Here is a 230,686-nt window from a genome sequence, read left to right on the forward strand (position 1 = left end):
CAACATCTTTATTACTCAAAGGCCATGACATTCGTACCATCCAAGAGTTATTGGGACACAGTGATGTCAAAACGACCGAGATATATACCCATGTGATTGGTGGCCATCATACTGGGGTCATAAGTTCTCTTGACAGTCTTTAAGGCATACTACAAAACAAGTTACTAAGGCCTTATCTTTTGCTTTCCGCATTAGTAAATATGAGGCAAACACAGAAACACAAAGTTAGAATGAGTAATTGTTCTAAATCATAATGGGGCGTGCGACGTGAGGTCGTATGAAGCGCTGTTCACCGCTTTTGAGTGAACCATCTGTATCACCAGATGAACCTAGGGCTCTGAATAAAGTAGCGAGCCTAACAATGTAACGAAGATTGGTCATGGACTAATCGGGATCTCAATCGTGAGAGGACGATCCTCCTGATAACCACAAATCGGGTGAGTGCTAGGCAGTCAGTATGATAAACATAAGTGAATCCGCGTAAGGTGCGTTATGTGATGAAACAGCGGAAGTGGTTAATACGCTGTAGCCAAAAGGCATGAGAGTTGGAAAGAGATTGCCCCATGCTCTTTCGTGATCAATACGCTCTCCGCACTATAGCGGGCATCTAACCTGACATTGCGCGACATACGGAACACGGTAAGCCTATATCGCTCCCTTTGGGAAAGCTGATTTGGCCGATAGTGATGTAGGTATAGGAGGTTGGAAAAAGCAAAGGCTGCATTGTAACGATGCTGATACAGACTTGTGTCTGGTCACGAAAGTGAGCCCACTTCCGACTGGTCTCCCGTTGCAAGATAATTTGAAGAACTTTATTCAAGGAGAAACGCAAATGATGATTTCAACAGAAATTAGTGCCTCTCCTGACAGCGCTCAATGGCAGTCAATAGACTGGAAATCCGTTGAACCGCATGTATTAAAGCTTCAGATGCGTATTGCAAAAGCAACACGAGAAGGTAAACGCGGCAAGGCGAAAGCGTTGCAGTGGATACTGACTCACTCGCGTTCAGCAAAACTTCTTGCTGTTAAGCGTGTATCACAAAATAAAGGCAGTAAAACGCCTGGAATTGATGGTGTTATCTGGAATACAGATACCCGCCGCATGAAAGCAGTAAATCAATTGAGCAGGAAGGCATATCAAGCCAAACCACTCAAGCGTATCTATATCCCCAAAAAGAATGGCAAACTCAGACCTCTTGGTATCCCATGCATGATAGACAGAGCACAACAAGCGCTCCACCTTCTTGCATTAGAACCAATATCGGAGACGCTTGCTGACCCAAACAGCTATGGATTTAGACCAAATCGTAGCACTGCTGACGCAGTCGATCAGTGCTTCAAATGTTTGGCTCTAAAGAAATCAGCACAATGGGTTCTTGAGGGGGACATCAAATCCTGCTTCGACAAAATCGGGCATCAATGGCTAATTGATAACATCGCCATAGATAAACGAATGTTGGAACAATGGTTAAAGTCTGGTTTTATGGACAAAGGGCTGTTTTATCGTACTGATGAGGGCACGCCACAAGGAGGGGTTATATCCCCCACCTTGATGCTAATGACTCTTGCTGGACTTGAGCAGCGCATAAAGTCTACAGCACTCAAAAAGGGTGCCAGAGCCAACTTTATTGGATACGCCGACGATTTCGTCGTCACCTGCGCTTCAAAGGAAGTGCTCGAGAACGATATCAAACCGTTGATAGCTGATTTCTTAGCGGAAAGAGGCTTAACACTCTCCGAAGAGAAAACGCATATTACCCACATCAACAATGGTTTTGACTTCTTAGGGTTTAATCATAGGAAGTACAAAGGAAAATTGCTCATTAAACCGAGTAAATCCAACACGTTGTTGTTCTTAAGTAACCTGCGCGAACTCATCAAAAAGCACGCAACCATCCCTGTTAACGACCTTATCAAACTGATAAATCCGAAACTAAGGGGGTGGGCGAATTATTATCGTCATTGCGTTGCTAAACAAGTATTCGGGTATGTTGGGCACAAACTATTCTATTCGTTATGGCACTGGGCAGTAAGGCGCCATCCAACAAAGTCTAAGACTTGGGTAGCCCTTAAATACTTCATCAACCGAAAAGGCCAATGGCAATTTCACGGTTGGCAGAAGGTCAAGGATATGGATTGCCAATTCAATCTATTCCAAATAGCCAAAGTGCCTATTGAGAGACATGTGAAAATTCGAAGTGCGGCTATACCATTCGATCCTCAATACCAAGAATACTTGGCTAGGAGAAAATCGAAAAGGCAAGCTCGTAACGCTTGGAATGAACCTGCTCTCACTGCTTTATAAGTTGCTGGGTATCAAACGATACCTTTGTGGAGGCTTGAGCCTAGTGCAGTGAAAGTTGCACGCTGGGTTCTTAGGAGGGCGGCACTTGGTAACAAGTGTCGTCTATCCGACATAAATGATTTGCATACCTTGCTTACAATTGACGTGATTCAACTCTGAACTTGAGGACGTTGAAGAAAATAGCGTGAAGCTCACATGGATGTGAGCTTAGCTTTCGCGGTACAGGATGTACCATCGGAAGCGTTAGCATTTTCGAATAAGGCCGAAGCAGGTTTCAAATGAAGTTAAAAGCTGGATCAATCCCCATGGCGACCTTTTCGCTGTTTGAAAATGTTGCGGGGCGGCTGGGAGTTCCAAGAGGGAATAGCCGTTGATTTCCTCTTGGTCTGGTGTGGGCGAAGCACCACGACGTTAGTGGCCGCAGGTCATAGCCTAACCAACTTTGGGGCATAAGTTAGTTAAGCCATATCATATTTTGAACGTAAACGTGCGAGTAGGTTTGCTAAATTAGCAGCTTGCAAATTACTTTGAGTATGAAAAGTATCTTAACTCATCCAGACAGTTACTGTATAAGGGGCCTCAGCAGCAACATGCTTAATGATGACTTAAAACACTCTCTGTTGGCTCGTAAAATTCTATCGGTGTTATGTTTTGTCGAAAATATTTAAACGAATACAGAACTATTTAAACATTGGTTAGATATAGTTATACTCGAAAAATAAAGTAAATATAATGACGTTCAATTCTAAACCAATAATAGAGGGATGACTGATGAGTCAAAAGAGTAATAATGGTAAAAATAATGGTTCAACGCCTGAAAATTCACAAGGTAACCGTCATATAGTTAAAGATACAAACTATGGTGGTACTAGACATTCTATTGGTGGTTCGAATAAATCAGATATTTTACAAACCACAGCAACTCCAGTAAGACCTACGGGGAACCCAGACAAAAAATAAGGCGAAGCTATGACAGAGACAAATACGTCACAAATACCAATTGAAAAAGACTATGATCGTCATTGGTCGTTGTTATGGAACACTCAATTAGGTGTGCGTTATCACATGCACATGCAAAGTTTTTATGCTCGTTTTGGTAAATTTGTTACCGCCTTTTCTCTTGTGATGAGTTCAGCCGCATTTGCCACCATCTATCAAAGTGATAATGGAATCGCTAAGTGGTTGGCGTGTGCAGTCGCTTTGGCCCAAACACTGGAACTTGTTATCGACTCTAAAGCTAAAACCACGCTACATGCGTCTTTAAGGCAGAAATATTTGCAATTAGAGCTTGAGCTATCAGGTCGTGATTTTATTTACGACTATGAAGAGAAGTCGTTAAAGGCCAAGCGGATAGCGATAGAAGTTGAAGAACCTCCCCTGATACAAGCATTGGGTGATCGTTGCCACAATGAGCTTTCTAAAGTTTATGATTTAGGTGAGGATAAAATGGTTAAAATGCCTTGGTATCAATCGCTAAAAGCCAACTTTTACAGCTAATTCGTCGAATCTAACAACCCATTACTTATTAAAGGTGATGAGGGTAAATACAAACAGTTAAACCTTGAGAAATATTCATTCAAGACGCCTTTGGGGTAGTAATCATATTTCGTATATAATTGGCGCCACACTGGTCAGACCAGAATGGTCGTGATAGTATTAATCATACGGAATTAAAGAAGTATTTTTATGAGGTGTACATAATGGCAAAAGGTTCAAGTATTAATGGCAATGGAGGTAATGGTGGCGGAAACGATAACTACACAGTTACAGGTAGAGGAAAAGTGTCACGCACTCAAATGGTCAAAGAAGTGAAACAAGGGCTGCATCCTGACACCCATATATATAAGAGAAATGGGGTTGAATACGCAAGGAACAATCCGAACCACGACAAACCAGATAACATCAATGATTAACCTAAGCTCTTACTTCACCCTATCGACAAAGCTTCGTGCCAGGTCTTGTATTTTCTTATCCATTAGCGCATGTATGGTAAACGTAATTAGCTGAAGACTACTCAACCTGGCGAGTTAACTCCCTTTGGGGCATAAACAATTTACATGTCTAGGCTCATTACTGTACAAACTTTATTGACGCAATAAAGTTTGTACAGTAGAAGATAAGTCGAATCCATTTAACATTATGGATATGAGGCATGACATCTCGTTTGAAATCTTCATCTATACTTGACATGACCAGCTTGCTCTGCGCATGAATACATACCTAGATTATTTAGAGCTGCTAGAGGATTGCAGATAAAGAATAAATATCTTTTATGCTCCCCCCCCGAATAAACCATCTATGTGAACTTGAAGCCTTTGAAAATGCTCTAATTCACCATTGCAAATGAAATCTATTGGCTTGTTACCATTCAAAGGGGAATTATGATTTACCATATTAATAAAACCATAGATGTTTTTAGGGTTGTTAAATGTTACCCGTAAGCCAGCATGAATATTCAGGATATAGCTTATTCTTTCAACTTGCTCTTTGCTCAAACACATTTGCTCAAACTCAAGTGATTCATAGTTCTCAGGCAATTTAAGTAACTTTTGAATTTGCTGTTGGCTGCAGCTCCATTTTTCCAAGATCCTCAATGCCGTTTTAAAACCAATTCGAACAACTTTTGGATCATTGCAATCGATTTCTTGCATATGTATTCCTCAATAACTGACCACATAATCTAAGCACATAAATTAAAAATATTTCATTAATTTTACTACTATTTTTTATACACCTAGCTTGGCTAGAAAAATATTTTTTCATATTCATTTGGAGATACAGGACCAAGGTAATTCTGCTTGTGTTCGCTAATTAATGTAAATTTTTATCGAGTCTGACATTGAAAACCTGTAATTTTTAGGATTCCTTTATGCTCCTCAAGAAGGGCAATCTGCATTTTAAGTTCACAAATTTCAATTTATTTCGGGGTAATGGGAGATGCTTTTTGGGGTAATCCAGATGTTCTAATTTTAGCAGTCTCCACCATTTATCAATAGTCGATTTACCAACCTTCATCGCTTTCAATGCTTGGATAATAGTATGGTTTTTATCGAGAACTAATTGGGCAACATCGAGTTTAAATAAGTACTAACGTCTTTATTCCCTATCATCAGAATTATTTTTAGAAATAAATACTTAGATAGATTTTGGAACAACTAAATTGACTTTAGACTTTCTGCAACCGACCAAAATACAACGGTTTTCAGAAGAAATACTCCCAGCCAAAACTCGCTTCGCATAGCTGTTTTGTCGTGAACGCTTTTCTTGTTTGATAGAGCGAAAGTCGTTTGACATGAGATTTATACCATAAAAGTTAGTAGTTAAGTTATACGCTCTGTAGTGTTTATTGCAAGATTTATCACTTCAGATAAGACAGCATGCTTATGACCCAATTCTCCCCCCTAGGTATTAGACCAATACCTAGGGGCACTTTAGCGTTACTCAGCTAATCCTCTACTTTGGATATAAATTTTTTACAAGCCAAATATTGATTCTAATTAACAGCTTTAATATTTCATCAAACAATAAAAATCTCTTCCTGCATAAACAAGAAGAGATTTACTGCCTTTTCGGCAGATACTAATGCATGATTAACTGGTTCAACTTCACTTACATTTTTAGCTGCCTATTCGGCAGGTCACTCTAATACTACTCTGTAATCTAGCTTGTAATGATTTTTAGCTGCCTATTCGGCAGGTCACTCCTCCAATAAAGGGGGTAATTAAAATTTAGAATTTTTAGCTGCCTATTCGGCAGGTCACAATCAACATATCAAAAATAACTTTATAAAATCAATAGTTAAAGTTGAAATGCCACTGAACACCAAAATAATTACAAAGCAATTAATACATCTATTTTTCAATATTTTACTAGCCCCCTAAATTAATAAGGTTAAAAGCTGTCGATTAACATAGATAAGTCAGGAACAGTGCCATTCAACTCCTGATTAGTTGCAAAGCCATAGCGATTAAACACAGCCTTATCTTGTTTCTCTACGATACATTTTTGAATATGAAGAATGTAATCTTGGTTATTACTTTGGCTGCTGATTGCGATTCGATGAAAAGTATCAAATTCTCGAGGTTCACTATTTTTTTTGGGTTCAAAATGTTCACCTCTGACCAATGCCCTTTGTTCCAATCGCTTTAACCGTCTCCTGGCCTCGCCAACAAACATTTTTGCAATGCCTTGGTTACGCTTAAATCTGACTTCACCAAAGCCTGTTGGCACGGTGCTAACCTCCCCAACCTCAAAGAAGCCACACTCCTTCATATCTTGAAAATAAGATTGCAGCCTCAAAGCATTTAAAACATTAGAATCAGTATGAATAAAAGCGATAATGTTACCAATAGACTCACCTGACCAAGCAGGAAAACTTACCCCAAGACCTTGAATATCATGCTTACAGATATAACCATGCATGATAGAAATGCAGCGTCCGGTCAATAGAGCCAAGTTTGCTTCTTTAGGTATAAATCGAACCATAAAATAATACCGCTTCATGCTAAACCTTCTTCTTAATTTCAGCTTTTTTCTGGAACATTCCACCTTTTATCAAAACAGCAAATAAATAATAAATATCAGGGCTAATTGTACAGTCCGGGTTACTTATCTGCTTATTAAGCTCATTTAGATACAATTCAGCATTAACAAATAAGGAATAAAAGCTCCGTTGAGTTTCAGGGGGGCGTCGTGCGATTCCAACCTCTTTGTCAGCACCATACTCATGAACTCGCAATCGTTTGTCGGCATCATCGTCCCACCAATCATCAATCAATTGAAGTGCAGCACCAATTTTTACAGAGTTAAAACTAACAGCTAAACGACCGTCGATACATTTAACCTTAGAAAATTGTTTAGATGCTTCACCATTAGCAGCCTTCTCACCAAGAATTTGACTTGGATAGACTTCCTGGCAAAAAGTAGTTTGAATTTTGGCGGTTATATCTGCACTCCAAAATATGGAACTATCAGATAAAGCATGGTAAATCTCTTCGCTTAACGCCTCTAAAACTTGCTGAGCATCAGAGGGCCAAACACTATCCCATGCAAATTGTCGTGTGTTGGCTATTTTATAACACTGTCCCGAGCTCGTTTTAATTTCAATCTGAGTATTACCTGTATTTTGGTTACGCCATAACCAAGTACCCAATAACAGATTTTTGCAGTATCTCGTCGCAAGTTCTTTATACCCGCCACACTCTTTGAATGTTGCAGCCAACTCCTCGAGTAAAGTAAATACCTCTGGCTCACTACACCCAGAAGGCTTAAGTGAGTTTGCTTGAATTCTCAAAGAAAAACGGCAATAAAGATATTCAACATTAGGGGGGACATAACAATCTTCAATCACCAAAGGGTTAGAATAGGCCAAGTCCTGAGGAGCTAAGTTTTTAGGTTTAAATTGAGGAGTAAATGCTTCAGTAAATCCAGCCTTCTGACCACGAATTCGGCTTATTTCAGCCTCAAGAGGAATGAAATCATTATCATCAGTTTTATAGAAAAAAACTGCTTTTCCAGGGTATAAAGAACGGTCATATTTTAAAACATTACATAACTCCATAAAACTCCTTTAAATCCGTTTCATCAGCATTGATGTCTCTGTTATATCAAGCATCCAAAAAGCCCGTCTAAAAAAATTATGCATACCTTGCAACCTTATATCAATTGCTGTCGCACACTCAACAACGCCGATGGCAGATTCAGCATAACAATGTTGTAACTCAATAGATTTCTTTCGGACTTGAGGCTTTTCGAGTAAAAGATAGCCGGTCATAACAGGGCGCAGCGAAGCATTTTTCTTCAACTTCAATAACAAGGCATCAAGACTACCGATTGAGTGCCTTGTCGGCATAATCCACTTCCCCGATGCAGGAAGCCTTCTCAGAATTGAATAGAGCTGAGCTTCACTTCGATATAACGCACACCAGTCACTTGTCTTATCAATTTCAGGAGGATGCATCACCCCTCCGGCAAAATTAGCAGGGAAACTTGCTTTAATAATGCCAATGGAATTATCAAGTTCAGTTAATTCATCTTCATAACCATCAATATGCACAACTAGATCAAACACTAAGTCACAGTATCGATTATCTAAAATACCAGCTCTTCTAAATTGGTTTTCTTTCGGCCCTTGCATACCATATTCAGGCAGTTTTTTACCTGATACAGATGAATACTGCCGAATAAACCATGAAAATGAAGTCATTCGCAGCCTTGTGCCCAACCTTTCATTTAAACGTCGCTGATAATTATGCATCATCCCCCACACTGCCGTTAATGAAGGAATGCCTGCGCAATATGGATTTGATAATGCTTGAGCATCAAATACGCGTATACCTTTCAAATACAGATAACGCTGCTGAACATCTTCATGAGCATCAACAGGTAAGCTCTTAGGTTCTTGGGAAATATTAACTAGCAGCCATTTTAAAGACTCTTTAAGTGGCTTGATCAATTGTTGATTAAAAGCATACTTACTTGTAGTAGCAGACTGAGATAACACTGAGTTTAACAAACTGAACAAAAGTGGCAGCAACTCAAGCAAATGATCATTTGCTTCCACTAGAAACTGATGCTCTAAAGAACCTTGAATACCCGACAATTCAGCTAGTGATATATTATTTTCGCTAATAGCCAAACGCAGCTCTAACAATGGCGCTAACCAAGCAGACAAAGTAGATCGTATCTGTTTGATACTTGCCACCTTCTGTTGTCGTCGTTGTTTTAACGCTAATGCTAAACCAACCGACAACAAACCAGCCAGCGCACCAGTAGAGTCTTTTTGAAATAACACCTTGTTATTCAATATAGACTCACCACGCTGAACTCTGGCTAACCACGATGTCTTTTGTCCGGTCTCTGAATGAAAAATCCTAGGTGGGTAATTTAATACTCGTATATTGCCACCGAGAGATGCAGCGAGATCACCAACAGAGGCTGGGCGAGTAAACCCAATATTGGTATAACGACATTGCTTAGCTATTGCTGCTTTTTGCAGCTCAGATTGCAAAACATGACTAATAACAGGTGTAATCGATAAATAACTATCTCGATAAGGCACACGGACTTGAACAGAGAACTTATCAACACTATCAGGACTTTCCATTTCAGGAAGTAAGCCCCTAATCCTGCTGCATAAATTATTATAATCCTTTACGGATAAACCAATAGCTTGAAAAGCAATTTTCCACTCTGTTGGGGCCGTTGGAAGTATGGTCGCTAGGCAACATAGTTGTCCCTGCCAAACAAAGTGGCTACCAAATAACTTTGCATAATTAACTTTGGCACTATCATGAGCCCATCCAAATACTCGATCACAATTAGCACTACTTAACGCAGCCGGATGTAACATCGGTGGAGAAGCAATCAGTCGCTGTTTACTTACTCGAATATCCGGGTATTTGAGATTATGAGTATGCAACCATAAAACTTCATTTAAACATTGCTCCAAATGAGTCTCATTTTTCAGAGTTTTCTTTGCTAAAACTTTATCAAGCAAGTCGTCTACTAATTTCCTCGAATGAGTCAAATTAAGTAAAATAACAAGTGCAATACTTTCACATCCAGTTATATCTAATGGTTCAGTATAAGCAGTAAATCCACGTCTCAGAGCAATATCGCGCTCCTGAATATCGTCAATTTCCAGTAACTGTTTTAAATGGGTTTTCTCTACCATGCTGATAAGTACATTCCTTGTCTATCTGAGCCAAAACTACGCTTATACTCAATAACTTGTCTTAAATAAAAAACACCTACATTAGGGTCTACTCGTTGCTTCAACTTCTGTCGATATCCCGATGTTAAAATCCCATCTTGATACAACCGATAAACCTGCTCATAAGTCGTCGACAACAGAACGGCAGTCTCAGCTACGCTCACCAATAAATCAGCTACATTTGGCTTTTTAGTTTTAGGATGTAATTCAACTAAATTGTATAAATAATCCATCAATGCGATATAAATAAAATGCGGTTTTTTATCCTCAGGACGAAGACATTCTGAATACAGAATTAACTCACCAAAAATAAACCGAAAAGCAGTACGATTAAACAAATCAATCAGCTTGAAGTCAGCCCCTTGGGTCAACAAATCAAGTTCTTGATAAAAGGTTTTAGGCCAACCAACAAAATATTCAATAGCATCAAAATAACAGTAATCATTATCTTTAGAAAAACGCTTACTATGCCATGCCAATGCAGCTAATCTATGTGTTAAAGAGTCTTCACACAGCAATATGTTACTAGACTTAGGCTCACCATTGAATACCACACTTGATAATACAACAGCTTGAGAATCAGCTTTTTTAGGATGAGCTAAGCAAAATTCAAAGCCACATGAACAGTGGGTAATTGACTCATTCTCAATGTAATTAATGGGGAGTTCACATTCAGGGCAATGATGCATCAACTCGCATCCATGTTTTGTACAAGCCTCAACAGGTTTCAAATGCCAAGCTTGTCGAACATAAGCCTCTTCTTGCAAACATTCCGGACAAATAGGAATACTCTGTTCGCCCTCTTCACTCGAATACCTAACTAAACTCAAAGGAATATCGGAGCCATTGCGATGCACGGCCACAGCCGATCCAACAATAATTCTATTTGACCTTAACAAAGCCAATTTCTGAAGTTCAAATTGCGGCAAACCAAGCAAAGACTCTAGTAAGCCTAAAGCTCGCATTCTAAAGTAGCTGTTGTGCTTGGCGTGATAAACATTAAGCCGCTTTAAATCGATAGGAAAAGCGCCGTGGGCTTCAAAATCAAGCTCATGCAGCTCTTCACGTATAGCTAGGCTGAGTTGCTCATATGAATCAAAAAAGTTCTCAGCCACTACCCGCAGTAAATAACTCTCAAGCGACTCATCATTAAATGCACGAGATTTAGGAGAAAATAGAAAAGCCATACCGCACCAAAAACTAAGGAAGTCTTAGCTTAACTTATAAGCTTTTATCTAAAATGACAAGAAACTCTTCAGATATGTTTATACACCGATGAAATAGTGTGAATAAGCAAACCAAAAACTTGACCGGAAACCATAACTTACTGCACATTAACTGATATGATAAAACCAAATATTTAAGGGCTTAAGCTAAATAAATAGCGAAGCTCATGTACACGGTTTAAGTGCGGTTAAACGCATAATGTGTACTACTGCATACCCAAGAGAGAATCAATGTTAACAGGCAAAATACGTAATCAAATAGACCAAGTGTGGACCATGTTTTGGACCGGCGGTGTCGCCAATCCTATCTCGGTAATTGAACAAATCTCTTATCTGTTATTTATTCGCCGTTTAGACGAGCTGCAGCGCACCGCTGAGCGTCGTGCACAGGCCACTGGCATTCCTGTTGCTAACCCAACCTTTGGTCCAGACGAGCAAGCGCTACGCTGGAACAACTTTAAAGATAAAGATCCTAACGTGATGATGGACATAGTCCAAAATCACGTGTTTCCTAAAATCAAAGCTCTGCACAATGAAGGCAGCTTTGCCGAGCACATGAAAGACGCCATCTTTATGATCCCGTCAGCTAAGTTGCTCGACCAAGTGGTGCAACTGCTTAGCGCCATCAACATGGACGACAAAGACACCAAAGGCGACTTATACGAATACCTACTCAGCAAGTTGCAGCAATCTGGCGTTAATGGCCAGTTCCGCACCCCGCGTAATCTAATCCAAATGATGGTTGAGCTAATGCAGCCTAAATTAGGCGACACCATTTGTGACCCATCATCGGGCACCTGCGGCTTTTTAATGGCGGCGCTTGAATACGTTGAAAACAACTATAAGCAAGAGGTTAACAAGCCAGAAAACCGTAAACATGTGAATAATGCCATGTTCACTGGTTTCGACTTTGACAAAAGCATGCTGCGCATAGGCGCGATGAATATGCTATTGCACGGCATTGAAAACCCAAGCGTACTGTATCGCGACAGCTTACAAGACCAAGGCGATGCCAATATCAGTGAGGCCTATAACTTAATTTTGGCTAACCCGCCATTTAAAGGCTCGGTCGATTTTGACATCGTCGCCCCTGACTTACTGCGCGCCTTAGGTAAAAACCCAGCCACAAAAAAAGTGGCGCCAAAGTACAAAACTGAAATCGATGAAGACGGCGTAGAGACGCAGGTTGAAATTAAAGCCAAAGGCCCAAGCGAAAAGTCTGAATTACTGTTTTTAGCGCTGATTTTACGCATGCTAAAAGTTGGTGGCCGCGCAGCAGTTATCGTGCCAGACGGGGTGTTATTCGGCTCAACTAAATCCCACAAAAGCATTCGCGAAAAAATCGTCAACGAGCAAAAGCTCGAAGCGGTTATCTCCTTGCCATCAGGGGTATTTAAGCCTTATGCCGGTGTCAGCACTGCCATTTTAATCTTCACTAAAACCAATTCAGGCGGCACCGACAAAGTGTGGTTTTACGACATGCAGGCCGATGGTTTTTCGCTTGACGACAAACGTACACCACTGCTTAAAGATGGAGCGCAGCCCACTCACGAACAAAGCAACATTGCCGATATTATTGCCCGTTATTTAAGTTTAACTAATCCCGATGGCACGCCCAACCTTGCCAGCCCAGAGCACAGCCGCAAAACCACCGAACAAAGTTTTATGGTGCCAGTGGCAAGCATTACCGCTAACGACTGCGATTTAAGCCTCAATCGTTATAAAGAAGTGGTGTATGAAGAAGTACAGTACGATTCACCGAAAGTAATTTTAGCGCGAATTAAAACCCTGCAAGAGAAGATGGCAAAGGGTGTGCAAGAGTTGGAGAAATTACTGTGAGTTGGCCTTTAGTAAATCTCGCTTCGCTTGGAGAAATATATGCAGGCGGTACACCATCACGAAGTAACCAAGATTACTGGGGAGATGGTATTAAATGGTTATCAATAAGAGATTACAAGGATTTTGACTTAGTAGTCAGCACTAAAGAACAGATAACAAAAGAAGGTTTGAGAAACAGTTCAGCTAAGTTGTTTTGCAAAGATTCCGTCATCATTTCCATATTTGCGACTTTAGGGCGAGTAGCCATTTTAGGTGAGGATATGGCTACAAATCAAGCTATTGCAGCGATTAAATGTTATGCAAATATTGATAATAAATACTTGATGTATTGCTTAAAATCTAAGTTGTCGGATATAGAAAAACAGTCGGGAGGGGTTGCACAAAAGAATATAAATTTATCTATCCTTAAAGGACTAAAAATCCCACTCCCACCACTCGAAACCCAAAAGCAAATTGCGGCGGTGTTAGAAAAAGCCGACCAACTGCGTAAAGACTGTAAGCTTTTGGAGCAAGAGCTAAACAGCCTCGCTCAGTCCGTGTTTATTGAGATGTTTGGTGATCCAGTGACCAATCTGAAGGGGTGGGAAACTAAAACTCTTGATAGTTTAGCCAAAGTACAAATTGGCCCATTTGGCTCACAGCTTCATAAAGAAGATTACATTTCCGATGGAATTCCATTAATAAATCCAACTCATATTATTAAAGGCCAAATTGTCCCTAACTTAAACTTAACGCTAACATTAGAAAAGTTTGAGTCACTGCCTAATTATCACTTAAAGAGTGGTGACATTATCATGGGCAGACGAGGTGAAATGGGACGAACAGCTTTAGTTGATGACTCATCAAAAGGTTGGTTCTGTGGTACGGGTAGCTTATATATTCGTCCAAAATCTAAACTCATTCAGCCAGTATATTTAAATTCTGTTATGTCCTGCAGCTCGATGAAATCGTGGTTAGAAGAACAATCTTTAGGTGCTACGATGCCTAATTTAAACAAAAAAATACTACACTCGATTCAAGTTCCAATTCCTTCAGAGGCTTTGCAGACTAAATATACATTAGCATTAAATGTATTAAAAAATGAGCATTTAGCCCATAAGCAGCATTCAAAAGAGTTGGATTTATTATTTAGCGCCCTAATGCAAAAAGCTTTCAATGGCGAGCTTAACCTCGATAACGCTAACACTTAATAAGATGTAAAAGGAACTTACATGTCAGATACGGTTCAACCTCCAGAATCCACAGCCACACATGACGCTAGCGCTTTTGGCGCTAACTCTCTTGGCATGAGTAATTTTGACTTTATGGATGTGGCGATTGCAAATGGAGCAGCCAATGATCTGTATTCTATGCGCTGCGCTGAAATACAGCTGCGGGCTAAAAGCGCTGAAGCCAACATTAAAACCGATCCGCGCATTGCTGGCTTTTACGCCCGTAATGCACTGGAGCTAATGGTTGAAACCGTATTTGACATCGACAACTGGTTAACTCGGCCACGCCATGACGCTACGTTAATGTCGTTGATTCATGAGCAGGGCTTTAAGCAAAACCTCAGCAGTAATTTATTCCCTAAGCTTAAACTGATTATCAAAATCGGTAACGAGGCCGTACACGGCAAAAGCGCACTGCCACAGCGTGATGCCTTACAATCGGTAAAAGAGCTGCACCATGTGCTGTATTGGTTCGTTCGCACCTATACGCCAGCGTTAGACAGACAGCAATTTACCGTTGCGCCGTTTGATGAAGCATTAATCCCCCACAAGCTTGCCATTGATGCAGGTCTTGTGACTAAGGCGATGAGCAGCATTAAGCGAGTGCAAGATCTCGAAAAACAGCTGGCAGAAAGTGACAGTGTTAAGCGTGATGAGTATCAGCAACAGCTGAGTGAAAACGCTGCGTTAAAGGCCGAAAACCAAGCCTTGCTTGAGCAAATCGCCAAAGCCAAACAAAACGCAGAAACGCAACTTGATACCCACGACTATAACGAAGCCGAAACCCGCCATTACTTAATCGATGCTCTGCTTAATGAAGCGGGTTGGCCTTTAAACCAAGCGCGCGACCGCGAATATCCGGTTAACAGCATGCCAATATCGACCGCTAACCCCAATGGGAATGGCTTTGTGGATTATGTGCTGTGGGGTGATGATGGCACTGCCCTGGCAGTGGTAGAGGCCAAACGTACCAGTCGCCGCCCAGAAGATGGCCAGCAGCAAGCCAAACTGTATGCCGATTGCTTACAAAAGCAGTGTGGCGTGCGCCCGGTGATATTTTACAGCAATGGCTATGAAACCCGTTTGTGGGATGACTATTTTTACCCGCCACGTAAGGTACAAGGTTTTTATACCAAGGCTGAACTTGAGTTAATGATAAAACGCCGCAGCGATCGTAAAGCGTTTTTTATGACGGGTAGTAACACCCCGCTGGTTGAAACTGAAAACCTTGATATCAATAACGACATCACTAACCGTCATTATCAAAAAGCGGCAATTACTCATATTTTGCAGGACTTTGAATTAGAACATCAACGCAAAGCTCTGCTCGTCATGGCAACCGGTACAGGTAAAACCCGTACCGTAATAAGCCTGGTTGATTTGCTGGTTAAAAACGATTGGATTAAAAACATCTTATTTTTAGCCGACCGCAATGCCTTATTAACTCAAGCGAAAAAGAACTTCGTTAGGCTATTACCCCGCGTGAGTTGCGCTATGTTAAGCTCTGGCCAAAGCAAAGACAGCATTGAAAGCCGTTTGTATTTTGCTACTTACCCGACAATGAAAAACCTACTCGACCGTGGTGCAGATGAACGCCCATTTGGCGTGGGCCATTTTGATTTAATCATTGTCGATGAGGCCCATCGCTCTGTGTATTCAAAGTATCGGCAAATTTTTGAGTATTTTGACGGCTTGTTAGTAGGCTTAACCGCCACCCCAAAAGATGAAGTTGAAAAAGATACCTACGGCATTTTTGACTTACAAAAAGGCATGCCGACTTACGCTTATGAAGATGTCAGCGCCTATGCCGAAAAATACTTAGTCCCGCCGACTAAAATAACCGTTAAAACTAAGTTTTTACGAGATGGTATTAAATACAAAGAGTTGTCGAAAGATGAGCAATTAGAGTGGGAAAGCAAAACAGAGCTTGAGGATCGTGAAGAGGTTTTATCGTCAGAGTTAAATAAATTCTTGTTCAACGAAGATACCGCAGAAAAGATGTTCGCCCAGCTAATGAGTAAAGATTTACTTGGCGGCATACATGTTGAAGGCGGCGATGTGATTGGTAAAACCATCATATTTGCGACTAATAATGACCATGCGATATTTTTAGAAACCGTGTTTAACAAGAACTACCCCAAATGGGCGGGTAAGTTAGCACGAGTTATCACTTACTCTGAAAAATATAACCAAAGTTTAATAGATGAATTTGGCGGCGATGAAAACGATCGTAAAGACTTTGACCCGAAAAATCCGACCTGCCGCATTGCGATATCAGTAGACATGCTCGACACCGGTATTGACGTGCCTGAAGTGGTTAACCTGGTGTTTTTTAAAGTTATACGCTCTAAGGTAAAATTTACCCAAATGATTGGCCGTGGCACACGCTTATGCCCCGATTTATTTGGCCCGAATGATCATAAAACCACTTTTAAAGTATTCGATTATTGCCAGAACTTCGAATACTTTGATGCTAACCCAACTGGTTTGCCCGTAAGTATTGCTCTGCCGGTGACTCAACAAGTGTTCGAAAAACGTGTAAAGCTTAGTACCTTGCTTAACAGTCGCCTGCAAGATAAAAGCTACCAAGAAAAGCACCCAGAAGACTGTAATTTATTGCGTGGCTTAAACACCTATCAGCTTGATATGTTGCATCATCAAGTTATAGGCATGAATCTCGATAACTTTATTGTTAGACCAAAACGCCAAGCGGTTGAACCCTTTTTAAACCGCGACCATTGGAACAATATTGATGACACCAAGTTTACTGAGCTAGAAAGCCATGTATCCGTGTTACCGACTGAGGCTGAAGCCTTTAATCAAGACGAACAACCCAATAACTTATCTAACCGCTTTGATAATATTATTTTAACCATGCAACTGGCATTGCTTGAAAAAGGTATGGTGCCGGAACAATCTCGATTACGAGTAATGGAGTTTGCTCAGTTACTAGAAGAAAAAGCTAATATTCCTGCCATTCAGGCTCAGTTACAACTGATCCAAGACATACAAACTCACGAGTTTTGGCAAGACATCCATCTAGTGACACTTGAAGATATACGTAGACGTTTACGTAACTTAATGTTCGCTATCGATAAAGAAAAAAAAGAAGTGGTGTACACCAACTTTGAAGATGACGTACAAGGCGTACATGACGTTACCGCTGTTTATCAAAGCCCAACCATGGATTTAGCTCAATATCGCAAAAAAATTGAGCTGTATATTAAAGATCATCAAGATCAGTTAACCATTCAAAAGCTAAAACGTAATAAGCCTATCACTCAAGCCGACTTAGATGTACTCGATGGGTTGCTGCTGGATGCCAGCGGCATGAGTGACGTAGAGGCTTATCGCCATCAAATATTGCAGGAGAAGCCCTTAGGCGCATTTATTCGCCAATTAGTAGGCTTAGACTTAAATGCTGCCAAAGAAGCCTTCAGCAGCTTTTTAGATGACGGCATTTACAATGCCGAGCAAATCAACTTTGTTGACCAAGTAATTGATTACCTTGTTCACAACGGCGTACTCGATATGGCCCAAATATTTGAACCGCCATTTACCGATTACCACGGCGAAAGCGCTTACGGCTTTTTTGATGAAGGTAAAGTGGTCGAGCTGTTTGGGGTGATACGGAAAGTGAATGCCAATGCTGTGGTTGAAGATAGTAAGAGTGCCTAGGATAATGAAATAACATGAAAAAACAACAAGAAATATCATTAGATGACATTAGTGCTCAACTTGAATTTATAAAAGGTGCTGATGATCTTCGATCAGTCAATGAGCTGCTAACACGTTCAATGGCAAAACAAAAAATACAAGGGTTGCTCAAAGACGATAATCTTTATTTTATTTGTGATGCCGTAGTTGAGTTAGCATTGGCTGATAATGGCAACAAACAAGAAAATAGACTTGTTTCTGCTGCCATATTAGGGCGTATTTCAGCAGTTGCGCGTGGTCGCAAAGAAACAGTATTTGAAAGACTTGATGAATTGTTTAGAGATGAACCAGAGTCGATAGATTTACTGGCGGATGGAGACGAGAAATATTATGCCTCGTTATCATTTGCATCAGTTAAAGCTCCTTGGCTGGTTAAATACTGTCTCAAAGAAGCTGTTTCTGTCGATACTGCCGAGAAAGCTCGCAGAATCTTCATAGCTACTGCATTAGGAGAAATTGGCAATCTATCTTCATTTTGGCAAGCATTCAGTGGAGCTTTTGATACCCTAAAATCAATTGAAAGTAATGAGGCAAGATACAAACGAATCCGCCGAATCTCTAGCTCTACACTAGAGGCGGTTCAAGAGTGGTCAAGTAACGTAGGCGAACATCCTGGTATAGCGTTAGGTGATTGGTTATTTAAGCTGATGCTGACAGGTAACCGAGAAGTTGGAGAGGATGTTCTTACTGACATTATTGATGACAACTTACTCATGCTGGCACGTATTATCGAGTTACGTTTTTCTCATGCTTTATTAGCACCCACCTATAGTATGCTTGAAAAAGCTCGTAGTGTTCTGGGGCGAGATGTTTGGGCTGACATTATGCGTCAGTCAAAAAATTTAGAACGTATCCGGACATGTTTAAAAGAAGCTGCACTAGTTGTCGCTCGTCAAGGCAAAACAGACAGTGATCTAGTTGAAATGCTTACATCTGCTTATTACTCAAAATCTCAGGCCATGCCTGCAATTGTGTCCCACTTTGCAGAGGCTCAAGAGCTAGAGCCAGATGTTAAAGCTTGGTGGGAACAAGCTGGTAATGTACAAAATAGAAAGCGCGAAGTGGTACATAAAATTGGCAACTCTGAAGATCAACAAATTGGATCATTATTGATTAATGTTGAAGACAGTAAAACAGTTATGGAAAAGCTTGAAAGAGCTGTAGTTCCATTTGTTGAAATATCTGACCCTGCTTTAGCCGCTACAGTCAAAAAAGCTGCTGCCAGTTATGGAGAAATAGCGCTTGTTGCAAGACAACTTGCCACTATGCGGAAACTGAAGCATATGGGGTTAAAAGGCGCTGTTTTAGAATACAACCCATTGCAGCATGAATTGCTTGGAGGACATCAGATGGGGATTAGAACAGTTCGTGTTGAGCGGGATGGCATCCAGAAAGATTTTGGTGGAAAAATTAAAGTATTGGTTAAACCACGGGTATCAAAAGAAGAATAATTAAGGAAGAATTACATGGAAATCATGGAAGCTAAAATCCTGTTAAAGAGTTTACTTAAGCGGGTCAAACAGGTCGATGAAGATAGCTTTGAACTAAAAGGTTTATTAACTGATGATGAGTTGACAGCTCTTAAGCTAGCGCTCGGTGCGCTAGATAATAGCGTCTCCCCTTCAACGCCTATTCACCCGACGCCTACCAAACCTATTAAAGAACCAGTATTAGCCGCTCCCCAAGAACTTGCTCCTACACAAAATCCTGAAGTTACTGACAATGATAAACCCATTGTTGAAAAAAACATTGTAGAGCAAGCACCTGTAAGTCGTATTATTGAGTTGGATACATCTGTACTCTCATTGACAGAACCTGCGAGTGATGAGCGACTTTGTCTAGATTTTGGTACGGCTATGTCAAAAGTGACCCTAGTCAAAGATAAGTCACTGGAGCGTGATTTCGAAGAAATCCATGTATTGCATTTGGGCGTGCCTGGTGACCAAGAAGAGGTTTCAGAAACCATGCTAATTTCATCCGTTTTTATCGATCCTGATGGCAAAGTCTGGTTTGGTAAGAAGGCACAAGATTGGTCAAAATTTTACGCAGGCTTGCAGCGCTTAGATAACATTAAGCGTTATCTATCTGAAGAAGGCTTTAACGAACCCGTATCTTCTTTGTTTAATCCGACAGATATAGAAATTACCTATGGTGACATGGTTATGGCTTACTTGATGTATCTTACGTGGGCTGTAAATCACTGCCTAGAAGAGTTAGATGAACCAAGAAACCTAAATCGTCGGTTTGCTATGCCATGTTTAGATACAAGTAAGTCCAGAGATACTGAAAAGCTATTGTCTCGTATGCTAGGTGAGGCGCAAATCTTAGCTGATACCTTCTATCACACTTTGGGAAATGGCATTCATCTTTCAGATTTCATTGCTGCAAAGAAACTAGTCCGTCAAGAAAGGCTAGAATACCCGTTTATTAAAGATGGTATCACCGAGCCATTAGGTGTAGCTGGTTCCATCATAAGTTGGGAGGGAAATGTTAATTCATTGCTAATGGTTGTAGATATTGGCGCTGGTACGAGTGACTTTAGTATTTATCGCATGGCATATACACCTAATACAGGGAAAAGTACTGCTCTAGAAGTTGAAAACTCATCTATGGGCATAACCGAAGCCGGTAACCATCTTGATAAGCTTTTAAAACAACTTATTTTAAAGAAAGCAGGGATAACTTCCGATAATGAGAATTTTCGTAACTTTTCTGGTGATCTAGAACTGTCTCTTCGCGACTACAAAGAGCGCCTATTTGAAGATGGTGAAGTGCATGTGAAGTTATTTAATGACGAGCTAATAGAAATTCACTTAGATGAATTTATGTCATTACCACAAGTAACAAAGTTTTCAGATTCATTAGTTGAATGCAGAGATGAAATTCTCAATAGAATCGATAGCAGTTTTATCACTGGTGCTCCTAATGGGGCATTAGCGGTAGCTTTGACAGGTGGTGGTGCAGGTTTACCAATGGTAAAAGCCTTAGCTCAGGGTTCTATTCGAGCACAAGGCAAAGCCCTGAAACTGATTCAAACTAAGCCATTTCCTCACTGGTTAGAGGAAGAATACCCTGAATTAGAAGAAGATTATCCTAGAATAGCCGTATCATTAGGCGGTGCGAGAAAGCGCATCATTCATAATGGAGGGGTTGCTAGCATTACTGCTGGCGGGAACCAAGGTGAAAGAAAATTAGAGGGATATTACACTAAAGGACTATAGTGGGATTAGATAATAATACAATGCAACGAATTACACAGGCCCCTATATCTTATGGCCTCGAGTATTCAATTGTACAAGGTAGTTAATGGATAAATAGGTATACGATTATTGTCCTGGCTTCTAATGCTTAATCGGCCTTAATTTGTTTTACGAGTACAACCCTTTCTTCCTCTGTCATTTTATCAAGAAAGCACAGCAATTCAGCTGTGCTTTCTGATTCACAGAAAAAATAAGCCACTGGCACGCCCAGCTCATCAGCCATCGCTTTTAGCGTTGCATAATCGGGGGTGTGCTTGCCCTTTTCATAATGATTCATGCGCGCGCTTGCCGTACCGGGTTCCATACCCAATTGGATACCAAGTTGCTTTTGGCTAATACCCTTAGCCTTTCTCGCCTGCTTAAGCCTATGCGGCAATGGGTTAATCTGTTTTTCTGACACGAGTTCATTTTTTTATTAATTCCAGATAACTTAGATTGTCTTAGTTTTTTGCCTTAAGGTATACTAAGGAATCCTTAGCTTTTTACTCGTTATTGTCAAGTTTTTATCTGAGCTAAGTCATATCAAGTTATAGATCAATGAAGGTACCGTTGATTTAAAAGTAAAAAATGTCATGGAGTGGCTCGTTAAACATTGAAAATAAACACTATTGGTAAAAATCGTGACTATAAAATTAATCCGTATAAATGAAACTTTGTTTAGTATTCTCATTGCCGCAGAGCTTCATCAGTTCACTGTTACTCAGATAAAAAATTTGATAATGAAGATAAATTCCTCTGTTTCGCCAAAAGATATAGATCAGTTGGTTCGTCGTGCTTGCGCAAAACTGGTAAATGTTGGATTTTTAGAGAAAAAATATCAGGGAAAAAAGCATATTTATTTTAAAACAGCACTGTTTGATAAGTCACAGCTAGTGCCCAGTAAAGCGCGCATGAAAACGACAGTAACGACATCTGCCAGCTCTCAAGAATTAACGCGACTTAAGGCTACACTCAATCAATACCAGGTTGATTTACTTGGATACATTGGGGAGGCTGAAGAGTTTAAACGCCTTATTGAAGAAATCCCAAATTCAAAACCTAGGCTTTATCCCAGATACATGAATGCTCGCAATAAAAGTTCAACCCTGATGGGGAAGATTAAGGCTGTAGAGTCTTGTCTTAACGACTTTAAAGGCTTATCACAGTGAAGTTAAGACAATGGCAAAGCCAATGCGTTGATGCTGCGTTAGCACGATATCAAACTCAAAGTCATTTTATGTGTTTAGCTACACCAGGTGCGGGTAAAACTATTATGGCGGCAGAACTAGCCGCAAGACTTATTGCTATGGGTAAAATTGACTTTGTACTGTGTTTTTCTCCATCTTCAGAAGTCAACGATAGCATTAGAAGTACTTTCTCTAAACGCTTAAATAAACGCTTTGATGGACTTATGGGAGCAATTGGTAGTGTCTATACCTATCAGTTTATGCCCTCATTAACAGAAGCATTCTGGCAGCTTTTGCGTACTCATAAAGTGTTTGTGATTATGGATGAAGTACATCACTTAAAGGGCAGTCTACTAACTAATGCCAATGCTTGGGGTGAGGAGGTGCTGTTAAACATTCAATATAATGCAGCTTATACTTTGGCGCTTTCTGGTACACCTTGGCGCTCAGATAAGGCCCCTATAGTACTTTCGCGATTCACTGAACCAGATAATACAATCCACTGTGATTTTAGCTATGGATTAAAGCAGGCAATAGAGGATAACGTATGTCGTCAGCCGAATATCGCGCTCATTGATAATGACAAAATAAGATTAGATGTTGATCTAGAGTCAGAAACGTTTTCATCTATTGCTGAGTTATTAAAAGGGTCTGGATTCAGCTATAAGGCATTAATTAATAATCAACAGGTGATGCATTACATGCTGAGCCAAGGTATTAAAAAACTAGAACAAATACGTCAAGAAAATCCCTTAGCTGGCGGGCTCATTGTTGCTTCATCAATCAAACATGCTAAACAGTTATACCAAATCCTTATTGCAGACTTTAAACAAACAGCCTGTATTGTCACTTCTAAGTTGAAGCATCCTTCACACACTATTGAAGCCTTTAGACAGAACGATACTCAATGGATAGTGAGTGTTGGTATGATCTCAGAAGGGACAGATATTCCACGGCTGCAGGTATGTTGTCACCTGAGTCGCATCAAAACCGAAATGCATTATCGCCAAGTATTAGGCCGTATATTAAGAGTCACTTCCGCTGAGGTTCAAAAAGCTTGGTTATTTACCTTAGCTGAAGCTAGCCTTACTGAGTTTGCTTATAGGATCGATCAAGATCTACCGGAAAACTCAGTGATTGTTGAACAAACTGAGTCGCAAGAACTAAATTTAGCACTATCGAATAACTCAAGATCAACCGAACTTAATCATGACAATAGCACTAACCTGCAAATCTCAGGTTTATCGCTATCAACCAAACCTAGCATACAACCACACCTATGTGATATTGAACAAGAAAACCACTACAACTTGGCCTTATTAGGCGGATATAAAGAACAAATAGTAAGAATGTTTGATACTCATTTACTGAGTAGCTGAGCTAATGTACTTGGCACAGAAAACTCGCGCTTAATCAACATATCATCAGGGGTCATCGCATTGGGGTTATATCGGGATGGCTTAACAACTTCTGAAATAAGGACCTTATCTAGCGGCTCAAGAAAAGGGTTAAAAAAAACCGAAGTAGTCTCACTTTCCTGACTCTCATATAGTTTTCTATAAGTTTGAGCTAAATGCCTAATATCAAGACTGCGATCACCATTCACCATTACAAGTTTTAATGTCTCTGATAGTAGATGATTTAATGCCCTGCTTTCACCTCGGCAGGCTGCAAATAATGGTATAGCAATATGTTTATCTTCAATCTTGGGAGGCTCATCAAAGGGCATATGCTTGGCTAAGCCTATTAGATATTGACGATAATATTTACTGTCTTTTTGGAGGCTAAAATATTCAAGCTTTCTTCTACGTATTAAGCGAGATGACCACTGTGGTTCTTCAGCGATTTGTTCAGTCCAAGGCATGCCAACTAAGACAATTGGAACTCTTGCTTCTTCGCTGATGAATTTCAATTCATTAGCTATTGTTTGACGCTCTTTAGGTGTTTTAAACTCTATTAACTCTTGAAATTCATTGAAAATAAGTAGCTCTACATTCGCTCGAACTAAATTTTTAACCAATTGAGTTTTCAAATCTATTTTATAATTCTGCCCTTTTCGTTGTTGGCTGCCAAATGATTCCAAATCAGTTAACATCTGCCTCAGAGTCGCATCAAGACCTTTATGACTTGAGATCCGGGTAACTAATACCGGCATAGAAGTACGGCTATATGTTTGACTAGCTAACACTCGTTTTTTATAGTTGTTAATCAGATGACTTTTACCTACTCCTGTATCTCCGGTCAACAACATGCACTGTTGGTCTGATTGAAAGTTTCGATTTAACCTTAGATCATCAAAATCATTGAAAATGACCTTAACTTGAGGATGCATGACAAAACAATCATTAAACCTGCCCAATTGCTCCATCTGATGAGCGGTTAAGATATTCATTCAAATCCCTCTATATCATCATCCCAGTTACCGAGGATATCACTAATATTCAGCTCCAGTTTGTTGGTTATTACTGAAAGAGTGTCACTTTTTTCAAGCCTAATAGTACCTTGACCGGTGTTACTGATATCGACGAGTTGAGCTTGCTTCTTTACTGCAGAGATTTTAGCTTTCGTTTTGGATTCATTAAAGAGTTCTTGCTCTTGCTGTACTCGAGCATGGATTGCCATACGGGCTTTAGCTAAACCTAAGTTGTCCTTACTCTCGCGTATAATTTCACGGTTAATCTTCTTAATGACTTTATGCTCATGCAGACTCAAACCATTGGCATACCCAGTAGTATCAGTACAAGGTACTTTGAGGTACCCCTCTAACTCTTCTAGGTAAACATGGATATTAGAGAGATCATCAGGGTCTATCTTAATCAGTTTTTTTATAGAGTCTTTAGTTTGTGGATAGTGCTTACGATAATCAGCCAATGCGGTGGAGTCATACATCAACTCTTCGAATTTAAAACCATTTCGAGTTAGCGTTCTTTCATCAGTGATACCCATCAGCACATTAAAACGCTCTTCATCCTCTACGCCCATCTGTAACGGTGGATATATATCAAAACCATGTTGCCACTGCTTTATTGGTATACGTGTATCACGAGAGTCTGAGTCCTGATGGTAAATATCAACAATCCAACGATGAAATTCTTCAACAAATACCGAGAAACGCATAATGGCGTCTTTCTCAGGTTTGTAGTCCTCTTTTTCTAGAATATTTGAAAAGGTTTTCCCAGGGAGTTCGGTTAAAAAATATTGGTTAATCATTCCAAAAAAACGCTCAACAAACGGCTTTAACCATGGCTTGCGCACGGGGTTATATTGAATATTTATACCAGCTTCTTTACAAGCATGATCTAAACTCTTTGACCAAAACTCAGCTCCATTATCAACAACCAGAGTTTCGAACTTCCCATAACAAGGCCAATCATTTTGAAGCTCTATTCCCACATTGCTCAGAGCTTTAGGTTTTATCGCATGCACAATAGCTTTTGCTGCTGAAACATAAGAAGGAGCTTTGTAGCTCAAATGGAAACCTAAAACACAATTACTAAAGACGTCAACGATTAGAGTCAGGTAAGGCCTTCCGAGGGGAATAAGTAATTCATCGTCGAGTAGAATTAAATCGAGTGGCGTATGATCTATTTCAACTCGCTCTAAAATCCGAGTGGGCGGTATATGAGAAGAGCAATATGCAAACCACTGATCAGCTTTGAACTTACCATGCCTGGCGACAGCTATTGGATAAGGTGGCAGTGACTTTATTCTTTGATTGAAGGCTGTATAGGAGATAATAGGGATTTGCCCATCCACAATTGTTTCATTCTCAATGGTGATGGAATCTTTATAGTACTGGTAGGCAGTTGTCACTTTCGGTCTTTTGGCATCTAGAAAACGAGATAATGCTCGCTCAAAAAATATCTCGTCGCCTTCCACTCGCTTATTTCGGTTACCCATTTTATGGCGCTTAACAACCAAAGAGGCTAAATCACCATTACTATCAATATAACTCTTACGCCAACGAACCACGGTACGCCAATTAGGCCGCTTGTCTCTATTGCCTTCAAATAGTTTATCAAGAATTGGATCTAGTTTTTTTTGCGTCCAGCCCCCTGAGTTTTCCTGCTCAATAAAACTAATTAGTTTGTATTTATCGAGAGCTTTTTCTTTAAGGAAGTCAGGGAAAGTATCAAGATCGCGCTTAACTAATTCTGAATCATCTAGCTTGACGTATTGAATTGGAGTATTTGGTTTTGTTGGAATGATTTCCTCATTGAACTCATCATAGAAATCTTTCACGAAGGACGCCATACTGTAGGGTTAAGTGTTAAATCATCACTATAAAGCTCCGTCTTTAAAATACCTTTATGAATCAGAGAACATAAAAAAGAACGAGACACTCCTGGCGTCAATTTAAATTCGGAACAAATATCTTTAAGAGTAATGCACCCAGATTTTTGAACAAACTTAAGCAATTCATGTTGAATTACATTTATTCCGTAAATACCTGAGTAACGATGGAGCAATTTAAGATTATTTAAAATAGGATTTATCCTGATTTGCTTTTCGGTAACTAAGATAAGTTCAATACCTAATTTTAAAGACGCTTCTTGTTTGGCTGCAAATTTTTCTCTAAAAATGGGATCACAAGCAAGGCTATAAGGCTTGTACTCATGGTACTTTTCCGTTTGATCAACATATCGAATTAAAGTATCTGGAGTGTAAGGTAAATTTTTACCTTTGAACCTGTATTCAAAGCCTTCAGGCTGACTACCATAATGTTCGATAGCCTCATTATATTCATGATAAAAACACACATCGAACTCCAATGTACTTTCACACATTATCGTTTCGCGCACTTTTGCACTGGCGAATTTAAAGACGTTTTTGTTGGGTGATGGCTTACGTAAATTACGAATATACATGAGCGAATCTCAAGTCATTGATAGTACATTTAGTGTACAATCACTTTAAAATTTGTCAAACTATGCTTTAAACTTATCTTAAACATATGATACTAATAGAAATAGTTTTTGTAAAAAAATTACAAAAACTATTTTTATGTCAATTTATGCTTTAATTTTGTCAGACTATGGTTATATTATGTCAATGTATGCTTTCAGCGACAACATCAATGATTAATAATCGAACCCTAACTGCGCTTTAATGCCATCATTAAACGCATGTTTTATCGGAACAATTTCACTTACGGTATCAGCTAACTCAATAATGTCACGATGACAAGCGCGGCCAGTGATAATCACATGTTGCATCGCTGGGCGATTTCTTAACGCCGTTAATACTCGCTCAAGTTCGATATAGTGATAACTGACCATGTAAGTTAATTCATCTAACAACACCATGTTGATCGATTCATCTTTAAGGAGTTTTTCAGCTTCGAGCCAAGCTTCCATGGCAGCTTGGGTGTCTTTTTCTTTGTCTTGAGTTTCCCAAGTAAAACCGGTGCCCATGACATGAAATGGTACACCAGCACCTTCGAGTAAATTACGCTCACCACAAGCCCAAGTGCCTTTAATAAATTGCACTACCGCGGCTTTATGACCATGACCCACAGCGCGCGTCACAGAGCCAAAACCAGAGGTTGATTTGCCTTTACCATTACCAGTTAACACCAACAAAATACCTTTCTCATCTTGAGCAGCAGCAATTTTGGCATCAACACCCACTTTAACTTTCTGTTGGCGGGCTTTATGACGTTCAGCTTTGTTTGCATCAATAGTGCTAGCTTGTTCATTATCGTGGTTATCAGTTGTCATGAGATTATTCCTTTCAATGTGTTCAAGTCCAAATGCGCTTCTAACACGTCGGCAAGACGATTTAGTTGCTGCTCGCGGATCTGGTTAATATCAATAGCATGGCGACTCTCTAAGCCGGCCCACTGCAAAATAAGTTGGCATGCAGCGGGATGATCGAATAATCCATGCACGTAAGTCGCTAAAATTTGTTGGTCATTGCTCACCATGCCATCAAGCTTAGTAACTGGCATGGGCTGATCGGCATATTGTTCAATCGATAACGGCTGAGTTATATTCTCTGTAAGTGAAGACTCACCACAATGGATCTCATAACCACTAAACTCTACCTGCTGGCCTTGTAAACGTAAGTGGCCCCTTACTTGAGTTAAGGTTTTACTAGCAGTTAGTACGGTAGTAATCGGTAATAAGCCCAATCCGTCACTGCAACCAACGTTATCTTCAATACCTAAGGGATCATCAATCCACTCACCGAGCATTTGGTAACCGCCACAAATCCCGATGACTTTACCGCCGTAACGTAAATGCTTTTTCAAGGCTACGTCCCAACCTTGCTCGCGCACAAAAGCTAAATCTGCACGCACATTTTTACTGCCAGGCAATATGACTAAATCCGCGGCTAGCCACTCAGATGCTTGAGCCATGCTCTGCATAGTCACATAATGAAAATCAATATGTGGATGTAAACGCAGTGGATCAAAATCGGTATGATTACTGATCCTTGGATACACTAATACCAACACATACAAACGCTGACTGGCAGATAATGCGGTCGATAGCGTGCTTTGAGGGTTATCAATTAATGCATCTTCAGCGTCTAAATGCAGATCGTGCAAATAAGGTAATACGCCTAATACTGGTTTTTGAGTATAAGCTTCAAGCCAGTCGATACCAGACTGCAACAAGCTAATATCACCGCGAAAACGATTAATCACAAAGCCTTTTACCCGTGCTTGCTCAGACGGGCTTAATAATGCCAACGTACCAACTAAATGGGCGAACACACCACCTTTGTCAATATCGGCAATAATGATTACTGGGCAATCAGCCTCCTCAGCAAAGCCCATATTGGCAATATCACCTTGGCGTAAATTTATTTCGGCCGGGCTACCCGCACCTTCAGTCACCACCAAGGAATATTGCTGCTGCAGGCGAGTGTAAGATTGCATTACCGCCGCTAATGCCATGGTTTTATAACCTTGGCTCTGAGGTCCGAAAAAGGCCTTAGCTTCTAATGTAGACAAGGCTTTACCGTGAATAATCACTTGCGCGCTCGTATCTGAGCTGGGCTTTAATAACACCGGATTAAAATCGGTATGAGGCGCTAAACCACAAGCAATAGCTTGCAGTGCTTGGGCGCGGCCAATTTCACCACCATCAAGGGTTACGGCGCTGTTTAACGCCATATTTTGCGGCTTAAACGGAGCAACGCTCACGCCTTGACGGGCAAATAAACGACACAGCCCCGCCACTAAGGTGCTTTTACCCGCATCGGAAGTAGTGCCTTGCACCATTAATGCGCCGCAAAGGGGGTCACCTGTTACAGGTGTGGAATGAACTAATGACATTATGCTTTTAAGGGCAATGGCAGGCCTGCAACCACCAAAGTCACTTGGTCAGATATCGCTGCTACCGCTTGATTTAACCAACCAGCTTCATCAACAAAACGGCGGTTGAGCTCGCCCATAGGCACAATACCCGAACCGACTTCATTGCTAACTAACACCACTTCACTTTGCAATGCAGACAAACTGTCGAGCAATAATGATTTTTGCATGGCCCACGAAGCGCCATCATCTAGCAGTAAATGATTGGTAAGTAATAAGGTTAGACAATCGAGCAAGATCACTTGCTGGGGTTTATCGATTGCCACTAAGGTCTGGGCAATATCATAAGCTTGTTCGTGCAGTATCCAGCCATGGGGGCTGGATACTCTATCTTGTTGGTGTTGGTGAATACGTTGCGACATTTCTGTGTCTAACGCGGTCGCGGTTGCTAAATACACGCATTGATAACCAATCGCTGCGTATTCAGCAACGCATTGCTCAGCAAAGCGACTCTTACCACTGCGCGCACCACCTAACACCAAATGAATCATTAGCTTAACCCAACCGCTAAAATAACTAAGTAACAACATACTTCGCTGATTTGTTGCGCTGCCCCTAACGTATCACCGGTGTAGCCACCAATCTGTTTACGGAAAAAGCCACCAAGCAAAATACGCACTAACCACAAGGTAATAAACAACACAAATGCCGCCACGCCGTTAAGCCATAACAACACAAAAATACCGCTGGCAATCAAAATAAATAAATCGTTTAACTGTTGGTTTTCTGCAATAGGCTTAGATTTGCTGCTATCGTCATCGCGAACATATTGTTCACTAAAAATTAAGCTAGAAGCCACCACTCGACTTAAGGTATGACCTGCTACCAGAGCGCTTACCGCAGCCATAGGGCTGTATAATGCTAGCTCGACTAACAGTTGCCATTTCAGTAATAACACTAACCCCAAGGCTAAAGCACCATAACTGCCTAAACGCGAATCTTTCATAATCCGCAGCTTATCTTCTACCGTCCAACCACCACCAAAGCCATCAGCGGTGTCGGCTAAGCCGTCTTCATGAAACCCACCAGTAACCAACACACCGGCCACCATCGCCAGTAGAATGGCAATGCTCGCCGGTAAAATTAATTGTGCTAACCAAAATACTAACGCACAAATCAAACCTATCATTAAACCGACCAAACCAAAATAACGACTGGCCTGATTCAATTTATCGCGATCAATCACCACCCATGATGGAACGGGGATCCGAGTAAAAAAACTCATTGCCACAAAAAACAAATTTAACTGCCGCAACCACTTTATCTCGCCAGACATGTTGTACCCTTAAACGACATTATGAACGCCAGCATCATCGAAACTGGCCATTTGATTGTAAAAATGCACCGCGGCTTGAATTAACGGCAAGGCTAATGCAGCGCCAGTGCCTTCTCCAAGTCTTAATCCCAGCGACAACAAAGGTGTTGCTTGTAGCTGTTGTAACAAAAGCTTGTGTCCTTGCTCTTGCGACTCGTGAGCAAAGATTAAATAGTCTCTTGATTGTGGGGATAATTTTACCGCAACTAATGCTGCAGCAGTAGCGATAAAACCATCAATGACCACTAATATTTTTTGCTCTGCGGCTGCTAAAATAGCCCCAGTCATTTGCACGATTTCAAAGCCCCCCACATGAGCTAAAATAGCCTCTGGAGACACTAAAGCAGGCTGATGCAATGCCAAAGCTTGATTAATTAATTGTGTTTTGGTGACCAAGGTTGCATCGTCAATGCCCGTGCCTCGGCCAACACATTGCTCAACTTCAATATTTAGCATTGCTGACATTACCGCCGTCGCGGCAGACGTATTACCTATGCCCATTTCACCTAAGGCAATCAGATTACAGCCGCCAGCAACATGACGCATAACCAGCTGGCGAGCTAACTCAAACCCTTGGGCGACTTTTTCAAGCCCCATAGCAGCACACAAATGCATAGCGTGAGTACCAGCGCCTAAGCGCTGATCGATAACGCTCGTTTGCCCTGTCAGCGGTTGTAATATACCGCAATCAATAATTTCAAGTTCAAAGCCGACTTGACGACAAAACACGTTAATTGCCGCGCCGCCTTGAACAAAGTTATGCACCATTTGAGTCGTCACTTCGCTTGGCGCAATCGACACGCCATAAGCGGCAATACCATGGTCGGCAGCAAACACTAACATAGTTGGCTTAGTGATTTGCAGCTGTGAACTTAATCGCTGCTGATTGCCATTATATTGCACCCGAGCAACCTGTAATGCCAACGATTCTAGTTGACCTAAAGCCCCTAGCGGTTTGGTTTTTTGATTAATCTTATGCTGGATGATGTCATCAACATCTGGATTAACGGCTTCTATAACAAACATTTCAACTCCAACAACTTGGGCTAATAAATTTCAACATGATGCGCATAGCAATTCTTATAAAAGTTCTTATACCTGTGTCTAAATAATTAGCGCCGTTGACGTAAAATAAACAAGAAAAACACACTGCCTAACGCTGCTGTAATAATACCAACGGGCAATTCTTGATTAAATAAAACACACCGCGCTATCACATCAATCCACACCATAAATAAGCCCCCCAACATCGCGGTTAAGATCATCGGCTGACGCCCAGAAAACAATAACCTAACCGTGTGCGGGATCATTAAACCGACAAAACCAATGCCACCACACGTTGCCACTAGCATTGCCGTAATAAGCGAACACAGTAACAACATACTTAAACGCAATTTAGCGACATTAATTCCTAAGGTATGCGCGGTTTCATCTCCCGCTTGCAGCGCCATGATTTGTCGTCTAAAGGTCAACATAATCAATAAACTAACCCCTACCGTTACACTCGGTAACAGTAAGTTAGACCAACTGGCTTTGGCAAAACTGCCTAAACTCCAAAACAGCACTGATGCCGCAGCCTGTGGGGTCGAAAAATACAACAACAAACTGGTCAATGCACCAAACAGAAACGAGGTCGCCACACCGGATAACAACATACGTTCAACTTGGCTACTTCGACCAGGTCCTGACAACATAAACACCACCAACACAGATAAACTGGCGCCGATGAATGCTCCTATCGGAATACTTAATGTCGACCAAGACCACCAAGGTTGTGCGGTAAAGTTTGGCGCTAGGGCAAATACCCCTGAAAACATCTCGGCAAACAAACCCGTTTGACTGAATAACGACACCACCAACACCGCACCAAATGACGCCCCAGAGCTAATGCCAAACAAATACGGGTCAGCTAAAGGATTGCGGGTCACGGTTTGTAATACACTGCCCGCTATAGACAAACCAGCGCCGGCGACAAAGGCCAATAAAATTCTCGGCAAGCGTAATTCAAGCACAATACGTTGAGTTATCTTAACTGCATGCTCACTGCCATCAATCGCACTCGGCATGTCGCCGCCTAATAAGGTATTAAATATCATTAATACGTCATTTAGATGAATATTGGCCGCCCCAAAACTGGCGGCAAAAATCGGAGTAAGCAGTGTAACTACAACCAACAAGCTGAAGTAAACATAGTAGCGACGTTGGGATGCATCAATCATGATCAGGGCCCACTTTGTGGCTGGGTTGGTAACCATAAAAATAACTAATCAGGGGTTTTGCGTGTTGTGGATGAACATTAATGTCGCAGCACACACCGAACACATCACTAATTTGTCGCTCGGTCAGCACTTCAGTTGGAGTGCCTTTAGCAATTAACTGTCCGTGATCGAGTAGTAATAATTTATCGCACATCGCACTGGCTAAATTTAGATCATGTATCGATGCGATAACGCTAATGCCTAATGATTTGACCAGTTCAAGAATTTGAATTTGATAACGAATATCTAAATGATTAGTGGGTTCATCTAAAATAAGAATATGCGGTTGTTGCACGATAGCGCGGGCAATAAGTGCACGCTGTTTTTCACCACCAGATAACAGTTCATACTGTTGCAGTGCTTGTTGCTGCAAGCCCACTTTGGCTAATGCGCTTAATACACGCTCACGGTCTTGGACGGTATTAGGATCAAACAAACCTTTATGCGGCGTTAACCCCATGGTCACTAACTGCTCGGTGGTCATGTCAAAATAATGCGGCGTATCTTGTTGTACCACCGCAATATTTTGCGCTAGCAACTTAGATGAAAACTCACTGATGGGTTTGGAAAAAATAGCAATATCGCCGCTAGTGGGCACAATGTAACGATACAGGCAACGTAACAAGCTTGACTTACCCGCGCCATTTGGGCCAATTAAGCCTAGCATTTGACCTTTAGGCAGACTGAAATGAATGTCAGCCAAAATCATTTTATTATCGACTTGCCAAAAAAGATGATTTACATCTAATACAGACTCAGACATGCAAGTAACCTCGCCATGTCCAATTAATTAACACATACATCGATTTAATCACTCCCCTAAGTCACCCGCTTAGGTATGGATAATGAGGCGATTCAAAGCTGGTATCTGACTTATGCACCAATACTTAATTGATCCATTTACAGTTGCGGGTACAGTTTGGGCTTATCCCAATTCCCAATACCTTGAAAGGCACTACTTTTTAAACTATCGTGTTGAAGATAATCATCTTAACGACATGATGTTAATACAAAAATATTAAGCTAGTCATTTTAACACCATGATATTGAGACTATAACGACGATGACAGTAACGCTATAACACGACTCTGGTGGTTCTCAAGTCTTAGGCCAATGTAAGGTAAAACTCACTTTAGCGGTTTTAGTATCCTTTATTGGCGGCTGAAAACGATCAATATTATCAACATCGTCAGGCCAATACACATCGAGCACCATAATAGCAGCATAGGGGATCGCTAGGTTAGCGAATAATCCGCTACATTGGCCTGTATTGAGTACATATCCGACTAAACAGCGCATTACGCCACCATGAGTCACCACTAACGCATGGGGACAATCGTCACCATTAGGCTTTTGTTGAGCACTATCTGTCTGCGTAAAAGAGCTCCACAGAGCATCAACGACCGTCATTAAGCCAGCTTCCACTCGTGCGGCAAAATCGGTTACCGACTCAGCCTTGTCTGGTGTATTTTGTGCCAGCCAAGGGTTATCCCAATAAGCATCAAATTGTTGTGGGTTTTGCTGATAAATAGCATCAAATGATTGCCCATCCCAGACACCAAAATCAATTTCTTGTAGTGAAGATAAAGTGGTTAACGGTAACGATAGTTGCTGTGATAAAGCTTGGCTAAATAACTGACAACGCAACAACGGCGAACTAAATACATGACTAATCGGATATTGCTGCTCGATAAAAGCTTGCTGCATTTGCGTCATACCAATATCGGTAAGCTTCACATCGGTGCGGCCGCGGAATATCCCTCCACCTTCACACTCACCATGGCGCATTAATATTATCTTGGCTCGCTTCATTGACATAAACCTCAGTTAGAGAGTCATAAACATTTATCAAACAGTGCCTTGCACTGCTAACACAGAGCAAATGTACCCTCAATTTAATTAACTATTCTGATGTTAACTTACTTATCCAGCTATCGAGTAAATCAAATTAAATCAACTTGCGCCTCATTGAGCTTAAATCAGCCTTGCTCTAGCGGTAAAAATTCGCGTACTATGGACGTCTATACGTTTATATGTCCAAAATACTATCTTAACAGGTCAGCATATAAAAGGTCATCATTATGAGCAATAGCTCTGATCTACAGTAGCAACCAAAAATTGCCTGTAGTAGCTGTAATAAACAATGATGTTATCGCCCTACTCTGGTAAAAATAAGGGTATGCTTATCTCAATTAAGGTATCAAGCAACATAGTGATAAAAAGGTAACTGTTATGGCGAAATCGACTTCTTACAGTCAAACACTTGAACAACTTAATGCATTGTTAGCGCAGCGTATTGTGATTTTAGATGGCGCCATGGGCACCATGATCCAAGACTATAAGTTGGAAGAAGAAGATTATCGTGGCGAGCGTTTTAAAGATTGGCATTGCGATGTTAAAGGCAACAATGACTTATTAGTACTCAGCCAAGCGCAAATTATTAAAGATATTCATACCCAGTACCTGTTAAACGGTGCCGACATTATTGAAACCAACACTTTTAATGCCACCACCATCGCCATGGCCGACTACGATATGCAGTCTCTGGCTGCCGAAATTAACCTAGCCGGAGCCCAAATTGCCCGCCAAGCTGCCGACGAAGTGGCTGCGCAAACAGGTTTGCCACGTTATGTTGCTGGCGTATTAGGCCCAACTAACCGCACCTGCTCTATCAGTCCAGACGTTAACGACCCTGGGTTTCGTAATGTCAGTTTCGACCAATTAGTCGACGCTTATGTCGAATCCACCAGCGCCTTAATTGAAGGCGGCGCCGATATCATTTTAGTTGAAACCATTTTTGATACCTTAAACGCCAAAGCTGCTCTATTTGCGATTGAAAAAGTATTCGATCAACTCGGCGATCGCCTACCTGTTATGATCTCAGGCACCATTACCGACGCCTCAGGCCGCACCTTAACTGGGCAAACCACAGAAGCCTTTTATAACTCTTTACGCCATATCAAGCCGTTATCGATTGGCCTTAACTGCGCCCTTGGACCAAAAGAGCTGCGCCCTTACGTTGAAGAATTATCGCGTATTGCCGAGTGTTATGTTTCCGCCCACCCAAATGCTGGCTTACCTAACGAATTTGGTGGCTACGATGAAACCCCAGAAGAAATGGCCGAAGTCATTAATCAATGGGCTCAAGAAGGCATGCTCAACATTGTCGGCGGCTGTTGTGGTAGTACACCCGCTCATATCAGCGCCATTCGTGAAGCGGTACTCAGACACGAACCCAGACAGATCCCAGATCTGCCCGTGGCTTGTCGTTTATCGGGCCTAGAGCCTTTGACCATAGATAAAAATTCGTTATTTGTTAACGTCGGCGAGCGCGCCAACGTGACCGGTTCAGCTAAGTTTTTACGCTTAATTAAAGAAGAAAAGTTTGAAGAAGCCTTAGATGTCGTGCGTGAGCAGGTTGAAAATGGCGCACAAATTATCGACGTCAACATGGACGAAGGGATGCTCGATGGCGTCGCGTCAATGGCAAAGTTTTTAAACTTAATCGCCTCTGAGCCCGACATCTCTCGCGTGCCAATCATGATTGACTCATCAAAATGGGAAGTGATTGAAGCCGGTCTTAAATGCGTCCAAGGCAAATCGATTGTTAACTCGATTTCGATGAAAGAAGGTGAAGCCAAATTTATCGAACAAGCCACCTTAGTCAAACGCTACGGCGCTGCTGCCATTGTAATGGCCTTTGACGAAGACGGCCAAGCTGACACTCGTGAGCGTAAAACTCAAATCTGTACTCGTGCTTATCGCATTTTGGTCGATGTTGTCGGCTTTCCACCAGAAGACATTATTTTTGACCCTAACATTTTCGCCATTGCCACAGGTATCGATGAACACGACAACTATGCCGTCGACTTTATCGAATCGATAAAAGACATCAAAGCCACCTTGCCACATGCAATGATCTCAGGCGGCGTGTCTAACGTGTCATTCTCGTTCCGCGGTAACAACCCAGTGCGCGAAGCCATTCACGCGGTGTTTTTATACCATGCCATTCAAGCGGGAATGGATATGGGTATTGTTAACGCAGGTCAGTTAGCCATATACGATGACATTGACCCTGAGCTAAAAAAACGGGTTGAAAACGTAGTTCAAAACTTACCTTGTCCAGTAGCCGACTCAAGTAACACTGAACAATTGCTCGACATCGCAGAAAGCTTTAGAGGCGATGGCTCACAAGTGGCTAAAAAAGAAGATTTAGCCTGGCGCAGTTGGCCAGTATCGCAGCGTTTGTCGCATGCATTGGTTAAAGGTATTACTGAATTTATTGACGAAGACACTGAAGCTGCCCGCCAAGAAGCTGTGCGTCCACTGGACGTGATTGAAGGGCCATTAATGGACGGCATGAACGTGGTCGGCGACTTATTTGGCGCAGGCAAAATGTTCTTACCACAAGTAGTGAAATCGGCTCGGGTAATGAAAAAAGCCGTCGCTTACCTTAATCCTTATATCGAATTGGAAAAGGTGGCAGGCCAGTCAAACGGGCGAATTTTAATGGTCACCGTAAAAGGTGATGTGCATGACATAGGTAAAAATATCGTCGGTGTGGTTCTCGCCTGCAACGGCTACGAAGTGGTCGATCTTGGGGTAATGGTATCGGTCGATAAAATTCTCGATGCAGTAAAAGAGCATAATATCGACATCATCGGCATGTCAGGTTTAATCACTCCAAGTTTAGATGAAATGGTGCACAACGTGAAAACCTTCCACCGTGAAGGCTTGACCATCCCAGCAATTATCGGTGGTGCAACCTGCTCTAAAATTCATACTGCAGTAAAAATAGCACCGCATTATCCACATGGCGCCATTTACATTGCCGATGCATCTCGTGCTGTGCCTATGGTGTCAAAACTGATTAATAACGCCACTCGCCAGGCGACCATCGACGAGGCTTACGCCGAATACGACATGATGCGTGAAAAACGTTTGTCGCAAACTAAGCGTAAAACCATCGTATCGATTGAAGCGGCGCGTGATAATCGTTGTCAACACGACTGGGAAAACTACACCCCGTTTACGCCTAATGTATTAGGCCGCCAAGTATTTGATGACTACCCGCTAGAAGACCTAGTCGAACGTATCGACTGGACGCCGTTCTTTAGAAGCTGGGAACTGCACGGTCATTACCCTGAAATTTTAAAAGACAAAGTCGTTGGTGAAGAAGCGGTTAAATTATTTGCCGATGGCCAAGCCATGTTGAAGCAAATTATTGCTGAAAAGTGGCTTACCGCCAAAGCAGTAATCGGTTTATTCCCAGCGAATACCGTTAATCACGACGACATTGAGCTTTACACTGATGAAAGCCGCAGCACATTAGAAATGACCACCCATCATTTGCGGATGCAGCTTGAGCGCGTGGGTAACGACAACTTCTGTTTGTCTGACTTTGTTGCACCAAAAGATTCAGGCGTTGCCGACTACATGGGCGGTTTTGCGGTGACGACGGGGCACGGTATTGATGAACATGTTGCCCGTTTTGAAGCCAATCACGATGACTACAATGCGATTATGCTCAAATGTTTAGCAGACCGTTTAGCCGAAGCCTTTGCCGAGCGCATGCACGAACGTGTTCGTAAAGAATTTTGGGGTTATGCCGCGGATGAAGTGCTCGATAACGAAGCGTTAATTCGCGAACGTTATAAAGGCATTCGTCCAGCGCCAGGTTACCCAGCATGCCCAGACCACACTGAAAAAGGTTTGTTGTGGGATTTGCTCAAACCCGATGAGACTATCGATTTAAACATTACCGAAAGCTTTGCCATGTACCCAACAGCTGCAGTTTCAGGCTGGTACTTTGCCCATCCCAAATCACGCTATTTTGGCGTAACTAATATTGGTAAAGATCAGGTAGAAGACTACGCTAAGCGTAAAGGCATGACCTTGGAAGAGACAGAGAAGTGGCTAGCGCCAGTATTGGACTATGACCCGGAGTAGACTGCCCCAGAATAGAGAGTGACCAGAGTAAAAACGATCCTGTTATACAGGATCGTTTTCTAAAATATGAACATAAAAACATTAGGCGATAAATAGAGTTTCTGCGACCAGAATTAATTATATTAAAACTCTAAGGTATTTATACACTTCTAAATGCTTTTTTGGCATTGTCATATAACCGAGCCAAAGTGATATCAAACACCCATTTTATGAATGAAAAAGTATACTTAATCACGGTAACAGCAGGCTGTCCTGCAAAAACAATCATATGTCCTAATAATCCTTTTAACTGCTCTTCAAAGCCAACAACATTTGCAAGATCACAAGCAAATTTTGCCATGAGATCATAAGCTGTAGCAATTGTTGTCCCGCCAGCTTGTATTGCCGCAATCAACCCTGTACCACCACCATCAATGATAAGTGTCATTAAAGCAGCAGCAATTTTACCTGCCCAATGGGAAGAGTATGTCGTTTGTAATCTATTTTCATAATTAAGGATGACTCGCTGATACATAGAACCAGCGGTTTGGCTGTACATATCATCCCATTGCTCATAGTTCGTAGTATTAACATAACCGGGTGCAGTATCCATACTATGTGCTTTATGGTTTAAGCCTTGCTCTCTCACAGGTACATACTCATTGCCATTAATGTGTACATGACAGAAAGGCCAAACAGGGACTTTAGGGACAGGATCAGAACCATGAACACAGCGATACACCTTATCAATTCGAGCACTACTTTTAATAGCGAAGTCTTTATAACCAACTCGAGGACACCCAAAAGTATATAAATAAACGGTTTTATTATATTTAGTTTTAACCCAATTCGCGACTAAAGTCGCTAATGCACCACCTAAACTATGACCAATACAATGGATAATACCTTTACTATTTAACACTTCAGGTTTATCTAAGTATTTAGCTAATCCATCTCTAAAAGATTCAAATGTTGTTTGAAAGCCGGTATGAACTAAGCTACCTGATTCATTACTTTTTGAGTGGGCGGTTATATCGGTTACCGCATCCGCTAAAGTATTTGTTCCTCGTATTGCGATTACATGGTCGCCTTTATGTTGCTGACTATGTCCTTGACCAATGAGTAAAAAGCCTGTCGTTTCGCGCCAAAAGAAACCACCAGAAGATGCTTGCTGAACATCATCTGTACTAAATTTGAAATGCTTCTTTACTCTTCTATCTGGAAGTATTTTCCCAGAGGGATTCTTAATATCATAAGCTAGCAACGCTAGCAAAGAAGCTATATTTGGGGCTATAACACTCATATTTCATCCTTAAAATAAGTAGGCGAGACTAAATTAATAAATTTAGTCTTTTAAATCATCAAAGCTCTTAATTTCTTCTAAATTTTCCCCATAATAAACAGAAAACAATTCACCTTCCCAATAACAAATAGAAGCTATTGGTTGGCTTGACCTCAAACCAAACTGAGTTAAATCGACTTCATATTGTAATTCTTTGTTTTGTAAGTCTGCATTTAATTGCATTAAATACTGATTTAAATAAGGTACTGAAGTCCAATTTTTACTTATAAACCAAAGCCAGTAATACTTATCTTCCCCATCTTTTATCTCGTCAAGATCTTTCTTAATGTAAATCTCTTGCCTAAGACGAGCATCTTGCCCAAAAATATTACCAGGGGCATTTGACTTAACTTTAACCTCTTTAAATGAAAACTCACCATTTGTATCGGTTAATGCATAGTCAATAACAGGTTCGCCCTTATCATAGCCACCATAGGAGAGCTCTCTAACAATCTCCATACCCGAAACTGGAATACCATTATGAGTAATACGCCCTTTCACAGGAGCCGACAACTCAACTTCATATTGCTTCAAAAATCCAAACACTGCATCATCTCCTTCGGGGTAAGCATATGAAAAAAAAACAATCACAAATAGAAATAATGAAACCGTAAGCAATAAAAGGTAACGATATTTATCAAGAAGACTATTTAACACCCTCTCTCCCTACTCATTGATATAGATAAAAATAAAAGCTACAGATTCATGGTTAAAAAGAGACGTAATATAGCGCTTTTAATACTTATTGGCTGCCTAATTTTACACAAAAAAAACTCTTTATCTATAGCCCCAAATAGTGTCAAAAAAGCACTAAAAACATTAATTGTAATAATTTTATCTTTACCTCTAAAACCAACAATATTGAATCCATACCAAAAAAATGCTTACTTCAACGACTTTACCCATTGGTTGGATGATGAAACTAGGCCAGACTAGAACATCTCAATCAAACATACCCATTTTCATTATTACACCATAAAAAATAGTCATTTATAATAATAGATACCCTTAAAGAATCACTCTACAATAACGTCGTTTAAAAAATAATCGTATGAATGACAAAACAGGGAGTTGCTTCATCTATGGCCTATAGAGCATATATTGGGATTTTTGCATTCCTGACTCTCATCGTCGCCGTTAGTTGCTACTCGGAGGAGTCAATGTTTAGCATGTTTAAAAAAGTCGATGTCGAAGTGTTTCCTCAAGTGATAGGTAGCTTAACCCATGAGGGAAAACCTCTAGCCGGTATCAAGCTGAAAAGGGGTTATAAGTATTCTGGTGTAATGGAAGAAATAGAATGGGATTACACCACGACTGACAATGAAGGGAAATTTAGCTTTCCTGAAATTATTTACAGTACAAGTCACCCTAACAAGCCTTTCGCCGAAACGCGCGTTGCGCAAGCAATTAAAGTCGCAGAAGGTGACTATACAGACACTTTTCTTTGGTCAACAGTGGCTAGAGGCGAGAAACATATATCTTATCTAGTCGAGCGATTAGCACAATTAAATTGTGACCTAGCTAATGAAGCCATTAGTCAAGAAGTCATTGATGAAGAGTTCCCCAGCGGAGTTGTGCGATATCAGATATTCAGTATTTGTCGCTGGCCTGAACTGGAAAAATTAGAAATCGAGAAGCAAAAAAGATTCGGTGAATAGCAAATAACAATACTAGTTAACAAGGAATGTTTATGACTCAATTAACCCCTAAATTAGCCTCAGAGCTTGCAGCTAAAGTGTACGATGTAATCGATTTAGAGTTAGTACAAAACTTTGGTAACCCATATATTAACAAACACTTTACATTCAACAATGTAGGCATAGGAAAAACTGGCGGGTTTATTTTTAATCGCCAGTCAGGTTTTGCGGCGATGGGGTTAGGCAAAGGACAATACCAAGGAGATGCTATCATAGCGATCCGCGGCACAGAATTTAGTTCTGCAGCAGACTGGGCTACAAATGCGCAAGTTGGCTTAAGTGTCGGTGATGGTAGCCAAATAGTGCACGCTGGATTTAATAATGCTTTTACTTCATTAAGACCGCAGTTTGCGACTTTTTTAGATAAGTGGCGTACCTCAAACCCTGGTAAGGCGATACATTTTGTCGGACATAGCTTAGGAGGAGCAATCGCCTCACTTGCTGCCGACTGGGCATCTGTTAATAATTACGCTTCAAATATTAATTTATACACTTTTGGTGCCCCAAGAGTTGGACAACAAGGTTTTGCCACCGCTAATACCCATAGACTAAATCAAATTTTTCGCTGCACACACGGCGCCGATGTAGTCCCTAAAGTGCCTTTATGGCCTTTTATTCATGCACCTTATCAAGGTGTTGAATATCGCTTAGATAACAGTCAAGGTTTGAGGATTAGTGCTCATGGTATGGATCCTAAAGCTGGGGCTGAACCAGGTTATTTAGTCTCTGCAAACACTGAGCATTGGGGCCATTTACACGTTAAAGCTAGCGAATATTTAAAGCCGGTAAAATTACGTTATGAAAACCGCAATCAAGCAAGCTATTCAGATCAGTGGAGCGACAAACTCAGTGCAGCATTAATTACTGTCTTAAAAGAGGCAGGCTATTATGGTGCAATTGTAGCGCAAGCGACGGCTTCTTACGGTTTGACATTCTATGATCTTGTCGCCAAAACCCTTGAAAAAATTGCAGCAGCGGCAGATTCTTTCGCCGACGATGTCAGAGGCCTACTCGGCCATATGTTGTCTTTTGCAGGGGCTGTAGTCACAACCGTAGTTGACTTAACTTATGCCACTATTCGAGCCATTTTCAATAGAATGCTTTCACGCTTGTATAGTAGTGTAAAAGAAGCGATTAAGTCAGTTCACAAATAATAATTATAATGACGCTAACAAAGGTCTCGGTCACTGTAATATATCATCAGGACCGGGATCTTTTATTTACGTACCCGAATACGTAAGTAATCCCTTATCCTATTAACTGATCCATGATGTATAAGTACCAGACTCCCGAACTCTATTATTCCCCCATTAAACTTAGCTTCATATTGACACTACACACTTATCTTTACTGACACTAAACTCATTTAATCGACTCTAGCCATTGGTTAAATGATGATGCAGGCATGGTACTGGATCGTTGTGTAACAACTTTACTCGGTTCAAATATCATTAGGTAGAAATAAACGGATAGTAAATTGAGCGAATTGTTAAGTTTACTGAACCTAAGTCAAGCGACTGTTTATTTATAAATACTGCCATTGTGCTTCAACCAACCGTCAGGGTGTTGTCCACGTGGGTCGTGGTGAGTCCAATGAATAACGCCGCCTTTGTTGTTAAATTCATAAACGCCGTAAAACTCGACCGTATCGCCGACATTTAAGTTTTCTATCCGTGGGGCTAAATCAATATTATGGGCAACCAATAGCGTGTTACCGCCGGCAATTTTCAGAATAAATTGTTGGTGGCGACTGCCTTTCAGATCGTCAGCAAGTATTTTTACCACATACCCTGAACCACCAACTTGAAGGTTACTTAGCTTATTATCAATAGCATTTTGCAACACACTATCACTGTCAGCGGTATAACCAGCATAAACGTTTTGTACAATTTGAGTGGTTGAAACCTTTCGGTCTAAAAAGCTAAATAATGCGAGGCCAAATAAGCAGATAACTAAGATTTTTTTCATGTTTATCAAATCCTTTTAAACAACAATCAAAATAAAGCTAAGCAAAAACGCGATAGTTTATCGCGTTTTTAATGAGTAATCTAACGTCCACAATCTATTTAATCGACTCTAGCCATTGGTTAAATGATGATGCAGGCATAGCGCCCGATTGCTGTGCAACAACTTTGCCTTGTTTAAATACCATCAAGGTTGGAATAGAGCGAATATTGAATTGGGCAGCGAGAGCTTGTTGCTCTTCTGTGTTGAGTTTGCCGAAACGAAATTTGGGTTCCCATTTTTTAGCTGCTTGAGTAAATACTGGGGCAAAGTTTTTACACGGACCACACCAGCTAGCCCAAAAGTCGACCACCAGTGGCAGTTCTGATTTATTAGCATGGTGACTAAAATTTGCGGCAGTTAGTGTTATCGGCTCACCCACAAATAGGCTCTGTTTGCACTTTCCACAAGTGGGTTGTTGTTCAAGACGTTCTTCAGGGACGCGATTTAAGGTATCGCAATGGGGACAGGCTGTTATCATGATTAGACCTCATCAACTTCATTATTGAGACTATTAAATCATAAACCTAGATGGTGTGTTAAACGAATAATCGTTTAATCTTCTTTATCATATTATCGCCTGCGGCACTAAAGTGTTAGCCGTTAGTGGCCGCAGGCCATAAGCGAAACAGCAACTCAGTGGATGACCACTGAGTTATTAACACCCTGTAATTACCTTGGTAATCTCTGGTTCACCAGCAGTCTTCCAATGATATTGGAAGTAACAACTCGTCGCGATAACCTCAGCCGATGTTGGCTCAGCTACAGCCAAAACACCTTTGGGTGCTGCAGCAAGAATATAACTCCCACTCAATGTGTAAATGCGATAAGCCCAGTCATTAACGTCCAAACCTGCTGCTTTGAATATCTCTGGTGCAGAAGTATAACCAGCGTTAAAACCAGTTCCGGTTGGATTGGCCGCAGCAGCCCAAGGCTGGTAATTACTGCCTTTTATACCAGAAAACTCAACAGTATCAGTTAATGTATTACCCGATGTCAGTGTTTTGGTTTTAAATAAAGTGACCGCTGTTTTGATCGACCCTGTCGCCCCCTCAATAGCGGCTATATGGGCGTCAGTTTTTAAATTGATAAATTTAGGCGCAGCAACAACTGCCAAAATGCCTAAAATAATAATAACAACCACTAGCTCTATCAGAGTAAAACCTGATTGGCGTGAACCTTTTGTTAATGTACTCATACGACGAATACCCTCTGATACAGTTAATGGCCAAAGTTTATATCAATTCAGTAAGCTAATAATAGTTAAATGATTATAATTAAGTCACTATTTTTTAGTGAATTATTGCCGATTAACCTACCCCAATATTCACCGTCATTATAGTGATTTTTACTCCGAGGTTAATCGTTGCAAGCAGCGTGAGTCGTTTAATTCATCAATCTAATATAACCTGTAGATACAACAAACTAAGTACAGACTCAATAACATTGGCGTAATGACTAGAGTAATCTAGGGTAACGCTAAACCTTAAGTCGCCAAGTATCAAAGGTTTCTCGGCAAAGCTGCTCTCTAAACTTAGGGTGGGCAATATCAATCAGTGCTCGGGCTCGCTCGCGTAACGATTTACCGCGTAAATAAGCGGTTCCATACTCGGTGACAATATAATGCACATGCGCACGAGTGGTTACTACGCCAGCCCCTGGCGATAATACTGTGCTAATTCGTGACACAGTGCCATTAGCTGCTGTGCTGGGTAATGCTATGACAGATCGCCCTCCTTCAGATAATCCTGCCCCTCGGATAAAGTCCATCTGGCCGCCTACGCCTGAATAAATTTGTGTCCCTAATGAATCAGCACACACTTGGCCTGAAATATCGACCTGTAACGCTGAGTTTATTGCCATCACATTGGGGTTTTTACGGATAATAGCCGTGTCATTAACCTGCTCAATATCCATGAATATTACCGAAGGGTTGTCATCTACAAAATCATAAAGTCGTTGGCTACCCAATGCAAAGCCTGTCACAGTCTTGCCGGGATGAACTTTCTTACGACTATTGTTTATCACTCCAAGTTCAATCAGATTAAGCACCCCATCAGAAAAAAGCTCTGTGTGTACGCCCAAATCTTTATGTGCGGTTAAACATGCCAGCACAGCATCAGGGATCGCACCTATGCCCATCTGTAAGCAAGCACCATCACCCACCAGTTTTGCCACATGTTGGCCGATAGCCAGGCTGATTGCATCGCTTGGAGCGAATAAATGTTGTGGTAACGGCATGCTCTGCTCATACACTGCGGCCAACTTATTATAATGAATAAAGCCATCACCATGAGTACGAGGCATCATAGGATTAATATGAGCAATGATTTTACCCGCCATTTGGCAAGCCGCTAGCGTTGCCTCGACCGATATGCCTAAAGAACAGATACCGTGTTTATCCGGTGGAGACACTTGGATAATGGCAGTATCGATGTGCTGCTCGCCAGAACGAAACAATTTAGGCACTTCAGAAAGAAAAATGGGAACATAATCGGCATCACCTCCTTGTAGCAACAACCGCGTGGGTGATCCGGCAAAGAAGCAACGATGGCGAATATGATCCTTTAAACGGAGATCACTTAACGACTCGGCCCCCTCGGTATGTAACTGCAATAATGTTAAACCATGCTTTGTTAACGCATGTTTGGCTAACGCATCGAGCAGTAATATGGGGGTTGCCCCCATAGAGTGAGTCCATAAGGTTTCACCATTTTCAATAAATGAAACGGCCTCTAATGCACTGCTACAAATTATTGGTTTCATTAATATTACTCAACATAATGACGCTATTGTGATGTCAGGGCCAAGCTAACGCTTTACATAGTGTTAACGAAGCTAAGGTTTAGCTCAAGCATAGAGTTAAGTAAATGAGACATAGAGACATTAGGAATGATCAAATCATTGCTATGGGAGAATTGAGCCTGAAAGTAACATTGAGGACAGTCTCGAACAAGCCACAGAACCAGCATGTGCAGCGATTAAACCACGCCTATTCGGAGGGTTAAATGCAGCCTCTTCTGGCAATACAAGGCCAAGCTTGCGATCGTAAACTGTTGATACCTTCCCCAAAGACAAAACGGAATTACGGCTCAAAAAAACCAGCAAGGTGAATTAACAGTAATAAGATGATTTATCGCCACTAAGCTAAATAATCATTAAAATACTGACTTTTACTTGAGGAAATATTAATATATCTGGTCTACAGTTTTGATACAAAACTGATCTATTGCGTTAATTATTACGTATCAGTACAAATAAAACCTGCCTATTAAGCTAATTCATCTCAATAACTTAATTAATAACTCTTATTGGAATTCTATATGTTGATGTTTAATGGTCGCTTAAAGCAAGAAAATGAACAATTGAAAGAAGAATTGTTCTCCATGCAGCAAGTCAGAAAAAGTCTCGATAGTGAGATGATATCAATGACACTGGCTGCTGATGGCAAAGTGACTGAAGTAAATCAACATTTTACTAATGACATGTTGTTTCAACAACACTCTCCCATTGGACAACAGTTAATTGATATGGTGCCTCAACGCGCCAGAGGAACAGCTCATTACAAGTCAATGTGTACTGCGATAAAACAGTCGCAACATTGGGCTGGCGCACTGCAAATAATTAAAGGTAATGGTGAAGAGGCTTGGCTAAGGGCAATTTTACAGCCGGTAAAAAAGAGCAGCGGAGAAGTAAAATATTTCTCGATATACGCCAATGATCTTACCCGCACGATTGAAACCTCAAAAGAGCATGAGGATTTAATCCAAGCTTTACAACGCTCTACTGCGGTTATTGAGTTTGATTTAGATGGCACTGTGTTAACAGCAAATGATAATTTTTTAAATGCCATGGGCTACAAAAAAAACCAACTTGTCGGTAAGCATCACAAAATTTTCTGTGAACCGCAGGAGCATAACTCCACCGAATATCAACATTTTTGGGAAAAACTTCGTAACGGAAATTTTGTTGCTGATCGCTTTAAACGTGTTGATAGCTATGGCAGAGTTGTTTGGTTAGAAGCCTCCTACAACCCGATTTTCGACAGCTATAATAAGCTGTACAAAGTGGTGAAATTTGCGACTGTCATTACAGACCAAGTCAACCGTGAACAGGCGATATCAGAAGCGGCCGATATCGCTTACAGCACCTCTCAACAAACCGATATTACAGCACAAAGAGGTAATAAAGTGTTGTTAGAGATGGTTGAGGTCATGAACAAGTTGGCGTTACAAATGAACGCCGCAGCCCAAGGAATTGAAGATTTAGACAAACAGTCGCAAATGATTGGGGCACTGGTGCAAAGTATCAGTGGTATCGCCGACCAAACGAATCTACTGGCATTAAATGCCGCGATTGAGGCGGCTCGCGCTGGCGAACAAGGCCGAGGTTTTGCAGTGGTTGCCGATGAAGTTAGACAGCTAGCATCCCGCACCAGCAAGGCTACCGAAGAAATCGTTGAGGTAGTGTCTAAAAACAAAAAACTCACTGAAAATGCCGTTAGCATGATTGAGGCGGGAAAAAAACAAGCACTACAAGGATTAACTCTGTCGACCCAATCTGGAGAGGTAATGTCAGAAATTCAAGATGGGGCACAAAAGGTTGTTAATGCGGTTGGTCAGTTTGCCAATCAACTTAATACTTAATGTTAGTTAATTCTATTTATACGTTTTATACACAAAAAGATTGAGGCATTGGTTAATATCTCAATCTCTTTGTTAGTTTAACAATGGCTTTGCAACAGGGTACCCATCAATCATGTCATTTGCTGTTAAACGTTAATTAAGCGCCATGACTAAGTTGAGGACAGCGAAAACATCGGGCCTCTATTAGCTTGATACCTCAGTAAGTTGACCTAAGGTAACCGTATTTCGGCCACTGTGTTTACTGTGATATAGCGCCTCATCGGCAACTTTAAAAGCGCCATGGATCTGATTATGGGCTGGCAAAACTTGCACCATACCGATACTGATGGTCAGATTAATATTATGTCCATCGATAACAGCCATTTGCTTCATAACTTGATTACACAGACGGTTAGCAATTTGCTGCGCTACATCTAACTCAATGTTATATAAGATAACAGCAAACTCTTCACCACCAATACGACCGATAAGATCGTGGCTTCTGAGTCCTTTAGACATAATGTCAGCTACCGCTTTAAGGGCTATATCGCCAACGTGATGGCCGAATTTATCGTTGATCTCCTTAAAATGATCAATATCAATCATCATCAACACGACCTTTACCTGCGGGTATTGTAGCCAATGACGTTCAACCTGACTGAAAAAGAATGTGCGATTAGCCAGCTTAGTCAAACCATCCCGTTGTGATTTGATAGTAAGACTTCGTTCCAGTTTTAAAAATGACAACCATGGCAATAATAAAGCTGTAAGTGTTGTCAATGTAACGTGGCTAAGCAGAGTGTATATAGCCTGATCAGGCAAACCATTGTAATTGATGTTATCCCAATGAAAACAAACGAGTACGGCTTGAACTATCAAAACTACACTGTGCAAAATAAAAATGAACTGCAGTGTTCCTGTGTAGATAGGTTCATTAAATACTGAACGCCTAATAAGCCAGGCACCGGCAATAAATAGCATTGCAACACTCAAGGAACCGACTAGGGTAACTAACGCCGGATTATGATAGCTAAAGAATAGTGCCAAAGTCATTAAACAGAGAATGGCGATACTACGCTGGCGTTTAGCTTTAGTGAAACGAAATCGTGAAAAGCGTATTAACCCAAGTAAGACTAATACTGCTGTGACAATGAGGAAGAAATCGGCGACAAAAAAACTAAAAAATGCCGGAACGTCATATCCTCTAAAGACCGAGGCTGAAATGCCAAAAACAAAGCAGCCACATGATAGCGCCCAATATTTAAAACACTTGTCTTTAGGTCTGCGTCGATAAAGTATCGACAAGTAAAAACCAATCAACAAATTGGTGAGTAAAGTAATGACAATCAGCGTGGGTAAATGCATTTCATTCCTAGCAACTAAATAGATCCCCTTTTGAATCTATCAATTAATGGTAGTAATTAACCATAAAGCAACTCTGTGGTAAGCTTATCGACTTGTATTTCACTCAATGCCATCAAGTTTATCATTCTGTTGTTAATCTCAGCACCGCTTAGCAAGCTACAATAACCGGCTAACTCACTTAAAAACACAGAGATTATCTAGGTGAATTAGGCTAAAGATATATTAATTATCAACAAGTTGAAAATGGATTGCCAAGAAAGTCATTGTGGTGTCGTAAGCGCTACGTGACACATCATCCTGATGCCATTTGCCATTAATCGCCAAGATTAAGCGCTTAAGGTTGATCCTTGTAGTAGGCTTAAGATAGCGCTGCACATAGTATATGTCTACAACTATATGATTATGTTCTATTTAGTATTATCACTTAGCCTAAAAGATGGCTGATGTACTACCCATTAGCAAAGTGGTTTGCAATTGTTATTTGCAATTTTATCGTGCTAACTTGGTTATACGTTATGTTGATAATCAACATTATTTAACAGTGAAAATTACCATCAAGGAAAAAGCTTATCAGGCGCATATTACATTAGAGCCTGATTTTACTATTAAAATTTCAGAGGTGAGATATGGATGTATCTAATGCGTCGAGACGGACCTTTATCAAACAATGCGTGATTGGTGGCGTGGCTGTTTATTCAGCGCCTTTACTGTGGGAAATGAGTCGAGCCAATGCGTCGATTATTTCTCCAGAACTAGCAGCACAATGGCAAACTCAGACTAACGGGCAATCTACTCCCAAATTTCGTAACGACGGTATTGCCAAAGTTACTGGCCAAAAAGTCTATGGCCGCGACTACCGCGCAATGGATATGGCAGGCTGGCCAAAACAGCAAGGCTATGCTTTTATCCTGCGAGCTACTGATGCAGCCCATGTTTATCAAGGCTTCTCGCTCGACCATCTCCCCGCTTCGGCTAAACCCTACAAGGTGATCACTGCGGCAGATCTTGCCCGCGACAAGGTTAAGTTGCCTGACTTTTACGGTGATAATATGTTGCTGGCCGAGGGACAGACCGCAGATTATCTGGGACATGCAGTAGCGATTTTATTATTCGACAGTTTTCATGCCTTTAAACAAGCTAAATCTTTACTGCAATTTGACAAGGCTTTGTTGCGCTATGGTGAAGAAACGCCTTTTGTATCCGAGACTAAAAACCCTTATGCCAATTGGCGTATTATTCGGGTAGAAGGTGAAAATGGTGCCAGTGAGGATACATACAGCCCACTGCACGATGGGTTGTTTTTTCCCAATATTAAAAACTACAAACCCGAATGGTCAGGTGATGCAAATGCCCAAGGCTCAGTGTCTGAGCGCGGTCTTTTTTATGCTGGCGAAATAGATAAACAAATTGAAAGTGCTAAAACGAGTCAGCAATGGCAAGTATTAGAGCGAGAATATCGCACTCAAATCATTGATCCTATGATGATGGAACCAGAGGCCTTCAATGGTTGGTTTGATGCCAATAGCCAAACATTCCATACCGTGATTACTGCACAATCGCCACAAGACTTCCAAGAGATGGCCGTACACATGCTGTCGTCGGGGCCATTAGCGGGTAAAGTGAATAACCTCGTGGTGCACTCGCCTTATATTGGTGGCGGTTTTGGCGCGAAAGATCATTCGATATTTCCTTACTATGGTGTACTGGCAACCATTTATGCCAAGGGACCAGTAAGTATAGCCAACGACAGATTTGAGCAATTTCAATCAGGTCTAAAGCGCCATCCATTTACCATGAAAAGCCGCTTAGCTGTCGATAAAGCGACCCTAAAAATTCAAGCATTAACTTCACAGATGACGGTTGATGGCGGTGGACGTGAAAACTTCAGCCCATCCGTAACCTCGGTTGGCGCGACAGCAATGCAAAGCATTTACTACACGCCGCGTAATGACATTGTCGCCACCGCTTATGCATCGCGTAATCCTGATGCGGGTTCGATGCGGGGTTATGGCACATTGCAATCGATGACCGCAATGGAAAGTATGATCCATGAGATATCAGCTGAGCTAGAGGTCGATCCGTTTAAGTTACGAGCGGCTAATGTGATGGTTTCGGGGCAACGTAATACCCAAGGTGCAATACCTAATGGCACCCTGCGCTATCGTGAAATGCTCGACATGGCCGAACAAGATACCGTGTGGCAACAACGCGTAATCAATAAAAAAGACTATGAAGCGAAACACCCTGGCATGCGCTATGGCGTTGGTTTTGGTATTGCCACTAAAGACTATGGTACAGGCGCCGCGGCTCCCAGCGCTGCGATTCAATTGTCTAAAGACGGTAAAATAAGCTTGGATATTGGCTTTATCGAAATGGGTACTGGCACGCAAACCTCTCAAGCTGTAGTGGTGAGTGAATCGCTAGGGAATTTTGCCGATGAGGTGAAACTGGCCGAAATCGATATTTGGGATGCGATGCAATTAGTACAAACCGACAATCCTTATATTATTTCACAACAACGCCAAGATGAAATGGCCGCTAACCCTCGCTGGACACCGGTTAAAGCCATGGCATCATCGGCATCGATGTCGGCGTATTATCAAAGCCATGTTACCCGTATTGCCGCCGATATTGTTTATCGTCACGGACTGTGGCCCGCTGCCGTGTCTATTTGGAACGAGTTGTATTTCAATACGCCAATGGGCGCAACCAATCTCAATGACCCCCGCGATGGCCGTTGGACTGGCGGCAAGCTAACTGCATTGGGCTTCCCTCCGCTTTCAATCGATATCTTGGCTAAACGCGCCCATGATTTGGGCTTAGTGGTTGGCGTAATGGGTCATGCCTTTAACCGCTGGGCGTGGGCCGAAGCCGATTTTGAGATTTTCGGTACCAAGGAGCGTATCGCGCTAGATGCATTAGCATTGCAATACGGAAAAGGTGATAAATATCATGGCAGTGCTGCTCGTATCGCTCGCATGAACTCTAACGGTTATCACTTAATCGATCGTCAAGCTATGCGCTACCCCAAAGCTGAGCTGAATAATGCCATGGTGACTTATTATGCTCCGTGCGCAACCTTAGTCGAAGTGGCAGTAAATGAAGGCAATGGTGAAGTCACATTACTGAGTTCTCACACTTGGTTAGAAGCCGGTAAAGTGATTGTGAACGAATTAGTTGAGGGGCAAATTCAAGGCGGTCTTGCTATGGGAATTGGCCATGCTCTACATGAAGAATTACCGCCATTTGAAGCAGGAGCCGGTAACGGTACGTGGAATCTCAATCGCTATAAGGTACCGCTAGCAAGGCATGTTGGCGTTTGGAGTCAACGACATACTATTTTACCGCAATTGTCTGAAACAGATCCAAGCCGTGGTATTGCCGAAGTGGTGATGATACCTGTCGTTTCCGCACTGGTTGAAGCTGTTTATCAGGCGACTCAAGTGCGCTTTTACGATCTGCCTATGACAGCGAAAAAAATCAAGGAGGCCATGGCATGAGCCAGTCAATAAAGTTAACCATAAATAACCAAGCTGTTGGCCCGATTGATGTCGGCGATGGCACCATGATGATTGAGTTTTTGCATGAGTATTTAAATCTCACTGGCACTAAGTTTGGTTGCGGCGTTGGCGTCTGTCATGCCTGCACTGTCATCGTCGATGACGACCAAGGCATGAGTGAAGTTGTCCGCACTTGTATCAACGGCGTCGAGCGGTTTAATGGCAAACGTATTCGTACCATTGAAGGCCATGCCAAGCAAAATGCTCAAGGCGAAATCACTACACTGAGCCCAGTACAACAAACTTTCTTGGAACATTTCTCGTTTCAATGCGGTTGGTGTACATCAGGATTTGTCAATGAATCGACGGCACTGATAGAACGACTTGAACGTAAACCTATCGCCAAAGATAAAGTGGAGCAAGTGATAGAAGAGGCTTTAGCTGAGCACGTATGTCGCTGCACTGGCTACGTTAAATACTATGCGGCGATGAAAGATTTAATCCTCAAAACAAAGGGGTTAACACTCTCATGAAACCATGCGACCAACAATATACCGCCCGCCTTATAAAGGTTGGTAAACTAGGTCAAAATTTATTATTGACCATAGGTCTAAGCGTGTTCGCCAGTTCTTGTAGCGCGGCCGATGAGCATGTCAATAATAGTGGTGACATCGAACGCGGTGCTTATCTGATGAAGATAGGTGACTGTGTGGCTTGCCATACCGCAGTGGGTGGCCGCGAATTAGCCGGTGGTTTACCGTTCGAAACGCCATTTGGCGCTGTGTACTCAACCAATATCACCTCAGACAAAGAAACAGGTATAGGTAAATACAGCTACGAAGATTTTTTTGATGCTATGCATCATGGTGTCGGCATAAACGGTAATCTATATCCTGCGATGCCTTATACGTCTTACAGCCTGTTAACAGATGAAGATACCCAAGCGATTTATGCTTATTTGATGGGCACCAAACCCATTAAACAAGCTAATCTCGACAATGATGTCTACTTCCCTTTTAACGTCCGCTTTGGCCTTAAGGCATGGAATTTAGTCGCCCATGATGCAAAAAAGTTTACCCCTAAGAAAGATAAAAGTGAACGTTGGAACCGCGGTAACTATTTAGTCAATGCTTTGGGCCATTGTGCTGAATGTCATACTCCAAGAGACAGCTTATTTGCCATGGAGCAAGACAAACACTTTCAAGGTGCAATTATCGAAGGGCTTGAAGCATCGAATATTACTCCAGCTGAACTGAATCGCCAAAACTGGACTCATGATGATTTAAAGTCACTGTTTACCGAGGGGTATTCTCGAAAAGGCACAGTATTTGGTGGCATGTATCCTGTGGTGTACCACAGCTTTAGCCACTTAACTGACGATGATATGTTCGCAGTAAGCAGTTACTTACTCGATACCGATAAGAAGATAGCCGCGAAAGCGCTCACCTTTAACGGCCATCAGCGTAAATTACCTGGGTATGATCTCTACATGGGATATTGCGCTGGTTGTCATGGTCAAAGTGGTGAAGGTCGACCTAATGTGGCCCCTGCCATGGCAGGAAATGCCACTTTAGATAAAGCCAGCCCCCACAACATAGTCGCGGTGATGTTAAAGGGAATTAAAAGCCAACATTACAACACTACCACCAGCTTTTATGCCATGCCAGGCTATGCTGATAAATTTACCGATGAGCAGCTAAGAGACTTGGCTAACTACCTGCGAGTGACTTGGAGTCCTCAACCAGGCGATTTAACCTTGAATACGATCAGTGATTTAAAGGAAGTGATATTCGAACATGATTAAACATGTGTAACATATCAGCTTAAACAAAAGCCGACCTGGGGTCGGCTTTTTATTGCAATGCAGATAACGGTTGGCTTGAGCGGGGAGGCGATAAACATTAACACTTTTTAGGATAAACCCGTGTATTAAGCAAGCCACTAAAAGCCTTGTAATAGCTTTATCCTAATCAAGTGTTATAGCAACTCCCTACAACACATCATTAAGATCTTGTATTGCATCTATCACCATACCAGTACCAACACTGATCAATAGTAAATCAGTCCCCACACGAACAATTTTCTGTCCTTCAGGTGTCCGTCCTAGCTGGACGGTTAGCGCAGAAGGCACATCATAGTAAACAACATCCGCAGGCAGCGCTTGGCCTTTACGCCATTGTTTAACACTGCCCGGTGGTTCGCAGCGATTGTGTTTCTTGGCTAACCCTGGTGGACAATGCTTGGCATCACGGCTGGTATAGTAGTAATTATTAATAATTACCTGACGGTCATTACTAAAATAAGTCTGGTAATTATTGCTATCATTATCATGTTTCTTATGATGTTTTTTGTCGTGTTTTTCAGATTTTTGCTTATGGCTATGCTCATGCGAATCATGATCTTTAGCAACACTGTGGCTGACTGAAAGCACCGTTAAGGTACTTAACACAATAAGAGGTAATATATAACGATTCATAAAATTGATTCCTTTGCGATCAAATAGGCGCTAGTAAACATGCTTAACCAACGATATGCCTTACCGTTAAAACCAAATACTTTTAATGATATGGTTGATGTGGCTGCAAATGTAGTGCTATTGCACGCTGTTGTCGACATTAATCGATAGCATGTTTCTATACGGCTATGACTTCAGTTCCAATGCCAACTGTGAAAACAACACTCCTTGCCAACCATGTTGTAAAAACTGACGGATATTTTGATGATCAGAGCCCTGTGGCGTGGCCAAAACATCTCGATAATGTTGGCCGAACATTGCCAAGGTTTGCGGCTTAGATAATTGATGAATTTGCCCAAATGCCAAGATCTTACAAGAACCTGAATTCTGCCCTGCCTCATTGAGCAGATCACCATTTTTAAATGCACTTGGACTAAAATCATAATGGCTATCGATCAATGCCATAGACTCTTCAAAGCTCACGGTCTCCGCTCGCTCAGTCAAAGAGGATATAAATTCACTAATCTGTGTTACAGCCATAAAATACGCCCTTCCCTTAATACAATAAAAGTTAACTCATCCACATCAGATTACGCAAAACAATAGCAAAATAGCGCCACTTACTATAGTGAAAAAGCCTTAATGGTAACTGACCATCAAAGAGCTTGACCTTTAGCTCAGCTCTATTGCAGCAAAATTAGGCCTCGGTAGCTTATCCAAAATACTGTATAAATAAATCACTACTAGCGACAAGATGGCACCGATAATAAATAACCAATATCCTCCAAGATGATCCAGAATAATCCCGCCGCCCAATGGCGCAAACGCGAAACCAATTTCATAAAATGATGCCGCACCAAAGTAGGCTCCTCGCAAATGTTTAGGCGCAAGTCGATCAATATGCACATTCATCGTAGGGAACAAAATAGTTTCGGCTAAACTCATGATAATAATGGCGCCAATCCAGCCCCAAAATAAATCAATCGGGTTATAGGCTAACCACACTTGTGAGCACATCAACAGGATCAATCCGAACTGGATCCGATGAATTAAACTGGAGCCGGCCATTAATTTTAATAGTAAAAATTGAGTTGATATGATCACCAAGGCATTGGTAAAAATCATTGCAGAAATTAGCGTCAGTAAATTAGGCGCATTCGCTCGGGTAAGATATTGAATAAGCGAACTGTCCATTTGAGCATAAATGAACATACACAAAATATTCGCCACAATAAGACATTGAAGCAATTTGTCTTGCAGTAAAATCGCCACTATTTGCTTGCGGCTCATCACCGCAGGCTTTCGCTTAACCGCTGATGTTGCATCGCCCATGGTGGGAATAAGCCCATCAGGCACCTGTTCGGTTATTGATGGGCTAGTTTGCCGTGTTTGATGTCTAAATCCCCAAAAGAGTAACCCTAATAAAGCAGCAAAAGCCGCTGCAGTAATATAAAAGCTCGATTGTTTACCGGTTAAGCCTAACCAAATACCTAACATAGGCCCAACAGCACAACCTACATTGACGACAAAATACAGTGATTGCATTGCCAATTCACGGGTTTGGGGATCATCAATAATGTCACCAATTGTGGCAGAGGTAAGAGGTCGCCATAACGAGGTAGCAATAGAGCACAATGTCATCACCACCACATAGCCTTTAACTGAATCAACTTGTGCCAGTAATGAAAACGAGATGATATAGAGCACACCCGTGAGGTACATGAGCATTTTGCGACCAATTCGGTCAGACAATGCACTGCCAATAAAGCTAGTGAATACCGAAATAATCGCCGCACTCGACAGCACTAAACCGACTTCAGTGGCAGTTAAGGCAAATTTTTCATACAAGATAACAGCCAAAAATGGCCACACCATGAAATAACTGCCACGGGTAATAAATGAGCCAAAGAGCAATATCCACATTAACCTTGGAAATTGCTTAAACCGCGCTAAAGAAACATCGCTATGCACTTTTTGTCCTTAAAGAGTGATGCTGTAATTGAATGTAACAGACTGAATTGGTGGGATTGTTTAGACTAATCCTAACGACATTTACACCATTGAACCACCTATTTATTACCTAATCCTATGTTATTATTCATCATATAAGTTAATAGCTGTTTTTCATCAGCTCTATTTGACAGTGATAATCCTTTAACCACACCTTGTTGATCGCTTTGGTTACGGTGCTGTCCTAATTTTTGTTTGCCTTGTAACTCATCGATGACGATCTTAAAACCAACAATGCCCTTGGCTAATTTTTGTTGGTAATCATCTGCAATAAAACCACCACTTTCTAGCAATGAAGGTTCATATTGTTGGATGGTCGATTCGAGTACGTGTGCGGTGGTGGTATCATCAGTTAATTCAATAATGCCTTTTGCATGTACTACGCTGTAATTCCAGGTCGGAACAGCTGGATATGAGTCATACCAAGTGGGTGAGATATAACCGTGCGGACCATTGAAAATGCACAGAACTTTGGTGTTTACTATGTGTTTCCAATGGGAGTTACTACGAGCAAAATGGCCATACAAGGTACCATTTTCTCCCTCAGAGGCCGTGAGTAGTAAAGGTAAGTGTGAGCCCTCTAAATCAGTAGACACAAGAGTCGCAAAACCATATTGGTTAATGAACTGGTGTATTAACTCTCTAGAACCCATATCCCACTTATCAGGTACATGCATAATTCACTCTTTACTAAAATAATCAGTAAAGTCTTTATAATGAATGTAACGACTAAATGCCATCGTTTTATGGGTTTATAGCGATTATTACAAGTGGCCTACTTTAACCAAAATCACCGTATCTTGTTCCACATACGGATTATGCTGACTAAGATGCGGACTGCGGATCCACGTCCCTGCAGGATAACGCCCAAGTTCATCGATAAACTCTCCGCTAATCACGTAGATTTCTTCGCCACCAAAATGACGGTGCGGTTGAAAATGTGTCCCCGCGGGCCACATGACCAATGCTGTCGATTCTGTGCCATGTTGGTGTAACGGCATCACTCGTAATTTGCCATGGCCAGGCAGCCACTCAGCTTGCTTGGTATTGATAGCCACTTGCTGTGAATCAGTGGTTTGAAACTGATGTAGCTTAACCAATAGCGTACAACCTTGCTGGCTAAATGGCGCGTGGACAAAACCTTCAGGGTTACGCAAATACGAGCCTGCTGGATAATCTCCGGTTTCATCAGAAAATACTCCGTCGAGTACTAAAATCTCTTCCCCTAACGGATGAGGATGTGAGTTGAATTTAGCACCGGCTTGATATTTCACTATGCTGGTTGCATGGCCACGTTCAGCCTCTTCACGCGCTAAGCGCTTACGCAATACGCCCACTGCGGGACTATTTTGCCATTCAAGATCGGCAGTGTTAATCACCACTCGCTGACTAAAATCCATATTTAACATCTTGATACCTCACAACTACGATTGCCAGTATCTTAGAGCGAAATCAGCGTAATGAACAGCGAGTACAAAATGGTTTAATAGGTACTTTAAGGTACTTTTTATTGATTAATATGATTATTATTTTTATAAATAAAAAAACCTGTAAATAATATTTACAGGTTTAAGCTTGCGCAAAGCAAATTTAATAACCTCTACCGATGAAAAGGTAAGGCATAAAGAATGGGGCTAATTAGCTGTCTGAAGCAGTTAAGGCCATTTGACGTTGCTTTTTATAGGCTTTAGCCGAAGCCGGGATCGGCGTAGTCCGGCCTGTTTCTAGCCATTTTTTAAGGCGATTAGCATCGGCCATATGGGTGTATTTACCAAATGAATCTAATACAACAAATGCCACTTTACGCTTATCCATTTCGGTTAACATGACCAAGCAATGGCCCGCTTTATTAGTGTAACCGGTTTTAGTTAGGGCAATATTCCAGTTATCTTTAAAAACTAATTTATTGGTATTTTGAAAATCCAGAGCATAACGCGGATGTTGAAAAATAATATGCTTTTTATTGGTTGAACTTAGCTTACCTAATAACGGATATTGCTGGCTGGCTTTGAGTAGTAAAATAAGATCGTTAGCACTCGATACGTTCTCTGCCGATAACCCGGTAGGTTCAACGTAATGGGTTTGCGTCATCCCTAATGCCGTTGCTTTATCGTTCATAGCACGAATAAACGCCTTATACCCACCAGGATAATGATGAGCAAGCGAGGTTGCAGCTCGATTTTCAGATGACATTAGTGTCATTAACAACATAGTTTCACGGCTCACTTCACTGCCTAAACGCACCCGAGAGTACACATTACGCATCACAGGTGAGTCGCTAATTTTCACTGAAATTTTTTCATCTAAAGGTAATTTTGCATCTAGGGTCACCATGGCTGTCATCAGTTTAGTAACCGACGCTATAGGTAATGCTTGGTGCGGATTACTGGAGTACAGCACTTCATTGGTTTTTAAGTCGACTAACATGGCGCTGTTAGATGCTAGTTCTTGTAATAATTGTTTTTGAGACACAGGTTCAGCAACTACCGACTGGCTAATTACGGTATTTGAACACAATAAAATGCAGGCAAAAAAATGACCGAGTTTCATAACTCTCACTTGAAAAATAAACGTAACGATGTTCATTGAGTATACGATAAAGAATTAGGCCTACAATAGATAAATAATCACTTTTAGTAAGATTTTAGTGGATTTGTTGTAGTTCAAGTCCCAAAGATATCCATTAAGCCATATATGACATATGGCGAGCTAAATCTGGCACGGTAAATCGATAACAAAATGCAGCCCTCGCCCCCCCAAAAATAGCCAAAGAGATATGCAGTCTTGAGGTGTATAACAAGATCAACTTCAGCACAAATACCGCTTTTGTTGGCTTCATGCTAAGATTAAAAAGTCGTTCAAAAAGAGAGTATAAATGGACATTAACTTGCATTTTTTTAGCCGCTTAAACCCATGGCTTAATAGCTTATTCACCTCTAAAGACACTGTTAAAACAGAGAATGATGATGCTGAGAAAGGACGAATATCGCTGAAGACGATAGCGAATCAATGTCCGCTTCAAGCTCATAGAGGCCCAATCACTCAAGTGATGTTAGACCAACAGCATCATACCTGTGACGATTTTGTCGGTCGGGAAAAACAGCTTAGCCAAATATCTGATGTAATTGATCAATGGCGTAATCACCATGGTGAAATCAGTGCCATTGTCTCTCCTGGTGGTGCCGGAGGTTCTTCTTTTTTAGCTCAGCTGCTGCCTTTACTGCAAACTATTGCTGCTCAAGACGCAAAAGATGTCCCGAAAACTAAGGCAAAACCACTTCCATCTCAATGGCTACTAATGAGTTTTTACCAAGCGCCAATGAATGAAAATGATGCCATTGCTGATATATGTTATTGTTTTGGCATTGTGCCACCGGACACCATCACCGAGACCATAGCTACTATAAACAAGCAGCCACCTCAGCTGATTCTGATTGATGCTATGCACAAACTGATGTTACGAATGATAGGCAACAATCAAGCTTTAGTCACCTTTGCCACTATCATAATGCAAACTCGTAAACATCACTGTTGGATCATAAGCTGTGAAAAATTTGCATGGCAACGATTAAGCGCACAGTACCAAATTCATCATGTTGTTAAGCATATTATTGAGCTTGATTATTTCAGTGAAACTGAATTAGCCGCGATTCAAACAAAACACCTGCTTGATTTAGGCTTAATCAGCAAGGATGTTATGCCGACAAAAGAGGCCTATAAAGACAGCAAAAAAGATCAAGTTGATATTACCAACCCTTACAAAGAACAACTCAAACAGCTATTCACTGTCAGCCAAGGACACCCTCAATTAGCCACACTATTATTGCAGTATTCACTCGCTCATCAGGTTGATATTAGCTCAGATAAAAGCTCAAATAGCGGTATTGAGATTTGTTGTATTAACGCATCAGCATTACAGCAATGCCATGATAGTGACCTATTTTCATTGGCGGAAATTTATATTCATGGCGGATTACGAGTCAATACCCATGCGCATATTTTTACTCTTAGTATTGAACAAAGCAGCTTGCAATTAGAGTACCTAGCTCGCCAAGGGCTGATTATTGCCCAATATTCGCAACAGGATTTTGCTCAGCATTTCTATTTTATCACTCCAACATTAAGCAAAATTATCGCCACCCACTTGGTCAACAACAATAAGCTGTTTAATTAAACGAGGTGAAAATGGACGATTCACGTAAAGCATTAAAAGCATTTTTAGACATTATTTCCTTTGATCGAATCATTAGTATTTTAGTGCTTTGCATCATGGCATGGCTGCTACTGGTGTTACTGCAATTTTGCTTAAAGCAACTCAATAAAGCCTTGCCTAAATACCGCTTAATATGGAATCGCTCATATCCTTTTATGCGTTTATTTGTGTGGCTATGCGTTATCGTTTATTCGATTGTTGGCATTATCGAACCGCACGAAAATTTAATCCTCGCAGTAGTGGGTTCGATTAGTATCGTGATCGGTTTAGCCACGCAAGAACCGGCTAAAAATATGATTGCCGGATTGATTATGATGATCAATCCACCTTATAGGGTTGGCGATATGGTGACCTTATCGGGCCATTATGGTGAAGTCATTAAACTGGAATGGAGCGTGACTTGGATACGCACCTTTAATGATGACACTGTCATGATCCCCAATGCCGAAGCATTGAGAACAGCGATACCCAATTCAAATAGCGGCGACTTAGATGAAATGGTGGTGGTGAAATTTACGATTCCAATGAATGCTGATCACCAAAAAGCCATTGCCCTTGCCAGAGAAGCGACTCAATGCTCACCTTATACCTTTTTAAATAAACCTATTATTGTCATCTTAGGTAACGAGCACGAGTTTGGCCACTTTCTACAAACCATCACAGTCAAAGCGTATGTGATGGACGTAAGGTTAGAGAAAAAGTTTATGAGTGACATTAACATACGAGTGCTTTCAGCATTTAAAAATGCTGATTTTTATGATGCGCAACAAACGGTGCTTGAGTAATTTGCGTTATAATCGCCTCAATTGTTAAATCCCACTTTTTGATTGTTACAATGGAGAATATTGCTATGACACAAGATGAAATGAAAAAAGCAGCAGGTTGGGCAGCACTACAGTATGTCAAACAAGGCACTATCGTTGGTGTGGGTACCGGATCTACCGTCAACCACTTTATTGATGCACTGGCAACGATGAAAGATGATATTGAAGGGGCAGTATCGAGTTCAGAAGCGTCGACAAAAAAACTTATCGAACTGGGCATTGAAGTATTTGATTTAAACAGTGTTGATTTGATTGATGTCTATGTTGATGGCGCAGATGAAATTAATGACCGCATGGACATGATTAAAGGTGGCGGTGCAGCCTTAACTCGCGAAAAAATTGTCGCTGCTGTAGCAAAAAAGTTTATTTGTATTGTGGATAATACCAAGCAAGTGCCTATACTCGGCGATTTTCCGTTGCCAGTAGAAGTGATCCCTATGGCGCGATCTTATGTGGCGCGTGAATTAGTTAAATTAGGCGGCGATCCTGTCTACCGTCAAGGTGTTGTAACCGATAACGGCAACGTGATTTTAGATGTGTACAACATGCAAATTCTCGATCCTAAAGTGATGGAAACTAAAATCAATGCCATCGTTGGTGTCGTCACCAATGGATTATTTGCTAATCGCGGCGCCGATGTATTGCTGGTTGGCACCCCAGATGGTGTTAATACCATTACACTGTAACAACTAAACCATTCGCTTGATTAACTTGAATGTTTAGCAAGAGCATAAAAAAATGGCCTAGCAGAAATGCTAGGCCATTTTTATTTATCGATCATCTTATCTGTTAATGATCATAGCGACACTATACGCTAAATTGGCTTACCGCTTCTTTTAAGGCTTTAGCGCGGATTCTTACATCTTCCGATGCTGCGGCATTTTCTTCTGCAGCATGTGAAGATTCATCTGCAATATCGCGAATAATCACCACGTTTTTACCGACTTCAGCAGCGACCATACTTTGTTCCTCAATCGCGGCAGCAATTTGAGTACTCATGTCCATGATATTAGTTACGTCATCGGTAATTTGACGTAACACTTGGCCAGCAATTTCAGCCTGTTCGGCACTCTCACGCCCTTGCTGTTGACTCTCTTGCATAAGGCTAACAATAGAGTGAGTACGAGATTGCAAAATTGAAATGATACTGCTGATTTCTTCAGTTGAAGATTGTGTCCGCATCGCTAAAGAGCGAACCTCATCTGCGACGACAGCAAAACCTCGGCCTTGTTCACCCGCTCTTGCCGCTTCGATTGCCGCGTTTAATGCCAATAAGTTAGTTTGATCGGCAATCCCACGGATCACATCAAGCACACTGCCAATTGTTACACTGTCTTTTTCAAGTTCGGTAACCACCGCGGCAGAATCCACCAGTTGTTTCGCTAATAGGGTAATTTTTTGTACGGTGAGCTCCACGCCCTGTTGGCCCGATTGAGCATTATCATGAGTTTGACTGGCTTTAGTGGCCGCCAATTCAGTATTTTTAGCAATTTCGTCAATGGTCGCGCCCATTTCAGTAATCGCGGTCGCAACCATATCGGTCTCATTTAGTTGGCGTAACACCCCCTCTGACGCCAAAGAAGCATTGTCAGATAATTCATGGCATGACACGTTCATCGCATCAACAGACTCATTAACTTGCTCAATCAGTTCCTGAAAAGAAAGCAACATACGGTTAAAATGATGCGACACCCGTGCTAACTCATCTTGACCAGATTCATCACAGCGCAGAGATAAATCTTTATTTTTTTCAATGGTCGAAATCACAGCAGTAATATTATCTACTGGCACCATAATACTGCGGATAATCATTAAGGTAACAACGACGAGTACTACGGTGATAATTAAAAAGATAATAATAGATAACACCATACTTTGATATTCGGCATCGGCAATATATGCATTGGCTTGCTGATTAAGTTGACGAGTATTATCTTCTGTTGTTTGAATAATTTGACGCAGATCCTCCATTTTTCCTTCGGTTTCCTTTAAGCCAAATTGCTGCTCTTTGGCCACTAGAAGTTTAAAGTCACCTTGGTACTGTTTAATTTTCTGTTCAAGCTGTTGAACGAGTTCACTGCTCAAACTAGAACTTGAAAGTGTCTGCACAAATTTATCAATATTTTCATCAAAGGTTTTGACATACTTGATATCACGACGCAGCATAAAATCTTTTTCATTTCGACGTAACTGCAGCATGATAACCGTAATCGAATCTTGGCTATTTAAAGCAAGTTCTTGCTCTACGTTATGAACGGCTTCTCGTAACTGTCCATACAGTCCCGACGTTGGGGTTAGGCCTATTTCTGTTTGTAACTCTACAATGTTACTAAATACATTTTGGTATTGGGTTAAGCTTTGCTCTAAATTATCTAAATGTTGAGTGTCTATACTTCGTGATTGTAATGAGTCATCAACTTGTTTAATTAATGCGAATACATTTGAGATGATTTTTTTGTGGTTGGCCACATATTTCATGTCTAAGCGAGCAAAGAAATCTTTTTCGTCTTTACGAAGTTCTAGGATTTGCTTTTCGACCTCAATAATATTTTTCGATGCCATCGATAAATCGGTTTGAACAGAAGCGGTGTAACGCTGTAAGCCAAACATGGACACTATTGCAGTCAACGACACCATTGCACTGATAATAAGTTTTGAACGGATAAACATATATTGACCACCTAGAGGATAATTATTGTTATTAAAGTGCTTAATAAATATAGTGGATAAAAGATCAGATGCTAATAAAGTTAGATATTATTTGCTGGCGTCTATTTATCGGCATCAGGAACATCAACTGTAATGTTATCTAATATCTATTACGTCCTAACTCAATTAACAATCAACGCTATGTGTGACTAAACTTCAATGCATACATATAAGCCTTTAAAAAAAATGAACTTTTTAATGATGACCAACGGATTAAACATCCGAGACTTCCCCTTCAACAAAACCGCCTTAATATGATGCTCAGATGATTTATTTTTTTCCTCTCTAAACCTTTTACCTACTTGCCTCTGTCAAATAACCACACAATGATAATGAAAACATTGCAACATTAAGGATGCACAATATTAATCAGCCAATTTCAGAGCCCTTGAAACATCTCGAGGCACTTGACGATAATCAATTAGTTGCCATTGCGACTTTGGGTTGTCAACAGGCATTCGAACAACTGTATCGGCGACACCATCAACGTGTTTACGCCATCTGTTTTCGTCTCAGTGGCCAAACAAGCTTAGCTGATGATATCACTCAGATTTGTTTTATTCGTTTGTGGCATAAATTGGATCAATTTAGAGGCGATAGCCAATTTACTACCTGGTTACATCGCTTATGTGTCCACCAAGCCATTAACGAATTAAAGGCACAACAATCATGGTGGCGACGTTATTTACCGACAGAACAACTTGACCCATCCAATATCCCCTCGGTGACGTTTGATGATTATCATCTATTAGATAAATGCATCGCTAAGTTACCGCAACGTACTCGAATCGTGTTTGTATTGTGTGCTGTTGAAGGCTACCAACATAAAGAAATCGCTGCCCTGCTCAATATTGCCGAAGGAACCAGCAAAGCCCAGTTCCATAATGCCAAACAATTATTACAGGAGATGCTTGCATGAATAAGTCAGCGCAAGACCTCGATAACCTAGTCAAGTCATTACCTTTAGAAATAGAGTCGACAAGCGATTTGTGGCCAGCGATAGCATCGCAGTTAGGTCCTCAATATCCACAAAAAAATCTGCAGCGCTACTGGCTTATTGCCGCGAGTGTTACGATTTTTTCTTTATTGGCCTTGCTGATGTGGCAACGCCCGGATGAGAGTTCATTATTGCCACAAACGGCTGCACTAACAGCAACCATGCCACAATCCACTGCTAATACCGAGGTCAGCCTAGCAACACCCTCAACCCAAACAGAAGCAACATTAGCTGAGCTGGTTGATCAAATAGCCTTAACTCATCAAAGCCAATTACAAGCTTTTAATCAAAATCAATACACAGTGAGTTGGCAACTATCATCAACTGATGCACCACAACAACTGCAAGCTGATATTAGCCAAGCACTAGCCGAGCTGGATAACGCTTGCAAACAAGTGCAAGCGGCATTGAAACAACAACCTACGAATCAACAAATGTGGCAACTATGGCGCTGGATCATGCAACGCCAAATCAACCTATTACAGCAAGGTCAAAAACTGCCATTTATCTCCAAGCAAGCATCACAAGGAAATACAATATGAACATGGCTAAATACGTGTTAATCGTGCCGTTAATCGGTATCAGTTTTATGTCAATGGCCAAAGAAACCGTTGACCAACAATTAACTGTCACTGATAACCCTTCGGTCAGCGTTAAAATACAACGAGGTAATGTTGAGCTGGTCAGTTGGGACAAAAATAGTATTCAGATCAAAGGTGAACTTGATGAATTAAGCCAAGGCTTATTATTTGAGGTTAACGGCAATAGCGTAATTGTCGAAGATAAATTACCTCGCAGCTATCAGGGCAGTAATCAACAAGGCTCACAACTGACCATTTACCTTCCGAAACAGCTTGGCTTAGATGCAGAGGGAGTGTCTGCAAGTTATCAATTAGCGCAACTTGATGGCCAGATATCATTAGCCGTTGTTAGCGGAAGTATTACCGCTAAACAACTTAGCGGTAATACTAAACTCACCACAGTGTCAGGCAATATTAATACCTCTGAGTTAGCCGGAAAAATTAACCTCGAAACCGTTTCAGGCGATATCACAGACAACAATAGTCAGGGCGAAGCTGAACTGCGCTTAGTCAGTGGCGAACTAAAAAGTCAAAGTGCTTTTACACAGTTAACTGTCGATCAAGTCTCTGGTGACATCAGCGTCACAGTTAATCAAGTCACTGAGTTGAATGTTGTTACGATCAGTGGTGATGCACAATTGACTCTCGGGGGAGAGTTAAACAAAGCCCAACTCGAAACCATAAGTGGAGATATGGCACTAACCTTTACGGCTATGCCTAACAGCAGTTTTATGATTGATGGCGGCCCTGGTGGCAAAATTAATAATCAATTAACCGATGACAAACCGCTAAAACAAAAGTACTCACCGAGCAAAACCTTGCAATTCAAAACTCTAGCAGGTGCAGGCCAAGTGAACATCAATACCATTAGTGGCAAAATCAGTCTAACTCAATAAGTATAAATAACATTAGCTCGAGGTAAGCGATGCTTATAAAAGACGATTTCCTCGCAATTGATTTTGTATTTGAGTAGAAAGTGCTCTGCCATGAGCAGATAAAAAAAGCCCGGTAATCATCATATGGTGACAACCGGGCATTTTTATATATTCAAATGATAACTACACAGACTTGACTTCTGCAGCGGTTAAAAAGCGCCATTCACCTGCAGCTAAGTCAGTATTTAACTCGATAGCACCAACCGCTTCACGATGTAAATTAACCACTCTATTACCCACCGCGGCAAACATGCGTTTCACTTGATGGTACTTACCTTCGCTAATCGTCAATCGCACATGAGTTGGGTCAATAATATCGAGCAAAGCAGGCTTAGTCAGTCCATCTTCATTACGCAGTTCAACCCCATCAGCAAAGACTTGGATCAAACTGGCATCAATAGGTTCGGCCAACTCAACTAAGTAGCGTTTACCACAATCTTTCTTCGGTGAAGTGATTTTGTGCGACCATTGTCCATCACTGGTGATTAACACTAATCCAGTGGTGTCGACATCTAATCTACCGGCAATATGTAAGGTGTCCATTTTTTCAATATCAATTAAACTTAATACCGATGGATATTCCTCATCAATGGTTGAACAAATGGTGTCTACCGGTTTGTTTAACATGATGTAACGTTCACCAATGATGCTAATTAACGTGCCATCTAAATGCACTGCCATTTGTGGTAGTACTTTAAAACCTGAGTTTTTGACCACGACACCATCACAGGTAACATCACCACGATGCAAGGCTCTCTTGGCTAATGACCGGGTCAGTTCGGTACTTTCACAGATAAATTTGTCTAAACGCACAATGATTACTCAATCAAAAAATATTGGCACTATTATGCTGCTTACACACATAAATAGAAATCAATCACCGATATTTTTCACTACAACAGTCATTTTTAGTTACATATAGTCACAAAAAACCCCTTAAAAATGCACCTATGCGGCTTGTTTTATAGGCGGATAAGGCCGTAACATACAATTTATAATAAAAGTAATAGCTTTTCCCTTTGGATAAAGGGGTTATTGCTGGATTAAGTGACACTGATTGCAATGCCCCAATGAAGGGCTCTACAAATAAAGCAAAGGAAACAACATGAGAAAATTGGTTATTGGCGGTCTATGCGCCTCGTTAATTGCGGGCTTAAGTGCTTGTAGTAATGACAAGACAGTCGTTACGCCTGCTGCAGATGTAGCAAAAACGGCGACTGCTGCTGCAGTAGAAAAAGCACTTACGTCTGGTATCACGTTTGATAACATCGACAAGTCAGTGCGCCCCCAAGACGATTTCTACATGTATGTTAACGGCGCATGGATGAACAAAGCAGAAATCCCTGGCGACCGTACTAGTATTGGTGCTTTTTACGACTTACGTGAGAACGCACGTGATGATGTTAAAGCCATCATTGAAGATTTAAGCGCGACCCCAAATCTAGCCGATGGCACAGATGAACAGAAAGTGGCTGATTTATATCGCTCATTCATGGATGTTGAAACGCTTGATAAATTAGGTATTGCGCCAATCCAAGCTGATTTAGATAAAATTGCAGCCCTGAAAGATAAAAAAGAATTAACCGCCTTTTTTGGTGAAAACCAAGCAAACGGTGGTGGTACACCTTTAGCATTCTATATTGAAATTGATGCTAAAGACTCAAGCCGTTATGCCACACATATTTGGCAATATGGCTTAAGCCTGCCAGAAAAAGATTACTACTTTAATCAAGAAGAACGCTTCGTCAATATCCGTAAAGCCTACGTTGAGCACATTGAAAAAATGTACAACCTTGCTGGCTTACCAAATGCAAAAGCCAACGCTGAAGCCATTCTTGCACTGGAAACTCAAATTGCAGAAAAGCATTGGGACGTTGTTGAAACGCGCGACAGCACTAAAACATACAATCTATACCAAGTTAAGAATCTGCCAGAATTGGCCTCAGAAATTAACTGGGATGGTTATTTAGCTGCGCTTGGCGGCGACAAGCAAACTGATATCATTATCAACCAACCAAGTTATATCCAAGGCTTAAACGAGGTAATTAAAAATAACGACCTTGATACTTGGAAAAACTACATGACTTGGATGGCATTAACTCATAATGCCAGCAATTTATCTCAAGCATTAGATAACGAGAACTTTGCCTTTTTCTCTAAAACCTTAAACGGTCAAGAAGAACAAGAACCTCGTTGGAAGCGTGGCGTCAGCACTGTGAGTGACACACTGGGCGAAGTGGTTGGTAAAGTGTATGTAAAACGTCACTTTGCACCAGAGGCTAAAACCCGCATGGAGCAACTAGTTGAAAATCTTCGTGGCGCTTATAGTTCAAGCATTGATTCATTAGATTGGATGAGCGCTGATACTAAGGTTGCAGCAAAAGACAAATTAGCTAAGTTTAACCCTAAAATTGGCTACCCAAACAAGTGGGATGATTACAGCAAATTAACCATCAAAGCAGATGATTTAGTCGGTAACGCTAAACGTGCTGCGATAGTTCAACACAACAAAGATATCGCTAAATTAGGTCAGCCGATTGATAAAGACGAATGGCACATGACCCCACAAACGGTTAACGCCTACTACAACCCAACCATGAACGAAATCGTGTTCCCTGCTGCGATTTTACAACCGCCATTCTTCAACTTAGAAGCTGATGATGCGGTTAACTACGGCGGCATTGGTGCGGTTATTGGCCACGAAATGGGCCATGGTTTTGATGACCAAGGTGCTAAATTTGATGGCGAAGGCAACATGCGTGACTGGTGGACCGAAGCTGACTTAAAAGCATTCGAGTCAAAAGGCAATGCATTAATCGCTCAGTACAATGGTTATCAAGTGTTTGACGACCTACACGTCAATGGCAGCCTAACATTAGGCGAGAACATTGGTGACTTATCAGGTGTGACTATCGCCTATAAAGCTTACAAAATGTCACTTGACGGTAAAGAAGCACCAGTTATTGATGGCTTAACAGGCGATCAACGTTTCTTCATGGGCTTCACCCAAATTTGGCGGGTAAAAATGAAAGAAGAAGCAATGCGTAACCGCGTTGCAACTGATCCGCATTCACCTGGCCATTTCCGTGCATTAGGTGCGTTATCTAACATGCCTGAGTTCTACAGCACTTATGACGTGAAACAAGGCGACAAGATGTATATCGCGCCAGAAAGTCGCGTAAAAATTTGGTAATTTAAGTCGCTGTGAATATTGACTAAGGTCACAATTCCTCTCAAAAGGGCATCATTCGATGCCCTTTTTTATTAAACCTTGTTCATTCAGCCCCTATTCAGTGAAAAAGCGGTACATTGGATTAACAGACACTATGTGGGAAGCTATTCAATGAATAAGTTGTTTCGTACCTTTTTTATATTCTTAATTTTATTGTCTACTCGTGGTGCTATTGCTCAGCCTAACGAGGTTAAATATAACAAGTTAGCTCCGCCTTCCGATTTTAGTCAAAAATCAGCTAACGATATAGAGCAGCTAATGGCGCTCCATGAGCACAATAATGAGCTTGTTTTACAAGACACTGATAACTTGCACGCTTTAATGAGTCGAGCACCAGTGGCGCAACAAGAACTTATCAGTCTACTCAAGATGATCAGTCAATCAAGCAACACCGACATCATTACTCCTGCCACTAAAAGTTATCAGCGTGCGGCTCAAAAAGTACAAGCAAAGTTCAATGGCGACGCCAGTCAACTGACAGATATAGCAAGGGCAAGTGTGGTGGCCGATGACGTTAAAAGCTTGCTATCAAGCTACCAGCAACTGCGTCAACATACCGAAATAGTGCAATTAAAAAACCGTTTTGCACATCCAAAAGTGTCGGGCTATCGTGACTTAAATGTATTGGTGAAATTGCCCGAGAGCCAAATGGTAGTTGAAGTACAGTTTCACTTAAATGATATTGCCCAAATCAAAAGTGGCCCAGAGCATTATGTTTATGAGCAAATCCAACAAATAGAATCCCAAGCTAAAGCCACATCTAGACACTTAAATGACATAGAACAAGCAATGATAGCCAAGCTTCGTCAAGACTCGCACAAGCAATACCATAAAGCCTGGTTAAGTTATAAACGTCAAAGTTTATATAGTTCACAACGACAAGTTGCATAAACACTGATAACTATCCTTATGATGAACAATTCACACCGCCCGAAGCCTTTTCTAATCATCCAAGTTTCCACCCTTTTAGCGCTCATATGAGCGCTTTTTTTTTGCCAAACAAGATCCGCAACAATCACATCTGCTATACTCGCGCCCATTACAATACGATCTGCTGGACGATGCGATGAATGACATTATTGAACAACTACAAGAATTAAGTGAAACCGTACCGGTACCGCTAGAACTACCGACGTTTGAGCAACTTGTAGAGGTTGAAGAACAGATCTTAATTGGTTTACCCAAGGATCTAAAAGAATACTTACTTTATGGTAGTGATGTTATTTATGGCACGCTTGAACCCGTTACCGCTGCAGATCCATCCTCACATACCTACTTACCTGAAGTAGCCTGCTATGCTTGGTCTATTGGGCTACCCAGAGAGCAAATTGCCATTTGCCAAATCGGTGATAGCTTTTATTGTATTGATGAAGAAAGCCAAGTGTTGTTTTGGAAAAAAGGCCGATTTAGCGATAAGGTTTGGGAATCGTTTTGGCATTGGGCCGAAGATGTGTGGCTTAATCGATAAAACGCATTAATTAAGTCCAATTGCGGCTAATTTACGTCGAAATATAAATACCTAAATAAATCCTTAATACGAGAACGTCCATGTCTAAAAATAGCGGTTTAAATGCAATTGAAATCCAATGTTTACGTCAATCTTTCGGCTTAACAACAGAACAAGTTGCTAGCATCACTAACGCCAGTAATGAAGATGTGTTGTTGTGGGAATCAGGCGAGAAAGAAGCACCAATTCCAGCGCAGAAAAAGCTGTTAGAAATCGATGATATTATCGAAATGCAGGTGCTTAACACTTCTGATGGTATTGAAGAGTTATTTAAAAAAGAACCTAAGCGTCGGTTGGCGTTTGTGGTGTATCCGACACAAGCTCTCTACACCCAATACAATCCAGAATTTTTAAGCTCTTTGCCATTAACTGAATTGTACAATGCCGCTGCATGGCGGATTAAAAAAGAATGTAAACTCGTGCTTGAAGTGGATGTAAGCTTAGTTGCACTAGATGCTGAAGCCTATAAAGCTTATCGTGCAGATAACGGCATGAGCGAAAGCCGTGAAAGCCGTGCAAAATGGGCTGCAACTCAATTATAAATGTCTCTATGTTGAGCGCTAATAACTAAAAGGAAGCCTCGAGCTTCCTTTTTAATAACCGTTATTGAGTAACATCGGCAAGTGCTTCAGTTTTAGCTAATGCATTGGCTAAAGCTGGACGTTGCTTTAAGCGATTACGAAATGCCATCAGCTTTGGCGGAAGCGTTTGCTCAAATCCCATCGCCCAGCCTAAGGTTTGCGCTAATAAAATATCGGCTATGGTGGGTGAATCGCCACAGACAAAGCCAGTATCTGGCACCCAAGCTTCAGCAATAGCAGCGGCTTGATCAAACTCCCACTTAGCTACGGCAAACATGGCCTCCAATCTAAGTGGTTGTGGCAAGGCAAAGCGATGTTTACCCATACTCCACAGCGGTTGTTCAAGCTCACTAATCACAAAGCTCACCCAGCGTTCATGAATACCTGACGCTTGCGTACCTGGTTTTGGCAACCAGTTACCTTGTCCGTATTTTTCGGCTAAATAACGCATAATGGCCGCGGATTCGCTTAGCACGAACTCACCCTCGGTGATCACAGGCATTTTACCACTAGGGTTAAGGGCTAAAAATGCTTCTGCTTTATTTTCACCTTTAGCAAAATCGATAGCATGAAACTGCCACTCAACACCTAACTCTTCTAAAAGCCAAGATACGCGCAGCGCACGACTTTTTTGGGTTCCGTATAAGGTAATCATTTAAGCTCCTATAGCGTGAGAATAATGACAATAAAAAAGCCACATTGCACCTTAAGTGAATGTGGCTTTTGTTATCTTATGACGTTGTCATTAGAAGTTCATTGTGACTTTAGTATAAATATAACGGCCTAATGGGTTATGTACACCCATTGCATAACCATATAGATCAGCATCGCCATCGCCAATCGCAAATGATGGCTCTTCATCAAACACGTTATTAACACCTACAGATAGCTTAACCGTGTCATTGAAACGATATGAGCCAGACATATCGACTAACAACTGCGCATCAACTGTACGAGTTTTGTTGTAGTCTTCAAACTCACCGATATAGCTTAAGTTAACGTTAGCGGCAAAGTCATCCATCATCCAGTTAGTTGTTGCTAACCAACGGTGTTGTGGGTACTCGTACTCACCAGTGTAATCAACAGTATTGCCATCAACTTCTTTTTCAAAGCTGATTAAATAGCTGTATTCTAAACCAAACTTGATATCACCATAGCTGTTTAGCTCAAGACCATAATGGCTAGATAAATCTACACCTTGTACTTCTTGTGAACCAATATTGACAAATGCTGATTTGATTACGTCAATCGTACCAAAGGTTTCACCCGCTTTAGGCGCATTTCGTAAACAAATAGTGCTGTTTTGATCACCACAGTGTTCGTTGTAAACATCTAGATTTTGCAGTGAGTCAATTTTGTTGTCTTGGACGATATTGAATAAATCAAAACCAATATCAAACTGCTGACTTGGAGCCCAAATCATACCCAGGTTCCAAGTCTCAGACTCTTCTGCCTCAAGATCAGGGTTACCAGCAAACACAAAGTTGTAGTCAAGTAGTTCACAATCAACGTTATCAGCAGCACAACGGTAGCTATCGGTTAAAAAGTCACTCTTTTCAGAAGGACCTAAGCCAATTTGCGCAAGCGATGGTGCACGGAAACCTGTAGACCAAGAACCACGTGCAGTGACTTCGTCACTAATGCCCCATTGGAAAGCAACTTTTGGGTTAGTGGTTGAACCAAAATCACTGTAACTGTCGTAACGGCCTGCAAGTTGTAACTCAAAGTTATCAGCAACAGGGATAGAAAACTCAACATAGACAGCATGTTGATCACGTGAGCCAAACGCAGAGACGGCTTCAGTACCAAAAATCAGACCGCGCTGGAACTGCTCATCAGGCACGTCACTAACACTTTCTTCACGATACTCTGCACCAGCTGCCATCATGATATCGCGATCGGCGATAGTAAAGGCTTGACCTGAAATGCTGGCGTCATAAGCAGTAATACTCGACTTACCTTGTCTTACTAGACTTGTGGTGATGCGATCAATCACATCTGGCGAGTTCATCGTGCCGCCAAACGGGTTGTAGTTACCCGCATCAATTTCGGCTTGTAAATAATCGGTTCTTACCCAACCTTGTGAGCGGTCACCTGTTTGAGTCGATTCACTGCGGCCACGTTGCGCTGATACTTCCCAGTCCCAATCATTGATAACGCCACGAAGACCGGCAACAATACGCATGGTATCTGACTCGATATCCCAACGACGTGCACCAGCATCAACTGTACGATAGCGACCAATCTCAATATCTTGTCCAAAAGGATTATTTGGATGAGTACCAGGAACTGTCAAGCCTGCATCTTCATCCAATGGCGTTGGTGCACCGCCTGCCTCAGAAGTGTTGTGCTGTACAGATAACTCTAAAAATGCAGTTAAGTCTTCACCTAACATATAATCAAACTGGCCAATAGCACCAACACGTTCAGCTGCTGGAATGGTTAAGTTATATGGACCGTAATCAAATAGACAACTCCCACTCGATGTTGCGCTATCAGCAGGACAATCTGGGTCAATGGTTTTCACGCCATTGACATAGAAATAACCAGGGAAGCCGCGTGATGAACGGTAATCTTCACCGCCATAAGGTGACTGGTTTGCAGTGCCAAAGCGGCCCATGTCTTCTGCAGACAAGGTGCCATTGGTAAAGTAATCAAGGATAATTGATGCACTGCCTTTGTCAGCTTTTATGCCCCATACTAGGCTGGCTGTAGTTTCATCATAACCAGTGCCATTGTCATCGCCATAACCCAAGTTAAGTTCAATACCTTCAATATCTTTTCTTAAGACAATATTGACCACACCTGCAATTGCATCAGAACCATAAATGGCTGAAGCACCGTCTTTAAGAATATCGATACGTTCAATCGCCGATACCGGGATATTGTTGATATCAACAAACGAATTTGAAATTCCTTCAGCAAATGCACTTGCTCCAACACGGCGACCATTGATAAGAACCAAAGTCGCATCAGGGCCCAAGCCACGTAAACTGATTGATGCACCACCGTTAGCGGTAGAATCTTGACTGTTTCCACGAGTAGAGAAGGCACCTGAACCGTTGGCAGGCATACGTTCTAATAATTGTTGTAGGTTGTCAAAACCCATATTAGCAATATCGTCTTTATTCAACGATTGTACTGGTGAAGGTCCTTCAATATCAGTCCGTTTGATACGAGAACCCGTCACTTCAATTCGTTCCACTTTTGAATCGGCACCAGCATCAGCAGCTTGTGCAACAAAGGCGATAGGAGCGAGAGATAGAGAGACAGCGATAGCGCAAGCACTGCGTAAAAGGTTACTTTTTTTCATGATCATCCTTAACGTTAAATTATTGTTTTATATCCATGACTACTGCAAACTGCGGTATGAGCATACCGCTGACAACTTTGTTGGATTGACACATCCAACTTAGGTTAAAATTTAACAAAGTCAATACAATGGCTTAATGTAAATGTAACCAATCACTTAATCAAGAATAAATAGTTAAAAAAAGTGAATTTAAATCTATTTAACAAGGAGGTCATATGAGCGATAAAACACTAGTTAGTGCCCACTTCCACGCAAACCTAGGCCTGTATTGGTTGTTGTCTGGCAGCCTAGTGTTTATCCTTAGCTTTATTGGTATTCCATTGTTATTACTATGGTTTCCATTGGGACTATTAGCGACTAGGCATTACATTAATAATATGAGTGCTGAACTAACCGAGCAGAAACTGATTGTGCGTAAAGGCTTATTCACACGGACTGAAAATACCGTTCCATTGGATAAAATCACCGACATGGCACTTATTCAAGGTCCTATTATGCGTATGTTTGACCTTCATAAACTGACCATAGAAACCGCGGGACAATCTTCTGCAGGCGCATTGATTAGCTTAACGGGCGTTGTAGATGTTACTCACTTTAGATCTCAAGTACTGGCACAAAAGTCAAAAATCATGGCACAAAAAGGTAACGCCCCTGCCGATGAAAATACCGATGTACTAATCCTCGACCACCTGCAACAAATGAATGCCACTTTATTGCGCATAGAACAGTCATTAAACGCTAAACCATCAAACTAGGTTTTTTTATTATGCTTAAGCAACAAACTGCATCAGACTTACCGTGGATATCTCGCGCAAGCACACTTTTTAAAGCCACTGGACCTGGAATCTTAATGGCCGCCGCCGCGATTGGCGCTTCTCATTTAGTCGCCTCAACTCGAGCCGGTGCCGAATTTGGTTGGCAACTGGCATGGCTCATTTTATTAGTCAATATCGTTAAGTACCCTTTCTTCGCTGCTGGCGCTCGCTACACTGCAGCCACTGATGAAAGTTTATTGCATGGCTATCATAAGCAAGGCCGTGGATATTTGATGCTGTTTACCGGGCTCAATGTGATTGCTGCCATTGCCAGTACCGCTGGGGTATGCATGTTAACGGCGGCAATGTTAACTCAGTTTATTCCGCTATCAATTGACCTCTTAGCGCTAATTGTATTGGCCAGCTCGTTAGCACTATTGATTTTAGGCCACTACAAACTGCTTGATAAAATGACCAAAATTATCATGCTAGCTCTTACACTCACCACCCTAGTCGCCGTGGCATTGGCCTTTAATCGTCATAGCGGATTCGGCACTCCAGTGATCAGCGAATCTCCCTGGCAATGGGCGTATGTCGGTTTTTTAGTGGCGATGATGGGTTGGATGCCCGCGCCAATAGAAGTCAGCACTTGGAACTCGTTATGGTTAATAGAAAAACGTAAAACCCAAACGGTGACCGCCAAGCAGGCTATTTTTGATTTTAATTTAGGCTATGTCACCACGGCTGTGTTGGCGATTGTATTTTTAGCGCTAGGCGCATTAGTCATGCACGGCAGTGGTGAGCGTTTTTCTGATTCAGGCGCGGCATTTGCCTCACAATTGATCACCCTTTATAGCCAAGTTATGGGTAATGAAAGCCGTTACTTAATTGGCATTGTGGCGTTTTTATGTATTTTTAGCACCACAGTGACTGTGATAGATGGCTACAGCCGCACACTCGAGATGGGCTGGAAATTGTTGTCTAACACCACATCAACACGCAATTATTTAACCCCCATCATGCTCGGGATCAGTGCGCTTGGTTTATTACTTATTCTATTCTTTAAAGGGGCCTTATTACCGTTGCTAGAATTTGTGATGATCCTTGCTTTTATGACCACAGTTATTTTTGCTTGGCTTAACTTCCGGTTAATGACCAGTAACACCTTAGCGGAAAAGCATCGTTATGGTCGTGTTATGGTGGGGCTGTCGTGGATTGGTTTATGGTATTTAGTTGGCTTCGCTATCTTATTTGTTTATTGGTATCTCACAAAATGATCACATCACAATGGTGTAAATACTTAACTGGCTTACAAAAAATCACCCGTTTGTTACTGGCATTAATAGTAACCTCAGTGTCATTTCAACTCAGTGCATTTGCGTTAACTGCAGCGGATGTGCAAACCATCATAGATAAGGATTCAAGACCGTTTAGCGGTAGCATTGTCATTAGCGATAATCATAACCGTTATGTTAATTACCAAGCAGGTAACGGCATAACACCAGACAGCATATTTATGCTTGGATCTATTTCTAAAACGATCACCGCCACGCTTGTATTACAGGCGGTGGATCAGAAAAAGTTAGCATTGAGCGATAACATCACAGATTACCTTGAGATAATCACCGAACACCCAATCACGATTAGTCAGCTATTAAATCATACTTCAGGAATAACACCGCCTAAATCACCGAGTCTTAATGCCGGGTCTCAATTTATACCTGCCAGCCAGTTTAGTTACTCAAACTATGGCTATAAATTGCTTGGCGATATATTAACTCAGGTTTACCAACAACCTTATGGGCAATTGGTTAATCAATTTGCCCTAACCAATCAGCTTGATCTCCAAGCTAATACCGGTTCAATTGCGCAGCGTCAGGCTAAGCAAACACGCTTGGTTGATGGCTATACCGAGCAACAGCAGCAGCGGACACAATTAACTGATTTTACGGTAGACCCTGACTTCATTACATTTGGCGGCATGCAAGCCAGTAGTGCTGCTGTGGTTAAGTTTGTAAATGGTTTACATCAAGGCCAATTTTTATCTGCCACAAGCTATCACGCCATGACCCATGCAAGTACTATCAGGCAGCATCGTTGGGGAGAGGTAGGCTATGGCTATGGTTTGCAAATCAGCCAACAAGCAGGCTTAGTTGAATACAGTCATTCAGGCTATATTCCGGGATACATCAGCTTAATGCTCTATTATCCGCAATCGCAATTAACCGTTGTGATATTGGAAAACACCTCGTGGGATCTGGATAATATCGAGCGTGTTTTTGGTCTACACGACAAGATACGCCAAGCAGTAAGAAAACAATTAACCACATACGAATAATCTGACGGATCAATGATTTCTCGCTATAATAGTGTTTCGTCAATTGACCTAAACCATTTATGCGCCGCCGCGCCAGAGAGCCTTATGATTAACAACGATATTCTTCGCCGTATTCGCTTTGTGTTTGACTATTCAAATGCCAAAATGATTAACATTTTCAGCCAAGCCAATGTAGACATGTCTTCAGAGCAGATTATTGCGCTGTTGAAAAAAGAGGAAGAAGAAGGTTATCAAGCATGTAATGACACATTAATGTGCCAATTCTTAGATGGTTTGATCATTCAAAATCGTGGCTTAAAGCCTGGAGCAGAAGTGCCAGCGCCTTTGAAGCAATTGACCAACAATCTAATATTCAAAAAATTACGCGTTGCACTTGAAATGCGTGAAGAAGATATTATTGCCACGTTACTGTTAGCCGATTTTTCGATGACTAAATCTGAGTTAGGTGCGTTATTCCGTAACCCAGATCATAAAAACTATAAGCCATGTGGTGACCAAGTGTTAAGAAACTTCGTTAAAGGTTTATCAGTCAAACATCGCGGCAAGTAATATTCGCCTAGATATTGAGATAATGCTTTATGAATGCGTAGCTTAGGCTACGCATTTTTGTTTTTAGCGTTTACATATAAACAACCAAAAATGAGAGATGAATAAAAATACTTAAGAATAATGTGATTTGACTCACTTAACAGACCACAAAAAAGATCAGACGTGATAATCTATAATCGTAAGAAAACCAGCCCTATTCTAATAATGATCTAACTGGATCTAACACATTAAGGTTCCCCATGGACGATAACAAACGCCCCCTCTATCTTCCTTTTGCTGGCCCGGCCATTCTTGAATCACCACTGCTTAATAAAGGCAGCGCATTTAGTGAAGAAGAGCGGGTATTTTTTAATCTTGAAGGCCTCATTCCTTGGGTTATTGAAACCATTGATGAACAAGCTTCTCGTGCGTACGAACAATTTAAAAACTTCACCAATGATCTCGATAAACACATCTATTTACGCAATATTCAAGATACTAACGAAACCCTATTTTATCGTTTAGTACGTAATAACATTAGCGAAATGATGCCGATTATCTACACGCCTACGGTAGGATTAGCCTGTGAACGCTTTTCTAAAAACTATCGTCGTAACCGTGGCTTATTTATTTCATATCCGAATAAAGATCGCATTGATGATATTTTAAATAACTCAACTCGCCAAAAAGTGAAAGTCATTGTGGTTACTGATGGAGAACGTATTCTCGGTTTAGGTGACCAAGGTATTGGCGGTATGGGGATCCCAATTGGTAAGTTATCACTTTACACCAGCTGCGGCGGAATTAGTCCGGCCTATTGCTTGGCAGTAACATTAGATGTGGGTACCGATAATCCGCATTTAATCGAAGACCCTATGTACATGGGCTGGCGTCATCAACGTATTGGCGGCGAAGAATATACTGAATTTGTTGAAGCTTTCATGCAGGCTGTGAGCCGTCGTTGGCCAGATGCGTTAATTCAATTTGAAGATTTTGCGCAAAAAAATGCCATGCCATTGCTTGAGCGTTATAAAGATCAATACTGTAGTTTTAACGATGATATTCAAGGTACAGCAGCAGTTACTGTTGGGTCACTTCTTGCGGCATCTAAAGCGGCGAAGAGTAAGCTTAGCGAACAACGGATTACCTTCTTAGGTGCGGGCAGTGCGGGTTGCGGTATTGCTGAAGCGATTGTGGCACAAATGGTCTCAGAGGGCATTAGTGAACAACAAGCTCGTTCACAAGTCTTTATGGTTGATCGTTGGGGGTTATTACTTGATAACATGCCTAACTTATTACCATTCCAACAAAAGTTAGCTCAACCTTGCTCTACGATTGAAGCATGGGAAAATTACAGCGACAATATTTCGTTACTTGATGTTGTGAATAATGCTAAGCCTACAGTACTCATTGGGGTATCTGGTTCGCCAGGTTTATTCACTGAAGAAATCATTAGAGCAATGCACAAGCATTGTAAACGTCCAATTGTATTCCCATTATCGAATCCAACGAGCCGCGTTGAAGCGACTCCTAAAGATATTTTACATTGGACATCAGGCCAAGCATTAGTGGCAACAGGCAGTCCATTTGAACCTGTCGTTGTGAATGATGAGACCTTTGAGATAGCGCAATGTAATAATAGCTTTATCTTCCCAGGCATTGGCTTAGGAGTATTATCTTGCGGCGCGAAGCGTGTGTCTGACGAAATGCTCATGGCATCTAGCCGTGCATTAGCAGAGTGTTCACCTCTAGGTAAAGAGGGAACTGGGTCGCTATTGCCACGCTTGGAAGATATTCAATCTGTCAGTAAATATATTGCTTTTGCCGTTGCTAGAGCCGCCATTGATCAAGGTTTGGCACTGCCCTGCACTGATGAATTACTGCTGCAATCAATTGAAGCTAACTTCTGGGAACCTGAATACCGTCGTTACAAACGTACGTCATTCTAAATTATTGATAAGCTTGGTTAAGTTATCTTTAACCATAAAAAATCCCAACCTGAGTTGGGATTTTTTGTTTCTAGCAAACAATTAATTTATCTGCCCATAATCTTTGGTTATATATTTGGGAACGCCAAACTTAAGTGCACATAATTAGGCAGACATGACTAATTTAAAGCTATTCAATAATGGTCTGTCAGTACGCGCTTTTTTAAGCTTACGTATACACTCTCTCAATGATTGCTCGGCTAAACGGCCAAATACACCATCATATTCATTATTGTTCATTTCTTCTTCAGAGTCGGCACTATCAGCAATTTCTTGCGCAACACGGCTTAACTGCATCCACGCATTGGCAATGTAAAAGCCATGAAACTCCGCTTTAGTCATTAACTTTTGCGCACTCGCTGGCAAACCATTCCATGCATTGGCAAACGTATTGGCTTTGTCGTCAATAAGTTCGCTAAACAAACCTTCATAAGCCTCAAGCAAGGTTTCAGGTAACTTATCCATCGGCAACACTTTATTGGCTACGTTATACGAAATTTGTTTTGCGACTTCTTGATACTGCGGGTCAACTTTTGTCATGTTTTTCTCTCTAAAATCTGCCACTAATGTACACGCCGTAAGTGTCTGATGAGGCAATTGGAACAATACTAATCCCTTTATAAGGGTCGGTGAAATACCACCCCGCCACGATACCAATGGCAGCACCAGCCAATACATCTTCCACATGATGTTGATCACTGGCAACACGCGTATATGCTACATAAGAAGCTACCGCATATGATGGAATGCCATATTTCCAGCCGTAACGCTGGTTGATAAATGTCGCTGCAGCAAAGGTATCGGCACTGTGACCAGATGGAAATGAATCATTACCACTGCCATCTGGGCGATCTTTTTCTATACCGTATTTCAGTGCTTCAACTAACAATCGACTTGATACACCGGTTTTAACTAATTGCCAAGCACCTTGATAATCATCTTCGACAATTAAACTTCCTGCCAATGCAGTGGCCGGAAGTAATATGTGCAAAGCGTCACCCGATGTTTCCAGGCTTCCTTCAGCATGACAAGGCGATAATGCTATCAGCAAACTTAATCCGATAAATTGCACAATTCTCTGCAACATTTCTATCTCTGTTTATTTCCAAAGGCGTCTTTATACTCGTCTAGATAACTGAATGCAAATAGCCCTGAGTCGCCAGAAAAATACCCTTAACAGTGAATAAGATTAACATATTGATAAAAATAAGATTATTGAACAATAACGCAAGGCTATAATTTAATCACAAGACTTTTCAAGTCGAAGTCTGTTAGTCTTTGTCACATAGAATTAACAATAACAACTTGAGAAAATGCATCCTTGCCCACTTTAAAGCTAAGCAGCATTATTCATATCATTATGCTTGTCTGTGCCATAGGATTTAGCAGCATTGCTTATGCTAATCCAGTGAAGAATTTACGCGCCGATGAAATTTATACACTATTAGACAGTGGTAACTTTATATCCGATGAAGATAATCGTAAATTACTCAGCGAGTATAAAAGTATCTTGTCGGATGACGATATTATTCGCCAAGAACTCTATATACGTCTTAATTGCTGGAGTTTGCCGGCGAACACAACGGAAGAAATGCAAGCCGCGGTTAAATATGCCGATAAATACCTGCAAATATATCGTCAGCCAGCCCCCTCTTTAATCCAGATTGATCTGCAGTATTGTAAGGCTTGGTTTTTGTATGCGCAGGGAGAAAGTGACAGCTTATTTGCCGACCTAAATACAGCGATACTTAATGCTTATAAACTTGAAGACCCGCGCTTGATTGCGGATGGCCGAAGCACTAGAGGTGCAATCCTATCTTATTTAGGTAATTTTTCTGAAGCACTTGAAGATCTTATTACAGCGCAAAACTTATATGAGTCTCTTAATTTAACTTATTGGGCAAATGTTAATTTAGGTGAGCTGGCCAATAGTTATCGCCGCTTTGGCGATGCCCGGACCGCATTAACATATCAAATAAAACTCGAAAAAAGTTATCTCAAAAATAAACAGATTTATGAAGCCAATCTCACCAATAATCAAATTGCGCTGTCATTAGAGAAGCTTGAACGTTATGAAGAAGCCATTGAACGCTTCCAAAAAACGCGCGATTTTTGGTTAACAGAAAATAACCCTATTGCTGCTGCGGATGCATCTATTAGTATTGCCGGTAACTTAATCAGCTTAAATAGACTTAAAGACGCTGAGGTGATTCTGCATGATGCTCAAAAGGTGATTACACCCAAAAATGATAATAGTTATAGCTACATGAATTTATTTATGGCCAAGGTGCATTACCAGCAAGAGCTTTATCAGCAAGCATTAATCGATATTGACCAGGCTGAAAAAGCATTTAATTTCAGTAATAATATCCGTGGCCTCAATCAAGTGTTGCAGCTAAAAAGCGAAATATATCAAGCCTCACAACAATGGCAACTGGCGTATGAAACCCTAAAATTGTTTGTCGAGTCACATCTATCATATGACAAAAAAGTACTTTCAGAGCGCAATGCGGAGATGCAAGCTCGATTTGATAACAACAAGATTCAAACTGAAAATACAATGCTTATTCAAAGGGATAAAGAAAAACAGCTGCAATTGGACATCATGAAGCGCAATGAAGACATGCAGATCATTATTATCAGCTTAGTCGCGATCATTTTAGTGATTGTATCTATCTTCGCCTACAAACAACTGCTCAGAAAACGTCTGTTTAGGCGTTTAGCGCTCACCGATGAACTGACCAAAGTAGCCAATAGACGTGATTCACATTCTCAAGGTAATTACTTTTTAAAAATCGCTCAGCAATCATCCACGCCATTATCATTGATTTCATTTGACGCTGATAACTTTAAAGCCGTTAACGATACATTAGGCCACGATATGGGCGATAAAGTACTGGTAAAACTAGCGGCAATTAGTACAAGCATGATGCGTGACACTGATGTGATTGGTCGAGTTGGTGGTGAAGAGTTTTTGATTTTATTACCGAATATCGACAAAGCAAAAGCCATTGAGATTGCTAATCGCTTAGTCGAGACCATAGCAAAATATGATTGGTCACAAATCTCGCCTAATTTGCATCAAACAATCAGTGCCGGAGTCGCCAGTTACACCAATGAAACAGAGTTGTCGCCATTATTGCTAAAGGCCGACAAAGCGCTCTATTCTGCCAAAGCTGCCGGCCGAAATTGTGTCAAAGCCGAGTAAAACGCGTATAATTTCCATGTGTTTACTTAATGATAGTGTTATGACAACAACGACCCCAGTATTAACGCCTGATCCAATTACCGATCCTGAGATCAATTCAATCCCCGAGCCCTGCCCATTGACCGCAGCTCAGCTTGATGTGCTCAATAGACAGATCAAGCTTTGGGGTAAAGAACTTGGTTTTGCTCATATTGGTGTTGCTGATGTCGACTTAAGCCAACATGAGGCAGTATTACAAGATTGGTTAGATAAAGGTTACCACGGTGAGATGGCTTACATGGCTAATCATGGAATGATGCGGGCTAGACCCGCTGAATTACATCCAGGAACCATTAGAGTCATTTGTGCCCGGATGGATTATCTACCGCCTGACGCTGGCTTTGCCAGTAATTTAACCGACCCCAACCTTGGTTATATTTCTCGCTATGCCGGTGGACGTGATTATCATAAATTAATCCGCCAACGGCTTAAAAAACTCGGTGATAAAATTCATCAATATTGCCAACAATTCGACTTTCACAACACAGATTTTAGACCGTTTGTTGACTCTGCACCGATTTTAGAACGTCCATTAGCCGATAAAGCGGGACTAGGCTGGACGGGCAAGCACTCACTCATTTTACACCCTGATGCCGGCAGTTGGTTTTTTCTCGGCGAGTTATTAATTAACTTACCTTTGCCGTTAGATATCCCAATCGAAGAAGGCTGCAACACTTGCGTAGCCTGCATAAAATCATGCCCAACAGATGCGATTGTCGAACCCTATGTGGTCGATGCAAGGCGATGTATATCTTACTTAACCATTGAATTGCAGGGCGCTATTCCAGAAGAGTTTCGTCCACTCATCGGCAATCGTATTTATGGCTGTGATGATTGCCAACTCGTGTGCCCAGTTAATGCTAAAGCACCACTGACCCAAGAGACAGATTTTCATACTCGCAGTGCGCTTATTCAACCCGATTTACTGACTCTATTTGCGTGGTCTGAAAGCCAATTTTTAAGCCAAACAGAAGGCAGCGCGATTCGCCGAATTGGCCATAAACGTTGGTTACGTAATATCGCGATAGCATTAGGTAATGCTCCGGCTAATCCGGCCATTATTAGTGCATTAGAGCAACGTAAACACAGTGATGAAGTAGATGGCATAGTGCTTGAACATATTGAATGGGCATTAGTGCAACAAATACAAAAAGCGCCACAGTCGGCGCTTTCACGTAAAACTCAACGAGTAATCAGATCAATCCAAAAGGGTCTACCCAGAGATGCATAAACCACATGCGACAACTAAGCATTAGGGTCTAAGGTAAAACCCACTTTAACGGTGACTTGCCAGTGAGCCACTAAACCTTCTTCCAAGTGACCACGGGTTTCGATAACTTGAAACCAGCGCAAATGTAATAAACTTTTATTGGCTTCTGCAATCGCATTTTTGATCGCCTCATCTGAACTGATCGGTGATGAACCCACTAGCTCAATGACTTTATAAGTGTGACTCATAATCGCTCCTTTGGTTAACTGAAAGACGTATTTTGAGTGTAGTCAATAATGGCTCAGTTCACAGCAAATAGGCTCAATGAGTCCGCTGTGAATACCCCATCAGCCAGTATCGCAAGGTTGAAAAGTTAATCACAGAGTTCTGCAACAAAGCCGCAGCTCCAGCGATCAGCTGGTGGAGCACAATGACCCATTGTGAGCAGCATCATGCTAATTAAAACTGGCGTCGAAGCACTTTAGTCGCTGCAATCATATTGCGCAGCGCTGGCTCTACTTCATCCCAAGTACGGGTTTTTAAACCACAATCAGGGTTAACCCATAATTGTTTCACCGGCACTTTCTGCGAAGCTTTAGTAATAAGATCAACCATTTCGGCTACCGTTGGAATATTGGGCGAGTGAATGTCATACACCCCAGGACCAATTTCGTTCGGGTAACAAAAATCTTCAAACGCATTCAATAATTCCATCCGTGAGCGCGAAGTTTCAATGGTGATCACATCAGCATCCATAGCCGCTATGGCATTAATGGTGTCATTAAATTCGCTGTAACACATGTGAGTATGGATTTGAGTTGCATCGTCTACACCAGCCGCCGACAACTTAAAGGCATCTACGGCCCAAGTTAAATAATCTGCCCACTGGCTCTGTTTAATCGGTAAACCTTCACGAAATGCTGGCTCGTCAATTTGAATAATGCCAATGCCGGCTTTTTCTAAATCGATCACTTCATCGCGCACCGCTAACGCAAGTTGATTGGCAATATCTTGACGAGGGATATCTTCTCGAGCAAACGACCAATGCAATATGGTCACTGGGCCTGTTAGCATGCCTTTGACAGGCTTGTCGGTTAAACTTTGCGCATAGGTAGCCCAATCAACCGTCATCGGCTTAGGACGTGATACATCACCATAAATTAGCGGTGGTTTTACACAACGAGAGCCATAACTTTGCACCCAACCAAATTGAGTAAAGCCAACACCGTCGAGCTGTTCACCAAAATACTCCACCATGTCATTTCGTTCAGCTTCACCGTGCACTAATACGTCAATACCGAGTTTTAGTTGACGACAAATGGTGTCCTGAGTGACTTGCTCAAGCTGTAATCGGTAATCAGTGTCATTGATTTCGCCTTTACGCCAGCGTTTGCGTAAACCACGAATCGCAGGCGTTTGCGGAAATGAGCCTATGGTGGTTGTGGGAAGTAATGGCAGTGCTAGCTTCTGTTGCTGAGCAATAATACGCCGAGCAAAAGGGCTATGACGTTCAAAATCACTCGCAGTAAGCTGTAACACACGTTGAACAACCTCTTGATTAGCTGCAGCAGCTGTGGCTAAACGCCTTTGCTGGCAACGATCAATAATCACTTGGCTGCTTTGTGAATCTTGATCGTTAATTAGCTGCTGAATGTCACTAAGTTCAAACAGTTTCTGTTTGGCAAATGCTAATTGTCCCTGTAACGGACTGATCAATTGCGTCTCGACGTCAACATCAACCGGACAATGTAACAATGAACAAGAAGGTGCAATCCACAAACGATCGCCCAACGTGGTCGCTAATTCTGCCAGCTGATCAGCAATAACATCAACATCGGCAGCCCACACGTTGCGACCATTAATCACTCCAACCGATAAAATTTGTTGGCTTCCGAGCGCTTTGATAAACGCCTCAACTTGTTGTGGTGCTGTGACTAAATCAAGATGCAAACCATCAACCGGTAATGCACTCACCAATGCTTGATGATGGCCAATAGAGCCATAATAACTGGCAAGTAATATCTTCAATGATGCCGGCTTTTGTTGCGCTAAAAATTGATAACTGTGGCGAATGGCTTGCTGCCACTCCTCGGTTAAGTCTGCGGCTAATACTGGCTCATCAAGTTGTACCCAACTCACACCTTGGTCTGCAAAACGTTGCAAAATCTGCTGATAAACCGTCAGTAGCTGCGGTAATAACGATAGCTTATTAAACTCAGTCAGGCTTTTCGATAAATACAAATACGTCACTGGGCCAAGCAATACCGGTTTTACTTGATGACCGAGTTGCTGCGCTTCACTGACCTCATCAAACAACTGTTCGAAGGCAATCTCGAAGCTTTGATCTACACTAAGTTCAGGCACTTGATAATGATAGTTAGTGTTAAAAAACTTAGTCATTTCTGCTGCACAGGCATGTTGGCCAGTTTGCGATCGGCCACGGGCAACACGAAATAAGGTGTCTATATCGATAGGCGCTTGGCTGCCATCGGCTTGAGTAGCTCGGTGGCGATCTGGGATCACATTTAAGGTGGCACTTAGGGTTAATACTTGGTCGTAATAAGCAAAGTCGCCTACTGGAACTAACTCAACGCCGGCATCTGCTTGCCACTGCCAATGCGTTTTTTTTAATTCACTGGCGACCTGTTTCAGTTCAAATAATGAGATTTCTGCGCGCCAATAATGCTCAAGTGCAAACTTCAATTCACGCTGACGTCCAATGCGGGGAAATCCTAAACTTGAAATTTTCATGCTGCTTTCCTTTTCGTTGAAGCAAAATTTATAGCCATTTATGCAGAAAAACCCGCATAGGCGTCTGGACGTCTAGAAGTTTATTGTGCTACTCTGCTGTCAAGCAATCGAATTGATTTCATCGGCTAGTTGAGCAAGATTCATGTGGAGAGAAAATGATAGAGCTTAGACACCTTCGCACCTTGATGGCGTTAAAGGAAAGTGGCAGTTTAGCGGGTGCAGCTAAAAAACGATTTGTAACCCAGTCGGCGCTTTCTCATCAAATAAAAGAGTTAGAAACACGGATTAACTCAACTATTTTTGTTCGTAAAAGTAAACCGTTAACGTTTACTCACGAAGGTTCACGTCTGCTGAATTTAGCGGAAGAAATCTTACCGAAAGTGATTGCAACCGAATCTGATCTTAAGCGCGGTTTAGAGGGTGAAAGCCAACAACTTAAGCTCGGCATTGAATGCCACAGTTGTTTTCGTTGGTTAATGCCGGTTATTGAACAATTTAAACAATATGCGCCAGCAGCTCAAATTGATATTTCAAGTCGTCATTTATTTGATTCACTCAATGCGCTGGAAACGGGGAGTTTAGACATAGTGCTCACCTCTGACCCAGTGCCTGGACATAGCGTAGCTTATCAACATCTATTTGATTTTGAAGTAAAGTTAGTCGTTGCCAGTGATCACGCATTGGCGACGCAAGCCTTTGTAACCCCAGCTCAATTGGCAAAGCAAACTTTAATCAGTTACCCAGTGCCTCTCGCGCGTTTAGACATATACAAACACTTTTTAGAGCCCGCTGGTATTGAACCTGGTGAGCAAAAACAATGCGACTTAACCTCAATGTTATTGCAGCGAGTTGCCTGTAATGATGGCGTAGCCACCCTACCAACTTGGTCTATTCGAGAAAGTCAGGGGCTGAGTCTTACGGCGGTAAAATTAGGCGCAGAAGGACTAAAACGTCCATTGTTTGGCGCGTATCGCCGCGATGCCACTAATGCAAATTTAATTCAACAGTGGCTCGAGCTGGTAGCAAGTGAAGGTATAAATTTACAGCGGGTTGATTAATAAACCTCTTTTAGATAACACGCGTCGAAGCACAAGTCCTGGAGAATCAGGGTTTTGTGTTTGGCGTAAGTTATGGGCAATTAAAAACTCTTCGCGTAAATCGTCATCCAATCCTAATGCATCAAATGCATCAAGGGATAATTGTTGTTGCTGGTTATCAATCAGTGATTTTAATACTTTTAGTGACACGGGACGAGACAGCTCTGCATTTAAATAGGCAAAAGCCGTTAATACAATCACCTGACCAAAAACACTAAATAATGCTAAGGTTTGCATTTCATCCGCATCAATTTTGATGTTATCACCGGTTTCAATCTGCTCACGTAACTGTTCTAAACAATCATCCGCAATCGTTTCATTTAAGGCCCAATAACCTTGAACTAATTTTTTGTAAGGTTCAGAAAGTTCATCAAGGCGTTCTTTAAGATAAAAGGAAAATGCATATCGATAGATATTCACTTGGCCTAAACGAATTAAGCAATCTTTAACACTGCGACTTTTAGTCGATATCATTCCAGCTGAATGGGCGCTATTACTGCGCAATAACAAGTGTGCAGCCAATGCCGGATCAGCAGAGACTATGTCGATTACGATTCTAATATCAGCTTCGTTAATCAGGGCTTTTTTTAATGGAATTAATATGCCACGACGACCAATGACTTGCTCTTCATTGCTAATAATAGCTTTAACTTGAGTAAAAACTTGTTGCTCAAGACTCGTCATATCTATCGATTACCTTTTTTAAAATTAACACACTATTAATCAATTTAACGGTATATTAAAACGAAAGCCAGCGATAGTTTACTGGCTTTCATAAGTAATAATTTACTGACTGTCGTGACTAAGACTTGATCAACAAAATTATCTAGAAACGATAACCCGCTGTAAGTCTAATTGAACGACCAGTACCTGAATAATAGCCACTGCCATAAGCAGAGTAATACCCTGTGCCGACATAGTCTTCATCAAGTAAATTATCAATACGTAAACTGGCATTCCACCCTACATAGCTGTAATTCAACGCAAGGTTGGTTAATACATAACTGTCTAACTTATCGCCAGCATTGCTGTTGTCGCCTTCCATGTAACGCTCGCCAGTGTAAACACCTTCAACAAACGCTTGCCAATGAGCTGATATATCGTAACTCATATAAGCTTTACCAGAGTGCTTGGCCACCCAAGATAATGCTTTACCATCGTTCTCGCCTTGAGTGAATTCTGCATCAATATAGTCGTACGACGCACCTAATAACCAATTCGTTGAAAGCTGAACATCATAAGCCGTGCTTATACCAAAACGACGTGATTTATCAGCGTTAACGTTAGCACCGCCACCATAAGGACCATCGGTACGACCACCTTCGTAAACAATCTCATCTTCTAATTCAAGTTGATAAGCATTGATCTTCAATGTTTGAGTGGTAGTGGTATAATCCCAACCCGCTTCATAAGAGCGACCCGTTTGTGGATCTAACCCTTGAGTTGTCAGCGGTGTATAAGCTTGTTCATCGACTTTGGCAAAGCGGAAGTTATCATTAGCACGAACATAAAAACGATGTTCGCTGCTCGGACGATAATTAACACCAAACTCAAGTGCATGGGCGTCATTATCAATTTCAATACGGTTAGGATAAAGTAACTGATCATACAAATCGTCAGTCACTTCCGAGTAACGGCCACCTACTACATAAGATAATGTCTTGGTAATAGGCACTGATGCTTGAACATAAGCACTACGTTGAGTCTGTTTATTATTGCGTTGAATAGAAGCCGTATCAAAATCTGCTTCACCTGTACTCACATCAATGCCGGTGACCAAATTCAAGTCGCCATGATCTAAGTGATAATTGGCGGTCGCTTTAGGCGAAAAGCTTAATAAGTCACGCTCAATTCGCCCTTCACTGCCATATAGCAGACTGGTGATTAACGTGTCAGAATAGGTTAAATCGGCACTCAATGCCCAAATATTATTTAACTGGTACTGATAGCCACTGCGTAATGCGGTGGTCATTTCATGAGTGAATTCACCCTCAGAAAAAGGAGCCACTTGACGAGGATTGGCTTCATATTGCGCTAAGGTCAGTGCACCTGGTACTTGACGATCATTATCAAAATAATTAACTTCGACAAAAAAGTCTTCTACGTCAGTTTGATACTGAATGCGACCTAAAATAGAACTGGTGTCATTGTCGTTATTGTCGCGGTAATTATCACTTTTGTTATAACTCGCCGCTAAAAAGTAACGCCATGCATCATTGATAGCACCCGAAATATCACCTTTCGCTTCATAAGTGTCAAAACTGCCACCACTGACTTGTATGCCACCACTGGTTTCTGTTGGTGCTTTAGTAATAATATTGATAACGCCGCCAACAGCTTGATCGCCATATAACACACCAGCACTACCAGATAGAATCTCAACTCGCTCAATTAAGTTAATTGGAATAGATTCAATACTCGGTGCAGCAATATCAATGTTATTCAGTCTGCGACCATCAACTAAAATCAGGGTGTTATTCGCCGCTTGCGAAGCTGAAAATCCGCGCATAGAAAATACTGTTCCCGAGTTATTATCCGACACCTGAATACCAGATTGTCCACGTAATAAATCGGTTAAGTTAGTCGCGCCGCTCATTTGAATGTCAGCAGCATCAATCACATTGACGTTGGCAGCAATATTTAATGGCTTAGCAGCATTACGACCAATAACCACTAGGGTTTCATCCATGCTGATTGCTGAAGATGAAGAAGATGTAGCCGCTGAGTCTGCTGCCATAGCATTCACACTGACTACACTGAAGAATGCACTTAATAGCAATGCAATTTTTGTTGGTTTAGTACCCATTTACCTTTAACTCCTGAAAGGAAAAATGGGGCAAAAGTGCCGCAATATAGATGACGACTGTTGGCAAATCTACAGATCAATTCTGAGCGTATGCCAACAAGCGGTATTATATTACATTTCGAGATCTGCCCACCGAAATCATCGAAATCACCTTTAAGGCCGGTCTCCGGACTAAGGCTGTGGTGCTAAGACCTCAATGGCATAGCACGCGCGAGTCTAGATGATTAACGCAATCGAGTTGCGCACCTGACTCTCACCAATCACCGTTGCGGGGGCAGTACCAGACTTGCACTGGTTTCCCGATTATCCTGCTGTGGGATATTGACCCACGGCAAGCACCATAAAGATTGACTCACTCACCTCAACGCTGACTTAGCCTTTAGGTGAGCGATTAAAATAACATGAGGCTCAGCTCAACATTAAAAAATATGTCTTTGGTTATGACAAGCTTGTATTAAGTCACTGCGTGCTAAACGTAACCGTTTGCGCAGCAAAATAATAACGCGGCGATTATAACGGATCCTAAGGTGTACTTCATACTTACAAAAGGTAATCTCACAGATAATTCAACTTAATGATAAATAAACTCATAGATTGCGATGGTCTTAAAGGCTAAGGGAGCTGGTGAGCACACATTTACATTCGTAAACATCAATATGTAAAGTTGAAAATTGGATACAAATAAGTGTAAATGACATCTTCGGGTTAATGTTCAACACCGAGAAAAAATGATTAGGGCTGGGTCATGAACTGACGATAATTATCGATAGTGATAGGTGCGGTATCAGGAGTAAATATGTCGGTACGAATAGATTTATGAATAAGATAGACATCATCGTCGTCACTTATTACCGTAAAATAGCCCATTTCACCTTGTAAAGGGGATATAAAAGACGTTTCAATCACAGCTGAAGCGCTATGAATATTAGGCATACTGGTACAACCTAATAAACCATGCACAGCCTCGAGGCCATCCACCTTAGAACTGCCGAGCTGTTGATAAATAACCTGCCCTTGGCAATGTTGTCGATAAGTGTCAGCCATTGAATTTAAAAATTGTTCTGGTTCAACGTCATCGGCTAAGCCCTTAAAGCCTTGCATACAGACTAAACGAGACCAATTATTTAACGACTCATCACTAGGAACAAACTCAGCCATGGTCATATCACCACGTTTTTCATTAAAGGCAAGCTTCCAATCCAATGGTGGTAAAAAACCAAACTTCGCAGACAGCTTTGTCAGTTGCTGAACATCATCAGACATCACCGCAGTAGCTGATGAATGACCAACTTCACCAAATGTCATGGGGATTTGAGAGGTAGCAGATGCACTACTCGGGAACAGGAACAATATCCCTATGCACCCCGAGCAGCCAATAATTGCAGCAATCTTGTTCATCCAAATGAATCCTTATTTGGTCAAGATAAAGATAAGTTGATCGAAACCATTCTAATTGAGCATATCCTATCCTGAACATACAAAAATTGAAACTTATCTATAACATTTACATCTTGGATAACATATTAATTAAACGTTTCGTCATCTTCAGCATCATCTTCAGCGTCGAAAAGTTCTTCTTCGTCGATAGCTGATTCAGCAGCAATGGCCGCGGCTACGCTTTTAGCTTTAAGGTGTTTCTCAGTTTTACGCTTGTTACGATCAGCTTGCTTAGCTAAAAAACCTTGCAGAGATTGCTCGCCCCATGCAATGGCTTCAGCTTCTGTGGCAAAACCATCTTGGCTTTTTGATACTATGGTTTTAGTCGCTGTCATACGACGAGTAATTTCAGTTTTCCACGTGTTTTCAATTTGAATAACACGTAAAGCATACTTTTTGCTATCGCTCATAATCTATTCTTTCCTAACTTAAGGTATCACAGGCTTAAACCCGTGAAATTTCAGCCGCGCAGTGTACTCGAAACGCACGAGTTTGGGCAGCTATTTAATGGCTGTTTTTTCAGCTTATTCAAAAAACTTATCCAGTGACAAGGAGAATATTGCCACTGGAAAAGCAATGATGAATAAAATATTGCTGCTACACCATTATTGTTTGACTAATTGGTTGGAGCCAACAATCATCATTTCGCATTTATGGCAGTCGAATACTAACTTCAATTTATCTTTGCCAACATCTAAAAACATCGGATCAGCTTTAATACCTTCAACTTCTTTCGGGCATAAATTAAAGCTGTAGCGGAGACAATGTTTGGTCACCATTAACGGTGCATCATGTAACACATTATTTTTTTCATAGGTGTCTTCAATTTGAATCACCCCATGTTGATGATAAAACGATTTGGCTTTTTCGTTGGCCACATTGGATAAAAAGCTCAATGCTTTTTGTGGAAAACGCGCCGTTTTATCATGCACCCAACGCTCAGGTCGTTGGTAACTGGCAACCCTTGCCGCCATTAATGCACTTACGGCATCGCGGCGTAACTCATTGACCACAGAGGCAGGTAAAAACCACATGGTTTGTGTCAGCAAATTAATCTTATTCAGCACAAAGTCGCTACTGCCAAGTTTACTAAGTTGTTTTTTCAAATTTTCAGCGGTTTTAGCCTGATCATTAGCAGGAGCTTTGTCGCACACTAAAGTGACGGTGGCACTAATATTATGCACATCGGTAATCGTTAGGCCTACGCCGTCATCAGTATCAAAGAATTGCATATCGACAGCAATTTTACGGCTAGCTGAATCTTTGTTGAGGATAGCTTCGAACTTATGATCAAAGTTTCGGAACATCATCACCCCAATTTTAAGATCTTTGGGCACTTCAGTTAAATATAAGGTGTTGCCCTCAGCGCGGTTGATGCGTACACCAGAGAGTTTATCGTCAGACAAACGCTGAGTTTCATAATGCTCAACAAAGAAACACAGACCATCACCATTGTTAAAGTGAATGTCTTTACCACTTTCACTGGTATCGATTTTAATAAAGTCTTTACCGACATGAGTAATTCGGCCCACTTTTTCACCAATAAACTTAGGCGAACTAAAATGCTCAATCGCCTCGGTCCGTTCATTAACAAAATAATCGGTTTTACCGCGGTTAAAGCTTTTATCAGGATCGGGAGTAAAATTAAATTCGCAACGACCATGAGAAATTGATTCTAGATCGGCACGCTTGGCAATAATCGCATCAAGCTGCTGGCGGTAATGTGCGGTAACATTCTTAAGGTAAGTAATGTCTTTTAAACGGCCTTCAATTTTAAACGAGCTAATACCCGCATCAATTAATGCCTCTAAATTATCCGTTTGATTATTATCTTTTAATGACAATAAGTGCTTATTTTCGGCTAAGACTTCGCCTTCGCGCGTGGTCAAATTACAGGGTAATCGACACATTTGTGAACATTCACCGCGATTAGCACTGCGATTAGAGTAAGCGTGGCTTAAATTACACAAACCACTGTAGCTGACGCACAGAGCGCCATGAATAAAGAACTCTAACTTCATTTTTGTGCTGGCTGCGATATCACGAATTTGGGGAATATTCAGCTCGCGGGCTAACACCACCTGAGAAAAACCAACTTGCTCAAAAAATACCGTTTTTTCTGGGCTGCGGTTATCGGTTTGGGTGCTGGCATGTAACGCAATAGGCGGAAGATCAAATTGTAACACCCCCATGTCTTGCACAATCAAGGCATCGACGCCCGCTTCATAAAGCTGCCAAATTAGCTTTTGGGCTTTATCAAGTTCGTCATCCATTAAAATAGTGTTTAAGGCCACAAACACCTGGGCATGATAACGATGAGCAAATTCTGCTAAGCGAGCAATGTCTTCAATACTGTTGCCAGCATTGTGACGGGCGCCAAACGCTGGGCCACCAATATAAACCGCATCAGCACCATGACGAATAGCTTCAATGCCATAATCGGCATTTTTAGCGGGGGCTAAGAGTTCTAACTGGCGCTTTACAGGAGCCTCTGGGGTGAACAATTCTACAGAAACCATAATGTTAACTAAATTTCGCATCAATTCGGATAAAAAAGTGCGCCAACATACTAATATTATCGCATTGACATAAGTATGTTGGCGCACTCGCATAGTGCTTGTATTTTAGCAAACTTTACCCAAAGTTCTAAGTAAATTCGTTGCTAATAACCGCGATAAGCTGTGCAGCATTACGCTTATAAAAACAACTCTTGGATGTTCTTAAAGTCAGCTTTGCCTTCAGCAATTTCTTGTGGGTTTAAACCAGACACTTCATGTGGGAACACTAACCAATCTTCAGATGAATGAATAAAATATTCTGGTTTTAGGTCCACTTTGGTATTTTTCGGTTTGTAGTAAGGGCAGGCAATACGGATATCCGTTGGCATGTTCAAGCGCATAAACTTTCTTAACTTACCAATAAGCGCATCAATGCTGCGCCCTGAGTCAAAGACGTCATCAACAATCAACAAACCATCACTGGCGTTAGCGTTTTCAATAATATAATGCAGACCATGTACTTTAATATTTTTATCTTGCTTATCGGTTCCAATGCCATAATAAGAAGAGGTTCTCACCGCGATGTGGTCAGTTTCAACTTTCTTAAAATCGAAATATTCTTGTACTGCAATACCGATTGGAGCACCACCGCGCCAAATACCCACAATAAACTGTGGTCGAAAGCCACTGTCATACACTTGTGCAGCGAGTCTAAATGAATCTTCCAGTAGTTGTTGCGCACTAATAAAGTGTTTATCTGTCATTGGTTAAGCCCCCGATTATTTTATTGCGGGGAATTTTATACCAAATAAAGCTTTCTTGCCTGTAAGAATAGTAATTAATTGATCAAGGTAAATAAAAAATTTAACCGCTTCATGAAATCGCAATCCCCTGTAATCAGCCAGCTGATGCTGTCCATCCTCGCTTGATTGAATAATTTGCTCGGCGCCAGATTACCAAGCCCTTAAGCATTACATTCAGGTCGAGGTCCAGATCGCCAAATAAAGCTGCATATGCAGGCTCAAATCGACATCTCTGCGAGTATAAATCTACTTGTGATTAACAACGGCTATGGCATAGTGTGGTTTCATGATAAGTAGAATTTATCGCCAATTCAGGATGAATACACCACCATGTTACTCAATAAAACCTTACACTCGGCCCATGCTCCTGAATGGGACGATACAAATAAAAGCAATCAAATCAATGCAAATAAAAGTGATAATCCGCTTATTTGGCCTGTGCTGAGTTTATTGCAGTCAACTAATCAAAGTTGGAAAGTGCATCATTTAGCCAGCGAGTTGCAAGCCAAAGGGCTAATGCACAACCTTGATCCTTTACCGGAAAAAGATCTTTTTAAACGTAACTTTTTATTGATGAATGCCTTGTATGAATTACAAGATATATTAATGCCCAAACAGTGGTTACAAGTTAAGGCAATGGAAATCCAAATATTTAGGATTATTCCGGCCAGTGCAGATGTCCAACATATTCGCGATGGTGCATTACGCGATTACTATCTCGACTGGGCTAATTACGATGCCAGCGTTAACGTAGTGCGAGAAATGCTCGAGTCGTTCTGGTCAACTTATAAAGAGTATATTGGCGTTAATATCAAGTTAATGCATGTGGGCCAAGCCTTAAAAGTGTTTGAACTGGATGAAACTGCTACCGATAGAGACATCCGTAAACAATGGCGTAAGCTGGCGCTTAAATGGCATCCAGACCGCGATCAAGGCAATGCTGAACGTTTCCGTGAAGTGTGCGAAGCATGGCAAACTCTAAAAGAGTCGCTCTAATCTGCAAACATAATTACCAGCTAATGGCTTAACTGCACCTTTGTATAAACCATTAGCATAACTACAACGTCGACAGTATTTGTCCCTATCATTCATAGTATCTGTCCCTATCACTCATAGTACTGTGTATAACGAGTCCACATTAACATGTTGAGCGGCGCATTGACTGTTAATCGCCAACGCTTACAGCACTCAATAACATCAACAGAGCGGAATGATCACGGCAGCAGAAACACATCTTTTATTGGCACTTCATCACATCATCTCGCCACATGATTCAATTGGCTCACTTCAATATCCGCAGTTAACCTCATAAAGCACGCATCGGTCACGAAATTAGCGCCTTTTTAAGTGATGATTTAAGTCATAATTCAGCTTAAAAACTTACCCTATTTAACTAAAGCAGATAAGTCTATTGCTCGCGATGACTTGCCATCCACATTGATTTGAGGTTTACATGATTAAATATTTTGCCATTACACTGATGCTAATAACAGCCTCATTTAGCACACTCGCCACACCGTTTATTGCCGGTAAACATTACACTCAAATATCGAATAACATGGTGACAAGTTCACCTAAAATTACTGAGTTTTTTTCATTTTACTGCCATAACTGCTTCAACATGGAAACTCAGTATCTTCCTGAAATTAAAGCGGGATTAGATAAACAGATCAGCTTTGACACTAAGCATGTAGACTTTATGAACAGTGACTTAGGCACTGAAGTAATGCGTTCACTGGCTGTTATTCATCAGGTTGGTCAAGCAGACAAACTTAACCATGCAATGTTTAGCGCTATTCAAGGCGATGCAGGTGCTAATGGCCATGATCACAATGCTCAAGGTCACCAGCATCAATCACAAATCAATAGCCGTGAAGACATTCGAAAAGTCTTCAGCCAATTTGGCATCGATGCCGCAACCTATGACAACATCGCCGACAGCAGTAATACCGAGAAACAATTAGCCTTGTGGCGCCAGCAACAAGCACTATATAAAGTGAATAGCGTCCCCACCTTTATCGTTAATGATAAATACGCCATTAATATGAATGAGATGAATAGCTTAGACCAACTAATTGAATTAATGAATTTTTTAGCTCTATCGAAATAAAAACTTACTGCGAATCCTTAGTCGAAATACAGATTAGACCTAACACTTGCAATAAAAATGGCTATCAATTGATAGCCATTTTATTTACTCACTAAACTCACAGTGCCAAACTCAGACTGAAAACCTAATCAAAAAAGTCACGTAAATGCAGTAGTCCAAGTAATGCATGCAGCAGTAATACCGCCACAAAGCAGTCGGCAAACAAACTGTGATAATAACGTAAACTCAGGGCGTACTCACCACCTTGGGTCAACCACCAGCCAACACCTGTCACAGACACCAACAACAATAATAATAAACCTATGCCAGCAATCACGCTCAATAAGCCTTTGCCACCAGAATGAGGCAACTGGCCTTGAGCCAAACCGCTTATGTCTTGCCAGCACTGACGCCATTCGCCAACAAGCCAAGGAAAAAACTGCCGCCATTGACCCTGACGACAAACATGAAAGCTCAGCGCCACCGCTAATAAAGCACAACACAGGCCGCCATAAACATGCCAGTGATTCCACCCGCTGCTATTAGGGGCTAAACGACGCCCGATTAATATCCAAGGACTAGTAGCAATAAGTAATACGCTTAATCCGCCGGTTATCACATGCAGTTTAGTCGCGATGGAATCGAATAATTGCGATAGCCTTGTCGCTCGCTTCATCCATTATTCCTTAATGATCTGCTGCGCGAATTGATCCACTTTTTGCCAATCAGTAAATTCTACCTTAGTGTTGGGGTCGGTAGGACCTTTGGTTAGCCACATTATAAAGCGAATAATATTTCGATCTAATGCGTTGTAACCTTGGTAATCTAAATTACCACCAAATACCTGCAGCAACTTAGGTTGCCATGCACTTTGACTTAAAAACTGTTGCATATAATTGTTGGTTTGCGGCGTATTTTTGTGGGGTTTACGCGCCACTAAACTCACTGAAAAAAAACCACTGGGTTTACTTTCTAATTGCGCTCGATGGGTTTCAATAAATTGGTACAACGCCGGACGATGTTTGCCATGACGAATACTGGCACCAATATACACTTTATCAAACAAGGCTAAATCGGGAGCGTCGTCCAAAGGGGCTACCGTCACCTGCTGATCTTGGCTAGCGAGTTGACGTTGTAAATACTCACATATTTGTTGAGTGTAACCATGCACACTAGAATGGATCAGTAAAATCTGACTCATGCTGACCTCTTATAGAAATCATTTAAAGTAATACAGTATCTTAGACCACCGATGACAGAATTTACATGAAACAGATCACGTCATCATGATAAGCAATTCACCTAATATGCACTGCCTCAATGCAATGTGAAGTACTTCGCAAAAAATCATCGACAAAAAAAACCCAAATAACCAAGCTTGTGTCAGATTTATCATGGCAAATGAATCATGGACTGATAACCCCAAATTACAGGCAAAATACAGTTCACTTAGAAAACTATTTTATGTCACTATAGATGGATAAACTTAGGGATAAGAGTTTCAACCATGTCAGACACATCACTTACACATGCTGCCCCCATTTCGATCGAACGAACAAACCCACAACACCTCCTGCTGTGGATGACCTTTGTTATGTCGATGGTATTCGCAGTTTGGCAGGCATTACTCAATAATTTTGTGATTGAACGCGCCGCATTCACCGGCGCCGAAATTGGCTTATTGCAGAGCCTAAGAGAAATACCAGGATTTTTAGCCTTTACCGCAGTATTTGTATTACTGATGATCAAAGAACAAACCTTTGCCTTATCATCTTTGGCCTTGTTGTGTATTGGCGTGGGCATTACCGGCTGGTTTCCCGACGTGATTGGTCTGTATTTAACAACGGTATTGATGTCGATAGGTTTTCATTATTTTGAAACCATCAATCAATCGCTAACATTACAGTGGGTTGATAAAGCCGATGCCCCGGGATTTATGGGAAAAGCGTTAGCATGGCGATCCGCTGCGGCGCTCGTCGGTTACGGATCAATTTGGCTGATCATGAGTTGGCTTAAACTTGACTATATCTGGATGTACAGCATCATTGGTGGTTGTGGCTTGCTCATGGTGTTTATGATGGCGGTATACTTTCCACGTTTTGCCATTGGCTCCATTCAGCACAAGCATCTAATCATGCGAAAACGCTACTGGCTGTATTATTTACTGACGTTTTTTTCTGGTGCGCGCAGACAAATTTTTATGGTGTTCGCCGGCTTTATGATGGTTGAGAAATTTGGCTATTCGGTGTCTGAAATCACCGCCTTGTTTCTGATTAATTACCTAGTGAATTTATTGTTTGCCCCAAAGATTGGCCGCTTTATTGGTCGCATAGGGGAACGTAATGCGTTAATTATTGAATACCTTGGCTTAGTGCTTATTTTCAGCAGCTACGCTTATGTCAGCGATGCCAATATTGCTGCGGGTTTATATGTAATCGATCACCTGCTTTTCGCCATGGCAATTGCAATGAAAACCTATTTTCAAAAAATTGCCGATAAACAGGATATTGCCTCAACCATGTCGGTAAGCTTTACCATTAACCATATTGCCGCGGTGATTATTCCAGCGTTATTAGGTATATTGTGGTTAAGCTCGCCTAAAGCAGTATTCTTTATTGGTACTGGGTTTGCCCTATGCTCGCTCGCATTAGCATTCAATGTGCCGCGCCATCCGGTGCCGGGTAAAGAAGCCTTATGGTCTCCGTTGACGACAAAAAACTAAACGATTCAACATAAATGTCATACCCAAAAATACCTGGCGCAAACGCAAAGCACTGAGAGGATGAGTGATGGCTGATATTGATGTAACTGAGATACAAGATGACAACACTCAAGTGTCTGCGCGCAAAAAAACCTTATTGCTCGGACGCATTATCGGTTTAGCCAGTGAAGACGATTATCGTCCGTCTACCGCATCCGTTGCAGAACGGGCGCAATACCGTCAACGCAAACAACTTAGCCAACATCAAACTAATCTTGAGAGCATTTTTGCATTAGCACTTAACTATACGCCATCGGATGTGACTGGAGTGGAGTTAGATCCTGATTGGCGATATCAATTTTTTAAGATGGCAGAACAGATCCATAATCGAAAAATGCAAGATTTATGGGCCAGAATCTTAGCCAGCGAAATCATCAATCCAGGCAACTTTAGCCTTCGCACCTTGGCACTGTTAACACAGTTAACCTTTCGAGAAGCACAGATATTTGAAAAAGCCTTAGGCATGTCAGTTAAAATCAACACTGAGCCTAGGTTTAAATTACTTAGCAGTTATCGTATTAACGGCGGGATAAAACAATATTTTCGCAAGCACACTCAAACAAACTTTGGCCTGTCGCAATTTGGCTTACCTTATTCGAGTATTTTAACCCTAGTCGATGCGGGGATTTTGCATAAAAGCGAGTTTGAAACAGGGTTACTAAGCAGCAATGAAAACATTCAGTTAGCAATGTCTAATACTACCTTGACTATAAAGCCTAAAGATCAGCACTTATTATTTACCTATTATCGCTTTACCAGTGTAGGTGATGAGTTGTGCCAATTAATTCAGGCCAAAAATGACAATGACTTTATCGATGCGGTTAAAGTTATGTTAGCTAAGGATTTTATCGTTAGTAGTTAATATTTTTATAAAGGTGTGCATACTTAGCTTTATGTTCGCTAAATAAAAATTGGCGCAATATTTCACGCGACTCACCTTCTGCACTAATCTTTGCCGCCATCACCCCATTTTCAGTCCTGACAGGTTCAAACAACATATCTAGATGAACACCATTAGGTAAAATCAATTGGGTTAAACGGGGCATTTTAGTGTTAAGTTCTTGCGGCACCTTAATGGTCATACCCGAGCTAGACAGAGATAACACTTCAACGTATTTCTCGGTGTCATGATCAATCACCTTGATATTTTTAACATCATCCAGTCGCCAACTGCGTTCTCCGCCTCGCATATCAATCACTTCTGGGATCCCCAATTCTGGAGAAAATTGTCCAAGATCATCTATTGTTAAGGTCAATGGAAACCATAAGCGATAGTAGCTTATTTCAGCGAGCAAAGTGAGTTTGGCATTTCCCAAAATATGCGCAAGCACTTGGGGTACTTCAGTTGCGACACTTAACGAATGTTTCGATAAAGTATTGTCTGTGCAGTCATCTGCCGGTGAAAAAACATCACTGAAATAAGCAAGTTCCTCATTTGATAAAGTTGTCATAATCTAACCTTGTAGCACGCAATAAAACCCTTGTTATAGTAACACCTTAGTATGACAGCGAACAATCTTTAACCAAAAGCCACTTATTTAGTATATAAAAGATTGGCTTGCCGATGGTAAAAGCATAATCAATAGTCTAATGGTAACTGAATGAAAATAACCGCTGCAACAATAAAAAAGACGAACTGAGTTCGTCTTTTAAATGGATACGCATTAATGATTAACGATCGTGTTCAGCTTCGATTTGCATCGCTTTTTTAAATGATGCATGGCTCATTAATTGCTGATAATACTTTGCAATATTTGGATATTTTTCAAACTCGCCATTTTGGCCAACAAGCTCCGCAATAAACGACATCATAATATCTGCGCCGCTAAGACTGTTGCCAACTAAATATGACTTACCTTGCAAACGGTCATTAAAGTAACTGATAACTTTTGCGGTTTCAGCATCGGCATATCCACCGATAAAGCGAGTTTCAGCCCCATCCATTTTAACAAAGATCTTCAATAATAATGGCAATGCAGCAGAGCTTTCAGCAAAATGTATCCATTGTAAATAATCAATGTAATCTGCAGAACCGGGTGTCGGCATCAGCTTATCTGCACCGTAGGTTTGAATTAAATACTCAGTAATCGCACCAGACTCAGCAATAGTGTAACCGCTGGCCTCTAATACTGGAGATTTACCTAAAGGATGAACTGCTTTTAACGACTCTGGCGCTAAAAATGTGCTTGCATCACGCTGATAAGCAACCAGCTCATAGTCCACGCCCAATTCTTCTAACAACCAAATTATACGTTTTGAGCGTGATTTATTTAAGTGATGTAATTTAATCATTAAGCCGTCCTTGTAATGTTGGTGATGAAAAGTAAACCTAATGAACAACTCACTGGGTTTACTTTTATCAATCTACTTATTTGTAATGTCGAGTTAAGGTTAAGTATAACAACTCAACCAAGCAGCTGATTAGCTTAATAACGCTAACATTTTTTCAGCCACTAACTCTGATGATGCAGGGTTTTGACCTGTGACTAACTTACCATCAACCACGGCATATGGGTGCCAATCGTCACCCTTAGAGTAGGTTGCACCATTTTCCTGCAGCATGTCTTCAACTAAAAATGGCACTACGTTGGTTAACTGTACCGCTTCTTCTTCGCCATTAGTAAAACCGGTAACATTTTTACCGGCAACAAGTGGCGTTCCGTCTGGCTTTTTAGGGTATTTAAGCGCTGCAGGAGCATGACATACCAAACCTAAAAGCTTTTCTGTTTTGTAGCATTGCTCAATTAACGCAATAGAATCTTTGTCGTTCGCTAAATCCCATAATGGACCATGGCCACCAGGATAAAATACTGCGTCATATTCTGCTACGTCAATTGATGCCAATGTATGAGTATTGGCTAACAATGCCTGAGCTTTTTCGTCAGTAGCGAAACGACGAGTTGAATCGGTTTGAAAATCTGCTTGATCACTTTTTGGGTCTAATGGTGGCTTGCCACCCTTAGGTGAAGTCAGTACCACTTCAACACCCTTATCTGTAAATGCGTAATAAGGCGCAGCGAGTTCTTCTAACCAAAAACCGGTTTTCTCACCTGTGTCGCCTAGTGTGTCGTGAGAGGTCAATACCATTAATACTTTCATTGTTATTCCTTAAATAGTGTAAATTTATTCGTAATCACTCAGATTACAGAGGATTGTTTACTTTAATGACAATCTTGCCGAAATTTTCGCCTTTTAGAAGCCCAATAAAGGCTGAGGCCATATTTTCAAGACCCTCGACAATTTGTTCACGATACTGAATCTTGCCTTGTGCCAACCATTGGCCCATATCTTGGGCAAATTCTGGGTAGCGATCGCCATAATCGTCAAAAATAATAAAACCTTGCATCTTAATGCGCTTAACCAGCAAAGTGCCCATTAATAATGACAAACGATCGGGACCATCAGGTAACGACGTCGCGTTATACTGAGAAATTAAGCCACAGACTGGCACCCTAGCACTGGTATTGAGTAACGGCATCACAGCATCAAATACTTTGCCGCCAACATTTTCAAAATACACATCTATGCCATCATGGCAATGTGTTGCCAGTTGCTGTGCAAAGTCAGGCGCTTTATGGTCAATACACTCGTCAAAACCGAGTACTTCTTTGGCATGGCGACATTTTTCAGCGCCACCAGCAATACCCACCACGCGGCAACCTTTTAATTTAGCAATTTGACCAACTGTTGCACCAACAGGACCAGTGGCCGCGGCAACCACAACAGTTTCACCCGCTTTGGGTGCACCAATGTCTAATAACCCCATGTACGCAGTAAAACCGGGCATCCCCATAATGCCTAGAGCATAAGAAGGATGAGTAGGATTGTCACCTAATGTCATTAAGCCTTCGCCGTTAGACACGAAGTAATCTTGCCAACCACCAAATGATAATACCCACTCACCCACTTTATAATCAGGATGATTAGACACTTCCACTTGTGATACCGCGGCGCCAACCATGACATCATCAATAGCAACCGGCTCGGCATACGATTTGGCATCATTCATACGGCCACGCATGTAAGGATCGAGTGATAAATACACCGCACGCAATAAGACTTCACCTTCGCCAGGCACTGGTTTGTTAACGGTTTCTAAACGGAAATTATGAGCAACTGGCTCACCTTGAGGGCGACTGGCAAGAACAATACGACGGTTTTGAGTGTTCATCTTGTATCCTTTAAATGACATAGGCACCATCAGATGGTGCACGAGAAGACAATATGACCTAAGTGATTAGCAAATGTTAAAAGCTATTCATACCTGTAATACATATCAGCTAAACACTGATACCATATACAACCAAGGTCGACTAATACGTTTCTTTTACTTAAATTGATCAGCCTAAATACCACCAACCATTTTGCGAGCTAAGCACTGATATGAATAAAAACAAACCCATGCTACTTGAGAATCAGTTCTGTTTTGCTGTCTATTCGACGTCATTGGCAATCGTGCAGCTCTATAAACCTTTACTTGACTCTATTGGGCTCACCTACACTCAATATTTAGTGATGCTAGTGCTTTGGGAGCAAGATGGTTTAAGTTTAAAAACTTTAGCCAGCAAACTCGGGCAACAATCGGGTGCATTAACTCCAGTCATCAAACGCCTTGAAACCGACGGACTGCTTAAGCGTATTCGCGAGCCTAAAGACGAGCGAGTGCTATGCATGCAATTAACCGAAAAAGGTTATCTTCTCCAACCTCGGGCCCAGCAGATCCACGAATGTATTGTTGAGCAATGCGGTATCGACCTTGCTGAACTGAGCGATCTAAAACAACGGCTGGATCAATTTAGACTAAAACTGTCTAAGCATATTGAGTTCTAACTGACTTAAGCACTCAAATTGACAGTAAATGTGCGTTGCTTGAGACATATGATAATCACGATAACTAATTGCGTGCAACTTAAATTAACAATTTTTAAGAACTATTGTTAATTGCGTGATGCCGCCGCATTGGCTGATGCGATTAAATCGGCTTAGCCATCATACTGAAATGATCAATAATCACATGCAATTAGGCTACATTAACACTATTACGGCCGATATTTTTTGACGAATATAACGCTTTATCTGCACGCTTAAACATATCGATAAAAGTGTTGTCTTGTGAGTCTAAGGTTGAAATACCTATGCTGATGGTAATACAAGGCGCTTGCTGTTGATCGTATTGTTGCTGAGCTTTTCGTAAACGCTCAGCCAGTTCATAAGCAGAATCAATATTAGTATTGGGTAATATAATGGCAAATTCTTCACCGCCAATTCGAGCCAATATATCCGACTCACGCGCATGTTCATTGCATATATCAGCCACCCGCTTAATCACCTCGTCGCCCACTAAGTGGCCGAAGGTATCATTAACATTCTTAAAAAAATCAATGTCGATAATCATAAATGACAGCGATTCACCATAGCGCATTGCCCGAGCAAACTCATGGTCACAGAATGTATTAAACGAACGACGATTATAAAGCCCTGTTAATGGATCGCTATTGGCGAGATGTTCCAGTTTGACACGTAGATTATATTCTTCGGTGATAACGGTAGAAATGCCAATTAACCCAATGAGCTGACCTCTTTTATCATATAGAGGCTGCTTAACTTCATGGTAAACATTGGTCTCGTTTTCACCCTCTACGACAAAATCACCAGATACTTTACGCTGAAGCGTTAACACCTTATGGTCATTATGTTGCAAAACATCCGCCACTTCAGGAGGCAAATAATCACTGTCTGACGTCCCTTTTAATTGTTCAAGGCTAACGCCAAAATAATCTAAAGTGAGTTGGTTACAATATACATAGCGGCAATCGGTATCTTTGACATAAATATAAGCGCCAACGTGATCGAGGATTTGTTCATAAGAATTGATAAGATGTTTTTGTGTTTTTTCTTGTCGATATTCTTTCAAATTAGCAAACAGCAATAAAGCGATCAAAGCCAATAAGATAAAAACTAATAACGCGAGAGTATCAATCGACATGAGCATTCCTTAGCTACAATCAACATCCGTATGAATTCATTATTGACGCCTTGAAGTGGAAGAACCTTCTACAGGTTTATAGTGAAGAGTACTGTATAAACACAATTGGCTATTATGCGAACACTCGCGCTAAAAATCAAATAGATTATCCCCTTGTTGAATAACTAATTGATTTTTAATTATTAAAAAAATAAAACTGCGGCATTGTGGCTATTTGAACCATCATTGTGCCGCAACAAGTTAGCACTAGCGTTTATATATAACCCCGGCCTACATCACAAAAGGCAGATTAATTCCTTGGGCAGCATGGGCATGGCTGACAACCTTGCGGCCTAATACATGGGCCGTATCATAACCTCTTTAAGTTCATCATTGTCCATTTGCTTTTAGTGTCGGCGGCATCTGCGTGTATTGACAGCGATAACACTAAATCTCAGCGCTGCAAGGTGATGATGGTTCATTGTAGTTCTGTTATTATTTTTAAATTTCTACACGGCTAAAAATGCTGATATGTTACAAGTCATCACAGCCTCGGGGGTTGGATTGAAAGCTTAGCTTACTAATAATAAAAAAAGAGACATAATCCAATGAGAATTGCAATTTATGGCGCGGGTTCTACTGGCTGCTATTTAGCCGGCCAGCTGTGTTTGTCTGGTTTTGATGTTAGCCTCATTTGCAGGCCGACGATGAAAAAAAACATTATCGCCAATAACGGTATTACCTTAAGTGACTACCAAGGCTTTTTACAAACCGTCATGCCACCAGCCATTATCACTGATATCGATCAGGCGCCAATTGACATACCATTTGATGTAATTTTCGTCACCTTAAAGTGCCACCAGGTTAGCAGTATCGCCAAGTCATTAATCGCGATAACGCACAGCGACAGCAGTATTATTTTTATGCAAAATGGCCTCGGCAGCTTCGACAGCATTAACCAGTCTCTAAGCCACTGTAATCTGCTCCAGGGCATCACCCCCTTTAATGTGTTACAACAGCCCAATAGCCGTTTTCATAAAGGTACCGAAGGCGTGTTTACCTTACAAACAAACCATCACACACAGGCAATTCAGGCAGCAATGATTAAACAGGGTTTTGGCTGCGACTTGCATCAAAATATGCTGCCAATAATTTATGGCAAGCTATTGTTAAACCTTAACAATGCATTAAATGCTCTTAGCGACTTACCCATCAAACAGCAACTCAGCCATTATGCTAGCCGTCGGCAACTGGCTCGTGCAATGACAGAATGGTTAAACGTCTGCGAAGCCGCAGACATCGAACTGCATCAATACACTAAGGTTAAACCTCAATGGTTACCGCTAATATTATCGCTACCCAATATGTTATTTACATTATTAGCTAAACAGATGCTCGATATCGATCCCAAAGCTCGTTCTTCTATGTGGCAAGACATCAAGGCGAAACGACAAACCGAAGTCGACTTTATTAATGGTGCTGTAGTTAAAATTGGCAAAAAATATGGCGTAAAAACACCGGTGAATCAATCGATAGTAGAACAAATAAAGCAGTTAGAACAAAGGGATTAACTCAATACATAGGTGATATAGTTGTCGAGGTAACGATTGTTTTGCGGTACAATTTAATAACAAAAATACAACTGACGTAATCGCACAATATAATAAAATGTGCACAAATAAAGACGAACTCTGATAGGCCTTTTGACTGAGCTTAGCTCTGGATGAAAGTGATCATGGAGTGACTTATATTTGGCCAACATTAACGTGATTAACGCATTGGAAAACAAACATGAGCAACAGCACTTTCTTTTTTGGTGATTGGCAAATTAATCCGCAGAGTAACAGTGTTCAATCGGGTGACACAATCCGCACCCTTGAACCTAAAGCCATGGATGTATTACGCCTGCTATGCCAACACCAAGGAGAGGTACTCACCCCAGACGATATTATTCGTCAATGTTGGGGTGACATTGCCATTGGCGATAATCCACTGCATAAAGTGATTACCCAACTGCGTAAAGCATTAGGCGATCAAGCATCTAATCCGCAGTACATAGAAACCATTCGTAAACGGGGTTATCGCACCATCGCCAGTGTTGAATTTCCTGTTGGTCACCATGCTAAAGTCACCCCCGCACAATGGCAAGGCGCCTCGCCTTTTCCGGGCTTACGTGCATTTGAAACCAACGACTCCAGCGTATTTTTTGGCCGAAGTGAGCAAGTTGACACCTTATTAAATCGCATCACTAAACAAGTTGAATTCGGCCGAGCCTTCTGCTTAATCCTCGGCCCCAGCGGTACAGGTAAATCATCGCTCATTAATGCCGGTATCATGCCTAATTTGATGTCCAAAAATGGCTTTAACGGGGTTGGCGTCATTGATAATGCCAACCTAGATTTAGCCGATGTCACTAAAGACCGTTTAATTATCGATATCGCCAGTGCCATGCTCGACTGGGAAATCAATGACCAAGCGGTGTTTACCGATTGCAGTGCCGAAATGCTGGCAAAAAAATTGCAAAACGACATCAATGCCGTTATTGAATATTGTCAGCTAGCTTTAGCTAATCATTCATCCATCAATGATGACAATACCCCAACATACAGTCGGCCCCATTTTTCATTGTTTATCGACCGTTTAGAAATCTTATTAGCGTCGCCATTATTTACCGAATCCGAACGTAACAATGTATTAGATATCCTCGAAAATCTTGCGGTTTCAGGGATAATATTAATTATCAGTGCTTGCCGCAATGACTTTTATCCTCAGGTAGTAAGCCACCCTAGCCTAATGGCAGGCAAAGCCAATGGCTCACATTTCGATTTATCGGCGCCAACTCGAGCAGAGCTGATGCAAATGATCCGTTTGCCGGCCAATGCAGCTAACCTTACCTGGACACTCGATCCCGATACCGCAATGCCGCTGGACGAAATACTTTGCAGTGACGCCGCCTCAAACCCTGATGCTTTGCCCATGTTGCAATACACCTTGCAATCACTGTATTTGAACAAAGATGATGACAACCAATTATTGGTGTCGGTTTACCATTCGCTAGGGGGGATTGAAGGCGCCATCGGTAAAAATGCTGAAGAAGTGCTAGGCCAATTAAGTAACAGCGAACGCGCTGCACTGCCGAAAATACTGTCGATGTTAGTCACCCTCACCGAAGACGAAAAATCAATCACCAGCAACACTGCCCGCTGGAGCGATCTCAGTAGTGATGCTGAGATAAACCTCGTCAAAGCCATGGTTGATAACCGCTTGTTTGTCTCGCATCTGCAACACGATCAAGCCTGCTTTAGTATTGCCCACGAAGCGCTATTAAGGCGCTGGCCCCGTGCGACAAAATGGATAACCGAACACAGCGACAGTTTAGCCATTAAAAGCCGTTTACAGCATCAATCTAACCGCTGGTTGGCCGAGTCAAAGAGTAATGCTTATTTACTGGCAGAAGGCAAACCATTAGTAGAAGCAAGCACATTGCTCGATAACCAATTGTTTAGTTTAGAGCCTCAAGAACTGGCACTAATTCAAGCCTCAACCAAACAAGCCAATATCGGCCGCTGGCGCCGCCGTGCAGTCATGCTAGCCCTTGTGGCACTGACACTCATTTCGGTCGCCATGAGTATTCGCAGCATTGAGGCCGAAACCCAGGCACAACAAAAACGCCTTGCGGCAGAAAACTTACTCGGTTTTATGGTCGGTGAGTTCGCCGACAAAATGCGCGGCATTGGCCGCATGGACTTGCTCGATGGGATCAGTAACAAAGCACTGGAATATTTCAGCGATTTTTCGGCCGACGATGCCAGCTATTTAAGCTTTGAAGCGCGCTTTCAACACGGCCAAACCTTAGAAGCCATGGGCGAAGTGGCTTATTCTCGCGGCAATATCGACGAGGCCCACAGCGCCTTAATCGCCGCCCGTGAGCGCATGCTGCCGTTACTCGAAATGCAACCGCAACACCTCAGTTTACTCAAAACCTTAGGCGCCAATGCTTTTTGGCTCGGCCAGCTTGAATACGATAAAAGTGATTGGCTTGCCACTCAACCATGGTTCGAACAGTATTTAACATACAGCCAAGCCATGTATCAATACGCGCCAAACGATAACGATGCCATTATGGAGTTGTCCTATGCCCACAACACTCTTGGCTCGATATACATGAAGCAGCAAAACTTTACCGATGCCCGTGGGGCATTTGAGCAATCGTTGCTACTCAAGTTACAACTATGGCAACAAGATAACACCGAAAGCCAATTAATTGCCGATATTGCCAATGCGCGTTCGTGGCTTGCTAGCGCAGCCACCGCCCAAGGCGACATTACCGCGGCGATACAAATACACCAACAAATTCAACAGCAGCTGTCAAATCAAGCATTAGAAAAACAACCTTATTTACTTGAACGACTATCCAGTAGCTACCAACAACTGGCCATTTTGTTAAGTTATCGAAGTCATAACTCACAAGCCTTTGAAAAAGCAAAACTTGGTCTCATTGCTATTACCAATGCCCTAAAACAAGACCCTGAAAATGAAGTTTGGAAAATACTGCAATATCATGATTATCTGAATATGTTGGCTTTTAGTCTTGAACCAATTGAACACACTATGAGCTACAGTGTTGACTCATTAGCATCCATATTTGCTGAAGATTTGTACTTACAAACCTCCAACAAAAAAAATGAGTTATGGGCAAAATATCAAATGGCCGCAGCGAATTATTTAGCGTCACAAGGACTGCTTTCAGAAAGCCTTGTTTATGCGCGTCTAGCAATATCCTCTTTTAGCGAATTAACCACTGAGTTTAACCAAAGTTCACTTTATGTGGCGAATTTAACCCAAAGCAATATGTTAGCCGCGTCATTACTGGCTTCCATAGGCCAGCCACAACAAGTTATCACCTTGTGTCGGCAATCTAAAAATCTGTTAGCAACTATTGTTGAAAAAAATAACGACCCACAATTTACAATTCCTTATGCTAAGGCTTTAGACTGTCTCAGTGAACTTGCGCAACACCCTGATTTAGTTCAACGGCTAGAAAGTTCGGCAATAACCGATTATAGATTTACCCTGTATCTTAACCCTTAACCCTTAACCCTTAACAAAAAATATGGAGAATATAATGTCAAACACTCAAGGCCAAGCAACTTTTTTTAATCTCACCATCACCCTAGGTGATAAAGATGTACCAGTATTTACTTATACTAACATTGACGGCTCCCCTGTGTGTGGCAATGTGGTCATTAACCAATACAGCACCATCTCTTACCAGCTAATTGATAAAACCGGTAAAGGGCTAAAATTTGTTGGTGCGGCGTTTACTACCCCATTTGACGGCATCATCGATGCGATTACCATCAGCAGCGATGGCACATTGATTCAATTAACCGATTTAGATAAAACACCAGGCAATACCGGCTTTCAGTTTGTATTATCAAACAGCTGCAATACCTTGCAGGTACTCAGTCCCGATCCTGAAATCGTCAATCACCCAAACTAAACATTAAATACATCTAATATTAAAGCTCAGGGCTATCCCTGAGCTTTAATATTGTTCAGCCTGATAAACTAACCAATAGCATAACGATTGCTAAAATGGCTGGTATTTATCCAGTTGCGATATCAACAGTGGCCGCATAATGAAAGGTCATAAATGACTTTTCACTTTATGATCTGAGTTGTTGTGTTCGATATGTTATCCAGTAATAAAACCCTACTTGGGCTTTCCTTTTGCCCGTTCACTGGGTATAAAACACCATTATTGTCCAACAGCGCAGCGAGCAAACTGCTGCTAAATAACGCTCTAAACACTAGCCAATGACGGCCCAATATCTGTCACAATCACAAGCAAATATTGCCGTACAACAGGCTATTCTCGCTAAGAATATTATCGATTCCAGGGAGGAAAAACCTAAAACCCAGCAATAAAATTAAGCCGCATCTCAGGTACATGCAACATAAGCCACTCAATCACAACACATTGACAAAATAAAATGTGAATTTAATTCAATATAAATCAATAAGTTAAAATCAGAAGATTACCGAAAGGTTAAAAGCTCCCATTCCTAATAGAGTGTTTGACATCAACAAGGGGTTACCAACACCAAACGCTTGAGGAAATGCACCATGTTTACCAATGATAAATTAACTGAACTCAATGACACGATTTCTCGTGTGACTAAATTAACAGACTCATTGTCTAAATATCCTAACGCGGTAAAAATACCACTGCGTGTTGAAGCTGAAACCCTAGCCGACTCATCATCGACGGCGGTGATGTTTGATGCCACTTTTGATGCCACTTCAGCAAACCAGAATGGCAAAATGGCTGTAGTAGATAACTTACAAATTCGCACCTTACTCAATGTGATTAACGCGATTTCAGAAGCGATATTTGTGATTAACTCCGCTGGCGTTATTGAGATGATTAATCCGTTAGGCGCTAAATTATTCGGTGCTCCAGCTGAAATGTTAATTGGTCAAACCTGGACCGATTATCTACAAAGTCCTTTTAAAGATGAGTATCAATCTTTATTTGACCTGTGGAACAACGCCAGCGATCAAAGCAATAAAGTGACTCAGTTTAACCATGGGCCTAAAGAAATTATCATTAACCGCGCCGACAGCACGTTGCTCGAAGCCGATTTATCATTGTCATGTTTACCGTCAATACAAATAGGCTCGGAGCCATTATTTATTGGCATTATGCATAACCTGACTTCGCACAAAGCCGAATACAATAAACTGCGCCACTTAGCGCATACCGACAAATTAACCGGTCTTGCCAATCGACATGCTTTTGATGATGCCCTGCAAACCAACTGGAACGACAGCATTAATCACGACCAACCGCTGTGTTTAATCATTATCGATGTCGATTATTTTAAAATATTTAACGATCAGTTTGGCCATGTTAACGGTGATAAATGTTTGCAAAAAATTGCCCAAGTACTGGCAGACGTGCTCCCCTCTAACAATGCCATGGCTGCCCGTTATGGTGGCGAAGAATTTGTGGTTATTTTACCTAACAGCAACCCGTTAACAGCAGAATATATAGCTAAAAACATTCAACGCCGTATTAACCAGTTAACCTTTACCGACATAGGGTTACCTGCACAAACTAAAATCAGTGTTAGCCAAGGCATCGCCTGTGAACGCAGTGGCCAATACCGCACGCCAACCGCACTGGTTTGCGCCGCAGACACAGCACTTTACCGCGCTAAATCAACCGGCCGTAACCGCATCAATATGAGTAGCTAACGCTAACTGAATAGTAAGGTTAAGCACAAGCTTGGTAAGCAGCAATACCACTGTTTGCATTGGCTTGCTGAGCAAGTTGATACTCAATAGGCGTGGCAAAGTGCCCATCCCAATGCTGTAATTTAGGCAACATGAGCCGATGCCATAATGGCGGAATAAGCGTAATAACAAAGGTACTAAGATAGCCACCAATCATTTGCGGTGCCTGTGGATATGGCAATAATTGATGATAAGGCAATTGCCCTTGAGCATGATGATGCGAATGGCGGGTTAAATTAAACATCGCCCACGAACTCACTCGTTTATTTGTATTCCAAGAATGGTGCGCCTGTACTGGCGAATTAACGGCTCGCACTAAGCCATAATGCTCCATATAATTAACTATCTCTAAGGTCGCTTTAGCCCATAACCCCATTAGCACAAAAAAGCTTAATCCCTGCCAACCCGCCAGCCAGAACACCCACAGCATAATGACTAAGCTCATGGCATAGCCTCTTAACGCTTTATTATGCCAACTCCATACAGCAAGCTGCTTACGCAACAGCCTTTGGCGTTCAATATGCCATGCACTTATGTTGCCTTTAATGGTCGATATAACAATGTGCGCATAGACATTACGACCACGAGGCGCAGTGGCGGGATCGTCCAAGGTACTGACATATTTGTGATGCCCATACACATGCTCAATGGCAAAGTTAGCATCAAAGCTAAATGCCAATAACCAGCGACCAATCAATAATGACACCGGCTGCCAAGTTCGATGAGTTAATTCGTGCCCAGTAATGGTGGCCATTACCCCAACCACTAAGCCCAAATAAATCACCATCACCCCATACTGAACCACGCTGGTATTTTCACGCGCGAGTAACACATCATAACCACTAAGACTGCTGACCCAAGCCCCATATTGACCAATATCTTGACTGGCAAATTGCCAGCAGCACACAAATACCAACATCACGGTTAAGGGCAACGCCAGCCATAACTGCCACGTCAGTAAAGCTGTAAAGCGATAGCTTGGCGCTTGTACATCATCACCAAATATCATATCGCCGCCTAAGTACACCGCTACCCAAATGGCAAAACCCATACTAATGTACGACTCACCTAAAGTAATACTGGCAATGGCGATCAGCGCCATAAGGTGAAGCGACATAAACTTAAGGTACTTAAACATTAACATCTCCTCACTCTTGCGGTTCATCAGCCAACTGACGCTGAAGCAGATTAACCTTAATATTGACAGCAGATATTGGCATGCTTTGACACGCCAAAATCATTCCTTGAGCGATTGCTTTGGCTGACAGCACATAAGCACTGTCGGTTAATTGTTTAACCTCACCGGACACTAACTGGCACCGACAAGCGCCACAACTGCCAACCTGGCAATGATGGGGAAAGGCAATATTGGCTGCCAGTGCCGAAGTTAAAATAGTGTGTTTTACGCTGGCTTGCTCAACCACAAGGGCGTCATTAATGGTTAAGCTCACTGCTTTGGCGGTAAACATCGACAACATATACAGTCCTTTAAAGGTTAAAGGTTTACTTTACGCCAGCAGACAAGCTAGCAAAGAGGGGGAGATGGACATAAAGGGGTCATTAATAGACAAGTACGGATAAATCCATTACAACTGATAAACAGGATTGCTATAAAAGCCATTGATAAGGATGCTATGCAGCCACTGCCGATTTTTTACTTAAACCAAGTTTACCAACAGCTGCGCCAGTGGGACTGTAATGTTAATATCTGGCTAGCTCATAATGGTATGACACTTGAGCAATTACAAGACCCGCACTATCAAGTAAGTTTTGATGATTATCAACGCCTAATCGCCTCTGCCATTCACCTTTCGGCCAGACCAGACTTAGGTTTACATGTGGGTAATCGTATCGGTATTAACACTCATGGCATGATGGGATTTGCCATGCTTAACAGCAGCACTCTCAAACAAGCCATTGAGACATTAAAGCAGTTTATTAACACCCGTACGCCGCTGGTTAAGATAAGCATCCACGAAACGACCAAGGCTTTGGTTGTTACCCTTGAAGCAGTTCAACCACTGGGCATGATACAGCAACCCTATATGGATGCTCTTTTAGTGACCCTGACTAAGTTGTTACAACAACTCACGCCGCAATCGTCACCATTATGCCAGGTGAATATCAGTTTTGCGCCACCCAGTTATTGGCAGCAGTACGCAGAATTATTTAAGGCTCCGGTTCATTTTAATCAAGCTAAGACCCAGCTAATGTTAACCCTAGCATCAATGACACAACCTCTTGATATGGCCGACCCCAGCTCATTTATGCAAGCTAAACAATGGTGTATTAACGAACTTAAGCAGCTTAACGGTCAACAAAGTTTGAGCGACAAGCTATACCAGTATTTACTGCAAAGCCCGGTGCCATTGCCAAGCTTAAGCGACACTGCAGCGCATTTTCACATGACACCTCGCACGGTACATCGCCATTTAGCCCAACAGCAAAGTAGCTATAAAAGTATTGTGGCGTCGGTAAATCATCAGATTGCCAAGCACTACTTGTCACAATCTCAAGGCAGTATTAAACAACTTTCCTATCAATTAGGCTATGTGGATGTAGCTAATTTTCGCCGAGCATTTAAGCGCTGGCAAGGTACCACGCCAAGCGAGTACCGCCTGCAGCAAAAAGCGCACCCTGCAATATGAATGTTAAGATGATAAAGTCTGGGTTGCTCATATGACTTGAGCAGCTTAAAACCTATGCTGATATCTTTTAATGTAAATAATGATCAATAAAAAAACCCTTTTTTAATTTGGCTACGTTTACACTCTTAACAGACCCATTTAAACCTGTATTCTCACAGCATTAAGCTAACCATTAGCGGAGTCATCAATGAATAAAACTTTACTTACCAGCATTATCTCTGGCGCATTATTTACCTTAACCGCCAGCAGCAGTTTATCCACGGTGCAAGCGGCCGAGCTTAGTTTCGCAAATATTGAAACCGTGGGAACCAGCACCATAGAAGCGTCTGCAGACATGGCTATCATCAATGTTGAAGTATTAGTCGAAGCCGATAGCGCTAAAGCGGCTAAAGATCAAGCCGACCAAGCGGTCAGCCAATTTATGCAGCGTTTACTCAAAGCGGGTGTTGATAAAAAACACATTCAAAGTGCTAATTTGCAACTCAATCCACAATACATGTATGTGCAAAATGAACCCCGTAAACTAACCGGCTATAGCGCAAGTCGCCAAATGACAGTCACAGTTGTGGATCTGAACAGCTTAAATGAATTACTCGACAGCGCTTTAGTAGAAGGCATTAATAACATCAGTAATATACAGCTAAAATCCAGCAAAGAAGCCGATATTATTGAGCAAGCACGCCAAGCTGCCATTGTGGATGCCAAGCAAAAAGCGCAATCGTTAGCCAAAGGCTTTGGTGAAGAAATTGACGGAGTATGGCAGGTGAGATACTTTCCGCAACAATCAAATCAACCAGAAATGTACCGCGCCAGCATGAAAGTAAGTTCAGATGTCGCGCAAACTTATCAGCAAGGCCAAGTGACAATTAGCGACAGAGTCGAAGTGGTATTTAAACTGAAATAACCACTGTAATAGCCACAAATACAACGGCAACAAATACTGCAGCAACAACAAACAGGCTCAACGGCATCCGTTGAGCCTGTTTCAATTTAGCACCAGCGAAACCATTAACGCATCCAACTGTTTAACATACAGAACAGCAATATAAAAACCTCACCAAACCCGTCATCTCAACAAGTTAAAAAACACTCCAAACAATTGTTTAATAGCAATTAAATTTATGAGTTTTATTTATCTTCATTAAAAATGATCTAGGTCACAATTGAGTATCGCCCAGCAAATTAAACTGGCTACATTGTATATGGCTATTGTAAATGGCTGTTAATACGACTAGGGAGGCGAGAGAAAAGTTATCAAGATGGACCTGCATGACTGACAGTTCTCCCCCTCTATAGACACAGTCGATCTGCGCTTTGGTCGCTCAATAAAGCCCTCATCGTCGTATTCTCAATGGCAGCAAAACCTAGCCAGTGACTCAACCAATTAGAAGGTATTGCAATGATAGATATCACTATCGACGGCATATCGTTATCGCTGCCTCAGGCAGATAACTTATTAAAAGCTGCCACTGACGCCGGTATTAATATCCCCAGCTTGTGTGATTTTTCCCACAATCAAGCCAAACAGCACTGTAACTTATGCCAAGTACACATAAAAAATAATGATGGCAGTTTACGATGTGTTCGCGCATGTGAAACGTCGCTTGAAGCGGGTTTAGAGGTGATAACTCGGTCGAGCGCTTTAAGCAAAATCCGTCAAGATGCACTTAAGCATATTCTCAGCGACCATTTTGCCGATTGTGAAGCCCCTTGCCAAACTGCCTGTCCTGCGGGCGTTGACGTGCAGTCTTATCTGTATCATATCGGCAGAGGTGAGCATAAAGAAGCGGTCAAAGTCATCAAAAAAACCTTACCTATGCCACTGTCAATTGGCCGTGTCTGCCCTGCTTTTTGTGAAGCCCAGTGTCGCCGAGGGCTTGTTGATGAACCTGTGGCGATTCGCCAATTAAAACGTCATGCCGCAGATTTAGATTTACATGATCTAGAGTCTTATGTACCACCAAGAGCACCGGCAACCAATAAGCGTATTGCCATTATCGGCAGTGGCCCTGCGGGGCTAACTGCCGGTTATTATCTGTCTAATAATGGTCACGATGTCACGATTATGGAATCAGCAGCCAAAGCGGGCGGCTGGTTACGTTACGGCATCCCAGAGTACCGCTTACCCAAAGACATTCTGGATAAAGAAATTGAACTACTCACTCGCAACGGACTTAAGATACAAACTGGCGTAGAACTCGGTCGTGACATCAATCTACACGATTTAGTCGCCAATTATGATGCTGTTTGCCTCGCCATTGGCGCACAAAAAGCGGTGCCAATGAATTACCCTGGCAGCGATTTAGCAGGCTGCTATTTGGGTGTCGACTATTTACGCGATTATTGCACCAACAAGACATTGATCACTGGCAAAAAAGTCGCCGTTATTGGTGGGGGTAACACCGCAATTGATTGTGCCCGAACCGCTGTGCGCGATGGTGCTGATGTGACCTTAATCTATCGCCGTAGCCGCGATGAAATGCCCGCTGAACCCTATGAAATACATGAAGCCGAAGTCGAAGGGGTTAAGTTTCACTTTCTTACCAATCCAATTGAAAACCACAGTGATGACCAAGGCCGAGTCAAGTCTGTGACGTTTGCTAAAATGGCGCTCGGTGAGCCCGATGCATCAGGGCGACGCTCGCCTAAAGCCACCGGTGAAACCTTTGAAGAAGCTTTTGATACCGTTATTGCGGCGGTATCTCAACAGGTGGATTTAGACTTTTTAGAGCAACCAGAAAACCAAATCGACACCGGTCACCTTGCCCTCACCCGCTGGCATACTTTTCTTGGTTGTGAGCAAACCATGTCTGCAGGAGTGGAGAAACTGTTTGTTATTGGTGATTCTCGCACCGGCCCAGGAACCGCCGTGGGTGCGGTGGCCGATGGCCGAAAAGCCGCTGAAGCAATTGAAGGATTACTCACTGAGGGGTTAACCTGTCATTTACAGCCTCAAGATTTTAACTCCACAAAAACCGATAACACGGCGTCATTGTCTGCTGACTTATACCCGGGCACCGTTAAACGTTCGCGACTAAAAATGCCTGAGCTAACGCAATTAAATCGCGCACTGAACTTTGGCGAAGTTGAGCTAGGCTTTATTGCCGATGAGGCAATAAAAGAAGCTATGCGCTGTTTAGAATGTGCTTGCCAAGCTAATACCGCTTGTCAGTTACGTGACTATGCAACCGAATATAAAGTCGATGGCAAAACTCTAGACCAAACCCAGGCGCGTAAATTTAAAGTCGATAACAGTGCACCTTTTATTACTTTTGATGCCAATCGTTGCATCAGTTGCGGAGCCTGTATTGACGCCTGCCATCAGCAAAGTGGTCATAATGTTATCGCTTTTGAAGCCAATAGCTATCAAGCACTTCCTGATGCTACAACCGCAGGCATTAACCGCAACGCCCCTCGTGTTGGCTTTACTGCATCGATGAATGACAGCGATTGTGTGCAATGTGGTAACTGCGTACAAGTCTGCCCCACAGGTGCTTTGGTTGATGCCCGCGATAAAACCCAAGGCAGCGATAGAGCGTTAACCAGAACCTCAACCGTGTGCACATATTGTGGCGTTGGTTGCCGGGTTGAACTGCATGTCGACCAAAGCAAAAATCACGTTATGCGCGTCACAGGCGATACTCACTCACAGGTGAATGAGGGGATGCTGTGTGTTAAAGGACGCTCTGGATTTGACTTTTTAAACAGCCCTAAACGTCTTACCACGCCATTAATTCGTAAAAATGGTCAGCTACAACCCGCCACTTGGAGCGAGGCCATTCGCTATATTGCCGAGGAACTGCAACCGATTAAAGATGCCACTGGGCCAAGCAAGTTTGCCGCATTATCTTCGGCTAAATGCACCAATGAAGAAAACTATTTAATGCAGAAATTGACCCGCAGCATCATGGGTACCAACAATATAGATCATTGCGCGAGACTGTGTCATTCATCATCAGTTGCCGGCTTATCCGATACCCTTGGTGGCGGAGCCATGACCAATGATATTCCCAGTATTAAAGACTCAGATGTGATTTTTATCATCGGCTCCGATACCACCAGCGCCCACCCTATTATTGCCTCGCATATTAAACGAGCCGTCAATCAACACGGCGCGCGCTTAATTGTGGCCGACCCAAAAAAAACCACTATCGCAGACAGCGCCCATTTATATGTCTCACATAAACCGGGCACAGATGTGATGTTACTCAATGCCATCATGCAGCAAATTATCATCAATAACTGGCAAGATATGCACTACATCAATAGCCGTATTGAAGACTATCAATTGCTTAAGCAAGAAGTGATGAAGCCAGATTATAACTTAACCAATGCGGCGTTAATTACTGGTGTAAGGGCAAAAGATATTGCCACTATGGCAAAAATGATCGGCACCGCAAACAAAACGGCCTTGTATTACGCCATGGGCATCACCCAGCATACCTCGGGTTATGACAACGTGGTGTCTACCTCTAACTTACAACTACTGTGTGGCAATATCGGCGTCAATGGCGGCGGGCTAAATCCGTTGCGCGGCCAAAGTAACGTTCAAGGTGCTTGTGATATGGGCGCCTTACCCAATTATTATCCCGGCTATCAAAAAATTAATGACCCGATTCATCAAGCTAAGTTTGCTAAAGCTTGGGGCAATACTTCGCTTGATCCAAACATAGGATTAGCAGCGACAGAAATCATGCAAGCAATTGTCAAAGGCAAAATCGATGCACTGTATGTTTTAGGTGAAAATCCAGTGCTAAGCGATCCGGATCAAGCCCATGTGATCGCCGCACTATCCAAAATCAAATTTATGCTGGTGCAAGACATCTTTTTAACCGAAACCGCCCAAATGGCTCATGTGGTATTACCCGCAACCGCCTTTGCCGAAAAAGATGGCCATTTCACCAATACCGAACGTCGGGTACAACAATTACGGGTGGCGTTAACTCCACCAGGAGATGCGCTGGTAGACTGGAAAATAATCCAAATGATTGCCAATAGCCTTGATGCAGACTGGCATTACCACAGCACCAAAGATATTTGGCAAGAAATTAACCAGGTTACCCCGCAATACCAAGGGTTAACCTGGCAACGCCTTGAACACAAGGTAGATGGTTTACAGTGGCCGTGCCTTGATGAAAACCATCCTGGCACACCGATTTTACACACAGAGACATTTTTACGCGGCAAAGGCAAAATGATCCCAGTGAGTTACCGTCTCCCTGTCGAAATGCCCGATAGCGAGTATCCATTAACCCTGTCAACAGGCCGTTTGCTGGAACAGTTCCATACTGGCACCATGACGCGCAAAACCCCGGAACTGGATATTAAAGGTGCGCCCAGAGTGATGATATCGGTTTTTGATGCCGAGCAATTGGGTGTCAATAACGGTGATATGCTAACACTGAGCACTCGCCGAGGAGAAATAGAGATAGCCGCCTTTGTCACTAAGCGAGCTCAGGTAGGAGTATTATTTTTACCGTTTCACTTTGCCGAAGCGGCAGCCAATAAGCTGACCATCAATGCATTAGATCCGATTGCTAAAATCCCTGAGTATAAGGTGTGTGCAGTTAAAGCAGAAAAGTCACTACGGCCAAGTACGACGAGCTTGGCCTAACCGCTAGTGTCTTAGTGAATTAAAGCGCAGAGCGCTTAAAAGCGAAGCCTAGATCGCTGCGACGAAGTCACGCTCTAGCAGTGACGAAGTCACGCCCTAGCAGCGAAGCGACTCTATCAAGACGCCGTCTTTTTACTTAACGCAATAACAACAATGGAATATGACTTTTACTGATCATCCGTGTGGTATTACTCCCAACAAAAAACTCACGAATACGTGAATGGCCATAAGCCCCCATGACCATTAAATCAATTTGGTGTGCGAGTTGATAAGCTTCAAGAGCCGTTTGCACCTCGCCCTGACAAACTGCGGTTGTCACCTCAAAACCAGCCTCAATAAGAGAGTCGGCAACTGAGGTCAATTCGATTAGCGCTTGAGACTGATTATCAGACACCATGACTAAATGACATTCGAGCCCTTTAAGTAGTGGGCTGCTAATCACTCGTTCAAGCACGGTTTTCGAAGTAGCACTGCCATCATGGGCAATCATAAAACGGCTTGGCATTGTAAACTCAGCCATCACCACTAAAATCGGCTGCTTAAGCGTGCGAATAACACTTTCTAAATGACTGCCAATCGCTTGCGCCTGATCTTGATGTTGCTCACCTTGACGACCAATAACCACCAGTCTGGCATCGGCTTCCTGCTCTAGTAGCGTTTCCACTAAATCCCCATGGCGCTGCAGTGTTTGCACCACCACCGAAGGTTGTGCAGCAACAATACTGGTTTGAGCATCTTGGAGCATATATTTACCTTGTTCGAGCGCGAGTTTACTCATGCGTCCTTCAAGCTCAACCATTTCAGCCAGCAGATGCTCACGACTCCCAAGGCCAATATTTCCCGACAAATTTAACTCTGTCGGGTAGGCAGACTTATCCAATACATGTAATAACGTCACCGGGGCATGCAACTTCATCGCCGCCCACCCACTAGCATCAGATACCGCGTGTGTGGCTTTTGAACCATCAATACAGGCAATCACATTTGTCATCATTATTATCCTTTTATGCTGTTGCTATGGGCTTAGTGACCAGACATCATTTTTTCAACGTCTTCCGGTTTATCATGCACACCAAATTTATCAACTATGGTCGCGCTGGCAGCGTTAAGGCCAATTATCTCAACTTCAGTCCCTTCACGGCGGAATTTAATCACCACTTTATCCAGAGCAGATACGGCGGTAATATCCCAAAAATGTGCTTGAGATAAATCAATCGTCACCTTATCAACCACTTCTCTGAAATCAAATGAGTTACTGAACTTATCTGCTGAGGCAAAAAAGACTTGGCCAATAATGTGATAATGACGCCCGGTTTCTGCAGTAGTGTCGCTGCTTTTAACCACCATAAAACGGCCCACTTTATTGGCAAAGAATAATGAGGCAAGTAGCACCCCCACAAATACCCCAATCGCTAAATTATGGGTAGCGACAACGACAACTACTGTGGCAACCATCACAAGATTGGTCGATAAAGGATGATGTTTAAGGTTACGGATAGAATCCCAAGAGAAGGTTCCAATAGACACCATGATCATCACCGCGACAAGTGCTGCCATCGGGATCATTTTTAACCAGTCCCCCAGAAATACAATTAACACTAACAGAAAAAGACCCGCCGAAAATGTCGACAAACGCCCACGACCACCAGACTTAACGTTAATAATTGATTGACCGATCATGGCACAACCCGCCATACCGCCCAGTAAACCCGCACCGATATTGGCAATACCCTGGCCTTTACATTCGCGGTTTTTATCACTTGGGGTATCGGTTAAGTCATCAACAATAGTTGCTGTCATCATCGATTCCAATAAACCAACAACCGCAAGACCAGCAGAATAAGGCAAGATGATCATTAAGGTTTCAAGGGTCAATGGCACTTCTGGCCAAAGGAAAATCGGTAAGGTATCTGGCAACTGCCCCATATCGCCTACGGTACGGATATCTAATCCCATATACACCGCAAAAATGGTTAAGCCAACAATACATATTAAAGGTGACGGCAAGGATTTTCCGATCACAGGGATTAATGGGAATAAGTAAATAATCCCCAGTCCAGCTGCGGTCATGGCGTACACATGCCACGTCACATTTGTAAGCTCAGGTAACTGCGCCATAAAAATCAAAATGGCCAGTGCATTCACAAAGCCGGTCACGACCGAACGCGAGACAAATCGCATCAAACTGCCCAGTTTTAAGTAACCTGCTGCAATTTGGAACAGGCCGGTCAATAACGTCGCCGCTAATAAATACTCAAGACCATGCTCTTTAACTAAGGTCACCATCAATAGCGCCATAGCGCCAGTCGCGGCCGAAATCATGCCCGGACGACCGCCGGTAAACGCAATCACGACTGCAATACAGAAGGAAGCATATAGGCCAACTTTGGGATCCACCCCGGCAATAATCGAAAAGGCAATCGCTTCAGGAATTAACGCCAGCGCGACAACAATACCGGCTAATAGGTCTCCACGGATGTTAGAGAACCACTCTTTTTTCATGCTTTGTATCATGTGTTTTACTCTGTTTTAATGTTAGCCAATATGCCAATAACAGATGTGAACGCCAGACATATCTGCGCGTCAGCAGTGAAATTAACTCATTAATGCGACAAAATGATATTGGATAATGATATACAACAAAAACTACCAACAAGGCAGCAATTACGGACGGATCTTAGTGATCCAAATAGGGGAGGAAAAACTAATGCGGCTTAATATTCATTACGGAAAGACAACCTCTTTAATATATGTACATTAAGCTTAAAATTTAATAAACGCGCACTGCATAAAAATGCAGCGGCAAGTATAAAGGGTTGCTTAGGTAAAATCAAAGCGTTTACAGGGTAACCCCACGGACACAGCGACTGAATGAGAGCCGAGTTAGCGCGGTAAAGTACCACAAAACTCAGCTATCACCTTTTAAGGCTCAACTGATAATACCCAACGCTATGGTGAAGAGGTAACCGCAATTTTTTCTGAGGTGAATTTGTTGTACGCAACGATTAAGCCGAAAGCCATTAATACTGAAACACACTCTGAAATAGAACCCAGTAACCGGAATGCTTCGTAAGCAGAGCCAGGAATTAATGTTGAATCAGTTGAATCGAAATTTAGTACGACTAGAAACACAAATGGCAACTGTATCAAAGCAGCAGCCTTAACATTAAAGGGAGGCCGAGGAACAATCTTCTTAAATATCAATAAAATAAACAAAGTTGCCAGCAGCCGAATCGAGGCATCATAACCCGCGATTAATAAGTACTCCCAGCTGTGACTATTCAAATCGGGCACTAATAGAAGATAATCGATTACCGGCGAATATTTTACCGATAGTTGAAATGCTAGTGAGTTCGCATATAACACTAAAACACTAGCGACTAAACAAGGTAAATACTTCATATATGCTGTCCATAGTCACAATATTGTACACATCCTTGCTAACGACTTGCGGTTTCTGCGCCTAAATTAACATCACTCTTTAGCATCAACACCACTAAATAGATCAAACCAAATAGCGGTACAATTGATAATACAGCGCCAAGCACACCAGCCAGAATCGGCGATTGTGTTTTACGACGACCAATAAAATAACTGATAACACCCACTACCAATGCGAAAATAACAATTAACTGACCAACCAGCGTTGCATTAACATTCATCAAAAACTCTCCTTGTTGTTTTATACCTAATACAGCCTAAATTACCTCTAGCAAACTGTCGCAAGGCATTCATTAACAAGCATGTTACATTTGCTCGCAATTTGATGTAAAGCAATCAATCTTATTACTTAACAATAAACCGTGGGGGATCAAGGGTGATATGCATAACAAGGTTTACATTGAGTGATATTATCATCGCTATAATCACACTCTAATTCCTCGCTAAACACCCCAGTAAACTTGCCATTTCGGACAATTATCGGTAGTTTTACAGCATTGAACGACGCAAAAATAATAACAAAGGATTACGGATGGGAAACATACTTTGGGTGGCCTCTTACCCTAAATCGGGTAATACCTGGGTGCGTGCATTTTTAGAAAATTACATTCAAAATCAAGATCAGCCAATCGACATCAATACCATGCACACCATTTCGACAGCGGAATCGGCTGCGCACCGTTATCGACCTTATTTACCCAAAGATAAAACGGCCACCACCGAACTGACTTTAGAAGAAATTAGTGTACTGAGGCCACAGGTTCAGGCTGATATTGCTCACCAAGCCAATGGCACTACATTTGTCAAAACCCACAACTACTTGGGCGAATATAATAGCCAGCCACTGCATAATTCGACGGTAACATCAGGGGCAATTTATGTGGTCCGTAACCCGCTAGATGTGGCCATTTCAATGGCCAATTACTTTGATTACACCATAGATGAAGCCATAGCTTATATGGCAGAAGAAATGACTGGCACACCAAATGAAGTACCACATGTGCCGCAAATCATTACCTCTTGGTCTATGCACGTGTCTAGTTGGACCGCCGATGATGCTTCAAAGTTGATTTTACGCTACGAAGATATTTTGGATGACCCCAAAAAAGCCTTCAGAAAAGTGGAGTCATTTTTAGGCTTGAAAAAGGATCCTGTTAGATTAAAAAATGCCATTAAGCACTCTTCTTTCGCACAACTAAAAGCCCAAGAAAATAAACGCGGCTTTGTAGAGAAACACGAAAATGCTAATGCCTTCTTTAGAAATGGTGGCAAGCATCAGTGGAAAACTAAACTCACGACTGAACAAGTGCAAAAAATTGTCAACACGCATTACGAACAAATGCAGCGCTTTAAATATTTGCCTGCTGGTATGAAACCATTATAGAAAATAACAGTAGGATAAATAAGTCACTTATGGCTAAATCATCCTTATAAAAAAACGTCCTATGCCATCTGGCATAGGACGTTTTTGTTATAGATTCTATATGGTATCTCAGCGCTTAACTGGGTTTACGGTAAGCCATAATCAGCAATACAATGCCAGTGAATAAAAACGGTAAGCTTAACCATTGTCCGGCACTGAGTATTGATTCATGGTAGGCCGCTTGACTGACTTTAACGCTTTCAATCGCAATACGCGCACTAAAGACCGATACTAAAAACACGCCAAATATCGCACCGTGCTTTTGCTTCATATTGGTATATTTATAAATGGCGTAAAGGCCAACAAATATCAATAAATAAGCAAACGACTCATACAGTTGCGCAGGGTGACGCGGTATCATATCAATCCGCTTGAAAATAATGCCCCATGGCTGCGTGGTTGGATCACCTATAATCTCTGAATTAGCAAAGTTTGCCAAACGCACAAAAAAGCCAAATATGGCAGTCGCGATCGCTAAACGATCAAGTAAAAATAAAAACGGTAACTTCACTTTGCGCTGGTAATAATACAAGGCCAATATCGCCCCTAGTCCACCACCATGGCTGGCAAGTCCCCCTTCCCAAATGGCGAAAATTTTCAACGGATGTGCCAAGTAATAACTCGGATCGTAGAAAATACAATGGGCTAAACGCGCACCAACAATAATGCCGACCACACAATAAACCAGCAGGTTGTCGAGAGATTCAACATCTAAACCCTCTTTTGTGTAAATGCGCTTCATCACTTGAAAGCCAGTCGCAATCGCTAATGCAAATAACGCCCCATACCAATGAACCTTTAACCCCATGAACGAGATCAGCACAGGGTCAAGATCCCAAATGATGTGTTCCAAATTACCTACTCCAATTGCTGCTATGTTTTGTCGCATTATGCTAAAACAACTTTGCCGCAGATGATACCCAGATACGCGACTCAAGAGAAAGTTTCATTAACTAATAAACATACAGCAGCCAAATAAGGTAACATTTACCCCTAAATGACCGTGTACCGAATGGATCTATAGAGTTGCAAATGATTGTAGATAAAACTGAATACCATATTGATGTAACTGAACATGGTACTGATGCTATCAATTTACTGGCACAAACCAGTGGTTTGAGTAAACAAGTGCTAAAAGATGCCATGCAAAAAGGCGCTATATGGCACAGTCACGGCAAGCAAACCAATCGTATTCGTCGCGCGAAAAAACCTCTGCAACCCGGAGATAAACTGCATCTTTATTACAATCAATATATTTTAGACGAACAAGTTGCTCCGGCAGAGTTACTGTTTGATGAAGGTGAATACAGTATTTGGTATAAGCCTTATGGTATGCGTTGCCAAGGTTCAAAGTGGAGTGATCACACCACCATCAACCGCTACGCCGAGTTGAACTTACAACCGCAACGCAATGCGTTTATTATTCATCGTCTGGACCGCGCTGCAACCGGTTTATTAGTGCTTGGACACAGTAAAAAAACCACTGCAGCCATCGCTAAACTATTTGAAACACGTGCATTAGAAAAATACTATCAAGTGATTGTTGAAGGTGCATTTCCGAGCAAGCCCGTTACCATTGATAGCCCTGTTGATAATAAGCCCGCGCTATCATACGCCACCTTACTCACCTACGACGCTACGTTGGATCAATCCAAGGTGCAGGTAAAAATAGACACTGGACGTAAACATCAAATTCGGATTCATATGGCTAGTCTTGGCCATCCGGTAGTGGGCGACCGTTTACATGGAAATGGTGCTGAACATTGCCCCGATTTAGCGCTAACATCGTGTTTTTTCCGCTTTGTATGCCCCATCAGTCATAGTCTAAAAACCTTTGAATTACCAGAGCATTATCGCCCAGCATTCACAACCACTTAATCAATCTACACGGAATCACATTATGCGTAGCATTATCGCGTTACTTTGCTTTAGTTTATTCAGCCAATACGCTATTGCGGCTAGTTTGCACTTGCCAGACAGAACCGAAACGGTATTCGTCAATAATAAGGCATCACACCAACAGTCTAAGGTATTGCTAGACTCAACTCTGCCTAATGGTATGCAGCAAATAGCCTTTCGCTATCAAGCTCGTTACCGCGATAATGGTAGCCAAAATGACTTTATCTCTGACGTAATTGTCTTGCGCTTTAACGCCAGTGAGCAAGATTATCGATTAACGCTACCGCCAATAAACTCAGCGGCAAGTGCCAAAAAATTTAATCTAAAACCAGCCATAACATTAACCGATAGCAGTGGTAACACGATTGCATTTACCCAAGATAAATTGATTAAATCAGGCTTACAAATTGGACGCGATTTTGTCCAAGAAATGGCTCAATATAATGCTTCTGCTGCCATAGCGGCTGTCGCGTCTAGCACTGTAATCACCCCATCACTTAATCCTGTATCTGGGGCAACCATAGCAAGCGATCACAGTAGTCAGGTCATTAGCCCGAGCACTGACGTAATTGAAGTTACAGCTGAAGATATCACCCAAGCAGAAGTGATGAGAATGCTGGATTATTGGTACCAAAAAGCCAATAACCAAACTCAAGCAGAGTTTAAAGCCAAAATAAATTAATAATCCTGTATCACTATGATTGCTGAAGTGGATCTTGCTAGTTTGACTCTTGCTAGTTTGAATCTTGATAGTGCAATGATCAGCTGCTTGAGCCCCGCACAAAGGCAACGCGATTAGTTAATGGCAAATGTCATTATGTTTGAGCGCAAATATCAGCAAACTTAGCATTGAGTAAGCATTGTAAATCGGCTGGGCTTAGTGAAATCTCTAAGCCTCTTTTGCCAGCGCTGACATAGATACAATCGAACTGCTGCGCAGAGGCGTCAATCACTGTCATTAAACGCTTTTTTTGACCTAATGGGCTAACACCACCTAATACATAACCGCTCGAACGCTCTACCGCTAATGCTTCTGCCATGTGGGCTTTTTTAGCGCCTGCAGCTTTAGCGATTAACTTCATACTCAGCATCGACGATACAGGCACGATGCCAACCACCAGCGATTGATTATCCACACTCACCACCAAGGTTTTAAACACCTGTGCAGCGGGTACAGCCAGTTTTTGCGCCGCTTCTAAACCATAAGATTCACTATTAGTATCATGATGATATTCATGCACTTCAAAATCTATTTTATGCTTTTTCGCCATTTCAATTGCTGGAGTCATGCTGGTTCGCTCATATTAAATGCCGCATACACTGTTAGTGAAGGCATTGACCAATAGTATATTTATTGCAAATTAAGAAGCCAGTTGTACCTTCTTTGGCTGATAAAAATGCAGGTATCGCAGACAAACATAACTGACCACCACAGTAGCGACAAGCAGTTCAAGTTCTGCTAAAGCATGAATTTGCTGTACATACTCGTTTGCAATGCCGATGCTTTCCATCCATACCGACATTTTAAATAACGCAGTCGCACCTATCACCATAGGGAAGGTAAAAGCGGCATAACCAGGGCTAAAAGGTAGCCGTAATAACTTAAAAAATGACAGATAAATAATTGCCGTCATTAACACCCCAATACCAAATAATAGCCCAACGATCACCGGAGACGGTTGCTGAGTAATGGTTAGATATCCTGCTAAAGATAAGCTGGCTGGCGCGGCTAGAATGGCTAGTGTTGGTTTAGCTGCATCGGGAATTTGTTCTCTAAAAATAAGACGGTAAAGCATCATGGGTAACATCACCGCATAGCACAACATTCCAAAAAGCAGTGCCCCATGTGCAACCCATAATAAATGCTCATTACCTGAAAAAGAAACGTCGGCAACCACAATGCCAATCGGCGGAACAAACCAACTCGGTACCATGTGAGTTAATGAAAACTGCTTACTGCGATGATAAATAAACCCCACTAAAAAACTAATGTGCAGCAATACCGCAAATGACCATAATAAATCACCCGCTAGCGCAGAGACATGGCCCAACGAATTTGATACCACCATTAATGCCATGGCAAAGGTAGGCACCACACTGCCTACCACAGGATGAGCAAGATCTTGACGCAATAGGTTTGAATGTAATATAAATTTACCACTCAAAATCAGTAACAACACACTGGCAATAGCAGCCGAGAACCATTGTCCATAATGGTGTAAATCCACAAGGTTTTCCCAACTCCAACCTAAACTTGCAATACCTAACGCCAGCCCTGCCATCGGCGTTGGTACGGCCATTAGTGAATTTTTTACTGCTCGAATCATTACAACCTCAAACTGCCCATCAGAGAATAAGCCAATATTACGCTTGCACTTTGTTTATATATATCCAATTATACGGAACACACGTTCAGAAAAACTAAACGATTAGCGGTTTAAAAGTCACTGCCGCCATTTTATCGGTTTATTAACCAATACCTTCACTAAGTCAGGCGCGATGAATATTTCACTCAAACAGCTCAATGTTTTTAGCAGCATTACTCAACATAAAACCCTAACGGCAGCCGCCGAGGCGTTATATCTGTCTAAAGCAGCGGTGAGCATGGCACTGGCAGAATTAGAAAAACAACTCGGTCATGCGCTATTTGATCGGGTTAACAACCGCTTAATTCTTAATCAAGAAGGTCACAAGCTGTTACCACTGGCCGACGAGCTGCTTAGTAGAGCAAATAACATCAGCCAATTGTTTGATGCAGACCACGCTTTTTCAGGTCAATTGAAAATAGGTGCCAGTGACACCCTAGGGAACCATGTTGTTCCGGGGTTATTGAGCCAATTTCGGCAGCAATATCAGCATTTCTCGCAAAGTGTGGTGATTTCTAATTCACGGCTTATTTGCCAAAAACTGCTGGATTACGAACTAGATATCGGCTTGATCGAAGGGAAAAGTCATCATCCAGAACTTATCGCTACTCAATTCAGCCATGATGAGATGTGTATTATCGCAGCGCCTCAGTTACCTATAAGCCAACAAGCTAAGTGCAAATTTAGCCATTTAGAAAACAGTGAATGGGTATTACGTGAAGCAGGCTCAGGCTCGCGAGAGTTTTTCTTACATACCATAGCGCCACAAATAGCGGCGTGGCATGAAGTGTTTGAACTTAATACTACAGAAGCGCTAATTAACAGTGTTTCCGCGGGACTCGGCTTAGGTTGCTTATCAACTTTAGCGGCACAATATGCCATTAACGATGGCCGCGTAGTTCGGCTGGATCTACCTCAAGCGAGCAATCATCTTAATATGCAACGACCATTTTGGTTAGTGGTTCATAAAGACAAATACCATAGCCCGCTGCTGAAAAGCTTTATTGAGTTTTGCCATCAATGGGATAATACATAAAAATATCGAGGTCGGTTGTGATAGTAGATTTATTGATGTTCTTATGGTTAATCATTTAGGCGGCGTATATATTTTTATCACTATAGATTAATAATTAAATTTATTAAGGTATTTTTAATGTATTAGGGATAGCATCTCAGATCGTACATAAATTTTACAATCAATATATTTTACCTCATTAAACTTTCTTTTAAATTAAAGTTTGATCACAAGGTGAATTTTAAAGCATTAATTACTGGACTGTTTGAGGGATAAATGAGTAACCGACCTGAAATAACTATTTCGTCACTAGATTCTATAAGACTCTTTAAGTTAATTGAGTCATTACCGACAAAAAAAATGGTCGGCATTAATGAGCTAGAAGAAGAGCTCGCCCGTGCAAATATAGTTGAACCAACGGAAGTGCCGCCTACAATTGTGACGATGAATTCAACAGTTAAATTTACTGTAGAGTCGTCTCGTGATGAATTTATGATGACTCTTGTTTATCCCAAAGACCTTGATTTAAGTGGTGATAAAATATCTATTCTTGCACCTGTTGGCAGTGCGTTACTTGGGCTTTCTCAAGGTGATGAAATTGAATGGCCTAAGCCTGGTGGAGGGTTAATAAAAATTAAAATTAAAGAAATTTTCTATCAACCTGAAAGAGCTGGCGAATACAACCGCTAAGCTCGAAATTATTGATACACGCTGAACTTGTATAGAAAAAATATAGATATAAATCAATCACTTGAACCTTGTATACTTAATATTAAAACCTAAGAGCATGATATTTTTCATAGAAATATATCATGCTCTTACTAAACTTTTCACCTTCTGATGTAATGCATCATTGAGCCTTTTTTATCCTAAAAATGTTATCCCGAAGCTTTTTACCCAGAAATGTTAATCTCAATGTTGTTAAAAATCTGTGTATGTTGGGTCGAGAGATTTAGCGGGTTGGATCCACTGACGTTACCAATTGTGCATACTTATCATTAAGCGATTTCAATCAATAGCAGACCATAACGATGTGACCGTAATTTTATTAAATCTAGCGAAAACTGATGGTTTCATGACTTGTCATATATTTAAATCACTCAGGTTACTGTTATCTTTTTTATTTAAAAAAATTTGCTTGAAGTTATTATTTAAGCTGCTATATTGACGTTATGAAAATATCAATTCTTATATTTTATTCTATTATTTTCTTAGGGAGCTTCGCCCTAAAATTCCCCGTTTAAGCGGGCGTCCCTTTACGCCCATCTGTTTTTACAGATCAAAAAAATACTCACCTTTAATTAAATCATTGAGTTGCTATCGTTTTAATCTCGCTTAGAATGGCGAATTTTAACTATATTGACTGTTAAAAATAGATTTATTAAATAGTCATGTCTCACAATCTTATTAAATGGTTGAGAAACGTTATTCTGAGTAGAAAGGTAATCTACGCTTAAATTTTTAAATTAAGCCACGCATTAACTCTGACAGATGATTAAGGAGGGCGATGGGTTATTTATTTCAACAATCTCGTTTATTGCATTAAATAAGCATTATTAATATTTTATTTATTATTAGGTGATAATATGTCTAAGCATGAAATGAAAAAACCATTGTTATCGTTAAAAGAAAAACGTAAATTGAAAAAAGAGTCAAATACGACAGAGATAGTCAAACCTAGAAAGAAAAAAGGTTAAGGCTACTGGGTGCCAATAATTTTGGCACCCTTTTTATTATAGCTTTGATTTATATAAGATAATAGGCAGTGCCTAGTACCCATTTAACGATGATAAATGATTGTTTCATGATTATCTGGCATATACCGTTAAACTCAAAATGCTATCAATAGCATCGTTTTTAGAGCATAGCCTTTACGTACAGTTTTAGGCCTGTTTCTATAAATCAGCACACTCAATAAACTTAGTAAGCAACGCTAATACGTTGATTAATATGCTTGGCATTTTCGGCTTCATCTAACATGGCTTTGGCGTAATCGACTACTGACACTCGGCTTTGGCCGTCTGCATCAGTAAAGAATTCATCGCCACCTACACGGTACTGGCCTTCGGACTCGCCAGGGAAGATAAAGGCGGCCGGACTAACATAAGTCCACTTGATAGCAGAATCGGTAGCGCGGAATACTGCCAATACTTCACCTTGGGCGATGGCTTCGGCTTTATATTCTTCAGGGAATTCTGCTGTTGACACTAACGTCACCCCTGGCGCGACTTCTAGACTACCAGCACCACCGACCCACAACAAACGCGGTGTGCCTGCTTGAGGTAAGTGCTGTAATAATTGCTGTGCGGTTTGTGCTACCACTTGATGATTTTGTGCGGCGCGGCCACCGATTGACGCTATCACCACATCAACGTCGGCAAATGCGCTAGCTATGGCATCGCTTGTCATAGTGGTTAAATCAAGTGTTCGTACGGCCACATCTTGATTGACTTTGCTAGCGTCGCGAACGACGGCAACCACTTCATGACCACGGCTAATAGCCTGCTGCATGATCGTGCCACCAATCCAACCTGTTGCGCCTAATACTGCTAGTTTCATGTTTTGTCTCGCTCTATTAATTAACAATGAAGCCAGTGTATAGACAACATAATCCGAGATAAATATCACTTATTGCGCTTAATTGTTTCATTTAGAGATACAAAATAAATCATAATTGTGTAGTTTAAAGCAATCTAAACGGCGTGCTAATGCGTATCTAATAGCTTATTCACCATGAGATTTTTTGGCGCCATGCCCGACACGATCAAACAAGCTATTAATATCGTCTGGTTTAAACGCGACTTGCGCTTGTCTGATCATCAGCCGCTGGTCGATGCGTTTAACCATGATTTACCCTGCTTGCTCATTTATGATTTTGAACCATTTATGTTGGCTGACTCGCATTATAATCAACGTCATTGGCGCTTTGTGTGGCAGTCGCTGCAAGACATGAATCAACAACTGGCGCGATTTAATGGTCAGGTGTATGCCTTTTGTGTGCCAATAATTGATTTACTGGACGAGTTATCACAACAGTTTGAAATTAACACTATGTTCAGCCATCAAGAGATTGGTCTACACAACAGCTTTGAGCGCGATAAAGCGGTGGCACTCTGGTGTCATCAGCAACAAATCCATTGGCAACAATCACCAACAGGTGCGGTAGTTCGAGGGCGCAAGCATCGTCAAGCCTGGGATCAACACTGGCAACAAGTGATGAACAGCCCTATTGCGGTCCCCAATTGGCAACAATGTCAGCTGCAAAAGCTCGACAACTACCATACTCCGCTTATCGATCAGGCCATCATTACAGACAACGATCAATTCCAAACGGGTGGTCCTAGAGCGGCTAGAGCAATACTGAGCAGTTTTCTAAGCTACCGTGGTAAAGACTACCAACGCAGTATTTCGAGCCCGAGCTTAAGTCGCAGCCACTGTTCACGCTTATCACCTTATTTAGCATGGGGAAACATCAGTTTAAAGCAAGTGTATCAAGCGACATTAACCCGTTATAACGCGGTGCAAACCAGCAATAAAGCGTGGAAAAAGCCTTTATTAGCTATGATGTCGCGCCTACATTGGCATTGCCATTTTATGCAGAAATTTGAAAGCCAATGCAGTATGGAATTCACCCCGGTAAACCCTGGGTATTTAGATTATCCTTATCGCAGCGACGACAACGTAGCGCAAGATATTCAGCGCTGGGCTGAAGGCCAAACGGGGATCCCCATTATTGATGCCTGCATGCGCTGTTTACGAGAGACTGGTTATATCAATTTTAGAATGCGCGCCATGTTGGTCAGTTTTGTGACCCATCATTTAAACATTGCGTGGCAACATGCTAGCTTACCGTTAGCTAATTATTTTCTCGATTTTGAACCTGGGATCCATTACCCGCAACTGCAAATGCAAGCCTCGGTGACAGGCATTAACACCATACGCTTATACAATCCCATCAAGCAGTCACAAGACCAAGATCCACGCGGGGAGTTTATTCGATTGTGGTGCCCAGAGCTCACCAACTTACCCAATGAGTATATTCATCAACCTTGGCTGCAACCGCCAATGGAAGCTATTTTCAATGATCTAATCTTAGGCCGTGATTACCCTGAACCTATGATAGATCTTACTCTGGCATCACAAATTGCCCGCGATCGCTTGTGGTCATATCGCGATCAACCTCAAGTTAAACGCCATATCGCTGCAGTATTAGGTCGTCATGTTAGCCCTAAGCGAAAACGAACTAAGGGCAAACCGATAGCCACAACAACTCAGGCTAAAGACCGTCATGACACATAAAAAACGCCATCTTGAACATAAAGTCTGTCTAGTTTGCCAACGCCCGTTTGCGTGGCGTAAAAAATGGGCTAAAGATTGGGACAAGGTTAAATATTGTTCTGAACACTGTCGCCGACATAAATCTGAATAAAGGTAATCACCATGACGACACTTTACACCAATGCTTCACCAACATTATTGCCGGAAACCAGCACATTGAGACTCATCTTGGGCGATCAACTTAATGCGTCACACTCCTGGTTTAAACAAGTCGATCCTAATGTGGTGTATTTGATTGCCGAGTTGGGACAAGAAGCAAGCTACGTCACTCATCATGTTCAGAAGGTCTGCGCCTTTTTTGCCTCTATGGCGCAATTTGCACAGGCCTTAGCCAAGAGTGGTCATCAAGTTTTGTACCTGACCTTAGATGAAACCCAGCACTATGCCGACCTACCCGCCTTGCTTGAACACATTACTGCAACGCATCAATTAACCCATTTTCAATACCAACACGCTGACGAATACCGTTTAGCGCAGCAATTGGGCTCTCTTTTACTACCAGGCATTGCTATCAATAGCACTGACAGTGAACATTTTTTACTGCCGTTTAGCGATATTCAAACTGAATTCACCCCGAAAAAACACGCCAAAATGGAGTTCTTTTATCGGCGGATGCGCAAACGTTTTAATGTGCTGATGCAAGATGGAGAACCTTTGGGAGGCCAGTGGAACTTTGACCAGCAAAACCGTGCCAGCTTTAAAAAGAATGACCTTGGCGATATTCCTGCGCCATTAATGTTTGCCAACGACGTCAGTGATATTTTAGCCCGACTTAAGCGCCATAATATCAACACCATAGGCAAAGCAGAAAGCCAATTATTATGGCCGCTTAATCGACGCCAATCACGTGAGTTACTTGACTTTTTTTGCCAGCATTTATTAATCCGCTTTGGTCATTTCCAAGATGCAATGACCGAAAATAGTCGTGCGGATTGGAGTCTATATCATTCAAGATTATCGTTTGCGCTTAACAGCAAAATGATTTCACCTAGCGAAGTCATCAATAAAGTTATCGCCCATTGGCAAGCGCATCAAGATGATATTTCACTGGCCCAAGTAGAGGGGTTTGTCCGCCAAATACTCGGTTGGCGCGAATATGTCCGCGGTATTTATTGGATCAATATGCCCGACTACGCGACGCAAAATGCCTTGCAAGCACAACGACCCCTGCCGGAGTATTTTTGGACCGCCAACACTAAGATGAATTGCATGCACCACACCATAAAACAGTCGCTCGATTATGCCTATGCCCACCATATTCAACGGTTAATGGTCACCGGCTGTTTTAGTTTACTCGCGGGTATCAATCCAGATGACGTCGACCAGTGGTATTTAGGCATTTACATTGATGCCATCGAATGGGTCGAAATGCCCAATACCCGCGGGATGACTCAATTTGCCGACGGCGGCATTGTGGCCACCAAACCGTATGCCGCCAGCGGTAACTATTTGAACAAAATGAGCGACTATTGCAAAAGCTGCCATTACAATGTCAAACTCAAGACAGAAGATAACGCCTGCCCATTCAACAGTTTATATTGGCATTTTATTCAACGCCATCAAGAGAAATTTCAACACAACCCTCGCATGACTATGGTGTATAAAAACTGGCAAAAAATGGATGCGCACACGCAACAGGCCATTATTAACAAAGCCGATAACCTATTGGAAAATATAGAAAGCTTATAACCTTTGGCTGTCGCGATAGGATGATGTTATGGACAAAATATCTGCTATACGCAGCTTTGTGGAAGTGGCCAGTTGTGGCAGCTTTACCCAAGCGGCCGAGCAACTAGGTTTAAGCCGTTTACAAGTGTCACGCCATATCAAAGAAGTTGAACAATGGTTGGGGTTGCGATTATTACATCGCACCACTCGCCAAGTGAGTCTTACCTTACAAGGCGAAGAAGCACTGAATTATTGCCAGCGTATTTTAAGTGAAGTCACCGCGATGGAGAGTCGCGCCAATAGTCATAATAATGAACTGGTAGGCAGTATCCGTATCGCCTCGCCCATTGGACTTGGGCAACACAAACTGTATGACGTAGTTGAGGCTTTTTGCCTGCAACATCCTCAGGTTAATATACAACTGTTACTGTCGGATAATGTCTCACAATTGGTTAACGACAGGGTTGATATCGCCCTGCGTTACACCCATCAGCCAGATGAAAGCTTAATAGCTAGACGCTTAATGCACATTGATAGCGTCATTTGCGCCTCCCCAGACTATCTCGCCAAACATTCAGCCATCGAATCGGTTAATGACTTATTGCAACACAACTGTTTGCGCCACTCTAGTCAGCAACGCTGGGAAATAATTGCAGACTCACAACCTCACCTATTGGATGTGAGCGGTAATTTACAAGCCAACGACATGGGCGTATTAATCAATGCAGCCCGTCGCGGCAATGGCATAGTGTGTTTACCTACCGATTTAGCCAATGGCTACCTTGAACGCCAAGAACTGGTTGAAGTATTACCCCAACTGACGGTACCAGGTAAAACCATATGGGCCGTGTATTTGTCGCGCAGTTATCAACAAACCGTCGTCAGAGCATTTATCGACTTTACCGCCGATGCTTGGCAGCAAGACATAAAAAAATGGCAAGCAAGCTAGAGTCACTAATCACGATTCGATAAGCCCTAATAACTGACTTCTAACGAATAATATCCAGTAATAGTTGTTGTAATTTCAGTGGCTGATCGAGACTGGCATCATGGCCGCAATCATCCATTTTATGTAACTGTGTTTGATAAAATAGCGCTAACTGTTCGCTGCATTTGGGGTGAGCTAACTTATCTTGATTGGCGACTATCACGCTGACCGGTATGTTATTCAATTCAGGACTATGAAAACGGGCCGAGGCGTACAATTGCCTTAGTCCATTGATAAATGATGTATGGCATTGCAATCTCAGTAAACTCCAAGCATTAATCACTTCAATGTTGTGACTAAAATGCCTGCTGGTAAAATCAACGACAATCGCTTCTAACCAGTGACCTTTGCCTGTGTTGGCTTGCTGAGAGCTCGCTAAGCCAGAGCGCAAAAACCTTAGTAAAACATGCGTTATAGAGGTCACTAAGCCGACACATTGAAACCGATAATACCAAGGCGACAAGTTGGCAGCACTGCTGTTAATTAACACCACATGCTGAATTCGTGAGCGACACTGCGCCGCCATGGTTAGCGCCAACATACCGCCCATTGATAATCCCACCAAGACCAACTTAACTTGGCTTGGCCGCATGGCCTGCTTGAGCAAAGCGGCATCAATTTGTTGCCACACCGCCTCGCAATAGTCTTGCATCTTACCTGGGCTCGGTTGATTGACCAGTAGGCCATTACCAGGCAAGTCAACACAAATGACATTGAGCCCTTGCTGGTTTAAACGCTGGTCAAAACCATACCAATGGCGGCTGTCGCGCATTAAGCCTCTGAGTAACACTAAGGTGGTCATCGTTTATCCTCACTTAGCCTTTTTAGACCAGAAGCGCTTAGCTTGTTGAGTCAATTGCGTCAGTTGTTGGGGTTTTATTTGTTCAATAATTTGCGCATAAGCTGCATCTATAATGAACTGCATTAATACCAGGTGACGGCGTAAAATACGTTGATGGCGATGTGTTTTTTGTGGATTAAAATAACCAGAGAAGTTAAATAGCTGACGTGGGTTTTTACGTACCCAAGCCCACGAGCCCATTTCTAAGGTTAACGGAATAAACGGTTTCCCGCTGACATTACTCGCCACCAAATAATCCCAAATATCACCGTGGGTACGATAGAAATGGCTTTGAGGTGCTAACTGATAATGGCTGTGATGCGGATAGCCTTTTTCGAACAACTGCATTAACTGATAAATATAACCTATGCCTTCAAAGGGTTGTCGAGTATGCGCATGGGGAAACCACAAATGATCCTGTAAACCAAAACCTGAGTGAGCATCGAGCACCATAACACTGCTGCTGTCTTGCTGTAATTGTTGCACATAGCTCACTAACGCATGGGTTTCTAGCTCCATACCATTTTGCCCTCGATACCAAGGCAAACGCGGCGAAAGTCGCTGACCGCCGACAAGAAAGGTCACGTCTTCATCTGAATCAATGGGAGCATTACGCATTAAATCAACATTGTTACCATTACCTCGACTGCCACGCAAAAAGCCAACCGGATTCACCACGGGGACAAAGGCTAAGCGCACGTGTTGCAGTAATTGCTGTAAGTGAGTATCCCATGGTAACCGATTGAGTAGGCTGTCTAAAAAGGCCAAAATCACTTGAGCACCGATGCGCTCAACCCCATGGACCCCGCCAACAAACAATACCGTAGGACATGGCTGTTGCTGTTGACCTAGCTCAATGGCTGTAACCGACAATTTTTCACCACGGTAATATAAATCTGCCAAGGACTGATGGCGAAATTGCTGCTGATGCTGAGCAATCAAGCGCTTTAAGGTGTCTATCTCGAAGGAATGCTCAAATGAAAACCTAGCCATTAGCCACTTTTTACTGTCACAAAATCATCTTAATACGTTAACGAAAAAATAAGACAGGTTAATGACAATCAATTGAAACAAGCTAATTAACACAAGACTTAACAATGTTTACATAAATAAAACAAACCAATATAGATCATATATTTAGAAAACTATTATTAAGTTTGGCGACCCAACTCACATTCGCTTGAATGCTGAGGTTTTATCATTATTAACCGAGAGAACCACAGCACAGGCATTGGATAATGAGCACAATTGAATCAATCACCTTAATGCTAGCCCTAGTGTATAGCACTAGCCTACTGTATTGGAGTGGCAAAAAATGGGGGGCACTCGCTAGCGGAGCATTATTACTTGGTGCTACCTTAGCCAGTTTTTTTTGGCCATTATTACTTCTATTGCTCGTGTCAGTATTAATCGTCACCGCAGTAGGGCAATACCAACCTGCATTTGCTAATGCTGAAGGTAGACCCAATCAAGTACGTGAAATTTGCCAACATTTTTTTGCCCTGGCGATGTTATTAGTCGGGGTGCAATATGCCATCAACGCAGGCTTATTATATGCAGGAGAAACACCTTGGTTAATGCGACCCGATATCGGTGATGCATTTTTACCTATTGCTGGCGGCATAGAACTTAAAGCAATTTTAACCTTAGGCCTGTGGGATCAAAATCACCCCGCGGCGGTAGTGATGCTCTGTGTCGTCCTACTGACTGGTGTGGTGTGCAAACGCGCTTTTTGTGGCTGGGCTTGCCCGCTGGGACTTGCTGGTGAATACCTGTATAAACTCAGAAAGCGTGTTATTCATGCTGAACTATTACCACCAGCATGGATTGACTGGCCACTGAGAATGGTCAAGTATTTGCTACTCGCAGCGCTGCTTTATTTGGTCATTTCTATGCCATCGGCAAGTATTCCACACTACTTAGAGGGCAACTATCACAAAGTAGCTGACTTAAAAATGGCTGTGTTTTTTATGATGCCATCCATAGTGGCACTAATAGGTTTTAGTATTATCTTTGCCTTAGCAGCATGGCGTCGCCAAGGTTTTTGCCGTTATATTTGCCCCTATGGCGCACTGTTAGGTATTGTCAGTTTTTTAAGCCCATTCAAAATACGCCGCGATACTCAACATTGTTTAATTGATGCCAAAGGCATGAGTTGCGATAAATGTACTCGCGCATGCCCTGCTAATATATCAGTGCATACTCAAAAAAATATTCGCTCCGACGAGTGCCAAGCCTGTATGCGTTGTGTATCAGCTTGTCCAAAAAAACAAGCTCTACAATTTAGTACTCGTAATGGTATTCAGCTGTCCGCCAGAGGGATATTAATAGTGTTGCTGACCACTATGTTCATGTTACCGCTATTTGCTTACGTCAGTGGCTACTGGCACAGCCAAACACCCAATAGTATTAAGATGGAACTGATACAAAAGCTTGATCGTGTGGGTCACTAATCACATCGATTTTTAGCTGAACAATAAAAAAGGGCTGCATTAAGCAGCCCTTTGAATGAATTAACGCTGTAAAAAATTATGCAGCAGGAGTCACTTTACGCTTGTTGTGCGCAACAATCAGAGCAATAAGACACACTACCCCCACCACGATACCCGCTGGCTGGCTCATCTCTTGTGGAAAACCTAAACCAATACCGGCGGTTAAAATGTACGACAGAGTCACACAAGTACCGATAATAGCAGGCAGACTAACAATCCAATGGAACGCGCCGCGATCAAACAGATACTTAGTCGCTAGCCACAATACGCTGGTAGATAACAACATATTAGAGAATGCGAAGTAACGCCAAATTAACGTAAAGTCAATTTTGGTCATAAAGTAAGCAATAATTAACACAGGTACCGCAACTAACAGACGGTTGGTCATGCTTTGTGGAATTTTAAACGCATCGATAATGGTTAGACGTAACGATCTAAATGCAGTATCACCAGATGTAATAGGGAATACAGCAACCGCGATAACCGCCATAATACCACCGATAACACCTAAGTAAGTGGTTGCGACTTGGTTAACCACCATACCAGGGCCACCTTGAGCAAGAATAGCTTTTAGCTCAACATAACCACCAGGGAATGCAGCAATACCCGCTGTTGCCCATACACAAGCAACAATACCTTCAGCAACCATGGCGCCATAATACACTGGACGAACATACTTTTCGTTGGTTAAACAACGGGCCATAATCGGAGCTTGCGTTGAATGGAAACCACTGATGGCACCACAAGTAATGGTGACAAACAATAATGGCCATACAGGTAAACCGTCTGGATTAGGCTCTAATAAATCATTGTTGTAGTGGCTGTGATTAAAATAAGCAAACACATCGCCAAATTCTGGAAGTTGTGGCGCATGGATTAATAACGCCACTGCAATAGAGGTTGTCATCACAATCATTAGCGCGCCAAAAAAGGGATAAAGCTTAGTAATAATTTTGTCTATCGGCAGTAATGTTGCGAAGAAGTAGTAAGCTAAAATAACTAATACCCAAAAGGTATTATTAGCAAAAATAGTATCTTTAAAATAATCTAAGTTACTCAGCAAACCTGCTGGGCTCATGATGAAAACCACGCCAACAAAGAACAGCAGCATAGCGGTAAAGATCAACATGGCCGCTTTAAAGTAGATGTTAAAATAATGCCCTGCAATTTCAGGTAAGCTTTTACCGTCTTCCTTAATGCTCATTACGCCAGAAAAATAATCGTGTACTGCGCCACCCAGTATATTACCAAGCACAATCCACACCAGTGCAATAGGGCCGTACAACGCACCTAAAATGGGGCCGAATATCGGTCCAACTCCGGCAATATTAAGAAATTGAATTAAAAACGCTTTCGCTGGATGAACAGGAACATAGTCAACACCATCTTCAAAACGCGCTTGGGGGGTTTTTGCGTTAGGGTCAATACCAGCTTGTCGTTCTACAAACGGACTATAAAACTTGTATGCAAGCAGCAGCACGCCAATACAAATAAGAAAAATCAACATTGTTTTGTTATCCCATTAATTATAATAATATTTAGTTGTGAGTTTGTTGTAGTTACAAGAATAGGTCAAGCTAGGTCTTCTTATACCAAAGTAGGGGTTGATAATCTAAAAGCGGCACAGAATGGGGCTAATTTGATAGCTTTATTGATTTTAATCACAAACTTAGTTAATTGTTGATGGAAAACCAACCTGCAACTAACAGGTTGGTTTATTTGGTCTGACCACTACTAATTTCGTTGGTAGGTCAGCTCTGTAGTGGATTCAAGTGATGCTTGGATCTCTGCCTCAGTGAATAACAATGGACGTAACTGCTTTTGTGTAGAATACAATTCACTCTGATCAGAAAAGCTCGGGCTTAGTACGTTACTCGATTCCGAATAAGTCAAAATACCTTTTGCTTTAGGACCATCATCAGTAAAGCTGACGGTCATCATCCAACTTGAACCATAACGCACTTGATATCCTTGTGCGGTTAATCCTGATGCTGTCGCTTTACCTGTCACAACATCTAATACTGGTGCGTATTTATGTTGAGGGATTAAGGTGTCATCACCAGATAAGCTGGTTGAAAATACGTTGAATCCCCCCTCAGCATTATGACTACCAGGCCAAGGTAACTTAACCCCAGAAGCACTGCCATCAGGGAGTGACTTTTCAACAAATTGCACGTCCCCTAATGCAGCATCAACAGCAAAGCCTGCCGCTTCGAGATTCAACGCCGCATGGGCTAAAGCCATTAATGCGCTGCCATCAGTATTAAGCTTATTAGGTGTGCTTGCGGCGCTCATATAATCAAACGGCTCAGTTAACATAGTATTTTGATCAAATTGATGGGCAAACTCACGAATTAACGCTCCCCCTTTACTGTCATTATCTTGTTTACCGTTCCAGGCTTTTAATGCTGCACACGATGCTGAGATATCTTTAGACAATGTTGCACTCACCATCACAGGCGTAGAACCTTGTTGATCACATTGGCTAATTAAATCAGTTAACACAATTTCAGCGAGATAGGCGCGGTTAGATAACAAAGCAGCTTCTAATTCGTCAATATTAAATTTCCCGTCATCACCCGCAGCATCATTCATTAAGGTTAACCCCATGCGAGTGCGGAGCGACAATGGGCCTCGTTCTGGTCCGTATAAAGGAGAGAAGTTTTCTAAAGGAGCAGCAAGGTTGGTCGACCAAAATGAGTTATTTGAATTTTGTACAAAGTCACTTCGCTCAAGCTTGGGCGCACGCTCGTAAGGCATAGGCTCGCTAAAACTAAATGCGGAGGTATTACCAGGTAGAATAGTAAATCCCGCCTGTGCTTTAGCCGCAACAATCGCTGGGGTGGTTCTAATAATATCGATCATTAAATCAGAAAAACCCGGCACAGTAGAATCATCAATATAAAATGCATTACCTTCTTTATCGGCATACATGGTGTTATTGAATATTACCCCATCATAATTTTTAAACGCTTGTTGAAATTCATCTTTATTGCTAGCGAGGTTCATGGCTAACCAATGATCAATCGGATCTTTGTTGGCCATATTGGCATCTTGAATAAAGAAAGCTTGGCCATCATCCCACCCAAACGGCGCTAATGTGGGCGGCGCTTCAACCATTGGACCTTTAGCTGTGGTATAAATATCTTTTTCCGCCACCAGCATGCCTGCCGCGCCGCCATTAACTAATATCGAAACCGTTTCTTTGGTGATCGGCAATGGCAAACCGTCATACAAATATTGCAATCTATCACCTGAAACTAACTCAAGGTTATACATTACAAAGTGTTCGGCGGTAGAAAAGGTATGCGTCCAAGCAACATCTTTGTTAAAGCCTATGTTAACCAACCCTGGCATACCGACTAACGAACCGCCCATCACATCCATTTGTCCTGGGATGGTTAAATGTGACTGCCAAAAGCGTAAATTACCAGTATGCGGAAAATGTGGATTACCCAACACCATACCTTTGCCATTTTCGGTTTTGTCTTTGCCTAATCCCCAGCCATTAGATCCCAAATTACGAGGATTCGTTTCTGGAGTGGTAATGTTTGCCGCACGGGCAATTAAAGTGTTGTTCATATCATGTACAAACGCGGTCTGTGCTGCAGACGGTGCCGGCCCCACTATACGCGGTAAATATTCTTGGCCATCACCGGGGTTAGCATAAAAAATCAAATCTAAAAAGTTTGCCGCACCAGGTAATAATGCAATAGAAAATAAATAGCTGGCCACATCAACACCGGTAATGGGTTTAACCCACGGCTGACCGGCGCAAAATGGTTCGCCAGTTTGAGTCCCAGCTTCAATGTCGCTAAGATATTGATTATATCCAGCACTAAACCCTTCCATTAGTGCTCGCGAATTATAACTAAACTGCGAATATTGGTTTTCAGCAAGCTGGCGTATTTTTAACGCTTTATATGCAAAGTCGGAAATGAGGTTACCGTTATCTTCACTGGTCGGAAGACCAGTTGTAAAATCAAGCGATGCATGAGGACCAAAGTACATCGACCGTTCTGAATTGGCTTTGATAAATCCATCCGCCATCACACATAAATTATCCTGGGCTTGGGCATAACCGTTACCGAAACCAAGACTTTCTAAATTGTCAGCGGTAATGTGCGGCACCCCATATTGGGTACGACGAATTTGCGCTTTTAAAGTGCCATTAGGGGCAAAAGCTTGCAGTAGAGGAGCGGCTTCAGGCTCAGGTGTGACTTGAGGAGTTTTACCGTATTGAGTGTCGTCACCGCAACCAACAATAACCACGCTAGATGCGATACCCATGGCGAGTAAGGTTTTATTCAGTTTCATTATTATTATCCTGTTGTATCCCAATGCTAATAGCAAAATGGGTGAGGTACTTAATCCCTTATGCCTCAAATTAAGCTAACAGCACGACCAACATAACCCCAGTTACCTTGATACGAATGCGCCGTAGTTAATTACAACAAAGACATGCATTTCTATTTAAGCAATCATTGTGTCGCGTGTCTACACCTTGACAAAAATAGCCAACCTAATCTTAGAAAGGCACTGAACGCTATATCGCTAACTAAGATATAATTTATGCCCAATAAAAAACGCAACCCAAAAATATTATGATTATCTTTGGGTTGCGTTAGTATGGACATGAGATTAATCGAGCCGTTATTTATTCCACGGATTGTTTGGATCAAATGTCGGCTGAGGCTTATTTTTATTACTACGCTGTGTCGCTGCATCGCTGTCATTTGAACGACTCGATGATGAATATGAAACTGATGACGGAGAAGCATATGAACGACTTTGATTATGCTTCATTTGTTCATAATCGGCGGTTGCTTTGGCTTTCATTTCTGCGACTAACTCAACCGTTAAAGGTTGCGGTTTGCGTGGTAAAATACCGTCAGCAAAGCCACGTTCTCGGGGTTTTAGTTCAAATTGTGCAGAGTTACCTTTTGGCATACGCTTAAAACGATACAAATAAAAATTTTCAACGCGTTCTCTGGCCCATTCGGTTTTTTTAAGAAACTTAACACAAGCTTCTATATTGGGATTAGTGTTGAAACATTCTAAACGCAACGCGGCGTATAAAATTTTCCAATCATAAAATGCCACTAACTCAGAAATCATCGTTTCTGATTTTAAACCGTGAAGTGGATTATTTTGCTGCAGTTCTACCATGTTTTCTCATGACCTCAAAAAGCTGTCTCTACAATCTACATAGTTTACCGTGAAATGACGCTATCGTCTTTATGCATCTTGCATAGTCGCTGATGCGTATTGAAATTAAATGGACTTTCTTACAGATGACGCTTCACTATCACTTATTTCATTATTAAGCGTATAAGCGATAAATAGTGACACCCAAATAAACGACTTTATAAATTAACCAAACATCGCCTCCAAAAGACTCAACAGATACGCTAACTGTTGAGTTATCCGTAGGGGCTAAACATTTCAGTTTATGTGGCGATTTACAGCGGAATTTAGCTTACCAATCAGGTGCCAAGCTAAGTTGCTGAACTAAAGAGCTGAGCTAAAGTGCTAAACTAAAGTGCTGAGGCGCCTATAAAATCTTTTTTCAACGATAACCCATACGATGGCAAAATTAACACTACTCGACATCTCTGGTGTTGGGCATCAAGTTTTGTATTTCCATTGGCCAAGTAAACTTGAAACAAGCGCCCTTTTGCACACTCGTATCTAAGCTAATTTCGCCCCCCATGGCGACCACTATCTTTTTCACAATCGCTAATCCCATGCCACTGCCTTCCACTTCATCTCGAGGTTTTAAGGTGGTGAACATGGTAAATATTTTCTCAGAGAACTCATCAAGTATCCCTGGGCCATCATCTCTAACAACAAATTCATAAAAAGGAGCATTCACCACCATAGATACATATACAGTGCCTTTTCCGGTGTCATGATGTTTAATCGCATTATTAATCAGGTTTCTTATCACTTGCTCAAGTGGCACACTAGCAGTCGTTATGTCGGTTGTCGCGGACTCAAACTCCAGCGAAAAGGCATTTTTGGTATTGCATAAATCAAACACATTTTCGACCACAGACTTTATATTAATTGAATGAATAACATCGCCTTTTTTGCCCGCTCTTGAATAGGAGAGTAAGTCATCTAACAGTTTTTCCATCCGGCTAATACGACCACGCATTAAGCGTAAATGCTCAGCATCTTCATCTTCTAATTTGTCTTTTAAATCTTCTTCTAACCAGCTGGCTAATTGATCAATGCCGCGTAAAGGCGATTTAAGATCATGCGAGGCAACGTAGGCAAAGTTATCCAGTTCGGTATTACTTCTGGAAAGTTCCTCAATGAAATATTTGCGTTCTGAAATATCTTGCATGGTTCCTGCAAGCCTAACGGCTTTACCATTTTCATACTCTATAGTGCCCGCAACCTTGACCCATATGAGCTTATTGGCAGCATTAGTAAAACGCACCTCAACATTCCAATCTTTCCCCATTTCAATGGCTTCTGTAAGGGTTTTGCGGATAATCGGTTGTGAATCTGGCGTATAAAATGCAATTGCTTCGTCTAGAGATAATTTAGAACCCAATGGCAAGCCATGAATACGATAGGTCTCTTCAGAATAAAACAACTCGTTGGTGATTAAATCGAGCTCCCAGCCACCAATGCCAGCCATTTTACTGGTGCGGTCTAAATTTTCGGTGACCTTTTTTAATGCGCTTGCTTCGAGTTCGCTATCCGTTAAATCAACAATAGATGAAAGCAGTTTTTTACCTTTATGCGTTTCAATAGTGCATAACCCAATGGATAACGGGAATATAGTGCCATCTTTGCATAAACCACTAATATAATAGCGTTCGGTATCAATCTCTTCACCCGCGGCAATAAAGAACGATTGTCGCCAGGCTAAATGCTGTTCACGAAAAGACTCAGGCACCAGCATAGCAATATTGTTACCTAAGAGATCGTCTCTTGAATAACCAAACAACCTCTCAGTCTGTTTATTAACTAACTCAATAACGCCATTATAATCAACCAGCAAAACCGCATTGGGTAAGGTATCTACAACCATCTCAAACAAATGCTCTAATTGCCTTCTCAATGTGATGTCAACAATACCGCAAATAGCTTGTAACTCACCCTTATATTCAATAACACTCAAACCTATCTCAAGCGGTACTTCTTTGGCGGTTTTGTGTAAGCCATATAATTCTCGACCGCCGCCCATTAATTTAGTTTCAGGTGCAGAGAAAAACGCTTGCATAAAATTAGGGTGTATATGACAAAACCTTGCCGGTAATAGTACATTCATCGATTGGCCTAACAACTCACCTTGAGAGTAGCCAAAAATACGTTCAACTTGAGTATTGGCGAGGGTGATAATACCTTGTCGATTAACCACCATAATACCATTAGGGGCATGGCTTAATATTGAGTTTAGTTCTTGCTCCATAGTCAAAACAGTATTGAGGTGTTGTTGCTTAGCCTTTAATGCGACTTCATTTTTTGTGTTCTTCAATAGCAGTATTAAAATGCCAATAATGACCCAATACCAAAAAATCACCGTGAGTGTTTTGGTTATTGCTAGGTGATTATTTGCCACCGCAAGCACCACCACTTTTCGCTGTGTATTGGTGCTATCTAAGTAAACATTCTCCTCAGAAAAAAATAAGACCTTAAGCCAACTAAAAAAATCACTGTCATCCTTGGTGAGGTACATACCGTCACCAACATCAGTAAAATCGTCTTCTAGTGTGTATCGTTGACCAATATCAAAGCCAAAGGTTTTCGTCTTATCTGGATGAAGTAAGTAATCACCAGCATCATTGACTAAATAGATATTAATATTTGAGTAAGTGCTGGTGATATCTAGTTGAGAAAATAGTACTTCAGCAGACACATTAATCACGATTTGCCCAATCGATTCTTTTTGCGGTTTCGCTTGAGAAAAAACTAATGTACTCACCCGCATTACCGGTAAGTAAGGGAAGACAAGTGAGCCATTTTCTTGATTGAGATTAAAAGGCGATACGTATACATCACCCTCTTGTAATTTTTGAGCTTCAATAAAATAATCTCTATCACTTTTTTGTTGTAAAGATGAATCAGGTAACGCGATTACGCTACCTTTCATTCGTTCTACTCGAATCGTCTCAAAGCCGGTTTTACTATCAATAAAACGCGCTTGTTCTAGCTCAGGAATACTTTGAATATAATATTTAAATACGTCTTTTAAGTGAGCAATATGGGTATTAAATTGGGCTTGCTGTTCAGTGTCTAATACTGGTTGGTGAGCAAGTGATGCAATGCCTTTTACATCAGGCAGTTTAGATAGGAATAAAGTTTCACGTTTTAAGTTATCTATGTGTTCTCTAAGTATGTCGGCTTTCGCGCGCGCGACGGTATCAATTTCACGCTGTATCGAGCCGACTTCTTGCCAATAAACAAAATGACAAATAATCAGCATTAACACTGCCGCAAATACAAAAGTGATTGCCGATGAATGCGGTTTAATACGATTTAACAAAGGTATTTGCTTTAACATAATTATCTCAATAGTGTTTCATTACCAAATATGCAGTTCACTCACTATATGGCTAAATATTTAGCTTCAAAATCTGCGGCGCAAATCGGTTTAGAATAATAATAACCTTGTATCAAATCGCAGCCTTGAGATTGGCAAAAATCAAGCTGCTCTGCAGTTTCTACCCCTTCGGCAATCACACATAGTCCAAGGTATTTAGCAAAGTTAATCATGGCTTCAAGCACTTTATCTTGGGATTTTTTTTGCTTATAGGCAGCAATAAAACTCTTATCCACTTTTAAAGAATGAATAGGAAACAGGTGTAAATGTTTAATCGATGAATAGCCGGTACCAAAGTCATCCAAAGCTAATTTTACATTTTTTCTGGTCAGCTCATGGAGCCTTTCAACTATGTTTTCAGGGCTATGAATAATCGAGCTTTCAGTAATTTCTAGCTCTAAACAACATGGTGATAATTGACTCGATTCTAAGGCATGAGAAACTAAACTGAGCAATCGCACATCTTGTAATTGTAAGGCAGACAAATTGACCGATATGGTCAGCTCTTCGTCTAAGAGGTTATATTGCAACTGCCATTGCTTTAATTGATTACAAGCCGTTTGTAATACCCACTGACCGATCTCACTAATTAAGTTTAATTCTTCAGCCATATCAAGAAATACGCCTGGCGCTAAAACACCTCGGGTAGGATGATCCCAACGGATCAGTGCCTCAACCCCTTTAACTTTTTTCGTTTTTGTACAAATTTGAGGTTGGTAATAAACTACGAACTGCTCCAATTGCAGCGCATAAGACATTTCTTCTTCAAGAATGGCGTTGCTCTGTGTTTCTTGATGAAGAATATCGGTATACAAACAGAAGTGATTTCGACCGTTCTGCTTAGCTTTATACATGGCAATATCAGCACACTTCATCATTGCTTCAGGTGAAGAGGCAAACTCACCTAACATAGAAATACCAATACTGGCTGTTATCGAAAAAGCCGTATTTCCGACTTGTAAAGGAGGGGTCAATGCATCAATAACTTGAGTGGCAATGGCGAATGTTTGTTGCTCTGAATCAATATTATTCGCCAAAATAACGAATTCGTCACCGCCAAGACGCGCTAAACAATCACCGTCTTTAATTACTGAAGCTAATCTAGTGGCTACGTTTTGTAACAGCTTATCCCCAGTAAAATGGCCTAATGTGTCATTCACTTTTTTAAAATTGTCTAAATCGATAAACAGAAGCGCGATGTTATCACCGGTGAATAAAACTCTAGTACAAGCATCTTTAAGTGTTTTCTCAAAAGTATAACGATTGATTAATTGTGTTAATGAATCTCTATTTGCTAGCCATTCTAATGCGTTATTTTTCTCACGCACTACGCCTTCAAGAAACTGACGATGTTGCGCCTGACGGATAGTTCTCATTAAACGTTCGGAATTGACCTCGGTTTTTAACAGGAAGTCGTGCGCGCCAACATTGAGTGCATTTAATGATAAAATTTCATCTTCATGCTGACTCACCATAATAATCGTTGCGTCTGTTTTTTTTCGCGCTAATAGAACTTTAATTAATGCTAAACCGTCAATATCTGGCAACCGGTAATCAATCAAGAGCACATCAACAATGTTGTTTTCGAACTGAGCGATCCCTTCTGCGCCTGTTTTGGCCTCTATTATAATAATAGGCCGATGACTGGACATTAAAGCACGCCTAATTGATTTCCTATCCACAAGGTCGTCATCGATAATTAACAGCGTGATTGGTAACTCTTGGTTAGCAGCGACGTTATTCATTGTACGGCAACTCCACTACACGCCAATAATGCCCCAACATATCAACAATGTTCAAAAAGGATTCGCCAACTTGTTTTTTGACTATGTATCCAGCAACATTTTTTTTGTAGGCTAACATTTTATCTTGATCGTCACTTGAAGTAGTCAATATAAAGACAACACTTCCGCATAGGTCATCGTCAGCACGGAGTTCTTTCAAAAAGTCGATTCCGCCCATTCGAGGCATATTGATATCAAGTAAAATAATATAAGGTTTGGCAATGGCTTTTTTACGAAGCAGTTCTAGCGCTTCGATACCATCTTTGGCGCGTATGGTGGGATTAGCGATTCTAAGTTTCTTCAGGGCTCTTTCAATACCAAGGACATCTACATCGTCGTCATCAACAATAAATATTGTCACTTGCTTGTGTAGCAGAATGTTCTCGCGCATAAATATTTCATCATCCTTGACATGTTAACCATAATGATTAAGAACTGTTACGGTTCAGTCATCATAAAAATAATCGTAAAATAAAAAAGAGTTAAGATTATAATATTTAAAGTATTTAATGGCCTTATCACGCTGATATCAACACTAAAAATATCTTAATATCAGCGTTTATTTACTGATTGCTTGATACTATCTCACAAACATAATAGTTCAAAAATAAACCACAAATCAATATTAGCTCATCTTAAACAAAATAACCCTACTTAGTCGCATTTTTAATATTTAGCGAGCTAATCGATCATCAACTTAGGCTAACTGATTAAACATGAATGTTAACGATTTACGTCAACAACAACACGGCCGCGAACCTTACCTGCCAATAAGTCACTGGCGACATCAATCGCCTCAATCAAACTGATTTCATGAACTATGTCATCAAAAATGGCAGGATCAAGGATTTCACCAAGACGTTGCCATGCTTCAATACGATCGGCTAACGGTCGCATCACACTGTCAACACCCGCTAACGTCACACAGCGTAAAATGAAAGGCGCGACACTCGCTGGAAAATCCATCCCCTGTGCTAAACCACATGCAGCCACAGTCCCACCATATTTTGTACTGGCACACACATTGGCTAATGTATGACTGCCAACAGAATCTACCGCCCCAGCCCAACGCTCCTTAGCCAAAGGTCGACCAGCTTCTGATAAGCTCGCACGATCAATAATGTCTTTAGCGCCTAACTTTTTCAAATAATCACTTTGATCAACCCGCCCGGTAGATGCCACTACCTGATACCCAAGCTTGGCCAAAATTGCGATAGCAAAACTGCCGACACCGCCATTAGCACCGGTCACTAACACTTCACCCTTATCGGGTGTGACACCATTTTTCTCAAGTGCCATTACACATAACATTGCCGTGTAGCCTGCGGTGCCAATCGCCATGGCTTGCTGCGGGGAAAATGCGCTTGGTAGTGGAATGAGCCATTCACTTTTTAAACGTGCTTTAGTGGCTAAACCACCACAATGGGTTTCACCGACACCAAAACCATTCAATAATACCGTATCACCAGCGGCAAATTTATCACTATCGCTATGTTCGACTACGCCCACTAAATCAATACCAGGCACCATAGGAAATGTTCTCACCACAGGTGCTTTGCCTGTAATAGCGAGGGCATCTTTATAATTAAGCGTGCTATAAAGTACTTTTACCGTTACATCTCCTGCAGGAAGCACATTTTCATCAATGCTTTTCACTGTAGTACGATAACCTTGATCATCTTTTTCAATTAACATGCCATGAAACATTGCCTTCTCCTAATTTAGACTACTCGTCTATTAATGAATACATTTTGAGTGAACTTGTACCAACTTAAAATAGAGTGGCTAAGCTAAAATTACTTGGGTAATGCAGCCATAAAAAGATCGCAGTAATTATCCAGCGGTGTGGCCTGTTGCACCAACTTTGCTCGACTGACAGCCCCTTCCCAACCGACCCAAAAGTTTTCAGCTAAAAGTTGACAGTTTGCACTTTCTGCCAGCTCTCCATGTAATTGCGCCTCTTTAAGACACCGAGCTAGACAGTCTTGCCAACTCACCAATATCTCAATAATTTGCGGCCTAAAACTTTCTGGTAATACGCCAACTTCTTGCCCTAAGTTACCCACTAGACAACCACGCTTAAATTCATAACGGATCATGCCTGCTTTGGCATTGTCGACAAAATTCCTAATTCGCCTTAGTGGCAAAAATGATTCGTCCAGTAAATGAATTTCCAGCTTATGTAAAAAATAGTCGGCATAATTTTTCAATACCGCCTGACCAAATGCTTCTTTACTAGCAAAATAATGATAGAAGGAGCCTTTGGGGACGCCCACTTTTTTTAAAATCGGTTCAATACCCGATGAGGCAAAGCCTTGTTCTGTCAGTTGTTCGAGACCACTTCGAATAAGCTCAGCCCGTGTATCTGGATTATCACGCGACACTTTAGGAGGCCTTCCACGACGTGGTTTCTGGCTTGGACTTATATCTGCACTCATTATTATATCTAAGCTTAAATTGTTCATAACAATCATATTAGACCGAACGTCTAATTAAATACAATATTATTGTGTTTAAGCGCAACCTGGATCTCACATTCTTCAAATATCAACGCTATCACTGGGGCAACTTATGTTAATAATACATCAGATAAATGCCTAAGCCTGACTAAACTGAATAAGAATTTTAGATTGTTTAACAAGGTGATACTGGCAAAATTAGGTACTAGTAACCTCGATAAAATGTATCCACTACTTTACATAATCAACTCAACCCCAATTGCAAACCGAGCTGTTAACGCTAAAAGTGGCTTTGCGATACAAACTGTCAACCACAAAAATAATTTGAACAAAAACCATTTGAACTGTAATTATTAACAAGGTGAACTAATCGATAAATCCGCTGCGCGAACGTGCATATTGAATCGAGTAATTGATTAGTTAATCGCGCTATAACATAACGAGTCACTTTAACTGATATGAGAAATCATAGTCGGCAATAACAATAATGTTATAGCTTTACCATTTATCCTAACCCTCTATATGCATCAATAAAAAGTGTGTAAATCAATAAAACATAATGAAAAGTCTATTTACTTGTTACACATTAACTATCGAAAACAAACATAAGATGCTGAAATAAAATATAAAAATAATTATTCGATTAATATTTCGATGATTAAACACCCTATCAAAGACTCTGATATGCCAATCAAATGGCCCTAAAACAACAAAACTGATCCTACATATAAATAAAAAATATAATTTACAACAATTTATATTCTCATGAGAGTATTCAGCTACATGATTGAATAATAACAATCGTAAAAAAGCCCTCTCCAGCTCATCAAGTATGGCCCTGTCAGCTCAAATAGCATGGCCAATAACAGCATGCACAGTCGAGATAAAACCCTTTAAAGTAGCCTTATCCGATAATCAATTGGAAATTTGACGTCTAATCATGCTATTATGATTAGACCACTAACTATCTTGGTGGTTTTTTATTGTTAAATTTAAATCCTTAAACAATAAACCGATTAGCTCTAACCCAGGAGGACATTATGTCAACAGGCACTTTAAGCGAAGAAAATCTCATTACGAATATGTGGAACACAGTGACGTTAAAGCTGAAAGAAGCTTCGCAATTATTATGTTTGTGCGCTCTTTTAAGCACCTATCTCTTTGTTATGTTGAAACCTGAAGGGATTCAAAATCACAAAGCGTTGGGAGGCAAATAATTCATGCATTACCTAACCTATGTCTCATTAGCAATTTATTTCATGGTAATGCTAGGCATTGGATTGTTTGCTTATAAACAATCAACAAGCGATGTATCTGGCTATATTTTGGGTGGCCGAAAAGTCAGCCCACAAGTTACCGCACTATCAGCTGGCGCATCGGATATGAGTGGTTGGATGCTTATGGGCTTGCCTGGTGCAATGTTCTTAGTGGGTTTTGAAACCATCTATATTGCAATAGGCCTATTACTTGGTGCTCTGGTTAATTATTTAATTGTCGCGCCAAAACTGAGGGTTTATACCGAAGTAGCGGACAACTCGTTGACCATCCCAGAGTTTTTTGCAAAACGCTTTCATGCACCTAATAGCCATATACGGATTATCGCAGCGGTTATCATTGTCATCTTCTTTACCTTATATACCTCTGCAGGATTAGTTGCTGGCGGAAAGTTATTTGTTTCGGCATTTGATTTAAATTATGAACTTGGTCTGATAGTTACCTTAGGTGTTGTGGTTTCTTACACCCTACTCGGTGGTTTTTTAGCCGTGAGTATGACTGACTTTGTTCAAGGCTGTATTATGTTTGTTGCCTTGGTTTTGGTACCTATTGTTGCCTACCAAGAGTTTAGTAGTGCAGACAAAATGTTGGACTACGCTTATCAGTCGATTCCGCACTTTTCTGATGCTATGCAAAATGTCACCATACTCGGGTTAATTTCTAGTCTTTCTTGGGGATTAGGTTATTTTGGCCAACCGCATATTATTGTGCGTTTTATGGCTATCCGCTCAGTGTCTGATATCAAAATTGCCCGCAGAATTGGCATGAGCTGGATGACAGTCACTATCGTTGGTGCGCTGGCGACAGGTCTTGTTGGTATTGCTTATGCCAATAAATTTGATATGAAAGTCAGTGATCCTGAAACCATCTTTATTATATTTTCAGAATTATTGTTTAACCCTCTAATCAGTGGTTTCTTATTGGCAGCTATTTTAGCCGCGATTATGAGCACGATATCTTCACAGTTATTAGTATCGTCAAGCTCACTAACTGAAGATATCTATCGAGTGGTATCAAAGAAAGAATCAACTGAACAAGAAATGGTCAAAATGGGCCGTTATGGTGTAGCAGGCGTTGCCATTGTGGCGAGTTTGTTAGCACTTGATCGTTCTAACAGTATTTTATCGTTAGTGAGTAATGCTTGGGCTGGATTTGGTGCAGCGTTCGATCCATTAGTATTATTCAGTCTTTATAAACAAAACCTTACTCATAAAGCCGCTGTTGCGGGTATTGTCTCGGGTGCAGCTACCGTCCTCTTTTGGATATATGCTCCTGTACTTGGCGACGGCAAAGCATTAACCAGCGTGATTTATGAAATGATCCCAGGTTTTATTGTTAGTAGCGTAGTGATTTGGATTACCAGTGCTCTTGACTCGGATCCTTGTAATAAAACAGTCGATACCTTCCATGAAGCGAATCGTGTTTTAACCGAGCAACAGTAATGGAGAACAATACTATGTCAACTTCACATTGGAAACGGATTGTGGTTAAAGTGGGAAGCGCATTAATTGCGCCCCATCAACAAGGTTGTAGCAGCCATTATTTGTTAGGTATAGCCCAATTTATCGCGACCTGTCGTGCTCAAGGGTGCCAAGTAGTTTTGGTATCTTCGGGTTCAGTTGCCGCTGGTAAACATCGATTTGCTGAAACTGCAGAGCCAAGTATTTCACTTAAAAAAGCCATGGCTGCAGCAGGCCAGGCAGATATGATGGCGACCTGGGATAAGTTATTTGACTTCCCTTCGGCGCAGCTATTACTGACCCATGGTGATTTACGCGACCGTGACCGTTATATCAGCATTAAAAATACAATTTTTACTCTGTTAGACAATGGCTTGCTGCCCATTATTAACGAAAATGATGCTGTCACAGCAGCCAAATTACGTGTGGGTGATAATGATAATTTATCAGCCATGGTGGCAGCTGCAGCAGATGCTGATGCGTTAATTATTTGCTCTGACGTAAAAGGGCTTTATAACAAAAACCCTAATTTACATGAAGATGCCACACTAATTAAGCAAGTAAGTGAGATTAATGCTGAAATCTACGCAATGGCTGGCGGAGCGACCAGTAGTGTAGGTACTGGCGGGATGCAAACTAAAATCGAAGCGGCAGAGAAAGCGATTTCTCACGGAATTGAAACCATGATTGTCGATGGATTCGACGCAGATACCTTTAATCAACTTTTAAAAGGTCAGAATCCGGGCACGTTATTTACCCCGTATGATGTACCGATGCAAGAACACTTGCATTGGATGATGCATACCTCACAAATTCAAGGTGAGTTAATTGTCGACAATGACTTTAGCGCGGACCTTGAAGAACATGATACCCAACTAACCACTGACGATGTAGTGGCCGTAAGAGGCAACTTTTCCGTCGGCGATACTGTTTTAGTGCGCAAAGGCGATGGCACTAAATTGGCAAAAGCCAAATCAAACTACAGTAGTTGTTTATTACATTTTATTGCAGACCAGGAAGATCGTGAATTTGCCAATAACGCCCAACAAAAAACGGGCCCACTGATCTCTGACAAAAACATCGCCATTTTGGAGCATATATGAGTTTAATTAAAGATTTATCGCAAGCCGCAGCAACAGCTGCACAAACTCTAGCCCTATTAGATGAAAAAGTTAAAAACACCATCTTACTTGATATGGCTCGTGCGCTTAGGGCACACAGCGACGATATCATTAAAGCGAATTTATTAGATCTTGAACACGCCGAAAAAGCTGACTTAGGCGCGGCGATGATAGACAGATTGACACTGACACCTGATCGTATTGAATCCATGGCGGCAGGCATCGAAACCGTTGCATCATTACCCGATCCTGTCGGTATGGTGCGCGAAATATGCCAGCGACCTAATGGGCTTAACATTCAAAAAATGCGCGTGCCTTTAGGGGTTGTGTGCATGATTTATGAAGCACGCCCTAATGTTACCGCTGATGCCGGTGCGTTATGCTTTAAATCAGGTAATGCTGTGATATTGCGTGGTGGTAAAGAAGCGCTTAATTCAAGTAAAATCATTGCTTCTATCTTACAAAATGTGTTGCAAGTATATCAGTTACCTACCGCACTGATCACGGTTGTACCCGACCCAGATCGCGCTTTAATGCTGGAGCTCATGCAGCAACGTGACTTTATTGACGTGATTATTCCACGCGGTGGAGAAGGTTTGATCAACTTTGTGACAGATAACAGTAAAATCCCTGTTATTCAACACTTTAAAGGTGTTTGTCACTTATATGTCGATAAAGACGCAGACCTCGATATTGCAATGTCTTTATTACTGAATGGTAAAACCCAACGCACTGGCGTATGTAATGCCCTAGAGGGATTACTGGTACATCAAGACGTAGCAGCCACATTTTTACCGAAAGTAGCAGCCGAGCTTGCCGCTCATAAAGTACGTATTAATGTCAGCAAGAATGCCCAACAATACTTTGAGCATGCTAATGTTATTAGCGATGATGATTTTGGCCAAGAGTATTTAGATTTAGAAATTGCTATTCGCCAAGTGACTGACTTTGACCATGCGATTAATCATATTCGTCGCTTTGGTAGCCATCACACAGAAGTGATTTGTACTCAAAATGAGTTAACGGCTACGCGTTTTCAACGCACAGTGGATGCCTCAGTCGTGATGGTAAATGCATCATCACGTTTTTCTGATGGTAGCGAACTCGGTCTAGGTGCAGAAATTGGTATTGCGACCAGTAAATTACATGCCTATGGCCCAATGGGCCTTGAGTCACTCACGACTGAGAAATACTTAGTCAGTGGTGAAGGTCAAGTTCGCGCATAATCCAATCGGCACCACAGATAAAAGGCCAAGCGAAAGCATGGCCTTTTCTTTTTAGCGACACTTTCGGAGGTTCCCATCGTTCAACATCAGTCATTAGATCCCAATACCTGTATCGCCTTTATCGGTGGTGGCAACATGGCCAGAGCTATTATCAGCGGCCTACTGAAACAAGGTCACAACAGTGCCAATATTCTAGTGTGCGCCCCAAGTCAAACCACCCGACACGACTTAATCGATACATTCAATGTAAAAGTACATCAAGACAATACCGCCGCAGTTGCGTTTGCAGATGTCATCATTATTGCCGTTAAACCTTTTGTTGTACCGGTAGTGTGTGAGCAATTAAGTGAAGTGATGCAGCACGATAACCGTAAATTAGTTATCTCAATTGCCGCAGGAGTCAAACATGCCACACTGCGCCAGAAATTACATTTTTCACCCAAAGTCATTTGCGCCATGCCAAACTTACCGACCTCCATTGGTGAAGGATTAACAGGTTTATACGCAAGTCCCGACACTCACAAACATGATATTGCCCTAGCAGAAAGACTCATGCGGGCTGTTGGTGAAACGGTATGGTTAACAGAAGAAAGCCAAATGTCGACCATAGTGGCGGCGGCGGGTAGCTCTCCAGCGTATTTATTCTTATTTTTAGAAGCAATGGAAAAAGCGGCTGTCGAACAAGGGCTGCCACAAGAAACTGCCACTAAAGCAGTGCTTCAAAGTGCAATGGGAGCAATATCTATGGCGATGAAGAGTCAGCATAATTTGGCTAACCTGCGCCACCAAGTGACCTCCCCTAAGGGCACAACAGAACAGGCAATATTGGCATTTCAAGATGGCGATCTCGATGAGCTTGTCGCCAATGCAATGGCGTGTGCAACATCAAGAGCAAAAGAGTTATCTATTGGTTAGCTCGATGAACTAGGCTGATGTTAATACCATTGGCCCAATGGCACTGTTCTGGCTGAGAATGACTTGATTATCGCCCGCACTCACTGATGACAGGCTCACGAGTAGCTTACGCCTCGCTCACAGTAACTCTTGTTTGATCAGCTTCAGTAGAAAGGTTTCTCGTTCAATCGATAAGCCTTTTTTACTGCTATTGGCAATCGTATCTAAGTTATGCGCTATAGCCTCATCAATATCAATCCACACCGGCACCATGCCATTATTGATTTCATGGGCTTCAAATTGAGTCTCACCCAGCTGACTGTCGATCTCACAAGTGAAGCAATAAGACAGCATGTTCACCGATGTATAACCCTCTCGCTGCCATGGGCGGTATTCTTCATATAAGCCAAATTCCTTAATATTGCGGATCTCTTGCGCGCCGGTTTCCTCTTGTAACTCCCGAATGAGCCCTTGCTCTATCTCCTCGCCCGCATCGACTCCACCACCTGGTAATGAATAGTCATGATAACGTTGGGTATAAAGCATCAATATTTGATTATCACGAATGACAATTGCACGGGCAGCAATACGAGTCAGCATAGTTTTTTGATTGGCATCAATAAATTCTGCAGGAGTATCAATATGATAACGAGTGGTTAAATAGCGCATTATACGGGTTCATCGCAATAAAAAGCGCATGATACTGTGCCAGAGCTCAGGCTTCAAGTGTGCGTATACACTCATTCAATAGCTGCTTATAAACAAGTTAACACCCGTTTATTGCAAAATATACTCACTCAAACAGTGAAGCTAACTAATGTCACCTTAGTGATTATCAATATAGACAATGGCATAGCTAAAATAGCCTATACTCATACAGACAAATTATTGAGCATTAGAGGCTGTTGGGTTCGCCGCTGAACTAAAGACAATCAAAAGAAGTATCCATCAGCCATACAATAAACAGCTTATCTCGGGGCTCTACGCTAATTATCATCAAGTTAAGTCTGTTTTAACCGAGTCATACAATAATAAGATTTGTTTCGATACCACAGCACATAAAACAACTGACTAGGTGGCCGTTATTATTATATTTTCTCTCATAATCATTATTGCTGGTGCTCGCATAATCTGAAATATAGCCCCTATTATTACCAGGCTTAACGGTTAGCATTGATAGAATTTTACTTTGGAATTTGCTTACGATGAAATTTTGGTTAAAACAATTCGCCCAATATCCACCAGATCATCCCGATTACTGGCGAGTCCAATTAATCGGCTATACATTGCTGATTACAATGAGCTACTTTTTCATTCTTGCCCTGATTAATCTTTTGTATTTTAACAGCTTGGAATACACCTTACTCGATAGTGTTGGCTTATGTATTTCATTTGTTATTTTCTACCATTTCCGCAAAACAGGACGTGTTAAAATAGCCTCTTGGGCGACCACCATAATGGTAAGCAGCTTAATCATGCTATTTGCCATTTCGGCTAAGGGTCAATCCTACTCATTATTTTGGTCAACGCTCGTCCCACTGATTTCATTTTTTCTTATAGGACGGAAATGGGGAACACTAATTTCATGCCTCACCTTCGCCGTATGTGCTTTTTTGGTGTACCAGCAAACTCAAGACCCTGAGCCTGTAACGATTAGAACTCAAGCCTTATTTAATATTATCGAAGTGTGTATAGCACAAGTTTTACTGATTAGGTTTTACGAAAAAACTCGTTTTTCCGGCTATCAGAAACTCGCACTTCGCAATTTAGAAATCCAAAAAATGGCTGAAACAGATAAACTCACCGGGCTGTATAACCGCGACAAACTCGATAAGGTTCTAGAACAACTGCTGACCATTAAAGCCGTGAATAACGACGTAATGCCTGATTCTGGCAGCCGAGATAATAAATCGCCATCGATTGATATTGGCGGAGATGATAAAAACCCCACCGAACCAAGGTTACTTAAGCTGATATCTCGTTTTCAATCGCCTATTTCGGTAGTGATGATCGACATCGATCATTTTAAACGCATCAATGATAATCACGGTCATCTGGTAGGTGATAAAGTCTTATGTGAATTGGCGCATTTACTCCAAAGCCAAATGCGCAATAATGATTTACTAGTACGTTGGGGAGGTGAAGAGTTTGTGATGGTATTACTCAATACAACCTTAAATGACACCATAGAGCTAACCGAAAGATTACGCCAATATGTCGCCAAGCAAAATATTCAAGGTCTGGCACTCACAATAAGCTTAGGCGTTGCACAATACAATTCACAAGACTCTGCTGACAGCATATTAGAGCGTGCAGACAAAGCCTTATACAAAGCTAAATCACAAGGGCGCAATTGCGTGGCAGTGGCTTAATAAATGTAAATGCCACTGCATAATCAATATCAAGCAATGACATAGCATAGTAAGCTTTTTAATTGGCTTTATTAATTGCCTCACTCAGCTCGCTATCGAGTATTTTAGGCACATAATGTTTGCCATTAATACGCTGAATAATTTGGGTCGCGGTTAAATCATGTACCACATTAATCACTGTCGATGCGGCATCGGTGATTGCACCAATGACCACTAAAATAGGGATAACTTCCATCGGTAAACCTAAGGTAGTCACAATAAAAATTTCGCCTAAAAATGCTCCCCCCGGGACTCCGCCAATGATAAATGCAGACAATACCGAAATCAAAATCGTCAGCATAAACACATCTGGAGTAAAATCGAGACCTAATAGCGAATAGATAAACACGATTTTTAGCGCGGTGATCGCTGCTGCACCACCTTTATTAAGATTCACTAATAATGGCAAACTAATCTCTGCAATTTGCTCGTTTAAGCCCATTTTAGCGGCGCTACGAATGGTCACAGGTAATGTCGCTAATGATGAACTAGTGCCTAATGCCGTCACTGCGGGTTCAAGCATATGTTGCCAAAACTGCTTAACCCCTTTTACTCCGCCACCAATCCATGCGTATAGGGTTGAACCTAAGGTAATATATAACGCCATTGCGACAAAAAATAATCCAACAGCTCGAGCAAACGTGCCCATTAACTCAGTATCTTGGCTAGCCATGGTCGCAGCAAAATAAGCTCCAAGCCCAATAGGCGCAACATACATTAATAGCGAAATAACTTTCATGATCACAGTATTTAAACTGTCTAGCATACGTCCAACTCTCTGGCCATCTTCACCTGATTGACCAATGGCCACACCGCCAATCACCGACATAATGATCAAAGCCAAAATGTTTGATTTAGATAATAAACCAACAAAATCATTGGTGGTTAACAAGCTAACAAAATCCATACCGCCTGATGCAGCATCAACCGTATTGGCTAAATCAAGTGTCACGCCTTGGGCAGGATCGTACGCTAACGCCAGCAATACGACACCGACAGCGGGAATAATTGCCATCACAATTGATACCAGCATAATCGACACCAGTATCGCGCCTAATTTCTTTAAATCCGTCATGTGCGCGATAGATGACATCACGCTCACAGCCACTAGAGGTACGATGATCATAAACAATAGATTAAGGAAAATTTGCCCTATCGGCTTGAGCTTTATGGCGAGTTCAGGCGCTAAGCCACCGAATAGCCCACCAAGCAATAAAGCACCCAACAATATAATTGACGAACGATAAGCACGTAGGCTACTGAACATAATGGCTCCTAAAGACAGTTAATCAACACAAAAAATGGCCAGCAAACACGGCCTAAGGAACACTTAACGTACAAGCTAGTAATAAGTTAACTTTTAAATACAGTCACTTATCACTCAGTTGAGCGGTATTTCTCACGAAAACATGTGACGACAAGATGATGGTTTGAACTAAAATATGGCACAAAACCAATAAGATACCAACAACAACCGTACTTCAGCAATCGTTAATAATAACTGTACCATCCACAACACTGTAGGTCGGTTAATTCTAGGCTGATTAATATGCTTTTGTAGTAGCAACTCAAGAATCATTTGTTATAGCAAGAACAAAAAATGACAGGACTAGGCTTAAATCAATATCAGATGAAGGGTATCAAGCAGCTAAGCAAATAACTTCGCTAATCAGAACCTTGAATAACATACCAAGCGAATAGAGGAAGCTTACACACAAGTAAGCTTCCTAAAGTGACATTACATGACGATATAGATGGGCCAACCAAGAAGACCGACTAAACCTTCCTTGTATTCAAATCGCTCTAATCGCTCAGGAGAGGCATTTTGAGCAGCCAACTCTTGATAACTTCGAGAGAAATTTAATGTGCGTAGCAGTGCAGAGTTAAAGTTTTTACCTAAATCCAAACGGATAGCAGCTTCAAGCTCCTTAGGTAACTCAGCCAGGGCGAGCTTAGTTTGTTGCTCGATAAATTCGAGACTAAACCACTGCGGCTGAAGTTCTACACTCGTCATACGCCGTTTAAGATCTGGGCGCACTTTTTTACCGTCGAAAAATATCCGATAAAGCACAGCTTCTGCCAAGGTACTTTCCAGATTGATATAATCCATAGGGTCAAAGGTGCCAGCAATATAAAACTGAGCTAACAATGCATTAATAGATTGCTGGCGATTATGCTCGGTTAAGGCTTCTTGATAATAAACCCAACCTTGCCACTCATCACAATCCGGTGGACTCGACACTTGATCAAGCAAGATTTTATCCACATCGCCATAAACCGATTTGCCATGAAGCCTGTACTGGCTCACTTTAGTTAGCATACCCCAGCCTTTCTGAAACGACTTAACCACGCCGTCATCATTGAGCAGCAACGCAATAGCATTATCTTGATTTTGGTCCGACAACGCCATCAAACCAATACTCACAATACCAATCACATCTTGCGCCGCTTCTTCAAGCAAATGCATTTTATACTTGTTATAAAACTTATCTGCGAACTTAAGGCTCATCAAAATGGCTTTCGCTTTGATCTGTCCCAATTGCTCATTACTAAGCACATCTTCGGTTCGGCCATAAGCCAACACCCGACTCAAATAGGGACCCTGATTTTCGTCACGTAATACCAATTGCATTTGCAGAACCCTTAATCAAGAAAGCTAAACATGTCATCAACTTCAGCATACTCGTCAGTGACTTGGTTCTTTTCTTTCGCCTGAATCACTAATTCACTGGCAAATTGGCTGATAATTAACTGCCAGTCAGAGCCAGTATTACGCAGCATGTTCTTAATCGACTTCTCGACATTAGGTGCTCTATCGCGGATCAGCGCCAGCAAACTTCGCGGATCATCAATGCTCAGACTATGAGCTTCTTCATCGGCTTGCCAATCAGAATACCCCACGGTTTCCTCATCCGCTTCATCATCAAAAGTATCGTTAATCTCATCTTCATCATCACTGCTACCACCTAAGATAAGCTCAATAAATGGGATCGATAGATAAAACAGTGCCGCTGGGTCTTCAGCCAAACATTCTAAAATAGCAGTTTGTTTTTCTTCGCTGTCCTGGATACGGATAAGGTAAGTCATAAAATCAAACGTATGATGCATTAACTCTTCAGCATTACTCTTGATTTTTTCTTCCCAGTAAAGCGGTTGCTGGCAGACGATGTCACGGATCTGTTCTGGCGACATAAGCTCAGACATGATCGATGGACACGAAATATCATGCTGACTGTTAATTTGCGTCAGCGTAACTATGTCCATTTTTTCTATAACTTCAACCAACTGATCATCAGACATTGACGACGCAATTAACTCAAATCTCTTGCTTGCCTGTTTAGGCTCAACATTCGCCAGCTCTTGTATTTCAGCGGCGGTTATTTCAATGAGACTGTTCATTCGATATCCTCATCATATTGGTCATAATAACCTTCTTCATCGCTATCATAGTCATTGTCGTCATCGTTCTCATCACGCTCATGCTCATGAAGACCATCAGAATCATCCTCATCAGCGATTTGCTTGGGCGCTGATTCTCCCTGCGTCTCCAACAAATACACCACAGCACAACTTTCAATGAGCAGATCTTCGCTGTATTTGCGTACCGCAAGTGCCAGAGGTAGATCTGCATTGTTAAATGCAATCGTGGTTTTAAACTCATCCCAAGTAGGATGAATATTCAAGCTAATCCAATGTGCCCATTGACGCTTTGATTCAGGAGAGAACTTGACTCTATCATAAAGCGCTACCGGTAAATATTCAGGGACAGAATCGAGCATCCCAGGATCGGCCAACAATATCGCTCTGATTTGGCAGGTAAACTTTGCTAGTGCATCGGGCGTATCAGGATCGTTATAAGATTCGATATTGTCATGGGCATTATTTTTTAGCTCATTAATGCGTGAAATATTAAGATGTTTAGCCATGGGATACTCAGGAATAATATTCGTCCCACAACTCCCGCATTGCGGCAGTGGGATCAGTGACAATTACGTTGTTAAAATCATTGATAAACGCATTTCGCTGCTTTTTATCTGATAACACTTCGTAAGCTTTTTTGACTCGTTGGAGCTGAACCGATGCTTGTTGTTTCTCATCATCAGACGCCCCAAGTAACTTGTCAGGATGGTACTTGTTCGATAAACGTTTATAGGCTTTTTTTATGTCATCTTCTTTGGCATTGGGTCTAACGCCCAGTACACTAAAGTGGTTAATCATAGTTATTCCTGCAGGCGATGTGGCAGTGATTGCGAGATAAAAAAGTCTGTGAATAGATAATTTTTTAGCCCGCTATTATATCAACATTCACAGGCTAGCAGCAAACATAAACAACAGTTAACTGCTAATCATTTAAAGCGCCAATAACCTATCAAAAATACTGTTGTCTTAAGTGGGGTTGATGTTTGCTGCCGTTAAGATGTCACCAGCCAAGCTTAATCAAGTGTGATGCATCATATTCACCGCCATAGATTGACTAGCATGGCGCTCAAATGGAAAACAAAGGCAGAAATTAGCCCGTATTAATCAAACTCACAAACTCGTTCATTGCTGGAGACACACTGTATTTACGGGTAATAAACACTGTGTTACCTGATTGAATATGTTGCAATGGCCGATAATGCAAATTAAATAATTTTTCAGCCGATTTGGCAATACCACTACTGACAATGGCATAACCAATATCGTGCTTTACCGCACTGACTAAATGAAATAGCGAATCAGTTTCTAACACCACATTAAAACGTAACTGAGATTGTGCCAGCGCATTATCAATATATTGCCTAAACTGCATATTTTGGCTTAACAATACCAATGGCCTTTGCTGCAAATCCTTAAGGGCTAATGCCCCATCGCTCTGTGGGGTATCAAGTTGCGACACTAATGTTTGACTTGCTAGCACGGCCATATCGTTATCTATTTGAGGATAAAAATAAAATGTACGCCGATTCGCCTCAGTAAGATTGTCATCAAACCCCAAACCTATGTCGATTTGATGTAAGGTCAGTTGCTCGATGAGCTTTTCATTAGTGGTCACCAACAAGGTAATCGTAATATTAGGATGCAGCTCATTGAATTGTTTAATGATCGGCATAATATCCACACTCGACTGCGGCACAATACCAATCCGAAGAGAACCAATTAACGGCCCACTAAATACACTGAGTTCTTGCTTTAACGCCACTTGATCCAAGAGCATTTTTTCAGCATAGCGCAACACAATCTGCCCAGCATCGGTTAACGCGACAAACTGACTGCCACGCACCACCAGCTCAGTACCAAAACTTTTTTCTAAAGCCGTGATACTGGCCGATAAGGTAGGCTGAGTAATATGGCAAGCCTTGGCTGCTTTAGCAAAATGCTTAAACTTTGCTAGCTCATAAAAATAATGTAACTGTCTAAGATTCATCCCTCGCCCTTAATACTAGCTATCAATTTCAACATATTAATAGATAAAAACTATCACCGCATAAATTTGTTTGATTGGCTTTGTGCATTAGCGGTCACTAAACTGTGATTAAGATCCCGTTTTGAGTCTACGCCCATGAATGCTGCATACAAATGGTTACCCCCCATAGAACATCTGGTAGAGGAAGCGGCGGCTGCCATTAGCATTAACGGCATTAACTATGCTGTGATGATGGTAACGCCAGATAACATTGAAGACTTTGCCATTGGTTTTTTGTTTTCAGAAGCGATTATTCAACACGATCATGACGTGCATGATATTCAAATAACGCCATCTGATAACGGCTTTATTATTGAAGTAACCATTTCTAATCGTTGTCTATATGCCTTAAACAGTAAAAAACGTCGACTCGTTGGGGCTACCGGTTGCGGGATTTGCGGGGTTGAAGCAATAGAACATGCACTGCCACAATTATCCATATTGCCCATCACCCGTCCCATTGACATTACTGATGTTGAAAGCCTGAAACAGCGCATAACTGACAGCCAAATAAAAGCGCAGCAAAGTGGCGCAATACACGCTGCCCTGGGCTTAACCGCACAAGGCGATATTGTTGCCTGTCGTGAAGACATCGGCCGCCATAATGCCCTAGATAAACTTATCGGCATGTTATTAAGGCAAACAACTACGACTCAAGAAACATCATGTAATACCTTATTAATTACCAGTCGTTGCAGTAGTGAGTTAATCCATAAAGCGGTTCTTTTTGGCGCTAATAACCTTATTAGTCTTGCCTCGCCCAGCCAACTCGCAGTCAAACTGGCACTACAATATAACCTTAATATTATTCACATCCCCAAGTATTCAGCGCCTATTTATTATTCAAATTACGATGCTCATTTCGATGTTAACCGTTTATCGCTGAGCTCTATCGGAGAAATCAATGTCTAGTCATTATCAAAAACCAACCAAAGCCGGTGGCTTTCCTTCACTGCAAGCGACGTTTACTCATGTACTGCGTAGCCAACAGACCAAGCAAAATCTCAAAAACTTACTTCGCGTTAACCAAACCGATGGTTTTGATTGCCCAGGTTGTGCATGGGGTGATAACAAACAAGGTGCATTTCAGTTTTGCGAAAATGGTGCTAAAGCAGTGGCATGGGAGTCGACCGGTAAAGGAGTTGGACGCGAGTTTTTCAGCCAATATTCAGTGCGCCAACTGGCAAAACAAACGGACTATTGGTTAGAGTATCAGGGCCGTTTAACCGAACCGATGCGCTTTAATGCTGTCACAGATCACTATGAACCGGTTACCTGGTCTGAAGCTTTTTCGATCATCGCCACCAAGCTCAACAGCTTAAGTCGCCCTGATCAAGTTGAGTTTTACACTTCTGGCCGCGCCAGTAACGAAGCCTCTTATCTTTACCAATTATTTGGGCGGCTGTATGGCACCAATAATTTTCCCGATTGCTCTAATATGTGCCATGAAGCCAGCGGGGTTGCACTAACTAAATCAATCGGCATTGGTAAAGGTACCGTGGTACTTGAAGACTTTGACGCCGCGGAAGCCATTTTTGTGTTTGGCCAAAACCCTGGTACCAACCACCCCAGAATGATGAATACTCTGCGTAAGGCTGCCAAGCAAGGCTGTAAAATTGTGACCTTTAATAATCTTAAAGAAGTCGCCTTAGAAAAATTCGCCAGTCCACAAAATCCCATAGAATTGCTCACTCCAGCAGCCACCACCATTAGTCACTTGTATTTAACCCCTAAGTTGGGCGGCGATATGGCAGCAGCACGCGGTATGGCTAAATTTATTATTGAACAACGTCCAGACAAAATTGACCATGACTTTATTCAACAGCACAGTGCGTTTTTTGAAGACTATCAACACAAAGTTAAGCACACGAGCTGGGATAAAATTGAACAACAATCTGGGCTAACAAAAGCACAGATTATTCAAGCGGCCACGCTGTTCAGTAACAGTAAAACCGTGATCAGCTGCTGGGCCATGGGGTTAACTCAGCACAAGCATTCGGTCGACATCATAAGTGAAGTAATTAACCTGCACCTTCTGTGTGGTCAAATAGGTAAAAAAGGCGCTGGATTATGCCCTGTCCGTGGCCACAGTAATGTGCAAGGTAACCGCACTATGGGCATTAATGAAAAGCCATCTGCCGATTTTATCGATAAATTGGATAATTACTTTGCTACCACCTTACCGCGCCTAGCGGGCCACAATGTGGTTGAAGCACTGAAAGCGCTGCACAGTAAACAGAGTAAAGTGCTAATATGCTTAGGCGGTAATCTTGCAGCGGCGGCACCTGATACCGACTTTACTTACCAAGCAATGCGCAATGCTGAACTCAATGTGCAAATTAGCACCAAACTTAATCGCAGCCACTTACAAGTGACTCACGATGCATTAATTTTACCTTGCCTAGGTCGCACCGAATTAGACCAGCAAGTTAGCGGTATTCAAAAAATCACCGTTGAAGACACCTTCAGCATGGTTCATGCGTCAACAGGTATGACCGACCCAGTCTCAGAACAGTGTTTATCTGAAATCGATATTGTCGCCCAAATGGCTCATGCTACCTTCAGTCATCTCAATCACAGCCATACTAATCAAAGTCATGCAGGCAATAAGCTCAACTGGCTAGCTCTGCGCGACGACTATAGCCTTATCCGCAATCTTATTGAAAACACGATTACTGGATTTAGCGATTTTAATCAACGAATCGAACAACCAGCCGGATTTTATCTCGGCAATAGCGCAGCTGTGCTGGTTTGGAATACCAGTAATCAATTAGCTCAATTTAATCCGAGTGAGTTGCCCGATTCTGTCATCGCAGATTGTTCAAGCAACGCTCAAACAACTCAGTTATCCGCCGAACAACACCCTATTTTGTTACTGCAAAGTCTGCGGTCTCACGACCAGTACAACACCACGATTTACGGCATGGACGATCGATATCGCGGTATTAAAGGCAAGCGGAATGTATTGTTCATGAACCAACAAGATGCCGTTCAGCTTAATCTCGTTGAAGACCAACTTATTGATATACAGTCTATCGCCAACGACAACATCGTTCGCAAAGTATCAGGCTTCAGTGTGGTTTTTTATGATATCCCGCGCGGTAACATTGCCGCCTATTACCCTGAAACAAATCCGCTAGTCTCCATTAACAGTGTCGGAGTCGGTTCATCTACCCCAACATCAAAATCGATCCCGGTGATCATTACGCCATCAAGTAAACAAGTGATTAATGTGGCACTAGTATAAGAGTGTCGAAAGACACTCTTTCACAAAAAATCTATGACTAAGCGTAAATAATACCAATGCCATTTGTGTAAACACTGGCATTGGTATTAGCGGTCATATTAGGGGGCATATTAAGAGTCCATGTTAGCGAGTTATAATGCGCCAGCTTACAAAGAGTGATGATTTGTCAGTAAACACCTTAACCACAGTGGTCAGTAAATCAATTAACCTTAGCTTGGGTTAAATAGCCGCACGACGAATTACAGTAAAGCTTGAAACCTACTCAATCACGCCATCTTTACACTTCTTTAATTGAATAATTAAATGAGATTAATTATCATTCCCTAGATTGTGGTTTGATGATTAAATTGAAAACACAATAAAAATCAGCTGGTTTATAACCAGCTGCAATTCGACAGTGTGTAATAGAGTAAACAAAATGAGCATGGTTTCGGCGTTAAAATGGTTTCATAACTGGGTAGGTTTTTTCATTAGTATCACAATGCTAATTGTATTAACGACAGGCGTTTATTTAGGGAGCGTTGATTTACTTAAACGCACAGACAACAAAGGTCAGGCATTTGTGCCGCTCACCCTTGAACAAAAAGCCGATACGGTAAGCCGTTTATTCGAGCGCTACCCTAGCATGAGTACTATTCGTTTTCCGACCGAGCATACCCCATATATTCAAGCTAGTACTCGGGGTAAAGCGATAGCCCTAGACAATCAACTCAATGAACTCAGCAGTAGCTCTTCATTTGACTTACCTTTCTATGAAACGGCTTTCTGGTTACATCGTAATTTTCTGATCGATAATGGCGGCAAATACATCAATGCTTGGGCTTCGCTGGCTGGCGGTATTGTCACCTTAATTGGTATTTATCTGTGGTGGCGAGTTCGTAAGGGATTTCGACTAAAGCAGAGCTTGCCTAAAAATACTCGCTCAAGCAGTTTGCTTAAAAGCCATATTCAATTAGGACTGTTTATTTCAGTACCGTTATTTATATTGTGTGTCAGTGGTTTTTTAATTACTTATAACAGTTTATGGACTGGTGCTCTCAAACCAAAAGCCGCACTAGAGCAAGTTGCTTATCCTGTTAGCCAAGCAAACGATTGGTTAAGTCAGCTCACTAGCGCACAGCAAATTTGGCCTGAGGCAGAACTGATCTCTGTGAGTAAGCCTCGCTCAACACCGAATAAAGGCCCACAGCCTGATAGCGACACGCCACAACAGCTGATATATAGCATCCAATTTGATCAACATCAGGGTGTTTGGTTACGAGAAGCCGACCGTATCAGCATCAATTACCAACAAGGCACAATTGAATCGGTACTCAAACACAGTGACAGATCATTTGCAGGTAAAGTGGCTAGCTTTGTTAGACCATTACATGATGGACTTAATATGCCTGCCAGTTATGTCATGCTGATCACCTTGGTATCGCTTATTGGCACCTTGATTCTTTCATTCAGTGTGGTGACCTTTTCCCGCCGTACTTTTAGTCGTAAAAAAGCCAGTTAACGAACGGCCCACAGTGTTGCGCTTCATTTCCCTCATATATCGACGGCAATGTAGCGCAGCATGCAATAAAACCGTTAGTTAAACGCCATATAAGGTCACCACCACCGCACCACCTAAGCCAACATTGTGTTGTAGGGCAAATTTGGCATTATCCACTTGCCTATTTCCGGCTTGGCCGCGTAAATGCCACGTTAATTCAGTACATTGTGCTAGCCCAGTCGCACCAATAGGGTGCCCCTTAGACATCAAGCCCCCAGACGGACCAATAACGTATTGGCCACCATAGGTATTGTCACCGTTGGCAATCAATTCTGCAGCGCCGCCTTCAGCACATAAACCTAATGCTTCGTACGTGATCACTTCATTAGGGGTAAAACAGTCATGTAACTCAATCACATCGATATCAGCAGGACCAATACCGGCCTGGTGGTAAACCTGCTCAGCTGCCCGTTGTGTCATGCCTTTACCAACGGCATACATTGGATCTTGCCACGACAGCTCGGTATCCGTCGCCATTGCCTGCGCAATAATATTTACCTTGGATGTAATCCCGTGTTTGCGAGCAAATTGCTCGCTGCACACTATGGTTGCAGCAGCACCGCAGGTTGGTGGACATGCCATAAGCCGAGTTAAGTAACTATCATAGATAACTTTATCATCAAGCACTTGCTGGTAAGTTAATGGCGTTGAAAACATAGAGTACGGATTCTGTAATGCATGACGCCGCGACTTTTCAGCTACCTTAGCAAAAATATCAGCGCCTACATGATACTGGTCCATATAGTGACGCCCGGCAGCACCAAAGGCGCGAAGTGCGATTGGGCCTTGTGGGGCATTGAATTGTTGTAACACGGGGTCAAGACGCTCGAACGGACTTTCTCTGTCTGTCCAGTGAGAGCCCAATGCTCCAGGTTGCATTTCTTCAAAGCCAAATGCTAATGCGCAATCCACTTGGCCTGACAATACCGCCTGGCGCGCTAAAAATAACGCTGTCGAACCACTAGAGCAATTATTGTTGACGTTAATGATCGCAATACCGCTTTGAATGACATCGTAAAATGCATGCTGAGCGCAGGTACTATCGCCATAAATATATGCACCATAAGCCTGCTCGATCAATTTAGCATCAAGGTTGGCATCGGTTAATGCTAACCTAATCGCTTTAGCCGCCATAACTCGGTACGGTTGATGATGGCCCGGTTTGCAAAAGGGGATCATCCCCACGCCTGCCACTCTTACTGCTGTCATATTACTCCCGCCATTTTAGTTATTATTGGGCATGCTAGTGACTTGTTAGTACTGATAAAGCATTAAGATTTCTAACGATTGGAATTAAGAACCTAACATTAAGAACTAGAAACCAAAAGCGTGAATTCGAACAGTCATAAAACGTCTGATTGTCGACTGATTACTTAAACGATTTATCTTAAACAACATTGTTAACATAAAGTTAATCGGCTGATTATGCAACGCACCAAATGCAAGCGGCAATGCACCAAACTAAAGCATTAACAGCATAATTATCAGTCATAGGTGTTACTTTTCAGCATTCACCTGCCCAAAAAATGCACTCACATTGAACATTTTATAGATTATTTAAGCAATATTTTCATACGTTTGCACCACGAGAGATCAACTAAATGATAGGTGGCCTGTGATTTAGGAATGATTTTTGCTCTATAAACGCATGAATTTCAATAGAGAATTGTTTTGTGGAAACTAAAATGAATAATATTAGTGATGCTATTGGCGTAATTGCACAAAGCGCGGACACCTTGTTTATCTTACTTGGTGCAATTATGGTATTAGCCATGCACGCTGGCTTTGCATTTTTAGAAATGGGTACTGTAAGACACAAAAACCAAGTTAATGCCTTGGTAAAAATTTTAACCGACTTTGCTTTTTCAGCCCTCGCTTATTTTGTCATTGGCTATCAAATTGCTTACGGTAACCACTTCTTTGTCAGCGCAGAAGCATTAAGCACAGATAACGGTTATCAACTGGTTAAATTCTTCTTCTTATTAACCTTTGCAGCAGCCATTCCAGCAATTGTATCTGGGGGGATTGCTGAACGCGGGAGCTTTCGGCCTTTCTTATTGGCTTCAGCATTGATTGTTGCCTTTGTGTATCCCCTGTTTGAAGGGATTATATGGAACGGTAACTTTGGTTTTCAGGCCTGGTTAGACAGCCAATTTGGTGCTCAATTTCATGATTTTGCTGGCTCTGTCGTCGTCCATGCCATGGGCGGATGGTTAGCACTAGTCGCTATTTATTTGCTTGGCGCCCGCCGCGGCCGTAAACCCGGCATTGCCTTTGCGCCATCGAACATTCCGTTTCTAGCCTTAGGCTCATGGGTGCTGATTGTCGGCTGGTTTGGTTTTAACGTCATGTCAGCACAGACGCTTGGCGGGATCAGCGGTTTAGTGGCAGTAAACAGTTTAATGGCCATGGTGGGTGGCACTATTGTGGCGCTTATTATTGGCAAAAATGACCCTGGTTTTATTCATAACGGACCACTAGCAGGCTTAGTGGCTGTGTGTGCAGGTTCTGATTTAATGCATCCGGTTGGCGCATTTGTGGTTGGCGGTGTGGCTGGCGGGTTATTTGTATTGGTGTACACCAAATTACAACGCAGCAGTAAAATAGATGATGTTTTAGGTGTATGGCCTTTACATGGTTTATGTGGTGTCTGGGGTGGTATTGCTGCAGGCATTTTTGGTCAGCAAGCCTTAGGTGGCCTTGGCGGAGTGAGCTTTACTTCGCAACTTGTTGGCACTATTGCCGGAGTCGTTGTCGCATTAGTTGGCGGTATTATCGTCTATGGCTTAGTGAATAAACTATCGAGTTTACGCCTGAGCCAAGAAGATGAATTTATTGGTGCAGACTTAGCCATTCATAAAATTGGCTCAACCAATTCAGATAAGTAATTATCCTAAGTAGTAAATCGTAAAAAGGGGCAGAAATGAATTTCTGCCCCTTTTTTAAATAAAATAGAGTCAACAATCAGTGCTTCGATTTAACCCCATTTTTAACTATGTCTTGACCGTTTTCGAAGACCTCAGGTGTCACCCAGCGACCGAGTAATAGCTTGTGGTTATCACCAAATACCGCAACAAAATGACGACCATCGGCATTACTGGTTGCCATACCGACACCGACACCGGCAACGCCTTCTAAACCTAAACCGCCCTTTTCCACCGACAGTAAAAAGCGTTCTAATTCAGCTAAATTGTCGATCACATCATTTTCAATATTCATTTATTACCCAATTGGCTTAACTCGTTTACCACATATTTTAGCGCATTGAGAATAAATAAGGTACCGCCGATGCCCTGAGCATCGGCGTTCGATATACCTTCCAGGATAATATGAATATTAAAAAACTATGCTTAAATCAATTAACTCAGCATCATCGTCATAGGAATCAAAGTTAACCGACATTAATATTGTCCCTTTAGTGATCATGACATTATCAAAGTTATCTTCGGCATCAGGATAACGCGCCAAGAAGGCCGTTTTGGTGGTAGGGATTTGATAAGTCGCTAATACTTTTTTAAACTCGTCGATGTCTTGCGGTTCAAACATTGACTCGGTCACCTTAAGACTATTGATCGTACCTTGCTCATTAAACCCAAGTAACACGTTGCTGTTTACTATTGCCTTAGGTCCATTTTCATTAAGCTGAATTTGATTCACCAGCTGCTGCGGCTGCAAGGTATAAGTCTGCTTATGGTCCAGTGCGATAATCTTTGCAATATCAATATTATCAAAATTGGCAAAGTTCACTTGAGGCGTATGACTGGCATCGACTAAGGGCATAATGGCAAAGCGGTTAAGTCTAGACACTGCGGCTTTAGTTATACTTTCATTATAATCTTCAAACTGTAATATCAGCTGACTGTTTTTACCCGTAACGCGGTAATCACCATTATGTTTATTGAGTAATAAATATTTCGCTACGGTTTCCTGTTTATCGCCAGGATGGATTTTACCTTCAATAATCCAATCATCATTGTCATAATTCTCACTTAATGCAATTTGATTTTTGCCATGATTATTTACTAGCCCGGGGTCTTGTGAAATCATTACGACATAAGCGTTTTTCACAAAAAACCATAAGTTACGACCATAACCATAAGCGATTGTCCCATCACTGAGTTGCAACTGAATGCTGTGCGGCCCTAACGCACTTTGCAAACCGTCAACGCTATCACCTATGTGCACCCCATAAGCGCTATCAATGGTAATGGCGGCATCGGGCGCACTGTGTTTTTGTGCCTGTGTGAATAAACTGCCATCTTCAGGTAAAGCAAGCTTCACTACGGTTTCAGTAAATGAAACGGCCTTGCCTTTACTGTTATAGGGGGTTGAATTAGCGGTGAGTTGTTTATCATCACACAATTTAAGGTGTTCAACAGTAGATGACACATGAATTTGTTTTATGTTGGAATTTACTTTGCCACTGCTATCTTGAAGATTAATGCTTCTATCAACCCCGGTAACATTGAGTCGTTGGATAATCACGGCATCAGCATTGTCGATTTGAGCTTGGCGCTGAATATCCACCAATGCCCGCTGTAAATACATCTCTCTATGTGCCATTACACCGGACGTAGAAGAGGTCGCCAATGCAGGATCAATATCATAAATGATTTTATTACTCGCAGTGTTAATAACCTGAGGCACGCATTGAGGATAAAAATCTAAAATAGGTGGTAATGGATTATCTGCTAATGCAGGGCTGCAAATAATACATCCAATCAATAAAAGTGACTGTTTCATTTATCGTCCTTGTTTGTTAGTAAATAACATCATGTTATTACACACATTCATATTTTGATTATTCACTAACCTAAAGTTAAATAGCCTAACTGTAAACTCATTTATCGATCGTGTTGAGCTTCGGTTATTCTCAGCACTTAAATAGTCATCATCAACAAGTCTTGGTCCCCATCGACAAGCTTGAAGACAAGGCTCTAACTCGAGCCACGACAACAGACAGCGATTTACATCAGCAATAAAAATAAGGTAACTGCCACAATAAAAAAGCGAACCTTGTTAGGTTCGCTTTTTCTCTATCAAATTTATCACGGTCTAATACTTAACTAAGCACTAATACCCGCTTTAGCTTTCCGCGCTTGGTGTAGCTTTTTGTAACTTTCAATCAAGCGTAAATGTGGCTCAATACCTTCTAGCTTGATGCTAGTTTTTGTTAGGCCATAAAAGCGCACTGTGCCATTAACCGAACCAACCACATTGTCCATCACTTCTTGACCAAACATGCGGTTAAAGTTACCCATAAAATGCTCAAGCTCTAAGTCGTCATCTAGGGTCACTTCAAGCACAGCATTGACAGCTTGGTAAAACAAGCCACGTTGTACTGTATTGTCGTTAAACTGCAAGAACTCACCAACTAACTCAATCGCATCTTCATGAGAACCCAATGCGAGGTAAATCAGAATTTTTAATTCAATAATGGTTAACTGGCCCCAAACCGTATTCTCATCAAACACAATACCGATTAAAGTACGGATATCGGTCTGATTATCTAATTGACTCTCTTCTAAGCGATTTACTAACTTAGATAACGCTTTAGTGCTTAGTGAGTGCAGGTTCAAGATGTCTTTACGGTAATGAAGCGCTTTATTGGTATTGTCCCAAATCAAATCATCAACAGGATACACTTCTGAATATTCAGGCACTAAAATGCGGCAAGCTGATGCACCTAAATCAGTAAATTCAGCAATATACACTTCTTTACCCATGGCTTTTAAAATACCAAATAAGCCTGCGGCTTCTTCTTCACTGGTGCCGCTAAAGTCCCATTCACAGAACTCATAGTCAAACTTACTACTGAAGAAGCGCCAAGAGATAACCCCTGTTGAGTCAATAAAGTGCTCAACAAAGTTTTCAGGCTCGGTGACGGCCATACTATTGAATGTCGGCTTTGGCACATCATTTAAGCCTTCAAAACTGCGGCCTTGTAATAGTTCAGTTAAACTACGCTCCAACGCCACTTCAAAGCTTGGATGCGCACCAAACGAGGCAAATACACCGCCGGTTCTAGGGTTCATTAAAGTGACGCACATCACTGGGAACTGACCACCTAACGAAGCATCTTTCACCACGACAGGGAAACCCTGTTCTTCAAGGCCTTTAATACCCGCTAATATGCTAGGGAATTTCTCAAGTACTGTCATAGGAACATCTGGCAGTACAATTTCTTGCTCAATGATTTGACGTTTTACAGCACGCTCAAAAATTTCAGATAAACACTGTACATGCGCTTCTTGCAGATTATTACCCGCGCTCATGCCGTTACTTAGAAATAAGTTTTCAATTAAGTTAGACGGAAAATATACCGTTTCACCATCAGATTGACGGGTATATGGAATCGCACAAATACCTCGGTCAGTATTACCTGAGTTGGTATCAATTAGGTGCGAGCCACATAACTCTTCATCTGGATTGTAAATATCTAAGCAGTATTCATCTAACAAACCTGATGGAAGTGCATCATCCTCTTCCAGTGCAAACCATTTTTCATTGGGATAATGCACAAACTCGCTATTGGCGATCTCTTCACCAAAGAACTGATCATTATAGAAAAAGTTATTATTAAGACGCTCAATAAACTCACCTAAAGCCGAGCATAGTGCGCTTTCTTTTGTGGCGCCTTTACCATTAGTAAAACACATAGGTGAGGCGGCATCACGAATGTGTAACGACCATACGTTAGGCACTATGTTGCGCCATGAAGATATTTCGATCTTCATGCCCAAATCAGCCAATAAACGGGTCATGTTTTGAATGGTTTGCTCGAGTGGCAAGTCTTTGCCCAAAATAAAGGTACTCGTGTCGCCAGCCGGTTGTCCCATCAGCATGGCATTGGCGTCAGCATCAAGGTTTTCAACAGTTTCAATTTTAAATTCTGGGCCAGTTTGAACCACTTTTTTAACAGTACAACGATCGATTGAACGTAAAATACCTTGACGATCTTTGTCAGAAATATCGTCTGGTAACTCAACCTGAATTTGAAAAATTTGGTTGTAGCGATCTTCTGGGTCAACAATATTGTTTTGCGAAAGCTTGATATTTTCAGTAGAAATATCACGGGCTTTACAATAAACCTTAATAAAGTAGGCAGCACAAAGCGCTGACGAAGCTAAGAAATAATCAAAAGGACTTGGAGCTGAGCCATCACCTTTATAACGAATAGGTTGGTCTGCCGTAACGGTAAAGTCGTCAAATTTGGCTTCGAGTTTCAAATTGTCGAGAAAGTTTACTTTGATTTCCATTGAATATGTCCACAGTCTTACGCGGCCAAACGGCCTACTAATCTAATTGAGGTGAATTATCGGTGTTTTTGACCCAATAGTCTTGGGTTAATTAACCAAAAGTTGGCAAGATACTGATTTATTGAGGTGAAAAAACACACAAAAGACATGAATGAAGCTGATTACATTGAATAACCGTGTGACAAAAATAACGTCTCTATCACACGGGATGATGCAAGATTAATAACATTACAATGTCGTCAAGCACACTCAATTAAATCTGAGTTGGATTAAGAGTCTTCAGGTAAGCCTACGTGCATATGTCCAGATTTATAATCTATGGTCAACACAAAGTGCTTAAGAATATCAAAGCCAAGAAGACCTTTAATATTTTTACCTTTAATATGGGATATGCTGTTGCGATCATCTTGCCCTGTAATCACCTCAATCTGCCCTTCGCTTGGCACGCTTGTTTGCACATTTTCAATCGTAAAAGGACCGAACTTAACTTTTGGCAATCGGAAACTCTCCGTTGTGCCTGCATTATTGACACCAAATGAGTTTGTGGCTTGCGCACCGTAATGCGTTAACCAATCAGAGTCGGTGGCAAGAGTGCGTTTTAAAAACAAGCCACCACTATTACCAGTATCGAGGATCAACCAAGCATTCTTTTCCCCATTAAGCTCGACTCTCACAATCGGTTGACCAGTGCCACGATCCATTTGCATGTCAATGTTTTCAAGTTTGGCTAAATCAATGGAATCTCTTCCAAATAATCTCAAACGACTATTGGGATAATCTATCTGGAAAATAAATTTCTCCAGTAGACCTGCGCCTAATAAAAGCTCCACATCATAGTGACCTAAACGTAAACCAGCCAATTGATCAAGTTCAATATTGGCACCAAACAAGTTTGCCGTGACATTGTTATAAAGTTGAGAGGATTCAGTACTATAAATGCCTTTGACATCGATTTTACTGCCTTTATCAAACTCAAGATTATATTTATTGATAAAGCTTAAATTAATCGCATTGAGCTGAGAACCACTGTCTAAAATGGCCCGACCTTCAATACCATTAATGGTCACAGGAAGATTAATATGGCCATTAATAATGTCAAAATTAACCCAATTGGTTACCGCGAAAGTCGGAAATGAAATGAGTAGAGCAGAAAAAAATGCTAGCAGTTTAACTCGAATTGATTGCATCTATTATCCTTAATATTTATGCCTAAAAAACGTTGTTATATTAACAGCTAACAGTAAAAAATAATAAACACTTTACTTATAAATGGCCGATAAATTCATCATCAGCTATACGACTCTACATAACCCAACTCGTAATAACAAAGATTGCCTCACGCTCGACACAGAAGTCAGTGACCAGGAGATAATGTACAGCATGGGATAACAGTGGATAAAACAATCGGGGAGATAGGCTGAAGATTTGCTTAACGCAGGGTACAGTTAATAAAAATACTAAAATTTAGACATAAAAAAACGCAAACAGTCGTTAAACCGTTTGCGTTCTCTTTATAACGTCGAGTTACACAGCTACTACGTTAGCAGCTTGTGGGCCTTTTTGGCCTTGCTCAACATCAAAAGAAACTTTTTGGCCTTCAGCTAAAGTTTTGAAACCTTCTGAAGTGATTGAACGGAAATGAACGAACACGTCAGCGCCGCCGTTATCAGGAGTGATAAAACCAAAACCTTTATCTTCGTTAAACCATTTTACTAAACCAGTTGTTTTATTAGACATTTTGTTGTCCCTTATATATTTAAAATTAATCAATCTGTCGCGATAATGCGATGCGCTCAAGCTTGAATTATTGAATGTCACGATGAAGCTAAGGGAAACACAGAGGATAACAACGATAACGAAGAGATTCTAAGGCTTTTCTTTTACTTAATGTTCATTAATAACTCTGAATGTCAGAGCAGACTGTATAATACATCAATATCTAAGCTTGTAAAGGTCTTAATTGAGTAAATTTCATCAACACAGACAAACCACTTAATTAACATCATCAAAAGCACTCATTCACGATAAACACTATTGCCCCAGCAAACCTGATATTCAGCATTAACCTCAGGCCTGTCTTAATCGCTAACAAAAACCACATAAAATCATTTCTACTATGTTTATAAGAACTTAATACAACCCTATTGTGTTAATGGTTCCACTATCAGACTTGTAGTGATCGTTGTCGTTGTCGATCATGTTCTTCAATAGTCACACTTGGGCACTACCGTGCAAACCTGTACTTTAAACAGCGAAATCAACATATCCAATTAACGACTTCGATTTGCTCAGTTATAGAAAAGTAACCATATTATAAAACACTCAGCAGCAAATCATACAAGTGACGACAACACACCAACAACATCATCGTAACATTATGTTTTTAATATGAAAAAATTACAATTCAATCAGAAAAATATACCGTTACGCACTATTTCCGCCTCGTTTAACAGATAAAATTTAAGCAACTTTATTTATAGCATAGCCAGTTCCACTTCATTTACTAAAAAAATCTCAAAGCATAACCATATGATATTCAATTAAAAACTTGATAACAGCAATCTCCCTACTCCATAGTTTTTATAAAGTTGGCATCCGTTTTGTAATGTACTAGGTGTATTTACGTAATTAACTAGGAGTACCTTATGAGAAATACTATTGTTACTTTAGCTGGACTAATTTCATTAGCATCTTTTAGTGCTTATTCTCAAGCTGATGACTTAAAAAATGACGTGGCAGAAAATGGTATTTATGTCGGCGCTAATTATGGTTACCTAAAAGTCGATGGAGATGATGAGTTTGACGACGACAATGATGTGCTCCAAGGCTTAGTAGGTTATCGCTTCAATAAATACTTAGCTCTAGAAGGTAGCTATATTGATTTTGGTCATTACGGCAACAACTTATCTCGTGCTGAAACAGATGGTTATACCGCAGGCCTAAAAGTCACACTGCCAATTACTGATCGAGTAGAATTGTATGCCAAAGGCGGCCAATTATGGTATTCCACTGACTATGACGTGGTCGGGTTGTCTGGCAATAAAGATGATGAAGGTGTATTTGCCGGTGCTGGTGTCGGGTTTAAAGTAACAGACCGTTTTTTAATTAATGCCGAGTACACTTGGTATGACGCAGAAATTAACCTAGATAATGTTACTAACGGTTCCGATACAGAAACAGATTTCAAGCAAGCGAGTATCGGGGTTGAATATCGTTTTTAAGCATAACTAGACAGCTTAAAACGTCAGCGACTTAAAAAATAATAGTCATCAAGGTGTAATGCAAATTGCGTTACACCTTTTATTTATGTTTACCATTTAAAGCTCACATTAATACTGTAAATCTTCTATCCAAGGGCATATGGATCAACACAAAGGTCTTGTTTCTGCGATCTTATCTATGCCTCAACTATACCCACTGCAATACCGAGATAATCTCATTAACTTGTAGCGAAAATATACTAATACGTGCGATTCCAGCCCCAAACCACAGCAATGTTTACCATCAAAAAGATTGCATTCCTTCAGCATAAAAAGTGAAAGCACACGGTTGAAATAATCAACAGTCAACGTCAAAACGAGCCACTCTCGCCTCAGCTAACGTGCACTGGGTAAGCTGGATTAGCTCGCCTAAAGTCAAATTAGGATTCTCTCGAATTAAACGCCTAAGCTTTATGTCTAATGGCTCTAACTTGTCGGCATGACCCAGTAACGCTGTAGCAATTTTTTGAATTAGATAACCAAAGCCAGCATCATTGTCAGTTTTTAATCGCTCTATAAACGATTGAATACTTATAGCCTCGCCTGTAATGGCCCAATTTCGAGAACGGCGCACGCGCTTAACATCACACTGATATTGCAACGCAATCTCTCTGGCTTGCTTAGCTTTTTCACCGCCGATTCGATGAATAAGTGAAGGTAATTGGATGGTAATATCTTCAGTCATGGCCTGCTGTAAAATCTACTTGTTATTATCATTAGCTTAAATGAGTTTAGTTAGCTAAAAACAGTTATTTACCTATTACTTATCACCATACATTAAAAAAGCGATCTTGTGATTATTGGCTACATTAATCGGCAAGTCTTGGTGTTACCGCGATGAATGACTTTTTAGCACTGGCATTTTAGCGCTATAATACCAGCCGAAATAATCATCTTACTGTCAATATTACTCATTTATTCGTTGCATTGAACGCATTTTTTGCGGCAAGCAAAGGTTAAATAGAGTGAAAAATCAACTAGAGTTACCCCATGAGCCCAGAACGTTTTGCCCGAATAAACCAGATGCTGGATAATCGCCAAGTCGACTTAACGATTTGCCTTGATAAAGTGCATATGACCAATAATATTGCTGCGGTTCTTCGCTCTGCTGATTGTGTCGGTATTCATGAAATTCATGCCGTATGGCCAGATATCGATATGCGAGTATCAGGTAATACCGCTTCAGGTAGCCAACAGTGGGTTAATACGGTTAAGCATTACACGTTTGCAGAAGCTCATCAGGTTTTTAAAGCACAAAAAATGCAGGTACTCACCACGACCTTTTCAAACTCGGCCGTGGATTTTCGTGAAATTGATTACACCAAACCTACCGCTATCGTGATGGGTAACGAACGTGATGGTGTGAGCGCAGAAGCGATTGCAGCGGCCGATCAACACATCATCATCCCCATGCGAGGCATGGTGCAGTCGCTTAATGTGTCTGTAGCGGCAGCATTAGTCATGTATGAAGCCCAGCGCCAACGTGAGCAAGCCGATATGTACGGCAGCCGCAAACTTGATCACGCTTATTGCCAAACTATGTTGTTTGAACAAGGTCATCCAGTTTACGCTAAAGCCTGTCGTCGCAAGCAAATTCCCTACCCAGCCATTGATGATCAAGGCCAAATTGTTGCCAACAAAGAATGGTGGGATCGCATGCGCGCCCCCGATCCGCAAGCATTGGTGGATTGATGCATCAACTCAGTACATCCACTAGTAACGATTAATTGAGTCTAGTATTTGGCTTAGATATTCTGCACCACTGTTTAATAAGTATGATGGACGGCTTGATAGAGTTTTGATCCACTTGAAATAAACGCAGAGTTATAAGTAAACTATGAGGCTTATCAACCTGCCATCTATACTCTCTTGCCGACAATCAAATGATTAAACTATTACAGCTTACTGTGGGCATATTTCATCAAGTTGATGTATGAATCCACATAATAAGAATCCCGGTTATTGGCTAAGAAGGTTAATAACTCAGAGTGAGCCTCCGATGACACCGATAAGTAATCCCCTCCAACCCCATGAAATATAATGTTTACCAGTAAAATATCTGCAGGAATATGGCGAATATAATCTATAAGCTCTTTGCCACTTTGGCCTTCTGGATACAATATCAGTGAAAATCGAGAATCTTTCCCCTGTCCTTTCACAGCAGTAAATAGCTCATTAAGCTGACTCAGGTATTGTTGGCTACTTAACACATCAGCGCCAATCACCATATCGCCACAAGGCACCGTATAAGTCCGTTCGGATTGACCATCAATGGCCTTTAAAAAAGTATTGGCTACTTCAAGTTCTTCAATCATCTGCGCCATGCTGTAATGATCAAGATCATGATGCGCTTCTACCCAATCTCTGTTCGGTAATGACGCTCGACAAGGATGATAAACACTGTGATTGCCAAGCTCATGGCCATTGTTAGCTGCTGCACGCCATTCATCTAGCCTCGCATTCATAACCGGAGAGTTGGCAACCACATAAAAAGACGCCTTTAGATTATATTTATCTAGCGCGGGGATCACATTATCTAATTGGCTATTAAGCGCATCATCATAAGACAGACTAACGGCTAACTTGCTCCCGCCTGGCCAAGTGAACATATCGCCTAAAGTGTTAACCCTGCTTGTCGTGTCAGCATGACTTGATAATGAAACTAGTAGTGCAGCAATAAAATAAATTGGCTTAATCATAATCATTTACTGTCCATAAAAGTCACTTGAACGTCACCATCAAGTGATTACTCGCTACATAAAAATCATCGGCTTAAAAATATAAATCATTAAGCCTCTGGGTTATCTATACGTATGAGCATTAAAAATGGACAGCGATGAGCCTGTAAATACCTGTAACATTTAAAAAATAACAGGATTTATACTAGCCTACTGATGCTCAGCTCACGCATGACATTACATATCTATTGAACAATATCATCAATATCTGTCATTGTATTTATGGATAACAAATGTCCACTCATAGAGTGCGTTTCTCGATTTCTTAAGAATAAATTTAAGATTTTAATTCAATAAAAATAGTATGTAGCAGAACAATAACTAGTTATGTTAGACCATTACCTAGAGGCAATGTACACACAATGATAATAGATAAGGTCATTCTGGCTCAATGCGCTCAGATTCAATGATTGTATAATGCCCATAAACTATTTAGGATCAACACATAGGATCACAAACAAGAATTCATTTAATGACCACTGAGCTTTATTTTATCTACGACTCACATTGCCCTTGGAGCTATGCCGCCACACCTTTGGTGAACGCATTGCAACAAGCCTATCCAGAAATGAATATTCACTTATTACACAGTGCGCATTACATCGGCAAAGACAGTGCTGGCGAAGAACAAATGCAAGCAGCGGCAAAAATAAGTGGACTTAAATTTGGTCGCGACCATATTCGCTACGCAAACAGCCCTAAAAGCTCAATCAAAACCGCAAACTTTATGGCCTGGTTAGAGGGCAAACAAGCTGACAAGCAATTAGCTGTGCTCAATGCGCTACAAAGAGCTCATTTCATTGAAGGTAACCCGCTTAGTAATAAACACGACTTTAATGACATCGTCGAAAAATTTAAGCTATCACCATCAAATAAAGTGTTTAAAGATGAGCTCAGTATGGATGCAGAATACGTACTGGAAGGCATAGAAGAAATTCAACAAATCATTGGTACCACTGGTTTTCCTGTGTTGGTGATGACAGTTAATGATAACGCCATTTTTATCGACCATTCACAATACCTGAGCAGCCCTCATGCCGTGGTAGCCGCGGTTGAAAAAGAGATAGCGGCGATTAAACTCGCTAAAAGTGAATCATAACGATAAATCGTCGCTCGCCAAATGCATTATCGATGTGAATGCGCCAGCAATAAGATCAAAAAACCACGGCTAATGACCGTGGTTTTTAGTTAATGGCCTCTTTAACCGTAATGGTTAAGCAATACTCTGCACTTGCGATGCCAGTAACCAAATGGCTAAAGCAAAAAATATTATCCCCATAAACTTATTTTGATAAGCACGAAACTTTTCATTTTTCAGCAATGGTTTGCCCAAACTGCCCACTAATGCCACCAACAGCAAATTGAACGTCAAGCCCATTACGTTCAGCAGTAAACCGAGTGCCAGCATCTGTTCACCTGAACTGGCAGTGAGTTGGGTAGAAACAAACTGGGGCAGAAACAACACAAAAAAGATCAGTGCTTTAGGATTAAGTAAATTGCTCAGCACCGCACGACGATAAAGTAGTTTAGCGACATTACCTTGCTGGCTAAACTCGGGCGCATCGCTGGCACCACTGCGCATGCAATCCCAGCCCATTTTCAATAAATACGCTCCGCCCAATACCCTTAACAGCTCTAACGCAATTGGATTCATCGCCACAAGAGCAGAAACGCCCATAGCTGCAAGCAAGGTTAAAATTAAACCAGAAGTCGCATTACCAAAGCTGGCATACACACCCACTTTGCGACCATAGCTCAAACTCGAACTGGCGATCAACAACATGTCAGGCCCAGGGATTAACAATAACGCGACCACAGTGGTTAAATATAAAGGCAGCAAAGCCAGATCTATCATCATAAATACACAAATATTGGTTAGCGGTAAAACAAGGCGCGGATTCTACAGCTATTCAACATGAATGAAAGTCATGATGGGGAACATCCAGTGTTTAAGCACTGTAATGGTTGGCAGAGATTGTTTACAGATAAAGTAATGAAATACATGATGCACAAACACTACCCTTGAACTCGCTATTTCTGTTACAACAGACTAATTAGTTATAATAACAAAATAGCAATAAACTATTATATTTCATGTATATAAAGTTAAAAAATATTCCGTGAATAAATATCAGGTCCGTCATTACAGCTAGCCTGTTGTTTTCAACACTTAGTGAAGATGGAATAAGCCTTACGTAAAGTCGGTGTCATCTTAAGCGGTTGGCCGCGTCGATCTAATGCTTTCGAGGCGGCTTTTACTCAACCTTCACTGCTGCAACCTGCTTCAACATCTGTCCGCTCTTTGCCATTAAACACCATCCCTATCTCAAATCTCAAATCTCAAATTCGAAAATGACAGCCACATGATGCGGCTTAGTGGTTTAACGCTAAGGCAACCACAACGGCTAAATATGCGCTAAAAGTAACACACCCTTGGCAAGGTTGACTTAAGCGTGGCAGTTGTCGATGACGATATAACAATAAATGTAAAAAATGGTAACTAAAGTATTAACATAAAACCAACAACCTAGACTAAAGTTAAAGTAACATTCGGTTCAGCGAGCTCGCGCAGGGTAACCCTTTTATGGAAAAGCAAACGTTATTGATTGCACAAAAAGCAAAGTATCTTAGTGTGGGCTTATTAGTCACAGTGATTATGCTTATTTATATTGTAATGCAGACCTTAGCATTACCGGTAATTCAAAAAGAAGTTGAAAAGAAAGAATTACTGCGTATTTCGGCCAGTGTCAACGAGGTGAGAATTGAACTAAGCAAAGGTTCGGTGCTAACCCAAAGCTTAGCCTCATTAGCAGAAACCTTACCCTTAGACGAGCAGCAATTTAGCGCGTTATTTCCCAAAATCATTGACCAATTTGGCAATGGCAATATCGCTGGTGGTGGGATTTGGCCAGAACCTAATGCGTTTAGCTCTGGTGTGGCATTAAAATCCTTTTTTTGGGCACGTAATGCTTCAGGGCAATTAGACAAAATTGATGATTACAATAAGCCTGATGGTCCAGGCTATCACAACGAAGCTTGGTATATCGCTGGGCGTTCACTTAAAACCGGACAGTGTGGTTGGTCTGAAGCTTATGAAGACCCTGTCAGTGGCACGGCTATGGTGACCTGTACTGTCGCGATCAATCGAGCAGGTAAGTTTTGGGGCGTCGCAACCGTTGATTTAATGCTAGCGGGTTTAGATAAATTATTTAAGCGCCAAAACCAAGAGTCAGGCGGTTTTAACTTTGTATTGGGCCAAAACAATCAAATAATCAGCTTTCCAAGTATTCGCTCATCATCACTTGATATGAAAAAATTCAGTGAGGTCGCCGCCCAAGATAGCAGCCTTCAACCACTGTTGAGCGCAATCAACAGCGGCCAGACCATTATCCACTTACCAGAGGGCGTAGTAGAAGACAGTGGTTCTATGTTGGCAATAATGGACATGGCCGAAGAAGGCATGAAAATTGGTATTGTTTTGCCTGATCCCATTATCCAAAAACCTATCAGCGACTTAAGCTTTAGTTTATATGCGACGCTCATTCCGATGCTGCTGTTCTTTGTTGGTATTCTAATTTTTAATGCTAACAAAGTGATGCAATGGGTCAATGAGACCACTGCGCAAATTCGCATGTTAATCAGTGGCGGTTCTGCTGCAACGCTCAAGATAGATCGCTATGATGAAATAGGTAAATTAAAACAAGCGGTTAATCAATATAGTGAACATCTCAAAGGCTTGCTTGGACAAATAGCAAACGAAGCGGTAGAAGCCAAAGATAGAGCCAAACAGCTCAATGAAATGTCTTCTATGCTAAAACAGCGGGCAGAATCACAACTCACAGAAAACCACATGCTCGCAGCGGCCATCACTGAAATGTCTGCCAGCGCTGCCGAAGTGGCACGAAACACAAAATCAACATCAGAAACCGTCGACGAATCCCAAGGGCTTATTCAACGGCGCATGGTTGATGTCGAAGAAAACAGTAAAGCTAACCAAGAGCTGTCACAAGTACTCCAAAAAACAGCCGATATTATTAATCGTCTTGCTTCTGACTCGCAACAAATGGGAACCATGTTAGATGTGATTAAGAGTATTTCAGAGCAAACCAATTTGTTAGCATTGAATGCCGCCATTGAAGCCGCTAGAGCGGGTGAACAAGGGCGCGGATTTGCGGTGGTTGCCGATGAAGTAAGAACCCTCGCAGGCCGCTCTCAAGAGTCAGCCAGTAAGATTGAAGCGATGATCGCGCAGCTGCAAACATCGGCTAGTCAGGGCGTGAACATCATCGTCAGTTCACAGTCCTTATCCGTAGAATCTTTAGCTCGATCAGAAAAAGTAATTGCAGGGTTTAACGAAATTATTGAAGTATTTAGTGACATCAGTAGCAGTACCTCGCATATCGCGATGGCCGCCAGTGAACAATCAAGCGTATCGGGCGAAATTAACCAACTAGCCGAAAACATTAGAGTCAGTAATGACTTAAATGCTAAAGATGCGCTTGAATTAGCGAATGTCAGTAGTTCATCATCAGAGTTATCAAATCGTTTATATGACTTGAGTAAAGGTTATGCTTAGCCATAAAGAGTGTTGAGCAACTGTGTTTTTGAGCATGAGCAAACGAGTCAACATATACTCAGGTAATGGGCTTTAACACAGCACCAAGCTATGAAACAGAAGCCATCGCCACGGTAAAATATCGCTACGCGCCTAACAAAAAAGCGAACCTTGTCAGGTTCGCTTTTTTACACAGTGAATAAATAGGCTCAGAGATAATGCTCAGTTCTACTTATAGAACGCTTCAACCTTGCCTTTTACTGTCATCGTAAGCGGTTGGCCGCGACGATCTAATGCTTTGTGCGAGGCAACTTTTACCCAACCTTCGCTGATGCAATATTCTTCAACATCATTACGCTCTTTGCCATTAAGTAAAATACCAATCTCGTGTTCGAAAACGGCTTCCACATGATGTGGGCTACGTGGATTAACGCTAAGGCGATCAGGTAAAGCAGGTTTAGCTGTAGTGTCGTTCATTGTCTTGTGCTGTAGTTAATAAAACGTGCGCTATTGTAGGCAATACCAGCCTGATGCTCAATAGCGACTGCTATAAATGTGAGTCGCCACTAGAAGATACTAATATAAATGATGTCTCATCAATGGCTTAAAAACGGATTTAATCAGTAACCTCATGTACACCAGCGCAGTGTTACATCACGGCAAGTAACGCATGTGAGGTATAAAAGCTATTGCTGCCATTTTGTTGCCTACTCCAGAGACCAAGCGCCGGCAGCTGTGATGATATTAATAGCAAAATCAGTATCGTATCGGCAAATAGTCGTTGATAGCCGCAATCAATATCGGTTACTGTCTACACAACACTCGCGATGCCATCTGTTAGGCAAGAGTCCCAGTTTAAGCTCTCATGATAAGGGCTAATATTAATGAAAAGTGCTCAGCAGATGAGCTATGTTTAAAACACTGTTTGATTTTTTCCATAGCTATAAATTGCATATCAATAACGTGAGCTTGAATTAGAGTTAGTACGAGCAAACTAGGACGGCTATTGATTCAGAAAAAGGATAACGAACAAGGATGATTGAAAAACGTTCACACATATGGCAATGGTTTTTAGACAACAAAATCGAGCCCACAAACCTTAAAGCTGCAATGTTAGTAGCTTATCCACACCCAAACACAGAAAATTGGCAACAATTAATTGCCAATATATTACTCTATCTTGGGGTATTGCTACTTAGCGCTGGGATGATATTTTTCATGGCGTTCAATTGGGACGCACTAGCGCACCTGAGTAAATTTGCCATAGTCGAAGGGTTATTTGCTTTGTTTATTAGTGGGTTTTATCTGATTAACCGCATGCAAAAAAAGCAGCATTCACCACAACCCCCTCTTAAACAACAGAGCCAAAATGTTTATGGCTGGAGCTTGCCCAATGCCATGTTACTCGGTGCCAGCATCATGCTTGGGGCATTACTGGCACTGGTGGGACAAACATACCAAACCGGTGCAGATCCTTGGCAACTATTTGCTATTTGGGCAGTGTTAATTTTACCCTTTGCCTACATCGCAGGCTTTGATCTGTTGTGGTTACTGCTGGTGGTCTTAATCAATATAAGCCAAGGACTGTATCTTCAATCCTTTGCTTCTGTGTTTAGTTTTTTACAGGAAGACATCCAACAAATCTCTATGTTTGGCGTAACGAACTTAGTCATCCACCTAGCATTTACCATAGCTAAACGCTGCAAATGGCCTGGCCAATTACGCTTTAACTGTCCCATGGTTGAAAAAAGCAGTTTACTTGCTAGCGTAAGTGTATTTACCTGGCTAATCATTTGGGTCATTTTTGACTTAAACTATCAGTATGAAGCCAGCGAACATGCTGTTTATTATGCGTTACTTTACCTACTCACCCTGACTAGCTTATTTATATGGTACCGTTATCGCGCCCCCGCCTTATATCCACTTGCCCTGGTATTAACCAGCATCAGCGCTGCTATTGTGTCACTACTTTCAAAAGCGCTATTAGAATCTAACGACTCAATAGCGAGTTTTTTTCTGATTGCTATGGTAGTCGTAGGTGTAACCAGCGGCAGCTTATATTGGCTAAAAAAATGGCAGAAACAGTTCAGCGAAATGGCAAGTCTTGAGCATAAAGACGCGCGCAATAGTGATGTTAAAACTGAGGTAGCCGCCGATGAGTAACCTCAACGCCATGGCATTATGGCAAACGCTGGTTAACCACCAACTGGTAAACACTAATACAGCACCAGAAACCACACTCGCCAGCCCTTGGTACATTATTGCCATGCAAATTATTGGCGGCTGGGTTGCGGCGCTGTTTTTATTGGCCTGTGTGCTAGTCAGTGGATCCATCATTGGCGATATCGACCAATCGTTTATCGGCCTTGGTGCCGCACTAAGTCTAAGCTGTTTAGTTTATTACCGTCTGGGCGCCAATCGGCAAGAGTTTATTCTGCAGATGGTATTTGCATTTAGCATAAGCGGACAAATAATGTGACTTTTGGGGATTTACGAATGGCTAGAATCTAGTAATGAGACCCTGATTGCACTTATTTACCTAGTCACGTTTATGATTCACTGGATTATCATTCCTCATAAAACCAACCAATTTGTGGCTGCATTAGCCATGGTGCCTAGCTTTTTGGCTATATTAGTGATTAACCAAGTCACGCTATTAATATTGCCATTATTGCTGCTGAGTTTAGTGGTTATTTGGTCGCACGTTTATCGATGGCCGCAGTATTATCAGCGTCTTAGAATGTTAGGTTATGCCATTGCTATTAATTTGCTCCTCGCCAATTTCATGTTATCTGATATGGGCGATATCATAGAAAGACCCAGCGTATTGATGGCATTTAACTCCAGCATCAGTGACTATTTGGCCATTACAATAAGCTTGTTATCTACGCTATGGCTGATGAATCACATTGTTAACCTGCTCCATTCCACTACCGATAACTATACCAATCGAGTTGTTAGTGTGCGTCCTCGCAACAAGTTGACGGTGATCCTCGCGGCAATATTAATCGGCCTACTTTCCATCGTTATGAGCGGATTAAGCGCCGCAGTATTGATGCTCCTGCTGGGCTATTTTTACAACGAACGAAAATTAGTCATCATTTCGGTATGTGCCCTACTCGCCTTTATCGGCATGTATTATTACTCACTCCACATCGACTTGTTTGATAAATCTCTGTGGTTAATGGCCAGCGGCATAGTATTACTAATGCTCAGATTTGCCATAAGTAAAAATGCTAGCGGTAAGCGTAAAAATAAGACTAACAATATCACTGAAAATGCGCCTGAAATGGGCCCTATGGTTGAAAGCGGTCAAGTGCCCAGGCCACTTAGTAAGGAGAAAGCATAATGACCTCGAATAACATGGGGGCGCTCAATCCACGTCAGCTGAGTAAGCGGTCACTTTGGGCTATTATTGCAGCAGTGGTGATACTTGCCCTGATTAACTACAAAATCTATCAACAAGAGCAGCTGTTAGCTAATGGCGAAATAATCCTGTTCAAACTGGCCCCCGTCGATCCACGCTCCCTAATGCAAGGCGACTATATGGAGCTAAATTATGATATTGCGACTGCGATCAGCTGGTCAGTCGAGCAAGACTCCGATAACCATGATGGCTTTATGATTGTCACTCTCGACCACAATCGCATTGCCCAATTTGACAGCATTTATAGTGGCGCGGTATTAACACCCGCCCAGCGACTGGTTCAGTACCGCATTCGTGACGGTAGAGTAAAACTTGCCGGTAACGCATTTTTCTTTGAAGAAGGCCGAGTAGAGGAATTTGCACAAGCAAAATATAGCGAATGTAGAGTCAATCAAGCAGGACAATTACTCGTCAGTAACCTGCTCGATAAGGATTTTAAGCGGATTTAAGCGATAGCGAGTAATGCTGCAAGACAAGGTTAAGCATCCTGCGTATCAGACTCAAGGCTAACTTTCGTGGTATCGGAAGGATTAGCATTTTCACTCTTTACAACAATGTGGACCCAAGCAACCGACAAACAAAGTCAAAACCTGGATTCCGGCTCAAATGAATTACCGGAATGACAAAGATGTAAGTATTAGCAGAATGACAAGGATGTAAGCATTGCCGGGATGCGTAATGCTAAACGTGACCCAAATGACGTAATACTTATTGCTGCTTAATGCTTTGCATAAGGATTAAAAAACAAATAACCAAACAAAAATTAAGGAGCCTAAAAGGCTCCTTAATTTTTATATTAATCATCGATGTATATCAACAATTACATATCAATCATTTCTAACTAGCGCTTAGAAACGACCAACAACACCCACACCAACAAACAAACCGTCTACGTCAGAATCAAGTACTTTTCCTAGCTCAAATGTAGCTGAAAAAGCATCTGACATACGTAACCAATAAGCTGTTTTGGCAGTAAAGTTATCGTCTGAACCGTTATCGTCATAACCTAAACCAACAGACCATGATTTAGTTACATACCAATCAGCATTAACATTGAAAATATCGTCAGCATCGGTATGAGTCCACTTAGCACCTAAATCAACACCAGTAGTGTTTTTTAGATCGATAAAGCTGCGAACTTCAAGACCGTAGATTGAATCAATATCACTACCATCAACATAGAATGCAGCAACTTTTGAGCTGTCGTTGAAGTAGTAACCAAGATCAAGTTGATAAGTGTCAGTATCAAAACTACCAACATCATAACGTTCGATTTTAGCGCCAACAAACCACTTTGAATCGAAAACATAAGTGCCATCAACAGAGAAAATATCAAGGTCGATATCATCTTGCATTTTATAGCTAGCACCAACATTGGTAGATTGTGCTAAAAAGCCATTTAATGCATATGGACCTTTTTCTTGTGATACAGAGTCAAGATAGAAACGGTAGTTAAGGTCCCATAGACCATCACCGAATTCTTCAGTATTAGCAGAATATCCTAAACCCGCTTCGTGGTGAAATGGTGCATCTTGTGCAGCCATAGCTGGTAAAGCCACAAAACCTAATACTAGTGCTAATGCAGTAACGTTTTTCATCAATCATTCCTTTATTTGATTATTTTACGCTAGGAGGTTCAAGCAGATATAAAGCATGGATAAATCATCAAAAGTGGGGGTTATCCATTAACTCAAATGTAGCCTAACCTTACCGTCGGGCTAACCTGCTTTCCTAGCGGCGCATACTCTAAAGTAATGAAGGGCTAAAATAAACAAACAAAATGAAGTTATTGATATTTTTCAACAAAATACATCACACATAATGTATTACGCGCTGCCAACACCTACTTTAGCAATAGAGAAAAACGTAACAAAATCGTCAACTGAACGTTAATTTAAAACACACAGTAAATAATATCATCAATAACCACGAGGATAATCAAACAAAACTTGGACACAACCGCGATTTTAGCTCTGCAACCAAGCGCTGTAATTACGGAGCAAATTGAACCGCTGTGTCTAAATAGAAATAGACAGCTGCAACTTACCATTGCTGCACCACGGTGAGGATATTATTTCTACAGATTCTAAGGATTTAACATTACGATCTATTGCATGGTTCACATCACGTTCAAGGGCGACAACGGCCTGCTTGTTAAGCATTTGATTTATGTCGATGATCGCTATAGGTTATTGTCATTACATCAATTTTATCTACCAGGAAACGTCAATGTCGACTGTGTTTAAGTTCATCAAAGCTGTCTTATTAAGCATTTTTATTATTGTCATCATCCTTGTCGCGTTTAATTGGCAAAGCGTTACTCGCTTATACAGCGTGGTCAGCTTATTTGATGAGGCACTCGTGGTAGATAATTTTTCCAATATGAAGAATGTCTTTTTTAACAAAAAAATCGTCAAACAAGGCGATCCCTATGTGTTCGACGTCGACTTAGCCGCCTTACCTGAATCATTTCGTTATAGAGGTCACGTCACTAATACTGACGATTTTCTCACTCGTAGAGCAACAACAGCATTACTGGTACTTAAAGACGACAACATAACCTTTGAGCAGTACTTTCTCGGCACGAAAAGTGATGACAAACGCATCTCGTGGTCAATGGCCAAATCATTTGTATCGATATTGTTCGGTATGCAGGTTGATGCTGGCAAGATTGATATCGAAAAAACCGTCGGCTTTTATCTGCCCGAGCTTGCCACATCTGGTTATGGTAATGTCAAAGTGAAACACGTACTGCAAATGTCATCTGGAGTTAAGTGGAACGAAGACTACCTCGACTTCTACTCTGACATTAATAAAATGGGCCGGGTACTGGCGATTGGCGGCTCGTTAGATCAAATGACCAGCGAACTGGTTAATGAGTCCGCTCCAGGCAAAGCATTTCATTATGTCAGCATGGACACCCACGTTATTGGCATGATACTCAGGCGAGTGAGCGGTAAATCATTAGTCGAGCTTTTACAGCAAAATATTTGGAACACCATTGGCATGGAAAGCGATGCCTATTGGCTTACCGACTCCCAGGGCACTGCCTTTGCCTTAGGCGGCTTAAATGTTACCACCCGCGACTACGCCCGCTTTGGCCGCTTATTACTGAACAATGGCGCATTTAATGGTAAGCAAATCGTGTCAGCAGCCTGGATTAAAGCCGCCACCACACCACAAGCTGATTACCTACAACCTCAAGTCGGCAAATTAGGTTATGGCTATCAAATCTGGCTACCGCCAGAAGCCGAACAAGGTGAATTTTTCTGTGTCGGCGTATACGGGCAATATATTTATGTAAACCAAAAACACAATGTAGTGATAGTTAAAAACAGCGCCGATTTGGGCTTTCTTGATGAGTTGAATTCAAAACAAGAAACCATCGCGTTTTTCCGTGAAATTGTAGCGTCATTGCAATAAACATGGTCACTGACTTACCCACGGTTCATTTAAGTGGTTAAGGCTAAAGCTGCATTTTTCAACCAACAAAAAAGCGACCATTCGGTCGCTTTTGTTTTACAGTGATTTAAATTTAAGGATGAAACTATGCTAGGAATCCTTAATAAGTCAGCCATAAAGCTATATTTCACCTATGCATGAATACAATCACAGGTAAAACCTAAACGACAAAAAGTGAGGCAGGTTCTGCCCACCCCACTTTTGTAACCGCAATTAAATGGTCTTAACTTTGACATGAATTTCCATCTCAACATAACCGTCAACTCTGGCGTCATTCAAATAATGTTCTAACATCGGAAAATTATCAGGTTCAAATCCACTATTTGGCAGCCAATCAGAGTACAGACCCAGTTGAGCCTTGATAGTGTCTTCAGGCATGCCCTTAAAATAAAGTACCGCATACTTACCTTTGGGGATTTCAGATGTGGTAAACGGAGGATTAACCTTTATGTTGCTACCAATGACTATCGCAGCATCATAACGGCATTTATCCGCTGGTGTTATCGTTGGATTATCATAAGCAAATGCAAAGCGTTGTTGCGCATCTTGCGTTATGCCATTGCTTGAAGCCCAATCAATCAGTTTGTCCCATGCGGTATATATCGACTCAGGTTCATAACCGCGTTTTGAAGCCAAAATACACACACGTCGGCTATCAAAATCTCTCACTTCCACTTTCATATTGGTATCCTCTAAATTAGGGCTCTTCGTCACCTCATTGGTGATACGACTAGGATACAAATCAGCAGGGCAAAACACTTTTCCATACTTGCTGTATATTTTTCCAATCTTGCTATCTTTTATTTTATCTGGGTTTCTTATTTCAGTCGGGCTAAAGCCAAAATAAAGTTTTACCGCTTTAGAAAAGTTAGCACTGGATGAAAAACCACAGTCTAACGCCACCTGAGTGATAGGCAGTTGAGTTTTAAAAATCAATATGTTGACCGCCTTCTCAAGCCTGCGGCGCACAATGTAATCATTAACTGTCTCCCCCATAATGGCAGAGAAAATACGATGAAAATGATAAGGCGAAAAATAGCTGACGTTTGCCACTTCTGTTAGTGAAATCTGGTTAGTCAGATTAGCCTCAATATATTGAAGCACCCGATCGATCCGCACTTGGTATTCTTTATTCATGGGTTCCTAATCATTAAGCAGGCAAGTCGTGAACGAACAACTGTCAGGTAAGAAACCATAACGCAGCGCTATCGTTAATACAAAGCCAGTACTTCGCTTAACGCCCTACCCGTTTTGATGTTTCTTAAGGCATTTTACATAAAACCTGGAGACTTGAGTTAATGTTAAAAGTTTACTCTGGCAACGTATTCTAGACAAATGGTTAGGCCGTAAACATGTTTTAATTCAGCCATAGTGGCTTTGCATGATGACATTGATAAACCGAGCACCTAACTAGCATCAACGAGGGGATAAAACGCTTAAAAGCCAAATAGCACTGAGCCACAGATGATCACTTTACTGACGGGTCTTTGGGCGCGAATGCTGGTAAATACATGGATATTTTCCTATAGTGGCCACATAAACACATTCGATTAGCGAGCTGTAGTGCCGGGCATTTATCCTTTTGTATCCAAACAACCACATAAACGGGCGGCTTTTTTTGTCGCCTCATTATTACTGATCTCAGCGCTGATAATTAGCCCTTTTATTTCAATACCTTTGGTCGATATTGCCCCTTTTTTGCCGGCATACAGCACTTCAGTGGTATTGCTTGAAAGTATTACGGCCTATTTACTGCTGTCGCAGTTTGCCAGTAACCGGCAGGTTTTCTCAGGGTTTGTTGCTTGTGCTTATTTATTCCTTATCCCTTTAGTAACGGTGCAGCTTTTAGTGTTTCCAGGTGTTTTTTCGCCTAGTGGTTTACTGCATGCAGGGGAGCAAAGTGCGGTATGGATTTGGGTATTTTGGCATGCATCGTTTCCGATCTTGCTCTTGCTGGCATTAATTGCCCCGAAAAAAATCATTAACCAAAACCCTGCTGATCTCAATATCAAATATTGGCTGATTGCCTTTGTATTTATTTCCCTACTGGTTAGTTTAGGTTTGGCCTTATTCGCCACATGGGGTAGCCATTTATTACCCGTCTTAATTGATAAAGACAGCTATAAGCAACTATTAAATAGCCCTTATGCCTTAATGGTGTGGGGATTAAATGTGCTGGCATTATTCTTTATGGTAAGACGGGCACGCAGTAACAATGTGCTTTACACATGGCTGAGTGTGGCGTTGCTGGCCAGCCTGCTTGATGTCACGTTAACCCTATTGGCTGGCGCCCGCTTCAGTTTAGGTTGGTATGCTGCAAGAGTGAGCAGCTCGGTTTCTTCTATGGCATTGCTGTTCGCCTTGTTATGGGAGGTCAACCGTCTGTATGTCGCAGCCCACCGAGCCAATGAATCCTTATATCAGCAAAGTGTAAAAGATACATTAACAGGCTTATTTAATCGCCGTTATCTAGAAACACAACTGGCAATAGACATAGACCACGCCAAAAGATACCAAGAGCCGCTGTGTTTGTTGGTTGTCGATGTTGATCACTTTAAAGCGTTTAACGATAAGCACGGTCATTTGAGTGGCGATCGCTGCTTAGTGGCCGTCGCCAAACAATTGCAACTAAGCTTAAATCGACCCGCAGATTTTGTTGCCCGTTATGGTGGCGAAGAGTTTGTGGTGGTGTTGCCCCACACTGAGGCAGAAGGCGGCATGCTGATAGCTGAAAAGTTACGCCAGAAAGTCAGTGAGTTAAGGGTTGAAGATAAGGGCCAATTACTTAGCGTCACCATCAGCATAGGTTATGCAATATTACAGCATAATGAAGACACCGCCCAAGGCTTGCTGATAGCCGCCGATACCGCCCTATATCAAGCCAAAGCCGCAGGACGCAATTGCGTTGTCGCTGCGATTCAATAACCCTTGTAGGGAATTAACTGATCAACATAATACCGTTTCGCACAAGTCATTATTGTGTCATGAGATGTTCAATCTAAACATCTCAAAAACACTTAAAAGTGATTGATAAAGACTGTAAGCGGATTTAAAGCTATTGCTAATGTGATGGCTTTAAGTGAGGGGGGGAAATGTTCTCCCCTCACTCATAGCAAACCTAAGCCACTATTACTGAGCTATCAAGCTTAAAACCCAGTGTTGTAATCCCTGTGTATCCGTCATTGAACCATTAAACTGATACTGTGGAACAAAACTTTGGTTATGGCCTCTTTTTCGATCTCGATATACTTTTTGCGCCAGTGAAAACGCGCCAAGTTTGCTAGGTAAATTAATCCCGCGAACATCCATATACACAGTATCGGCAGAAGTTTCTTGGCCAGCATGAATAAGCTGCGGTATTGATAAACTCAAATCGGCGAAATCTAAACACGCACTGCCGCAAGATTTATCGGTAAGTAAAATCGTACTACCTTGGTATAGGCTTTTCTCAGTCTGATGGCGATTAACAGCAGCCTGCAAAGCTTGGCTATTTTTAGGCAATGCTTCTTTCACCAATGATTGTTGATTATCTATCGCTTGCCGCATATCTAAAGTGGTTTGTAAAAACGAAGTAGTGATATCACTGTCAGCGCCAAACTGACGAATTAACATAGGTTTCAAGCTGACAAGGTAAGCATGATTATCTTCACTTGCACGCCACATAGCGTAACTATTATCTGGATTATTTTGCATTACTTGCGCGATATAAGCTTTACCATAAAGACTGCTCATTAAATCTTGGCCCCACTGCGAACTGCCACCACCATTGCCACGCACATCAAACACCACGAGTTCTGCATCACGCAAACCAGCAAGCGCCATTATCATGGCTTGCAATTTGGTTTCATCAGCACCAGATGGATAAAAACTGGGCAACCGGACCCAATAATGCTTAGGTGTAAATTCATCAATACTAAATTCTTTGGGTAACGCCACAGGAGTAAGCGTTTGGTATAAATCATTACGATCAATTTTTTGCCAATGCAATGAAAAGGCTGTTTGCTCACCCTTTGACTCAAACACACAACTATTTGGTCTAGTAAATTCACCAATTTTATCATTGATGAGTAACTTTTTAGCGTAAGAGACTTTGCGCGCATTCAATTGATTGTTATTGAATCGATATTTAAGAATATGCTCATTCATCATGGTATCGACCGCAATATTGTCACAAGAAATAAGCTTGGCACCAACCGCAGGAAGCCGCCCGCCCCAATCTTCGGCAGTGTAATAGACTTTATAATCCTGAAATTGTTTTTCAATACCTATGCCAGCCCAAGACTGCATATCAGGGTGTTGATTAAACGCAATGCCAAAATGACCATCAGCAAAACCAGCCACAAAATAACTCAAACTATTGGTTACATCCTGTAACGATGTCGCTTTTTTTGCCCGCGCCACCCCCTCACGATAACCTTGTTCTAACCACTGTGAAAAATATAAATTTTGATCATCTATGGCACCGGGATGATTAGCCTTAACCGTTTGGTAGATATAGGTTAAGTCCGTTTGAGCAATCTGAGCCCATGGATTGGCTTCAGCCAACACAGGTTTAATGGGTTCTGCTTGAGCATAAACCGCAGAACTAAACACGCTGATGAGTAGAGTTAAAATAACTAAGCTTTTACCGTGCATCTAAATATAAATCCATTTGTTATCTAAAAGTTAAGGCAAAGTCTACCGTATTAGCACTGATTACACAGCATTTTTTGATATTTCAGCAGTAAGCACCAAAGCATCACGATACATTATTGATGCTTTCGAATCATAAAATAAAGCAAACAGTGGCAGCACTTAATCTCAGCCATAACCACAAAAAGCCCGCATATGTTAGCTAGCATCAACTCGTGTAAACGCGTCATCTCCAGTGCCAATTAGAGCTAAAGCACAAAAAATCACATTTCGGCTACTTTTTATTACATTTTTGTAAAACTGGAGTATATTAATCAAGCCATATAATGGATTTATATTAGCAACCGATTGTATAACCACACTAAATTTCAAGGATGACAATGGCAAACCTGTTCACTAATGTACTCGCCACCATCATCTTGCTTTCGGGTATGTTTTTGATGGTGTTGATTATGCACCTAATGCTTAAATACCGTGACCACACGGTAAAACTGCCTGTCGATCGCGAGCAACTCCAGCGAATCCCCGCATATGGCTTACAGCAACAAATTCAAGACTTACAGTTTGATCTCGTCGCCGGCCTAACGATGGCAGTTATTGTTGTAACGTTCCCGTTTGCCTACGAAAGTATCGTCAAGCATATTAGCGACAGCTCATTCCCAATCGCTTTCGCTCCAATTGTCATCCTTGGCCTAGGATATTGCGGCCACAAAACGCGGAAAAACTTTTCCAAACTCACCAAATTACGTTTAGGCCACACCGCAGAAATCGCCACTGCCAATGAGCTCATCGGCTTGCAAGCTTTGGGCTATCAAGTGTTTCACGACATCCAAGCCGACGGCTTTAACATCGATCACTTAGCCATAGGTAAAAATGGCGTATTCGCCATCGAAACCAAAGGCCGCCACAAGCGCAAACGCGACAGTAAAGCGACTAGCGCTACCCAAGGTAAAGACTACCAACTATTTTATAAAGACGGCCGCTTATGCTTCCCTTCTTGGACGGAAACCAAACCCATAGAACAAGCCGAACGCCAAGCAAAGTGGGTCAGCCAATGGCTCACCAAAGCCACAGGCCAACCAGTGTTCGCCAGCCCAGTGCTGGTCTTCCCCGGCTGGTTTGTAACAAGCCAAACAAAACCACCGTTCCCCATCCTAAATCATAAGCAGTTGGTCAAAACCATACCAGCTGTCCGAACCCAAACTCTCAGCCAACAACAAATGGATGCGATTGTGTATCAAGTCGCGCAGCGGTGTTTGAGTAAAAGCGAGGTGGGGAAATGATGGTTAAGTGAACCAAATAAAAACGGGGCGTTGAGTCAATCTTAAAAAAGTTTACCCTGACTTATTTAAAGCATTTCAAGCGAATAAATATCAATAACCATGGGTAGCCATGTTATACATTTAAACTATCTAAAATAGAATAAAGTCCTCAATGAAAAAGATAACGTTTAGAGAAAGACAAAGAATAATTAGTCATAATATACAAATGAGAAACCTTCCTACTAGCAAAAGGGTTATTATTAAACACAAAATAAATCCAGTACTTGCTATAAAAAAATGGGTCAATGACAATCAGGAATTTATTTCTGTTTTGGATTCTAAAAAATATACTTATTCAATTACCTTTCCAAAAAGGCTTAACTTTTCAGATAACTATCAAAAATCAGTACGATCAATTAACTCAATAAGAAAACTTATCGGTTTAAACGGAGTTAGGCATAGATTAAAAAATATTAACCTTAATAATATTGAAAATATTTCCACTTCAGCTAGCTTGGTGTTGACTGCAGAAATAGATAAATGGAATGACAAGGTTGGAAGAAGGTTAGTTCCACAAACTGAGGAATGGAATGACTCAGTAAAAGCTCAACTTTCAGATTTAGGTTTCTTTGAGCTATTCAACTTCGAAAAGTGTAATTTTGAAGCAAAACCGACTAAATTGAATATTGTAAAATTCATAAAAGGTGCTCCTGGTGACGAAAAAAAAGCTAAATACTTAAGAGAGAAAATAGAAGAGATTGTTGGTAATAGGGTAAAACGTCCACCGTTATTTCAAGCATTATCAGAAGCGATTACAAACGTAACTCATCATGCTTATCCTCAAGAAACGAAGATAAATAAACACTGGTATATGACAGCATCATTTTGTGATGATACTAGGGAGTTAAAAGTAGCTTTTTATGATCAAGGTATTGGTATACCGTCAAGTTTACCACGCTCTAAACTTTGGGAAAGAGCAAAAGCTTACATGAGCTCAATTAGTGTATATAATGACCACCCTTCACTTATAGAGGCTGCGGTTGAAATGGGTCGAAGCCAAACAGACCAAGAAAACCGAGGGAAGGGCTTACAAGACTTACTTGAGTTCATCAAACAGTATGGAAATGGCTATATGTCAATTTTAAGCCAAAAAGGGCTATATAAATTCAGCTGCATAGATAGAAATCACCATACAAAAAAAGAAGCCTTAAAATATCCAATACTAGGCACATTGATTGTGTGGAGTGTTAAAATCCCAGAAAAAGGAGGCCGTTCATGAATTATAATATTGGTTTACAGTTTTCTGACACACCAGCAGGAAGGTACTTTGATGATGGTGACTATACCGGTGAGCATTTCAGAGAAAATGTACTTAAGGACTTAGTCAATAACCTTCAAGAAAATGAAAAACTCATAATCACAATTGATGATGTTGAAGGTTTTGGATCATCATTTTTAGATGAAGCATTTGGTGGGATGGTAGGTAAAGGATATATTGAACCTGATGAGTTTTTAGATTTACTAGTCATTGACTATGAGGATAGTGAAGATGTTAGCTCTTTTGCTTTTTTCGCAAAAAAAATAAAAGAATATATATCTAAGGCTAATTCAAAAACATGGAAATAGTCGATAGAGTAATTGCAGGTAGCATCGCTGCAATATTAGGTGCCTTTTCGGCATACTTATTTAATAGATTAAACTGGAAAGAAACCTCAAAAAAAAATTCAATATTATCAATAGAAAGTGAATTAATAGAATCACTAAACTCGTTAGCGGATTCTGCATTAGAGTATTGGTCATATAATCAGGCAGATCTTAAAAACTCAAAGTTATTAGAAGCCAAAATAAAAATGAGATTCTCCAGTTTAAACCCATTATTTCAACAGCTTACATTCATTCACGGTTCATTTACATGTGGTGAATCTTTAAAGATAACAAACGAAATAGAACAGCTTTTCGAACATGTTACAGATGGTAATTTTGAATCAAAAAAACGAAATGCATCACCTAAAAAGTGTTTAAAAATCTCAAATTCATGCAACAAAATAAAAATTAATATACGAAAAGTAATACATAGTTAAAATATTTTAATAAATGGGTTAGAGTCTGAGGGGCCCCCACCGAAGAATGAATAAAAATAATGAGATAGATTAACAACTGAGGAACATTCATGGCATTTGGTGATCAAATTTATCGCCAAACGAAAATTATCACGAGTAAATGCCATGAATGCAAAACAAGTTTTATCAAAATGCATCTCACTTGTCCCCCCCCGTTAACGCAAAAAATGCACAAAACTCGTCGCTTTAGTTTGTTTGCTGCCATTGAAAGCGCAATGTACGGTGGCTCGCTTTCTATCACAGGACTTGGCCGGAATATAACGAATAAAGCAAAGGAAAAACATAAGATTAAATAAATGGGGTCAGAGTCTGAGGGAGCCCCATTTTTCTATGCTTCACTAATACGATAATGGCGTTACTGTGATGATAAGGTAATGAAGTTTAAAGGTTACGTAATTAAAATGGCTACGTCTTAGGCATCCACAGTTCTTTTGATTGATTCAAAGCTGACAACAAAGAGTAGTATTTCACTTTATAAGGCCATTGGTTTGATGGATGCCAAAAATCTACAAAAAAATAACCTTTTGCATAATACAGCCATTCTGCACTAGGATTAGATTTAACTAGTTTGGATTCGATCAAAGGATATGTTGCACCGCAGATGATTAAATCAGGATTAATACTTTGAATTTGCTCCATAAGTAAATCCCAATCGCTGTCTACGTAAGTTGATAAGTCGTCACTGGATGAAGAGCTGTTACCACTACTCTTTTTAATATTTATTATCGCGCAGCTATGGAATGCCTCTTCCATCTTAGGATTCGATTTGTAATCCTTATCGAACGAATTTACCTCACCCGTTTCAACAAGCTTATTGATCCCATCAACCCACTGCGCCATAGACCACCACATGGTCTTACCTAGTTCATTTAGCTTTTTCCCAGCTAAATAATCATTTAGAGCCCACTCTTCAATTACATTCGAAGAACTTTCATAAGCCTCTTTCATCAGAAACAGTACTTTCACAGGAGCCTTATCCCAAAGACTTCTATTAATTATTCCATCAGTAATGAAAAACTTATCTCTGTGTATCTCACGTTCTTTCCATGATACAAAATCCATTTTTATTTCCTTTATTATTACTTAAATCATGATAATTGTTTGTTCATGCCTGGTTAGGAATTGATAATATTTTTATTTTATCAATCATTGAATAAATAAATATTGATATTACAACTAGAGCCCGAGTAAATATTCTCTCGAACAAAAAAGCGACCTTTCGGTCGCTTTTTAATGCTTTAGATTCCCGCTCAAAAACCTTGCGGGAATGACGATTAGTGCATTACCACCATAATTGCGTCGCTGGCGATGATAAGACAATGAAGTTTGAGGTTTTCGCCGCGGAGTTGACTGGTGTCAATGAGCAGCGAAAACCTTAAACTGAAGCAGTATTATCAAGACTAAGCAGCAATTATTCGTAGTCACTGAGTGGTACGCACGAACACATCAAATTACGATCCCCATACACATCATCAATACGGTTCACCGTTGGCCAAAACTTATTCGCCTTAACCGCAGCGCTTGGGAACACGGCCACTTCACGGCTGTACGGACGTGAATCAAATTCAGGGTCCATAATGTCAGCCAGCGTATGCGGTGCATTGTGCAGTGGGTTATTGTCCACTGGCCACTCGCCTGCTTCTACCTTGGTAATTTCACCGCGAATAGAAATCATCGCTTCGATGAAACGATCCAGCTCAACCTTAGACTCAGATTCAGTAGGCTCAATCATCAAGGTTCCTGCTACTGGGAAGCTCATGGTAGGTGAATGGAAACCATAGTCGTTTAGACGCTTAGCGATGTCCATTTCGGTTACGCCAGAAGTTTCTTTTAATGGGCGTAAGTCGATAATACATTCATGGGCAACGCGCTCATTACGGCCAGTAAATAATACTGGGTAATGTGGGGCGAGCTTTTTCATGATGTAGTTAGCGTTTAATAGCGCAGTTTGGGTAGATTGCTTAACCCCTTTAGTGCCTAACAACTTAATGTACATCCAGCTGATTGGCAGTATGCTGGCACTACCATACGGTGCAGCAGATACGGCGCCGTTATGGTCGCTTTCGCGCCCAGGCTTAACCACTACGTGACCGGCTACAAATGGCGCAAGGTGTGCTTTAACACCAATTGGGCCCATACCTGGACCACCGCCGCCGTGCGGGATAGCAAAGGTTTTGTGTAGGTTTAAATGCGATACGTCAGCACCGATAAAGCCTGGTGATGTTAAACCAACCTGTGCGTTCATGTTCGCGCCGTCTAAGTATACTTGACCGCCATATTGATGGACGATTTCGCATACTTCGCGGATTGATTCTTCATACACACCGTGAGTCGATGGGTAAGTGATCATGATGCACGATAGGTTACCAGCAAGCTCAGATGCTTTAGCACGTAAGTCTTCTAAATCGATGTTGCCTTGCTTGTCACAAGCAGTCACCACCACTTGCATACCAGCCAGTTGCGCTGATGCTGGGTTAGTACCGTGAGCAGATTGCGGGATTAAGCAGATGTTACGATGCGCGTCGCCGCGAGATTCGTGGTATTTCTTAATCGCTAACAGACCCGCGTATTCGCCTTGCGCACCTGAGTTTGGTTGAATACACACAGCGTCATAACCGGTGATTTTCACTAAAAACTCAGACAACTCGTTAATTAACTGGGTGTAACCTTGTGCTTGGTCTAGTGGGCAGAATGGGTGCATGTTAGCAAATTCTGGCCAGCTTACCGGTAGCATTTCCACTGCCGCGTTGAGCTTCATGGTGCACGAGCCTAACGAGATCATGGAGTGGTTTAGGGCTAAATCTTTGTTTTCGAGACGCTTGATATAACGCATCATCTCGGTTTCGCTTTGGTAGCGATTAAACGTTGGATGGGTTAATACGGCATCTTGACGTACTAAGGCTTCAGGGATTGACTGACTGCCATTAGCAATGATGTCGGCATCGAGTGCTGCTACGTCTAAACCATGGCCTGCGCCTAAGATAACGTCAAACAAGACTGCGATGTCGGCACGGATAGTGGTTTCGTCTACGCTGATACCAAATACGCCATCAGCATCGATACGCAAGTTAACTTGTGCCGCTAACGCGCGGGCATTAATGGCAGCAAGGTCGGCACCTTTAACACTGATGGTGTCAAACCAGGTAGTGTTAACCAGTGATACGCCTTTAGCGGTTAAGCCTGCTGCTAAAATGTCGGCAAAACGGTTAATGCGTGACGCTATGGTTTTTAAGCCTTGTGGGCCGTGGAATACTGCGTAAAACGACGCCATATTGGCGAGTAAAATTTGCGCAGTACAAATGTTTGAGTTGGCTTTTTCGCGGCGAATATGTTGCTCGCGCGTTTGCATGGCCATACGTAATGCGCTGTTACCGCGGCTGTCTTTTGACACACCAATAATACGACCAGGCATTGAACGTTTGTGCTCGTCACGGGCAACAAAGAAGGCTGCGTGTGGTCCGCCGTATCCCATTGGTACGCCAAAACGTTGTGCGCTACCAAATACCACGTCTGCACCCATGGCGCCTGGTGATTTAAGTAACATCAATGACATGATGTCGGCAGCCACAGTCACGATGACTTTGTTGTCACGTAGCTTGGCAAATAGCTCGGTGTAATCGGTAATTTGACCAATACGGTTGGTGTACTGGAACAAGGCACCAAATAATTCGTAATTGACAGACTCGTTTGCTGGACCAACAACTACTTCAAAACCAAAACATTCAGCGCGAGTTTTAACTACGTCTAATGTTTGTGGAAATACATCATCGGCCACAAAGAAGATGTTTGCTTTTTTAGCTTTAGACACCCGTTTGGCTAATGCCATGGCTTCTGCAGCTGCAGTGGCTTCGTCCAGTAATGAGGCTGACGCAAGGTCAAGACCGGTAAGGTCCATTGACACTTGTTGGAAGTTTAAAATCGCTTCTAAACGGCCTTGGGCTATTTCTGGCTGGTATGGCGTGTAAGCCGTATACCAACCAGGGTTTTCAAATACATTACGCAAAATGACATTAGGGACTTGCACGCCGTAGTAACCCATACCGATATAGCTTTTAAATACAGTGTTTTTGTCAGCTATGTTACGGATATAGGCGATACCTTCGGCTTCGCCACATGAGTCACCTATAGTGAGATCTTGGGGTAAACGAATTTTGCCAGGAACGGTTTGGGCGGTGAGATCTTCTAGTGACTCTGCACCAATAAAGTTCAACATTTCTTGTTGTTGTGCTTCACTTGGGCCGATGTGGCGAGTCAGGAAAAGTTCGTGCTGTTCTAGTTGTGTCAGGGTTTGCTTGGTCATGTTAAACCTTGTTCCAAATCGACCAGTTTTGGCTGTAGGGCACAGAACTGGATTAGGGTGAAAATGGGTAATACGTGAATAACCTGTTTAGGGTTTATTATGTTGCGCGCTCGTCATTGTTTTTAGCTGCACATAACAAAGAAGCTCCCTAGGGAGCTTCCTGTGTCATTGGCGATTATTCTTCGTCAATCACTTCTTGATAACCTTCGGCATCAAGCAGTCCATCAACTTCTGATTCGTCAGAAGGCATAACGCGGAAGAACCAGCCTTCACCAAAAGCATCGCTGTTAACAAGCTCTGGTGAATCTTCTAGAGCTTCGTTTACCGCAATCACCTCACCTGAAACCGGTGCGTAAATGTCTGATGCTGCTTTAACAGATTCTGCTACGGCGCAATCTTCACCGGCAGTGACTGTGTCGCCGACTTCTGGCAATTCGACAAATACCATGTCGCCTAGTAACTCTTGAGCATGCTCAGTAATACCCACTGTGTAGCTTCCGTCTGTTTCTTTACGGATCCACTCATGTGAAGATGCATATTTCAAGTCTGCTGGAATAGTGCTCATTATTGTTGTTCCTTAATCAGATGTTCTAATACTTAATCAATAAATTCTTTTTGGGTAAACCGCAACTCATTTTATTGAATCTTTAGAAAGCTTGTTTACCGTTACGTACAAAACTTGGGGCGATGACTTTTACGTTAACACGCTTTTTACGCATTTCAACTTCAGCTATCGCACCAATACCATTAGGTACACGGGCCATGGCAATAGAATAGCCTAATGTTGGCGAAAACGACCCGCTGGTGATCACACCTTGATGTTCAACACCCTCAGCGTCGGTAAAAAAAACAGCCATATCATGGCGTAATACGCCCTTTTCTTCCATGACTAAACCGACTAATTTGTCAGTGCCAGCCGCTTTAATTGCAGTAAGTGCGTCACGGCCAATAAAGTCACGATCGCTTGGCTCCCACGCTACGGTCCAGCCCATGTTAGCGGCTAACGGATTAATTGACTCGTCCATGTCTTGACCGTATAGGTTCATGCCCGCTTCTAAGCGTAAGGTATCACGCGCACCTAGACCACATGGCTTAACGCCTGTATCTAATAGCGCTTGCCATAAGGCTTCTGCTTCGGCTTCTGGCACTATGATTTCGTAGCCCGCTTCACCTGTGTAACCTGTGGTGGCAATAAATAAGCTGCCAGATTGCACACCAAAGAATGGCTTCATGCCTTCAACGGCAGCATTTTGCTCAGCAGAAAATACGCTAGCCGCTTTGGCTTTAGCATTAGGGCCTTGCACGGCAATCATCGCAAGCTCTGGACGTTCAGTCACCACCACATCAAATGCTGCAGCTTGCTTGTTGATCCAAGCCATGTCTTTGTCGCGGGTTGCGGAGTTAACCACGACACGGTAATGAGTGTCGGTTAAGTAGTAGGTGATAAGGTCGTCGATGATGCCAGCGCTTTCGTCTAGCATTCCGCCGTAAAGGGCTTTACCTGGTACGGTAAGCTTGGCGACATCGTTAGCAAGTAACTTACGTAAAAAGGCACAAGCATCTCTGCCGGTAACGTCAACTACCGTCATGTGAGACACGTCGAACATGCCTGCATCTTGACGAACTGCGTGGTGTTCTTCGATTTGAGAGCCGTAATTAATCGGCATGTCCCAACCGTGGAAATCAACCATTTTGGCTTTAGATTCTAAATGCTTGTTAAAAAGTACGGTTTTGCTAGCCATTATTATCCCTTTTTTTGAGGCCTTTCTTATGTAGGTTTTTGATAAAATGCGGCCAAAATTATACTCCGCAGACCTACTTTGTATACAAAAAATTTTTCTAATCCGAGTCCTGTCGCATTAGTTTAGCTAATCTATTGTTGTAATTTATTTACATAATTTTTTACAATAAAAACGCCGACTTAGCTGTATAGACTGATATTAAACAAGTTTCTATATTCGCTACGATGAAATTGGCTCACGACAAAGTTTAGGTAATGTCATTTTGTTACCCATAGCCTGTTTGATGAACACTGTTTTCAGCCCAGCGACATTATCAACTAGGGTTAGGCCTATGTCGCGCATGGCTTTCTTAAGCGGATTGCTGCCGGCGAACAATCTTTTAAAGCCTTCCATGGTGGCAATCATCTCCATGGCTTCAGCTTTACGCCAACGTTCAAGGGCGCGCAAATGACTGTATTCGCCTAAATCTTTGCCTTGTTCGTGCAATTGGCTAAAGGTGTCGATAATACTGGCGGCGTCTAAAAAGCCAAGGTTAACCCCTTGGCCAGCAAGCGGATGAATAGTATGGGCAGCATCACCAGCCAGCACTAATCGATGGCGGGCAAAATGGCGCGCATAACGCATACGTAATGGGAATGATTGCCGCTCGCTAATCACCTGGCACAGGCCTAAACGACCATCGAGCGCGGCGGTTAACGTTTTGCCAAATTCGATATCGTCTAATGCTAATAATTGCTCGGCTTGATCGGGCGATACCGACCAGACGATGGAGCATAAATTATCGTCATACAAGGGCAACATGGCTAGCGGACCACCGGGTAAAAAGGCTTGTCTGGCGGTCGCATCGTGGACTAACTCAGTGCGTACAGTAGCCACTATGGCATGGTGGCCGTAGTCCCAAAATGTCAGAGGAATATTGCATTGTTCACGCACCCAAGAATTGGCTCCGTCGGCGGCCACCACCACTGCGGCGCTGATGTTGTCGCCACCGGCTAGGGTTAGCCAGGCTTCACGTTCACCAAAGGCAATGCGTTCAAGGCGTTGACCTTGTAAATGAGTTAGATTGCTGATTTCGCTGGCGCGCTTAGCCAGTGCATAGCTAATGGCATCATTTTCGATAATTGAGCCTAAATAGGCTTCGCTAATACTGTGAGCGTCAAATTCAATTTTGCCTAGACCGTCTTTGTCCCAAACCGACATTTTTTGGTAAGGGCTAACACGGCTGTCATCAAGGTATTGCCACGCTCCGAGATTTTCGAGCAATTGTTGGCTGGCTTTGTTAACGGCACTAACACGCAATTTGGGCTCACCACTCACGGCTTGGGTTTCGCCAGCATCAATGACCACCACATTAAGGTCGGCATTCGCTAAGCCAATTGCCGTTGCCAGCCCGACCATACCACCGCCAACAATGGCAACATCATATGTTTGAGTAGAAAACATGCTCAATCCTTACCTTAAAATGAGTTAACGCCAGCCCATTGCGGTTTGTGCGATGGGACGTTTTAACGGTGGTAGCCAAGACAATAAGCGTAAACCAAGATTGCGACCCGCTACCATCGGCCAATATTGGTTGGAAAAGCCACGTACTAAAAATTCGATATTACTCAGCGTGCTGTCGCGATCCGCTTGGCGTGCGGCTAAATACTGATGCAAGATAGCATTACTGCCGACATCGACCTCGGTTGAGGGATGGGCTAATTGATACGTACTGAAAGCCTGTTTCAGTACATCCAGTAAGCCCACAACATCACGCAGGCCAAGATTAAAACCTTGTCCGGCAATTGGGTGTAGGGTTTGCGCCGCATTACCAATAAAGATGCAGCGATGGTAAATCGGTCTTGGCATGTACGATAACGTCAGTGGATAACTGCTGCGCTGACCGACATCAACGAAGCGACCAACTCGATGGCCAAAGGCTTGTTGTAATGCGGCTAAAAACTCGGCTTTGTCGGCATGTTTTAGTTGCTCTGCTTGAGTAGGCGGTAATGCCCACACCACGGAAAAACGCGACTGAGCAGCACTGGCTGACACGGCAGTATGCGCCGCAGCGGTCATGGGCACTGAACTCATAGGCAGCAGAGCTAATGGCCCTGTTTGGGTAAAGCGTTCGTAAGCCCAATGCTGGTGCGGCTGGTCAGTACTCACATTGGCGACAATGGCCGTTTGATCGAAATTGATTTGTTCTGTGGGTTGGCCAAGATGTTGACGCACCACGGAATTAGCACCATCGGCAGCAACTAATAACTGGCAATGCAATTGCGTACCGTTATCTAAAGTTAATAAGTGACCATTGGTTTGAGTCTGCAACTCAGTCACGGTAGCCGGACAAAACACCTCAACAGATGATTTAGCCAATTGCTCAAACAACACTTTGCCCACTTGGGCTAACTCAACCACCTGCCCTAATGCTCCTAAACCAAGCGGTTTAGCGTTAAGTTCGGTCATACCAAAGTGGCCGCGATCAGAAACATGAATATTTTCGATCGCCGTGCCTAGATGCTGCAACTTGGGCCAAATACCTAAACGAGTCAGTTCGAAAATAGAACCGTGCGCAATGGCAATGGAGCGAGCATCAAAACCTGGGTGATTATTGCTCGCTAGGTGGGCTTCGATTAAGGCGATGCGCAGCGGACGCGACAAGGTGGCAGATAACTTAGCTAGCCCGAGGGCTAACGTGGCTCCGGCCATGGCGCCACCGACAATGGCAATATCAACATTAAGCTGTGCTGTGATGGTGTGTGCTGTGGTCATACGCTGCGTTGCTGCCTATACCAAAAATGTTAGTGGAAAGTTGAAGACTCATCGGTGTCATTCAATGGCATGTCTAAGCCAAACTCTGAGTAGCATAAAATAGCTGACATTCTGACAAACTCTTGTAGCTCAAAGTAAGCAACTTCTGACTCTTCGTCATCACCAACATCAAATTCTACTTGAGCAATATCGGCCAGATCTTTAATCACTTCACGTACATCTGGCGATGCTTTGGCTAGCTGTGGTTGAATAATGGCAATGCCGGTTAAAAAGCTTTGAGTCCACAGGGCTAACGCTTCGACGCGATCGCTTAATGACGCTTCTTCTTCTGGCAATAAGAGGGTAAAACCAAATTCGAAATCCACTAATCGATTAACCGTGTCTTGATACAATTCGCTGATCAGCAGTTGTAAATTAGGCTCTAACGGTTGCCCATCGTTCATTAACTCAACTAACGGTGTTAACCAGGCTAAATTTTCTTGTTTAACGCCACCACAAATAAGCCCAACCAGTGCGCCGTGCACTTCTACTGGATGCTGGCCAACTTCTGCGTAATCTAGGGCCTGTTTTAGTTTTTCAATACATAATGAAGGTGGGGTTGCCATGGTTAATTCCTAATAGCGCAATATCTGCATCAATGCTAGCAGAGTTAGGATGATGCTCCAAATGCTAGTGTGTAATGTGGTTAAATTTGTGAGCCATAAAGTGACTATAATAATTGACAATGAGTGTATTTGTTCAGACAACCAGCAAATAGTTAAAAAGGCGCGTTGTTGCCTTGCTCTTTTAAATTCAGCCCTATATAGTTCGCCACATGCTTGAGTTTAACTAAGGATCTGTGGCGACATTATGAGTAACAGTGCTGTTGATATCACCCTATTAGGGCGCACCTACTCTATCGCATGTCCAAAAGGACGCGAAGATGCCTTGCGCACGGTAGCCAGAGAAGTTGAAAACCAACTGACAACCTTAAAATCTCGTACTAACAATTTGAGCCGTGAAGAGCTGGCCATTATGGCAGCATTAAACATTGGTAATGAACTGTACGAAGAAAAGCAAAAGAATAAGCAGTACATGGCGCAAATGGATGAGCGTATTTCGTTATTGCAATCAACCTTGGAAACATCGTTGGTTGAACGAAGCCGCTAGGAAGGCTAGACTAAGATTTAAGAATGAAGCAAAGCTTGATTCAACCAGTTTTGCTCCCTGAGATATTCGCCAGTTGGCTAAGTCCCTGTGCCGATAATTACAAACCCAGGGTGAATGCTTTTGTTGACATTGTGCATGCTCGGCTAGTACCGAGAAGCCTTAGGAAATGAACATTTACCCGCCTTGAACCTACGGTTCAAGGGCTACGCCGGCAGCGGTATTTTGGGGAGCATTCTAATTTTATGACCATCACTCGTTTTATGACTAACACAGAAAATCGTCCGGTTACGTCAACATCTTCGGCACGTATTAGCTACTTTGCCACCCCTTCTGAGTTTCAAGAACCGCTGTTCGATAGCACAGACATGAGCCGCGACAACATTCGCCGCCATGTTCGCCAAGAGCGAAATAGCCTTAGTCCTGAAGAACAAAGCCAATTAGCCTTAATTGCTAGCCGCCACATGCTTGCTGAAATTCAAGCTCAGTCGGCTAAGCATGTTGCCTTGTATTTTACCCAAGACGGTGAATTAGCGACTCAAAAGCTGATTGAAGCATTATGGGATCTCGACATTAACCTGTATTTGCCTCGGCTTCATCCGTTCAGTAAAGGCAACTTACTGTTTATTCGTTATGATCGCGATTCTGTGATGCTTGAAAATCAATACGCTATTAAAGAACCACAATTGAATGTGCAGCATGTTATTACTGTCGATAAACTCGATATGATCATCACCCCTTTGGTGGCATTTGATGAACACGGTAATCGTATGGGCATGGGCGGCGGATATTACGACCGCACTTTGGCACAAGTGGTCGATAACAAGCCGTTAGCAGTAGGCTTTGCCCACGATTGTCAGCAAGTGAGCCAAGTTCCTACCGAGTTTTGGGATATGCCTTTACCAGTGATTATTACCCCAACGAGGCGATTAGCTATTTAAAATAGCTTAATACTATTAAGGTCGTGGCGCTTCGCCCACACAAGACCAAGAAGGGGGAAACTGCTTTCCCCTCTTAGATCTCCCCGCCAGCTCCGGCAAAATGTTAGTCCTCATAGCATAATAAAAATCACCCAACGACTCAGATGGTACATCTGATGTGAATGGACTGACGGATGTCGTGATGACATGGATGTCAAAAAACGACCATGCCCCCCGAGCCTGTTACATATCTGCAAAACAGGAGTCTACATGCCTTGAAACACAGGCATGTGTGATAAAGGCCATGATGTCACTACGGCATTTTCATCATGCTATTTCAGACACTTTGGACGCAGACACCTTGATACTGCAGGTTCCTCTTATATACCAACTAGACTTTGTAGAAGGTAGGAATTAAACATAACAGAATAGAAAAAGCCCCATCAATAAACGCTATTGATGGGGCTTTTTCATTATATTGCTTAGGTAAAAATAGGCTTACACAATTGCTTTCTCTAATGCTTGGCTAACATCGGCGATGATGTCGTCTATGTGTTCAATACCCACAGATATCCGCACTAAGTCTTCTGATACACCTGCTTTAGCTAACTCTGCGCCGCTCAGTTGGCGATGAGTGGTACTGGCTGGGTGACAAGCCAGTGATTTAGCGTCGCCGATATTGACCAAACGAAGCACCATTTGTAATGCATCAATAAACTTACCACCAGCCACTTTACCCGCTTCAGCATTGGCGGCTTTAATGCCAAAACTAATGATACCAGAGGCTTTACCGCCAGTGATTTTTTGGCAAGTTGCATGGTGTGGGCTGTCAGGTAATGCAGCATAGTTTACCCAACTAATGCTTGGGTGTTGCTGCAAGTATTCCGCTAGTGTGAGCGCATTACTGCAGTGACGTTCCATACGTAAACTTAGGGTTTCTAAACCTTGAAGTAATAAAAATGAACTGTGTGGCGACAATGCTGCGCCAGTATTGCGCAGTGGCACAACTCGACAGCGACCAATAAATGCCGCGGGGCCAAAGGCGTCGGTATAAACTACGCCGTGATAAGACGGATCTGGCTGATTAAGTATCGCAAAGCGTTTTTTATTGGCGACCCAATCAAATTTACCCGAGTCGATAATTACCCCACCAATAGTGGTGCCGTGGCCGCCAATGTATTTAGTTAATGAGTGAATGACAATGTCGGCGCCATGATCAAATGCGCGGCACAACACTGGCGTGGCCACAGTATTATCGACAATTAACGGCACCCCATGTTTGTGGGCAATATCGGCCAAACGCTGTAAATCGACAATATTGCCGGCAGGGTTACCAATTGATTCACAAAATAATGCTTTAGTGTTGTCATCAATTAACACATCGAGGCCATCGAAATCATCAAAGGCTGCCATACGCACTTCAACGCCTTGGCGCGGTAATGTATGCGCAAATAAGTTATAAGTGCCGCCATACAATTGGCTAGTACTGACAATGTTGTCGCCTACTTGAGTTAATGCTTGAATAGCATAAGTAATGGCCGCCATGCCAGAAGCTACAGCCAGTGCACCAATGCCGCCTTCTATCGCCGCTAAGCGCTGTTCCAGTACACTGGTTGTGGGGTTCATTATGCGGGTGTAAATATTACCGGCGACTTTTAAGTCGAACAGATCCGCCCCGTGTTGGGTATCGTCAAAGGTGTAAGAGGTAGTTTGGTAAATTGGCACTGCAGCAGCTTTAGTGGTTGCTTCTGACTCGTAACCATAATGTAACGCCAGTGATTCCAGTTTCATGTTTGCTGCAGTCATAGTAACTTCCTTCAGGTAATAGGCTGTGTGATATTGCACTGCTATCCACACTAGCAATTAGCCATCTAGAAGTCTATGTTAAATTATCGCTTCACACTTTTTAATGATGCTGTTGACTGGCTATTTTAATTGTCTGCCGCCATCAACCGCATAACTGCGACCCGTAACATAATGACTCGCATGCAAATAATCGATTAAGGCGATGATTTCATCATTACCCGCTTCTTTTGGCAAAATCGCTTTAGCTAACGCTTTTACTTTATAAGCATCATCGTCATGGTCGTTAAATAAGATCATCGCTGGGGCAATAGAGTTCACTTTAACGTGCGGTGCTAACAAGCTGGCAAATGACAGTGTCATATTATGCAGTGCAGCTTTACTGGCAGCATAAGCAATGTGCTTTTTACTGCCCTTTTCGGCAACATAATCGGTAATATGAATAATGTTACTGGCACCAATACTGTCGTGATTGATTTTAGCCGCGCTAATAAGCAATGGCGCTAAAGCAAGGTTGATTTGATAAGGCGCAGTGACATGAATTTGCATCATTCTCGCCATGGTGTCACTCGGGCTTAAACCGCTGTTGTCGGGCAACCAGTCGGATGCATTATGAATAATGGTATCGAGGCGATCGTGATGCTGATTGATGTGGCTAATTAAGCCATCAATGGCGCCTGCATCGGTTAAATCGCATGAATGTAAACTCGCGCCTAACTTACCCAACTGCTCAATACTGTCGTAGTGAGTGCGATAAGTGCCAATAACATGATGACCTTGAGCCAAATAATACTTAGCCAGTGCATAGCCAATACGCTTACCTACGCCAGTGATCAGTATTGTTCGTTCCATAATGTTGCCTTTATTGGTTGTCGCTCTGATAACGTGTGACTTTATCATAAGCAAAATTAGATGGTTATCTCAAAGTAATGGATAATGAAACATTTACCCTACCGACTAATAATGACAAAAGATAGTCGGTTAAATTATAAAAAAATGACTCCGCTAATGGGAGTCATTCAATCATGATAATACCGCGGTTTACTAAGCTAGAAATTCAGCGCGGCTAGCTGGGTTGGCTTTAAAGCAGCCACCAAGTGCAGTGGTTTGAGTGCTTGATGAGGTATCCATGATGCCACGAGATTTTACGCAATAATGGGTGGCATTAATGCTCACGGCAACATCATCGGTGGCAAGCAAGGTTTGCAACGCCACTAAAATTTGCTGAGTTAAGCGCTCTTGAACTTGAGGACGCTGAGCAAAAAAACGTACGATACGGTTAATTTTCGATAGACCGATAATGTTGTCTTTGGGGATGTAGGCCACCTTGGCAAGCCCGTCAATAGTAATAAAGTGATGCTCACAGGTACTGACCACACTGATGTTACTGATCTTAACCATCTCTTCAACACCCATTTTATTATCAATTTGGGTAATTTTAGGGAAGTTAGCATAATCAAGACCTGAAAAAATCTCGTTGACGTACATTTTAGCAATGCGATGCGGCGTTTCAGCCAAACTGTCGTCGGTTAAATCGAGCCCTAAAGTAGACACAACCTCAGTCATTAAACCTTTAATACGCTGATATTTTTGCTCGCTAGTCATGTCACTCGGTACCAAAGGGGTTTCCAGTCCGTGAGCAACTAACGCTTGTTGTACTTTTAATGCTTCTGCAGACAACTCTGCACGGGTTATGTCATTAATGGTCGTCATAATAACATCCTTAATATTGGGTTAGGCTTGATACTCTAAAGATAACGATACAGAATCTGCGAATCGCAATGCATGCGGCTTATCAATAGTGACCCGAGCTAAAGTAACAGTTGGGTGTTCACGGCAAATATCTAACACGTCTGCAACCAATTTTTCCAGTAACAAGAAACGCCCTTCTTCTACATGCTGAATCACTTTTTTGGTGATGATTTTGTAATTTAGCGCATCGGCAACGTCGTCGGTTTGAAACGATCGATCGGCTGGATAATGGATCTCAATGTTGATCACCACATCTTGCTGTTTTTCGCGCTCGTCTTGGTTAAAACCAATAAAAGTACGTAAACGTAAATTGGTGACCTTAATAATGGCTTGGCTTAATGGCATTATTTAGCCCTTGTGAATTGTTTTGAATAGATACGCGAGGGTGCAATAAAAAGATCATAAATATTGATTTTGATCGGTTGAACCGCCTGTTGCATTAAGGTGAGAACATAAAGGTAAACTAGCTGGGCCTATTGTGCGTACAATGATTTATATACACATTAGTTCGAACGAGGTTAATGATGGAACTGACGGTTTTTTACGATGGCACTTGCCCGCTTTGCCTCAATGAAATGAAGCAATTGAAGCGTTACGATAGCTTAGATCGCATCAAGCTTGAAGATATTAATGCCGATGATATTAATGATCGTTTTCCTGATTTAGACGTGGCACACGCTAATACCGTATTACATGGATTACAAGCTGATGGTAGCTGGCTTTATGGTTTAGATGTTACCGCTAAAGCATGGGGCCTAACCGGTAAACATGGTTGGATAAAACTGTTGCGCTTGCCATTAATAAAACCGCTTGCCGATATTGCTTATTTAGCTTTTGCCCGCAATCGCTACCGGATATCTTATTTACTCACTGGCCAAAAGCGCTGTGATAATGGTAATTGTAAGGTTAAATAAGCGCTTCATTTATAAAAAATAAGGTATGAGATAAGCTATGAGTGAGTCAACACAGACCTTGGTAGTTATTGGGGCATCATCGGCTATCGCCCAAGCCTTTATCGACCATGCCATTGCTGCTGCTTTGAAGGGGCTTGCTGACAAGGCAGAACAAACTGATGATTTAGCCTTAAATGTTATTACTGTTAGCAGGCAATCCGAGCTGACATTAGCCAATCTAAGTAACAAGATTACCCACCAGCATTTTTATTGTAATTACCAGCAAGCATCGATTATTGATTGTGTTAACAGTATCGGCAAGGTCGCAGGCAAAATCAGTCGCATTGTGATGTGTAATGGTATTTTGCATTCACAAACAGCTGACGTGCAAATTCAGGCTCAACAACCTAGCTTGATGCCAGAAAAACGCATTGAAGATATTAATGCTAATGCCCTAGAGCAATTATTTTATGCCAACAGCATTGTGCCCATGCTGTGGCTGAGTGCATTGACGCCGTTATTATCGCAAGTCCGTCATAAGGTAGACGCTGACAATAAGTGTGTGATCAGTATATTGAGTGCTCGGGTCGGCAGTATTTCTGACAATCGTTTGGGTGGCTGGTATGGTTATCGCGCCTCAAAAGCGGCGTTAAACATGCTGATTAAAACCACAGCCGTAGAATATGCAAGACGACTTAAGCGAGTTAAGTTAATTGCGTTTCATCCAGGCACCACTGACACACCATTATCAAAACCTTTTCAAGCCAATGTACCTCAAGGTAAATTATTTACCCCAGAGTTTGTCGCCAGCCAGTTGTATCACATTATGGCCAATATTGAGCCAGATGGTGAAGCCAGTTACTTGGATTGGCAAGGGCAACAGATTAGTTGGTAAATGAGTTGCTAGCGGACTTGATAAGGAGTCGGTTAGCCTATTGCTCATGGCCAGTGTTCAACAATCTCTGCTGTCTATAAGCAAACTGTCATCAACACGATTAACCCACCATCTGTAATAAATGACGTTTCCCTATGGTACTAAGGTGCCAAATAAATAGTGCTGTAATTGCTTTATTCTGAGAGTACTGACTCGGATTGTAGTGAAACCATGTCGTTGACATCACTTTGCTATGAAACATTACACTATGGGCGATCACATATGCTGTCATTGCCGCTATTGAATTGAGGAAACCGATATTATGTCGACGTTACAAACAGGACTACAAGGCAAAGTGGCGCTTATTACTGGCTCAACTAGCGGTATTGGTCTAGCGACTGCACATGTGCTGGCTGAGCAAGGTTGCCATATCGTATTGCATGGCCTGATGGCTCATGATGAAGGGCAAACTTTAGCTGCTGAGTTTCGGGCACAATACCAAATCAACACCTTTTTTAGCAATGCTGACTTAAGAGAGGCTGACTGCATACATGAGTTTATCGACAGTGCGGTTAATGCCCTAGGCAGTATTGATATTTTAGTGAATAACGCCGGCATTCAACATACACAAGATGTAGCTCATTTTCCGATAGAAAAGTGGAATGACATCATTGCGATTAACTTGTCTGCTGCTTTTCATACTATTCAACAAGTTATCCCTACTATGGCTGAAAAAGGCTGGGGCCGGATCATCAATATTGCCTCAGTGCATGGTTTAGTCGCCTCAGCAAATAAAGTGGCTTATTGCGCGGCAAAGCATGGGATTGTGGGCTTAACAAAAGTGGTCGCGATTGAATGTGCCGAACAAGGCATTACCGTTAATGCAATTTGCCCTGGTTGGGTTGATACCCCGCTTATCGGTAAACAAATTGACAGCATTGCAAGCGATAAAAGCTTGAGTTATGACGAGGCTAAATACCAACTGGTAACCTCAAAACAGCCATTACCAGAAATGTTAGCTCCTAGACAAATCGGCGAGTTTGTTTTATTTCTTTGTGGTGGTGCTGCAAGAGGCATTACAGGATCAGCGCTGCCGATGGATGGTGCCTGGACGGCGCAATAGGCTTAACTAATCTTAGCTTTAACTATTAGCATCCGGTTTAGCCTTATATAATCACGTCAACCCGCATTAACTGTTTGTGAGTGCGGGTTGTTTTTATTAGTAGAGAAGACTTGGCCAACTGAGCCACTAGCCAAGATAATGGTGCAGTTAACAAACTAATATGAGATCAATTAGGCCTTGGCCATAAACGCTGCTATGTGTTGATAGGTTGCCATACATTCCTCTTTGACTAAGTCGTGCAGCAACATATAGGCATGGATCATGCCGTCGAACGCATGGTGCTCAACCTCCACACCCGCAGCAGTTAAGGCATTAGCATACGCTATGCCCTCATCCCTAAGCGGATCGCAACCTGCGGTAAAAATCAGTGTTTTCGGTAAGTGAGCGTTAATGGGACCAAGCAAAGGTGAAGCCTGTTTAACTTGCTCTATCTGTTGCTTTGACAATGATTCGGACAGTTGAAAATACTGCTCAAAATACCACTTTATACGAGGCGTTTCGAGTAAGAAGCCGGTGCCATTACTATCAAGTGATGGGCTGCTTAATGTGTAATCGACACTGGGATAGATCAAAATTTGTTGGTCTATCTTAATCTGTTTATCGGTTAGACTTTTCATGCTTAAGCTAGTGCAAATAGCACCACCAGCACTGTCACCAATAATGGTGACTGAGTCTTGATGGTTAACCTCATCGAGTAACTCGGCATAATGGATCAGTGCATGTTCACAGTCATCAAGCCCTGCAGGGTATGGGTATTCAGGCGCGAGTCGGTATTCAACCGATATCACCACGCACTGCACAATACTGGCTAGATGACGGCAAATCGGATCGTACAGCGCCACACTGCCACACATATGACCGCCACCATGAAAGTGCACCAACACAGGCAAAGGCTGCTCTGGTGCAGGGCTATACACTCTGACTGGAATAGCTCGGTCGGTTAACGTAAACGCCTTGTCGGCAATATAGCTCACTGAGGGGGAGTCACTCATTAGTGCGCCAAGTTTATTGAGGTTTTCGCGTAATATCGCTGGGGTAAATTGGACATTATTTTGTTTAGCCAAGGCAATATTGCTGTTAGCTAAGGCTAGAAAATCAGTCAGCTTAGGGGAAACGATTCCTCGCATTAGATTAACTCCTTTGGTTTGCCTGTTTCTGGTAGAAAATAACTGCCCACAAACACAGTGCCGCTGAGTATGGTAATCATCACAAATGAGCCAAAATAACTGCCATCGCTTAAATCAACCAGCTTACCAAATACCCACAACACGATAGTAGAAACCAGATAACTGATTGACCAAAATAGGCTAAACACTACGGTGATTTTTTGGCCGGTCATCATAGGCAGTTCGTGAGGAATAGACACTAAAGCTGTCACGGGGAAAAAGATAAAAAAGCCCAAGACTATGGCACATAAAACCTGTAACCAAGGCTGAGTACTAAAGGATAAACCCAAAACGGTGATAACAATAATCAAGCCACTCCAGCGAATAATCGGCAGGCGTAACGGATTTTTGCGACTATAAAGCATCCCCGCAATCGTGCCGACAATCCCAAAACCAATCACCCATTTGCTTTGACTTATTCCCGCTTGAGGATAGAAAGTAAATAAACAGATGTAAAACGACAATAATCCTGAATAAGTAAACGCATAAGCCCAATTAAATTGATCTTTTAATCCCTCAAGGTAACCGTATATTGCGGGCTCTGCACCTGATGCATGAACAGTGGGTGCTGGAGTATCAAACTTAACCAGTAACCAGAGTATGGCTAATACCAAGCTAGCGGCAGAAAATAACACTAAACTGCTTTGCCAACTGCCCGTAATAGCGTTAATACCTGTCATGCCCCATAAAATAATCGCCGTGCCGACGTTAAATGCCACCGCATTTAAACCATTAATGACTGGGCGATCTTCTGGTGCAAACCACAGCATCACAATGGGGTTAAAGTACACAATCATAAAGGCTCCGCCTAAGCCCATCAAAAAGCGGCTCACCAGCAGTAATTCATAATTGGTCGCAAAAGGAGTCACTATACCAACGACAATTAATAGCGCCGCGAGTAAAAAGGCATACTTTATACCAAACTTTACTGCCACATAAGCGGCGCTAAAGGTGCCGACAATTTTAGCCAAAGTGACGGCACCACTGATAAAACTTGCTGAAGCTAAACTATCTATGTGCATCGATGCCATGATGCTGCCCATACTCGCGGTGCCGCCAACCCATGCCATGGCAAAGAGAACATAACTCGTAAAAACCAGACCTTCGACCAAATATCTATGGGTTATTTTCATAGGCGTAATGTAAACCTTCAATGACACAAATGTAGGTTAATCATGTTATCTGATGGGTATGGATAAATAAGTACTACCTTAGTTCACCGCGATATTAAAAATCTTTATCAAACAGGACGTCTAGTGTAGTTTCGCTAACATATAAGAAAAAATGATTGGGGAATCACTTGCAGGCTTGGTTATCTATTGACACTTGGTTGATCAGTTCCATTTCGATTGCTTATCTTGCAATGCTTTTTGTGGTGGCGCAGTGGGGACAAAATCGCGCCATAAAAAAGTTAAGCCAGAAGCCATGGGTCTATAGCCTATCATTAGGCGTGTGCTGCACCTCATGGGCATTTTATGGCACTGTGGGTCAAGCAGCAACGACAGGGACTTGGCTTGCTCCCATTTACATTGGTTCGATCATTTGTTTAGTGCTTGCTTGGCCAATGTTAATGCGCACTTTGCAAATCATTAAAAGCCAAAACCTGACCTCAATTGCTGACTTTATTGCTTGCCGTTTTGACCGCTCACCTAAAATTGCTGCTAGCGTCGCCATAGTGTCACTGCTAGGAACGATTCCTTATATCGCCTTGCAGTTAAGGGCTATCAGTACCAGTTTCGACTTACTGACAGGCACCTTCCAGTCGGGCATTAGTACCGCATTTGTGGTCACTATCGTATTAATTATTTTCAGTATTTTATTCGGCACACGTCAATTATCGGCCAGTAAACATAACCAAGGCTTAGTACTGGCGATCGCGTTTAGCTCTATCGTGAAATTGTTTGCCCTTACCGCTGTCGGTATATTTGCCACGTTTTATGTTTTCGATGGCTTTAGCGACCTACTCAGCCAAAGCCAAAACATTACCGAAACCACCCATGCAGACTCTACTTACCTTGTTATCTCGCAGGTGATTTTAGGCGCGATTACTATCTATGCATTACCGCAAGAATTCCACATGATGATGATAGAAAATAATCATCACCAGGAGCTTAAATCCGCTCGTTGGATGGTGCCGCTATATCTGTTACTGATCAATATTTTTGTATTACCTATCGCCTTGGCTGGGCAGCTTAGCTTCCCCGGTGGTAGCGTGGGCGCCGATACCTATGTACTCACACTGCCGCTATTTTATCAGCAAGCTTGGTTAGGCATATTGGTTTATATCGGTGGACTTGCCGCCGCAACGGCAATGGTTATTGTGGCCGCTATTGTGCTAAGCACCATGATTTCGACAGAAATCCTCACCCCATTATTATTACGTCTGCCGAAGTTTAATTCCCAGCAAAAAACCCCACAACTGGCGGGAATGTTATTAAATTTAAGGCGCATATCTATCGCGGTCATCTTGTTATCAGCCTTTGCATTTGAACGTTTTATTAATCAGCAAAATCATTTAGCCAGTATCGGCTTACTATCGTTTGTATTGTTATCGCAGTTTGCACCAGCCGCAGTTGGCGCCTTGTATTGGCGCAGTGCAACCACTCAAGGCGCA

At 41.8% G+C, this 230,686-nt stretch carries 191 protein-coding genes, 1 other RNA gene, 3 pseudogenes and 2 riboswitches (1 of these 197 cut by a window edge); of the genes and pseudogenes, 90 read left to right on the forward strand and 105 right to left on the reverse strand.

What is annotated here, in order from left to right:
- From H5123_RS06720 to H5123_RS06740, 5 genes are all read left to right on the forward strand, one after another.
- The coding region (locus H5123_RS06720; protein WP_182697438.1) for a tyrosine-type recombinase/integrase at positions 1 to 143 on the forward strand (143 nt) is incomplete at its 5' end.
- 689 nt (positions 144 to 832) lie between these two features.
- On the forward strand, positions 833 to 2,305 hold the full coding sequence (ltrA, locus tag H5123_RS06725; protein WP_182697628.1) for a group II intron reverse transcriptase/maturase: 1,473 nt from the start codon (positions 833 to 835) through the stop codon (positions 2,303 to 2,305).
- A gap of 771 nt (positions 2,306 to 3,076) precedes the next feature.
- A complete protein-coding gene (locus tag H5123_RS06730) occupies positions 3,077 to 3,265 on the forward strand; it encodes a hypothetical protein (RefSeq protein ID WP_182697439.1) in 189 nt (62 codons plus the stop codon).
- Positions 3,266 to 3,274: 9 nt separating this feature from the next.
- Positions 3,275 to 3,802, forward strand: coding sequence for a hypothetical protein (locus H5123_RS06735; protein ID WP_182697440.1), 528 nt, complete (start codon positions 3,275 to 3,277; stop codon positions 3,800 to 3,802).
- A 203-nt stretch (positions 3,803 to 4,005) separates the two neighbouring features.
- Positions 4,006 to 4,218, forward strand: a complete 213-nt coding sequence (locus tag H5123_RS06740) for a DUF3892 domain-containing protein (RefSeq protein WP_182697441.1) — start codon at positions 4,006 to 4,008, stop codon at positions 4,216 to 4,218.
- Between the two features lie 357 nt (positions 4,219 to 4,575).
- Here H5123_RS06740 and H5123_RS06745 read toward each other — a convergent pair whose 3' ends face one another.
- The 6 genes and pseudogenes from H5123_RS06745 to H5123_RS06765 all read right to left on the reverse strand — a co-directional run bounded on the left by H5123_RS06745 (position 4,576) and on the right by H5123_RS06765 (position 11,206).
- Positions 4,576 to 4,956, reverse strand: coding sequence for a hypothetical protein (locus H5123_RS06745; RefSeq protein ID WP_182697442.1), 381 nt, complete (start codon positions 4,954 to 4,956; stop codon positions 4,576 to 4,578).
- Between the two features lie 203 nt (positions 4,957 to 5,159).
- Positions 5,160 to 5,386 (reverse strand): annotated as a pseudogene (locus H5123_RS20590) (transposase); the annotation flags it as partial.
- A gap of 810 nt (positions 5,387 to 6,196) precedes the next feature.
- Entirely contained in the window at positions 6,197 to 6,808 is a 612-nt protein-coding gene (cas6f, locus tag H5123_RS06750; protein WP_182697443.1) for a type I-F CRISPR-associated endoribonuclease Cas6/Csy4, read from the reverse strand.
- A gap of 1 nt (position 6,809) precedes the next feature.
- Positions 6,810 to 7,865 (reverse strand): type I-F CRISPR-associated protein Csy3, encoded by a 1,056-nt coding sequence (gene csy3, locus H5123_RS06755; RefSeq protein WP_182697444.1) that lies wholly within the window; start codon positions 7,863 to 7,865, stop codon positions 6,810 to 6,812.
- A gap of 9 nt (positions 7,866 to 7,874) precedes the next feature.
- Positions 7,875 to 9,980, reverse strand: a complete 2,106-nt coding sequence (locus H5123_RS06760; protein WP_182697445.1) for a type I-F CRISPR-associated protein Csy2 — start codon at positions 9,978 to 9,980, stop codon at positions 7,875 to 7,877.
- Positions 9,974 to 11,206: a TniQ family protein gene (locus tag H5123_RS06765; protein WP_182697446.1), complete on the reverse strand. Its 1,233-nt coding sequence runs from the start codon at positions 11,204 to 11,206 to the stop codon at positions 9,974 to 9,976. The genes H5123_RS06760 and H5123_RS06765 overlap by 7 nt, the downstream gene beginning before the upstream one ends.
- Positions 11,207 to 11,476: 270 nt before the next feature.
- Here H5123_RS06765 and H5123_RS06770 point away from each other — a divergent pair, with 270 nt between their 5' ends.
- From H5123_RS06770 to H5123_RS06790, 5 genes are read left to right on the forward strand one after another with little or no spacing between them, the layout of a single operon-like run.
- Positions 11,477 to 13,084, forward strand: coding sequence for a class I SAM-dependent DNA methyltransferase (locus tag H5123_RS06770; protein WP_182697447.1), 1,608 nt, complete (start codon positions 11,477 to 11,479; stop codon positions 13,082 to 13,084).
- The gene (locus H5123_RS20770) at positions 13,081 to 14,274 is read left to right on the forward strand and encodes a restriction endonuclease subunit S (RefSeq protein WP_182697448.1); all 1,194 of its coding nucleotides are present in this window, start codon (positions 13,081 to 13,083) and stop codon (positions 14,272 to 14,274) included. Before H5123_RS06770 ends, H5123_RS20770 begins: the two co-directional genes overlap by 4 nt.
- 21 nt (positions 14,275 to 14,295) lie before the next feature.
- Entirely contained in the window at positions 14,296 to 17,973 is a 3,678-nt protein-coding gene (locus tag H5123_RS06780) for a DEAD/DEAH box helicase family protein (RefSeq protein WP_182697449.1), read from the forward strand.
- Between the two features lie 14 nt (positions 17,974 to 17,987).
- The gene (locus H5123_RS06785) at positions 17,988 to 19,463 is read left to right on the forward strand and encodes a hypothetical protein (protein WP_182697450.1); all 1,476 of its coding nucleotides are present in this window, start codon (positions 17,988 to 17,990) and stop codon (positions 19,461 to 19,463) included.
- Between the two features lie 15 nt (positions 19,464 to 19,478).
- The gene (locus H5123_RS06790) at positions 19,479 to 21,233 is read left to right on the forward strand and encodes a hypothetical protein (protein WP_182697451.1); all 1,755 of its coding nucleotides are present in this window, start codon (positions 19,479 to 19,481) and stop codon (positions 21,231 to 21,233) included.
- A gap of 127 nt (positions 21,234 to 21,360) precedes the next feature.
- Here the strand turns inward: H5123_RS06790 and H5123_RS06795 are convergent, their stop codons facing one another.
- Positions 21,361 to 21,672 (reverse strand): helix-turn-helix domain-containing protein, encoded by a 312-nt coding sequence (locus tag H5123_RS06795; RefSeq protein ID WP_182697452.1) that lies wholly within the window; start codon positions 21,670 to 21,672, stop codon positions 21,361 to 21,363.
- A 220-nt stretch (positions 21,673 to 21,892) separates the two neighbouring features.
- On the opposite strand from H5123_RS06795, the gene H5123_RS06800 reads away from it, so the two are divergent.
- Together H5123_RS06800 and H5123_RS20775 are read left to right on the forward strand one after the other, a co-directional pair.
- Positions 21,893 to 22,420 carry a hypothetical protein gene (locus H5123_RS06800; protein WP_182697453.1) on the forward strand — a complete coding sequence of 176 codons (528 nt, stop codon included), beginning with the start codon at positions 21,893 to 21,895 and terminating at the stop codon, positions 22,418 to 22,420.
- On the forward strand, positions 22,417 to 23,817 hold the full coding sequence (locus H5123_RS20775) for a DEAD/DEAH box helicase family protein (protein ID WP_182697454.1): 1,401 nt from the start codon (positions 22,417 to 22,419) through the stop codon (positions 23,815 to 23,817). The genes H5123_RS06800 and H5123_RS20775 overlap by 4 nt, the downstream gene beginning before the upstream one ends.
- Here H5123_RS20775 and H5123_RS06810 read toward each other — a convergent pair.
- The 11 genes from H5123_RS06810 to H5123_RS06860 all read right to left on the reverse strand — a co-directional run bounded on the left by H5123_RS06810 (position 23,799) and on the right by H5123_RS06860 (position 35,147).
- A complete protein-coding gene (locus H5123_RS06810; RefSeq protein WP_259395601.1) occupies positions 23,799 to 24,830 on the reverse strand; it encodes a TniB family NTP-binding protein in 1,032 nt (343 codons plus the stop codon). The genes H5123_RS20775 and H5123_RS06810 overlap by 19 nt on opposite strands.
- A complete protein-coding gene (locus tag H5123_RS06815; RefSeq protein WP_182697455.1) occupies positions 24,827 to 26,680 on the reverse strand; it encodes a Mu transposase C-terminal domain-containing protein in 1,854 nt (617 codons plus the stop codon). Before H5123_RS06815 ends, H5123_RS06810 begins: the two co-directional genes overlap by 4 nt.
- Positions 26,677 to 27,306, reverse strand: coding sequence for a TnsA endonuclease N-terminal domain-containing protein (locus H5123_RS06820; RefSeq protein ID WP_182697456.1), 630 nt, complete (start codon positions 27,304 to 27,306; stop codon positions 26,677 to 26,679). The genes H5123_RS06815 and H5123_RS06820 overlap by 4 nt, the downstream gene beginning before the upstream one ends.
- 213 nt (positions 27,307 to 27,519) lie before the next feature.
- Positions 27,520 to 28,158, reverse strand: coding sequence for a cob(I)yrinic acid a,c-diamide adenosyltransferase (gene cobO, locus H5123_RS06825; protein WP_124015610.1), 639 nt, complete (start codon positions 28,156 to 28,158; stop codon positions 27,520 to 27,522).
- Positions 28,155 to 29,723 carry a cobyric acid synthase gene (locus H5123_RS06830; protein ID WP_182697457.1) on the reverse strand — a complete coding sequence of 523 codons (1,569 nt, stop codon included), beginning with the start codon at positions 29,721 to 29,723 and terminating at the stop codon, positions 28,155 to 28,157. The genes cobO and H5123_RS06830 overlap by 4 nt, the downstream gene beginning before the upstream one ends.
- The gene (gene cobU, locus H5123_RS06835; RefSeq protein ID WP_182697458.1) at positions 29,723 to 30,253 is read right to left on the reverse strand and encodes a bifunctional adenosylcobinamide kinase/adenosylcobinamide-phosphate guanylyltransferase; all 531 of its coding nucleotides are present in this window, start codon (positions 30,251 to 30,253) and stop codon (positions 29,723 to 29,725) included. Before cobU ends, H5123_RS06830 begins: the two co-directional genes overlap by 1 nt.
- Positions 30,253 to 31,038, reverse strand: a complete 786-nt coding sequence (locus H5123_RS06840; protein WP_124015607.1) for an adenosylcobinamide-GDP ribazoletransferase — start codon at positions 31,036 to 31,038, stop codon at positions 30,253 to 30,255. Before H5123_RS06840 ends, cobU begins: the two co-directional genes overlap by 1 nt.
- Before the next feature lie 9 nt (positions 31,039 to 31,047).
- Positions 31,048 to 32,103, reverse strand: coding sequence for a nicotinate-nucleotide--dimethylbenzimidazole phosphoribosyltransferase (gene cobT, locus H5123_RS06845; RefSeq protein ID WP_182697459.1), 1,056 nt, complete (start codon positions 32,101 to 32,103; stop codon positions 31,048 to 31,050).
- A gap of 86 nt (positions 32,104 to 32,189) precedes the next feature.
- The gene (locus H5123_RS06850; RefSeq protein ID WP_182697460.1) at positions 32,190 to 33,296 is read right to left on the reverse strand and encodes an iron ABC transporter permease; all 1,107 of its coding nucleotides are present in this window, start codon (positions 33,294 to 33,296) and stop codon (positions 32,190 to 32,192) included.
- Complete coding sequence (locus tag H5123_RS06855) at positions 33,289 to 34,098, reverse strand: ABC transporter ATP-binding protein (RefSeq protein WP_124015604.1); 810 nt, start codon at positions 34,096 to 34,098, stop codon at positions 33,289 to 33,291. Before H5123_RS06855 ends, H5123_RS06850 begins: the two co-directional genes overlap by 8 nt.
- 78 nt (positions 34,099 to 34,176) lie before the next feature.
- Positions 34,177 to 34,313: riboswitch (cobalamin riboswitch) on the reverse strand.
- Between the two features lie 120 nt (positions 34,314 to 34,433).
- Positions 34,434 to 35,147 (reverse strand): histidine phosphatase family protein, encoded by a 714-nt coding sequence (locus tag H5123_RS06860; RefSeq protein ID WP_182697461.1) that lies wholly within the window; start codon positions 35,145 to 35,147, stop codon positions 34,434 to 34,436.
- A gap of 420 nt (positions 35,148 to 35,567) precedes the next feature.
- On the opposite strand from H5123_RS06860, the gene metH reads away from it, so the two are divergent.
- Complete coding sequence (gene metH / locus H5123_RS06865) at positions 35,568 to 39,284, forward strand: methionine synthase (protein ID WP_182697462.1); 3,717 nt, start codon at positions 35,568 to 35,570, stop codon at positions 39,282 to 39,284.
- 139 nt (positions 39,285 to 39,423) lie between these two features.
- On the opposite strand, the gene H5123_RS06870 is transcribed toward metH, so the two are convergent.
- Together H5123_RS06870 and H5123_RS06875 are read right to left on the reverse strand one after the other, a co-directional pair.
- Positions 39,424 to 40,566 (reverse strand): lipase family protein, encoded by a 1,143-nt coding sequence (locus tag H5123_RS06870; RefSeq protein WP_182697463.1) that lies wholly within the window; start codon positions 40,564 to 40,566, stop codon positions 39,424 to 39,426.
- A 42-nt stretch (positions 40,567 to 40,608) separates the two neighbouring features.
- Positions 40,609 to 41,262, reverse strand: coding sequence for a DUF6795 domain-containing protein (locus H5123_RS06875; protein ID WP_182697464.1), 654 nt, complete (start codon positions 41,260 to 41,262; stop codon positions 40,609 to 40,611).
- A gap of 512 nt (positions 41,263 to 41,774) precedes the next feature.
- Here H5123_RS06875 and H5123_RS06880 point away from each other — a divergent pair.
- Together H5123_RS06880 and H5123_RS06885 are read left to right on the forward strand one after the other, a co-directional pair.
- A complete protein-coding gene (locus tag H5123_RS06880) occupies positions 41,775 to 42,263 on the forward strand; it encodes a DUF6795 domain-containing protein (protein WP_182697465.1) in 489 nt (162 codons plus the stop codon).
- Between the two features lie 32 nt (positions 42,264 to 42,295).
- Positions 42,296 to 43,456, forward strand: coding sequence for a lipase family protein (locus H5123_RS06885; RefSeq protein ID WP_165870058.1), 1,161 nt, complete (start codon positions 42,296 to 42,298; stop codon positions 43,454 to 43,456).
- A 367-nt stretch (positions 43,457 to 43,823) separates the two neighbouring features.
- Here the strand turns inward: H5123_RS06885 and H5123_RS06890 are convergent, their stop codons facing one another.
- The 4 genes from H5123_RS06890 to H5123_RS06905 form a co-directional block, all read right to left on the reverse strand.
- Positions 43,824 to 44,270 carry a DUF3465 domain-containing protein gene (locus H5123_RS06890; protein ID WP_182697466.1) on the reverse strand — a complete coding sequence of 149 codons (447 nt, stop codon included), beginning with the start codon at positions 44,268 to 44,270 and terminating at the stop codon, positions 43,824 to 43,826.
- Between the two features lie 94 nt (positions 44,271 to 44,364).
- Positions 44,365 to 44,787, reverse strand: coding sequence for a thioredoxin TrxC (trxC, locus tag H5123_RS06895; RefSeq protein ID WP_182697467.1), 423 nt, complete (start codon positions 44,785 to 44,787; stop codon positions 44,365 to 44,367).
- Between the two features lie 177 nt (positions 44,788 to 44,964).
- The gene (locus tag H5123_RS06900; RefSeq protein ID WP_182697468.1) at positions 44,965 to 45,504 is read right to left on the reverse strand and encodes a type II secretion system protein; all 540 of its coding nucleotides are present in this window, start codon (positions 45,502 to 45,504) and stop codon (positions 44,965 to 44,967) included.
- 281 nt (positions 45,505 to 45,785) lie between these two features.
- The gene (locus H5123_RS06905) at positions 45,786 to 47,072 is read right to left on the reverse strand and encodes an acetyl-CoA hydrolase/transferase family protein (protein WP_182697469.1); all 1,287 of its coding nucleotides are present in this window, start codon (positions 47,070 to 47,072) and stop codon (positions 45,786 to 45,788) included.
- Positions 47,073 to 47,629: 557 nt separating this feature from the next.
- On the opposite strand from H5123_RS06905, the gene H5123_RS06910 reads away from it, so the two are divergent.
- Positions 47,630 to 48,952 (forward strand): PAS domain-containing methyl-accepting chemotaxis protein, encoded by a 1,323-nt coding sequence (locus H5123_RS06910; protein WP_182697470.1) that lies wholly within the window; start codon positions 47,630 to 47,632, stop codon positions 48,950 to 48,952.
- A 183-nt stretch (positions 48,953 to 49,135) separates the two neighbouring features.
- On the opposite strand, the gene H5123_RS06915 is transcribed toward H5123_RS06910, so the two are convergent.
- On the reverse strand, positions 49,136 to 50,296 hold the full coding sequence (locus H5123_RS06915) for a diguanylate cyclase (protein ID WP_182697471.1): 1,161 nt from the start codon (positions 50,294 to 50,296) through the stop codon (positions 49,136 to 49,138).
- 626 nt (positions 50,297 to 50,922) lie between these two features.
- Between H5123_RS06915 and H5123_RS06920 the strand changes: the two genes are divergently transcribed.
- From H5123_RS06920 to H5123_RS06930, 3 genes are read left to right on the forward strand one after another with little or no spacing between them, the layout of a single operon-like run.
- Positions 50,923 to 53,796, forward strand: a complete 2,874-nt coding sequence (locus H5123_RS06920; RefSeq protein ID WP_182697472.1) for a xanthine dehydrogenase family protein molybdopterin-binding subunit — start codon at positions 50,923 to 50,925, stop codon at positions 53,794 to 53,796.
- On the forward strand, positions 53,793 to 54,329 hold the full coding sequence (locus H5123_RS06925) for a (2Fe-2S)-binding protein (protein WP_124015592.1): 537 nt from the start codon (positions 53,793 to 53,795) through the stop codon (positions 54,327 to 54,329). The genes H5123_RS06920 and H5123_RS06925 overlap by 4 nt, the downstream gene beginning before the upstream one ends.
- The gene (locus tag H5123_RS06930; RefSeq protein ID WP_182697473.1) at positions 54,326 to 55,600 is read left to right on the forward strand and encodes a cytochrome c; all 1,275 of its coding nucleotides are present in this window, start codon (positions 54,326 to 54,328) and stop codon (positions 55,598 to 55,600) included. The genes H5123_RS06925 and H5123_RS06930 overlap by 4 nt, the downstream gene beginning before the upstream one ends.
- A gap of 186 nt (positions 55,601 to 55,786) precedes the next feature.
- On the opposite strand, the gene H5123_RS06935 is transcribed toward H5123_RS06930, so the two are convergent.
- The 6 genes from H5123_RS06935 to pbpG all read right to left on the reverse strand — a co-directional run bounded on the left by H5123_RS06935 (position 55,787) and on the right by pbpG (position 60,811).
- Positions 55,787 to 56,272, reverse strand: coding sequence for a hypothetical protein (locus H5123_RS06935; protein WP_182697474.1), 486 nt, complete (start codon positions 56,270 to 56,272; stop codon positions 55,787 to 55,789).
- A 165-nt stretch (positions 56,273 to 56,437) separates the two neighbouring features.
- Complete coding sequence (locus tag H5123_RS06940; protein ID WP_182697475.1) at positions 56,438 to 56,791, reverse strand: HopJ type III effector protein; 354 nt, start codon at positions 56,789 to 56,791, stop codon at positions 56,438 to 56,440.
- Positions 56,792 to 56,923: 132 nt separating this feature from the next.
- The gene (locus tag H5123_RS06945) at positions 56,924 to 58,222 is read right to left on the reverse strand and encodes an MFS transporter (protein ID WP_182697476.1); all 1,299 of its coding nucleotides are present in this window, start codon (positions 58,220 to 58,222) and stop codon (positions 56,924 to 56,926) included.
- Positions 58,223 to 58,320: 98 nt separating this feature from the next.
- A complete protein-coding gene (locus H5123_RS06950; RefSeq protein WP_182697477.1) occupies positions 58,321 to 58,938 on the reverse strand; it encodes an FMN-binding negative transcriptional regulator in 618 nt (205 codons plus the stop codon).
- 87 nt (positions 58,939 to 59,025) lie between these two features.
- Positions 59,026 to 59,670 (reverse strand): cupin domain-containing protein, encoded by a 645-nt coding sequence (locus H5123_RS06955; protein WP_124015586.1) that lies wholly within the window; start codon positions 59,668 to 59,670, stop codon positions 59,026 to 59,028.
- A gap of 229 nt (positions 59,671 to 59,899) precedes the next feature.
- Positions 59,900 to 60,811 (reverse strand): D-alanyl-D-alanine endopeptidase, encoded by a 912-nt coding sequence (gene pbpG, locus H5123_RS06960; protein WP_182697478.1) that lies wholly within the window; start codon positions 60,809 to 60,811, stop codon positions 59,900 to 59,902.
- Between the two features lie 325 nt (positions 60,812 to 61,136).
- Between pbpG and H5123_RS06965 the strand changes: the two genes are divergently transcribed.
- From H5123_RS06965 to rpiA, 3 genes are all read left to right on the forward strand, one after another.
- Positions 61,137 to 62,435: an ATP-binding protein gene (locus tag H5123_RS06965; protein ID WP_182697479.1), complete on the forward strand. Its 1,299-nt coding sequence runs from the start codon at positions 61,137 to 61,139 to the stop codon at positions 62,433 to 62,435.
- Positions 62,436 to 62,446: 11 nt separating this feature from the next.
- Positions 62,447 to 63,259: a mechanosensitive ion channel family protein gene (locus tag H5123_RS06970; RefSeq protein ID WP_124015583.1), complete on the forward strand. Its 813-nt coding sequence runs from the start codon at positions 62,447 to 62,449 to the stop codon at positions 63,257 to 63,259.
- Positions 63,260 to 63,324: 65 nt separating this feature from the next.
- Complete coding sequence (gene rpiA, locus H5123_RS06975; RefSeq protein WP_182697480.1) at positions 63,325 to 63,984, forward strand: ribose-5-phosphate isomerase RpiA; 660 nt, start codon at positions 63,325 to 63,327, stop codon at positions 63,982 to 63,984.
- Positions 63,985 to 64,105: 121 nt separating this feature from the next.
- Here rpiA and H5123_RS06980 read toward each other — a convergent pair whose 3' ends face one another.
- Entirely contained in the window at positions 64,106 to 65,968 is a 1,863-nt protein-coding gene (locus H5123_RS06980) for a methyl-accepting chemotaxis protein (protein WP_182697481.1), read from the reverse strand.
- A 427-nt stretch (positions 65,969 to 66,395) separates the two neighbouring features.
- Between H5123_RS06980 and H5123_RS06985 the strand changes: the two genes are divergently transcribed.
- Genes H5123_RS06985 through H5123_RS06995 form a run of 3 tightly spaced genes read left to right on the forward strand, consistent with a single transcriptional unit; the run spans position 66,396 to position 68,481 of the window.
- The gene (locus tag H5123_RS06985) at positions 66,396 to 66,926 is read left to right on the forward strand and encodes an RNA polymerase sigma factor (protein WP_404948301.1); all 531 of its coding nucleotides are present in this window, start codon (positions 66,396 to 66,398) and stop codon (positions 66,924 to 66,926) included.
- Positions 66,923 to 67,546 (forward strand): hypothetical protein, encoded by a 624-nt coding sequence (locus tag H5123_RS06990; RefSeq protein ID WP_182697483.1) that lies wholly within the window; start codon positions 66,923 to 66,925, stop codon positions 67,544 to 67,546. The genes H5123_RS06985 and H5123_RS06990 overlap by 4 nt, the downstream gene beginning before the upstream one ends.
- Complete coding sequence (locus H5123_RS06995) at positions 67,543 to 68,481, forward strand: DUF4097 family beta strand repeat-containing protein (protein ID WP_182697484.1); 939 nt, start codon at positions 67,543 to 67,545, stop codon at positions 68,479 to 68,481. The genes H5123_RS06990 and H5123_RS06995 overlap by 4 nt, the downstream gene beginning before the upstream one ends.
- Positions 68,482 to 68,643: 162 nt before the next feature.
- Here the strand turns inward: H5123_RS06995 and rsuA are convergent, their stop codons facing one another.
- Positions 68,644 to 69,333: a 16S rRNA pseudouridine(516) synthase RsuA gene (gene rsuA, locus H5123_RS07000; protein WP_273059301.1), complete on the reverse strand. Its 690-nt coding sequence runs from the start codon at positions 69,331 to 69,333 to the stop codon at positions 68,644 to 68,646.
- Positions 69,334 to 69,625: 292 nt separating this feature from the next.
- Here rsuA and H5123_RS07005 point away from each other — a divergent pair, with 292 nt between their 5' ends.
- The 4 genes from H5123_RS07005 to H5123_RS07020 all read left to right on the forward strand — a co-directional run bounded on the left by H5123_RS07005 (position 69,626) and on the right by H5123_RS07020 (position 73,801).
- Entirely contained in the window at positions 69,626 to 71,713 is a 2,088-nt protein-coding gene (locus H5123_RS07005; RefSeq protein WP_124015576.1) for a M13 family metallopeptidase, read from the forward strand.
- A 150-nt stretch (positions 71,714 to 71,863) separates the two neighbouring features.
- Complete coding sequence (locus H5123_RS07010; protein WP_182697485.1) at positions 71,864 to 72,643, forward strand: RelA/SpoT domain-containing protein; 780 nt, start codon at positions 71,864 to 71,866, stop codon at positions 72,641 to 72,643.
- Positions 72,644 to 72,818: 175 nt separating this feature from the next.
- A complete protein-coding gene (locus tag H5123_RS07015; RefSeq protein ID WP_124015574.1) occupies positions 72,819 to 73,220 on the forward strand; it encodes an SMI1/KNR4 family protein in 402 nt (133 codons plus the stop codon).
- 80 nt (positions 73,221 to 73,300) lie between these two features.
- Positions 73,301 to 73,801, forward strand: a complete 501-nt coding sequence (locus tag H5123_RS07020) for a DUF4447 family protein (protein WP_124015573.1) — start codon at positions 73,301 to 73,303, stop codon at positions 73,799 to 73,801.
- A gap of 61 nt (positions 73,802 to 73,862) precedes the next feature.
- On the opposite strand, the gene H5123_RS07025 is transcribed toward H5123_RS07020, so the two are convergent.
- Both H5123_RS07025 and H5123_RS07030 read right to left on the reverse strand, forming a co-directional pair.
- Positions 73,863 to 74,495, reverse strand: coding sequence for a glutathione S-transferase family protein (locus H5123_RS07025; protein ID WP_182697486.1), 633 nt, complete (start codon positions 74,493 to 74,495; stop codon positions 73,863 to 73,865).
- 90 nt (positions 74,496 to 74,585) lie between these two features.
- The gene (locus H5123_RS07030) at positions 74,586 to 77,153 is read right to left on the reverse strand and encodes a TonB-dependent receptor (RefSeq protein WP_124015571.1); all 2,568 of its coding nucleotides are present in this window, start codon (positions 77,151 to 77,153) and stop codon (positions 74,586 to 74,588) included.
- A 215-nt stretch (positions 77,154 to 77,368) separates the two neighbouring features.
- Between H5123_RS07030 and H5123_RS07035 the strand changes: the two genes are divergently transcribed.
- The 5 genes from H5123_RS07035 to H5123_RS07055 all read left to right on the forward strand — a co-directional run bounded on the left by H5123_RS07035 (position 77,369) and on the right by H5123_RS07055 (position 82,723).
- Positions 77,369 to 77,908 carry a PH domain-containing protein gene (locus tag H5123_RS07035; RefSeq protein WP_182697487.1) on the forward strand — a complete coding sequence of 180 codons (540 nt, stop codon included), beginning with the start codon at positions 77,369 to 77,371 and terminating at the stop codon, positions 77,906 to 77,908.
- 11 nt (positions 77,909 to 77,919) lie between these two features.
- On the forward strand, positions 77,920 to 79,185 hold the full coding sequence (locus tag H5123_RS07040) for an Nramp family divalent metal transporter (RefSeq protein ID WP_182697488.1): 1,266 nt from the start codon (positions 77,920 to 77,922) through the stop codon (positions 79,183 to 79,185).
- Entirely contained in the window at positions 79,182 to 80,246 is a 1,065-nt protein-coding gene (locus tag H5123_RS07045; RefSeq protein ID WP_182697489.1) for a serine hydrolase, read from the forward strand. The genes H5123_RS07040 and H5123_RS07045 overlap by 4 nt, the downstream gene beginning before the upstream one ends.
- An 84-nt stretch (positions 80,247 to 80,330) precedes the next feature.
- Positions 80,331 to 80,795: a DUF1456 family protein gene (locus H5123_RS07050; RefSeq protein ID WP_124015567.1), complete on the forward strand. Its 465-nt coding sequence runs from the start codon at positions 80,331 to 80,333 to the stop codon at positions 80,793 to 80,795.
- A 239-nt stretch (positions 80,796 to 81,034) separates the two neighbouring features.
- Positions 81,035 to 82,723 carry an NAD-dependent malic enzyme gene (locus H5123_RS07055; RefSeq protein WP_182697490.1) on the forward strand — a complete coding sequence of 563 codons (1,689 nt, stop codon included), beginning with the start codon at positions 81,035 to 81,037 and terminating at the stop codon, positions 82,721 to 82,723.
- A 144-nt stretch (positions 82,724 to 82,867) separates the two neighbouring features.
- On the opposite strand, the gene H5123_RS07060 is transcribed toward H5123_RS07055, so the two are convergent.
- Both H5123_RS07060 and H5123_RS07065 read right to left on the reverse strand, forming a co-directional pair.
- Complete coding sequence (locus H5123_RS07060) at positions 82,868 to 83,302, reverse strand: DUF3069 domain-containing protein (RefSeq protein ID WP_124015565.1); 435 nt, start codon at positions 83,300 to 83,302, stop codon at positions 82,868 to 82,870.
- Positions 83,303 to 83,312: 10 nt separating this feature from the next.
- Entirely contained in the window at positions 83,313 to 83,849 is a 537-nt protein-coding gene (locus H5123_RS07065; RefSeq protein WP_124015564.1) for a phosphatase PAP2 family protein, read from the reverse strand.
- A gap of 234 nt (positions 83,850 to 84,083) precedes the next feature.
- Between H5123_RS07065 and H5123_RS07070 the strand changes: the two genes are divergently transcribed.
- Both H5123_RS07070 and queG read left to right on the forward strand, forming a co-directional pair.
- Positions 84,084 to 85,970: a diguanylate cyclase gene (locus tag H5123_RS07070; protein ID WP_182697491.1), complete on the forward strand. Its 1,887-nt coding sequence runs from the start codon at positions 84,084 to 84,086 to the stop codon at positions 85,968 to 85,970.
- 40 nt (positions 85,971 to 86,010) lie between these two features.
- Positions 86,011 to 87,240: a tRNA epoxyqueuosine(34) reductase QueG gene (gene queG / locus H5123_RS07075; RefSeq protein WP_182697492.1), complete on the forward strand. Its 1,230-nt coding sequence runs from the start codon at positions 86,011 to 86,013 to the stop codon at positions 87,238 to 87,240.
- A 14-nt stretch (positions 87,241 to 87,254) separates the two neighbouring features.
- Here the strand turns inward: queG and H5123_RS07080 are convergent, their stop codons facing one another.
- Both H5123_RS07080 and metE read right to left on the reverse strand, forming a co-directional pair.
- Positions 87,255 to 87,467, reverse strand: coding sequence for a dodecin (locus H5123_RS07080; RefSeq protein WP_124015561.1), 213 nt, complete (start codon positions 87,465 to 87,467; stop codon positions 87,255 to 87,257).
- Between the two features lie 211 nt (positions 87,468 to 87,678).
- The gene (metE, locus tag H5123_RS07085; RefSeq protein ID WP_182697493.1) at positions 87,679 to 89,970 is read right to left on the reverse strand and encodes a 5-methyltetrahydropteroyltriglutamate--homocysteine S-methyltransferase; all 2,292 of its coding nucleotides are present in this window, start codon (positions 89,968 to 89,970) and stop codon (positions 87,679 to 87,681) included.
- 155 nt (positions 89,971 to 90,125) lie between these two features.
- Between metE and H5123_RS07090 the strand changes: the two genes are divergently transcribed.
- Complete coding sequence (locus H5123_RS07090; protein ID WP_182697494.1) at positions 90,126 to 91,028, forward strand: LysR family transcriptional regulator; 903 nt, start codon at positions 90,126 to 90,128, stop codon at positions 91,026 to 91,028.
- Here H5123_RS07090 and H5123_RS07095 read toward each other — a convergent pair.
- From H5123_RS07095 to H5123_RS07120, 6 genes are all read right to left on the reverse strand, one after another.
- Entirely contained in the window at positions 91,011 to 91,751 is a 741-nt protein-coding gene (locus tag H5123_RS07095) for an HDOD domain-containing protein (RefSeq protein ID WP_182697495.1), read from the reverse strand. The genes H5123_RS07090 and H5123_RS07095 overlap by 18 nt on opposite strands.
- Before the next feature lie 142 nt (positions 91,752 to 91,893).
- Positions 91,894 to 93,873, reverse strand: coding sequence for a TonB-dependent receptor (locus tag H5123_RS07100; RefSeq protein ID WP_182697496.1), 1,980 nt, complete (start codon positions 93,871 to 93,873; stop codon positions 91,894 to 91,896).
- Positions 93,874 to 94,012: 139 nt separating this feature from the next.
- A riboswitch (cobalamin riboswitch) is annotated at positions 94,013 to 94,231 on the reverse strand.
- Between the two features lie 374 nt (positions 94,232 to 94,605).
- On the reverse strand, positions 94,606 to 95,271 hold the full coding sequence (locus H5123_RS07105; protein WP_182697497.1) for a hypothetical protein: 666 nt from the start codon (positions 95,269 to 95,271) through the stop codon (positions 94,606 to 94,608).
- A 125-nt stretch (positions 95,272 to 95,396) separates the two neighbouring features.
- Positions 95,397 to 95,720 (reverse strand): DUF3622 domain-containing protein, encoded by a 324-nt coding sequence (locus H5123_RS07110; RefSeq protein ID WP_182697498.1) that lies wholly within the window; start codon positions 95,718 to 95,720, stop codon positions 95,397 to 95,399.
- A 195-nt stretch (positions 95,721 to 95,915) separates the two neighbouring features.
- Entirely contained in the window at positions 95,916 to 97,829 is a 1,914-nt protein-coding gene (locus tag H5123_RS07115; protein ID WP_124015554.1) for a U32 family peptidase, read from the reverse strand.
- A 176-nt stretch (positions 97,830 to 98,005) separates the two neighbouring features.
- Entirely contained in the window at positions 98,006 to 98,572 is a 567-nt protein-coding gene (locus tag H5123_RS07120) for a phosphoribosyltransferase (protein ID WP_101085918.1), read from the reverse strand.
- Between the two features lie 369 nt (positions 98,573 to 98,941).
- Between H5123_RS07120 and H5123_RS07125 the strand changes: the two genes are divergently transcribed.
- Positions 98,942 to 99,607 (forward strand): DNA-J related domain-containing protein, encoded by a 666-nt coding sequence (locus H5123_RS07125; protein WP_124015553.1) that lies wholly within the window; start codon positions 98,942 to 98,944, stop codon positions 99,605 to 99,607.
- A 457-nt stretch (positions 99,608 to 100,064) separates the two neighbouring features.
- Positions 100,065 to 100,721: a thiol:disulfide interchange protein DsbA/DsbL gene (locus tag H5123_RS07130; RefSeq protein WP_182697499.1), complete on the forward strand. Its 657-nt coding sequence runs from the start codon at positions 100,065 to 100,067 to the stop codon at positions 100,719 to 100,721.
- Positions 100,722 to 100,845: 124 nt separating this feature from the next.
- Here the strand turns inward: H5123_RS07130 and H5123_RS07135 are convergent, their stop codons facing one another.
- On the reverse strand, positions 100,846 to 101,376 hold the full coding sequence (locus H5123_RS07135) for a cytochrome b/b6 domain-containing protein (RefSeq protein WP_124015551.1): 531 nt from the start codon (positions 101,374 to 101,376) through the stop codon (positions 100,846 to 100,848).
- A gap of 3 nt (positions 101,377 to 101,379) precedes the next feature.
- Positions 101,380 to 101,901, reverse strand: a complete 522-nt coding sequence (gene hemG, locus H5123_RS07140; protein ID WP_182697500.1) for a menaquinone-dependent protoporphyrinogen IX dehydrogenase — start codon at positions 101,899 to 101,901, stop codon at positions 101,380 to 101,382.
- 306 nt (positions 101,902 to 102,207) lie between these two features.
- Here hemG and H5123_RS07145 point away from each other — a divergent pair, with 306 nt between their 5' ends.
- Both H5123_RS07145 and H5123_RS07150 read left to right on the forward strand, forming a co-directional pair.
- Complete coding sequence (locus H5123_RS07145) at positions 102,208 to 103,422, forward strand: MFS transporter (RefSeq protein ID WP_182697501.1); 1,215 nt, start codon at positions 102,208 to 102,210, stop codon at positions 103,420 to 103,422.
- Positions 103,423 to 103,489: 67 nt separating this feature from the next.
- Complete coding sequence (locus tag H5123_RS07150) at positions 103,490 to 104,323, forward strand: TIGR03899 family protein (RefSeq protein WP_182697502.1); 834 nt, start codon at positions 103,490 to 103,492, stop codon at positions 104,321 to 104,323.
- Here H5123_RS07150 and H5123_RS07155 read toward each other — a convergent pair.
- The 4 genes from H5123_RS07155 to H5123_RS07170 all read right to left on the reverse strand — a co-directional run bounded on the left by H5123_RS07155 (position 104,313) and on the right by H5123_RS07170 (position 107,632).
- Entirely contained in the window at positions 104,313 to 104,912 is a 600-nt protein-coding gene (locus H5123_RS07155; protein ID WP_182697503.1) for a hypothetical protein, read from the reverse strand. The genes H5123_RS07150 and H5123_RS07155 overlap by 11 nt on opposite strands.
- Positions 104,913 to 105,132: 220 nt before the next feature.
- Positions 105,133 to 105,753: a glutathione S-transferase family protein gene (locus H5123_RS07160; protein WP_182697504.1), complete on the reverse strand. Its 621-nt coding sequence runs from the start codon at positions 105,751 to 105,753 to the stop codon at positions 105,133 to 105,135.
- A 129-nt stretch (positions 105,754 to 105,882) separates the two neighbouring features.
- Complete coding sequence (locus tag H5123_RS07165; RefSeq protein ID WP_207891308.1) at positions 105,883 to 106,560, reverse strand: type 1 glutamine amidotransferase domain-containing protein; 678 nt, start codon at positions 106,558 to 106,560, stop codon at positions 105,883 to 105,885.
- 43 nt (positions 106,561 to 106,603) lie between these two features.
- The gene (locus H5123_RS07170) at positions 106,604 to 107,632 is read right to left on the reverse strand and encodes an NADP-dependent oxidoreductase (RefSeq protein WP_182697505.1); all 1,029 of its coding nucleotides are present in this window, start codon (positions 107,630 to 107,632) and stop codon (positions 106,604 to 106,606) included.
- Positions 107,633 to 107,844: 212 nt separating this feature from the next.
- On the opposite strand from H5123_RS07170, the gene H5123_RS07175 reads away from it, so the two are divergent.
- Positions 107,845 to 108,291, forward strand: coding sequence for a MarR family winged helix-turn-helix transcriptional regulator (locus H5123_RS07175; protein WP_124015543.1), 447 nt, complete (start codon positions 107,845 to 107,847; stop codon positions 108,289 to 108,291).
- A gap of 190 nt (positions 108,292 to 108,481) precedes the next feature.
- Here the strand turns inward: H5123_RS07175 and H5123_RS07180 are convergent, their stop codons facing one another.
- On the reverse strand, positions 108,482 to 109,447 hold the full coding sequence (locus tag H5123_RS07180) for a GGDEF domain-containing protein (protein WP_182697506.1): 966 nt from the start codon (positions 109,445 to 109,447) through the stop codon (positions 108,482 to 108,484).
- Positions 109,448 to 110,034: 587 nt separating this feature from the next.
- Between H5123_RS07180 and H5123_RS07185 the strand changes: the two genes are divergently transcribed.
- The 4 genes from H5123_RS07185 to H5123_RS07200 all read left to right on the forward strand — a co-directional run bounded on the left by H5123_RS07185 (position 110,035) and on the right by H5123_RS07200 (position 116,689).
- On the forward strand, positions 110,035 to 110,997 hold the full coding sequence (locus H5123_RS07185) for a 2-dehydropantoate 2-reductase (RefSeq protein WP_182697507.1): 963 nt from the start codon (positions 110,035 to 110,037) through the stop codon (positions 110,995 to 110,997).
- A 220-nt stretch (positions 110,998 to 111,217) separates the two neighbouring features.
- The gene (locus H5123_RS07190; RefSeq protein WP_182697508.1) at positions 111,218 to 114,517 is read left to right on the forward strand and encodes a winged helix-turn-helix domain-containing protein; all 3,300 of its coding nucleotides are present in this window, start codon (positions 111,218 to 111,220) and stop codon (positions 114,515 to 114,517) included.
- Positions 114,518 to 114,551: 34 nt separating this feature from the next.
- Positions 114,552 to 114,929 carry a DP-EP family protein gene (locus H5123_RS07195; RefSeq protein WP_182697509.1) on the forward strand — a complete coding sequence of 126 codons (378 nt, stop codon included), beginning with the start codon at positions 114,552 to 114,554 and terminating at the stop codon, positions 114,927 to 114,929.
- Positions 114,930 to 115,555: 626 nt separating this feature from the next.
- A complete protein-coding gene (locus tag H5123_RS07200; RefSeq protein WP_182697510.1) occupies positions 115,556 to 116,689 on the forward strand; it encodes a sensor domain-containing diguanylate cyclase in 1,134 nt (377 codons plus the stop codon).
- Positions 116,690 to 116,708: 19 nt separating this feature from the next.
- Here H5123_RS07200 and H5123_RS07205 read toward each other — a convergent pair whose 3' ends face one another.
- Positions 116,709 to 117,866: an alkane 1-monooxygenase gene (locus tag H5123_RS07205; protein ID WP_220487571.1), complete on the reverse strand. Its 1,158-nt coding sequence runs from the start codon at positions 117,864 to 117,866 to the stop codon at positions 116,709 to 116,711.
- Between the two features lie 10 nt (positions 117,867 to 117,876).
- Positions 117,877 to 118,206 (reverse strand): 2Fe-2S iron-sulfur cluster-binding protein, encoded by a 330-nt coding sequence (locus H5123_RS07210; RefSeq protein ID WP_124015536.1) that lies wholly within the window; start codon positions 118,204 to 118,206, stop codon positions 117,877 to 117,879.
- A 156-nt stretch (positions 118,207 to 118,362) separates the two neighbouring features.
- Between H5123_RS07210 and H5123_RS07215 the strand changes: the two genes are divergently transcribed.
- The 3 genes from H5123_RS07215 (at position 118,363) to fdhF (ending at position 124,990) form a co-directional block, all read left to right on the forward strand.
- The gene (locus H5123_RS07215) at positions 118,363 to 119,376 is read left to right on the forward strand and encodes an AraC family transcriptional regulator (RefSeq protein WP_182697512.1); all 1,014 of its coding nucleotides are present in this window, start codon (positions 118,363 to 118,365) and stop codon (positions 119,374 to 119,376) included.
- Between the two features lie 187 nt (positions 119,377 to 119,563).
- A complete protein-coding gene (locus H5123_RS07220; RefSeq protein ID WP_124015534.1) occupies positions 119,564 to 120,280 on the forward strand; it encodes an oxidative stress defense protein in 717 nt (238 codons plus the stop codon).
- Between the two features lie 495 nt (positions 120,281 to 120,775).
- Positions 120,776 to 124,990 carry a formate dehydrogenase subunit alpha gene (gene fdhF / locus H5123_RS07225; RefSeq protein ID WP_182697513.1) on the forward strand — a complete coding sequence of 1,405 codons (4,215 nt, stop codon included), beginning with the start codon at positions 120,776 to 120,778 and terminating at the stop codon, positions 124,988 to 124,990.
- Positions 124,991 to 125,126: 136 nt separating this feature from the next.
- Here the strand turns inward: fdhF and H5123_RS07230 are convergent, their stop codons facing one another.
- The 4 genes from H5123_RS07230 to H5123_RS07245 form a co-directional block, all read right to left on the reverse strand.
- On the reverse strand, positions 125,127 to 125,981 hold the full coding sequence (locus H5123_RS07230) for a universal stress protein (protein ID WP_182697631.1): 855 nt from the start codon (positions 125,979 to 125,981) through the stop codon (positions 125,127 to 125,129).
- A gap of 32 nt (positions 125,982 to 126,013) precedes the next feature.
- Positions 126,014 to 127,504 carry a SulP family inorganic anion transporter gene (locus H5123_RS07235; RefSeq protein WP_182697514.1) on the reverse strand — a complete coding sequence of 497 codons (1,491 nt, stop codon included), beginning with the start codon at positions 127,502 to 127,504 and terminating at the stop codon, positions 126,014 to 126,016.
- A 435-nt stretch (positions 127,505 to 127,939) separates the two neighbouring features.
- Positions 127,940 to 128,392 (reverse strand): hypothetical protein, encoded by a 453-nt coding sequence (locus tag H5123_RS07240; RefSeq protein WP_182697515.1) that lies wholly within the window; start codon positions 128,390 to 128,392, stop codon positions 127,940 to 127,942.
- 38 nt (positions 128,393 to 128,430) lie between these two features.
- The gene (locus H5123_RS07245) at positions 128,431 to 128,652 is read right to left on the reverse strand and encodes a hypothetical protein (protein WP_124015530.1); all 222 of its coding nucleotides are present in this window, start codon (positions 128,650 to 128,652) and stop codon (positions 128,431 to 128,433) included.
- A 311-nt stretch (positions 128,653 to 128,963) separates the two neighbouring features.
- Here H5123_RS07245 and H5123_RS07250 point away from each other — a divergent pair, with 311 nt between their 5' ends.
- Positions 128,964 to 129,815 (forward strand): sulfotransferase domain-containing protein, encoded by an 852-nt coding sequence (locus H5123_RS07250; RefSeq protein WP_124015529.1) that lies wholly within the window; start codon positions 128,964 to 128,966, stop codon positions 129,813 to 129,815.
- A 115-nt stretch (positions 129,816 to 129,930) separates the two neighbouring features.
- Here H5123_RS07250 and lgt read toward each other — a convergent pair whose 3' ends face one another.
- Positions 129,931 to 130,707: a prolipoprotein diacylglyceryl transferase gene (lgt, locus tag H5123_RS07255; RefSeq protein ID WP_124015528.1), complete on the reverse strand. Its 777-nt coding sequence runs from the start codon at positions 130,705 to 130,707 to the stop codon at positions 129,931 to 129,933.
- A gap of 179 nt (positions 130,708 to 130,886) precedes the next feature.
- On the opposite strand from lgt, the gene H5123_RS07260 reads away from it, so the two are divergent.
- Positions 130,887 to 131,732: an RNA pseudouridine synthase gene (locus H5123_RS07260; protein ID WP_182697516.1), complete on the forward strand. Its 846-nt coding sequence runs from the start codon at positions 130,887 to 130,889 to the stop codon at positions 131,730 to 131,732.
- 22 nt (positions 131,733 to 131,754) lie between these two features.
- A complete protein-coding gene (locus tag H5123_RS07265) occupies positions 131,755 to 132,435 on the forward strand; it encodes a DUF2057 domain-containing protein (RefSeq protein WP_182697517.1) in 681 nt (226 codons plus the stop codon).
- 133 nt (positions 132,436 to 132,568) lie between these two features.
- Here H5123_RS07265 and ybaK read toward each other — a convergent pair whose 3' ends face one another.
- Together ybaK and H5123_RS07275 are read right to left on the reverse strand one after the other, a co-directional pair.
- On the reverse strand, positions 132,569 to 133,042 hold the full coding sequence (gene ybaK, locus H5123_RS07270; RefSeq protein WP_124015525.1) for a Cys-tRNA(Pro) deacylase: 474 nt from the start codon (positions 133,040 to 133,042) through the stop codon (positions 132,569 to 132,571).
- A gap of 72 nt (positions 133,043 to 133,114) precedes the next feature.
- Complete coding sequence (locus H5123_RS07275; protein ID WP_124015524.1) at positions 133,115 to 134,080, reverse strand: TDT family transporter; 966 nt, start codon at positions 134,078 to 134,080, stop codon at positions 133,115 to 133,117.
- 172 nt (positions 134,081 to 134,252) lie between these two features.
- Between H5123_RS07275 and H5123_RS07280 the strand changes: the two genes are divergently transcribed.
- A complete protein-coding gene (locus H5123_RS07280) occupies positions 134,253 to 135,155 on the forward strand; it encodes a LysR substrate-binding domain-containing protein (protein WP_182697518.1) in 903 nt (300 codons plus the stop codon).
- A 255-nt stretch (positions 135,156 to 135,410) separates the two neighbouring features.
- Complete coding sequence (gene rnk / locus H5123_RS07285; RefSeq protein WP_182697519.1) at positions 135,411 to 135,824, forward strand: nucleoside diphosphate kinase regulator; 414 nt, start codon at positions 135,411 to 135,413, stop codon at positions 135,822 to 135,824.
- A 1,230-nt stretch (positions 135,825 to 137,054) separates the two neighbouring features.
- On the opposite strand, the gene H5123_RS07290 is transcribed toward rnk, so the two are convergent.
- Entirely contained in the window at positions 137,055 to 137,693 is a 639-nt protein-coding gene (locus H5123_RS07290) for an NAD(P)-dependent oxidoreductase (protein WP_182697520.1), read from the reverse strand.
- A gap of 174 nt (positions 137,694 to 137,867) precedes the next feature.
- On the opposite strand from H5123_RS07290, the gene H5123_RS07295 reads away from it, so the two are divergent.
- The 4 genes from H5123_RS07295 to H5123_RS07310 are packed head-to-tail and all read left to right on the forward strand — an operon-like array spanning position 137,868 to position 142,089.
- Positions 137,868 to 139,433, forward strand: coding sequence for a cryptochrome/deoxyribodipyrimidine photo-lyase family protein (locus tag H5123_RS07295; protein ID WP_259395603.1), 1,566 nt, complete (start codon positions 137,868 to 137,870; stop codon positions 139,431 to 139,433).
- Positions 139,423 to 139,563, forward strand: a complete 141-nt coding sequence (locus H5123_RS07300) for a DUF2256 domain-containing protein (RefSeq protein ID WP_182697521.1) — start codon at positions 139,423 to 139,425, stop codon at positions 139,561 to 139,563. The genes H5123_RS07295 and H5123_RS07300 overlap by 11 nt, the downstream gene beginning before the upstream one ends.
- Before the next feature lie 11 nt (positions 139,564 to 139,574).
- Positions 139,575 to 141,161: a cryptochrome/photolyase family protein gene (locus H5123_RS07305; RefSeq protein WP_182697522.1), complete on the forward strand. Its 1,587-nt coding sequence runs from the start codon at positions 139,575 to 139,577 to the stop codon at positions 141,159 to 141,161.
- A gap of 28 nt (positions 141,162 to 141,189) precedes the next feature.
- The gene (locus H5123_RS07310) at positions 141,190 to 142,089 is read left to right on the forward strand and encodes a LysR family transcriptional regulator (RefSeq protein WP_182697523.1); all 900 of its coding nucleotides are present in this window, start codon (positions 141,190 to 141,192) and stop codon (positions 142,087 to 142,089) included.
- Positions 142,090 to 142,129: 40 nt separating this feature from the next.
- On the opposite strand, the gene H5123_RS07315 is transcribed toward H5123_RS07310, so the two are convergent.
- Together H5123_RS07315 and H5123_RS07320 are read right to left on the reverse strand one after the other, a co-directional pair.
- Positions 142,130 to 142,930, reverse strand: a complete 801-nt coding sequence (locus tag H5123_RS07315) for an alpha/beta fold hydrolase (protein WP_182697524.1) — start codon at positions 142,928 to 142,930, stop codon at positions 142,130 to 142,132.
- Between the two features lie 9 nt (positions 142,931 to 142,939).
- Positions 142,940 to 143,962, reverse strand: coding sequence for a DUF2817 domain-containing protein (locus H5123_RS07320; RefSeq protein WP_124015516.1), 1,023 nt, complete (start codon positions 143,960 to 143,962; stop codon positions 142,940 to 142,942).
- 245 nt (positions 143,963 to 144,207) lie between these two features.
- On the opposite strand from H5123_RS07320, the gene H5123_RS07325 reads away from it, so the two are divergent.
- On the forward strand, positions 144,208 to 145,422 hold the full coding sequence (locus tag H5123_RS07325) for a 4Fe-4S binding protein (RefSeq protein ID WP_182697525.1): 1,215 nt from the start codon (positions 144,208 to 144,210) through the stop codon (positions 145,420 to 145,422).
- A gap of 76 nt (positions 145,423 to 145,498) precedes the next feature.
- On the opposite strand, the gene H5123_RS07330 is transcribed toward H5123_RS07325, so the two are convergent.
- From H5123_RS07330 to H5123_RS07365, 8 genes are all read right to left on the reverse strand, one after another.
- On the reverse strand, positions 145,499 to 146,968 hold the full coding sequence (locus tag H5123_RS07330; RefSeq protein WP_182697526.1) for a carbon starvation protein A: 1,470 nt from the start codon (positions 146,966 to 146,968) through the stop codon (positions 145,499 to 145,501).
- Between the two features lie 227 nt (positions 146,969 to 147,195).
- Positions 147,196 to 149,778 (reverse strand): acylase, encoded by a 2,583-nt coding sequence (locus H5123_RS07335; protein WP_182697527.1) that lies wholly within the window; start codon positions 149,776 to 149,778, stop codon positions 147,196 to 147,198.
- A gap of 336 nt (positions 149,779 to 150,114) precedes the next feature.
- On the reverse strand, positions 150,115 to 150,630 hold the full coding sequence (locus H5123_RS07340; RefSeq protein ID WP_124015512.1) for a VF530 family protein: 516 nt from the start codon (positions 150,628 to 150,630) through the stop codon (positions 150,115 to 150,117).
- Between the two features lie 433 nt (positions 150,631 to 151,063).
- The gene (locus H5123_RS07345) at positions 151,064 to 153,982 is read right to left on the reverse strand and encodes a PAS domain S-box protein (RefSeq protein WP_182697528.1); all 2,919 of its coding nucleotides are present in this window, start codon (positions 153,980 to 153,982) and stop codon (positions 151,064 to 151,066) included.
- 44 nt (positions 153,983 to 154,026) lie between these two features.
- The gene (locus H5123_RS07350; protein WP_182697529.1) at positions 154,027 to 155,766 is read right to left on the reverse strand and encodes a bifunctional diguanylate cyclase/phosphodiesterase; all 1,740 of its coding nucleotides are present in this window, start codon (positions 155,764 to 155,766) and stop codon (positions 154,027 to 154,029) included.
- Positions 155,759 to 156,196: a response regulator gene (locus H5123_RS07355; RefSeq protein WP_124015509.1), complete on the reverse strand. Its 438-nt coding sequence runs from the start codon at positions 156,194 to 156,196 to the stop codon at positions 155,759 to 155,761. Before H5123_RS07355 ends, H5123_RS07350 begins: the two co-directional genes overlap by 8 nt.
- Before the next feature lie 332 nt (positions 156,197 to 156,528).
- Positions 156,529 to 157,512 (reverse strand): MDR family oxidoreductase, encoded by a 984-nt coding sequence (locus H5123_RS07360; RefSeq protein ID WP_182697530.1) that lies wholly within the window; start codon positions 157,510 to 157,512, stop codon positions 156,529 to 156,531.
- An 89-nt stretch (positions 157,513 to 157,601) separates the two neighbouring features.
- Positions 157,602 to 158,243, reverse strand: coding sequence for a TetR/AcrR family transcriptional regulator (locus H5123_RS07365; RefSeq protein ID WP_259395604.1), 642 nt, complete (start codon positions 158,241 to 158,243; stop codon positions 157,602 to 157,604).
- 1,061 nt (positions 158,244 to 159,304) lie between these two features.
- Between H5123_RS07365 and H5123_RS07370 the strand changes: the two genes are divergently transcribed.
- The 5 genes from H5123_RS07370 (at position 159,305) to proC (ending at position 164,261) form a co-directional block, all read left to right on the forward strand.
- On the forward strand, positions 159,305 to 159,481 hold the full coding sequence (locus H5123_RS07370) for a hypothetical protein (RefSeq protein ID WP_165870053.1): 177 nt from the start codon (positions 159,305 to 159,307) through the stop codon (positions 159,479 to 159,481).
- A 3-nt stretch (positions 159,482 to 159,484) separates the two neighbouring features.
- A complete protein-coding gene (gene putP / locus H5123_RS07375) occupies positions 159,485 to 160,981 on the forward strand; it encodes a sodium/proline symporter PutP (protein WP_182697532.1) in 1,497 nt (498 codons plus the stop codon).
- Positions 160,982 to 160,995: 14 nt separating this feature from the next.
- Positions 160,996 to 162,102, forward strand: coding sequence for a glutamate 5-kinase (gene proB, locus H5123_RS07380; RefSeq protein ID WP_124015505.1), 1,107 nt, complete (start codon positions 160,996 to 160,998; stop codon positions 162,100 to 162,102).
- Positions 162,099 to 163,346, forward strand: coding sequence for a glutamate-5-semialdehyde dehydrogenase (locus tag H5123_RS07385; protein ID WP_182697533.1), 1,248 nt, complete (start codon positions 162,099 to 162,101; stop codon positions 163,344 to 163,346). The genes proB and H5123_RS07385 overlap by 4 nt, the downstream gene beginning before the upstream one ends.
- Before the next feature lie 75 nt (positions 163,347 to 163,421).
- Positions 163,422 to 164,261 carry a pyrroline-5-carboxylate reductase gene (proC, locus tag H5123_RS07390; protein ID WP_182697633.1) on the forward strand — a complete coding sequence of 280 codons (840 nt, stop codon included), beginning with the start codon at positions 163,422 to 163,424 and terminating at the stop codon, positions 164,259 to 164,261.
- Between the two features lie 117 nt (positions 164,262 to 164,378).
- Here the strand turns inward: proC and H5123_RS07395 are convergent, their stop codons facing one another.
- A complete protein-coding gene (locus H5123_RS07395; protein ID WP_182697534.1) occupies positions 164,379 to 164,909 on the reverse strand; it encodes an NUDIX hydrolase in 531 nt (176 codons plus the stop codon).
- A gap of 536 nt (positions 164,910 to 165,445) precedes the next feature.
- On the opposite strand from H5123_RS07395, the gene H5123_RS07400 reads away from it, so the two are divergent.
- Complete coding sequence (locus H5123_RS07400; protein ID WP_220487573.1) at positions 165,446 to 166,612, forward strand: diguanylate cyclase; 1,167 nt, start codon at positions 165,446 to 165,448, stop codon at positions 166,610 to 166,612.
- A 58-nt stretch (positions 166,613 to 166,670) separates the two neighbouring features.
- On the opposite strand, the gene H5123_RS07405 is transcribed toward H5123_RS07400, so the two are convergent.
- The 6 genes from H5123_RS07405 to H5123_RS07430 form a co-directional block, all read right to left on the reverse strand.
- Positions 166,671 to 167,918 (reverse strand): dicarboxylate/amino acid:cation symporter, encoded by a 1,248-nt coding sequence (locus tag H5123_RS07405; protein WP_124015500.1) that lies wholly within the window; start codon positions 167,916 to 167,918, stop codon positions 166,671 to 166,673.
- A 471-nt stretch (positions 167,919 to 168,389) separates the two neighbouring features.
- The gene (locus tag H5123_RS07410) at positions 168,390 to 169,283 is read right to left on the reverse strand and encodes a hypothetical protein (RefSeq protein ID WP_182697535.1); all 894 of its coding nucleotides are present in this window, start codon (positions 169,281 to 169,283) and stop codon (positions 168,390 to 168,392) included.
- Between the two features lie 11 nt (positions 169,284 to 169,294).
- Positions 169,295 to 170,050: a hypothetical protein gene (locus H5123_RS07415; protein ID WP_124015498.1), complete on the reverse strand. Its 756-nt coding sequence runs from the start codon at positions 170,048 to 170,050 to the stop codon at positions 169,295 to 169,297.
- Entirely contained in the window at positions 170,047 to 170,577 is a 531-nt protein-coding gene (locus tag H5123_RS07420; RefSeq protein WP_182697536.1) for a hypothetical protein, read from the reverse strand. Before H5123_RS07420 ends, H5123_RS07415 begins: the two co-directional genes overlap by 4 nt.
- Positions 170,578 to 170,584: 7 nt before the next feature.
- Entirely contained in the window at positions 170,585 to 170,869 is a 285-nt protein-coding gene (locus H5123_RS07425; RefSeq protein ID WP_124015496.1) for a J domain-containing protein, read from the reverse strand.
- A 292-nt stretch (positions 170,870 to 171,161) separates the two neighbouring features.
- Positions 171,162 to 172,058 carry a LysR family transcriptional regulator gene (locus H5123_RS07430; protein ID WP_182697537.1) on the reverse strand — a complete coding sequence of 299 codons (897 nt, stop codon included), beginning with the start codon at positions 172,056 to 172,058 and terminating at the stop codon, positions 171,162 to 171,164.
- Between the two features lie 135 nt (positions 172,059 to 172,193).
- Here H5123_RS07430 and fdhD point away from each other — a divergent pair, with 135 nt between their 5' ends.
- The 3 genes from fdhD to H5123_RS07445 all read left to right on the forward strand — a co-directional run bounded on the left by fdhD (position 172,194) and on the right by H5123_RS07445 (position 176,845).
- A complete protein-coding gene (gene fdhD / locus H5123_RS07435) occupies positions 172,194 to 173,009 on the forward strand; it encodes a formate dehydrogenase accessory sulfurtransferase FdhD (protein WP_182697538.1) in 816 nt (271 codons plus the stop codon).
- On the forward strand, positions 173,002 to 175,344 hold the full coding sequence (locus H5123_RS07440; protein WP_182697539.1) for an FdhF/YdeP family oxidoreductase: 2,343 nt from the start codon (positions 173,002 to 173,004) through the stop codon (positions 175,342 to 175,344). The genes fdhD and H5123_RS07440 overlap by 8 nt, the downstream gene beginning before the upstream one ends.
- Positions 175,345 to 175,762: 418 nt before the next feature.
- Positions 175,763 to 176,845 carry a PepSY domain-containing protein gene (locus H5123_RS07445; RefSeq protein ID WP_182697540.1) on the forward strand — a complete coding sequence of 361 codons (1,083 nt, stop codon included), beginning with the start codon at positions 175,763 to 175,765 and terminating at the stop codon, positions 176,843 to 176,845.
- 78 nt (positions 176,846 to 176,923) lie between these two features.
- Here the strand turns inward: H5123_RS07445 and H5123_RS07450 are convergent, their stop codons facing one another.
- On the reverse strand, positions 176,924 to 178,093 hold the full coding sequence (locus H5123_RS07450) for a lipid-transfer protein (RefSeq protein WP_182697541.1): 1,170 nt from the start codon (positions 178,091 to 178,093) through the stop codon (positions 176,924 to 176,926).
- Positions 178,094 to 178,569: 476 nt separating this feature from the next.
- Here H5123_RS07450 and H5123_RS07455 point away from each other — a divergent pair, with 476 nt between their 5' ends.
- Positions 178,570 to 179,772, forward strand: a complete 1,203-nt coding sequence (locus H5123_RS07455) for an ammonium transporter (protein ID WP_182697542.1) — start codon at positions 178,570 to 178,572, stop codon at positions 179,770 to 179,772.
- A 76-nt stretch (positions 179,773 to 179,848) separates the two neighbouring features.
- Here the strand turns inward: H5123_RS07455 and H5123_RS07460 are convergent, their stop codons facing one another.
- From H5123_RS07460 to H5123_RS07480, 5 genes are all read right to left on the reverse strand, one after another.
- On the reverse strand, positions 179,849 to 180,103 hold the full coding sequence (locus H5123_RS07460) for a hypothetical protein (RefSeq protein ID WP_182697543.1): 255 nt from the start codon (positions 180,101 to 180,103) through the stop codon (positions 179,849 to 179,851).
- A gap of 117 nt (positions 180,104 to 180,220) precedes the next feature.
- Positions 180,221 to 181,627, reverse strand: coding sequence for a hypothetical protein (locus tag H5123_RS07465; RefSeq protein WP_182697544.1), 1,407 nt, complete (start codon positions 181,625 to 181,627; stop codon positions 180,221 to 180,223).
- 323 nt (positions 181,628 to 181,950) lie between these two features.
- A complete protein-coding gene (locus H5123_RS07470) occupies positions 181,951 to 184,143 on the reverse strand; it encodes an OsmC domain/YcaO domain-containing protein (RefSeq protein WP_182697545.1) in 2,193 nt (730 codons plus the stop codon).
- A 269-nt stretch (positions 184,144 to 184,412) separates the two neighbouring features.
- Positions 184,413 to 185,330 (reverse strand): pepsin/retropepsin-like aspartic protease family protein, encoded by a 918-nt coding sequence (locus H5123_RS07475; protein ID WP_182697546.1) that lies wholly within the window; start codon positions 185,328 to 185,330, stop codon positions 184,413 to 184,415.
- 337 nt (positions 185,331 to 185,667) lie between these two features.
- Entirely contained in the window at positions 185,668 to 185,880 is a 213-nt protein-coding gene (locus H5123_RS07480; protein ID WP_011636218.1) for a cold-shock protein, read from the reverse strand.
- Positions 185,881 to 186,788: 908 nt separating this feature from the next.
- Here H5123_RS07480 and H5123_RS07485 point away from each other — a divergent pair.
- Positions 186,789 to 187,364 carry a porin family protein gene (locus H5123_RS07485; RefSeq protein WP_182697547.1) on the forward strand — a complete coding sequence of 192 codons (576 nt, stop codon included), beginning with the start codon at positions 186,789 to 186,791 and terminating at the stop codon, positions 187,362 to 187,364.
- A gap of 337 nt (positions 187,365 to 187,701) precedes the next feature.
- Here H5123_RS07485 and H5123_RS07490 read toward each other — a convergent pair whose 3' ends face one another.
- Positions 187,702 to 188,088 (reverse strand): ribosome recycling factor family protein, encoded by a 387-nt coding sequence (locus H5123_RS07490; RefSeq protein WP_182697548.1) that lies wholly within the window; start codon positions 188,086 to 188,088, stop codon positions 187,702 to 187,704.
- Between the two features lie 305 nt (positions 188,089 to 188,393).
- On the opposite strand from H5123_RS07490, the gene trmH reads away from it, so the two are divergent.
- Positions 188,394 to 189,095, forward strand: coding sequence for a tRNA (guanosine(18)-2'-O)-methyltransferase TrmH (trmH, locus tag H5123_RS07495; protein ID WP_182697549.1), 702 nt, complete (start codon positions 188,394 to 188,396; stop codon positions 189,093 to 189,095).
- Between the two features lie 203 nt (positions 189,096 to 189,298).
- On the opposite strand, the gene H5123_RS07500 is transcribed toward trmH, so the two are convergent.
- Positions 189,299 to 190,102: a polysaccharide deacetylase family protein gene (locus H5123_RS07500; RefSeq protein ID WP_182697550.1), complete on the reverse strand. Its 804-nt coding sequence runs from the start codon at positions 190,100 to 190,102 to the stop codon at positions 189,299 to 189,301.
- A gap of 511 nt (positions 190,103 to 190,613) precedes the next feature.
- On the opposite strand from H5123_RS07500, the gene H5123_RS07505 reads away from it, so the two are divergent.
- A complete protein-coding gene (locus H5123_RS07505) occupies positions 190,614 to 191,240 on the forward strand; it encodes a protein-disulfide isomerase (RefSeq protein ID WP_124015481.1) in 627 nt (208 codons plus the stop codon).
- A gap of 114 nt (positions 191,241 to 191,354) precedes the next feature.
- Here H5123_RS07505 and H5123_RS07510 read toward each other — a convergent pair whose 3' ends face one another.
- On the reverse strand, positions 191,355 to 191,999 hold the full coding sequence (locus tag H5123_RS07510) for a LysE family translocator (protein ID WP_124015480.1): 645 nt from the start codon (positions 191,997 to 191,999) through the stop codon (positions 191,355 to 191,357).
- A gap of 726 nt (positions 192,000 to 192,725) precedes the next feature.
- On the opposite strand from H5123_RS07510, the gene H5123_RS07520 reads away from it, so the two are divergent.
- Positions 192,726 to 194,717: a methyl-accepting chemotaxis protein gene (locus H5123_RS07520; RefSeq protein ID WP_124015479.1), complete on the forward strand. Its 1,992-nt coding sequence runs from the start codon at positions 192,726 to 192,728 to the stop codon at positions 194,715 to 194,717.
- A 207-nt stretch (positions 194,718 to 194,924) separates the two neighbouring features.
- On the opposite strand, the gene H5123_RS07525 is transcribed toward H5123_RS07520, so the two are convergent.
- Positions 194,925 to 195,173, reverse strand: coding sequence for a DUF3297 family protein (locus H5123_RS07525; RefSeq protein ID WP_124015478.1), 249 nt, complete (start codon positions 195,171 to 195,173; stop codon positions 194,925 to 194,927).
- Positions 195,174 to 195,731: 558 nt separating this feature from the next.
- Here H5123_RS07525 and H5123_RS07530 point away from each other — a divergent pair.
- From H5123_RS07530 to H5123_RS07545, 3 genes and pseudogenes are all read left to right on the forward strand, one after another.
- On the forward strand, positions 195,732 to 196,859 hold the full coding sequence (locus H5123_RS07530) for a DUF2157 domain-containing protein (RefSeq protein WP_182697551.1): 1,128 nt from the start codon (positions 195,732 to 195,734) through the stop codon (positions 196,857 to 196,859).
- A 10-nt stretch (positions 196,860 to 196,869) separates the two neighbouring features.
- Positions 196,870 to 198,045, forward strand: a pseudogene (locus tag H5123_RS07540) (DUF4401 domain-containing protein).
- Positions 198,045 to 198,572 (forward strand): GDYXXLXY domain-containing protein, encoded by a 528-nt coding sequence (locus tag H5123_RS07545; protein WP_182697554.1) that lies wholly within the window; start codon positions 198,045 to 198,047, stop codon positions 198,570 to 198,572. The pseudogene H5123_RS07540 and the gene H5123_RS07545 overlap by 1 nt, the downstream one beginning before the upstream one ends.
- 399 nt (positions 198,573 to 198,971) lie before the next feature.
- On the opposite strand, the gene H5123_RS07550 is transcribed toward H5123_RS07545, so the two are convergent.
- Positions 198,972 to 199,721 carry a putative porin gene (locus H5123_RS07550; protein WP_182697555.1) on the reverse strand — a complete coding sequence of 250 codons (750 nt, stop codon included), beginning with the start codon at positions 199,719 to 199,721 and terminating at the stop codon, positions 198,972 to 198,974.
- Between the two features lie 631 nt (positions 199,722 to 200,352).
- Here H5123_RS07550 and H5123_RS07555 point away from each other — a divergent pair.
- Positions 200,353 to 201,546 (forward strand): serine hydrolase, encoded by a 1,194-nt coding sequence (locus tag H5123_RS07555; RefSeq protein WP_259395605.1) that lies wholly within the window; start codon positions 200,353 to 200,355, stop codon positions 201,544 to 201,546.
- A 252-nt stretch (positions 201,547 to 201,798) separates the two neighbouring features.
- Here the strand turns inward: H5123_RS07555 and H5123_RS07560 are convergent, their stop codons facing one another.
- The gene (locus H5123_RS07560; RefSeq protein WP_182697556.1) at positions 201,799 to 202,722 is read right to left on the reverse strand and encodes a GyrI-like domain-containing protein; all 924 of its coding nucleotides are present in this window, start codon (positions 202,720 to 202,722) and stop codon (positions 201,799 to 201,801) included.
- Between the two features lie 426 nt (positions 202,723 to 203,148).
- Here H5123_RS07560 and H5123_RS07565 point away from each other — a divergent pair, with 426 nt between their 5' ends.
- A complete protein-coding gene (locus tag H5123_RS07565; protein WP_182697557.1) occupies positions 203,149 to 204,510 on the forward strand; it encodes a sensor domain-containing diguanylate cyclase in 1,362 nt (453 codons plus the stop codon).
- Positions 204,511 to 204,714: 204 nt separating this feature from the next.
- Here H5123_RS07565 and H5123_RS07570 read toward each other — a convergent pair whose 3' ends face one another.
- Complete coding sequence (locus tag H5123_RS07570; RefSeq protein WP_182697558.1) at positions 204,715 to 206,220, reverse strand: S41 family peptidase; 1,506 nt, start codon at positions 206,218 to 206,220, stop codon at positions 204,715 to 204,717.
- A 377-nt stretch (positions 206,221 to 206,597) separates the two neighbouring features.
- Here H5123_RS07570 and H5123_RS07575 point away from each other — a divergent pair, with 377 nt between their 5' ends.
- The 5 genes and pseudogenes from H5123_RS07575 to H5123_RS07595 form a co-directional block, all read left to right on the forward strand.
- Positions 206,598 to 207,500: a nuclease-related domain-containing protein gene (locus H5123_RS07575; RefSeq protein ID WP_182697559.1), complete on the forward strand. Its 903-nt coding sequence runs from the start codon at positions 206,598 to 206,600 to the stop codon at positions 207,498 to 207,500.
- A 151-nt stretch (positions 207,501 to 207,651) separates the two neighbouring features.
- On the forward strand, positions 207,652 to 208,758 hold the full coding sequence (locus H5123_RS07580) for a hypothetical protein (protein WP_182697560.1): 1,107 nt from the start codon (positions 207,652 to 207,654) through the stop codon (positions 208,756 to 208,758).
- Positions 208,755 to 209,105 carry an STAS-like domain-containing protein gene (locus tag H5123_RS07585; protein WP_182697561.1) on the forward strand — a complete coding sequence of 117 codons (351 nt, stop codon included), beginning with the start codon at positions 208,755 to 208,757 and terminating at the stop codon, positions 209,103 to 209,105. Before H5123_RS07580 ends, H5123_RS07585 begins: the two co-directional genes overlap by 4 nt.
- Complete coding sequence (locus H5123_RS07590) at positions 209,096 to 209,560, forward strand: hypothetical protein (protein ID WP_182697562.1); 465 nt, start codon at positions 209,096 to 209,098, stop codon at positions 209,558 to 209,560. Before H5123_RS07585 ends, H5123_RS07590 begins: the two co-directional genes overlap by 10 nt.
- A 144-nt stretch (positions 209,561 to 209,704) precedes the next feature.
- Positions 209,705 to 209,892, forward strand: a pseudogene (locus H5123_RS07595) (IS4 family transposase); the annotation flags it as partial.
- Positions 209,893 to 210,004: 112 nt separating this feature from the next.
- Here H5123_RS07595 and H5123_RS07600 read toward each other — a convergent pair.
- From H5123_RS07600 to H5123_RS07630, 7 genes are all read right to left on the reverse strand, one after another.
- Positions 210,005 to 210,661: a hypothetical protein gene (locus tag H5123_RS07600; protein ID WP_182697563.1), complete on the reverse strand. Its 657-nt coding sequence runs from the start codon at positions 210,659 to 210,661 to the stop codon at positions 210,005 to 210,007.
- Positions 210,662 to 211,010: 349 nt separating this feature from the next.
- Entirely contained in the window at positions 211,011 to 213,899 is a 2,889-nt protein-coding gene (gcvP, locus tag H5123_RS07605) for an aminomethyl-transferring glycine dehydrogenase (protein ID WP_182697564.1), read from the reverse strand.
- A 175-nt stretch (positions 213,900 to 214,074) separates the two neighbouring features.
- A complete protein-coding gene (gene gcvH / locus H5123_RS07610; protein WP_124015465.1) occupies positions 214,075 to 214,464 on the reverse strand; it encodes a glycine cleavage system protein GcvH in 390 nt (129 codons plus the stop codon).
- Between the two features lie 82 nt (positions 214,465 to 214,546).
- Positions 214,547 to 215,641 (reverse strand): glycine cleavage system aminomethyltransferase GcvT, encoded by a 1,095-nt coding sequence (gcvT, locus tag H5123_RS07615; RefSeq protein ID WP_182697565.1) that lies wholly within the window; start codon positions 215,639 to 215,641, stop codon positions 214,547 to 214,549.
- Between the two features lie 219 nt (positions 215,642 to 215,860).
- Complete coding sequence (locus H5123_RS07620; protein WP_182697566.1) at positions 215,861 to 217,084, reverse strand: FAD-dependent oxidoreductase; 1,224 nt, start codon at positions 217,082 to 217,084, stop codon at positions 215,861 to 215,863.
- Between the two features lie 24 nt (positions 217,085 to 217,108).
- Positions 217,109 to 218,395, reverse strand: a complete 1,287-nt coding sequence (gene ubiH, locus H5123_RS07625) for a 2-octaprenyl-6-methoxyphenyl hydroxylase (RefSeq protein WP_182697567.1) — start codon at positions 218,393 to 218,395, stop codon at positions 217,109 to 217,111.
- A gap of 29 nt (positions 218,396 to 218,424) precedes the next feature.
- Positions 218,425 to 219,000 (reverse strand): UPF0149 family protein, encoded by a 576-nt coding sequence (locus H5123_RS07630; protein ID WP_124015461.1) that lies wholly within the window; start codon positions 218,998 to 219,000, stop codon positions 218,425 to 218,427.
- Between the two features lie 244 nt (positions 219,001 to 219,244).
- Here H5123_RS07630 and H5123_RS07635 point away from each other — a divergent pair, with 244 nt between their 5' ends.
- From H5123_RS07635 to H5123_RS07645, 3 genes are all read left to right on the forward strand, one after another.
- Complete coding sequence (locus H5123_RS07635) at positions 219,245 to 219,544, forward strand: cell division protein ZapA (protein WP_101086040.1); 300 nt, start codon at positions 219,245 to 219,247, stop codon at positions 219,542 to 219,544.
- A gap of 51 nt (positions 219,545 to 219,595) precedes the next feature.
- Positions 219,596 to 219,777, forward strand: a non-coding RNA gene (gene ssrS / locus H5123_RS07640) — 6S RNA.
- Positions 219,778 to 219,786: 9 nt separating this feature from the next.
- On the forward strand, positions 219,787 to 220,482 hold the full coding sequence (locus tag H5123_RS07645) for a 5-formyltetrahydrofolate cyclo-ligase (RefSeq protein WP_124015460.1): 696 nt from the start codon (positions 219,787 to 219,789) through the stop codon (positions 220,480 to 220,482).
- 477 nt (positions 220,483 to 220,959) lie between these two features.
- Here the strand turns inward: H5123_RS07645 and H5123_RS07650 are convergent, their stop codons facing one another.
- The 4 genes from H5123_RS07650 to folX all read right to left on the reverse strand — a co-directional run bounded on the left by H5123_RS07650 (position 220,960) and on the right by folX (position 224,361).
- Positions 220,960 to 222,252 (reverse strand): O-acetylhomoserine aminocarboxypropyltransferase/cysteine synthase family protein, encoded by a 1,293-nt coding sequence (locus tag H5123_RS07650; protein ID WP_182697636.1) that lies wholly within the window; start codon positions 222,250 to 222,252, stop codon positions 220,960 to 220,962.
- A 135-nt stretch (positions 222,253 to 222,387) separates the two neighbouring features.
- Positions 222,388 to 223,116 carry a dihydromonapterin reductase gene (gene folM / locus H5123_RS07655; RefSeq protein ID WP_124015459.1) on the reverse strand — a complete coding sequence of 243 codons (729 nt, stop codon included), beginning with the start codon at positions 223,114 to 223,116 and terminating at the stop codon, positions 222,388 to 222,390.
- A gap of 192 nt (positions 223,117 to 223,308) precedes the next feature.
- Entirely contained in the window at positions 223,309 to 223,977 is a 669-nt protein-coding gene (gene folE / locus H5123_RS07660) for a GTP cyclohydrolase I FolE (RefSeq protein WP_182697568.1), read from the reverse strand.
- 21 nt (positions 223,978 to 223,998) lie between these two features.
- On the reverse strand, positions 223,999 to 224,361 hold the full coding sequence (gene folX, locus H5123_RS07665) for a dihydroneopterin triphosphate 2'-epimerase (protein WP_124015457.1): 363 nt from the start codon (positions 224,359 to 224,361) through the stop codon (positions 223,999 to 224,001).
- A 179-nt stretch (positions 224,362 to 224,540) separates the two neighbouring features.
- Here folX and H5123_RS07670 point away from each other — a divergent pair, with 179 nt between their 5' ends.
- The 3 genes from H5123_RS07670 to H5123_RS07680 all read left to right on the forward strand — a co-directional run bounded on the left by H5123_RS07670 (position 224,541) and on the right by H5123_RS07680 (position 226,906).
- Entirely contained in the window at positions 224,541 to 224,930 is a 390-nt protein-coding gene (locus H5123_RS07670; protein WP_124015690.1) for a thiol-disulfide oxidoreductase DCC family protein, read from the forward strand.
- 37 nt (positions 224,931 to 224,967) lie between these two features.
- The gene (locus tag H5123_RS07675; protein ID WP_182697569.1) at positions 224,968 to 225,804 is read left to right on the forward strand and encodes an SDR family NAD(P)-dependent oxidoreductase; all 837 of its coding nucleotides are present in this window, start codon (positions 224,968 to 224,970) and stop codon (positions 225,802 to 225,804) included.
- 301 nt (positions 225,805 to 226,105) lie between these two features.
- Positions 226,106 to 226,906: a 3-hydroxybutyrate dehydrogenase gene (locus H5123_RS07680; RefSeq protein ID WP_182697570.1), complete on the forward strand. Its 801-nt coding sequence runs from the start codon at positions 226,106 to 226,108 to the stop codon at positions 226,904 to 226,906.
- Between the two features lie 170 nt (positions 226,907 to 227,076).
- Here the strand turns inward: H5123_RS07680 and H5123_RS07685 are convergent, their stop codons facing one another.
- Positions 227,077 to 228,033, reverse strand: a complete 957-nt coding sequence (locus tag H5123_RS07685; RefSeq protein WP_182697571.1) for an alpha/beta hydrolase — start codon at positions 228,031 to 228,033, stop codon at positions 227,077 to 227,079.
- Positions 228,033 to 229,205, reverse strand: a complete 1,173-nt coding sequence (locus H5123_RS07690) for an MFS transporter (protein WP_182697572.1) — start codon at positions 229,203 to 229,205, stop codon at positions 228,033 to 228,035. Before H5123_RS07690 ends, H5123_RS07685 begins: the two co-directional genes overlap by 1 nt.
- 167 nt (positions 229,206 to 229,372) lie before the next feature.
- Between H5123_RS07690 and H5123_RS07695 the strand changes: the two genes are divergently transcribed.
- On the forward strand, positions 229,373 to 230,686 hold the 5' portion of the coding sequence (locus tag H5123_RS07695) for a sodium:solute symporter family transporter (RefSeq protein ID WP_182697573.1). 2,193 nt of this gene lie beyond the right edge of the window; the window shows 1,314 of its 3,507 coding nt (coding positions 1–1,314); it begins with the start codon at positions 229,373 to 229,375; its stop codon lies off the right edge, out of view.

Origin of the sequence: Shewanella sp. SR43-4 (genome assembly GCF_014163845.1) — a bacterium.
GTDB classification, from domain to species: Bacteria; Pseudomonadota; Gammaproteobacteria; order Enterobacterales; family Shewanellaceae; genus Shewanella; species Shewanella vesiculosa.

Bases quoted from the DNA above. Each gene is read 5' to 3' on its own strand.
- ltrA (WP_182697628.1), top strand. From the start codon at position 833: ATGATGATTTCAACAGAAATTAGTGCCTCTCCTGACAGCGCTCAATGG.
- H5123_RS06730 (WP_182697439.1), top strand. From the start codon at position 3,077: ATGAGTCAAAAGAGTAATAATGGTAAAAATAATGGTTCAACGCCTGAA.
- H5123_RS06735 (WP_182697440.1), top strand. From the start codon at position 3,275: ATGACAGAGACAAATACGTCACAAATACCAATTGAAAAAGACTATGAT.
- H5123_RS06740 (WP_182697441.1), top strand. From the start codon at position 4,006: ATGGCAAAAGGTTCAAGTATTAATGGCAATGGAGGTAATGGTGGCGGA.
- H5123_RS06745 (WP_182697442.1), bottom strand. From the start codon at position 4,956: ATGCAAGAAATCGATTGCAATGATCCAAAAGTTGTTCGAATTGGTTTT.
- cas6f (WP_182697443.1), bottom strand. From the start codon at position 6,808: ATGAAGCGGTATTATTTTATGGTTCGATTTATACCTAAAGAAGCAAAC.
- csy3 (WP_182697444.1), bottom strand. From the start codon at position 7,865: ATGGAGTTATGTAATGTTTTAAAATATGACCGTTCTTTATACCCTGGA.
- H5123_RS06760 (WP_182697445.1), bottom strand. From the start codon at position 9,980: ATGGTAGAGAAAACCCATTTAAAACAGTTACTGGAAATTGACGATATT.
- H5123_RS06765 (WP_182697446.1), bottom strand. From the start codon at position 11,206: ATGGCTTTTCTATTTTCTCCTAAATCTCGTGCATTTAATGATGAGTCG.
- H5123_RS06770 (WP_182697447.1), top strand. From the start codon at position 11,477: ATGTTAACAGGCAAAATACGTAATCAAATAGACCAAGTGTGGACCATG.
- H5123_RS06780 (WP_182697449.1), top strand. From the start codon at position 14,296: ATGTCAGATACGGTTCAACCTCCAGAATCCACAGCCACACATGACGCT.
- H5123_RS06785 (WP_182697450.1), top strand. From the start codon at position 17,988: ATGAAAAAACAACAAGAAATATCATTAGATGACATTAGTGCTCAACTT.
- H5123_RS06790 (WP_182697451.1), top strand. From the start codon at position 19,479: ATGGAAATCATGGAAGCTAAAATCCTGTTAAAGAGTTTACTTAAGCGG.
- H5123_RS06810 (WP_259395601.1), bottom strand. From the start codon at position 24,830: ATGAATATCTTAACCGCTCATCAGATGGAGCAATTGGGCAGGTTTAAT.
- H5123_RS06820 (WP_182697456.1), bottom strand. From the start codon at position 27,306: ATGTATATTCGTAATTTACGTAAGCCATCACCCAACAAAAACGTCTTT.
- cobO (WP_124015610.1), bottom strand. From the start codon at position 28,158: ATGACAACTGATAACCACGATAATGAACAAGCTAGCACTATTGATGCA.
- H5123_RS06830 (WP_182697457.1), bottom strand. From the start codon at position 29,723: ATGTCATTAGTTCATTCCACACCTGTAACAGGTGACCCCCTTTGCGGC.
- cobU (WP_182697458.1), bottom strand. From the start codon at position 30,253: ATGATTCATTTGGTGTTAGGTGGTGCGCGCAGTGGTAAGAGTCGCTTT.
- H5123_RS06840 (WP_124015607.1), bottom strand. From the start codon at position 31,038: ATGTCTGGCGAGATAAAGTGGTTGCGGCAGTTAAATTTGTTTTTTGTG.
- cobT (WP_182697459.1), bottom strand. From the start codon at position 32,103: ATGTTTGTTATAGAAGCCGTTAATCCAGATGTTGATGACATCATCCAG.
- H5123_RS06850 (WP_182697460.1), bottom strand. From the start codon at position 33,296: ATGATTGATGCATCCCAACGTCGCTACTATGTTTACTTCAGCTTGTTG.
- H5123_RS06855 (WP_124015604.1), bottom strand. From the start codon at position 34,098: ATGTCTGAGTCTGTATTAGATGTAAATCATCTTTTTTGGCAAGTCGAT.
- H5123_RS06860 (WP_182697461.1), bottom strand. From the start codon at position 35,147: ATGAAGCGAGCCAAGATAATATTAATGCGCCATGGTGAGTGTGAAGGT.
- metH (WP_182697462.1), top strand. From the start codon at position 35,568: ATGGCGAAATCGACTTCTTACAGTCAAACACTTGAACAACTTAATGCA.
- H5123_RS06870 (WP_182697463.1), bottom strand. From the start codon at position 40,566: ATGAGTGTTATAGCCCCAAATATAGCTTCTTTGCTAGCGTTGCTAGCT.
- H5123_RS06880 (WP_182697465.1), top strand. From the start codon at position 41,775: ATGTTTAAAAAAGTCGATGTCGAAGTGTTTCCTCAAGTGATAGGTAGC.
- H5123_RS06885 (WP_165870058.1), top strand. From the start codon at position 42,296: ATGACTCAATTAACCCCTAAATTAGCCTCAGAGCTTGCAGCTAAAGTG.
- H5123_RS06890 (WP_182697466.1), bottom strand. From the start codon at position 44,270: ATGAAAAAAATCTTAGTTATCTGCTTATTTGGCCTCGCATTATTTAGC.
- trxC (WP_182697467.1), bottom strand. From the start codon at position 44,787: ATGATAACAGCCTGTCCCCATTGCGATACCTTAAATCGCGTCCCTGAA.
- H5123_RS06900 (WP_182697468.1), bottom strand. From the start codon at position 45,504: ATGAGTACATTAACAAAAGGTTCACGCCAATCAGGTTTTACTCTGATA.
- H5123_RS06905 (WP_182697469.1), bottom strand. From the start codon at position 47,072: ATGAAACCAATAATTTGTAGCAGTGCATTAGAGGCCGTTTCATTTATT.
- H5123_RS06910 (WP_182697470.1), top strand. From the start codon at position 47,630: ATGTTGATGTTTAATGGTCGCTTAAAGCAAGAAAATGAACAATTGAAA.
- H5123_RS06915 (WP_182697471.1), bottom strand. From the start codon at position 50,296: ATGCATTTACCCACGCTGATTGTCATTACTTTACTCACCAATTTGTTG.
- H5123_RS06920 (WP_182697472.1), top strand. From the start codon at position 50,923: ATGGATGTATCTAATGCGTCGAGACGGACCTTTATCAAACAATGCGTG.
- H5123_RS06925 (WP_124015592.1), top strand. From the start codon at position 53,793: ATGAGCCAGTCAATAAAGTTAACCATAAATAACCAAGCTGTTGGCCCG.
- H5123_RS06930 (WP_182697473.1), top strand. From the start codon at position 54,326: ATGAAACCATGCGACCAACAATATACCGCCCGCCTTATAAAGGTTGGT.
- H5123_RS06935 (WP_182697474.1), bottom strand. From the start codon at position 56,272: ATGAATCGTTATATATTACCTCTTATTGTGTTAAGTACCTTAACGGTG.
- H5123_RS06940 (WP_182697475.1), bottom strand. From the start codon at position 56,791: ATGGCTGTAACACAGATTAGTGAATTTATATCCTCTTTGACTGAGCGA.
- H5123_RS06950 (WP_182697477.1), bottom strand. From the start codon at position 58,938: ATGCATGTACCTGATAAGTGGGATATGGGTTCTAGAGAGTTAATACAC.
- H5123_RS06955 (WP_124015586.1), bottom strand. From the start codon at position 59,670: ATGTTAAATATGGATTTTAGTCAGCGAGTGGTGATTAACACTGCCGAT.
- pbpG (WP_182697478.1), bottom strand. From the start codon at position 60,811: ATGAAACTCGGTCATTTTTTTGCCTGCATTTTATTGTGTTCAAATACC.
- H5123_RS06965 (WP_182697479.1), top strand. From the start codon at position 61,137: ATGGACATTAACTTGCATTTTTTTAGCCGCTTAAACCCATGGCTTAAT.
- H5123_RS06970 (WP_124015583.1), top strand. From the start codon at position 62,447: ATGGACGATTCACGTAAAGCATTAAAAGCATTTTTAGACATTATTTCC.
- rpiA (WP_182697480.1), top strand. From the start codon at position 63,325: ATGACACAAGATGAAATGAAAAAAGCAGCAGGTTGGGCAGCACTACAG.
- H5123_RS06980 (WP_182697481.1), bottom strand. From the start codon at position 65,968: ATGTTTATCCGTTCAAAACTTATTATCAGTGCAATGGTGTCGTTGACT.
- H5123_RS06990 (WP_182697483.1), top strand. From the start codon at position 66,923: ATGAATAAGTCAGCGCAAGACCTCGATAACCTAGTCAAGTCATTACCT.
- H5123_RS06995 (WP_182697484.1), top strand. From the start codon at position 67,543: ATGAACATGGCTAAATACGTGTTAATCGTGCCGTTAATCGGTATCAGT.
- H5123_RS07005 (WP_124015576.1), top strand. From the start codon at position 69,626: ATGAGAAAATTGGTTATTGGCGGTCTATGCGCCTCGTTAATTGCGGGC.
- H5123_RS07010 (WP_182697485.1), top strand. From the start codon at position 71,864: ATGAATAAGTTGTTTCGTACCTTTTTTATATTCTTAATTTTATTGTCT.
- H5123_RS07015 (WP_124015574.1), top strand. From the start codon at position 72,819: ATGAATGACATTATTGAACAACTACAAGAATTAAGTGAAACCGTACCG.
- H5123_RS07020 (WP_124015573.1), top strand. From the start codon at position 73,301: ATGTCTAAAAATAGCGGTTTAAATGCAATTGAAATCCAATGTTTACGT.
- H5123_RS07025 (WP_182697486.1), bottom strand. From the start codon at position 74,495: ATGATTACCTTATACGGAACCCAAAAAAGTCGTGCGCTGCGCGTATCT.
- H5123_RS07030 (WP_124015571.1), bottom strand. From the start codon at position 77,153: ATGAAAAAAAGTAACCTTTTACGCAGTGCTTGCGCTATCGCTGTCTCT.
- H5123_RS07035 (WP_182697487.1), top strand. From the start codon at position 77,369: ATGAGCGATAAAACACTAGTTAGTGCCCACTTCCACGCAAACCTAGGC.
- H5123_RS07040 (WP_182697488.1), top strand. From the start codon at position 77,920: ATGCTTAAGCAACAAACTGCATCAGACTTACCGTGGATATCTCGCGCA.
- H5123_RS07045 (WP_182697489.1), top strand. From the start codon at position 79,182: ATGATCACATCACAATGGTGTAAATACTTAACTGGCTTACAAAAAATC.
- H5123_RS07050 (WP_124015567.1), top strand. From the start codon at position 80,331: ATGATTAACAACGATATTCTTCGCCGTATTCGCTTTGTGTTTGACTAT.
- H5123_RS07055 (WP_182697490.1), top strand. From the start codon at position 81,035: ATGGACGATAACAAACGCCCCCTCTATCTTCCTTTTGCTGGCCCGGCC.
- H5123_RS07060 (WP_124015565.1), bottom strand. From the start codon at position 83,302: ATGACAAAAGTTGACCCGCAGTATCAAGAAGTCGCAAAACAAATTTCG.
- H5123_RS07065 (WP_124015564.1), bottom strand. From the start codon at position 83,849: ATGTTGCAGAGAATTGTGCAATTTATCGGATTAAGTTTGCTGATAGCA.
- queG (WP_182697492.1), top strand. From the start codon at position 86,011: ATGACAACAACGACCCCAGTATTAACGCCTGATCCAATTACCGATCCT.
- H5123_RS07080 (WP_124015561.1), bottom strand. From the start codon at position 87,467: ATGAGTCACACTTATAAAGTCATTGAGCTAGTGGGTTCATCACCGATC.
- metE (WP_182697493.1), bottom strand. From the start codon at position 89,970: ATGAAAATTTCAAGTTTAGGATTTCCCCGCATTGGACGTCAGCGTGAA.
- H5123_RS07090 (WP_182697494.1), top strand. From the start codon at position 90,126: ATGATAGAGCTTAGACACCTTCGCACCTTGATGGCGTTAAAGGAAAGT.
- H5123_RS07095 (WP_182697495.1), bottom strand. From the start codon at position 91,751: ATGACGAGTCTTGAGCAACAAGTTTTTACTCAAGTTAAAGCTATTATT.
- H5123_RS07100 (WP_182697496.1), bottom strand. From the start codon at position 93,873: ATGGGTACTAAACCAACAAAAATTGCATTGCTATTAAGTGCATTCTTC.
- H5123_RS07105 (WP_182697497.1), bottom strand. From the start codon at position 95,271: ATGAACAAGATTGCTGCAATTATTGGCTGCTCGGGGTGCATAGGGATA.
- H5123_RS07110 (WP_182697498.1), bottom strand. From the start codon at position 95,720: ATGAGCGATAGCAAAAAGTATGCTTTACGTGTTATTCAAATTGAAAAC.
- H5123_RS07115 (WP_124015554.1), bottom strand. From the start codon at position 97,829: ATGGTTTCTGTAGAATTGTTCACCCCAGAGGCTCCTGTAAAGCGCCAG.
- H5123_RS07120 (WP_101085918.1), bottom strand. From the start codon at position 98,572: ATGACAGATAAACACTTTATTAGTGCGCAACAACTACTGGAAGATTCA.
- H5123_RS07125 (WP_124015553.1), top strand. From the start codon at position 98,942: ATGTTACTCAATAAAACCTTACACTCGGCCCATGCTCCTGAATGGGAC.
- H5123_RS07130 (WP_182697499.1), top strand. From the start codon at position 100,065: ATGATTAAATATTTTGCCATTACACTGATGCTAATAACAGCCTCATTT.
- H5123_RS07135 (WP_124015551.1), bottom strand. From the start codon at position 101,376: ATGAAGCGAGCGACAAGGCTATCGCAATTATTCGATTCCATCGCGACT.
- hemG (WP_182697500.1), bottom strand. From the start codon at position 101,901: ATGAGTCAGATTTTACTGATCCATTCTAGTGTGCATGGTTACACTCAA.
- H5123_RS07145 (WP_182697501.1), top strand. From the start codon at position 102,208: ATGTCAGACACATCACTTACACATGCTGCCCCCATTTCGATCGAACGA.
- H5123_RS07150 (WP_182697502.1), top strand. From the start codon at position 103,490: ATGGCTGATATTGATGTAACTGAGATACAAGATGACAACACTCAAGTG.
- H5123_RS07155 (WP_182697503.1), bottom strand. From the start codon at position 104,912: ATGACAACTTTATCAAATGAGGAACTTGCTTATTTCAGTGATGTTTTT.
- H5123_RS07160 (WP_182697504.1), bottom strand. From the start codon at position 105,753: ATGATTAAATTACATCACTTAAATAAATCACGCTCAAAACGTATAATT.
- H5123_RS07165 (WP_207891308.1), bottom strand. From the start codon at position 106,560: ATGAAAGTATTAATGGTATTGACCTCTCACGACACACTAGGCGACACA.
- H5123_RS07170 (WP_182697505.1), bottom strand. From the start codon at position 107,632: ATGAACACTCAAAACCGTCGTATTGTTCTTGCCAGTCGCCCTCAAGGT.
- H5123_RS07175 (WP_124015543.1), top strand. From the start codon at position 107,845: ATGAATAAAAACAAACCCATGCTACTTGAGAATCAGTTCTGTTTTGCT.
- H5123_RS07180 (WP_182697506.1), bottom strand. From the start codon at position 109,447: ATGTCGATTGATACTCTCGCGTTATTAGTTTTTATCTTATTGGCTTTG.
- H5123_RS07185 (WP_182697507.1), top strand. From the start codon at position 110,035: ATGAGAATTGCAATTTATGGCGCGGGTTCTACTGGCTGCTATTTAGCC.
- H5123_RS07190 (WP_182697508.1), top strand. From the start codon at position 111,218: ATGAGCAACAGCACTTTCTTTTTTGGTGATTGGCAAATTAATCCGCAG.
- H5123_RS07195 (WP_182697509.1), top strand. From the start codon at position 114,552: ATGTCAAACACTCAAGGCCAAGCAACTTTTTTTAATCTCACCATCACC.
- H5123_RS07200 (WP_182697510.1), top strand. From the start codon at position 115,556: ATGTTTACCAATGATAAATTAACTGAACTCAATGACACGATTTCTCGT.
- H5123_RS07205 (WP_220487571.1), bottom strand. From the start codon at position 117,866: ATGTTTAAGTACCTTAAGTTTATGTCGCTTCACCTTATGGCGCTGATC.
- H5123_RS07210 (WP_124015536.1), bottom strand. From the start codon at position 118,206: ATGTTGTCGATGTTTACCGCCAAAGCAGTGAGCTTAACCATTAATGAC.
- H5123_RS07215 (WP_182697512.1), top strand. From the start codon at position 118,363: ATGCAGCCACTGCCGATTTTTTACTTAAACCAAGTTTACCAACAGCTG.
- H5123_RS07220 (WP_124015534.1), top strand. From the start codon at position 119,564: ATGAATAAAACTTTACTTACCAGCATTATCTCTGGCGCATTATTTACC.
- fdhF (WP_182697513.1), top strand. From the start codon at position 120,776: ATGATAGATATCACTATCGACGGCATATCGTTATCGCTGCCTCAGGCA.
- H5123_RS07230 (WP_182697631.1), bottom strand. From the start codon at position 125,981: ATGACAAATGTGATTGCCTGTATTGATGGTTCAAAAGCCACACACGCG.
- H5123_RS07235 (WP_182697514.1), bottom strand. From the start codon at position 127,504: ATGATACAAAGCATGAAAAAAGAGTGGTTCTCTAACATCCGTGGAGAC.
- H5123_RS07240 (WP_182697515.1), bottom strand. From the start codon at position 128,392: ATGAAGTATTTACCTTGTTTAGTCGCTAGTGTTTTAGTGTTATATGCG.
- H5123_RS07245 (WP_124015530.1), bottom strand. From the start codon at position 128,652: ATGAATGTTAATGCAACGCTGGTTGGTCAGTTAATTGTTATTTTCGCA.
- H5123_RS07250 (WP_124015529.1), top strand. From the start codon at position 128,964: ATGGGAAACATACTTTGGGTGGCCTCTTACCCTAAATCGGGTAATACC.
- H5123_RS07260 (WP_182697516.1), top strand. From the start codon at position 130,887: ATGATTGTAGATAAAACTGAATACCATATTGATGTAACTGAACATGGT.
- H5123_RS07265 (WP_182697517.1), top strand. From the start codon at position 131,755: ATGCGTAGCATTATCGCGTTACTTTGCTTTAGTTTATTCAGCCAATAC.
- ybaK (WP_124015525.1), bottom strand. From the start codon at position 133,042: ATGACTCCAGCAATTGAAATGGCGAAAAAGCATAAAATAGATTTTGAA.
- H5123_RS07275 (WP_124015524.1), bottom strand. From the start codon at position 134,080: ATGATTCGAGCAGTAAAAAATTCACTAATGGCCGTACCAACGCCGATG.
- H5123_RS07280 (WP_182697518.1), top strand. From the start codon at position 134,253: ATGAATATTTCACTCAAACAGCTCAATGTTTTTAGCAGCATTACTCAA.
- rnk (WP_182697519.1), top strand. From the start codon at position 135,411: ATGAGTAACCGACCTGAAATAACTATTTCGTCACTAGATTCTATAAGA.
- H5123_RS07290 (WP_182697520.1), bottom strand. From the start codon at position 137,693: ATGAAACTAGCAGTATTAGGCGCAACAGGTTGGATTGGTGGCACGATC.
- H5123_RS07295 (WP_259395603.1), top strand. From the start codon at position 137,868: ATGAGATTTTTTGGCGCCATGCCCGACACGATCAAACAAGCTATTAAT.
- H5123_RS07300 (WP_182697521.1), top strand. From the start codon at position 139,423: ATGACACATAAAAAACGCCATCTTGAACATAAAGTCTGTCTAGTTTGC.
- H5123_RS07305 (WP_182697522.1), top strand. From the start codon at position 139,575: ATGACGACACTTTACACCAATGCTTCACCAACATTATTGCCGGAAACC.
- H5123_RS07310 (WP_182697523.1), top strand. From the start codon at position 141,190: ATGGACAAAATATCTGCTATACGCAGCTTTGTGGAAGTGGCCAGTTGT.
- H5123_RS07315 (WP_182697524.1), bottom strand. From the start codon at position 142,930: ATGACCACCTTAGTGTTACTCAGAGGCTTAATGCGCGACAGCCGCCAT.
- H5123_RS07320 (WP_124015516.1), bottom strand. From the start codon at position 143,962: ATGGCTAGGTTTTCATTTGAGCATTCCTTCGAGATAGACACCTTAAAG.
- H5123_RS07325 (WP_182697525.1), top strand. From the start codon at position 144,208: ATGAGCACAATTGAATCAATCACCTTAATGCTAGCCCTAGTGTATAGC.
- H5123_RS07330 (WP_182697526.1), bottom strand. From the start codon at position 146,968: ATGTTGATTTTTCTTATTTGTATTGGCGTGCTGCTGCTTGCATACAAG.
- H5123_RS07335 (WP_182697527.1), bottom strand. From the start codon at position 149,778: ATGAAACTGAATAAAACCTTACTCGCCATGGGTATCGCATCTAGCGTG.
- H5123_RS07340 (WP_124015512.1), bottom strand. From the start codon at position 150,630: ATGGTAGAACTGCAGCAAAATAATCCACTTCACGGTTTAAAATCAGAA.
- H5123_RS07345 (WP_182697528.1), bottom strand. From the start codon at position 153,982: ATGTTAAAGCAAATACCTTTGTTAAATCGTATTAAACCGCATTCATCG.
- H5123_RS07350 (WP_182697529.1), bottom strand. From the start codon at position 155,766: ATGAATAACGTCGCTGCTAACCAAGAGTTACCAATCACGCTGTTAATT.
- H5123_RS07355 (WP_124015509.1), bottom strand. From the start codon at position 156,196: ATGCGCGAGAACATTCTGCTACACAAGCAAGTGACAATATTTATTGTT.
- H5123_RS07360 (WP_182697530.1), bottom strand. From the start codon at position 157,512: ATGTTTCATGGCATGTTAATTGAAAAAGATGATCAAGGTTATCGTACT.
- H5123_RS07365 (WP_259395604.1), bottom strand. From the start codon at position 158,243: ATGAGTGCAGATATAAGTCCAAGCCAGAAACCACGTCGTGGAAGGCCT.
- H5123_RS07370 (WP_165870053.1), top strand. From the start codon at position 159,305: ATGTCAACAGGCACTTTAAGCGAAGAAAATCTCATTACGAATATGTGG.
- putP (WP_182697532.1), top strand. From the start codon at position 159,485: ATGCATTACCTAACCTATGTCTCATTAGCAATTTATTTCATGGTAATG.
- proB (WP_124015505.1), top strand. From the start codon at position 160,996: ATGTCAACTTCACATTGGAAACGGATTGTGGTTAAAGTGGGAAGCGCA.
- H5123_RS07385 (WP_182697533.1), top strand. From the start codon at position 162,099: ATGAGTTTAATTAAAGATTTATCGCAAGCCGCAGCAACAGCTGCACAA.
- H5123_RS07395 (WP_182697534.1), bottom strand. From the start codon at position 164,909: ATGCGCTATTTAACCACTCGTTATCATATTGATACTCCTGCAGAATTT.
- H5123_RS07400 (WP_220487573.1), top strand. From the start codon at position 165,446: ATGAAATTTTGGTTAAAACAATTCGCCCAATATCCACCAGATCATCCC.
- H5123_RS07405 (WP_124015500.1), bottom strand. From the start codon at position 167,918: ATGTTCAGTAGCCTACGTGCTTATCGTTCGTCAATTATATTGTTGGGT.
- H5123_RS07410 (WP_182697535.1), bottom strand. From the start codon at position 169,283: ATGCAATTGGTATTACGTGACGAAAATCAGGGTCCCTATTTGAGTCGG.
- H5123_RS07415 (WP_124015498.1), bottom strand. From the start codon at position 170,050: ATGAACAGTCTCATTGAAATAACCGCCGCTGAAATACAAGAGCTGGCG.
- H5123_RS07420 (WP_182697536.1), bottom strand. From the start codon at position 170,577: ATGGCTAAACATCTTAATATTTCACGCATTAATGAGCTAAAAAATAAT.
- H5123_RS07425 (WP_124015496.1), bottom strand. From the start codon at position 170,869: ATGATTAACCACTTTAGTGTACTGGGCGTTAGACCCAATGCCAAAGAA.
- H5123_RS07430 (WP_182697537.1), bottom strand. From the start codon at position 172,058: ATGAATCTTAGACAGTTACATTATTTTTATGAGCTAGCAAAGTTTAAG.
- fdhD (WP_182697538.1), top strand. From the start codon at position 172,194: ATGAATGCTGCATACAAATGGTTACCCCCCATAGAACATCTGGTAGAG.
- H5123_RS07440 (WP_182697539.1), top strand. From the start codon at position 173,002: ATGTCTAGTCATTATCAAAAACCAACCAAAGCCGGTGGCTTTCCTTCA.
- H5123_RS07445 (WP_182697540.1), top strand. From the start codon at position 175,763: ATGAGCATGGTTTCGGCGTTAAAATGGTTTCATAACTGGGTAGGTTTT.
- H5123_RS07450 (WP_182697541.1), bottom strand. From the start codon at position 178,093: ATGACAGCAGTAAGAGTGGCAGGCGTGGGGATGATCCCCTTTTGCAAA.
- H5123_RS07455 (WP_182697542.1), top strand. From the start codon at position 178,570: ATGAATAATATTAGTGATGCTATTGGCGTAATTGCACAAAGCGCGGAC.
- H5123_RS07460 (WP_182697543.1), bottom strand. From the start codon at position 180,103: ATGAATATTGAAAATGATGTGATCGACAATTTAGCTGAATTAGAACGC.
- H5123_RS07465 (WP_182697544.1), bottom strand. From the start codon at position 181,627: ATGAAACAGTCACTTTTATTGATTGGATGTATTATTTGCAGCCCTGCA.
- H5123_RS07470 (WP_182697545.1), bottom strand. From the start codon at position 184,143: ATGGAAATCAAAGTAAACTTTCTCGACAATTTGAAACTCGAAGCCAAA.
- H5123_RS07475 (WP_182697546.1), bottom strand. From the start codon at position 185,330: ATGCAATCAATTCGAGTTAAACTGCTAGCATTTTTTTCTGCTCTACTC.
- H5123_RS07480 (WP_011636218.1), bottom strand. From the start codon at position 185,880: ATGTCTAATAAAACAACTGGTTTAGTAAAATGGTTTAACGAAGATAAA.
- H5123_RS07485 (WP_182697547.1), top strand. From the start codon at position 186,789: ATGAGAAATACTATTGTTACTTTAGCTGGACTAATTTCATTAGCATCT.
- H5123_RS07490 (WP_182697548.1), bottom strand. From the start codon at position 188,088: ATGACTGAAGATATTACCATCCAATTACCTTCACTTATTCATCGAATC.
- trmH (WP_182697549.1), top strand. From the start codon at position 188,394: ATGAGCCCAGAACGTTTTGCCCGAATAAACCAGATGCTGGATAATCGC.
- H5123_RS07500 (WP_182697550.1), bottom strand. From the start codon at position 190,102: ATGATTAAGCCAATTTATTTTATTGCTGCACTACTAGTTTCATTATCA.
- H5123_RS07505 (WP_124015481.1), top strand. From the start codon at position 190,614: ATGACCACTGAGCTTTATTTTATCTACGACTCACATTGCCCTTGGAGC.
- H5123_RS07510 (WP_124015480.1), bottom strand. From the start codon at position 191,999: ATGATGATAGATCTGGCTTTGCTGCCTTTATATTTAACCACTGTGGTC.
- H5123_RS07520 (WP_124015479.1), top strand. From the start codon at position 192,726: ATGGAAAAGCAAACGTTATTGATTGCACAAAAAGCAAAGTATCTTAGT.
- H5123_RS07525 (WP_124015478.1), bottom strand. From the start codon at position 195,173: ATGAACGACACTACAGCTAAACCTGCTTTACCTGATCGCCTTAGCGTT.
- H5123_RS07530 (WP_182697551.1), top strand. From the start codon at position 195,732: ATGATTGAAAAACGTTCACACATATGGCAATGGTTTTTAGACAACAAA.
- H5123_RS07545 (WP_182697554.1), top strand. From the start codon at position 198,045: ATGACCTCGAATAACATGGGGGCGCTCAATCCACGTCAGCTGAGTAAG.
- H5123_RS07550 (WP_182697555.1), bottom strand. From the start codon at position 199,721: ATGAAAAACGTTACTGCATTAGCACTAGTATTAGGTTTTGTGGCTTTA.
- H5123_RS07555 (WP_259395605.1), top strand. From the start codon at position 200,353: ATGTCGACTGTGTTTAAGTTCATCAAAGCTGTCTTATTAAGCATTTTT.
- H5123_RS07560 (WP_182697556.1), bottom strand. From the start codon at position 202,722: ATGAATAAAGAATACCAAGTGCGGATCGATCGGGTGCTTCAATATATT.
- H5123_RS07570 (WP_182697558.1), bottom strand. From the start codon at position 206,220: ATGCACGGTAAAAGCTTAGTTATTTTAACTCTACTCATCAGCGTGTTT.
- H5123_RS07575 (WP_182697559.1), top strand. From the start codon at position 206,598: ATGGCAAACCTGTTCACTAATGTACTCGCCACCATCATCTTGCTTTCG.
- H5123_RS07580 (WP_182697560.1), top strand. From the start codon at position 207,652: ATGAAAAAGATAACGTTTAGAGAAAGACAAAGAATAATTAGTCATAAT.
- H5123_RS07585 (WP_182697561.1), top strand. From the start codon at position 208,755: ATGAATTATAATATTGGTTTACAGTTTTCTGACACACCAGCAGGAAGG.
- H5123_RS07590 (WP_182697562.1), top strand. From the start codon at position 209,096: ATGGAAATAGTCGATAGAGTAATTGCAGGTAGCATCGCTGCAATATTA.
- H5123_RS07600 (WP_182697563.1), bottom strand. From the start codon at position 210,661: ATGGATTTTGTATCATGGAAAGAACGTGAGATACACAGAGATAAGTTT.
- gcvP (WP_182697564.1), bottom strand. From the start codon at position 213,899: ATGACCAAGCAAACCCTGACACAACTAGAACAGCACGAACTTTTCCTG.
- gcvH (WP_124015465.1), bottom strand. From the start codon at position 214,464: ATGAGCACTATTCCAGCAGACTTGAAATATGCATCTTCACATGAGTGG.
- gcvT (WP_182697565.1), bottom strand. From the start codon at position 215,641: ATGGCTAGCAAAACCGTACTTTTTAACAAGCATTTAGAATCTAAAGCC.
- H5123_RS07620 (WP_182697566.1), bottom strand. From the start codon at position 217,084: ATGTTTTCTACTCAAACATATGATGTTGCCATTGTTGGCGGTGGTATG.
- ubiH (WP_182697567.1), bottom strand. From the start codon at position 218,395: ATGACCACAGCACACACCATCACAGCACAGCTTAATGTTGATATTGCC.
- H5123_RS07630 (WP_124015461.1), bottom strand. From the start codon at position 219,000: ATGGCAACCCCACCTTCATTATGTATTGAAAAACTAAAACAGGCCCTA.
- H5123_RS07635 (WP_101086040.1), top strand. From the start codon at position 219,245: ATGAGTAACAGTGCTGTTGATATCACCCTATTAGGGCGCACCTACTCT.
- H5123_RS07645 (WP_124015460.1), top strand. From the start codon at position 219,787: ATGACCATCACTCGTTTTATGACTAACACAGAAAATCGTCCGGTTACG.
- H5123_RS07650 (WP_182697636.1), bottom strand. From the start codon at position 222,252: ATGAAACTGGAATCACTGGCGTTACATTATGGTTACGAGTCAGAAGCA.
- folM (WP_124015459.1), bottom strand. From the start codon at position 223,116: ATGGAACGAACAATACTGATCACTGGCGTAGGTAAGCGTATTGGCTAT.
- folE (WP_182697568.1), bottom strand. From the start codon at position 223,977: ATGACGACCATTAATGACATAACCCGTGCAGAGTTGTCTGCAGAAGCA.
- folX (WP_124015457.1), bottom strand. From the start codon at position 224,361: ATGCCATTAAGCCAAGCCATTATTAAGGTCACCAATTTACGTTTACGT.
- H5123_RS07670 (WP_124015690.1), top strand. From the start codon at position 224,541: ATGGAACTGACGGTTTTTTACGATGGCACTTGCCCGCTTTGCCTCAAT.
- H5123_RS07675 (WP_182697569.1), top strand. From the start codon at position 224,968: ATGAGTGAGTCAACACAGACCTTGGTAGTTATTGGGGCATCATCGGCT.
- H5123_RS07680 (WP_182697570.1), top strand. From the start codon at position 226,106: ATGTCGACGTTACAAACAGGACTACAAGGCAAAGTGGCGCTTATTACT.
- H5123_RS07685 (WP_182697571.1), bottom strand. From the start codon at position 228,033: ATGCGAGGAATCGTTTCCCCTAAGCTGACTGATTTTCTAGCCTTAGCT.
- H5123_RS07690 (WP_182697572.1), bottom strand. From the start codon at position 229,205: ATGAAAATAACCCATAGATATTTGGTCGAAGGTCTGGTTTTTACGAGT.